This is a genomic window from Paractinoplanes pyxinae, from assembly GCF_026626335.1.
Taxonomy (GTDB): Bacteria; Actinomycetota; Actinomycetes; order Mycobacteriales; family Micromonosporaceae; genus Actinoplanes; species Actinoplanes pyxinae.
This window is the reverse complement of sequence record NZ_JAPNTZ010000011.1, coordinates 56,973-279,766: the sequence shown is the minus strand read 5'-3', so window position 1 is coordinate 279,766 and position 222,794 is coordinate 56,973. Positions and strand designations below refer to the sequence as shown.

Below are 222,794 nucleotides of genomic sequence, written 5' to 3'. Positions count from 1 at the left end.
TGAACACCGCGATCTCGTGGCGCCGCCGGCGGCGGGTCAGCGAGGTGCCGCTGCTGGCCACCGATTCGCCGCCGGGTTCGTCCGGCGCCGACGCGTACGGGTCGATAGAGCAGCGGCAGCAGGTGACCGCGGCGTTGCGCACCCTGCCGCCGCGGATGCGCGCGGTGCTCGTCCTGCGCTACTTCGCCGACCTGGGCGAGTCGGAGGTGGCCGAATTGCTGGGCTGCTCGGTCGGCACCGTCAAGAGCCAGGCCTCGCGCGGGCTCGATCGGCTGCGTGCGCATCTCAACCCCGTACCGGAAAGGACCCGGGCATGACCACCGACACCGAAGCCACGCTGAAGGGCGTGCTCGCGGCCGAGGCCGAGATGCTGGACGTGACCGACGACCCGTGGGCGGGCTTCGAACGGCGCGAGCGCAAGCACAGGAACAGGCGGCGGGCGGGCGTGGCCGGGGTGGTCGCCGTGCTGGCCGCGGCGGGCGGCGTGCAGGCGGGCGTCGTGCCGTTGCCGGGCTGGGCGCCGGCCATCCAGGTCGCCGGGTTCAACGCGGTGCTGGGCGAGGGGCCGGTCCGCGGGTCGCTCGCCGGCGACAAAGACCTGCTGGAAGGCGTGCGGCGAGAGATCAAGGACGTCGAGGACCCGGGCGAGACGTGGCGGGTGGCCGACCGCGACGCCATCAAGTTCGTGTACGCGGCCGACGTCGGCAACGAGCGGCTGGTGCTCGCCCTCGTGCCGCTGCGGTTCGGCTTCCTCGAGGACAAGGCCCTGATCTGGTACGCCGGTGACGCCGGCGACCCGGCGGAGCGGCTCACGGAAAGCGGGCGGGTCGACGGCGGCGAGACGGTCGTGACCTACAGCATGGCGTCGGACGACCGGCCCGGCCTTCTGGTGGTGGTCGGTCCGGCCGGATCGACGGTCACGGTGAGCCAGGGCTTCCGCTACACGCCCGAGGGCACCGTCGAGCACGGCCCGGCCCAGGCCCAACCGGCCGGCACCGGGCTGGCCGAGCTGACCCTGCCCCCGTCCCCGACCCCGCCCGAGGTCAAGGTCACCGTCACGTCGGGGCCGGACACCATCTACGAGGGCGGCGCCTCCGGCGGCTTCTCGGGTTCCGGCTCCGACGTGCAGGCGATCAGCGACGCGACTCTGGCCGCGGCGCTGGGCGACCGCGAGTTCGACCGGGCGATCCTGCGCAGCTGGGTGAACCAGGCGGTCGCGGACGCCCGGATCGTGGCGGCCGGCACCAAGGTGCGTGTGCGCTGGACGGGGACGGTCAACGGGCAGCCGGCGGCGCTGTTCACCCTGCAGCCGCAGGGCGGGGGTGTGCTGGCCTACGCGCTGCACGGAACCCAGAACTCGTTCCGCCAGGACCTGCGCCTGCTGCTGCCGGTGAAGGGGGCGGCCGAGCGGCCGATCGCCTGGCGGATGCGGGCCGAGGGCAAGGACGACCGCACCGACCAGGTGATCGTGACCGCCCCGGCCGGCGCCGAGCGGGTCGAGCTGCAGGTCGGCGGGGCGGCTCCCACGCCGATCACTCTCGACGGCACGGGTGCGGGCAACGCGTCGGTGCCGGGTTCCGCCGAGGCGCGGGTCATCGCGTACGGGAAAAATGGTGCTGTTCTGGGCGAGACGCCCGTGCCGCCGTTCGAAAGCGACTCGGGCGGACTGCCGGGTGACACGCCCAAGACGCGCGTCGTCGGCTGAGTGCCGCCGGGAACGGGCGGTCCTGCTTGGACCGCCCGTTTCACGTCAGCGGGGTACGACCTTTTCGACCGCCCACTGACGCCACGTGTCCAGCCGGTGCTGCACCTGGGCCAGCTGCTCGGCGACCGGGCCGGGACCGGTGGAACCGGGCGTGGTGCGCGAGGCCAGGGCCGAGTCGACCGTGAGCACCTGGCGCACCGACGGGTCGAGGTGCTCGCTGACCGTCTTCAGGTCGTCGTCGGTCAGGTCTTCCAGCTCGCACTCGCGCACCGAGCACAGCGCCACCAGCTTGCCGGTGATCTCGTGCGCCTCGCGGAACGGCACACCCTTGCGGACCAGCCAGTCGGCGACCTCGGTGGCCAGCGAGAAGCCGATCGGGGCGGACGCGGCCAGCCGGTCGACCCGCACGGTCATCGTCGAGACCATGCCGGCCAGCGCGGGCAGCAGCAACTCGAGCGTCTCGATCGCGTCGAAGACCGGCTCCTTGTCCTCCTGCATGTCGCGGTCGTAGGTCAGCGGCAGACCCTTGAGCATGGTCAGCACCGTGACCAGCCCGCCGATCAGCCGGCCGCTCTTGCCCCGGGCCAGCTCGGCGATGTCCGCGTTCTTCTTCTGCGGCATGATCGACGAGCCGGTGGCGAAGGCGTCGTCCAGCTCGACCCAGCCGAACTCGGTCGACGTCCACAGCACGACCTCTTCACCCAGGCGCGAGAGGTGCACGCCGATCAGCGACGTGATGAACAGGAACTCGGCCACGAAGTCGCGGTCGGCCACGGCGTCCATCGAGTTGGGAGCGGGTGCGGTGAAGCCCAGTTCTTTCGCGACGGCGGCCGGGTCGAGCGGCAGGGACGAGCCGGCCAGCGCACCGCTGCCGAGCGGCGACACGGCCGTGCGGACGTCCCAGTCACGCATCCGGTCGAGGTCGCGCAGCAGCGGCTGCACGTGGGCCAGCAGCCAGTGCCCGAACGTGACCGGCTGCGCGTGCTGCAGGTGGGTCATGCCGGGGGCCGGCGTGTCGACGTTGCGGGCCGCCTGCTCGGTCAGCGCGTCGGCCAGCTCGACCAGGGCCACGGCCACCCCACGGGCGTGGTCGCGCAGATAGAGGCGCAGGTCGGTGGCGACCTGGTCGTTGCGCGAGCGACCGGCGCGCAGCTTGCCGCCGAGCGCGCCCAGCCTTTCCAGCAGGCCGCGCTCGAGGGCGGTGTGCACGTCCTCGTCGTCGATGGTGGGCCGGAACTCGCCGGACGCGCAGGCCGCCTCGAGATCGTCCAGCGCGGCCAGCATCTGGCCCAGTTCGTCGGGGTCGAGCAGCCCGGCCGCGGCGAGCACGCGGGCGTGCGCCCGGGAGCCGGCGATGTCGTACGGGGCGAGGCGCCAGTCGAACTGGACGCTCACCGACAGGCGGGCCAGGGCGTCGGCCGGGCCGCCGGCGAACCGGCCACCCCACAGGGAAGTCTTCTCAGTCATCGGGGATCAGTCTGCCAGCCGTATGTCGCGGGTCGGGAAGTGCCGGTATTCGCCGGGCGAGGGCTCGGCGTGGTGGCCGGAGGTGTGGCCGGCCCAGTCGGCCAGCTTGGCCGCCAGCGCCTTGCCACCCGTGGCGTCGCGGGCCACGACCAGGATGGTGTCGTCGCCGGCGATGGTGCCCACGACGTCGGTCAGGCCGGCCCGGTCGAGCGCGCTGGCCAGGAAGTGCGCGGCGCCGGGCGGGGTGCGCAGCACGGCGATGTTGCCGCTGAAGTCGGCGCCGGTCAGCAGCTCGCGCAGCAGGCGCAGCAGCCGGGCCGGACCCTGCTCGGTGGTCTCGCGCAGGGGGCGCTTGCCGTCCTCGGGGATCAGGTAGGCCCCGCTGACCTTGACCGCGCCCAGCTCTTCCAGGTCGCGCGAGAGGGTGGCCTGGGTGACCTGCACGCCCTCGCCGGCCAGCAGGTCGGCCAGTTCGGTCTGCGAGCGGATCGCCTTGTCGCGGATCAGTTCCACTATCCGCGCGTGGCGCCCGGCCCGGGTCACCGGCCCGGTCATCGCGAATTCACCCCCAGGAGCCAGGCCAGCAGCGCCTTCTGGGCGTGCAGCCGGTTCTCGGCCTGGTCGAAGACGGCGCTGTGCGGGCCGTCCATGACGTCGTCGGTGATCTCTTCACCCCGGTGGGCGGGCAGGCAGTGCAGCACGATCGCATCATCCGAGGCGGCCGCCAGCAGCTTCTCGTTGAGCTGGTAGGGCCAGAACGGGGTGAGCCGGTCGCGCCCGTCGTCCTCCTGCCCCATCGAGGTCCACGTGTCGGTGGCCAGCACGTGGACGCCGTCGGCGGCCTCGAACGGGTCACGCAGCACCTCGACCGAGCCGCCGGTCCAGGCCGCGATCTCGGCCGCGCGCGAGACCACCTGCGGCGAGGGGTCGAACCCGGACGGGCCGGCCACCCGCACGTGCATGCCCGCGGTGACGCCGGCCAGCAGATAGGAGTGGGCCATGTTGTTGGCCGCGTCGCCCACGTACGCGAGCTTGCGCCCCCGCGCCGAGCCGAGCCGCTCGCGGATGGTGAGCAGGTCGGCCAGCAGCTGACAGGGGTGGAAGCCGTCGGTGAGCGCGTTGATCACCGGCACGTTCACGTCGGAGGCCAGCTCGGTCAGGCGCTCGTCGCCCGTCGTGCGGAAGACCATGGCCGACACGTAACGGGAGACGACCCGGCCGGCGTCGCTCAGCGTCTCGCCCCGGCCGAAGTGGGTGGCGTGCGTGTCGACGATCATCGGCTGGCCGCCCAGCTCGGCGATGCCCGCCTCGAACGAGAGCCGGGTGCGCAGGCTGACCTTGTCGAAGAAGACGGCGACCGAGCGCGGGCCCTCGAGCGGTTTGTATTTGAACCGGTCGGCCTTCATCTCGACGGCGAGGTCGATCACGGCGTTCTGCTCGTCGGGCGACAGGTCGTCGTCGCGCAGGAAGTGCCTTACTTCGCGGGACCGGGTCACAGCACACCACCCAGGGCTTCGATGAGCGCGTCGGCCTGCTCGGTGCTGATGATCAGCGGCGGGGCGAGGCGGATGACGTCGGGCTGCGGGGCGTTCACCAGGAAGCCGGCTTCTTTGAGAGCGGCGGCGACGCGGGCCGCCTCGGGCTCGTTGAGCACGATCCCGAGCAGCAGGCCGGCCCCGCGCACGTGGTTGACGAGCGGGTGATTCAGCCCCTCGATACCGCGGCGCAGCTGCTCGCCGACCCGCTTGACGTGGTCGAGCAGGCCCTCGCCGGCGATCGTGCGGATCACCGCGAGGCCGGCCGCGCACGAGACCGGGTTGCCGCCGAAGGTGGTGCCGTGCGAGCCCGGGGTCAGCAGCTCGGCCGCCGGGCCGAAGGCGATGCAGGCGCCGATCGGCAGGCCGCCGCCGAGCCCCTTGGCCAGGGTGATCAGGTCGGGCTCGACGCCCTCGCTCTGGTGGTGGAACCAGTGGCCGGTGCGGCCGATGCCGGTCTGCACCTCGTCCAGCACGAGCAGCGCGCCCTTCGCGGTGCAGACCTCGCGGGCCCCGGCCAGGTAGCCCGCGGGCGGCACGACGACGCCGTTCTCACCCTGGATCGGTTCGAGGATCACCATGGCGGTCTCGTCGGTCACGGCCGCGCGCAGGGCCTCGAGATCGCCGAACGGCACGTGGGTCACGTCGCCCGGCAGCGGGCGGAACGGGTCGGCCTTGCCGGGCTGCCCGGTCAGCGCGAGCGCGCCCATCGTGCGGCCGTGGAAGGCGCCGTCGGTGGCCACGACGTGGGTGCGGCCGGTCAGGCGGGAGATCTTGAAGGCGGCCTCGTTGGCCTCGGCGCCGGAATTGGTGAAGATCACCCGGCCCGCCCGGCCGGCCAGGGCCAGCAGCAGCTCGGCCAGGGCGACCGGGGGCTCGGCCACATAGAAGTTGGAGACGTGGCCCAGCTGCTGGATCTGCTGCGTGACGGCGGCGACCACGGCCGGATGGGCGTGGCCGAGCGCGTTCACCGCGATGCCGCCCAGGAAGTCGACGTACTGCTTGCCGTCGTCGGCGGTCAGCACCGCGCCCTCGCCGCGCACGAGGGCGGCCTGCGGGGTGCCGTAGTTGTTCATCCCTGCCTGCGACCACCGCTCGGTGAGCGAGCTCATGATGGCACCACCATTGTTCCTATTCCTTCGGGTGTGAACACTTCGAGCAGCGTCGAGTGGGCGACGCGGCCGTCGATGACGTGGGCCGCGGGCACTCCCCCGCGCACCGCGCGCAGGCAGGCCTCCATCTTGGGCGCCATGCCGCTCTCGAGCCGGGGCAGCAGCTTGGCCAGCCCGTCGGCGTCGATGGTGGTGACCAGCGACGACGTGTCGGGCCAGTCGGTGTAGAGGCCGGGCACGTCGGTCAGCACGACCAGCTTCTGCGCGCCCAGGGCCTCGGCCAGCGCGGCGGCGGCGGTGTCGGCGTTGACGTTGTGCACCACGCCGTCCGCGTCGGGCGCGACGCTCGCGATGACCGGGATGCGACCGGCCGCGATGAGGTCGTCGACGGCCGACGTGTCGACCCGGTCGACGTCACCGACCAGGCCGATGTCCACTGTCTCGCCGTCGATCACGGCCCCGCGGCGGACCGCGGTGAACAGGTGGGCGTCCTCGCCGGAGAGCCCGACGGCGAGCGGGCCGTGCCGGTTGATCAGCCCGACCAGCTCACGGCCGACCTGACCGGTGAGCACCATACGCACCACGTCCATCGCCTCGGGCGTGGTGACCCGCAGGCCGCCGCGGAACTCGCTCTCGATGCCGAAGCGGTCGAGCATGCGGCTGATCTGGGGGCCGCCGCCGTGCACGACCACGGGCCGGATGCCGGCGTAGCGCAGGAAGGCCATGTCGGCCGCGAACGCCTGCTGCAGCTCCGGCTTGATCATGGCGTTGCCGCCGTACTTGATGACGATGGTCGAGCCGTGGAAGCGCTCCAGCCAGGGCAGCGCCTCGATCAGGACCTCGGCCTTCTCGACAGGACCGGTCACGACGAGTACGCCGAGTTCTCGTGGACGTAGGCGTGCGACAGATCGGTGGTCCAGATCGTCGCCTCCATCTCGCCCTCGCGCAGGTTGACCGTGATCTTCACGTCGCGCCCGCTCAGGTCGACCTTCGACCGGTCCTCGGCCGCGGCGCCGCCCTTGCAGATCCAGATGTCGTTGATCGCGACGTCGACCCGGTCGGGCTCGAAGCGGGCCGCCGTGGTGCCGACCGCGGCCAGGATGCGGCCCCAGTTCGGGTCGTTGCCGAACAGGGCCGTCTTGACCAGGTTGTTGCGGGCCACCGTGCGGCCCACCTCGACCGCGTCGGCCTCGCTGGCGGCGCCCTTGACCTCGATGGCGACGTGCTTGGTGGCGCCCTCGGCGTCGGCGATGAGCTGCTGGGCCAGGTTGTGGCAGACCTCGGTGACGGCGGCGGTCAGCTCGGCCGGCGTGGGCTGCACGTCGGAGGCGCCGCTGGCCAGCAGCAGCACGGTGTCGTTGGTGGACATGCAGCCGTCGGCGTCGATCCGGTCGAAGGTCAGCCGGGTCGCCTCGCGCAGGGCCGCGTCCAGCACCTCGTTGTCGGCGCTGGCGTCGGTGGTGATGACGACCAGCATCGTGGCCAGGGCCGGGGCCAGCATGCCGGCGCCCTTGGCGATGCCGCCGACCGACCAGCCCTCTTTCTGCAGGACTGCGTTCTTGGCCACCGTGTCGGTCGTCATGATCGCCTCGGCCGCCCGCGGGCCGCCGTCGGCCGACAGCTCTTTCGCGGCCGCGGCCACGCCCGGCAGAAGTTTGTCCATCGGCAGCAGCTCGCCGATCAGGCCGGTGGAGCAGACGGCCACGTCGCCCGCACCGATCATCTGCGGCCGCGGCCCGCCGCGCAGCACGGCCGCGGTGTGCTCGGCGGTGGCGTGCGTGTCGCGGAAGCCCTGCGTGCCGGTGCAGGCGTTGGCGCCGCCCGAGTTGAGCACGACGGCGCGCACGATGCCGCCCTTGAGCACCTGCTGGCTCCAGAGCACGGGGGCCGCCTTGACGCGGTTGCCCGTGAAGACGCCCGCGGCGGTGAAGTCGGGGCCGTCGTTGACGACCAGGGCGACGTCGGTGAGGCCGGACGGCTTGAGGCCGGCGGCGACGCCGGAGGCCCGGAAGCCCTTGGGTTGGGTGACGGTCACGGAGCGACTCCGAACACGGACAGGCCCGTCGTCTCGGGCAGGCCGGACATGAGGTTGGCGCACTGCACCGCCTGGCCGGCGGCGCCCTTGCCGAGGTTGTCGAGCGCGCTGACCACCACGATGCGGCCGGAGTCGACGTCGACGGTGGCCTGGAGGTGGCAGGAGTTGGAGCCGGAGGTGGCGGCCGTGTGCGGCCAGGCGCCCTCGGGCAGGACGTGGACGAACGGCTCGTCGGCGTAGGCCGCGGCCAGGACGTCGCGTGGGTTGCCCTCTTTCGCGAAACGCGCTGTGACGGTGGCCAGGATTCCCCGGGGCATCGGAGCCAGGATCGGCGTCATCGACAGCGACGTCGCGCCGGTCGCCTGCTTGATCTCGGGCACGTGCTGGTGGGCGCCCACCTTGTACGGCGAGAGGTCGCCCATGATCTCGCTGGCCAGCAGGTTCACCTTGGCCGAGCGGCCGGCGCCGGACGTGCCGGAGCTGGCCACGACGACCACGTCGGCCGGGTCGGCCAGGCCGGCCGCGATGAGCGGGGCCAGCGCGAGTGTGATGGTGGCCGCATAACACCCTGTATTGGCGACCCGGTCGGAGGCGGCGATGAGCTCGCGCTGACCGGGCAACTCGGGCAGCCCGTAGGTCCACGTGCCGGCGTGGGCGCCGCCGTAGTAACGCTCCCACAGCGCGGCGTCGCGCAGCCGGAAGTCGGCCCCCAGATCGACCACCTTGACCGACTCGGGCAGCTGGGCCACGATCGCCGCCGACTGCCCGTGGGGCAGGGCGAGAAACACCAGGTCGGCCTGGCTCAGGCCGGCCGCGTCGGTCGGGCTGAGCGTGAGATCGAGACCGGCCAGTTGAGGGTGCACGGCGGTGACGTGCGAGCCCGCCTGCGAGTGGGCCGTGGCGGCCACGAGAGCGAACTCAGGGTGACCGGCGAGCAGGCGCAGCAACTCGCCCCCCGCGTAACCACTGGCGCCGGCGACGGCAACCCGGATTCCCATACCAACCTCCGCATGACTATGCAGAAGACCGTATCAAGGGGGCGTCAGCGCGGGCAACCGGGTTCACCCGCGAGTCACTGGTCACATCATGACGCTCAGCGCTGGCGCACCTACCGCTCGTGCGGTGTCCTCGGAGAATGAGCACGCTCGAGAGGTGGCCGCGCGGATCGCTGCTGGCCGGGCTCGCCGAGTCAACCGTCCAGGCTCTGCTGCGCCTGGGCCCCGAACAATCCATGCCCGCGGGCGGTGTCCTCATGCGCGAGGGCAGCGACGAGTCGCACGTGGTGGTCATCCGGCGCGGCGTGGCCAAGGTGTCGGCCGGGCGGTCGCTGATCTCGATCCGCGCCGCGGGCGACCTGGTCGGCGAGATGGCGGCGCTGGACGGGTCGCCGCGCTGCGCCACGATCACCATGGCCGTCCCGGGCAGCGTCGTGATGATCCCGGCCCGGCGGTTCACCCAGTTCCTGGGCGGGCACCCCGAGGTGGCGCTCGCCCTGGCCGGCATGGTCGCCGACCGGCTGCGGTGGTCGAACCGGCGGCAGGCCGACTACACCGTGTACCCGATCCGCGTACGGGTGGCCCGGATCTTGACCGAGCTCACCGAGCAGCACGGCCGGCCGCTCGGCCACGGCGCCCTCGAGCTGAGCGTGCGCATCACCCAGCCCGAGCTGGCGGCCCTGTGCGGCGCGGCCGAGGGGTCGGTCCACAAGGCCCTGCGCGAGCTGCGTGACGCACACCTCGTCAGCACCCGTTACGGCCGCATAACCGTGTGGGATCCGCACCGCCTGCGCGCCGCCGCGCGGACCTGACGGCGGATCGGTGGTAAGACTGGCGCATGGCTGACAAGACGATCATCGCGCTCCGCGAGGCCGCCGAGGCGTACGCCGAAGCGGTCCGCACCACCCAGCGGTTCTTCGACCGCCTCGACGACACGACCGACCCGTCCGTGCTGGTCGAGTACGCGACTCTGGTCGAGCGGGAGAAAGAGGCGGCCGAGGCCCGGCTCGACGCGCTGGAGGCGGCCGGCATCGAGGTGCCGAGCATCGACGAAAGCGATCCAGACAACTAAGTGAACAGTTCCGGAACCGGGGCGGGCTCCCGTAACCGGTTCCGTCCTGGAAGACTCCGGGTTGTTCGTGTTCGATGACCGTGCCACCGCGGTCGTGACTGCCGGAGGCGCGCGTGCCCGCAGACGTCCCTTACCGGGATGAATCCCTACCCGTCGACGAGCGTGTCGACGACCTGCTGAGCAGGATGACTCTGCCCGAAAAGGTGGGTCAGATGCTGCAGCTGGACGCCCGGGGCGACGTGAAAGAGATCGTCAGCGAGAAGCTGGCCGGCTCGATCCTGCACACCTCGCCGGCCAAGATGCTCGAGGCGATCGACCTGGTGGCCAAGACCAGGCTGCAGATCCCGCTGCTCACCGCCGAGGACTGCATCCACGGCCACTCGTTCTGGCCGGGGGCGACGATCTTCCCGACCCAGCTCGGCATGGCCGCGAGCTGGGACGCCGACCTGATCGAACGGGTCGCCCGGGTCACCGCGGTCGAGGTGGCGGCCACCGGCATCCACTGGACCTTCTCGCCCGTCCTGTGCATCACGCGCGACCTGCGCTGGGGCCGGGTCGACGAGACGTTCGGCGAGGACCCGTTCCTGATCGGCGAGCTGGGCTCGGCCATGATCCGCGGCTACCAGGGCGGCGGCCTGAGCGACCCGACCGCCATCCTGGCCACGGCCAAGCACTTCGCCGGCTACTCCGAGACGCAGGGCGGCCGCGACGCCAGCGAGGCGGACATCAGCCCGCGCAAGCTGCGCTCCTGGTTCCTGCCGCCGTTCGAGCGGGTGGCCAAGGAGGGCTGCCGCGTCTTCATGCTGGGCTACCAGTCGATGGACGGCGTGCCCATCACCGCCAACAAGTGGCTGCTCAACGACGTCCTCAAGCAGGAGTGGGGCTTCACCGGCACGCTCGTCACCGACTGGGACAACGTCGGCCGCATGGTGTGGGAACAGAAGGTCTGCGCCGACTACGCCGAGGCGGCCGCGGTCGCCGTGAAGGCCGGGAACGACCTGGTCATGGTCACGCCGGGGTTCTTCGAGGGCGCGCAAGAGGCGGTCGAGCGCGGTCTGCTGGCCGAGGAAGAGATCGACGCGGCCGTACGGCGTATTCTGCGCCTCAAGTTCGAGCTGGGGCTCTTCGAGAACCCGCGCGCGCCCGACCCCGTCCGGCAGCAGGCTGTGATCGGCGCGGCCGAGCACTCCGAACTGAACCTCGAGGTCGCCCGCCGCTCGCTGGTCCTGCTCAAGAACGACGGTGTGCTGCCGGTCGAGCCCGAGGGCAAGTTCCGCCGCATCGCGGTGATCGGCCCCAACAGCGACAACGTCTCGGCCCAGCTCGGCGACTGGGCCGGCGACTCGGGCCAGGTCGACTGGCTGCCCGACGGCCACCCGCGCGAGCTGACCGAGACGGTGCTGGACGGCTTCCGCGCGGTCGCCCCGTCCACCTGGGTGATCGAGCACGCCCGCGGGGCCGAGATCGAGCGTCTGGTGCCCGACCCCGAGGGCGCCACCTACCCCGACGGCCAGCCGCGGCCGCCGATCTCGGTCGGCGCCCCGATCGACCACCACCTGATCGACGTGGCCCGCGACAAGGCGGTCCGCGCCGACTACGCGGTGGTCGTGGTGGGCGACACGGTCAACCTGACCGGCGAGCACAAGTCGACGGCCACGCTCGAGCTGCAGGGCGGCCAGATCGCGCTGCTCGACGCGGTCGCGGCCACCAAGACGCCGATGATCGTGGTGCTGGTCAACTCGAAGCCCACGGTTCTGCCGCCGTCGGCCCTGAACGCGGCCGCGATCATCCAGGCCTTCAACCCGGGCATGCGCGGCGGCCGGGCGATCGCCGAGCTGGTGCTGGGCCACATCGAGCCGAGCGGGCGGCTGCCGCTGTCGGTGGCTCGGCACGTCGGCCAGCAGCCGGTCTACTACAACACCATCCGCGGTCAGCACGGCAGCCGCTACGCCGACCTCACCCAGGACCCGCTGTTCGCCTTCGGCGAGGGGCTGAGCTACACGACATTGACGTACGGGGATCTGACGGTCACCACGCCGTCGGTGTCGCCGGACGAGGTCGTCCGGGCGCAGGTAACCGTCACCAACAGCGGCAGCCGGCCCGCCCTCGAGACGGTGCAGGTCTACATCAGCGACCTGGTCACCTCGGTGACCTGGGCCGGGCGCGAGCTCAAGGCCTACCGCCAGGTCGAGGTGCCCGCGGGCGAGAGCGTGACCGTCGAGCTCGAGGTGCCGGCCGCCGCGTGCTCGCTGGTCACCGCGGACGGACGGCGCATCGTCGAGCCGGGCGACTTCGAGCTGCTGGCCGGTCCGAGCTCGCGCGAGCGCGACCTGCTGCGGGCGCCGTTCCGGATCGTCAGCCCGTGACCTGGTGAGCGGCCGCCAGCGGCTTCAGGTCGAAACCTAGTTTCCGGTACGTGGCCACGGCCGCGGCGTTCCAATAGTCGGCGAGCAGGGCGACCCGCTCCCGGCCGGTCAGCAGCTCGCCCACCAGGAAGGCGCACAGCGTCGCCGCCCGCCCCCGACCGCGCTGGTCGGCGCGGGTGGCGACGCCCGCCAGCAGGCCGATGCGCGGGCTCGACCAGGCGTCGGCCGCCACTGCGGCGAGGGCGCCGGCCTCGTCACGCTGGCCGGCCCACCTGGTCACGCCGGGGGCGCCGGGCCGGGCGTACGAGTCGGGAAAGTCCTTTTCCAACAGAGCCGCCACCTCCGGCAGATCGTCCTCGGCGAGCCACTCCCCCTTCCCGCCGACCGGCGCCGCACTCGTCTCCATCCACGCGAACCGTCCCGCCACCGACAATTCCGGCATCAGCTCGGCCGTGCCGATCACCGTGGCCTCGGCCCCGAACGGCCGGTAGTCCGGCCCGACCTCGGGAAGCACCCGGCTGAGCAAGGCGGCCAACGCGCGCGGTTCACCGTGAATGGCGAGCCGGTCACGGCGGGACAGACCGGGGGCGGCCACCACGACGGCCGCGCGCTCGATCCAGATCCGTACGCCCGGGCGGTCCGCCGCCCAGCGCATGAAGGGGTCGTCATCGGTGGCGGCGGCGAGATCGTCGATGCTGGGCACCGGCTCATCATGGCGTTGACACCGGCTGGCATCGTCGGTCGGGTGCCGATCATCACCCGCCGCCGCCTGCTCCGCCTCACCGCCTTCGCGGCCGTCCTCGCCGTCGGGCTGGGCGGCCTGACCTCCGCCGGCGGCGAACTGTGGACCCGGGTCGCGGCCAAGGGCCATGTCTACAGCGAGGCCGACGTGCCCGCCGCCCCGGTCGCGCTGGTGCTCGGGGCCGAGGTGTACGCCGACGGCTCCCCGTCGCCGTTCCTGGCCGCCCGCCTGGACATCGCCCGGCGCCTGCTCGAGGCGGGCAAGGTCAAGGCCATCCTGGTCTCGGGCGACCACAGCCGCTGGGAGTACGACGAGCCCGGCTCGATGGAGGTCTACCTGATCGCCCACGGCGTGCCGGCGTCCCGGATCGCCCTCGACTACGCCGGCTTCGACACCTACGACTCGTGCGTCCGGGCCGGCCGCATCTTCGGCGTCCGCCAGGCCATCGTCGTCACCCAGACCTACCACCTCGACCGGGCGGTCGCCCTCTGCCGCAGCCAGGGCATCGACGCCACCGGCGTCGGCGACGACACGGTCAAGATCTACAAAGACCCCTGGCGCAACTCGGTGATCCGCGAACGCGGCGCCGTGGTCAAGGCCGTCTCCGACGTCATCACCCACCGCGACCCGGTCTTCCTCGGCCGTCAAGAGACGACGGTTCAAGAAGCCCTGACCGCAAGCTGACCTGTTTCCGTCGTCGAGTGACGCCATAGAGTAGGCATCGGTGACGGGAGATGCCATGGACTCGGATCTGGCGAGGATCGAAGTACAACTTCTCTGGTGGGGCGACATCACCGGCCGCCTGATCCTGATCAGAACCACCAATCGCCGGGACGCCGGATTTTGCGAGATCTGGTGGTCCGGTCCGGTCAGCCGGGGTGAGGTGGCCGCGACCGAGTTCCTTCTTCATGAGGTCCAGTGGCAGCAGTTGCAGGCCGGGCTGCCGATCGAGAGCTTCGACCTGCCGATCCCGCTCTACCGGCTGTCGGACGAGGACGACGAGGACGACCGGGCCGCGATCGCCGGCGCCCTCCAGCGACCCGATTTCCACCCTCTGCTGTCGCTGCGCACCCTGACCGAGAATTCCGTGGTCCAAGCTGTCGACCAACCGCTCCTGGGCACGCACGAGCTGTCCCAGCTGTTCCGCACCACCCCGGCGTTCGCACCGGAAAGCTTCTCCACGGAGGCTCCCCCACCACGCGCCGAATACGAGGTGATCCTGAGCGACGTGCGCGGCGTGATGATCGGCGACGACAACATGCTGTCACCGACCCCGGAACGATGAAGACGGCCGGATTCGGGCGAGCTGGCCGGCAAACCTCCGGTGCCGCGCAAGCAGATCATTCGGCACGGCTACGGTGAGCGCCATGACGACGACGTTCGATCGGTTTCATCACCTCGTTCGGGTGCCGGTTCGGGTGGGTGGGGACGAGTACCGGTTTCTGATCGACACCGGGATCGGGATCACGGTGGTGTCTTCGGAGGTGGCGGGGCGGGCGGACGTGCGGGCCACCGTCGAGACGATGAGCGGGCGTCGGATGTCCGGGCAGGAAGTGCACGCGCCGCTGGTTCGGCTACCGTCGCTGAGCCTGGGTGAGCATCGGGTGGAGGGGCACCTGGCCGGGGTGGCCGACCTCGGGGACGGGTTCGCGGGGATTCTCGGGCCCGACTTCTACGCCGGGCTGGCCCTCTGTGTGGATCCGGCGGCCATGACGGTGGATTTCGTCGATCCGGGGGCGGCTCAAGGCTGGGAGGTGCCTCTGCAGGTGCGGCATGAGAACCGTACGGTGGACGCCTTTGTGACCTTGACCTTGCCGAGCGGGCGGGAAGTGAGCGTCGAGGTCGACACCGGCTCGGACAACCTCATCCTCGACACGCGGTTCGCGGGTGACTGCGGGATCGACCTCGACGGGCCGGAAGTGACCACCAAAACCGGGACGGACGAGACCGGGTACGAGTGGACGCGTCATTGGGCGACTGTTCGGGGCTCAGTGCATCTGGCGGCGGCGCCGGACACCGCGCAGGCGGGCGCCCGGGTTCACTTCCAAGAGATCATCTACGACGGGCTGATCGGCTCCGACTATCTCGACCGTTACTGCTACACGATGGACTTCGACGGCGGCCGGATGTTCCTGCGGTAGCTCGCGCCTTCCGCCGGGTGGCTGGGCACCATAGCGTGACGGCATGACGGGGGAAGGCGGGCGACGGCCCGAGCTGGACGCTATCCGGCTCACGGTCGTGCTGGGGCTGGTGTTCTTTCACAGCGCATTGGTGTTCGACGAACGCGACGATTTCTACGTCAAGAATCCGCAGACGACCGAGGCCGTGACGTGGCTGGCCGGCTTCGGCGTGGTGTGGGCGATGCCGGCGCTGTTCCTGATCGGGGGATTCGGGGCGTGGCATTCGATGCGGCGGCGCGGCAGTGGCGGCTTCGTGCGGGAAAGGCTGCTGCGGCTGGGCGTGCCGCTGGTGTTCGCGACGCTGACCATCATTCCGGTCCCGCAGTGGCTGCGGTTGAAGGCGGCCGACCCGGCGTACGACGAGTCTTATCCGCGGTTTCTGCTGAGCTTCTTCGACGTCCACCTGAGCCTGCGGGACTTTCCGTTCCTGCTGCAGGGCGACTATTTCGAGACCGGGCATCTGTGGTTCGTCGTGCTGCTGCTGACGTTCTCCTTGCTGCTGGCGCTGTTCGTCCGATGGCTTCCCGCCGACCGTCTGGGATTCGTGTCCCGGCGCGGCTGGCTGCTCGTGATTCCGGCGATTCCACTGATGGTGGTGGGCGCGCTGCTGGGAATGGAGGAGGCGTTCGCCGGCTGGAGCCGATGGGCGTACCTACTGCTTTTCCTGTACGGGTTTGTGCTCGCCGCCGACGACAGCTTCCGCATAGCGATGCGCCGAGACGCCAAGCCGGCCGCCATCATCGGATTCCTGATCTTCGGTGCGTCGGGCGCCCTGCTCGGCACGTACGACGGTGAGCCGTTCACCGACATGACGGCCCACGCGATCGCCGCCCGCATCGTCTTCGCCGCGGCCGGCTGGTGCCTGCTCGTGGGCATTCTCGGCCTGCTCGACCGCGGGGCAAGCGGTTCCCGGGAAACGTCCGGAAAGCGGCGCCCGGTGCTCGCCTACCTCGCCGAAGCCGCCCTGCCGCTCTACATCCTGCACCAGCCGATCGTCGTCGCAGTCGCCTACTTCGCCGTCCGGTGGAACACGGCGATGATCGTCAAATACCTGGCCATCGTCGCCATCTCGTTCGTCGTCATGTTCGCCGCCTACGACGTGCTCGTCCGGCGCACCGGCCCGACCCGCTTCCTCTTCGGCATGCGATGACGATGCGGAGCCGGCTGACCACGAACCGATTGTTCCTGAGCCCCTTCACCCTCGACGACGTCGACGAGCTGCATGCGATCCTCGCCGACCCGCGGACCAACACCATCGGCTCGGGCCCGTTCACGGCGATTGCGCAGACCGAGAAATGGATCCGCAATCGCATGGCGGCTGAGCGCGACCACGGGCTGCGCTGGTACGCCGTACGGCAGAAGGCTACGGACGTTCTGATCGGCAACTGCGGCCTCTTCCGGGGGCGAGCCGATGCGGAGATCGGTTACCTCATCCACCGACCTTGGCAAGGTCGAGGATTCGCGTCCGAGGCAGTCGCGGCGGTTCTCGACGAATGCCGATCGGCCGGCATCGGGCCGGTTTGGGCCATTATCCGGCCGCACAACACATTCTCGATACGCATCGCCGAGCGGGCCGGTCTGCGCCTCGCGCGAATAGAGAGCGACGAGCGTGGACCGCTGCACTACTTCGTCACCAGCCGTGCCAACACATAGATGAACGTGGACATCCGATCGCTCGAGGGCCAGAGTGGACGGCATGGCCAAGTCGACGAGGCGTGCGTTTCTGACAGTGTCGGCGGCTGCTGCGGCGGCGCCTCTGGTGGCGGGCGAGGCGGCCCGGGCAAGCGTCGTGCCCAAAGGAGAACTGAGGGCGATCCTGCGCGAGATCGACGCCCGGCGGATCGAGGCGATCGTGCGGAAGCTGGTGTCGTTCGGCACGCGGCACACGCTTTCCAGCCAGGACGATCCGGTGCGCGGGATCGGGGCGGCGCGCGACTGGATCTTTGCCGAGCTGCAGCGGTACGCGGCGCGGTCGGGCGGGCGGATGTCGGTCGAGCTGCAGTCGTTCGTGCAGCCGGTGTCGCCGCGCGTTCCGGCGCCGACCACGATCACCAACGTGATCGCCACGCTGCGCGGCAGTGTCACGCCCGAGCGGATCTATGTGGTGACCGGGCACTACGACTCGCGGGTGACCGACGTGATGGACGCGGTCAAGGACGCGCCGGGCGCCGACGACGACGCGTCCGGGGTGGCCGTGATCATGGAGCTGGCGCGGGTGCTGGCCACCCGCCGGCCCGAGGCGACCATCGTGTTCGCCGCGGTGGCCGGCGAGGAGCAGGGGCTCTACGGCTCCGACCACATGGCGCAGGTCTACAAAGACCGGGGCGCCGACATCCAGGCCATGTTCAGCAACGACATCGTCGGCACCGGTGACGCGCACGACGGCACGCCGCCGTCCCGGTCGGTGCGGCTGTTCGTCGAGGGGGTGCCCACCTCCGAGACGGCGGCCGAGGCCACCACCCGCAAGAGCGTGGGCGGCGAGAACGACGGGCCGTCGCGCCAGCTCGGGCGGTTCGTCGGCGACCTGCGGACCGACCTCGACGTCCGGCTCATCTGGCGCCGCGACCGCTACCTGCGCGGCAGCGACCACATCTCGTTCCTGCTCCGCGGCTACCCGGCGGCCCGCTTCACCGAGCCGCGCGAGAACTTCGCCCACGAGCATCAGGACGTCCGGGTCGAGAACGGCGTCCAGTACGGCGACCTGGTCGAGTTCTGCGACTTCAGGTACATCGCCGGGGTGGCCCGCACCAACGCGTCCGCGCTGTGGTCGCTGGCCCAGGCGCCGGGCACGCCGAAGGGTGTCGTCATCGACACCACGCAGCTCACCAATGCCACGACGCTGCGCTGGCAACTCGGGACCGAGCCCGACCTGGCCGGCTACGAGGTGGTCTGGCGCGAGACGACGGCCTCCGACTGGCAGCATTCACGGGCCGTCGGCAAGGTCAGCGAGGTCACCATCGACCTGTCGAAAGACAACGTCTTCTTCGGCGTACGGGCGGTGGACACCGACGGGAACCGGAGCCCCGCCGCCGCACCTAACCCGTCCAGCTAGTTTCGATATCCCGACAGCCGACACACCGGGTGGCTTCCCGGTGCCACGATGATGACCATGACCTTGGAACACACGGTCCGGCTGCGCTTCGGGGACAAGTCGCGCGCCGCGGCGACACACACCAACCTCTCGGCCGTACGCCTCGACGGGCCCGTCCTGTGGATCGCCGGCGACGAGACCGCGACCGTGGAGCGGCTGGTGGCCGACGACCCGGCCGCCCCGACCGAGTTCGGCGCCGAAACGACGTACCGGCTCGGCGATTTCATCACCCTGCCCGGCACGGACATCGAGGAGGAGGCCGACGTCGAGGGGCTGGCCCGCACGGGGCCGTTCCTGTGGGCGATCGGCTCGCACAGCTTGCGCCGCAAGCAGATCAAGGACCGGCACGAGGGGGCGAAGGCGCTCAAGCGGCTGGCGCGCATCGAGGGGCAGGAGAACCGGCAGATTCTCGTACGCCTTCCGATCGCCGACGTGGACGGGCTGCCGACGCCCGTACGGGAAATCGAACTCGACGGCGAGAAGCACTACGCGGCCGCGCTCGGCGGCAAGGACGACCTGCGGCACCTGCTGCGCAAGGACGAGCATCTGGCGCCGTTCCTGGCCATCCCGGGCAAGGACAACGGGCTCGACATCGAAGGCATCGCGGTCAGCGGCGACCGCGTCTATCTGGGCCTGCGCGGGCCGGTGCTGCGCGGCTGGGCGTTCGTGCTCGAGCTGCGGCCCTACATCGACCCGGACGAGCCCGACCGGCTGCGGCTGCACGAGTTCGCTGACGGCTTCACCTATCGCAAGCACGTGCTCAAGCTCGACGGCCTGGGCGTGCGCGACCTCTGCCCCGACGGCGACGACCTGCTCATCCTGGCCGGCCCGACGATGGACCTGGACGGCCCGGTGCGCGTCTACCGCTGGCACGACGCCAGCCGCTCCGAGCAGCCCACCATCGTGCGAGGCGACATGATCAGCCGCGAGCTGGAGTTGTCCTTCGGTGAAGGCGACGACCACGCCGAGGGCCTGAGCCGCTACGGCGACGGCCGCCTGCTGATCGTCTACGACAGCCCCGCCGCCGTCCGCCTCACCGAGGACGACGCCGTAATAGCCGACGTCGTCCGCCTGCGGTGACGACTAGACGCGACGCACGACCAGGCTCGGCTTGATGTCGGCGGCCACCGCCAGCAAGGTGATGTCCCCGGGGTCGCTGGTGAAGACGATGGCACCATGGGCCAAAGCGACGGTGACCACCGTGGCGTCGACGACGTCGCGAGTTCCCGACTTGCCACACAGCACGCCGGCTGTCTTCGCCGTCTCCAGCCCGACCGGGATGACCTCACAGCTGTGCAGAAACTTGCCCAGCTGAACCTGGCGACGGGCGTCCCGCCACGCCTGAGCGACGACGACGGCCGGAACGAGGAGGCGACGCCCCTCCTCGATGGCCAGGTGATGAATCGTCCACATCCGCCGGTCGTTGCCGTCGATCGCCAGCAGGACACCGGCGTCGTACACGTAAGGGATGCTCACGCTGCCGCCGACGGAGGAATACCGAACGCCTCAGCGTCGGCGGCAGCCATCTCGGCTCGGGCCGCCGCGAGCTCTTCGGCCGTGAAGGCGCCGTGCTCGGCCTGCCACTCGGCCACCAGACGACGCCCGAGCCGGCGCCGCAGCTCGTTCTCCGCCGCATGGGCGACGAGCCGCGACAGCGGCACACCGTCCTCGTGGGCGGCGGCGCCGAGCGCCTCGACCAGCTCCTCGGGGAGCGTCACAGTCACCTTCTTCGCAGCCATACAAGCACCATACATCGGTATGGCGCGTCCGGATCCTTCGTCGAGGCGGGTATGCCCCCACCGGAAGGTGAGGGTACACCCGACTAGTGTCACTCGACTAGGTCACTCGCGGGCGGCCAGCAGGGTCACCGGGGGGCGGCGGGTGGCTGAGAGGGACGTGATCAGGCTGGTCACGCCGGTTACGGTCAGGGCCACGGCGGCCACCGCGGCGAACAAGGGCCACGGCAGCTTCAGGGTCGCCGAGCCGGTCACGGCCGACGTCGTGGCCAGGACGGCGAAGAAGGCGGCCGACGCGGCCACGGTGCCCAGCAGCAGGGCGGCGCCCGTCACCGCGTACGCCTCGAGCAGGGCCGAGCGGACGACCTGGCCGCGGGTCAGGCCGGTCACCCGGGCCTCGGCGAATTCACGGCGGCGGGTGGCGGCGCCGATCACGATCGAGTTGATCACGCCGATCAGGGCGTACAGGCCGCCCAGGCCGAGCACGACCAGCATCACCTTGTCGTTGGTCGAGTTGCGCTGCTCGGCGTCGGCGCGCAGCCAGTCGCCGGCGGTGAACACCGGGCCGTAGCGGGCCAGGTCCGCTCGTACGGCGGAAGCGTCGGCGCCCGGGGCGAGCGCCACGAACGAGCGGGTGGGCGCCTGGGCCAGCGCCGCCGCGGGCACCAGGCCGGGCGGCAGCAGCAGGCTCGCGCCGCCGCTCATCATCTCGGGCACCGACGCCACCACGGGCAGCTCGCCCAGGTCGGCTCCGGGCAGACGCACCCGAACCGATCCGCTGGTCGAAACCTCGCCGCCCGGTCCCCGGGCCACGGCCTGACCGTGGACATCGACGGACGTGCCGTGCACCACCGCGTACGCCCGGGGATCGATCACCAGAGCGGTGACGTCCGTCGTCTCTTGGTCCTCGCCCGAACCGGTGACGACTTGGGCGTCCAGCGAGGTCTCGGCCGACACGGTGGCCACACCCGGGCGGGCCGGAACGGTCCCCTCGACCACGAAGTCGGCGTGGGTCGAGCGGGCCATCTCGTCGACGCCGCTGGCCGTGAACGACTCCCCCGCGCCCGTGTTGCCCACGACCAGCGCGATCAGCACGATCAGCGGCGCCGCGACCGAGGCCGACCGGCGCCGCGCGTCCCGGACGTTGGCCCGGGCCAGCGAGCCCAGCACCCCGCCGCCGAACGGCACCAGCCGGGCCAGCACCGGGACTAGCAGCGGCCCGAACGCCACCACGGCCACCGCGGCCGGCATGGCCACGTTCATCGCCATGGCCTGACCGCCGGCCGGTCCGCCGTGCGGGGCCACGATGACCAGGGCCAGCGCGCCGCCGAAGAAGAACAGGCCGGCCACCCAGCGCCCGGCCGTCATCACCCGCGCCGCCGGGCCGCTCTCGCGCAGCGCCTCCAACGGCCGTACCCGGGCCGCCCGCCGCGCGGCCACCAGCACCCCGGCCACCGCGAGCGCCACGCCCGTGCCGACCGAGACGCCGAGGATCCACATGCGCCACTCGCCCGTGAAGGCCGGCGGCACGAACTCGAACCGCCGCATGAGCCAGGTCTGCACCGCCATGACGCCCAGCCCGGCCGGCACGCCGATCGCGGCGCCGCCCAGCCCGAGCAGAACCGCCTCGCCCAGCAGCAGCCGGCGCACCTGACGCCGGCTGCCCCCGACCAGGCGCAGCAGGGCCAGGTCGCGGCGGCGCTGGTCGACCGTGAAGGCGAACGTCGAGCTGATCACGAATCCGGCCAGGAACACCGCCCCGCCGAGCACGATGCCCAGCATCGGCACCGCGGCGTCGTCGGAACTCTGCTGCGCCGCCGAAATGAGCAGCAACAACGAAGACTGCACCAGCGCCACCCCGAGAGCCACGGAGAGCAGCGCACCAACGAAAAGCGTCCAACGCTCGGCCAGGCCGGCCCGGCTCATCCCCAGCATGTCACCGCTCCCAAGCCGCTAGCCGGTCGGCGACCCCGCGCGCGTCGGCCCCGGCGAGCCGGTCGACCACGCGTCCGTCGCGCAGGAACACCACGGAGTCGGCGCGGGCGGCCGCACCCGGATCGTGGGTGACCATCACGATGCTCTGGCCGGCGTCGGCCATCGCGCGCAACAGGTCGAGCACCGTGCGGGCGGCGGTGGAGTCGAGCGCGCCGGTCGGCTCGTCGGCGAACAGCACCTCGGGCCGCGTCACCATGGCCCGCGCGATCGCCACCCGCTGCTGCTGCCCGCCGGAAAGCTCGCGCGGCTTGTGCCGGGCCCGGTCGGCCAGCCCCACCGCGTCGAGCGTCGCGCGCACGACCGACCGGGACGGGCGCTTACCCGCCAGCCGCAGCGGCAGCGCGACGTTCTGCTCGGCGGTGAGCGCGCCGATGAGGTTGAAGCTCTGGAAGACGAACCCGATCCGGGTGCGTCGCAGCGTGGTCAGTTCGGCGTCGCCCGCCGAGGTCAGATCGGTCGAGCCGAGCAGCACGCGCCCGGTGTCGACCCGCTCGAGCCCGGCCGCGCAGTGCAGCAGCGTGGACTTGCCCGAACCGGACGGACCCATCACGGCGGTCCAGCCGCCGCGCGGGAAGTCGAGTGTCACATCGTCGACGGCCGTGACCGCCGACGGCCCCCGACCGAAAGTGCGGCTGACCCCGTGGAGGGCCACCGCGGCCGGCGTCATCGTCATCGTCGTCATGCCTGAAACGCTATTTTCGCGGCCGTTCCGAGTCGCTGCGGCGAACCACCCAGTTCGGGGTAGTGCTAACACCCCCAGTCGCTTTGAGTGCCGCTACTCAGGCCCGGCGCCGCCGCCGATTCATAGGGTCGTGTCCATGTCGACGAGACGAAAGCTTCTGTGGGCGGGCGGCGTCGCGGTGCTTGCGCTTTTTCTGGTACGGGTCCCGTCCACCGCCCCGGCCAGTGATCAGGTCGAGGTGTACGGGATCAACGACGAGATCTCGGGCGAGGTCCAGCACCCGCCCGGCTTCCTCGGCCGCCTGCTCGGGATGTGCGACGCCGACACCTACTACGCCGAGGCGGGCGACAAGAAATACTGCCTCGTCCTCAACGGACCGTCCGGCACGGTGAAGGTTTCCCGCCGGGACGGCACCGTCACGGTCGCCGCCGACGACGTGCCCCGGCTGCGCCGGTACGGCGCCGAGGACGCCCAGTGGACCACCCTCCTGCTGATGGGCGACGATCCGGTGGCCATGATCCCGATCGCCGACCTCACCGAGGGCCGGCCGGTGACCGTGTCAGCCCTGGGCTAGAAGCGGCTTCAGGTGGGTGGCGATGTCGGTGAGGATCTGCACGTAGTCGGGGTGGTCGAAGCTGAACGGCAGCGCGAACGCCACCTCGTCAATCTGTTGGAACGCGGCGTGCGCGAGCAGTTGCTCGGCGATCTCGGCTGAGCTGCCGACGTAGTCGCGCGAGAACAGCATCCGGGCCGGGCCCTGCGGCTCCCGGGTCCGAGGTGTGCGCTTCTCGACGTACGCGGCGTATTTGGCCTTCTGCTCATCGGACGCGGAATCGGTGGGGATGACGACCAGGCCCTGGGAGATCCGGGCCTGCTCACCCAGCGGGTGCCGGTCGCGGAAGGCGCGGATGTGCGACAGCTGGATCTGCGCGAAGTCGTCGCCGTCCTCGGCCTTGACCACGCTGCTGGTCAGGAAGTTCATGCCGTGCTCGCCGGCCCACTGGGCCGAGCGCAGGCTGGCCCCGCCGTACCACATGCGGTTGATCAGGCCGGGCGAGTGCGGCTCGACCCTTTCCGAGAACTCCTCGACGACGCCCTTCTTGCCGCTGAAGTCGGTGGCCTGGTCGCCGCGGACGAAACCGAGCAGCCGCTCGACGCGGTGGTAGCTGAAGTCCTCGGCCTCGGCGGTGTCGGGGTACAGCGCCTCTTTGACGGTGTCGTAGTTCATCGGCGGCCCGACGCTGATCCCCGGGTTGAGCCGCCCGCCGGAGAGGATGTCGACGGTCGCGAGGTCTTCGGCCAGGCGGAGGGGGTTCTCCCAGCCGAGCGGGATCACCGCCGTGCCGAGCTCGATGGTCGACGTGCGCTGCGTGGCTGCGGCCAGCACGGCGACGGGCGACGAGATCCCGTACTGCAGATGGCGATGCCGCACCCAGGCGCTGTCGAATCCCAGCTGCTCGCCGAGCTGGATGATCTCGAGCGTGGACTCGTGGCCGGCCCGGGGGTCGTCCCGCTCGAAGAGCCCGATGGTCAGGAAACCGAGCTTGCGCAGTGGTCGCGACGTCACGCTGGTCAGCCTGTCACGAATGATCGCCGACGGGGGCGTGACTTTCACCGCGTACGCGCAAGCCGGCCCACAACAGCAGCAGGCAGAGCCCGATCAGCACCGGCTCGAGCGCGAAGGCCGTGGCCAGCCCGTGCCGGTCGGCCAGGGTTCCGAGCAGGTACGGCGAGACGGCCGCGACCAGGCCGAGCACCAGCTGTGACCGGGCGTTGGCCTGGTCCTCGCGCCCGTCGGCGGCGTCCAGGGTGAGCGCCAGAGCGAGCGGATACAGGTTGGCGATGCCCACCCCGCAGACGAAGAGACCAATGACGGCCAGCACGGGGTTGCCGGTGAGCCAGAACAGCAGAAAACCCACGCCGGTGACCGCCAGCGAGACGTAGAGCAGGCGCACGGTGCGCCCGGGCGACCGGGTGATGCGGGCCCCGGCCAGTCGCCCGATCAGGATGCCGAGGAAGTTGGCGCTCAGCGCGGTGCCGGCCGCGGCGGCGGACAGGCCGGTGCCCAGCAGCACCTGCGGGCCGAAGTAGACGAGGCAGAACTCGACCGCCGAGCTGACCGCGGTGAGCACGGCGAACAGCCAGCACGCCAGGGGCAGCCGACCGGTCGCCGAGGTGCGGGAATGCTGTTCGGGCACGGCCGGCAGCGGCTCGTGACGGTAGCGCAGGTACAGCCCGAGCAGCACGACGGCCGGCAGCGCGAAGGTGGCCCGCCAGCCCAGGACGCTGACCGCGAGCGCGCCCAGCACGAGCGGGGCGAACACGGCCGACGCGCCGGCGCCGATGTTGGCCTCGGTCAGGGCCCGGTCGCGCCGGCTGCCGTGCCGGTCGGACAGGATCGCCTGGATCGCCGTGAGCAGCGTCGTCCCGGCCAGCCCGAACAGCCCGGCCGCGATCAGGGTGACCGGGACGCCGCGACCGAGCGTGAACAGCGCGGCACCGACCACGCTGGCCGCGGCCGCGCCCCAGAACAGCACGCCGCGCGACACATGGCGGGCCACCCGGGCGAACAGGGCGCCGGTCAGGGCCGCGCCGAGCGCCCACACCACCGAATAGATGCCGAGCAGCGTGTACGAGAAGCCGAGCTCTTCCCGCAGCAGGGTGACCGCGGGCCCGAAGGCGTAGAGCCAGAACGTGAAGCAGCCCAGGGCGGCGTAGGACAGCCAGGTCGCGGAGTCACGCACGAAGGCGTTTGTGTATCGATACACAAGTACAGTCTGCGGCATGACCCGCGCCGGCCACAACTCGAAGCGCAGACCGACCATGGGCGACGTCGCCCGCTCGGCCGGCGTGTCCCCGATGACGGTCTCGTACGCCTACTCGCAGCCCGAGAGGGTTTCGGCCGAGACCGCGGCCAAGGTGCGGGCGGCGGCCGAGCGGCTGGGCTACCCCGGACCGCACCCGGCGGCCCGCTCGTTGCGGCGGGGGCGGGTGGGCTCGCTCGGCGTCGTGCTCGGCGAGCATTTGAGCTACGCCTTCGACGACCCGCAGGCGGCACGCTTCCTGGCCGGGGTGTCCGACGTGTGCGCCGCCGAGGGCGTCGGCCTCACCCTCGTGCCGATCACCGGCGCCGCCTCCGACGCCCAGCGCGTAGCCCAAGCGGCGGTCGACGGCTTCGTCGTATGGACCACCAGCGACGACGACCCGGTGCTGGACGCGGTGGCCGCCACCGGCCTGCCCGCGGTCATCCACGCCGGCCCGCACCGGCCCGGCATGCCGGTGATCGGCATCGACGACCACGCCGCGGCCGCCGCCATCGGCGCGGTGGCGTTCGCGAACGCCCGGCGCCCGCTCGTGCTCGGCTTCCCGCTCGACCGCGACCGGGCCCGCCTGCTGCTCACCGGCGACCGGGTGGGCGAGGTGCGCTTCCCGGTCACCCGGCACCGGTGGGCCGGCTTCCTGGAGTCCTGGACGGGCCTGGGCCACCCGGCCGAGCAGCTACGCCTGGCCGTCTGCCCGGTCAACCACATCACCGAGGCCGAGGCGTTCGCCGCCGACCTGCTGCGCGGCGAAGACCCACCGGACGCGATCGCCGCGATGGGCGACGAACTGGCCCTCGGCGCCCTGCGCGCCGCCGCCGACGCCGACCTGCGAGTCCCGGCCGACCTGGCCGTAACCGGCTGGGACGACAGCGACGCGGCCTCCCCGGCCCACCTGACCACCCTGGCCCAGTCCCTCCGCGACCAGGGCGCCCACTGCGCCCGCGCCGCCCTCGGCCTGACAACTCAGATCCCGGCCAGACACGAGTGGCAGGTCGTCCTGCGCGCAACCACCCGCGAGCCGGCCGCGCGTCAACAACCATGACTCTCAGCGCGGCCGCGACGCCGAGATGGTCGGTCCACACGTTGTCGTCGGCCGACTCCACCCAGATGGCTCTACTCACCCAGCACCGTCACCCGAACTGGCTTCTTCCGCCGAGCGCTCCGCGCTCTGGCCACACGCCATCCGCAGGTAGAGATTCACTTCGTCTATGCCACCAAAGGGCGCGCCACGGGATCGAATTCGATCAACACGAAGGTGGAGATCAAGGCACATCGCGTTTCTCACCGACGAGGACGGGCAACTGCGACGACACATCTTCGACTGGAACGTCCGCGATTACCAGGGAGAAGTCGAAGTCAATCAAGAGATCCGGGCCTCACTCGAACGGCCTGACAGCCCGGAATTCTGGTAGCTGAACAACGGCGTCACCATCGTCTGCTCCAAAGCCACGGCGGTCGGCAAGACCTATTCGCTCGACGACGTGCAGGTCGTGAACGGGCTGCAGTCCTCGCACACCATCTTCAACGTTCTTCGGAGCGCTGCAGCCGATCATCCTGCGCTGGATCGGTCGATCCTCGTGCGGATTCTTGTGACGGGCAACGACGCCGCCACACGTGACCTCGTCATTCGTGCCACAAATCGCCAGACCTCGGTGCCCGCCGCATCGTTGCGGGCGACCGACGATGTGCAGCGCGACATCGAGGCGTTCTTCCTGGGCCAGGACTGGTACTACGACCGGCGGAAGAACTTCTATCGCAACATGGGCCGCAGCGCGGAACGGATCGTCAGCATCTCTCTGCTCGCCCAGGCCGTCATGGCCATGGGGCTCAGCCGATGGTCGCTGCGGCAAAGCTCGTCGGCGCCGAGGTGCACAACCCGAAGCAGCTCAGCCGGCTGGCCCAGGCCGACGTGTCGCTGGCCGACGCGGACCTACCCGCCTGCCTGGCCCTGATCCGGGCGGAGTTCTCTGCCTACGAAGCGAGAACCGGCAGCTCCGCCGACAAGATCGCGAAGGGCCCCGACCTGGTTCGCACGCTACTGAGTCGTCTCCCCTGACAGCGGCATTCCACGCCTCGCGTACGGTCGGCGGATGACGATCATGGGGAGTGCGCTGGTCACGGGGGCTTCGCGAGGGCTGGGGGCGCACATCTGCCGGCGGCTGGCCGCCGACGGGTGGGCGGTGGCGGTCAACTACCGGTCCGATGCTGACGGGGCGGCCAAGGTGGTGGCCGACATCGAGGCGGCCGGTGGGAAGGCCGCCGCCTTCCAGGCTGACGTCACCGACGAGGGGGACGTCGCCCGGCTGGTGTCCGACGTTGAGCGGGAGCTCGGGCCCGTACAGGCTGTGGTGGCCAATGCGACCGGGCCGCAGCCGGAGGTCAAAGCCGAGGAAATCACCTGGCAGGACCACCTCGACCAGCTGACCTTCTTTGTGAAGAGCCCGACCCTGCTGCTGCAGGCCGCGCTCCCCCACATGCGGCGGCTGGGTGGCGGGCGGTTCATCCACATCGGCTCCGAGATGGTGGAGCGGGCGCTGCCCGGGTTCTCCGCCTACAACGCGGCCAAGGGCGCTCAACTGATCCTGGCTCGGACGTGGGCGCGGGAGCTGGGGCCCGACAACGTGACGGTCAATGTGGTGGCGCCGGGGTGGATTCCCGTTGAGCGGCACGGCGCGGCGGACACCGACGGTTATGTGGCTGACGTGCCGTTGGGGCGGATCGGCACTCCGCAAGACATCGCCGACGTGGTGGCCTTCGTGGCCTCGGACGCGTCCCGCTTCGTCACCGGCGAGCGCATCACGGTCAACGGCGGGTACACCACGGATTGAGCCGGTTACTCTGCGGGCATGCTGATCACAGTGGTGGCCGACTACGGGGTCGGGGATCTGGCGTTCGCCGAGGTGCGGCAGCAGTTCGCGAAGCTGATGCCGCAAGCCGACGTGACCGCGGTGCCGGTGCCCGCGTTCGACACGGTCAGCGCCGGGTTCTGCGTGGCGCAGCTGGCGCTCACCGATGGGCCGGCCGACCGGATCGTGTTCGCCAACGTGGCGCCCCGGGCCGATGAGGACGACCCCCGCCCGGACAACGCCGGTGAGCGCCTGGCCGCCGTCCGGCTCGACTCGGGCGTGCTGGTGGTCGGGGTGGCGTCCGGGGTGAGCCTGTCGTTCCTGGGCGAGCCGGTGCGGGCGGTCAAGGTGGCCGACGCGGGCTCCCAGTTCCGCTCGCGTGATGTCTTCCCGGCGGCCGTGGCGGCGCTGGCCCGCGGCGAGGATCTGCTCGGCGAAGAGCTCGCGTTGCCGGAAGCGCCGCACAACGCGGTGGTCTACACCGACGGCTACGGCAATCTCAAAACCTCCTGGCACGAGGCGCCGGCCGAACCAGGCACGACCCTTCCCGTACGCATCGGAGCCGTCACCGCCGAGGCCGTGATCAGCGACGGCGTCTTCACCGTGCCGGCCGGCGCCATGTCGTTCGCGCCGGGCAGCTCGGGCTGGGGCGAGCCGTTCTACGAACTGCTCCTCCGCGGAGGCAGCGCCGCCGACGTCTTCGGCCGCCCCGCCGCCGGCACCCCGGTCGAGATCGTCCGAGGTGCGGCTGAGCAAGATCGGCGTACTGTCGGGAAGCGTGACGATCTTGCCTGACGGCCTGCTGGAACTGCTCCGCGCGGCCAGCCCCTGCTTCATCGCGACCACCGATCCGGACGGGTCGCCCCAGCTGACCGAGACCTGGGTCGGCACCGACGGCGAGCACATCGTGATCAACACGGTCGAAGGCTTCCGCAAGGTGCGCAACATCGAGCGGGACCCGCGCGTCTCCGTGATCGTCGCGAACCCGGCCAACGTGTCCGACTACTACTCGGTCAAGGGCCGGGTCGTCGACGTGACACCCAAGGGCGGGGCCGAGCACATCGAAGAGCTCGCCCAAAAGTACCTCGGCGGGCCGTACCCGTGGTTCGGCGGCCGCGACCAGGTGCGGGTCATCCTGACCATCGCGGTCGACAAGATCATCCACGCGCCCTGGGGCTGAGGACGCGAGCGCCGGGCCTGAGTGGCCCGGCGCTCCACAGCTCTCAGGCGCCGCGAAGAGTGGCGCCGAAGCGATCCGCCGCAGCGGCCACCGCGGCGTCGCGCGCGGCCAGCGTCTCCTCGGTGGTCAGCGTGCGGTCGGGGGCGCGGAAGGTCAGCTTGTAGGCCAGCGACTTCTTGCCCTCGCCGAGCTGGTCCGACTCGTACAGGTCGAACAGCGCCACCGACTCGAGCAGCTCGCCCGCCCCGTCGGTCAGCGCGGCCTCGACCGAGGCGGCCGCGGTCGAGCTGTCGACGACCAGGGCCACGTCGATCAGCGCCGGCGGGAACGACGAGATGCGCTTGGCCTGGGTGACCGGGGGCAGCGGCAGCGCGTCCAGGTCGAGCTCCATCACGCTGGTGCGCTTGGGCAGCTCGTACGCCGAGACGACGGCCGGGTGCAGCTCACCCGCATGCCCCACGACCGTGCCGTCGACCGAGATCGCCGCGCACCGGCCCGGGTGCCACGGGGCCAGCTCGTCGGCGCCGACCGTGATCCTCTCGGCCGTGACGCCGGCCGCCGACAGCGCGATCCGGGCCGCCTCGATCGCGTCGGCCCACGACGCCGCGCGGCCCGGACCCCACCAGCCGGCCGGCTCGACGTCACCGGTGAGGGCGACGGCGAGGTGCCACGGCTGGTCGGGCACGATCGTGTTGGCCGCGGTCCACTCCTGCTCGGTCGGGCGGCGGTCGACGCCCATCACCGGCGGGGCGATCTCGGTCAGGCCGGGCAGGAACACCGTGCCCGTCTCGAACAGGGCCAGGTCGCGGTGGCCGCGGCCCAGGTTCCGCTTGAGCGTGCCGAGCAGGGTGGGCAGCAGCGACGTGCGCAGCAGCGGCTCCTGCTCGGAAAGCGGGTTGGTGAGCCGCACGGCGCTGCGCCGCGGGTCGTCGGCCGGGTAGCCGAGCTGGTCGGCCGCCGACGGCGCCACGAACGGGTACGACAGCACCTCGACGTAGCCGTTCTCGGCCAGCGCCCGGCCCACCGAGCGGCGGCGCCGTTGCTGCGGGGTGGAACCGCTGCCACCGCGGGCGGGCGGCAGCAGCGACGGGATGTCGTTGTAGCCGCCGAGGCGGGCCACCTCTTCGACCAGGTCGATCGGGGCCAGCAGGTCGGGCCGCCAGGTCGGCGGGGTGACCTCGAGCGGGGCCACGCCGGTGACCGTGCAGCCGATCTGCGACAGCAGGGCGGTCACCTGCTCGGCGTCGTAGGCCAGGCCGATCCGCTTCGCGGGCAGAGCCGGGTCGAGCTCGATCGTGGCCGGGGCGACCACGTGGTCGAGATCGAGCACGCGCTCGTCGACCGTGCCGCCGGCGTGCTCGGTCAGGATCTGCACGGCCCGTTCGAGCGCGACCAGCGTGAGCTGCGGGTCGACGCCGCGCTCCCAGCGCTTGGCGGCCTCGCTGAACAGCTTGTGCCGGCGGGCCGTGCGGCCGACCATCACCGGGTCCCAGTGGGCCGCCTCGAGCAGCACGTCGACCGTGCCGGGCTGCCACTCGCTGGTCTCGCCGCCCATCACCGCGGCCAGCGAGACCGGGCCGGTCTCGTCGCAGATGACCATGTCCTCGGCGTCGAGCACGCGGGCGACGCCGTCGAGCGTGGTCAGCTTCTCGCCCGGCTTGGCCCGGCGCACGACCAGGCCGCCGCTGAGCCGGTTGAGGTCGAAGACGTGCATCGGCTGGCCGAGCTCGAGCATCAGGTAGTTGGTGATGTCGACCGGCAGCGAGATGGCGCGGATGCCCGCGGCGATCAGGCGCTTCTGCATCCACTCCGGAGACTGCGCGTCCGGGTCGATGCCGCGCACCACCCGGGCCGAGAAACGGTCGCAGCCGACGGTGTCCTCGAGCTTCACCTCGTACGGGACCTCGGGCGTCGAGCCGGGGGCGGTGACCAGGGTCGCCGGATCGGTGTAGGCCGCCGAGAACGCGTACGACAGCTCGCGGGCCATGCCCCGCAGGGACATCTCGTAGCCGCGGTCGGGCGTGATCTCGACCTCGACCAGCACCTCGGACAGGCCCACGACCGGACGCGCGTCGGCTCCGGGCTCGGCCGCGCCCTCGGGCAGCACGATGATGCCCGAGTGGTCGCCGCTGAGCCCCAGCTCGGCGGCCGAGCAGATCATGCCGTTCGAATTGCGGCCGTACGTCTTCCGGGCCCCGATCTTGAAGCCGCCCGGCAGCTCGCCGCCCGGCAGGATCACCGCGACCAGATCACCCTCGGCGAAGTTGCGGGCGCCGCACACGATCTCTTGCGGCTCGCCCCGGCCGACATCGACGGTGGTGAATCGGATCGGCTTCTTGAACCCGGTCAGCTCCTCGATGGTGAGCACCCGGCCCACCACCAGGTCGCCCCGCACGGTGGCGGCCTGGTCGACGATCGACTCGACCTCCATGCCCGCGTTGGTCAGGGCGTCGTCCAGCTGCTCGGCGGTGAGGCCGGCGGGCAGTTCGACGAATTCCCGCAGCCACGACAAAGACGTCTTCATGAGCGTCAGACCTCCATTCCGAAGTTGGCGGTGAACCGGACGTCGCCCTCGACCATGTCGCGCATGTCGCTGACGCCGTTGCGGAACATCAGGGTGCGCTCGACGCCCATGCCGAACGCGAAGCCCGAGTAGCGCTCGGGGTCGATGCCGGCCGCGACCAGCACCTTCGGGTTGACCATGCCGCAGCCGCCCCACTCGACCCAGCGCGGGCCGTCGCGGTGCTGGGCGAACCAGACGTCGAACTCGGCCGACGGCTCGGTGAAGGGGAAGTAGTGCGGGCGCCAGCGGGTACGCGCGTCGGGCCCGAACATCGCCCGGGCGAAGTGGTCGAGCGTGCCCCGCAGGTGGGCCATCGTGATGCCCTCGTCGACGACCAGGCCCTCGATCTGGTGGAAGACCGGGCTGTGGGTGGCGTCCAGCTCGTCCGAGCGGTAGGCGCGGCCCGGGCTGACCACATAGATCGGAGGCTGCCGGGTGAGCATCGTGCGCACCTGGCCGGGTGAGGTGTGGGTGCGCATGACCAGACCGGGCAGGTCGACGTAGAAAGTGTCCATCGACCCGCGTACGGCGTTGTCGGGCCCGATGTTGAGGGCGTCGAAGTTGGCCCACTCCAGTTCGAGCTCGGGGCCCTCGACGATGTCGTAGCCCATGCCGGCGAACAGGTCGCCCATGTGCTCCATGAGCGTGGTCAGCGGGTGGCGGGCGCCGCGGGGACGCCTGTCCCACGGCAGGGTGACGTCGACCCGCTCGGTGACCAGCACCTTGGCCGCGCGCTCGATCTCGAGCTCGGCCAGGCGGGAGTCGTACGCGCCCTGCACGGACTGCCGGGCCAGGTTGACCCGCTTGCCGGCGTCGGACTTGGCGGCCGGCGGCAGCGAGCCGATCTCGCGCCGGGCCAGCGAGACGGGGGCGCGGTCGCCGAGGTGCGCGGACTTCAACGTGGCCAGCTCGTCCAGGTCGGACGCGGCGTCGAAGGCCTTGCGGGCGTCGTCGACGGCGGCCTCGAGCGCGGCCGGGTCGAGCAGGGCGGCCTGCTTCGGGTCGTACGGATCATTGCGGTAGGACATGGTCTCCCTCACCTGCTGAGCCTCTTAACTCGCAGCCAGACGGCAGTGTACGGAGGCACGGCTGAGCCGCAGCCCGCCGGTCAGGGAGTTCGGGACGTGTCAGACCCGCGGCCCGCGACCAGCGGGCCGGCTAAACAGCATCATCAGGGTCGCCACACGGTCAGCATATCGCGTCAGTCACGCACCGCCACGACCATTCCGGCGTGGCCCGGGATGGGCGAATCCATCGTGGTCAGCGCGACGCCGGCCGCCTCGAGCGGGATGGTCGAGCCGACCAGGCGGCCCGGGTCGAGCCGGCCGCGGGCGACCAGATCGACCATCGGCGGATAGTCGGCGGCGGCCATGCCGTGCGAGCCGACCACGTGCAGCTCGCGGGCGACGACCAGGTCCCAGGGCAGCGGGGCTCGTGCGTCGGCGCCGAGCATGAGCCCGACCTGCACGTGCCGGCCGCCGCGGCGCAGGGCGCGCACCGAGGCCTCGGCGGTGGCGGCCGAGCCGTAGGCGTCGATCGCGATGTGCGCCTCCTGGTCGATCTGGTGCACGATCACCGCGCCCAGCGAGGCGGCCATCGAGTTGGCCGCGGGCGACGGGTCGACGGCGAGCACCTTGAGGCCGAGCGCGGTCGCGATCATGATGGCCGACAGCCCGACCCCGCCGCAGCCGTGGACGGCCACCACGGCGTCGTCGGGCACCGGGCCGTGGCCGGTCAGCGCCCGGAACGCGGTGGCGAAGCGGCAGCCCAGCGCGGCCGCGGCCACGAAGCTCACGCTGTCGGGCAGGCGGACCAGGTTGGTGTCGGCGGCCCGCACGACCACCCGCTCGGCGAACGAGCCGGGGTGGGTGAAGCCGGGCTGCGTCTGGTCGGGGCAGATCTGGGCCTGGCCGTTGACGCAGAACTCGCAGCGGCCGCAGCCGTTGACGAAGGGCGCGGTCACCCGGTCGCCCAGCGAGAAGCCGCGGACGGACGGGCCGACGGCCACCACCTCGCCGGCGAATTCGTGGCCGGGGATGTGCGGCAGCGGCACCGGGTCGTGCCCGCGCCAGGCGTGCCAGTCGGAGCGGCACAGGCCGGTCGCCCGCACCTCGATGACGGCGCCGTCGGCCGGGCAGGCGGGCTCGGGCACCACGGCGACGCGCGGGGCGGCCCCGACGGCGTCGTAGACGATGGCCCGCATCAGCGCTGCGCCCGGGCCGACGCGTACAGGCAGACGGCGGCGGCCGCGGCCAGGTTCAGGCTTTCGGCGCCGCCGTAGATGGGCACCCGCACCTGGCGGTCGGCCGCGTCGAGCAGGGCCGGCGGCAGGCCGTGCGCCTCCGAGCCGAACAGCCACGCGGTGGGGGCGGCGAGCACGCCGTCGTCGGCCAGGGAGTCGAGGTCGTCGGCGCCGTAGCCGCTGGTGGCGAGCACCTGCAGACCGGCTTCACGCAGCGGTGTCACGACGTCGAGCGGGGAACGGACCACATCTACATGAAACAACGACCCGGCCGACGCGCGGACGCATTTCCCGTTGTACGGGTCCACAGCATCACCGGCGAACACGACCGCACCGGCCCCGGCCGCGTCCGCCGTACGCAGGATCGTCCCCGCATTCCCCGGGTCCCGAATCTCCGCCACAACAGCCACCAGCCGCGGCTTCTTGGCCAACGCATCCTGCAACGGCACGTCGACCTGCTCACAAACCGCGACCAACCCCTGCGGCTGCACAGTCTCCGCCAGCGCCGCCAGGCCATCCTCACTGACTTCGGAAGTCACCTCGGCGTGCGCTGCCAGGTCGGCATACCGCTCGATCGCCTCAGCGGTAGCGAACAACTCGACGACCACCCCGGCCGCGAGCGCTTCCCGCACCGCCTGCGGCCCCTCAGCCAAGAACCGCCCAGCCAGATCGCGATCCCTGCGCCGCTGCAACTTCCGCGCATTGGCAACCCGAGGCGTACGAGCGGTGAACGTCATCAACCGATCCAGTCTTGGCTTTGATTTGCTTCTGGCTTTTGGCTTTGGCTTTTGGGCGCAACCATTCACGCACGTCGCCGGTGCGGGTTTCGCGTTCTGGACGCGCCAGCGGCCAGCGAAATGCGCGCCGGTCCCCGCGGGAGCGACGGTCTGAACCCACCACCCAGCCGGGACATCAAGAATTTGACCTTGATACACCACAGGCGCCTCCCGGTGATCGGGAGACGCCTGCAGAGAGAACGAAAGCCTACGCAGCCTTAGCCGCGCCACCGGTGCCCTCAGCAGCCACAGCCGCCTTGGCCACCTCGACGATGGCAGCGAACGCCGCCGCGTCGTTCACCGCGAGGTCGGCCAGAATCTTGCGGTCGACCTCGATCTCGGCCAGCCGCAGCCCCTGGATCAGGCGGTTGTAGGTCAGGCCGTTCGCGCGCGCACCGGCGTTGATACGCGTGATCCACAGCTGGCGGAAGTCGCCCTTGCGGTCACGGCGGTCCCGGTACGAGTACTGCATCGAGTGCAGCACCTGCTCCTTGGCCTTGCGGTAGAGGCGGGAGCGCTGACCGCGGTATCCGCTGGCGGTCTCCAGCAACGTGCGACGCTTCTTCTGGGCGTTCACTGCCCGCTTGACGCGTGCCATTTCGGTACTCCTAACAGGGGAACGGGTGTGGCGCGCGTCAGCGGCCGAGAAGCTTCTTGACTCGCGGAAGGTCGGCCTCGGCGATGACGACGGTGCCGGTCATGCGCCGGGTGACGTGCGAGGACTTGCCCTCGAGGAGGTGGCGCTTGCCGGCCTTCTCGCGGACGATCTTGCCCTTACCGGTGACCTTCACCCGCTTGCCGGTGCCGGTGTGGGGCTTGAACTTAGGCACTTGGAGCCTCTTTCTGATCCTCCCGCACGTCAGGGGGCCCAGTGGCCCCCCGATGCGTGCGGAAAAGCTGTCTACTCTGCGGTCGTGTCGGCAGTCGCGGCGGGCGCTTCACCCTCGCGCGGCTCCCGGGCGGGCTTGCCCGCCACTGCGGCGGCCTTGGTGGCCCGGTGCGGGGCCAGCACCATGATCATGTTCCGGCCGTCCTGCTTCGGGCTGGCCTCGACAAATCCCAGCTCCGAGATCTCTTCGCTGAGCCTGCGCAGGAGCCGGAATCCCAGCTCGGGGCGGCTCTGCTCGCGACCGCGGAACATGATCGTCACCTTGACCTTGTCGCCCGCCTTGAGGAACCGAACGACGTGACCCTTTTTGGTCTCGTAGTCGTGCGGGTCGATCTTCGGACGGAGCTTCATTTCCTTGATGACGGTCTGCTGCTGGTTGCGCCGCGCTTCGCGTGCCTTCAGTGCGCTCTCGTACTTGAACTTGCCGAAGTCCATGAGCTTGCACACCGGCGGCCGCGCCATGGGAGCAACCTCGACCAGATCCAGATCGACGTCCGCGGCCAGCTGCAGGGCGCGCTCGAGCGGGACGATGCCCACCTGCTCACCCTCCGGACCGACCAACCGGACCTCACGAGCACGGATCTGTTCGTTAACGCGTGGTTCGACGCTGATGGGGCCTCCTCAGAACGGTTACCTTTGCTGCCAATGTCGGTCGGCCCCGCACCCCAGGACAACTGGGTGCCGGGAAAGCAGAAGGCCTCAGCGCATGCTGAGGCCCGCTCGACCGGTCATCGACGCCCGTGAGGACGCGCCCCGGACGCCCTTGCGGGCGTCCAGGTGACCGGACCCGGCCCTCAGTGAAAGGGCTTCGGGTGGGAACCAGCGGGCTCCTCTTTCGCGCTCTGCCGGAGGCAGGGCGTGGTCGACGGCGTCAAGTCTATCAGGTGTTTTTTTCCTATGCGGCGACGGCCGCCGCGTGCAGCTTGCGCAGGGTGCGCACGCCCTCGACCGCGTAGTCCTTGTCGGCCGCCTGCAGCGCGTGCACCGAGATCTGCTCGTCGTCCAGCAGCTCGAGCTGGGCCCACGGCGAGTTCCGGTCGAACCGCACCTTGCGCACCACCGACCAGGGCAGGTCGTAGCCGCCGACGACGTTGCGGACCTTGATGTGCTCGGCGTCGGCGATCACCCGGGGGCGCAGGAAGGCCAGCACCCCCAGCCCGATCAGGATGCCCAGCCCGATCATGGCGGCCTGGTCACCGCGCTGGAACGAGCCGGAATTGTCGAAGCCGGCCGACCCCTTGAGACCGAAGCTCAGCACGGTGAAGAGCACCGCCACGGCGACTGCGATCGGGATCGCGACCCAGCGGATCTTCTTCGGGCGATAAGTGACCATCACAACCTGCAATTCGCGATATCGGTCACGAGGATAGCGCGGGCGCCCAGCTCGTAGAGCTCGTCCATGACCCGGTGCACGTCCTTGCGCGGGACCATGGCCTGCACGGCCACCCAGCCCTCGCGGTGCAGGGGCGAGACGGTGGGCGACTCGATGCCGGGGGTCAGCCCGGTGGCCTGGTCGAGCAGGTCGGCCCGGACGTCGTAGGCCAGCATGACGTAGCTGCGGGCCACGAGCACACCCTGCAGGCGGCGGACCAGCTGGGCCGCGCCGGCGTGGTCGCTCCCGGCCCGGCCGATCAGGATGGCCGACGAGCGCAGCAGCGGCTCGCCCAGCGTGACCAGGCCGGCCTGGCGCAGCGTGGCGCCGGTCTCGACCACGTCGGCGATCAGGTCGGCCACGCCGAGCCGGACGGCGTTCTCGACGGCGCCGTCGAGCCGGACGACGTCGGCCTTGAGCTCGTGCTCGGCCAGGTAGCGCTCGACCACCCCGGGGTACGCGGTGGCGATGCGCTTGCCGCCGATCTCGTCGGCCGAGGTGATCGAGCCGGCCGGGGCGGCCCAGCGGAACGTGGCCCCGCCGAAGCTGAGGTCGAGCACCTCGGCCGCCGGGACGCCGGAGTCGACCAGCAGGTCGCGGCCGGTGATGCCGAGGTCGAGGTCGCCCGACCCCACGTACGTGGCGATGTCGCGCGGCCGCAGATAGAAGAACTCGACGTTGTTGGCCTCGTCGCGGCAGATCAGGTCTTTGAGGTCGGTGCGCTGGCGGTACCCGGCATCACGCAGCATCTGCGAGGCGGGCTGGGACAGGGTCCCCTTGTTGGGGACGGCGATGCGCAGCATTACGGACGTGCTCCTTCTCTCGGTTCCTCAGAGGCGGGGTCGCACGTCACAAATGTCGATAGACGTCCTTGAGGTCGAGGCCGGTCGCGATCATCAGGACCTGGGCCTGGTAGAGCAGCTGGGAGATCTCCTCGGCGGCCCGCTCGGGGCCCTCGTGCTCGGCGGCCATCCAGGACTCGGCCGCCTCTTCGACGACCTTCTTCCCGATGAAGTGGACTCCGCGCTCCAATGCCGCGACGGTGGACGAACCGGGGGTTCGCTCCGCCGCCTTCGCCTGGAGCTCGGCGAACAACTCTTCGAACGTCTTCACGGGGAGCATTTTGCCAACTCGTCACGGGATGGCGACGAACGGCCCCAGCAGGTGAGACGTGCCCTAGGCTCCCGAGCATGGTCAGCCGATTCACCCTTCTCACCACCGGCGGCGCCGTCCTCGCGCTCGCCGCCCTCGCGGGCTGCTCGCCCGTTGAGGAGAACGCCTCCCCCGCCGCCTCGGCGAGCGCTTCCGGGGACGTTTGCCCTGCTGGAGCCCTTGCCACCAAGACCGCCGGCAAGTTGACGATCGGCACCGACAACCCGGCCTACGAGCCGTGGTTCAGCGACAACGATCCGAAGAACGGCAAGGGCTTCGAGTCCGCCGTCGCGTACCAGGTCGCCCAGCGACTGGGCTACTCGCAGGACAACGTGATCTGGACCTCTGTGACGTTCAACAACGCCATCGCGCCTGGTCCGAAGGCCTACGACTTCGACATCAACCAGTTCTCGATCACCCCCGAGCGCAAGAACGCGGTGGACTTCTCGTCGCCCTACTACCTCGTGCGGCAGACGGTCATCACCACCAAGGGCTCGAAGATCGCCGGCGCCAAGTCGCTGGCCGACCTGCAGAGCGCCAAGCTGGGCGCCCAAGTCGGCACCACGAGCTACCAGGCGGTCACCGACCTGATCAAGCCGAGCACCAAGCCGTCGGTCTTCAACAACAACGACGACGCCAAGGCCGCGCTGGTCAACGGCACCGTCGACGGCATCGTGGTCGACCTGCCGACCGCGTTCTACATGACCGGGGCCGAGCTCGACAACGGCGTCATCGTCGGTCAGCTGCCCCAGGTGGGCGTGCCCGAGCAGTTCGGGCTGGTGCTCGACAAGGGCTCGGCGCTGACCGGGTGCGTCAGCACGGCGGTCGACCAGCTGCGGCAGGACGGCACTCTCGCCGTACTGGAAAAGACCTGGCTGGCCGGTAGCGGCGGAGCTCCAGAACTCCAATGAGCTCCGGGTTATACGAGCCCAGCGCCATCCAGCAAGACCGGATCGTCTTCCGTCGCCGGCAGGCGATCCGGTCGGTGCTGCTGGCCGCGCTCTCCACGGCGATCGTGGGCATCATCCTGGGCGTGCTGATCACCGGCGCGCCCGGCTGGGACAGAGTGCGCCAGTCGTTCTTCGACCCGAGCATCGCCGTCGACTGGCTGCCCGAGATCCTCGAAGGACTCTGGCTCAACATCCGCATGCTGGTGTTCTGCGCGATCTCGGCGCTGGCGCTGGGCCTGCTCATCGCGGTGCTGCGGACGTTGCGGGGGCCGGTGTTCTTCCCGGTGCGGGCGCTGGCGACGCTCTACACGTACTCGTTCCGCGGCCTGCCGCTGATCATCGTGATCTATCTGATGGCCTTCGGCATTCCGGGGCTGCGGCTGCAGGGCACGCCGAGCGTCACCGTGCTCGGCGGGGCCGCCATCGTCATCACGTACGGCGCCTATCTGGCCGAGGTGTTCCGGGCCGGCATCGAATCGGTGCACCCGAGCCAGATCGCCGCCGCGCGGTCGCTGGGGCTCAGCTACCGGCAGTCGATGCGGTTCGTGGTGCTGCCTCAGGCCGTCCGGCGGGTGGCGCCGCCGCTGCTCAACGACACCGTCGCCCTGCAGAAGGACGTCGGGCTGATCTCGCTGGCCGGGCCCATCGACGCGATCCGGGCGGCGCAGATCGGGGTGGCCCAGACGGCCAACTTCACCCCGTACGTGGTCGCCGGCGTGCTGTTCGTGCTGCTGGCCCTGCCGCTGATCGGCATCACCGACTGGGTGACGCTGCGCGCGGCCCGACGGCAGAACGCGGGGACCTGAGATGGTGCTTTCCTGCACTGACGTCCGCAAGACGTTCGGCTCCCACGTGGTGCTGGACGGGCTCACCCTGGACGTCGGCGAGCACGAGGTGGTGGCGCTGATCGGCGCCTCCGGTTCGGGCAAGTCGACGCTGCTGCGCTGCGTGAACCTGCTGGCCGAGATCGACGACGGGGTGATCCGGCTCGACGGCGAAGACATCACCGATCCGCGGGTGGACCCCGACGCCGTACGCCAGAAGATCGGCCTGGTCTTTCAGTCGTACAACCTGTTCCCGCACATGAGCGTGCTCGACAACATCACCCTGGCCCCGGTGCGCGTGCACAAACGCCCCGCGAACGAGGCGCGGGATCAGGCGATGGAGTGGCTGAACCGGGTCGGGCTGGCCGACAAGTCAGGCAGTTATCCGGACAAGCTCTCCGGCGGCCAGCAGCAGCGCGTGGCGATCGTGCGGGCCCTGGTCAACAGTCCCCGCTTGCTGCTGCTGGACGAGGTGACCTCGGCGCTCGACCCGGAGCTGGTGGGCGAGGTGCTGACCATGATCCGCGACCTCAAGGGCGAGGGCATGACCATGGTGCTGGCCACGCACGAGATGGGGTTCGCCCGTCAGGTGGCCGACCGGGTGGCCTTCCTCGACAAGGGCCGCGTGCTTGAACAAGGTCCACCCGAACAGGTGCTGGGCGATCCGGTGGAGGCGCGCACCCGGCAGTTCCTGGCTCGCATCATCGAGGCGGGCCGGCTGTAAGAAATTCTCATGTCACGATGAGCGGGCATCCGGACATGGGAATTCTGTGATCTCCGAGGACGAAGAGCGGTTCCGACGTACGTACGCCGGGAACTTCGAACCTCTGCTCGCGTACGCGTCGCGACGGGTCGAGCACCCGGAGGACGCGGCCGATGTGGTCGCCGAGACGTTCCTGGTGGCGTGGCGCCGAAGCGCCGAGATGCCCGAGGGCGACGAGGCTCGCCTGTGGCTGTACGGCGTGGCCCGTCGCGTGCTGGCCAATCAGCAGCGCGGCGGGCGGCGCCGGGAGCGGCTGGGCGCGCGCCTGCGGGAACGCCTGACCGGCGCCGTTGTCACCGACCCGGCCGGCGAGGTGGCGCAGCGCGTGGCGGTGCGGGCCGCGCTGGATCGGCTGGGCGAGCTCGATCGCGAGGTGCTGCGGCTGACCGCGTGGGAGGGGCTGGAACCGCGCGAGGCGGCCGAGGTGCTGGGCATCAACGCGGCCGCGGTGCGCACCCGGCTCGCCCGGGCCCGGTCGCGGCTGCGCGAACTGCTGGGTCACGACTTCGAGCGGCCCGGACATGTACTCGACGTCCTGGCCCTACCCGCCCCCGAGGAGCGCCGATGAGCGACGACAGACTCGACCGCGCGGTCCGCGACGCCGACCCCTACCGGCCGCGCGACCTCGACGGGGCGGAGCAGATCCTCCTGGAGGAGATCATGTCCGTCCCTTCCCGGCGTCCCCTCGCGCGCCGGATCGCCGTCGCGGCGGCCGCCGCCGCTGTTGTCACCGGCGGTCTCGCCGCCACCGCGCTGATCAACCACCCGGAAGAGAAGACTGCGACCTCACCGGTTCCGGTCGTGTCGGCGCCCGCGAAGTACTCCACCGTGGCCCTGCGGATGGCCGAGGAGAGCCCGCGCCTGCTGGTCGACGAGCCGGGCTGGAAGGCGACCACCGCGTACGGCTTCGCCGAACAGACCGGCACCATCGTCTACACCAAGGCCGGGCTAAGCCTGGAGATGAACTGGTATCCCGGCGACCAGTACGGCAGCTACCACGACGATCGGCGTGACGTCAGCTCGCCCGCCCCGGTCACGATCGACGGCTGGAAGGGCGACCTGTTCAAGTACAGCGACACCCGCTTCGCCGTCATGCTGCAGCCGCGCGACGGGGTCTTCGTCGAACTGGGCACGGCGAGCGACGGCTGGACCCGCTCCGAGTTCGACCGGGTCAGCGCCCTCATCCACCGCGTCGGCGTCGAGACCTGGCTCGAGGCGCTGCCGCCGGAGATCGTCACTCCGGAAAAGGCGGCGAAGGAGGCGGCCAAGGTGCTGGCCGGTGTCCCCATGCCGCCCGGCTTTGAGATCACCGCGCTGAGCGACCTCGGCACCAACGACCACTACCAGTTCGTGGCCGGGGTGACCGGCCGGGTCGGCTGCGCCTGGATCGCCGAGTGGATCCGGGCCGACAAGGCGGGCGACCAGGCCGCAAAGCAGAAGGCGGCCACCGCGCTGCGCGGCAGCAGCAATTGGAAGGCGCTCCGGCAGATCGCCGATGAGGGCGGCTGGTCGTCGGTCTTCTGGGAGGTCACCAGCCAGACCGCCGCGAGCGGGCCGCCGGCCGGCTACAAGGACGCCATCGGCTGCGCCTAGGCATCGAGATCAAAAGATGTGGCGCGGCGTTGCACAGGCATGACATTGTGCAACCGCGGGCACGGGGGTGAACCGCCGAAACGGGGAGGCGGCCCTCTTGCTCTGCTGAGAGGACCGTAATGCGCCGTTTGATCGCATTTCTCGCCGTCCTGACCGCCCTCATCACCGGTTCGGTCCTGCTCGCCGCGGGCGCGCAGGCCGACACCGGGCCGTCCACCACCCGGGTCGTCACCGCCGACCGCGCCGCCCAGGGCGAGCGGGTGGTGGTGACGCTGAGCGCCATCTGCCCGACCGGCGCCACCATCAAGGTTCTGGTCACCGTCACCGCTGCCAACGACAACCGCATCGCCCAGGGCACCCGTCAGAAGAAGGCGGACTGCACCGGCGCCGCCCAGCCGATCGAGCTGCGCGTCGAGCGCAACCCGATCGGGGCGACCTTCATCGTCGGCGAGGCCACGGCCACCACCGTTCGCACGGTGTGCGACGACGCCGGCTGCGACGTGATTTCGTTCGACGAGACGATTCGGATCAGCTGATGCGCAAAATCATGGTTACCGCCCTGTCCGCCGTCCTGCTCCTTGCGCTCGGCCCCACGGCCGCCCGCGCCGCCGCCACCACCGAGATCGAGGTGTTCTGGACGACGCTCGTGGCCCGCGGGGCCGCGGTCGACGTCAACTTCGGCATCACCTGCCCGGCCGACGTCGACGGCGCGGTTACCGTCGCGATCACCCAGACCCGCGACGACGGCCTGATCGCCAGCGGCACCACGACCGAGGACTTCTCGTGCCGCAACGGCGGCATCCTGAACATCTCGCGGGTCACCGCGAGCGTGCTCGGGGCGCCGTTCGAGCGGGGCCGGGCCCGGCTCACCATGCTGGTGACCGGGGCCGCCCCCATCAGCCAGAACGTCCGGCTGCAGAACTAGTTCTTGGCCAGCTCACGGAGGACGAGGGCGGCGTCGAGCACCGCCACCGTCGACTGCCAGCCCTTGTCCTCCACCGAGTCCTCCAGGCCGGCCCGGTCGCGGGCCTGACCCAGGCTGTGGACGGTCAGCACGCCGTGGCCGACCGGGGTCCGCTCGTCGAGCGCGACCCTGGTCAGCCCGGATGTGACCGAGTCGTTGACGTACGCGTAGTGGTCGGTCTCGCCCTTGATCACCACGCCCAGGGCGACCACGGCGTCACACGTACGGGCCAGGGCCTGCGCCACGACCGGCAGCTCGACCGAGCCCGCCACCCGGACCACCACGACGTCGGTGACGCCGCACTCCTCGGCGGCCGCCCGGGCCCGCTCGATCATGTGGTCGATCAGGTCGGCGTGCCACCGCGCGCCGACGATGCCGAGCCGCAGCCCCGCCGCGTCGACCGTCTCCATCTTGGGATCACCGAAACCGGCCATATCGCCCCCTCACAGAACTTCCATCGTCACCCGCGACAGGCGGGAACGTCAGCCCAACGCCTCGAACAGGTGGCCCATGCGGTCGCGCTTGGTCCGCAGGTAGTGCACGTTCTCGGGGTGCAGCCGCACCGGCAGCGCCTCGCGGCCGAGGACCGTCAGCCCGTAGCCCTCCAGCCCGGCCCGCTTGGCCGGGTTGTTGGTGAGCAGCCGCATCGAGCGCACGCCCAGCTCGTACAGGATCTGGGCGCCGATGCCGTAGTCGCGGGCGTCGGCCGGCAGACCCAGCTCGAGGTTCGCGTCGACCGTGTCGAAGCCCTTGTCTTGCAGCTGGTACGCCTGCAGCTTGTGCAGCAGGCCGATGCCCCGGCCCTCGTGCCCGCGCATGTAGAGCACGACGCCCCGGCCCGCCTCGGCCACCCGCTGCAGGGCGGCGTCGAGCTGGGGGCCGCAGTCGCAGCGCTGGGAGCCGAAGACGTCCCCGGTCAGGCACTCCGAGTGGACCCGGACCAGCACGTCCTCGCCGTCGCCGAGGTCGCCGTGGACCAGCGCGACGTGCTCGCCGTCGTCGGTCAGGGCCCGGTAGCCGACCGCCGTGAACACGCCATGCTCGGTCGGCAGCCGGGTCTCGACGACTCGCTCGATCTGGGTCTCGCGGTGCCGGCGGTACGCGATCAGGTCGGTGATGCTGATCAGCGCGAGGTCGTGCTCGGCGGCGAACTTCTCGAGGTCGGGGCGGCGCTGCATGGTGCCGTCGTCGTTCACCATCTCGCACAGCACGCCGGCGGGCCGCAGCCCGGCCAGCACGGACAGGTCGATGGCGGCCTCGGTGTGGCCGGGACGGCGCAGCACGCCGCCCGCCTTGGCCCGCAGCGGCACGACGTGGCCGGGACGGGAGAGGTCGGTCGGCTGCGTCTCGGGCGAGGACAGCAGGCGGATCGTCCGGGCCCGGTCGGCGGCCGAGATGCCCGTGGCCACGCCTTCGCGGGCGTCGACCGTCACCGCGTACGCCGTGCCCCGCGCGTCCTGGTTGGTGTGGAACATGGGCGGCAGGTCGAGGCGGTCGGCCTCGTCCTCGGTGATCGGCACGCAGATGTAGCCCGAGGTGTAGCGGACCATGAAGGCGACCAGCTCGGGGGTGGCCTTCTCGGCCGCGAAGATCAGGTCGCCCTCGTTCTCGCGGTCCTCGTTGTCGACCACGATCACGGCCTTGCCGGCGGCGATGTCGGCGATCGCGCGCTCGACCTCGGCGAACTCAGACATGACGGTCTCCCAGCATCTTCTCGACGTACTTGGCGATCACATCGACTTCGAGGTTCACCGGGTCGCCCACGTTCTTGGCCCCCAGCACGGTCAGCTTCGACGTCGTCGGGATCATCCCGACGCTGAACGTCTCGTCGTCGACGGCCATGACGGTCAGCGAGACCCCGTCGACGGTGATCGAGCCCTTCTCGACCACGTACTTGGCCAGCTCGGCCGGGAGCGAGAAGCGCACGACCTCCCAGTCGGCGGCGGGCTCGCGGGCGACGATCCGCGCCACGCCGTCGACGTGGCCCTGCACCAGGTGACCGCCGAGGCGGCTGCCCAGCGCGGCCGCCCGCTCCAGGTTGACCTGGCTGCCCACCTCGAGCGCGCCCAGCGAGGAGCGGCGCAGCGTCTCGCCCATCACGTCGGCCGTGAAGACGCCGTCGACGTTGTCGATCACGGTGAGACAGACGCCGTTGACCGAGATCGAGTCGCCGTGCCGCGCGTCCGACGTGACCAGGGGTCCCCTGATCTTCAGGACCGCGGAGTCGCTGCCGTCGTCGGTCAGGGCTTCCACCTGGCCGAGTTCTTCGACGATGCCGGTGAACATCAGCTCTCCTCTTTGGGGTTCTTGAGCGATGCAGTGAAGCGCAGGTCGGGTCCGATCTGCGTGATGTCCTTGAGGTCGAGTTCCAACGCGTCGGCGATCGTGCCGATTCCGGCCTCGACCAGCGCCGGCTGGCCCGCGCCGAGCAGCTTCGGCGCCACGTAGCCGATGACCTGGTCGACCAGGCCGGCCTCGAGGAACGCGCCGGCCAGGGTGGGGCCGCCCTCGAGCAGAACCGAACGGATGCCGCGCCCGAACAGGGCCGTGAGCAGCGCGTTCAGGTCGACCCGGCCGTCTGGGCCGGCGCCGATCTCGGCGCTGGTGGCGATCCAGGTAGGTGCGGCGGCGTCGCGGACGCGGGCCTTTTCCGGCGTACGCCCGTCGGAGTCCACGACGACGCGGAGCGGCTGCTTGATGGCGAGACTGCCGTCGCGCAGGTCGCGGACGGTGAGCTGGGGGTCGTCGGCGATGACGGTGCCCACGCCGGCCACGATCGCATCGACCGTGCTGCGCAGCACGTGCACGTCCGAGCGGGCGGGCGCCGAGGTGATCCACTGGCTGGTGCCGTCGGCGGCGGCCGAGCGGCCGTCCAGCGTGGCGGCGAACTTCCAGGTCACGTACGGGCGGCCGCGGCGCACGGCGGTCAGCCAGGCGACGTTGCCCTCGGCGGCCTCGAGGCGGCGCACGCCCGTCTCGACCTGCACGCCGGCCGCGCGCAGGGTGACCGAGCCGCCGGCCGCGACGGGAGTCGGGTCGTCGACCGCGATCACCACCCGCTCGACGCCCGCGTTGATCAGAGCCTGGCTGCAGGGGCCGGTGCGGCCGGTGTGGTTGCAGGGTTCCAGAGTGACCACGGCGGTGCCGCCGCGGGCGCGCTCACCGGCCTGGGCCAGTGCGACGATCTCGGCGTGCGGGCCACCGGCGTACGCGTGGAAGCCCTCACCGACGACCTCGCCGCCGGAGTCGAGCAGGATGCAGCCGACCACCGGGTTGGGGCTGGTCGTGCCGAGTCCGCGGGCGGCCAGCGCGATCGCGCGCCGCATCGCCTCGTCCTCGGTCACCATCGGTGTCTTCCTCTCGCGCGGTGCTGTCACGCGCGAGGAGGGGAAGAGTCAGAGATCGCCGAAATCGGGCACGAGGGTACGCTGCGCGCACCCCGGCCGAGGGCTGGGCAGCCCTCGTTCCGATGCCGACGCGCTGTCTCCCATCCGGACTGTCTGACCAGGCGGTGCCTGATCAACCGTCGGCCCTGGAGTCTCACCAGGTCCACCGTCCGCCGTAAGCAACGACGTCCGGGTCGCGGGCTTACCAGTCAGCAGACTGGATCACCGCCGGTTCGGAATTTCACCGAGTCCCGCCAGCGCGTGGTGGGTCACCCCCGAGTTTTGCACGCCCGGCGGATTTTGCCACCCCCGGGGCGAGTCATGTCACAACCGCTTAACTTGAACGCACAACCCGGGCGACCGGCTGACCTCAGGCTTCGGCGCCGTCGGCCCGGCGGCGGTCGATCGCCACGTACGAGCCGGGCTGGGACTTGGCGACCTTCTTCATCTCGGACGCGACGCCGATGACCACGCGAGGGTCGGTGAACCGGCGCCCCTCGACAGTGGCCTGGGCCACCCCGATCGAAAGGGTGACCAGGGCGGCGCGGTTCTTGTTGCCGCGGCGGTCGGGCACCTCGATGTAGCCCCGCTTGGCGTCGAGCTCGTCGTAGAGCTGATCGGCCGCCTGCTCGAAGTCGGTGACCGTGCGCTTGGTCAACGGGAGCACCTGGTCCGGCGTACAGATGAAAACGAAGTCGTCGCCGCCGATGTGGCCCAGGAAGATCGGGGGCCGGCCGACCGAGGCGACCGCACGGTGCAGGCTGCGAGCCAGCGCCCCGATGAACTCGTCGCCGCGGTCGAAGCCGTACACGTCGTTGACGCTCTTGAACCGGTCGATGTCGATGTAGCCCACCGAGTACTCGCCGCCCGCCTTCATGCGGTCGGCGATCTCGCGCCGCACCCGCGCGTTGCCGGGCAGGCCGGTCAGCGGCGAGGTCTCGCGGAACTCTTTGTTGCGGCGCAGGGTGGACGAGACGCGGGCGATCAGCTCGGCCGTGTCGAACGGCTTGACCAGGTAGTCGTCGACGCCGGCGGTCAGGCCCACCACCTTGTCGACGGTCATGCTCTTGGCGGTCAGCATGATCACCGGAAGGGCCGACGTGAGCGGCTCGGCGCGCAGCCGGCGGGTCAGCTCGACCCCGTCCATGCGCGGCATCATCCAGTCGACCACGGCCAGGTCGGGGCGCTGGGTCTCCATCAGCTCGAGGGCGTCCTCGCCGTCGCGGGCGCGGATCACCTCGTAGCCGTGCATCTTCAGGTTGAACTCGACGAAGCTGGCGATGTCCTGATCGTCGTCGACGACCAGGATCAGATCGGGCCGGTCCTCGGGCTCGGGACCGAGGTCATCGTGCTGGGGATCAGCGACCCCTGTGCTCATCCCGCTCCTTCCACGAGAGCCCGCAGCTCGGCGATGGCCCGGGCCGGGTCGTGCGCGCCGTAGACCGCCGTGCCCGCCACGAAAGCGTCGGCGCCGGCCTCGGACGCCTGCTCGATCGTGTCGGCCGCGATGCCGCCGTCGACCTCGAGGCGCACCTCGAGACTGTCAGCATCGATGCGGCGGCGCACCTCGCGCACCTTGTCGAGCATCTCGGGCAGGAACTTCTGCCCGCCGAAACCGGCCTTGATGGTCATGATGAGCAAAGTGTCCACATGAGGCAAGAGGTCGAGGTAGGGCTCGACGTCCGTGTCCCGGTCGATGGCCAGGCCGGCCTTGGACCCGGCGGCCCGCAGATTCTTGGCCAGCGCGACCGGGTCGGCGGTGGCTTCGGCGTGGAACGTGACGTTGTACGCGCCGGCCTCGGCGTAGCCGGGCGCCCAGCGCTCGGGGTCGGTGATCATCAGATGGACGTCGAACGGGATGCTCGTCGCCTTGCGCAGGCTCTGCACCACCGGCAGGCCGATGGTCAGATTGGGTACGAAGTGGTTGTCCATGACGTCGACGTGCACCCAGTCGGCGGCGCCCTCGATCGCGTGCACCGACTCGGCGAGGCGGGCGAAATCGGCGGCCAGGATGCTGGGGGCGATGATCGGCGAAGGTGTCACGCGCCGAGTCTATGACTTCCGCCGCCCCTGATCTTCCCGCCGGGGAACAACGGCCAGCCGATAGAGTGACGCCGCTTGATGCGACCGGGCGGGAGAACGACATGCGGCGATGGGCGGCGGCGGTGGCCGGCGTCCTCATGCTGGCCCTGACCGGCTGTTCCGACCGGCCCGGCGGCGTCGACGGCGACCTCACGAACGGCTGGGCGCCGCCGCCCGCGGCCCAGCAGTTCCGCCCGGCCGCCGCGCAGTGCCACGCCGACCTGGTCGACGAGGGCACCATCGACGACTACGCGCCGGTCGCCTGCCGCGGGCCGCACCGGGCCGAGACCGTCGCCGTGGCCGACCTGCCCGAGCTGCCGGCCGGCGAGCGCCGGGGCCGCGCCTTCCGGGAGTGCTCGAAGCGGGTCACCACGTTCCTGGGTGGCGACTGGCGTACCGGCTGGCTGGTGTTGCAACCCGTGCTGCCGAGCGCCGCGGCGTGGACCGGCGGCGCCCGCTGGTACCGCTGCGACCTGGCCCAGACCTCCCCGTCCGGCGGCGACCTGGTGCGCCGCTCGGGCAGCCTCAAGGGCGCGCTGGCCGGAGCCGGTCAGATCCGTATGACCTGCGCCGACCCGTCGGTCGTGGGCGAGCGGGTCGTCGCCATGCGCCCGGTGGCCTGCGCGGGCCGGCACACCGCCGAGTTCGCGGGCGTCTTCGAGAGCAAGCGCGCCGCGGTGGCCGCCCTGACCGCGGCCGAGATGGAGAAGGGCTGCCACAGCACGATCGCCCGGTTCACCGGCATCCCCGACAACGGGAGCGTGCGGCATCGGGTGGGCTGGCTCGGCTTCCCGCCCGACGCCGCCTCATGGAAGCTCGGCGACCGGGCGGTCCGCTGTTTCCTGTGGCTCAACGGCGAGCTGATGACCGGCACCTACAAGAACGCCGGCACCCGCAAGTTGAAGATCCACTACGTGTACCGCTGACGCCTCAGCTTGTGCGGCGCAGCACCGCCAGGAACATGGCGTCCGTGCCGTGGCGGTGCGGCCACAGCTGCACCGTCGGGCCCGAGCCGAGGCCGGGCATGCCCGGCGGCAGCAGCGGACGGGCGTCGACGAAATCGACCTCGACACCGCTGCGGCGCGAACCCTCTGTGACCGTCACCTGCGTCTCGACCATGTGCGGCGAGCACGTCACGTACGCGACCACACCGCCCGGCCGTACCGCCCGCAACGCGGCCACCAGCAGCTCACGCTGCAGCTTGGTCAGCGGGGGCAGGTCGGCCGGCTGACGGCGCCAGCGCGACTCGGGGCGGCGGCGCAGCGAGCCCAGGCCGGTGCAGGGCGCGTCGACCAGCACCCGGTCGAACCCCTCCTCGGGCAGGTCGGGGTCGCGGCCCACGGAACGGCCGTCGACCGGCAGCACGGTCACCGGCATGTTCCGGGTGGCCTGCTCGACCAGGCGGGCCCGGTGCTCGGACACCTCGACCGCGGTCACCTCGGCGCCCCGGGCGGCGGCGATCGAGCCGATCAGCCCGGTCTTGCCGCCGGGGCCGGCGCAGAGGTCGAGCCAGCGGGTGTCCCGGCCCTCCATCGGCGCGGCCAGCAGCGCGGCCGCGACCAGCTGGGAGCCTTCGTCCTGGACGTGGGCGCGACCGTCCTGGATGGCGGCCAGCTCGCGCGGCGAACCACCGTTCAGATAGACCGCGTACGGCGAGAAGGCCCCGGGCACGCCGCCGACCTCATCGGCCAGCTCCACCGCGTCGGCCCGCCCCGGCCGGGCGCACAGGTGCACCACCGGCGGCTGGTTGTCCTCGATCAGCAGGCGGGTCGTGTCGGCCAGGTCGCCGCCCAGCGACTCGGCGAACGCCCGGATCACCCACTCGGGGTGGTTGTGGTGCACCGCGAGGTTCCCGATCGGGTTCTCGTCGTAGCTGGGCGCGAGCTTTTCGAGCCACTTCTCGAGCGGGGTCTCGGCGATCGTGCGCAGCACCGCGTTAGCGAAACCGGCCGCGCCGGGGGCGACCGAGCGCACCAGGTCGACGGTCTGGCTGACGGCGGCGAAGGCGGGCACCCGGGTGTGCAGCAGCTGGTAGGCGCCCAGCCGCAGGGCGTCGCGGGCCGGCGGGTCGATGCGGGCCACGTCGCGCCCGGCGGCGTCGGCCACGATCAGGTCGAGCGTGCCGAGCGTGCGCAGCGTGCCGTAGGTGAGCTCGGTCGCGAAGGCGGCGTCGCGCCCGTCGAGCCGCATGTCCCGCAGGATCTCGGCCAGCACCAGATTGGCGTACGCGTCGTCGCGGTGCACCGCCGCGATGGCCTCGTAGGCGGCCTGGCGAGCGGGATCGGATGGAGGCCGGCCGGCGCGGGGGCCCCGGCCCGTACGGGAATCACGGTCGTAGCCCGGCCCGCCCGGCCGCCGCGGACGTCCCGAACCGTGCGGCCGATCGGCCCTGTGGTCGGTCACTGAAGCTTCTCCCCCGGCTGAATGCGCAGCCCACGAGCCCAGTCGGTGGCGGCCATGGGCTTCTTGCCCGCGGCCCGCACCTCTCCCAGCGCGACCGGCGTGGTCGCCGTGCCCACCAGCACCTGGGACTTCTCGACGAGCAGGTCGCCCGGCGCGAGGGCCGGACCGTTGGCCACCGGCCGCACCGGGCCCAGCTTGAGCCGTTCGTCACGCAGCGTCGTCCACGCGCCCGGAGCCGGGGTGCAGGCCCGGATGCGCCGGTCGACCGCGAACGCCGGGTCGGCCCAGCGGATGCGCGCGTCGTCAACGGTCAGCTTGGGCGCGAGCGAGATGCCGTCGGCGGGCTGGGTGTGGGCCCGGGCGGTGCCGGCCTCGATCGCGTCGAGCACGGCCACCAGCAGGCCGGCGCCCTCGGTGGCCAGCCGCTCGAGCAGGTCGCCCGAGGTGTCGGTGGGCCGGATGTCCTCGGTCAGGGTGCCGTAGACCGGGCCTGTGTCCAGCCCCGCCTCCAGCTCGAAGACGCTGGCCCCGGTCACCTCGTCGCCGTGCAGGACGGCGTGCTGCACGGGGGCGGCCCCGCGCCAGGCGGGCAGCAGCGAGAAGTGCAGGTTGACCCAGCCGTGCTTGGGGATCTCGAGCGCGCTCGGGGGCACCAGGGCGCCGTACGCCACCACCGGCACACAATCGGGCGCGAGCGACCGCAGCCGCTCCTGGAACTCCGGCTCACGCGGGCGGTCCGGGGTGAGCACTTCGATGCCGCGCTCGTCGGCCCAGGCCGCGGCGGGCGAACGCACCAGGCGGCGGCCCCGCCCGGCCGGGGCGTCGGGCCGGGTGACCACGGCCAGCAGCTCGTGCCCCGAGGCGGCGATCGCGTCGAGGCTGGGCACGGCGACGGCCGGCGTGCCGGCGAAGACCAGGCGCAACCCGCTCACCGCCCCAGACCGAAGAGGCCGCGGCCGTGCGGGCTCTGCTTGATCGTGGGCGGCGCGCCGGCGTCGTACCACTCGGCCGCGCGGATCTGCTTCATCGCGTCCTTACGGGCGGCGGTGTCCAGCCGGTCGAGGAAGAGCACGCCGTCGAGGTGGTCGGTCTCGTGCTGCACGCAACGCGACATGAGGCCGGTGCCGACGATCTGGATCGGGTCGCCGTGCTCGTTGAAGCCGGCCGCCACCACGTTCTGCCGGCGCTTGGTGTCGATGTAGATGCCCGGGATGGACAGGCAGCCCTCGGGACCGTCCTGCTCCTCGTCGTCGGGGAACGACAGCACCGGGTTGACGATGTGACCGACCACGTCGTCCACGTCGAACGTGAAGACCCGCAGGCCGACGCCGATCTGCGGGGCGGCCAGGCCGGCGCCGCCCTCCTCCAGCATGCTGTCGGTCAGGTCCTTGACCAGGGTGCGGAGTTCCTTGTCGAAGTCGGCGACGGGGTCGGCCGGCGTCCGGAGCACCGGATCGCCGAACAGACGGATGGACTGGACGGTCACGCGGGCAGACTCCTGACATCTCGGCTCAGCACCCGACCAGTCTACGGAGTGCTTTTTCGCAGCGTCACCGGCAGCGACGACCACCCGCGCAGGTTCATGCGGGGCCGGCGGACCGGGCGGCCGGCCAGGGCCAGATCGGGGAAGCGGCGCAGCAGGGCGGGCAACGCGATCTGGGCTTCCAGACGGGCGAGCGGGGCGCCCAGGCAGTAGTGAGCTCCGGCGCCGAAAGAGAGTGGGGCTTGATCCGTACGGAAGGGATCGAATTTGTCGGGTTCGGGGAACCGCAACGGGTCACGGTTGGCCGCGCCGAGCAGCAACACCAGCTCCGCGTCGGCGGGCAGGTCGGTACCGGCCAGTGTCGTCGGCCGAGAGGTGTAACGCTCGGTGAGCTGCACCGGCGACTCGATGCGAAGAACTTCTTCCACGTACGCCGGAGCTGTCTCGGGATCGTCGCGGAGCCGGGCCGCGTGCTCCGGATGGTCGAGCAGCAGGACGATGCCGTTGCCGAGCAGGTTGGTCGTCGTCTCGAAGCCGGCCACGAGCAGCAGGACGAGGTTGCCCATCAGCTCCTCGGCGGTGAGCTGATCACCACCCGCGTCGTGCGCGGCGGCCAGCGCGGTGACCAGGTCGTCGGCCGGCTCGGCGCGGCGCCGCCCGATCAGGTCGGTGAAGTAGTCCTCCAGCTCGAGCGCGGCCGCATGCGCCTGGCGACGGTCCTCCTCGGTCCAGCGCACCTCGAGGACGGCGGTCAGAGCCTCGGCCAGCCGGCGGAAACGCCCCCGGTCAGCGGTGGGAACACCCAGCAGAGCGGTGATCACGGCGATCGGCAGCGGATAGGTGAGATGGGTGACCAGATCGGTCCCGTACGCCGGAAGAGCATTCAGGATCTCGTCGACCTGCCCGGCGATGACCTCCCGCAGGGCGGACACCCGGCGCGCGGTGAACACGCCGGCGGCCAGGCGCCGCATGCGGGTGTGCTGAGGCGGATTCGTCCGCAACATCGAGTCGGCGAACAGGGCGACGGCCCGGTTGTCCCGCCAGTCCGACCACTGCGAGTCGAGCCGCCGGGCGTCGTAGGCCTCCATCGCCGGATCCCGCAACACCGCGTCAACCGCCGCATACCCCGAGACGAAGAAGTAGCTCTTCCCCGCCCGGACCACCGGCCCGTGCCGATGCAGAGCCGCGTACGCCGCAATCGGATCATGGTTGGCGCGGGGGTCGAGCAGCAGGGCCACGGCCTTGCCCGCGTCCAGCACACCGCCGTCAGTCATCGTCACGAATACGTTCTACCGCGCCCCGTCCACGCGGGCTCCCCGCCCGACAGCGACGCCCCGCCGGTGTTCGCCCGGTGGACGACGGGCCTGCTCGCGAACCCGCAATGCCCGCCTGTGGACAACGACCATTGCCCGCGAACCGCCGATGCCCGCCTGTGGACAACGACCATCGCCCGCGAACCGCCGATGCCCGCCTGTGGACAACCGGACCGGCCTGCCTTGACAGCGCGTACCCTCCCCTCTAACTCCCCTGGGTGGGCGGGGGAGGCGGTGGCACACCGGATGATCGGCTTCCGGCCGACAGGCGGTCGCGCGGGTGGGAGCGACGGAATTGTCGGAGGGGCCGGGCAGAATGTTCGGCGATGGCAACGAAGAGCGGACGCAGCGAGCGGGAGCCGGCCGAGCGGCTTCCCGTGGCCCGTGTCTGCGTCGACGTGCCGCTGCCGCACCTCGACCGGCCGTTCGACTATCTGGTGGCGTCGACCGACGACGAGGCGGCCCAGCCGGGCGTACGGGTGAAGGTCCGGTTCGCGGGGCAGCTCGTCAGCGGCTTCCTGCTCGAGCGGGTCGAGTCGTCGCCGCACGGCGGCAAGCTGGCCTATCTCGAAAAGATCGTCTCGCCCGAGCAGGTGCTCGACCCTGAGGTTGCCCAGCTGGCGCGGGCTGTGGCCGACCGGTACGCCGGCAACCTGAGCGATGTTCTTCGGCTGGCTGTGCCACCACGGCATGCCCGGGTCGAGGCCCAACCCCCCAAAGCCGCTCCCGTCGCCGACGCGCCCCCGTCGGACAACGCCGCTCCTGACGCCGACGCGCCCCCGTCGGACAACGCCCTAGCCGGCGTGCCCTCCTCCGACCCTCAGCATGAATCCGATGCGCCCGCCGCATCCCACGCGCTCACCCCCGCCACCTCTACCGAGCCTCAAGGCGACTCCCCGCGAGCCGACACTTCTGTACCGAGCGGGCTCGACCCCGGCGGCTGGGACAAATATGTGGCGGGGCCCGCGTTTCTCAAGGCGCTGGCCGACGGGCGTAACGCTCGGGCGGTGTGGGGTGCGTTGCCGGGTGAGGACTGGGCTCGGCGGATCGCCGAGGCTGCCGCGGCGACCGTGCTCGGCGGGCGGGGCGTGGTCATTGTGGTGGCCGACGCCCGTGACCTTGATCGCGTCGACCAGGCGCTGTCGGCGGTGCTCGGGTCGGGGCGGCACGTCGCGCTCAACGCCGCGCTGGGGCCGGCCGAGCGGTACCGGCGCTTCCTGGCCGCGAGCCGCCATCAGGTGCCGGTGGTGGTGGGAACGCGGGCCGCGATGTGGGCGCCCGTGGCCAAGGTGGGGCTGGTCGTCATCTGGGACGACGGCGACGACCTGCACGCCGAGCCGCGTTCGCCGTATCCGCACGCCCGCGAGGTGCTGCTGACCCGCGCGCAGTTGGCCGACTGCGCCGCTTTGGTGGCCGGTTTCGCCCGCACCGGCGAGGGTCAGCTGCTGCTGCAGACGGGCTGGGCCCGCGAGATCAGCGCGGCCCGGGACGTGCTGCGCGCGCACGCCCCGGCCATCGCCCCCACCGGCGACGACCCGCAGCTGGCGCGCGACCCCGGCGCCGCCACCGCCCGCCTGCCCAGCCTGGCCTGGCAGACCGCCCGCACGGCCCTCCAGTCGGGCGCGCCCGTGCTCGTCCAGGTGCCCCGGCGCGGCTATCTGCCGTCGGTCGCCTGCGCCGAGTGCCGTACGCCGGCCCGCTGCCCCCAGTGCTCCGGGCCGCTCGGCCTGCAGGGCGCACGCGACGTCCCTACCTGCCATTGGTGCGGCCGGGCGGCCGCGGCTTACACGTGTCCGGCCTGCGGGGAGCGTCGCCTGCGCGCGTCGATCACCGGCGCCCGCCGTACGGCCGAAGAGCTGGGCCGGGCCTTCCCGGGGTTCCCGGTCCGCACGTCGGGCAAAGACGAGATCCTCGACACCGTCCCGGCCGAGGCGGCCGTGGTCGTGGCCACCCCCGGCGCCGAGCCGGTGGCCGCCGACGGCTACGGCGCCGTCCTGCTCCTCGACACGTGGGCGCTGCTCACCCGCTCCGACCTGCGCGCGGCCGAAGAGACGATGCGCCGCTGGCTCAACGCCGCCGCCCTGACCCGGCCCGCCCGCACCGGCGGCAAGGTGGTCGTCGTCGCCGACGGTTCGCTGGCGCCGGTCCAGGCGTTGATCCGCTGGGATCCGGCCTGGTTCGCCCAGCGCGAGCTCACCGAACGCCGCGAGCTGTCCTTCCCGCCCGCCGCCCGCATGGCCAGCCTGACCGGCCGGGCCGAGGCGGTGTCCGAGTTCCTGAGCATCGCCCGCCTACCGGAAGACACCGAGCTGCTGGGCCCCGTCCCCGCCGACGAAGACCAGGAACGCATGCTCCTGCGAGTCCCCCGCTCCCAGGCCGCCGCCCTCGCCCACGCCTTGCACGAGGCCGCCGCCGTCCGCAGCGCCAAGAAGGCCCCCCTGACCGTCCGCATCGAGATCGACCCGGCCGCCCTCTTCTGACACTCGGAGGGCCGGGGCGCTCCCGAGGGTCAGGCTGTCCAAGTGAGGTCGAAGGTGCCGTCCTCGACCCGGGCGATGAACTCTTCGACGTTCGCGGCTTGCATCACGGCGTCGTCCCAGCTCTTGCTCGCGTTGCTGACCAGCAGCACCGGTGCTGGGTCCTGCCGCAAGTCGAGCACGAAGTTCTCCAGCCCGCCGTCGCCGCCGATGAGGGCGATGCCGGGGTGCGTGCCCTCGGTCTCCCAGATGGCCAGCAACTGCTGGGCCTCGGCCGGCGGGTACAGCCACACGTATTTGCCCGACGCCAGCCAGCCCCGCCGCAGCCACGACGACGACCGCAAGTAGGACCGCCAAGCCGCCGGCAGCTCCGGACCTTCGGCGAACTCGGCCTCCGGCACCGGCCCGCGCCAGTCGGCCTCCTCGACGATCACGCCCGTGGGTTCGCCGTCGCGGGTCCGCACTCGCAGGACGTGCCCGGCGCCTTCGGAGGGAACCAGCTTCTCCCGCGCGACGCGAACCGCATCCACTCGATCGTCGAAGAGGGACAATTCCGACGGCCACTCGCGCCAGTCGGCCGCCTCGATCCGCTCCACATCGCCCGAACCGGCCGCGCCCCACCGCGTGACCAGGCCACCTTCAAGATCATCGCCCATGCGGGCACACCCTACTGAAGGCTCCGGCCACACCGTAACCACCTGTGACCCAAAACGAGCACCGTCACGGTTCGCACAGGCCGCGCCAGTGACGCAAACCGGCACCACCCGGTCCGCGGCGCCGACCGGTGACGCAAAAGCCGCAGCCCCCGCCCGTCAGCGGAAGCGCCGGTCGGTGACGCAAAAACCGGCGCCCCCGCTGGTGAGCGGAGGCGCCGGCTGGGCGAAACGGGTCAGGCAGCGGCGTTCTTGAGGTCCTGAGCGCGCTCGGTGCTCTCCCACAGCAGCTCGGGGATCTCGCGGCCGAAGTGGCCGTACGCCGCGGTCTGCTGGTAGATCGGGCGCAGCAGGTCCAGGTCGCGGATGATCGCGGCCGGGCGGAGGTCGAACACCTCGTTGATGGCCTTCTCGATCCGCTCGACCGGGACGTTCTCGGTGCCGAACGTCTCGACGAACAGCGACACCGGGTGCGCCTTGCCGATCGCGTACGCGACCTGGGTCTCGCACCGCTCGGCCAGGCCGGCCGCCACCACGTTCTTGGCCACCCAGCGCATGGCGTAGGCCGCGGACCGGTCCACCTTGGACGGGTCCTTGCCGGAGAACGCGCCGCCGCCGTGCCGCGCGTACCCGCCGTACGTGTCAACGATGATCTTGCGACCGGTGAGGCCGGCGTCGCCCATCGGGCCGCCGATCTCGAACCGGCCGGTCGGGTTGACCAGCAGCCGGTAGTTGTCGGTGTCCAGGCCGAGGCCCTCGAGCTCGGGCGCGATCACGTGCTCGCGGATGTCGGGCGTGAGCAGCGACTCCAGCGAGATGTCGGCCGCGTGCTGCGACGAGACGACCACGGTGTCGAGGCGGACCGGGCGCAGACCGTCGTACTCGATCGTGACCTGGGTCTTGCCGTCGGGGCGCAGGTAGGGGATCGTGCCGTCCTTGCGGGCGGCCGACAGGCGACGGGCCAAGCGGTGCGCCAGCGCGATCGGCAGCGGCATCAGCTCGGGCGTCTCGGAGCAGGCGAAGCCGAACATCATGCCCTGGTCGCCGGCGCCCTGGGCGTCGAGCACGTGCTCGCTGTCACCCTCGCGCAGCTCGAGCGCGCTGTCGACACCCTGCGCGATGTCGGGCGACTGCGACCCGATCGACACGCTGACACCGCACGAGGCGCCGTCGAAGCCCTTCTTCGACGAGTCGTATCCGATCTTGAGGATCGTGTCGCGCACGATGCTCGGGATGTCGGCGTACGCCTGGGTGGTGACCTCACCCGCCACGTGCACCTGGCCGGTCGTGATGAGCGTTTCCACCGCGACACGGCTGCGGGGGTCCTGCGCCAGCAGGGCGTCGAGAATGCCGTCGCTGATCTGGTCAGCGATCTTGTCCGGGTGGCCTTCCGTGACCGACTCGGAGGTGAACAGGCGGCGTGCCACGGTGCTCCTCAGAATTGTCGAATACAACGTAACGCGGAAGTGTAGTCACCGTGCCTGGCCGGAGTCGCCTCGGTACTAGGCCTTCCCACCGTCGGCCACCTGGCTTTCGAGCAGCGTGACGACACGGTCATAAATCATATCGGCCACATCGTCTTTGGGGAGTTCGGCGTAACTGGCCGTGCTCCCGTCGGCCCCGAGCAGCGTGACCTCATTGTGGTCGGCGCCGAACACGCGGTCCACACCCACCTCGTTAACGACGATCAGGTCGGCACGTTTCTTGACCAGTTTGACCCGGGCGTGGTCGATCGCGTCATGTGTTTCGGCCGCGAAGGCCACGAGGATTTGCCCGGGCCGCTTGTTTGCGCCCAGCTCGGCGGCAATGTCCGGGTTGGTGACGAGAATGATCGGAGCCGGCGTGCCGTCGTCGGTTTTCTTGATCTTCTCGTCGGCCACGGTGGCCGGGCGGAAGTCGGCCGGTGCGGCCGACATCACGACGACGTCCGCCTCGGCGGCGGCCTTGACGGTTGCGGCCCGCAGTTCTTCAGTCGTTCCCACGCGTACGAGGTCAATGCCCGCCGGATCGGGCAGGGTGACATTCGCTGCGATCAGCGTCGTGCGTGCTCCGCGCGCGGCGGCCGCCTTGGCCAGCGCGTACCCCTGCTTGCCGGACGACCGGTTGCCGAGGAAACGCACCGGGTCGAGCGGCTCCCGTGTGCCGCCGGCCGTCACCACGACGTGCCGACCGGCCAAGTCAAGGTCAAGACCCCTTCGGTGTACGCGCAACGCCAGCTCGAAGATCTCGGCGGGGTCCGGCAGCCGCCCCTTACCCGTGTCTTTGCCGGTCAGCCGCCCGACCGCCGGCTCGATGACCACGGCCCCCCGCGCCCGCAAGGTCGCGACGTTGGCCTGAGTGGCCGCGTTCTCCCACATCTCGGTGTGCATCGCCGGCGCGAAGATCACCGGACAGGTGGCCGTCAGAAGCGTGTTGGTCAACAGGTCGTCGGCAATGCCGTGCGCAGCCTTGGCCAGCAGATCAGCCGTAGCCGGAGCCACCACCACCAACTCGGCGGCCCGCCCGATCCGAACGTGAGGCACCTCATGCGCGTCGTCCCACACTTCGGTAGCCACCGGCCGCCCCGAAAGCGCCGCCCAGGTAGGCGCCCCCACAAACTGCAACGCCGACGCAGTCGGCACAACCCGCACCTTGTGCCCCGACTCGGTGAACAACCGCAACAACTCACAGGCCTTGTAGGCCGCAATGCCCCCCGCCACCCCGAGCACAACTTCAGCCACCACAACCCCCGCCCGCGCTCCACCGCCCGCACAACGCGACGGCCCAACCCACGCCCGCCTATGCGAACGACCGCCCCCACGCTAGCCCGCCCACCACCCACCCGAGCCCCACACCCCAACCCCTGTGGACAACCCCGACCTCCGCCAACACCACCCCTCCCACCTGTGGACAACGCCGGCCTAACCCAACCAACCCGGCGTAGCCTCAGGCCCGCCCCCTAGGTCGGGCGGGGTAGGGCTGGTTGCTTTCGAAAGTCAAAGGCCACCCCTCCCGAAACCGACGCCGACCAACCTCCGGTCGGCCAGATGTCGAACCGCCCGAAGTCGGACCGACCCGGGGATAGGCCAGTCGGGACACAAGCCAGTTGAGAAGCGAGCCGGGATACAAGCCAGCCGAGAAGCGAGTCGGGACACGAGCCAGCTGCAAGCGAGCCAACCAAGAGCCAACACTGACCAAGCCCGGTCGCCGGTGTCGAGCTGACCGGAAACCGAGCAGGCCGGGAGACGGGCCCACCGGGAGAAGGTCCATCCGATTGCCGACACCGACCAAGCACGGGTCAGCCGCGCGCCGAGCCAACCGGAAGCCGAGCGAACCAAGGGCCGAGCCGGCCGGGAAATGGGCTAGCCGAGAGATGGGCATGCCCGCGCCGGGCTAGCCGAGAGAGTGGCATGCCCGCGCCGGGCTGGCCGGACGACGGACTGACCGGGATACAGACGGACTAAGAGCAGAGCCGACCGATCAACCTGGTCAGAGCTGAGCTGGCCGACGACCTCGCTGGTCAGGCGCCGAGCTTCCCGAGGATCGGCTGAGGGAGTCTGCGTGGGCAGTCAGCGAGGCTCCGACGAAGGGAACGGGCTGAGAAACCCGCACGGGGCAGCCAGCAAGGCCTGACCGAAGAGGTCGAGCTGAGGAACCCCGCCCGGACAGCCAGCGAGGCTCCGACCAAAGGAGTCGAGCCGAGAAAGCCCGCCCGGACAGCCAGCGAGGCTCCGACGAAGCGGTCGGGCTGAGGAAACCCACACAGCCAACCAGCGAGGCTCAGACCGAAGACGTCAGGCTGAAGAAACCCACACAGCCAACCAGCGACGCTCCGACCGAAGACGTCAGGCTGAAGAAACCCACACAGCCAACCAGCGAGGCTCAGACCGAAACCGAATTCAGAGCGCCCGGCGTTACGGCCGGGCGATGCCGCGTAGCGACCAGCGACGTAGCCGAAGGCGAACGCAACCGGCACGGTGCGAACGCGCAACCCACCACCCAGGTCCGCCCGGGTGACGCATCCGCCCAGCTTCGTCCACAACGCGGCAGCCAGACCACCAACCCGCACGGGTCTACGCAGCGCCACCACGCACCCAGAGAAGCGCCGACCACAGCGCGACAGCGAGGTCAAACCCCGCAAGGTCGGGCCCGAGGGCGACCACGCAGGGCGTATCGCCTTTCAGCCCAGCGTGGTCGCCCTCGGGCCCGGCCGTCCCACCGCAAGAAAGCCCAACGCGCAAAAAGCCGGAAAGACAGCAAAGATCCCGCGTCCGAACCGGAACGCGGGATCGATGTGTCAGACGACCGGTAACCCGGTCAGGCAACCCGGATCAGGGGTTGTCGGTAGCCTCGGCGGTCAGAAGGCCGGCGTTGATCTCGCGCATGGCGATCGAGAGCGGCTTCTCCTGCGGCGTGGTCTCGACCAGCGGGCCGACGTATTCCAGAAGACCCTCGCCGAGCTGGCTGTAGTACGCGTTGACCTGGCGGGCGCGCTTAGCCGCGAAGATCACCAGCGAGTACTTCGACGAGGTCTTGTCGAGCAGCTCGTCGATCGGCGGGTTGGTGATGCCTTCGGGGTTCGCGATGGTTCCCACAGTTTTAAGATCCTTAATGCTCTGGGGCTTGCGCTGGCGTCAGAAATGACGAACCGAGCAATCCTACCAGCTCATCGGCCGCCCGCTCGACGAAGTCGTTGACGACCGTGCGGTCGAATTCTTTTTCGGCCGCCAGTTCTTCGTCGGCGTGGGCCAGCCGGCGGCGGATTGTTTCCTCGTCGTCGGTGCCTCGGCCGATCAGCCGGCGGCGTAGTTCTTCGACGCTGGGCGGGGCCAGGAAGATCAGCTGCGCGTCGGGCATGGTGGCCCGCACCTGGCGGGCGCCCTGCAGGTCGATCTTGAGGAGGACCGGCCGGCCCTGGCTGATCCACCCTTCGACCTGGGCTCGGGGCGTCCCGTAGAGGTTGCCCGCGAACTCGGCCCATTCGAGCAGCTGACCGCCGTCGATCAGTCGCTGGAAGTCCGACCGGCTCACGAAGTGGTAGTGCTCGCCTTCGGTTTCGTAGTCGCGCTTCTTCCGGGTCGTCGCCGACACGGAAAGCTTGATCCAAGGCGAGCGCGCCCGGATCAGCTCGATCACGCTGTCTTTGCCGACCCCTGAGGGGCCGGAAAGAACCGTGAGGCGGGCTGCCGGGCGCGCGTCGTCATCCATGCTCACAAGGCTCATTCAACACGAGCCCATGAGTCAGTTCGCAGCGAACTCCCCCAGGAGGGCCTTGCGCTGCTGGTCGCCGAGACCGCGCAGCCGGCGGCTGTCGGCGATCTTGAGCTTCTCCATGATCTGGGTCGCACGGATCTTGCCGATGCCCGGCAGCGCCTGCAGCACGGCCGAGACCTTCAGCTTGCCGACGACCTCGTCCTCCTCCGCGCGGTCAAGCACAGCGGCGAGGGTGGTCTTGCCGGACTTGAGCTGTTCCTTCAGCTCAGCCCGAGCCTTGCGTACTTCCGCGGCCTTCTCCAGCGCTGCAGCGCGCTGCTCGGGGCTCAGTGACGGGAGCGGCACCAGTTCTCCTCAGGTCCCTATCGCGGCGGTAGTTCAATACCGGCGCTTCTGTGAAACGTGGTGTGCCAGGGAACCAAAGGGGCATGTGGTCCACCGGCGACCGGAAAACTAGCGGTCAACCGCGCTTTCGGCAACGTGGGGGTACCCCGACGACCGCTCGGTCACGCCCTGATAAGCAGGGCCGTTTCACCCGAGAGCGGCCCTGCATTCGTCCGCGACGCGGTCCGCGGCGGCTCTCAGGCCGGCCACTGATGGTCCCGCTGTGAGAACTTCGCGTGAGTACGACGGCAGTACGTTGCGCAGGCTTTCGCCGAAGACGGACCGCAGGTCGGAGGCGGTCGCACCCTGCGCTCCGAGGCCCGGAGCGAGCAGCGGACCGTTCACTCGGGACAGATCGTGCCCGGTTTCGCCGATCGTCGCTCCGATTACGAGGCCGAGGCTTCCCAGCGGCTCAAAACCTTTGTTGAGCTGGGAAATCTCGTCGATCACGGTTTGCGCCACGGTCCTTTTGTCCGATGCGACGGCATGCTGGACGGAGCGTCCCTCCGGATTGGACGTGAGGCCCAGAACGAACACGCCGCCGCCGTGACGAGCGGCGACGTCGAATGCCGGCTGCAACGAGCCCACGCCGAGGTAGGGACTCACAGTAATCGCGTCGGCACGCAGAGAACTCGCTGGATCGAGGTAGGCGTCGGCGTACGCGGCCATCGTCGAGCCGATGTCGCCGCGCTTCACATCCAGCAGGACCAGCGCGCCGGCCTCGCAGGACTGTCGGATAGTTGACTCAAGAATTCCGATGCCACGTGACCCAAATCTCTCGAAAAACGCCGACTGCGGCTTCAGTACGGCCACCCGATCGGCCAGGGCTTCGACCACCGTAAGGGCGAAACGTTCCAGGCCGGCGATGTCGTCGCTGAGCCCCCACCTGGTCAGCAGGGCGGCGTGCGGGTCGATGCCGACGCACAGCCGGCCGCGCTTTTCCGTGGCCTCCGCGAGGCGCTTGCCGAAGGTCTCCACCGGGACTCCCTCTTCCGTGTCGTCAGTCAAGTGATCAGTCAGGTCGCGACCGCCTCGGAGGCGGCCGGTCGGTCAAGTGGTCAGTCAGGTCCGCGCGGGCTGATCAAGCGGACGAAAAGACGGCCGCCGGGTGAACGGAACGGCGGTGCGGGCGCGCGGGTCGGTTGGCGGCTGAGTGGGTCAGGTCGCCGCGACCGCCGCCGCGATGCCGGCGGTGATCCGGGCGACGTCGTCGGGTTCGGTGACGTACGGCGGCATGGTGTAGATCAGGTCGCGGAACGGCCGCAGCCACACGCCCGCCCCCACGGCCGCCGCCGTCGCCGCCGCGATGTCCACGTCGCGGTCCAGCTGCACCACTCCGATCGCGCCCTTGACCCGCACGTCAGCCACTCCGGGCGCGCCCCGCAGCGGCTCCAGGCCGTCTCGTAGACCGTTTTCGATCAGTCGTACGCGGTCGGTCCACCCCCCGTCGCGCAGGAGCCCCAACGAGGCGTTGGCCACCGCGCAGGCCAGCGGGTTGCCCATGAAGGTCGGGCCGTGCGCGAGGCCGCCGCCCTCTCCCGCCGAGATCGCCGCCGCCACCTCGGTCGTGCACAGCGCCGCCGCCAGCGTGAGATAGCCGCCCGTGAGCGCCTTGCCCACGCACATGATGTCGGGGCTGACCCCGGCGTGCGTGGCCGCGAACATCTTTCCCGTACGACCGAAGCCCGTGGCGATCTCGTCGAAGATCAGGAAGATGCCGTGGGCGGCGGTGACGTCGCGCAGCACGCGCAGGTACTCCGGATGGTGGAAGCGCATGCCGCCGGCCCCCTGCACCACCGGCTCGACGATCACCGCGGCGATGTCGTCGGCGTACTTCTCCACCATGTCGACGAGCTCACCCGTGTACGCCTCGTCGTAGTCCTCGGGCGGCGGACCGGCGAAGATCTGCGCCGGCAGCACCCCGGTCCACAGCGAGTGCATGCCGCCGACCGGGTCGCACACGCTCATCGGATGGAACGTGTCGCCGTGGTACCCGCCGCGCCACGTGGCGAGCTTCCGGCGGCTGGGCCGGCCCAGCGCGAGCTGCGCTTGCAACGCCATCTTGATCGCGACCTCGACGCTGACCGAGCCCGAGTCGGCCAGAAAGACGTGTTCCAGCCCTTCCGGCGCCAGCTCGACCAGGGTGGTGGCCAGCTCGATGGCCGGCTCGTGGGTGAGCCCGCCGAACATCACATGGCTCATCCGCCCGGCCTGCTCGGCCAGCGCCGCGTCGAGCACCGGATGCCGATAGCCGTGGATGGCCGCCCACCACGACGACATCCCGTCGATCACTTCCCGCCCGTCGGCCAGCTTGAGCCGTACGCCCGAGGCGCTTTCAACCAGGTAGGGCTCACTGCGCCCGGGCATCGGCCCGTACGGATGCCACACGTGCCGCCGGTCGCGGGCGATCAGCTCTTCCGCCCGCGACCCGTTCATCGCGCGACCGCCGACGAGAAACAGGCCGCCGCAGGGGAACGGCCCGCCGACGAGAAGCGGCCCAACCGCGAAACGACCAGCCGCCCGTTCATCGTGCGACCGCCGAGGACGTCGACCGGCGGGCGGCGGCCGAGGCGCGGACCAGGGCCGGGCCCTTGTAGATGAAGCCGCTGTAGAGCTGCACCAGCGAGGCGCCCGCGTCGAACAGACGGGCCGCGTCGTCGGCGTCCATCACTCCGCCGACCCCGATGATCGGCAGCTTGCCGCCGGTCTCGGTGTGGACGAAATGGACGACCTTGCGGGCCTTCTCGGTCAGTGGCCGCCCCGACAGCCCGCCCGGCTCCCCGGCCCGGGACACGTCGGCCGCGGCCAGCCCGTCGCGGGACAGCGTCGTGTTGGTGGCGATCACCCCGGCCGCGCCGTGGCTGAGGCAGACCTCGAGCAGTTCGGCGATGGCCGGCTCGGTGAGGTCAGGGGCGATTTTGACCAGGACGGGCTTGGGACCGACCAAGGCCGTCAGCAGTTCGGCGATCGCGTTCTTGTCCTGCAGCGTGCGCAGCCCCGGCGTGTTAGGCGACGAGACGTTGACCGCGATGTAGTCCGCGTACGGATACAGCAGCTGGTGCGACGTCAGGTAGTCGTCGACCGCTCCCTCGAGCGGCGTGACCTTGGACTTGCCGAGCGAGATGCCCAGCGGCACCCCGATCGGGCCCAGTCGCCCGAGCCGGTCGGCCAGCGCCGCCGCCCCGGCGTTGTTGAAGCCCATCCGGTTGATGATCGCCTCGCTGTCGCGCAGGCGGAACAGGCGCGGCTTGTCGTTGCCGGGCTGAGCGTGCGCGGTGACCGTGCCGACCTCGACGAAGCCGAAGCCGAGGGCCGGCCACGCGGGCAGGGCCAGGCCGTTCTTGTCCATGCCGGCGGCCAGGCCGACCGCATTGGGGAAGCGCACGCCGAACGCCTCGACCGGGGCGTCGACCGCGTACCGGGCCTTCATGGCCGCCCGCACCGGGCCGGGCAGCCGGGCCAGGCGGTTCAGCGTGAACTCGTGGGCCGTCTCGGCGTCCCCGCCGCCCACCCGGAACAGCACCGGGCGGACGGCGGACTCGAACAAGGTCACTTCGTGCCTCGCAGGGCGGCGTGCAGCTCCTGCAGGGGCCGGACGCTCATGTCGCCGCGCATCAGAGCCTCGATGCCCATCACGGCGGCGGCCGCGCCGGGCACCGTGGTGATGCTCGGGATGTCGGCCGTGACGGCGGCGCTGCGGATCTCGTAGCCGTCGGAGCGGGCGCTGGCCCCCGAGCCCTGAGGCGTGTTGATGATCATCGCGATCTCGCCGGCCAGGATGAGCTCGACCGCGTTCTTGCCCGGGCTCTCGTAGTGCTTGGGGACGATCTCGCAAACGACGCCGTAGCGGCGCAGCACCTCGCCGGTGCCGGCCGTGGTGACGATCGTGAAGCCGAGGTCGGCCAGCCGCTTGATCGGGAAGACCATCGACCGCTTGTCCCGGTTGGCCACCGACACGAAGATCTTGCCGGCGGTCGGCAGCGACCCGTACGCCGCGGCCTGCGACTTCGCGAACGCCTGGCCGAAGCCGGCGTCGATGCCCATGACCTCGCCGGTCGACTTCATCTCGGGCCCGAGCAGGCTGTCGACGCCCTTGCCGGCCGGGGTGCGGAACCGCTTGAACGGCAGCACCGCCTCTTTGATGGCGATCGGCGCGCCCTCGGGAACCGTGCCGCCGTCACCCTCGGGCAGCAGCATCCCTTCGGCCCGCAGCTCGGCGATGGTGGCGCCGAGCATGATGCGGGCGGCCGCCTTGGCCAGCGGCACCGCTGTCGCCTTGCTCACGAACGGCACGGTCCGCGACGCGCGCGGGTTGGCCTCGAGCACGTAGAGCGTGTCGTCCTTGAGCGCGTACTGCACGTTGAGCAGGCCGCGCACGCCGACCCCGCGGGCGATCGCCTCGGTGTAGCGGCGCACCTCGGCCAGGTGCGAGCCGGCCAGGGTGATCGGCGGCAGCGAGCACGACGAGTCGCCGGAGTGGATGCCGGCCTCCTCGATGTGTTCCATGACGCCGCCCAGGTAGACCTGGCCGGTCTCGTCGCACAGCGCGTCGACGTCGATCTCGACCGCGTCGTCGAGGAACCGGTCGACCAGCACCGGGTGGTCGGGCGAGATCTCGGTGGCCCGCTCGATGTAGCCCTTGAGCGTCGGCTCGTCGTAGACGATCTCCATGCCGCGGCCGCCGAGCACATAGGACGGGCGGACCAGAACCGGGTACCCGATCGTGTCGGCGATCTCTTTGGCCTCGTCGAAGCTGGTCGCGGTGCCGTGCTCGGGCGAGCGCAGGCCGGCCTTGGCCAGCACCGCGCCGAACAGGCCCCGGTCCTCGGCGAGGTCGATCGACTCGGGTGAGGTGCCGACGATCGGGACGCCCGCGGCCTTGAGCCGGTTGGCCAGGCCGAGCGGGGTCTGACCGCCCAGCTGCACGATCACGCCGATGACGCCGGGACCGCCGGCCGCCTTGCCGCTGGAGTCCTCGGAGTGGAACACCTCGAGGACGTCCTCGAAGGTGAGCGGCTCGAAGTAGAGCCGGTCGGCCGTGTCGTAGTCGGTCGAGACCGTCTCGGGGTTGCAGTTGACCATCACGGTCTCGAAACCGACCCCGCGCAGAGCCATGACGGCGTGCACGCAGGAGTAGTCGAACTCGATGCCCTGGCCGATCCGGTTCGGCCCCGAGCCCAGGATCAGCACCTTGGGCCGGTCGGACGGCGCGACCTCGGTCTCTTCGTCGTACGTCGAGTAGTGGTAGGGCGTGTCCGCCTCGAACTCGGCCGCGCAGGTGTCGACGGTCTTGTAGACCGGCCGGATGCCGAGGCGGTGCCGCAGCGTACGCACGCCGTCCTCGCCCGCGAACTCGGGGCGCAGGGCCGCGAGCTGCTTGTCGGAGACGCCCGAGCGCTTGGCCCGGCGCAGCAGTCCCGCGTCGAGGACGGGAGCGTCGAGAATTTCCGTACGGAGGTCGACCAGCGCCTTGATCTCGTCGAGGAACCAGGGGTCGATCCGCCCGCTGGCCTCGTGCACCTGCTCGACGGTGGCGCCCAGCCGCAGCGCCCGCTCGACGGTGTAGAGCCGGCCGTCGTGCGGAATGCGCAACGCGGCCAGCGCGTCTTCCAGCGAGTCTGATTTATCCGAAGCGGTCCAGAAGCCCGCGGCGGAGGTCTCCAGCGACCGCATCGCCTTGTTCAGCGCCTCGGCGAAGTTGCGCCCGATGGACATCGCCTCGCCGACCGACTTCATGGTGGTGGTCAGCTCGGGGTCGGCCCCGGGGAACTTCTCGAACGCGAAGCGCGGGATCTTCACGACCACGTAGTCGAGCGCGGGCTCGAAGGCGGCCGGCGTCTTGAGAGTGATGTCGTTGGGGATCTCGTCGAGCGTGTAGCCGATGGCCAGCTTGGCCGCGATCTTGGCGATCGGGAAACCGGTGGCCTTCGACGCCAGCGCCGACGAGCGCGAGACGCGCGGGTTCATCTCGATGACGACCAGGCGGCCGTTGTCGGGGTTGATGGCGAACTGGATGTTGCAGCCGCCGGTGTCGACGCCGACCTCGCGCAGCACGGCGATGCCGAGGTCGCGCAGGTTCTGGTACTCCCGGTCGGTGAGGGTCATGGCCGGGGCCACGGTCACCGAGTCGCCGGTGTGCACGCCCATCGGGTCGACGTTCTCGATCGAACAGACGACCACGACGTTGTCGTGCTTGTCGCGCATCAGCTCGAGCTCGTACTCCTTCCAGCCGAGCACGCTCTCCTCGATCAGCACCTCGTGCACCGGGGAGGCGGCCAGGCCGGCGCCGGCGATGCGCTCGAGGTCCTCGTCGGTGTGGGCCATGCCCGAACCGAGGCCGCCCATGGTGAACGAGGGCCGGATGACCACCGGCAGGCCGAGGTCGGCCACTGTGGCCTTGACCTCGTCCATCGAGTGGCACACGCGCGAGCGCGGGGTCTCGCCGCCGGCCTTGGCCACGATCTCTTTGAACAGCTGGCGGTCCTCGCCGCGGCGGATCGCGTCGACGTCGGCGCCGATCAGCTCGACGCCGTACTTCTCGAGCACGCCGCTCTCGTGCAGCGCGATCGCGGTGTTGAGCGCGGTCTGGCCGCCCAGCGTGGGCAGGATCGCGTCGGGGCGCTCCTTGGCGATGACCAGCTCGACGAACTCCGGGGTGATCGGCTCGACATAGGTGGCGTCGGCGAACTCGGGGTCGGTCATGATCGTGGCCGGGTTGGAGTTGACCAGCGAGACCCGGATGCCCTCGGCCCGCAGGACGCGGCAGGCCTGGGTGCCGGAGTAGTCGAACTCGCAGGCCTGGCCGATGACGATCGGGCCGGAGCCGATCACCATCACATGCTTGAGATCTTCACGCTTCGGCATGATCAGGCCTTCCGTTCCACGAGCTCGACGAACCGGTCGAAGAGGTAGTCCGCGTCGTGCGGACCCGCCGCCGCCTCGGGGTGGTACTGGACGGTGAACGCGGGCACCTCGATGCCGCGCAGGCCCTCGACCACGTTGTCGTTGAGGCAGACGTGCGAGACCTCGACCCCGCCGAAGTCGGTGTCGATCACGGTGTTGAGCGGCGCGTCGACCGCGAAGCCGTGGTTGTGGCTGGTCACCTCGACCTTGCCGGTGGTTTTATCGAGCACCGGCTGGTTGATGCCGCGGTGGCCGTAGCCCAGCTTGTAGGTGCCGAAGCCGAGCGCCCGGCCCAGGATCTGGCTGCCGAAGCAGATGCCGAACAGCGGCTTCTGCCGGCGCATGACCTCTTGGGCCAGCGACACCGGGCCGTCGGCGGTGGCCGGGTCGCCGGGACCGGGCGAGAAGAACACCGCGTCGGGCGACACCGCGAGCAGATCCTCGACCGAGGACGAGGCCGGAAAGACGTGCGTGGTCACGCCGCGCGCAGCGAGCCGCCGGGTGACGTTGCGCTTGATGCCCAGGTCGAGCGCGGCGACGGTGTAGCGGTGCTCGCCGACGGCCTCGATGGTGTAGCGCGACGAGGTGCTGACCTCGGCCGACAGGTCGGCGCCGACCATCTGCGGGGCCGCCTGCACCCGGGTCAGCAGCGACTGCGGATCGAGATCCACCGACGAGATGCCGACCCGCATGGCCCCGCGCGAGCGAAGGTGCCGGGTGAGGGCCCGGGTGTCGATCCCGCTGATGCCGACGACTCCCTCGGCGGCCAGCCGCTCCCCCAGGTCGCCGGTCGAGCGCCAGTTGGAGGGGCGGCGGGCGGGGTCACGGACGACATAGCCGGCGACCCAGATCTTGGAGGACTCGTCGTCCTCCTCGTTGACGCCGGTGTTGCCGATCTGCGGCGCGGTCTGCACGACAACCTGCCGGTGGTACGACGGATCGGTCAGCGTCTCTTGATAGCCGGTCATGCCGGTGGTGAAGACGGCCTCGCCGAACGTCTCGCCCAGCGCGCCGTAGGCCTCGCCGACGAAAGTCCGGCCATCCTCCAGCACGAGGATTGCTGAGTTGCCTAAACGGCTTCGCCGTACTGCATCAGAAAAGGGGGTACTCATTTAACAGCCTTCCCATCCAGGACCGTCGGCTCTCCCCGGAGGAAGGTCGCGACGATGCGACCCGGCAGGGTGGTGCCCGCGTACGGTGTGTTGCGGCTGCGACTCGCCAGCTCGGAAGGGTCTACTACCCGCCGGGCGGACGGATCCACCAGCGTGAGGTTGGCCGGCTCGCCCACCGCGAGGTCGGTGCCGTGCCCGGTCAGGCCCGCGATACGCGCCGGAGTGCGGGACATGCGCTCGGCGATCAGATCCCACCGCTCGCCCAGCACGGAGAGCACGACCGGCAGGGCGGTCTCGAGACCCACCATGCCCGGGCGGGCGTACGCCCACTCGCACTCCTTGTCCTCGACGGCGTGCGGCGCGTGGTCGGTGGCCACGATGTCGATCACGCCCTCGACCAGTGCGGCCCGCAGCGCCTCGACGTCCGACGCCGTACGCAACGGGGGGTTGACCTTGTAAACCGGATCGTAGGAGGCGGCCAGTTCGTCGGTCAGCAGCAGGTGGTGCGGTGTGACCTCGGCCGTCACGCGGACGCCACGGGCCTTGGCCTGGCGCAGCACCTCGACCGAGCCCGCCGTCGAGACGTGGCAGACGTGCAGCCGGCTGCCGACGTGCTCGGCCAGCAGCACGTCGCGCGCGATGATCGCCTCTTCGGCCACCGCGGGCCAGCCGGTGAGGCCGAGGCGGGTGCTGACCTCGCCCTCGTGCATCTGCGCGCCCTCGGTGAGCCGGGGCTCCTCGGCGTGCTGGGCGATGATCCCGTCGAACGCCTTCACGTACTCGAGCGCGCGGCGCATCAGGCGCGGGTCGGCGACGCAGTGGCCGTCGTCCGAGAAGATCCGCACGTTGGCGGCCGAGGTCGCCATCGCACCCAGCTCGGCCAGCTGCTTGCCGGCCAGCCCGACGGTGACGGCGCCGATCGGCTGCACGTCGACCAGCCCGGCCTCGCGGCCCAGCCGCCAGACCTGCTCGACCACGCCGGCCGTGTCGGCCACCGGCGAGGTGTTGGCCATCGCGAAGACCGCGGTGTAACCGCCGAGGGCGGCCGACCGGGAGCCGGTCTCGACCGTCTCGGCGTCCTCGCGGCCGGGCTCGCGCAGGTGGGTGTGCAGGTCGACCAGGCCCGGCAGCGCGACCAGACCCGCGGCGTCGATGATTTCGGCATCGGCGGGAGCATTGTCGGAAATGCGACCGTCGACAATGGCCACGTCGCGCAGTTCGGCGCCCAGCAGAGAGACACCGCGCAGCAGATAAGAGGTCATGCCTTGCCCCCAAGAAGCAGATAGAGAACAGCCATCCGGGCGCTGACGCCGTTGGCGACCTGTTCGACGATCGTGGAGCGGGAGGAGTCGGCCACCTCAGGGGTGATCTCCATGCCGCGGTTCATCGGGCCGGGGTGCATGACGATCGCGTGCTCCGGCATCTTGCGCATGCGCGCCAGGTCGAGACCGTAGCGGCGGCTGTATTCCCGGGCCGAGGGGAAGTACGAGTCCTGCATGCGCTCGGTCTGCACTCGAAGCATCATCACGACGTCCATGTCGGGCAGGACGCTATCCAGGTCGTACGACACTTTCGTGGCCGGCGAGAGCGCGGCGGCGATGTCGACCGGGATCAGCGTCGGCGGCCCGACCAGCGTGACCTGTGCGCCCAGCGTCGTGAGCAGCAGGACGTTCGAGCGGGCGACCCGGCTGTGAAGCACATCACCCACGATCGCCACGCGAAGACCGTCGAGCCGGCCGAGCCGCGACCGCATGGTGTACGCGTCGAGCAGCGCCTGCGTCGGGTGCTCATGCGTCCCGTCGCCCGCGTTGACCACCGACCCGTCGACCCAGGCGGCCAGCCGGTGCGGCGCGCCCGAGGCGGGGTGCCGGATGACGACCGCGTCGGCCCCCATGGCCTGCAGGGTCAGCGCCGTGTCCTTCAGGCTCTCGCCCTTCGAGACGCTGGAGCCCTTGGCCGAGAAGTTGATGACGTCGGCCGAGAGGCGCTTGGCGGCCGCCTCGAACGAGATGCGGGTGCGGGTCGAGTCCTCGTAGAACAGGTTGACCACGGTGCGGCCGCGCAGCGTCGGCAGCTTCTTGACCTCGCGGCCGGCCAGCGCGGCCATCTCGCCCGCGGTGTCCAGGATCAGCGTGGCGGTGGGCGCGTCCAGATCGGCCGCCGAGCGCAGGTGCTTGATCACTGGTCCTCACCCCCGGTCAGCTTGACCTCGTCGAGGCCGTCGATCTCGGTCAGCGAGACGCGGACGCTCTCGGCCAGCGAGGTCGGGATGTTCTTGCCCACGTAGTCGGCGCGGATCGGCAGCTGGCGGTGGCCGCGGTCGACCAGCACCGCGAGCTGCACCGAACTGGGCCGGCCTTCGTCGTTGAGGGCGTCGAGTGCGGCCCGTACGGTGCGACCGCTGTACAGCACGTCGTCGACGAGCACGACCCGCCGGCCGTCGATGCCGCCGCCGGGCAGTTCGGTCTTGCCGAGCGCGCGGGTGGCGTGCAGCCGCAGGTCGTCGCGGTAGAGGGTGATGTCGAGGGAGCCGACCGGAATGTCGATGCCCTCGAAGGCGTGGATGCGGGCGGCCAGCCGCTCGGCCAGCGGAACACCGCGGGTGGGGATGCCGAGAAGAACGGTGCCGGTGGCGCCCGAGGTCTTCTCGAGAATCTGGTGGGCGATGCGGTCGACGACCCGGTGCAGGTCGGACGCACTCAAGATGATCTTGCTGGACGCGTCGGCGCGTGGCTGTGCCACGGCGGACCCCCTTCCCCGCCTCACGGGACGGGTCGTTAAAGGACGTCTGGCGGGCCTGGCCCCACGGGGAACCAGCCCGATGGCTGACGCTACGTTACCAGTGGCCGCGCCGATGACCATGGTGACGTGCCCGACGGGCGCACACGCCGGACTAATCCGACAACTCAACCCGGCACGGCGCGACTCATAGGTAACCGACACTTGACCAGGGGTCGCTCACTGCGTACCGTCACGCTGCGTAGCGATCGCGGAGGGGAACCCTCCGGGCCAGCACAGTGGGAGTGTTCTTCAATGCCGTCTGAGTATGCCAAGTCGCTGGGTGCGCGCCTGCGCTCCATCCGGCAGCAGCAGGGCCTGTCCCTGCAGGGTGTGGAAGAGAAGTCGAACGGCCGGTGGAAGGCCGTCGTGGTGGGCTCGTACGAGCGCGGCGACCGCGCCGTCACCGTCTCGCGCCTGGCCGAGCTGGCCGACTTCTACCGGGTGCCCGTCTCGGAGTTGCTGCCCGACGGCAGCGGCGTCCGGCTCGAGGCCACCAACAAGATCGTGCTGGACCTCGAGAAGCTGTACGACACCACCGGCGAGGACCTGGCCTACGTGGCGCGTTACGCCCGGGCCATCCAGCAGCAGCGCGGTGACTACAACGGCCGCGTCCTGTCCATCCGGGCCGACGACCTGCGGGCCCTGGCCATCGTGTACGACATCTCGCCGTCCGGCCTCATCGAGCGCCTGACCGAGCAGGGCGTGCTCGTGGCCGACCCCCGGGCCTTCTTCGCCAGCTGATCTTCCCCCGCCACACATCCCCCATCCCCCGACCCGCCGGCATCCACCTCCGGCGCGTCCCGAGACCGAAAAGCCCGCGGTGATCGCGGGCTTTTTCGCTTTCCCGGTACGCCGGTCGACATCACCCATCGTGTCGGCCGCATCTACGAAGATCGACTCCACTGCCGGAATTGGCGCGATCAGTGATCGGCGAGCAGCGGACGGTAAGTTTTTTGAGCAGCAGAAAGCCCCGATCACCATCAGCGACCGGGGCTCCCGCGGTGACACCTAGCGGGTGGCGAACTCCGCGATCCGCCCCAGGATCCCGTTGAGGAAGCGGGGGCTGTCGTCGGTGGACATCTGCTTGGCCAGCTCGACCGCCTCGGTGATCGCGACCGGGTCGTCGATCTCGGAGACGTAGAGCAGCTCGTACACGGCGATGCGGGCCAGGTTGCGGTCGACCACGGGCATGCGGTCGATCGTCCAGCCCTCGGCGTAGCTGGCGATCAGCTCGTCGATGCGGTCGAGGTGCTCGGCCACGCCCTCGACCAGGCTCACCGTGTAGTCGAGGTGGTCGGGGTGCGGCTTCGCGATGCGCTCGAGGTAGGTCGCCAGCACCTGCCGAGGCGGCAGGTCACGCAGGTCGGCCTCGTAGAGCACGTCGAGGGCCCGTTTGCGCGCCTTGCGGCGCGCGGGCATCTGCAGCTTGGGACCCTCGGCCATCTCAGGAACGACCGAGGTAACGGCCGTCGCGGGTGTCGACCTTGATCTTCTCACCGGTGGTGATGAACAGCGGCACGTTGACCGTGGCGCCGGTCTCGACCGTGGCCGGCTTAGTGCCGCCGGTCGAGCGGTCGCCCTGCAGGCCCGGCTCGGTGTAGGTGACCTCGAGGAAGACGCTGGTCGGCAGCTCGATGTAGAGCGGCACACCCTCGTGGGTGGCGACCGTGGCCTCGGCCTCGGGCAGCAGGTAGTTCGCGTTCTCGCCGACGGTGCCGGCGGGGACGGTGATCTGGTCGAACGTGTCCAGATCCATGAAGACGAAGTCCTCTCCGTCCTGGTAGAGGTACTGCATCGTGCGCTTGTCGACCGTGGCCGTGTCGACCTTGGTGCCGGCGTTGAAGGTCTTGTCGACGACCTTGCCGGAGAGCACGTTCTTGAGCGTGGTGCGCACGAACGCCCCACCCTTACCCGGCTTGACGTGCTGGAACTCCACGACGGACCAGAGGTCGCCGTCGAGGTTGAGCACCAGGCCGTTTTTCAGGTCGTTCGTGGAAGCCATGTTTTCTTAAGCCCTGTCTGACTGCGAAAGCTATCGGTGACCGAACGAGTTTACCGACGTCATGGCCTAAGCGGCGAATCGGGCCAGGTGCTCGAGCGCCAGACGGTAACCATCGACACCCAATCCGGCGATGACCCCGGTGGCGACGGCCGAGATGACCGAATGATGCCGGAATTCCTCGCGTGTGTGGATGTTGCTGATGTGCACCTCGACGAGCCGCCCGCGCAGCATGGCCGCCGCGTCCCGGATCGCGATGTTGTAGTGGCTCCAGGCGGCCGGGTTGAGCACCACGTCGGCGCCCTCGTCGGCCGCCGCGTGCAGCCACTTGATCATCTCGTGCTCGGCGTCGGTCTGGCGCACCTCGACCTCGAGCCCCAGCTTTTCGCCGGTCTCGAGGCACAGCCGTTCGAGGTCGGCGTGCGTGGTCGACCCGTAGACCGCGGGTTCGCGGGTGCCGAGGCGGCCCAGGTTGGGACCGTTGAGCACGTAGATCATCGCGCCACCTCCGCGTACGCGCGCTCGAGCAGCGCGTCGTCGGGCCCGGTGAGAATTTCCGGCTTGGCCAGGTCGCTCAGCACCACGAAGCGCAGCGTGGCGGCCCGCGCCTTCTTGTCGACCCGCATGGCGCTCAGCAGTTCGGGCCACGCCTCGGCCGGATACGAGGTCGGGAGCCCCATCGCCTCCAGAACCGCGCGGTGGCGCTCGGCGGTCGTACCGTCGAGCCGGCCCGACAGGTGCGACAAGGCCGCCGCGAAGATCAGGCCGACCGACACGGCGTGGCCGTGCTTCCAGGTGTACTTCTCGCGCTTCTCGATCGCGTGGCCCAGCGTGTGGCCGTAGTTCAGGATCTCGCGCAGACCCGACTCTTTCAGGTCGACGCTGACCACCTCGGCCTTGACCCGGATCGCCCGCTCGACCAGCTCGCGCAGCAGCGGACCGTCGGGGTCGACGGCGGCGGCCGGGTCGCCCTCGATCAGGTCGAGGATGACCGGGTCGGCGATGAAGCCGCACTTGATCACCTCGGCCAGGCCGGCCAGCAGGTCGTCGGCGGGCAGCGTGCGCAGCGAGTCGAGGTCGCACAGCACCCCGGCCGGCGGGTGGAACGCCCCGACCAGGTTCTTGCCGGCGTCGATGTTGACACCCGTCTTGCCGCCCACGGCCGCGTCGACCATGCCGAGCAGCGACGTCGAGCAGGGCACCCAGCGCACCCCGCGCAGCCAACTGGCGGCGACGTAGCCGGCCAGATCGGTGACCGCGCCGCCGCCGACGCCGACCACCACGTCCGTACGAGTGAAATTGTGCCGGCCCAGCTCGTCCCAGCACATGGCGGCGACTTGGACGGTCTTGCCGCGCTCGGCGTCGGGCACCTCGATCAGCACCGCGGGCACCCCGGCCGCCTCGGCCACCCGGGCCGCCTGCTCGCGCAGCGGCGCGGCGAACAGCACCGCCATCTGAGCCGCGCCCTCGATCAGCGACGGCAGCTCGCCCGCCAGGTCACGACCGACGAGCACGTCGTACGCACGGTCACCGCTCACCCGAACACGTGTCACCACGCGGAAACCTTAGCGGCCGCCGATCGTACGAAAATGGGGTTATATCTTTATGCCCCCACCGGGGTTACAACTGACGCATGCCGAAAATCAACGTTTACCTGCCCGACGACCTGGCCGAAGCCGTCCGCGAGACCGGCGTCCCGGTCAGCGCCGTCTGCCAGCGCGCGCTCGACCAGGCCGTCCGCCGGATCACCGCGATCCGCCAGGCCGTGCTCACCGACGTCGACGCGGCGGCGCTGGCCGAACAGTTCCCGAGCCTTACCGGCCGCCTGGTCACCGTGCTCACCCTGGCCGCCGAACGAGCCCAGGCAGCCGGCGCCTCCACCGTCACCACCGGCGACCTGCTGCACGGCATGCTGGCCGAGGGCAGCAACTTGGCCCTGCAACTGCTGACCGCGATGGACATCAGCCCGGCCACGCTCACCGCGCCGTCCACCCGGGAGCCGGGCGCCGATGTGGACGGCTTGCGGTTCAGTCCCAAAGCCGCGGCCGCCCTGGAGCTGGCGGCGGGCGAGGCGCTCGGGCTGGGCAACAACTATGTGGGTTGCGAGCACCTGCTGATCGCGCTGGCCGCCGAGCCCGACGGGGCGGCCGGCGAGCTGCTGCGCTCGCGCGGACTCGACCCGAAGGCCACCCGGCGCGCGGTGGCGGCCGCGCTGACCGGCTATGCACACCTGCGGGCGAACACCGGCCCAGCGCCGGACCTGCTGACCGCCGTACGACAGGAACTGGCGCCTTTGATCGAACGCATCGAGCGGCTGGAGCGTCAGGCCTGACCGTGCAGCTCGCGCAGAAAGCCGCCGAGGTCGTCGAGCGCCGCCGACAGCCGCGCGACCTCGGCGTCCTGCTCGGCGCGGGCCCGGCGCTGCGGCTCGTCCCAAGCCAGCACGATCATCAGGTGGGCCAGTTCCTCGGCGATCGTCGTCTCGCCCCGTCGGTCGGCAATCGTCCGCAGAAGCCGCAGACAGCTCGCGTCCGGGGCGGCCAGCAACGCCTCCCGAGCCTCGGTCAGCGCGCCCGTGCCGTACAACTCGGCCGCCCGGGCCTGGGCCCGAAGCGACCGGGCGGTACGCCGTTGCTCCGGCGAGCCGGCCGCGGCCAGCAACTCGTCGCTGATCCGGGCGGCTCGGGGCAGATCACCGTTCTCGGCGATCGCGACGTGGCAGGCGGCCCGGCACGCCCGCGCGTTCCAGTCGGCGCCGGCCCGGACCGCGTACGGCAGGGCCTCGGCGAACCTTCCGAGTGACTGCAACGACCGGGCCACGGCCACCAGCGCCGTCGTGATCGCCGGCGGCGATCCGGACCTTTCCGCCGTACGCAATGCGCTTTTGGTCAGTTCAAGGGCTTGCCAAGGTTCGGCGGCGGCCCGTCGCAGCAGGTGATCGGCGTGGATGAGGTGATCGAAGGGCTCGGCCGCCTCGTCCCGCAGCAGCCCGCGCAGCCGCCGCTCGGTGAGATTGCCGGCGTACCCGGCCCGCTCAGGTTCGGCCGCCAGCGTCCAGACGTCGGCCAGCACCGGCGCGATCCGGTCCGTCGCCCCCGCGTAGATCTCCTCCAGCGCGTGAACTAGAGCCGCCGCCCAGCGCCTCTGCTCGTCACCCAGTCCGAAGCGACGCAACGCCTCCGCGTGTCCTCGATGCGAGAAGCGGGCCCGGTACGCGTACCTGTCCCGCCAGCACCAGGCGATCTCGTCCATCTCGATCAGAGCCGAGTCGCCCAGCGCCTCGTCGATGAACTCGACGACCTCGTCCACGTCGTCGCAGCCGGAGAGCCCGAGCCGGTGCAGGGCGACGGCCACCGCGGCCGGGGTGAACTCGACGCCCTCGACCGCCGCCATCCGCACGACGGCCCAGGCCAGGGCGCGCTGCTCCGGCGTCGCGCAGCACTCGCGGATCCGCCGGTCGAACACCTCGCGGACGTATGCCGGGTAATCCGCGGGGTCACCCCAGCGCCAGCGCCACTCGCCCTGCTCGGACTCGATCGCGCCTTCGTCCAATAGCTCTTGCCAGAGGTCTTGTACGCGGCTCGCGCACCCACCGACCAGGTTGATCACGTCGCTGCGCAGGGGCTCCGCGATGCGTCCGGCATGCGCCTCCAGCTCGGCCGCGGGCACCGGTTCCAGCCGTACGGTCGTCGCGAACCACGAATCGAGCGGGCCGGCCAGATCCTCGTGCCGCACCAGCGATGAGCCGCCCGCGTCGAGCGTCGCCACCATGAGCAGCGGCATCCGGGCCAGTTCGGCCGCGCCGTCGCGCAGGAACAACCGCCACCAGACCAGGTCGGCCCGCGAGAAGTCGTCGAACAGGCACACCACCGGCCCGGCGCGGGTGGCTATCCGCAGCATGGCCAGCAGGTCGCCCGGCTCGTCCAGCCGCCGGCCGGCCAGCGGCCCCGCGCCCAGTTGATCGAGCAGGTCGGCGCCCATCCGCGCGGCCGGCTCGCCCGAGAACCGGTACTTCACCACCACCGGCGGGTCCTCGCGCCGGGACAGCTCGTCGGCGAACGCGGTCAAGGTCGCCGTCCGGCCGCTGCCGCGCTCGCCCACCACGAAGACCAGCCCGCGGGCGCGGCGACGGAGCTCTTTCAGCAGCTCCGGCCGCACCCGCAGATCGACGCCCATGGGCGCACAGTACTCAGGAAACGCGGCCCGCATTCGCCGCCAGCTCGGTGGACAGCACGATCTTGCCGCGGGTGTGACGGGCGGCCAGCTCGGTGTAGGCCTCGCGCACGGAGTCCAGCGGATAGATGGCGGCGATCGGCATCAGCACGCGGCCCCAGGCCACCTCGCCGGCCACGAACGCCAGGATCTCGGCGTCGCTGGCCGTGGAGCTGCCCTCGGCCTTGGCCCCGGCCTTCTGCGCGGCGGCGTAGTCGATGATCGTGTTCACCCGGGCCGGATCGACCTGGAGCTCGACGGCCAGGTCGACGTAGCCCTGGCCGTACGTGTCCATGAACGCGTCGATGCCGTCGGGGGCTGCGGCCCGCAGACGGTCGGCCAGCCCGTCGCCGTACGCCACCGGAGTGACCCCGATGCTGCGCAACCAGGCCGCGTTGGCCCCGCTCGCGACGCCGATGACGTGCGCGCCGGTGTTCCGCGCCAGCTGAGCGGTCAGCGACCCGACCCCGCCGGCCGCACCGCTCACCACGACGGTCTCGCCCTCTTTGGGCTGAACGGCGCGAACTGACGCGTACGCGGTCACGCCCGCCACGAAGAGGCCGCCGGCCCGGATCCAGTCGAGTGCGGCCGGTTTGCGGGTCAGGTGGTCGGCCGGCACCACCACGTATTCGGCCTGCGACGACCGCCAGTCCGACCAGCCCAGCACCTCGTCACCGACGGCGAACTCGCCGACCGAACCGCCCACCTCGACCACCCGGCCGGCGAAGTCGCTGCCCTGGCCGGACGGGAAGGTCGCGGGCCACATCTCGTGCAGCAAACCCGACCGGATCGAATTCTCGCCGGGATTGATGCCGGCCGCGACCACCTCGACGAGGACCTGGTCGGCGGCGGGCGAGGGCCGTTCCACATCGTCAATGCGCAGAACGTCCACGTCGCCGTACTGATCGAATCGCACCGCACGTGTCATGCGATCAGTCTTCTCCCGCCGCCGGGAATCAGCCCCGCAGCAGGGATGCGACCTCCGTCGCAATTTCGCCCGGCTCGCGGCCGTCGGTCTTCACCGTGTGGGTGGCGACCTCGGCATAGAGGGGGCGGCGCTGATCGAGCAGGTATTTGAGGGTGGCCCGGGGGTTGATGGCCAGCAGCGGGCGGCCCGCGCCCAGGCCGACCCGCTTGACAGCGTCGCTCAAGTCGACCGACAGGTAGACCACGGTGTGCTTCTTCAGCAGCTCGCGGGTGCCGTCGTGCAGGATGGCTCCGCCGCCCAGGGCCAGGATGCCGTCGAACTCCTCGAGCGCGGCGGCGATCGTCTCGCGTTCCATCGCGCGGAAGGCGTCCTCGCCGTCGTCGATGAAGATCTCGGGGATCGGCTTGCCGGCGCGCTGCTCGATGATCGTGTCGGCGTCGGCGAAAGGTGTTCCCAGCAGGTCGGCGACCGCGGCGCCGATCGTCGACTTGCCGGCGCCGGGCGCGCCGACGAAGACCGCGCGCGGGGCCATCAGCGGATGACCAGGGTGTCGAGGTAGCCGGCCAGGTTGCGCCGGATCTCGGCCACCGAGTCGCCGCCGAACTTCTCGACCGCGGCCTCGGCCAGCACCAGCGCGACCATCGCCTCGGCCACGATGGCGCCGGCCGGCACGGCTACGACGTCGGAGCGCTGGTTGATCGCGGTTGCGGGCTCGCCGGTGGTCACGTCGATCGTCTGCAGAGCGCGGTTGAGCGACGAGATCGGCTTGAGAGCGGCGCGTACGCGCAAGGGCTCGCCGTTGGTGATGCCGCCCTCGAGGCCGCCGGCCCGATCGGTCACCCGCTTCGCGCCGTCGGCCGTCGGCACGATCTCGTCGTGGGCCACCGAGCCGCGCGAACGGGCCTGGGTGAAGCCGTCGCCGATCTCGACGCCCTTCACCGACTGGATCGACATGAGGGCGGCGGCCAGACGCGAGTCCAGCTTGCGGTCCCACTGCACGTGCGAACCCAGACCCGGAGGCACGCCGTAGGCCAGCACCTCGACGATGCCGCCCAGCGTGTCGGCGTCGCTCTTGGCCGCGTCGACCTCGGCCACCATGCGGGCGCTGGCCTCGGGGTCGAGGCAGCGCAGCGGATCGGCGTCGATGCGGTCGGCGTCCTCGGGGGTGGGGATCAGGCCGCTCTTGGCCGCGACCGAGCCCAGCTCGATGACGTGCGAGACGACCTCGATGCCGAGCGCCTGCTTGATCAGGTTCTTGGCGACCACGCCGACGGCGACCCGGGCCGCCGTCTCGCGGGCGCTGGCCCGCTCGAGGATCGGGCGGGCGTCGGTGTGGCCGTACTTCTGCATGCCGGCCAGGTCGGCGTGACCGGGCCGGGGGCGGGTGAGCGGGGCGTTGCGGGCCTGCGCGTCCAGCTCGTCCTGCGGGACCGGGTCGGCCGCCATCACGGTTTCCCACTTGGGCCACTCGCTGTTGGCCACCCGGATCGCGACGGGGCTGCCCAGCGTGAGCCCGTGCCGGATGCCGCCGATGACCTCGACGACGTCCTGCTCGAACTTCATGCGGGCGCCGCGGCCATAGCCCAGCCGGCGGCGCGAGAGGTCACGCCCGATCTCGGCCGTCGTCACCTCGACCCCGGCGGGCACCCCCTCGAGCAGGGCGACAAGGGCGGGTCCGTGCGATTCACCTGCGGTAAGCCAGCGCAACACGGGTCACAGTCTGGCACGCCGCCGACACCGGCCGACGCAGGCCTGCCGCCGTCCCGCTTTCCGGAATGCCCGCCCCGAGTGGCTCGGCATCGACGGGGCTCATCCTGCGGCTCGGGCGGCGGCCGCCTCGAAGAGGGCGGCGCGCATGGCGTCTTCCGGGGCCGGGGTGACGCCGGTGAACTGCTCGAACTGGCTCAGCGCCTGGGCCAGCAGAAGATCCAGACCCGAGATCACGGGTACGGCGTGAGCCTGCGCAGCCGCGGCCAGGGGGGTCGGCCAGGGGTCGTAGATGGCGTCGAACAGCACCGTGCCGTCGCGCCACGCCACCGCATCGGCCAGGTGATCGGCCGCGCCCTTGGGCACCGTGGAGATGACCGCGTCGGCCTCGAACGCCTCGGGCGCGCGCTGCCAGGGCACGGCGATCATGGTGACCCCGAGGGCGGCGGCCGCGGGCGCCAGCTCTTCGTAGGCGGCCGTCCGGCGGGTCACCACCGACACCGCCGAGGCGCCGAACTGGGCGGCCGCCGCGAGCGCGGCCCGGGCGGTGCCGCCCCCGCCGAGCACGGCCACCGACGGGGCCGGTTTGAGCCCGGCCTCGCGAAGCACGCGCACCATGCCGGCCACGTCGGTGTTGTCGGCCTGCCAGGTGCCGTCGTCACGCCGTACGAGCGTGTTGGCCGCACCGATCGCGACCGCGACCGGAGTCGCCGCCGCGGCCAGGCGCAGAGCCTCTTCCTTGAGCGGCATGGTCAGCGACAACCCGGCCCATTCCGGCCCGAGCCCGCCCACCAGCGCCGCCAGATCGGCCGAATCGCACTCGACGGCCGAGTACGACCAGTCCGCCAATCCCGCCGCCGCGAAGCCCGCGTTGTGGATCACCGGCGACAGCGAATGGGCGATCGGCATGCCGCACACGGCGGCCCGGCGGGTCGGATTCACGCCGACCAGGTTAGTCGCACTGCAGCTTGATGCCGTTGGCGCACGCGCGGTCGATGTTGGCCTCGTGCTGGGCGTCGGTGACGGCGAAGGCCGAGTTGCCCTTCTTGTCGACGGCCACGAAGAACAGCCAGGGGCCGGTGGCGGGCTTCATCGCCGCCTCGAGCGCGGCCCGGCCCGGGTTGTCGATCGGGCCGGGGGTCAGACCGGCCTGGCTCACCGAGTTGTACGGGTTCTTCGGGTCGTTCAGCTCGGCCGCCGACAGCTGGCCGGAGTGCTTGGCCGCGCTGCCCTTGAGCTGCAGCCAGTAGTTCGCGGTGACGTCGAACTGCAGCGGCATCGGCGGCTTCTGCTTGTACGTGCGGTTGTAGGCCACCCGGGCGATCTTGGGGGTGTCCGGCGCGGCGCCCGACTCGGCCTGGGCCAGCGAGGCCACGATCAGCGCCTCGAACGGCGAGACCGACAGGTTCTTCTGCACCGTGTCGACGAAGCCGAGCTCCTCGGTCGTGGCCAGGAACTTGGCCACCATCACCTCGAGAACGCCCTTGGCGTCGAGCTTGGGGTCGAACTCGTACGTGTCCGGGAACAGGAAGCCCTCGACCGACTTCTTGGCCTGCTTGTTGTCGCGCCGGTTGAACCAGAAGTCGGGCACGCCCAGGTCTTCCGGGTCCTTGGCGGCCTGGACGAAGTCGTCGACCGGGATCTTGGTGGCCTTGGAGAGCAGGTCGAACGTCTGCATCATGGTCAGACCCTCGCGCAGCGTGACCCCGCGGGTGACGCGCGTCTTCGGGTCGAGCAGCAGCGTAACGGCGCTCTCGGCCGACATCTGCTTCTTCATGTTGTACGTGCCGGACTGGATGTTCTTGCCCTTGGGGTTCTCGTCCGCCGCGTTCACGAAGGCTTTGGTGCTCTTGACGACGTCGGACTCGACCAGCGTGTTGCCGATGTCGGTCAGTGTCGCGTTCTTCTCGATGGTGACCTGGACGGCCTCGCCGCCGGCCCCGTCGTAGTCGGCCGCGGTGAAGAAGCCCTTCACCTTGTTGTAGCCGAAGTAGACGCCACCGCCGAGCGCGGCCAGCAGGACAAAAGCCATCACAAAGGCGATGCCGGACTTACCCGAGCCCTTCTTGGCACCCCGGGCGCCCCGCCGGTGACGAGGCTTGCCCTTCTCGGCATGCTCGTCGAACGCCAGGTCCAGCTCGTCGATCATCTCTGCCTCCGCTGCGCGTCCAGCCAGCTCTGCAGGATCTCCACCGCGGCCGCCTGGTCGACGACCGCCCGTTGGCGCTTTCCCCGTACGCCACGCTCGGCCAGCCTACGGGTCGCGACCACGGTCGACATCCGTTCGTCGTTCAGCACGATCGGCACTTCGCCGACGGCCGACGCCAGTCGCCCGGCGTACGCGCGAATGTCGATGGCGGCAGGTCCCTCGGCACCGTTCAGGCGTACCGGGAGCCCCACCACGATCTGCACCACCTCGTGTTCCCCCACGAGGCGGACGAGCTCAGCTATGTCGCCGGGCACGGCATCGGCTGCCGCGCCCATGTCACGGGGCACCGTGACCAGGGGGGTGGCCAGGATCCCGTCAGGGTCACTGATCGCGACCCCGACGCGCACCTTACCGACATCGACGCCCAGTCGCCTACCCCGCGACAGTGCGCTCATCCGGCCACCCTCCGTAGTTTCCGTCAGCCGGCAGCCTCTCCGACCGCCTTCTCGACCGCCGCCAAGAGCACCGGCACCTGGTCGGCCGGCAGACCGCCGCCCTGGGCCAGGTCGGCGTTGCCGCCACCCCGGCCGGACAGCGCGCCCTTGACCAGATCGGCCGCGGACAGCCCGCGACCCTTCGCCGCCGCGTTGAGCGCCACGATCAGCGACGCCTTGCCGTTCGAGCGGGCCGCCACCGCGACCACCGCGGGCCGGGCCGCGTCGATCTTGCCGCGAATCTCCTGCGCAAGGGTACGCACGTCGTTGCCCGCAGCGCCCTCGGGAGCCTCGGTGCCGACGAACGCCACACCGCGCAGATCCTTCGCCTGACCCGCGAGCGCGCCCGCACCGCCCAGCACCATCTGGGCGCGCATCTTCTCGAGCTCTTTCTCGGCGTCGCGCAGCGCGGTGACCGTCTGCTCGACCCGGTCGGCGACCTGGTCGCCGGGCACCCGGAACAGCTCGGCCAGGCGGCTGACCAGCAGGTGTTCCTTGGCCAGGAAACCGAACGCGTCGATGCCGACGAGCGCCTCGACACGGCGTACGCCGGAACCGATCGACGACTCGTTGAGGATCTTCACCAGGCCGAGTTGGCCCGAACGGGCCACGTGCGTGCCGCCGCAGAGCTCACGCGCGTAGTCGCCGACTTCAACCACTCGGACCTCATCGCCGTACTTCTCACCGAAGAGAGCCATCGCGCCCAGCCGGCGCGCTTCCTCCTGGGAGGTGATGAACGCGTGCACCTCGAGGTCACGCAGCAGCACCTCGTTGACCTGCTGCTCGACGTCGTTCAGCACCGCGGGCGAGACGGCCCCCGGCGTGTTGAAGTCGAACCGCAGGCGGCCCGGCGCGTTCAACGAGCCGGCCTGGGTCGCCGACTCGCCCAGGAAGGCGCGCATCGTCTGGTGGATCAGGTGGGTCGCCGTGTGCGAGCGCGAGATCGCCTTGCGGCGGGTCACGTCGATCTCGGCCTCGGCCGACTCGCCCGTGCGCACCTCGCCCCGGATGACCCGCGCCTTGTGCACGATCAGGCCCGGGATGGGCTGCTGGACGTCGACGATCTCGAGCTGGCCGCCGCCGACCTTGATGACGCCGGTGTCGGCCTGCTGGCCACCGCCCTCGGCGTAGAACGGGGTGGTGTCGAGAACCAGCTCGACGAAGTCACCCTCGCCGGCCACCTCGACCGCGCCGCTGCCGCCGATCAGGGCGCGCACGCGGGACTCCCGCTGCACCTCCTGGTAGCCGGTGAACTCGACCGGACCACCAAGATCAAGAGCGTTCCGGTACGCCGAGAGGTCGGCATGGCCGGTCTTGCGCGCCGCCGCGTCGGCCTTGGCCCGCGACCGCTGATCGGCCATGAGCCGCCGGAAGCCCTCCTGGTCGACCTCCAGGCCCTGCTCCTGCGCGATCTCGAGGGTCAGGTCGATCGGGAAGCCGTACGTGTCGTGCAGCTGGAACGCCTTGTCGCCGCTGAGCGCTTTACCGCCCTTGGCTCGCGTGTCGGTAATCGCCGTGTCCAGGATCGTCGTGCCCGCGCGCAGCGTGGACAGGAACGCGTCCTCCTCGGCGTACGCGTACGTGGAGATCCGGCCGAACTCCTCGGCCAGCTCGGGGTACGAGGGCGCCATGCAGTCGCGCGCCACCGGCAGCAGCTCGGGCAGCGCCGGCGCCTGCCAGCCCAGCAGGCGGATCGCGCGGATGGCCCGGCGCATGATCCGGCGCAGCACGTAACCACGGCCCTCGTTGCTGGGCGTGACGCCGTCGCCGATCAGCATGAGCGCGGTGCGCACGTGGTCGGCGATCACCCGCAGGCGTACGTCGTCCGGGTGGGACTCGCCGGCGACGTGACCGGAGTGGGCGCCGTACTGCTTGCCGGTCATCTCGGCCGCGCGGGCCAGGATCGGGCGGACCTCGTCGATCTCGTACAGGTTGTCGACGCCCTGCAGCACCGAGGCCACCCGCTCGAGGCCCATGCCGGTGTCGATGTTCTTGTTCGGCAGCTCGCTGACCACGGTGAAGTCGGTCTTCGAGCGGACGTCGGTGATCTCGTACTGCATGAAGACCAGGTTCCAGATCTCCATGTAGCGGTCCTCGTCGACCGCCGGGCCACCCTCACGGCCGTACTCGGGGCCACGGTCGTAGAAGATCTCGGAGCACGGGCCGGCCGGGCCGGGGATGCCCATCGACCAGTAGTTGTCCTTCTTGTCGCGGCGCACGATGCGCGCCTCGGGCACGCCGATCGCCTTCCAGAACCCGTACGCCTCGTCGTCGTCGAGGTAGACGGTGGGCCAGATGCGCTCGGGGTCGAGACCGTAGCCACCCTGGGCGACCGGGTTGGTCACCAGCTCCCAGGCGAGCTTGATCGCGCCTTCCTTGAAGTAGTCGCCGAACGAGAAGTTGCCGTTCATCTGGAAGAACGTGCCGTGCCGGGACGTCTTGCCGACCTCGTCGATGTCGGGCGTGCGGATGCACTTCTGCACGCTGACCGCGCGCTTGAACGACGGGGTGCGCTGACCCAGGAAGTACGGCACGAACTGCACCATGCCGGCGTTGATGAACAGCAGGTTCGGGTCGTCGATAGCGGGCAGCGGGGCACTCGGCACGACCGTGTGCCCGTTGGCCTCGAAATGCGCCAGATAGCGCCGCTTGATCTCCGCCGTCTTCATCGGTTCCCCTCCTGGCCGTCCTGGCCGTCCTCGTCCTCGTCCACGTACAGCTCACCCTTGGCGAAAGCCTCGTTGATCTGTTCCTCGCGATCAGCCGCGAGCACGCGGACGTCATCCACGAAGCTACGCACCGACTCGACCAGGCCGCCAGCGGATTGCGAGACGGAGGTGGCGATGCCGGTGGGGGTGAACTCGTTGGCCTTCTGGGTGAGCTTGCGGACGACGATCGCGCCGACGGCCAGGCCCACGCCCAGCCAGAGGAGCCGCTTCATAGCGGGTGGTTCCCTTCGGGAAGAAAGTTAGCGGCGGGCGGCCTTGCGGCGCTGCTTGAGGGTCTCGCGCACCTCGCGCGCCTCCTCGGCGTTGCGGCGGGCGGCCACGGTCTTGCGCAGGCCGTACCCGAACGAGGCCACCTTGACCAGCGGGTTGGCGGCGGCCGCGGCCACGACCGTGGACAGGTTGGCCACGTTGGCGGTGACGTGCGCGGCGTGCTCGGTGATCGTGTCGACCTTGGCCAGCTGGACGTTCACACCGTCCAAAGAGACCTGCACCTGGCCCAGGGTGGCGTTCACGCCGCGAACGGTCTCGTTCACGTCGGTCAGCAGCGGGCCGGTGCGGTCGGTCACGTCGTTGATCGCCCGGGTGGCGGCGTCGACCGTGCGGCCGAGCTTGAGGATCGGCACGGCGAGCACGATGACGAGCATCAGAAAGGCGCCCGCCGCGATCAGGCCTGCGATTTCTCCGGCGTCCATCAGGCGCTTCTCCCTTACGAGGTCACTATTCGGCGGGGCAACGTGCAGACCCTACCGTCCGTGACCGCAGCCCGCGTCACGACGCCGACGGTGTCGGCTCCAAGAGCGGATCTTCCGTGAGTACGGTGTCCGGGGTCTCGCCGATCAGCGGGCTCTTCTGCGGGTCCGGCTTGCCACGGGTGTCGGCGATCGCGTTCTGCACCTTGATGCTCACGGCCGACCCGACACACTCGCCCTTGGCGGGCACGGGCGGCGCGGTGGCCCCGGCCACGGACGGGTCGTTCGCGGCCACCTGGTCGACCTGGCACTCGGGCTGACTGACCCGCAGGTCCAGAGTGAACTCGTCCCGCTTGAAGCAGGTGTAGGTGGTCGGGTCGTCCTTGGCGATGGGCACCTCGGGGCACTCGCCGACCGTCCAGGGCGCCCAGCCGGCGCTGGTCAGGGCCGAGGTGTACGCGGCGGTGGTGTCCTTGATGGGCTTCTGCGACTCGGCGGTGCGCTCCCGGAACGTGCAGTCGATGAAGCACCACTTGCTGCCGCTGCTCTGGTCGTCGACCTTCTGCTCGGCCCAAGCGGGCACCTCGAGCGAGTCGAGCGAGGAGAACACGGGGTCGCTGCTGGCCGCCCGCAGCCCGAAGAACGCCGGCAACACGACCAGCACGACGGCGGCGAGCGAGACAAGCGTCACGACCCGAAGCCGGCGCTGCGTGCGCAGCCGTTCCAGGAACCCGCCGGCCTGACCGGCGTCGTCGTCCGCCGCCGCGGCCCGGGCCGCAGCCGCCCTGGCCCCGACCACGGGCGCCTTGGGTTCACCCGCGGGAGGTACGTCGTCCAGGTCCGAGCCGCCCTCGACCACAGCCCGGCCCGGCGCCGCCGCTCCCACGCGGGCAGCCGCCCCTACGCGTGCCGCCGCACCTACGCGAGCCGCCGCCTTCGCCGGGCCACCGACCGAGGCTGCCCCAGCCGCGCCGCCCACCGCTGCCGCACCACGCGGCGCTGCGCCGCTCGCAGCACCCCGCTCCGAGTCGATGCCCTTGGGCGCACTAGCTGAGCCGGCGCCGCTAACAGCCGCCGAACCCGCCACACCAGCAGCGCCTGGGTCGCCCTGACGGAGGCCGGGACCGCCGACAGCCGCAGCACCGGCCACCGAAGCGGCGCCTCTGGGACCGCCGGGCGCAGCACCGCGAACGGCCGCTGAACCCGTCGCACCGCCGACAGCGGCAGCACCGGTCGCCGAAGCCGCGCCATCGCGGGCCGAGCCACCGCCGCCCGGGCCGCCGGGCGCAGCACCGCGAACGGCCGCTGACCCGGCCGGGCCACCGACCGAGGCCGCACCGCTCGCCGGGCCGCCGATTGAGGCCGCGCTGCCCGCGGGAGCACCGACGGAGGCCGCTCCACTCGCTGCGCCGCCGCCTCGACTTCCAGCTGCGCTGCCGCCTCGGCTCGTGGCCGCGGGGCCGCCTTCGCTCGCGGCCGCACGGCCGGCTGAAGCGGCACCGCTCGCTGCCGCACCGGCGATCCCGCCGACCACTGCGGCGCCGGCTGCGTGGGCTCCCGACGGACCACCGGTCGGGGACGGGGAACCGCCCGGACCGCGACCCGCCTGTGCCGGGCCGGGCGGGAGAGCTCTTCCGGCCGGAGGCTGTGCCGCGCCACGAGGCGGCTGCCCTGGAACGGCCTGGGCCCGGGAGAGCTGGCCGTACTCGCCGGGGGTCCGCTCGGGCTCGCCCGCCGGCGCCCGGCCGTGGCGCGGCCGGTCGTAGTCGTCCTGATCGGGCTCGGCCAGCGGGGAACCGGGAACGCTGCCTGCGCTCGACAGCTGGCCGTACTCGCCCGGAACGGGCGGCGGACCGTAGGCCTCTTTCGGCGCCTGGCCGTACTCGGCCGGCGGCCGGCCGTACTCACCCGATGGCTGACCCTGGCCGTACTCCGAAGGCGGCCGGCCATATTCACCCGAAGGCTGACCCTGGCCGTACTCCGAAGGCGGCCGGCCATATTCACCCGAAGGCTGACCCTGGCCGTACTCCGAAGGCGGCCGGCCGTACTCACCCGAAGGCTGGCCCTGACCGTAGAGATTCGGCGCCTGCGACGGCTGTCCCGGCGAGACCGGCCCGGCCGGAGGAGACACCGGCCGGACGGGGACTGCGCCCGTGCCCGTCCCGGGCCGTCCGCCCTGGCCGGCGCGACCGCGTCCGGGCGGCTGAGCGCCGCCCGGCTGGCCGCCGCCGGGCTGATTGCCGCGCGGGCCCACACGCCCGGAGCCCTCGCCCGGCCGCGCCACGACGCCGGACGTCTGCCCGGCCATCGCGCCCGCGCGCCCGGGAACCGCCGGCGCCCGGACGCCCTCGCGCCCCGGCACGACGGGCGGCACCACAGCGGCCGCCCGCACCGGCCCAGGGTTGGCTACCGGGAAACCGCCGGTGTGTCCGGAGACCCCGGTGCCTCCCAGACCGCGTCCGGCCGCGCCGCCTTGCACCTGTCCAGTCGACCCGCCACGCCCACCAGCGCCACCTTGCACCTGCCCGGTCGAGCCACCACGGCCACCTTGCACCTGCCCGGTCGAGCCACCACGCCCAGCGGGACCGCCCGGGCCGCCGCGTCCGCCGGCACCACCCTGACCGGGGACGCCGCGGCCGGGACCGCCGGTGCCGTCCTGACCAGGGACGCCGCGACCGGGACCGCCGGTGCCGTCCTGACCAGGGTCGCTGCTGCCACCGTGGCGTCCGGCTGCACTTTGATCGGGGTAGCCCTCACCGCCCGGACCGGGTCGGCCACGCCCCTGAGGGCCCCGGCCGGGACCGCCCTGCGCGGGCACATTGCCGCGGCCGGTGCGTCCGCCCGGGCCGTCCTGTTCCACGAAGTCTTGTGCGCCGAAGGCGCCCGGACCACCGGCTCCGCGGCCCCGCTCCCCCGCATCCGGGGTGCCGTGCCGTCCGGTCCGAGTGCCCGGGCCGTCGTCCTCGCCACGCCCGTGCCGCCCACCGACCGGCCCTGTGCCGGCGCCGGGACCGGGATAGCCAGGGCCACCGCCGGGGAAGGCCGGCCCCGGCGCACCGGAGACAGGCCGCCCCGATCCGGCCGAGCCGTAGTCACCCGACGTCGAGCCCGGCCCTCGGTAACCGCCGCCCGAAACAGGTCGACCGGCACCGCCGTACTCACCGGGCGCCGCCTCGCGCCCACCGAAACCCGCACCGCCGGGCGCACCCGACACCGAACCGGCGCCGCCGCGTTCACCACCACGGCCGCCGAACCCGGCTCCACCCGGCGCACCCGACACGGAACCAGCGCCGCCGCCGAACCCGGCACCACCCGGCGCGCCCGAGACCGAACCAGCGCCGCCGCCGAATCCGGCACCACCCGGCGCACCCGACACCGGCCGACCGGCACCGCCGTATTCGCCGGGAGCGGATCCGCGGTCGCCGAAGCCCGCACCCGAGACAGGCCTGGGCCCGCCCGAAACCGGCCGGCTGGAACCCGCGCCGGACACCGGTCGCCCGGCGCCGCCCGGCGGCGGGCCGTCGGCGCGGAAGCGTTCACGGCCGCGGGTCGGTCCGCCCGGTGAGGTGGGTCGGGAGGCAGGAGACACCGGCCGGACCGGCGGAACCGCGGGAGCGTTGCCGGAGGCGGGCACGATCGGCCCGGAAGTCATGCCGTCGAAGTTGCGCGGGTCGACGCCCGGCCGGCCCGGCGGCGTGCCGTACTGCTGCTCGGACGGACCGCGCCCCGGCGCACGCCCGCTCGGCATGCCGGGCCCCGGCGGCATCCCGGGCCCCGGTGGCGTGCCGGGCCCCGGCCCGCCCGCCGGGGCGGCGCCGTACTGGGAAGACTGGGGAGCACCCGGCTGCGGGACACCGGCGCGTCCGGGAGCGGCCTGGCCCGGAGCGGGCTGGCCCGGCGCGGGCTGGCCCGGCGAGGGCTGAGCAAAACCGCCGGAGACCTGCCCCGGCTGCCGCGCCGGAGGGGCCGGGCGGTCGGTGATGGGCTGTTCGCCGCTGCCGCCCTGCCAGGCGGGGCGGGCGCCCAGGGCGGGAAAGTCGTCGCCGGGCTGGTCGTCGGGGCCGGGGGCGGTCCGGCCGCTCTTGCTGTAGCGCGTCTCGCCGGCGAGGGTGCCCGGGCCGATCGCGCCGCGCTGTTCCTTGTGGGTGCGCAGGTCGTCGAGCCAGCCGGTTTCCTCCTGGCTGACGACCTCGGGTTCAGCCGGATCGGCCGGGCGCCCGCGGCCGAATCGGCGTCCCTTCCGACCGCCGGCCTGCTCGTTGCGCAGGTCAGCGTCGTCGTCGGGCCGATCGGCACCGCGCGGGGTCACGGCTGTTCCTCTCCGGCGGCTGAGCCGCTGTCGTCTGTGCGGTCCGTCCCTTCCGGGGCGGGCGAGCCCGGATCGGCGACGGTACCAGCCCCGGCTGTGGTCGCGCTCCCATCGGAGGCGGCCGATCCGGGATCGGCGCCGGCCGGTTCGGGCCGGTCCTGCTCCGGATCAGCCGCGATGGGGGTGGGCGGCTGATCCGGTGTGATGTTCGCGGCAAAGCGTCCCTCATCGGCGGCCGGGGCACCACCCGCCGCGCGGTCCGTCCCGGCTGCCGGAGCGTCCCCCGTACGCTGCGTGCCGGCAACGCCACGGACGATGCGCCGCAGCCGGGGCACCCGCTCCCCGATCGCCCGTTCGGCGCCGTGATCGGTCGGCTGGTAATACTCCGCGTCGGCCAGATCGTCGGGCAGATACTGCTGCTTCACCACTCCGCGGGGGTCGTCGTGCGGATAGCGATAACCTCGGCCGTGCCCTAATCCGCGCGCGCCCGGGTAGTGCGCGTCGCGCAGGGCCGACGGCACCGCCCCGCCCCGCCCGGCCCGTACGTCGGCCATGGCCGCGCCGATCGCCGTGGTGGCGCTGTTGGACTTGGGGGCGGTCGCCATGTGGATGACGGCCTGGGCCAGGTTGAGCCCGGCCTCGGGCAGCCCGATCAGCTGGACGGCCTGGGCCGCCGCCGTCGCCACCAGCAGCGCCTGCGGGTCGGCCATGCCCACGTCCTCGCTGGCGAAGATGACGATGCGCCGGGCGATGAAGCGCGGATCTTCGCCGGCCACCAGCATCCGGGCCAGCCAGTGCAGTGCCGCGTCGGGGTCGCTGCCGCGCATGCTCTTGATGAACGCGCTGGTCACGTCGTAGTGCGCGTCGCCGTCGCGGTCGTAGCGGACGGCCGCCACGTCGACCGCCTTCTCGGCCGTGGCGAGGTCGATCTCTTTCACGCCCTGGGCCACGGCCGAACCGGCCGCCGCTTCCAGGGCCGTGAGCGCCTTGCGGACATCGCCGGATGCCAGCCGTACGAGGTGCTCTTCAGCCTCTTCGGAGAGCGTGACCGCCCCGCCCAGCCCGCGTTCGTCGGTGACCGCGCGACGCAGCAGCCCGCGCACGTCGTCGTCGTCGAGCGCCTGCAGCGTCAGCAGCACACAGCGCGAGAGCAAGGGCGAGATGACCGAGAAGTACGGGTTCTCCGTGGTAGCCGCGAGCAGGGTGACCGTACGGTCTTCCACCGCGGCGAGAAGCGAGTCCTGCTGGGTCTTGCTGAACCGGTGAACCTCGTCGATGAACAGCACGGTCGGCGGCCCGCCGTAGCGGCGCTCGCGGCGAGCGGTGTCGATCACCGCGCGGACGTCCTTCACCCCGGCCGACAGCGCCGACATGGCGACGAATTTGCGGTTGGTGGCCCCCGCGACGAGGTGGGCGATCGTGGTCTTGCCCGTGCCGGGCGGTCCCCACAGGATCACCGACATGGGACTGGCCCCGGTGACCAGCTGACGCAGCGGCGCCCCGGGGGCGAGCAGGTGTTCCTGACCGACGAGCTCGTCGAGCGAGGCGGGCCGCATCCGCACCGGCAGCGGGGAGTCGGCCGCCGGAGCGCCGAAGCCGGTGGCCGGGGCCGCGGCCGCGGCCGGAGTGGCATCAGGCTGCGCCAACGAGAAGAGGCCGTCACTTTCCATCGGCAGAAACAGTACCGGCCCGCCGATACGGGATGCGAAATCCACGTAGCGGCGGGCCGGGGTGCGAGCCGTGCCAGGCGGGGCGCCGGTGGCTCGCGGGGGGTGGTTGTGCGGGGACGGGCTCAGCCTCGTCCGGGGCGGCGGCCGTAGAAGCGGCGGCCGCTGCTGTTGCCGGCCCGCGGCCCGCTGCCCACGCCCGCCAGGTAGAGGGCGAGCAGCAGCAGTCCGAGCGAGGCCATGGTCTGGAAGTTGAACAGGTCGGGGGCGCCCAGGTTGGTGTCGAGCAGGTCCAGCAGGAGCCAGACTCCGAAGACGACAGCGGCGGCGATGGCAAGCATTATGTTTCCTCCGGGGGTGAGAGCCGTGTCACGCAAATACCCCGCAGCGGCTCTTGCGCAAACTCCACCCTGGAGTGGGTGATCAAGGCAACGCATTGACCGCCTTCGCGATCAACAGGATGGCGATCAGCAACGCGATGGCCGACTCGAGGGCCATCGCCGACTTCGCCCAGCGCGACAGCGGCAACGTGTCGGTCGGGCTGAACGCGGTCGCGTTGGTGAACGCGACATAGAGATAGTCGACGAAGTACGGCTCCCAGTCCTTCGGCGCCAGCTCGGGCGAGGTCATCGGCGGGAAGAGAAAGTCCGGGTACGGGTCCTCGCCTCGCGCCCGGCGGGCCGGCCCCCCGCGGTCCAGCTCCCAGAACCACACCGCGAAAGACAGCACATTGAGCACGTAGATCGCGCCGCCCACCGCCACCAGGTGAGCCGCCGAGCCGGTGTCGTGCCCGGTCAGGATGTCCCGCACCAGCATCGCCACCGCCCACGCGTTGCCCAGGCTGGCCAGCGCGATCAGGCCGAGGGCGACCAGGCGCAGGGCCGGGGTGTCGCGCTTGATCCGCCGCGGGTCGGCCGCGACCAGCACCACCGCCATCACGACCTCGATCACCGGCAGCAGCCAGCGCGGGCCGAGGGTGAGCCGGTCGGGCAGCATGAGCTGGATCGCGACCATCGCGCCGACGGCGAGCGCGGCCGGCCACCGGGCTTCCGGGTCGGTGCGGCGGCGCCAGGCCGGCTTGTCAGTCACTCCGCGAGCTTGAAGAACAGGTCGGTGCGCCACTTGTGCATGTCGGGTTCCTCGGCCGGGTTCGACATCAGCACCTCGAGCCGGCAGCCCCACACCTCACCCGTCGGGGTGGGCTGCATGTCCCACTGCAGACCCTGGTCGCGGGCCCAGTCGAGCATGCGGCCGGTGACCGCCATCAGCTCGTCGGGGTGGCCGACGTGGCTGACCGTCACGTAGCGGCCGGCGGGCAGCGTCTCGACGAACATCGGGGCCGCGGGCTCGACCCGCTCGGCGATCGGGATGCCCGCCTCGACCACCAGGTCGGCCGACATGTCGATCACCCGGTAACGGAAGAACGGGGCGCCGGTCACCGGCACCCCGCGTTCCCCGAGCCGGGCGAACATGGCCGGCAGGTGGTCGGCCACCCGCGCGAACTGCGTCATGGTGATGCTCTCGCGGCGGCCCACGTACGGCTGCTCGCCCAGCTCGACAATCTTCGGCTCCACCGGCCCAGTCTCACACGATCACGAAGCGATGGCGGAGACCGGCCGGAGCGGCGTGCGCAGCACCGTACGGGCCAGCGACGTGTCGAGCCGCACGTCGAGCGGACGCGGTCCGAGGCCGCCCTCGGCGCTGAGTCCGACCGGCAGCGTGTCCGGGTCGAGGCCGTGCGCGCGGGCGACCAGCCGTCCGAAGTCGGCGCGGTTGATCGCCTCGGGACCGGCCACGTTGATGATGCCCGCGAACCGTGAATCGGCCAGTTCGAGCAGCGCCCCGGCCAGGTCGGCGACGTGGATCGGGCAGCGGATCTCGTCGCTGAACAGCATGCCGCGCCCGCCGTTGAGCAGGCTCAGCACGAACGACTCGTGCCCGCTGTTGTCGCCGCCCCAGATGAGTGAGGTACGCACGATGACCGCGGACGGGTCGATCGCCGCCACCGCCGTCTCGGCCGCCGCCTTGGCCGCCCCGTACAGGGAAACCGGGGTTGGCTCGTCGCTTTCGGTGTACGGCGTCGGCCGGCCCGCGTGCAGGGCGTCGGTGGAGACGTGCACCAGCCGGGCCCCGACCGCCACCGCCTCGGCGGCCACTGTGGCCGCACCGTCGGCCTCGACCCGCCAGCCACCACGTGTGCTGTTGATAACGAGCTTGGGCCGTACGGCGGAGATGAGCGCACGGACCGCCTTGCGATCAGTGATGTCGACCGGCACCCACCCACCCGCGGCGGTGGTGGCCGTTCCCACCACCGCCTGGTCGGTGGCCGTCGCCTGACGGGCCAGTTCGGAGCCGAGGAAACCGGACGCGCCGACGATAAGAGTGCTCACGCGTCGATCAAATCAGTTCGAGCGCTCCACGGGAACAGCCTGACCGTCGGTGCCGGGTGTGACGCCGGTCGGCTTGGGCTTGGCGTCAATGCCCGCCTCGAGCCGCTGCTGCGCGGTGATCGGGGTGGGCGCCGTGGTCAGCGGGTCGTAGCCGCCCCGCGTCTTGGGGAACGCGATGACCTCGCGGATCGACTCGTTGCCGCTGAGCAGCATGCAGGTGCGGTCCCAGCCGAGCGCGATGCCGGCGTGCGGCGGCGGGCCGTACTTGAACGCCTCGAGCAGGAAGCCGAACTTGTCCTGCGCCTCTTCCGGCGAGATGCCGAGCAGGTCGAAGACCCGGCTCTGCACGTCGGCCCGGTGGATACGGACGCTGCCGCCGCCGATCTCGTTGCCGTTGACGACGATGTCGTACGCGTAGGCCAGCGCCTGGTCGGGCGCCTCCTCAAAGCGGTCCAGCCACTCGGCGTTGGGCGAGGTGAAGGGGTGGTGGACCGCCGTCCAGCCGCCCTCGTCGGTCTTCTCGAACATCGGGGCGTCGACGACCCAGCAGAACGCCCAGGCCGACTCGTCGATCAGGCCGGAGCGCTTGGCGATCTCGATGCGGGCCGCGCCGAGCAGTTCCTGCGCCTCGCGGCGCTCGGTGGCGGCGGCGAAGAAGATCGCGTCGCCGGGCTTGGCGCCGACGGCGTCGGCCAGGCCGGACAGGTGCTCGGCGGACAGGTTCTTGGCCACCGGGCCACGGGGCTCGCCCGTTTCGGCGTCGAGCACGACGTACGCGAGACCACGCGCGCCGCGGGCCTTGGCCCAGTCCTGCCAGCCGTCGAGCTCCTTGCGGGTCTGCGAGGCGCCGCCCGGCATGACGACCGCGCCGACGTAGCCGCCGGCCGCGATGGCCCCGGCGAAGACGCGGAACTCCGTGCCCTTCAGGTACGAGGTCAGTTCGTTCAGCTCGACGCCGTAGCGCAGGTCGGGCTTGTCGGAGCCGTAGCGGTTCATCGCGTCGGTCCAGGTGATGCGCGGGATCGGCAGCTGCACCTGGTAACCGGCGAGCTCGCTCCACAGCCGGGAGACGATTTCTTCGCCGAGCGCGATGATGTCGTCCTGCGTCACGAACGACATCTCGATGTCGAGCTGGGTGAACTCGGGCTGCCGGTCGGCCCGGAAGTCCTCGTCGCGGTAGCAGCGGGCGATCTGGTAGTACCGCTCCATGCCGGCCACCATGAGCAGCTGCTTGAACAGCTGGGGCGACTGGGGCAGGGCGTACCAGGTGCCGGGCTGCAGCCGGACCGGGACCAGGAAGTCGCGCGCGCCCTCGGGCGTCGACCGGGTCAGGGTCGGCGTCTCGATCTCGTTGAAGTCGCGGGCGTGCAGCACCTCGCGGGCGATCTGGTTGGCCCGCGAGCGCAGCCGCAGCGCGTTGGCCGGGCCGGAGCGGCGCAGGTCGAGGTAGCGGTACTTGAGCCGCAGGTCGTCGGACGCGGTGATCGTGTCGTCGACCGGCAGCGGCAGCGGGGCCGCCTCGGAGAGGACGGTGAGCTGCGAGGCCACCACCTCGATCTCGCCGGTGGCCAGCTCGGGGTTGGCGTTGCCCTCGGGCCGGGCGTTCACCTCACCCACCACGAGCACGCAGAACTCGTTGCGCAGGGCGTGCGCGTCCTCCTCGCGGAAGACGACCTGGACCACGCCCGAGGCGTCGCGGAGGTCGACGAAGATGACACCGCCGTGGTCACGCCGGCGGGCCACCCACCCGGCGAGCGTCACCGTCGTGCCGGCGTCGCTCGCGCGCAGGGTGCCGGCGTCATGGGTACGAATCACGGGAAGCTCCTCACGGCGGTCACAGGTCCACCCCGCATTCTGTCAGGAGCGCCACCGGCAACCGTCGTCAGGCCGCCACCTTCCACGAGGTGGCCCGCATCCCGGCCGTGCCGGCCCGGCCCACATCCATGACCTCGACGAGCACCATGCGGGCCGGGGTGGCCGCGGTCAGCACGCAGAGAACCGACCCCTTGCGTACGGGGACACTCGCCCCCGGCCCGATCGGGCTGGTCCGGATGGCCCGCGCGCACCCCGCCGCGTCCAGATCCGTGCTTCTGACCTGGCTGCCGCCGGCCGCGCCGGCTCCCAGCATGAAGCTCGGCGGCGAATCCCCGCAGCGGCTGTCGTACCTCAGGTCGCCGACCTTCTCGGCGGCGTTGGAGCGCGGCTCGTCGAGGTCCAGGAACATGACCGCCGAGCACCCCACCTGCACTCGCAGGGGCTCCTGGGCGTACGAGACGTCGAAGGTCTCCGAGTGCGCCGGGCCCGCCGCCACCGGCCCCGGCCGCTCGAGGGCCACCCGGGCCAGGTTCGCCGCCCGCCACGCGACGAAGATCGCCACCCCGGCCACGTTGAGCGCGAACAGCGCCAGCAGCACGGCCAGGAAGACGGCCCGGCCCGGCCGCCCGGCCCGCCCGATCCGCTCGGTCGGCCCGTCCGGAATAGGTGGCTCCGCGTCGTCCGGCTTGGGCTTGGCCGGGTTCATCGGATAGGGGTCGCGGGCCCTGGGCGGGGTGTTGTTCGTGGCGCGAAAGGTCGACATCGGCGGCTCCGCACGCTCGGCAAACCGGATGAAGCGACCCTAAGCCGACGAAACCCCGGCCTCCCATCCCCCGGCAAGGCGACTGACCGACGCCAATACGGCCACCGCCCGGGGTATGGCGGCATCGCCGATGTTGCCGTACCCGAGCACCAGCCCCGGCGGTCCGGGCGCGGTCCGGTAGTCGGCCAGCGTCATCACGCCCACCCCGGCGTCACGAGCCGCGGCGGCCACCGCTGTTTCGTCCAGGCCGGGCCACGAGCACACCACGTGCAGCCCGGCCGAGATTCCCTGCGTCGTCGCGCCCGGCAGGTGACGCGCCAGCTCGGCGATCAGCCGGTCCCGGCGGGCGCGGTACCGCTGCCGGGTCCGGTGCAGGTGCCGGTCGTAGCGGCCGGCCGCCACGAACGACGCGAACGCTGCCTGGTCGATCACCGACGGCCCCGGGTCGGCCGCCACCGCCGTACGCCAAGCAAGCGGGACCACCGCCCAGCCGACACCGACCGCCGGGGCCAGGGTCTTGTGGGCCGAGCCGGTCAGCGCCACCCGTTCCGGGTCGAGGCCCTGCAGGCAGCCCACCGGCTTACGGTCGTAGCGGAACTCGCTGTCGTACTCGTCCTCGATGATCAGGCCGTCCACATCCCGGGCCCAGTCGATCAGCGCGGCGCGGCGGGCCGGCGACAGCACCACGCCGGTCGGGAACTGGTGGGCGGGCGACAACAACACCGCCCGTACGCGGGAAGGAAGCTCAGCCACCCGCAGGCCCTCAGCGTCCACCGGAACCGGCCGCGGCCGCAGGCCGGCCGCGGAAACGGCCGACCGCAACGCGCCCCACCCCGGGTCCTCCACCGCGATCTCGCGATGACCGCCCGCCGCCAGCCCGCGGCCCAGCCGGCCGACGGCGTCCCGGATGCCGCCGCAGATCACTACCGAAGAGGCCGAGGCGACCGCGCCTCGCGACCGCACCAGATAGTCGGCCAGCACGGCCCGCAGCCCCGGCAGGCCGCCCGGCGGCGGATACCCGAGATCGGCGTCGGCGGCCGCCCGGGCCAGCGCGTCGGCCCATTGCCGGCGCGGGAAGGCCCGCAGATCGGGCAGGCCCGGAGCCAAGTCGAACCGTGGACGGCTCGCCGGCGCGGGTGCCACCGGCGGCGACGGATCGACGCCGGCCGACCACCGAACCCGGGTGGCCGAACCGGTCCGGCCGGTCACGTACCCCTCGGTCGCCAATTGCGCGTACGCCTGCGTGACCACCCACCGCGAACAGCCCAGCACCGGCGCCAGCACCCGGCTCGGCGGCAGCGCGGCCCCGGTGGCCAACCGCCCCGATCGGATCGCCGCCCGCAGCGCGGTGGCCAGAGCGACGTGCCGCGGACCCGGGGCGGGCAGCTCGAGCAGCGTCTCCCAGGCCGAATCGGTACGGGAATCCGGCATGACATTGGATCGTAGAACCGGACCGATCCGGCCGTAGGGTCGGCCGCATGCGCTATCGATTCCTGGGACGCACGTCGCTGGCCGTCAGCGAGCTCTGCCTGGGCGCCATGACCTTCGGCCGCGAGGCGACCGAGGAGACCAGCCACCGCATGCTGGACCACTTCGCCGAGGCGGGCGGCACCTTTCTCGACACGGCCGACGCGTACGGGGGCGGCCGTTCCGAAGAGATCGTCGGCCGCTGGCTCAAGCAGCACGACCGCGACGACTGGGTGATCTCGACCAAGGTGCGCTGGGGTCCCGGCGGCAACCGCGAAGGCCTCGGCCGCAAGCACGTGCTGGCCGCCGCCGAGGGCAGCCTGCGCCGCCTGGGCACCGGCCACATCGACCTCTACCACGTGCACGGGTGGGACCCGGCGGCATCGGTGGAGGAGGTCGTGCGCACCCTCGACCTGCTGGTGACCAGCGGCAAGGTGCGCTACCTGGCCGTCAGCAACTGGGCCGCGTGGCAGATCCAGAAGGCGCTGGGCGTCGCCGACAAACGCGGATGGGAGCCGTTCGCGGCCGTCCAGCCCCGCTACAACCTGCTCGACCGCGAGTTCGAGTGGGAGCAGGGCCCGCTCGCGGCCGACGCCGGCCTGGGTGTGCTGCCGTGGAGCCCGCTACGCGGGGGCTGGCTGACCGGGCGCTACCAGCGGGGCGGGTCGGCGCCGGCGGGCAGCCGCATCGGCCTGGCCGCGAGCGAGAACTGGGGCGAGCGGTGGGCCGTCTACGACAACGACCGGACGTGGCGGGTGCTCGGCGAACTGGCCGCGGTGGCGCGAGAGGCGGGTCGTGAGCAGGCCCAGGTGGCCCTCAACTGGCTGCTGAGCCGGCCGACGGTGACCGCCCCCATCATCGGCGCGCGCGATCCGGCCCAGCTGGAGTCCAATCTGGGCGCCACCGACTGGGATCTGGACGCGGCACTGGTCGAGCGGTTGAACGCGGTCACCGCGATCGACCCACTTCCTTTCCCGTACGACACACTCGCCAACAGCGGCCACAGCCCCGCACGCGAGTAGTCGTCAGAAGGCGGGCACGAACCACCCGTCCCGCAGCACCGGCACCACCGGCCCGGCGCCCACGGCGGCGGCCACCGAGACGTCGCCCGCGAAACCGTTGACCCGCAGCTCGCGACCGCTCACCGACTCCGGCAGGGCGGTCGCGAGCTGATCGGCCACGCCCCGGTACGCGGCCATCGCCGTCAGCGCCTCGGGCGAGAACCCGTCGGCCCCGTCCACATCGGCCAGTGCCGCCAGGAACGCCCCCGCGCCCCACAGATCCTCGACCGCGGGCCGCAACGACCCGTCGGGCCACCGCTCCCCGGCCGCCACCACAGCCACCGGACGGCCGGCGGCCCGCTCGGCCACCCAGGCGGCGGCGACGGCCGCGTTGCGCAGGCACACGCCGACCACCGTGGCGCCGGCGTCGGCCAGCCGGGCCGAGATGGCCGAGCCGTTGGGTGACGGCAGCACCAGGCGATCGATCTTGGCGGCCTCCAGGTCGGTGTGCAGGATGCTCTCGGGCGACAGCGTGATCTGCCCCGGCCCGGCCTGCGACCGCAGCACGGCCAGCATCGCCCCGTGCAGCCGGGCCACGGCCACCGCCGAGTCGTCCCGCCAACGGTAGGGCAGCACGCTGATGCCCTGCTCGATCGCCACCGTCAGCGTCGTCGTGAACGACAGCACGTCGACGACGGCGACGAAGGCCGCCCCGGTCGCCACCGCGTCGGCCCCCACCGGACCCCAGTCGAAACGCACGTCGGCGACGGCCATCAGAAGTAGGTGGCCAGCACGTCGACCACGCGCCGGTCCTCGTCGACGACCGGGATGTGCCGCCATTTGTCGAAGGCCGTGCACGGATGCGAGATGCCGAACCGCACCAGGTCCCCCGGTTCGAGCCGAGCGTCGCCCGTGGACAGATAGGTGTGGTGGTCGTTGAGCTTGGTCACCTCGACGCCGGTGGCCGCCTCGGACGAGCCGTCCGCGCGCCGGATCTCCATCGGCACCGGCAGCCCCTCGTCGAACGGCGCGTCCCGCTTGCCCATCCCGGCCAGGGCCAGCCCCGGTTCGGGAGTCGAGATCACCTGCGCCCACAGGTCGAGCGCGGCCGCCAGCGGGCCCTCCTCGGGCACCCGCAGGAAGGGCGTGCGCTCGCGGTAGAAGCCGTCGTCGTGGGTCACCGAGGCGCCGCTGCGCAGCAGGAGCAGGGCGTCGGCGTCGATCCGGGCCACGACCCGGTCGAACCACGCGCTGCCGCCGGCCGACAGGATCGGGCGCCGCGGCAGCAGACCCGCCTCTTTGAGCCGGGCGAACCCGGCCACGACGTGGTCGAGGAAGTCGTCGACCTCGCGCTCGGTGCGCAATTGACCCTCGTACGCGGTGAGACCGGCCAGTTCGAGGCCGGGCGCAGCCGCGACCGCGCGCGCCACGACCTCCAGCCCTTCGAGGGTCCGGATCCCCGTGCGTCCGTGGTCGTGCCCCTGCTCGACGAGAACCCGCAGCGAGCCCGCGGCGGCGGCCTGCGCGGCCACGGTCACCCCGGCCAGCGAGTCGACCTGCAGATAGATCTCGTCCTGCTGGGCCAGCCAGCGCAGCGCCGTCGGGTCCAGCACCTCGTTGGCGATCAGCACCCGCGGCACGCCCAGCTTGCGCAGCACGAGGGCCTGGTTCGGGGTGGCCACGGTCATCCCCCACGCCCCGGCCTCCATCTGCCTGGCCAGCAGCCCGGGGGCCATGGTCGTCTTGGCGTGCGGGGCGAACTCCCAGCCGTGCCGCCGGGTGTACGCGGCCATGGTCGCGATGTTGGCCTCGGCCGCGTCCCGTCGCAGCACGAGCAGCGGCCACGTGAACAGCCCGCCGAACAGGCTCGGCTTGTCCTCGAGCGGGAACGTGCCCTCGGGCAGCCAGAACCCCTTGCTGCGCCAGTCGACGACCACCTCAGGAACGTCCATCCTCAACCTCGATTCCCAGGTCGCCGAGCGGTTCGAGCGCGTTGAGCACGCCCGTCAGCCGCTTCTCCTCACCGATGAAATGCGTCTCGAGCACAGCGCTGAGCCCGTCCAGTTCCTCGTGCGTGGTGGCCGCCTCGAGCCGCTGCAGCATCCCCGCGATGATCTCGTGGTCGCGCCGCAGGTCGCTCAGGAACTCGGCCATCTCGGGGTGCCGGTCGGTCAGCAGCGGGAACACGTTCGCGTCCTCGGCCGTGTGGTGTTTCGTCACCGCGGTGCACAGGGTGAGGCAGTGCAGCCGCAGGTCACGGCCCTCGTCGAGCGCGTCGTAGAGGTCGTCGACCATCTCGCGCAGGCGCAGGTGCGCGCCGATCAGTTGGTTGCCGTAGGCGCGGAACCGAGTCCGCTCATCGTCGTAACCCATGCTCCGCCCAGCTCATCAGGCTAGCTTCGACCGGTCAAGGCGGGCCGTCATCTCAGCCAGCTCGGCCAGGCGATCCTGCAGCTCACGGGGGTTGCCCGGGGCGTCAGGTCGGGCGTCCCACGGGCGCGGGCCGCTCACCGGGCGATAGTTGACCGCCAATGCGTCCAGCCGCTCCAGATGCCCGGGCAGCCGGGCCTCGAACGACGCGTACGACCGGCCGGGGGCGTCCCACACGGCCTCGGCGAACGCGCTGAGCCGCGGATACGTCATGTAGTCGACCTGGCGCGCCGTCTCCATGTGTTCCGTCCACACATTCGCCTGCCCACCCAGCACCAGTTCCCGCTCGGCCTCCGACAACCCTTCCGGTACGGCGGAGAACGCGTACACCTCGGCCAGGCTCAGCAACGTGCCCACCGGGGTCGGCTCGCCCGGATCATCGGACTGGCGGTAGTCCAGGTACACCGAGATGTCCGGGCACGACACGACCTGGTGCCCCGAACGGGCCGCGATCGTCGTCGGTTCCGCCCCGCGCCAGGCCGCCACCACCGCCCCGGCCGGAGCCCCGCCCTCCAGGATCTCGTCCCACCCGTAGATCCGCCGTCCCCGCGCGGCCAGGTGCTCGGCCATCAGCGCGGTGAAGGCCGGCTGCCGGTCCTCGCCGCCCCACTCGTCGCGCGGGCACTCGTCGCCGCCGATGCCGATCAGCTCCGACGGGAAGAGCTCGCACAGTTCGTCGAGCACGTCCCGGCAGAAGCGCAGCGCCTCGTCGCCCAGGTTGAGCACATGCGACGAGATGCCCCACCCCGTCCGTACGCCGCCTTCGAAACCATTTCCGAGCTTCGGGTACGCCGCCACGGCCGCCTGCATGTGGCCGGGCATATCCACCTCGGGCACCACCCGGACGTGCCGCTCCCCCGCGTAGGCGACGATCTCGCGCAGATCGCCGGCCGTGTAGAACCCGCCGTGCGGCCGGCCGTCGAACCGGGCGTGCTGCCGGGCGCCCAGCATCGACTCGGAGCGCCACGCGCCCACCTCGGTGAGCCGCGGCCACCCCGGCACCGGCAGCCGCCAGCCCTGGTCGTCGGTGAGGTGCAGGTGCAGCACGTTGAGCTTGTGGAAGGCGGCCAGGTCGACGAAGCGCAGCACGTCGGCCACGGGCATGAAGTGCCGGGCCACGTCGAGCATCACCCCTCGCCAGCCGAACCGCGGCCGGTCGCTGATCGTGACGGCCGGAACCGCCCAGCCGACCGGGCCGGCCCGGCGCAATGCCTGCGGCGGCAGCAGCTGGCGCAGGGTCTGACCGCCGTAGAAGACGCCCGCGGCCGACCCGCCAGTGATCTCCAGCCTTTCCGGGGTGCATCTGACCTCGTACGCCTCGGGACCCAGGGCCGGATCGACCCGCAAGCCGACACCGCCCCCGCCCGGCGCGAGTGGCAGGCGCAGCGTGGTGCGAAGCCACGAGGCGACACCGGCCAGTTCCGCCGGCGCGTCGAGAAGCGTGTCCGCGCCCAGGGCGAAGGCGCCTTCGGCGGCAACCATCGAGACCGGCTCAGGGATCATGATCATTACCCTAGGGCCCGTCTTGCCGATCACGTGGGAGCGAGGCGCGGCCGCAGAGCGGTCGCATACCAGGGTTGTATGTGGCCGTTCTGCGGACGCCGTCAGGCGCCGCCTGGGCCTCGCCGCAGCCCCGCGTGATCGGCAAGACGGGCCCTGCATTCGAGTAGGGTCGGGCCGGGAGGGGTGAGGTGACCTACGACCTGCTGCTGACCGGGGGCGAGCCGTTCGATGTGGCCGTCACCGACGGGGTGATCGCCGCGGTGGGCCCGTCCCTGCCGCGCGACGCCCGCATCGTGACCGACGTGACCGGCAAGCTGGTCACGCCCGGGCTGATCGACCTGCACACCCACGTCGGGCCGGGCTACTGGGGCATCGACCCCGACCCGATCGCCTGGCGCACCGGCGTCACCACCTGGGTCGACGCGGGCTCGACCGGGGCGTACACGTTCGAGGGCCTGCGGCGCGCCTTCCACGAGGTACGCGTGCCGGTGCTGCTCAACATCTCGGCCGTCGGCCTGGCCGGGCGCACCGGCGAGAGCCGCGACCTGAGCAACTGCGACGTGCCGCTGGCCATCGACACCGTGCAGCAGCACCGGTCCCGGATCCGCGGCATCAAGGTGCGCATCGACCGCGAGACGGTGGGCGACAACGGCGTCGAGCCGCTGCGCCGGGGCATCGCCGTCGGTGAGGCCTGCGGGGTGCCGGTGATGGTCCACATCGGCACCACCCCGCCCGCGCTCGACGAGGTGCTGGAGCTGCTGCGCCCGGGCGACATCATGACGCACTGCGCCAGCGGTCTGGCCTCGCCGTTAGGGCCGGCGGTGCGCGCGGCGGTCGATCGCGGGGTGCTGCTCGACCTGGGGCACGGCTCGGGTGCGTTCGCGTTCGACGTACTGGAAAGGCAGTTGGATCTGGGTCTGGCCCCGCACACCGTCTCGACCGACCTGCACTGCCGCTCGCTGACCGGCCCGGTTTTCGACCTGCCGACCACGATGGCCAAGCTGCTGGCGGTCGGCATGCCGCTGGGCACTGTGCTCGAGAAGGTGACCGCCGCGCCCGCCCGCGCGCTCGGCCTGGACGGCGGCTCGCTGACCGTGGGCGCGCCGGCCGACCTGGCGGTCTTCGACGTCCGCGAGGAAGAGCACGAGCTGGTCGACTCCCACCTGCAGGTGCGCACTTCGCCCGTACGGCTGGTGAACGTGGCCACGTACGTCGGTGGACGTTTGCTGCCACCGGCCTGGCCCCAAGACCCTCCGCCGTGGGTGCCGCTCACCGATTCTCAGCGCGACGCCCTCGCGCGACGGGCCTCGCGCCTACGCGAGCTGCTGAACGAGCCGCTCGTCGACGCCACCGGACTAGCCGAACAATTCCCACGTCACTAGGAGAAAGCATGCCCAAGCGCGCCATCAAGGCCACGAACGCGGCCCCCGCCGGCGGCCCCTACTCGCACGCCGTCGTCGCCGGCGACTTCATCTACCTGGCCGGCGCCGTGCCCGCCGAACCCGACGGCACCCGGGTCACCGGCAGCTTCGCCGACCAGGCCCACGCCGCCTTCCGCAACCTGGCCGCCGTGGCCGAGGAGGCCGGCTCGAGCCTCGACCAGGCCGTCCGGCTCGGCGTCTACCTGCGCGACTTCGACGACTTCGCCGAGATGAACGAGATCTACCCCCAGTACATCAAGGGCGACAACCTGCCCGTACGCACGACGCTGCCGGTTCCCCTGGTCGGCTTCGACATCGAGATCGACGCCGTCCTCTACACCGGACCCTGAGTTTCGCCCCCGGTGTGGCGCTCCGGCCTGCTTTGATCGACAGGGCGGGTAACACGCAGGAAATGTCGAACTGCGAGCATCGCGGGGCGCTACCCAGGGGAGGTCCGCTTGTTCCTCAGCCAGCACGAGCAGGAACGCCTGCTCATCCACGTCGCCGCCGACGTGGCCCGCCGCCGGCAGGAGCGCGGCCTCAAACTCAACCACCCCGAAGCGACCGCCATCATCGTGGCGTTCCTGCTGGAAGGTGCCCGAGACGGCCGCACAGTAGCCGACCTGATGGACGCCGGTCGTCGAGTCCTGACCCGGGACGACGTCATGCCCGGCGTCCCCGAAATGCTGCCGGAAGTGCAGGTCGAAGCCACCTTCCCGGACGGCACCAAGCTGGTCACCGTCCACGGCCCGATCTCATGACGGCCGCTCTCGATCTTGAACAGCCCGGCGTGCCATCCCTAGCCCCCTCCCGCCAAGGGGCATGGGTGGGGACGGTACGCCGCGTCAAGCGGATCGAGCCGACTTATCCACAGGGGGCGGCGTGACCATTCCGGGTGAAGTGCTGTTCGGGGACGGCGATATCGAGATCAACGCCGGGCGGCCGACCGTTTCGATGACCGTGCGGAACACCGGCGACCGGCCTGTGCAGGTGGGATCGCATTTCCACTTCGCCGAATCGAATGAGGCGCTCGAGTTCGACCGTCAAGCTGCCTGGGGATGTCGGCTGGCTGTGCCGGCGGGGACTTCCGTGCGCTTCGAGCCGGGTATCCCGCGGGACGTCACGCTTGTCGCCCTGGGCGGGGCTCGCGTCGTCCCGGGGCTGCGCGGGCTGGCCGGCGGCCCGCTCGACAACGGTGGCGGCCCACTCGACAACGGCGGCGCGGCCGACAACGGCGGCAACGGCGACAGGGGCGAGCCCGGCTCTTCCGCGCGCTCGAACGACGTACGCGAAGAAGCCGTGCCTGAGAACGGGAGCCCGCGATGACCACGCTCGACCGTGGGCGCTACGCCGCCCTCTACGGGCCGACTACCGGTGACCGCATCCGGCTGGCCGACACGAACCTGCTCATCGAGGTCGAGGAGGACCGCAGCGCCGGACCGCGGCCCGGGGATGAGGTTGTGTTCGGCGGGGGCAAGGTGATCCGGGAGTCGATGGGGCAGTCGCGGGCCACCCGCGCCGAGGGCAGCCCGGACACGGTGATCACCGGGGCCGTCGTGCTCGACCACTGGGGGATCGTCAAGGCGGACATCGGCATCCGGGACGGCCGGATCGTGGCCCTCGGCAAGGCCGGCAATCCCGACACCATGGACGGCGTACACCCTGACCTGGTCATCGGGCCCGGCACCGAGATCATCGCGGGCAACGGCAAGATCCTCACGGCGGGGGCGATCGACAGCCACGTCCACCTGATCAGCCCCACGATCCTCGACACCGCCCTGGCCACCGGCATCACGACCATCGTGGGCGGCGGCACCGGGCCGGCCGAGGGCACCAAGGCCACCACCGTCACCCCGAACGCCTGGTATCTGGCCCGCATGCTCGAGGCCATCGACCCGTACCCGGTCAATGTCCTGCTTCTCGGCAAGGGCAACACCATGTCGCAGGAGTCGATGTGGGAGCAGCTGCGCGGCGGGGCCGGCGGTTTCAAGTTGCACGAGGACTGGGGCACGACCCCAGCGGTCATCGACGCCTGCCTCCAGGTGGCCGACGCCTCCGGGGTGCAGGTGGCCATCCACACCGACACGCTGAACGAGGCCGGCTTCGTCGAGGAGACGCTGCGGGCCATCGCCGGCCGGTCGATCCACGCTTACCACACCGAGGGCGCGGGCGGCGGCCACGCGCCGGACATCATCACTGTCGCTTCGCAGGCGAACGTGCTGCCGTCGTCGACCAACCCGACGCGGCCCTACACGCGCAATACCCTCAGCGAGCACCTCGACATGCTGATGGTCTGCCACCACCTGAACTCGGCCGTGCCCGAAGACCTGGCTTTCGCCGAGAGCCGCATCCGCCCGTCCACCATGGCCGCCGAGGATCTGCTGCACGACCTGGGCGCGATCTCGATGATCGGCTCCGACTCGCAGGCGATGGGCCGGGTCGGCGAGGTGGTCCTGCGGACCTGGCAGACCGCGCACGTCATGAAGGCCCGCCGCGGCTCCCTGCCCGGCGACTCGGCCGCCGACAACAACCGGGCCAAGCGGTACGTCGCCAAGTACACGATCTGCCCAGCCGTGGCGCACGGCATGTCGTCGCAGGTCGGATCCGTCGAGCCGGGCAAGCTGGCCGATCTGGTGCTGTGGGACCCGGCGTTCTTCGGCGTGCGGCCCGCCCTGGTCGTCAAGGGCGGGATGATTGCGTACGCGCAAATGGGTGACGCCAACGCGTCGATCCCCACGCCGCAGCCCGTGCTCCCGCGCCCGATGTTCGGCGCGCACGGCGTCGTCCCGGCTCAGACGTCGCTGGCCTTCGTGGCCGAGGCCGCCATCGACGCGATGCTGACCGACCGCGTCGGCGTCAAGCGCGCGTTCACCCCGGTCGAGGACACCCGCCGGGTCACCAAGGCCGACATGCCGCTGAACGACGCGCTGCCCGAGATCCTGGTCGACGCGGACACGTTCGAGGTGCGCGTCGACGGCGAAGTGATCGAGCCGGACCCGGTCACCGAGCTGCCCATGGCCCAGCGCTACTTCCTCTTCTGACGTTCATATGGGCCTCGCGACTCTGCTGGTGCTGGCCGACGGTCGCCTGCCGTCGGGCGGGCACGCGCATTCGGGCGGGCTGGAGGCGCAGGTGTCGGCCGGGCGGGTGCGCGACCTGGACACGGTCGCCGAGTTCCTGCGCGGCAAGCTCGCCACCAGTGCGCTCGTCGCAGCGGCTTTCGCCGCCGCCGCTTGCGAACGACCGGGTCGGTCACCCGAGCTCGATGCGGGCTTCGATTGCCGTACGCCGTCACCCGCGCTCCGCAAGGCCTCGCGCGCACAAGGCCGGGCGTTACTGCGGGCCGCGCGCGCCATGTGGGCCCTGCCGCCGGTCGGCCGCGAGCCGCACCAGCCCGTGGCCCTCGGAGTGGTGGCCGCGGCGGCCGGGCTCGCCCCGGTCCAAGCGGCCGTCGCGGCGGCGCACGGCACGGTGAGCGGGGCGGCCAGCGCCGCCGTACGGCTGCTGGGCCTCGACCCGTACACGGTGCACGCCCTGCTCGCCCGCCTGGCCCCCGAATGCGACCGGATCGCTGCCACCGCCGCGGCCCGGGCCGGTGACCCGGTCGACGACCTACCCGCCGCCGGGGCTCCCCTGCTCGACGTCGGGGCCGAACTCCACGCCACCTGGGAGGTGCGTCTCTTTGCATCCTGAACACTCCGTCGCCGGTGGGGCCCTCCCCCACCCCTCGGACGGCTACGAACACGACCACGACGGCGTGCCGCACACCCACCCCGACCCGGGCGTCGACCCGCACGCGCCGCTGGCCGCCGGGCCGCGCGCGCTGCGGATCGGCATCGGCGGCCCGGTCGGCTCGGGCAAGACGGCCCTGGTGGCCGCGCTGTGCCGGGCCCTCGGCGACGAGCTGCGCCTGGCCGTGGTCACCAACGACATCTACACCACCGAGGACGCCGACTTCCTGCTGCGCAACGGCGTGCTGCCGGCCGAGCGGGTCCGCGCGGTCGAGACCGGCGCCTGCCCGCACACGGCCATCCGGGACGACATCTCGGCCAACCTGGACGCGGTGGAAGACCTGGAGGAGGCGCTCGGCCCGCTCGACCTGGTGCTGGTCGAGAGCGGCGGCGACAACCTGACCGCCACGTTCAGCAAGGGCCTGATCGACCAGCAGATCTTCGTGGTCGACGTGGCCGGCGGCGATAAGGTGCCCCGCAAGGGCGGCCCCGGCGTCACCAAGTCCGATCTGCTGGTCATCAACAAGACCGACCTGGCCCCGATGGTGGGCGCCGACCTGGCCGTCATGGACCGGGACGCCCAGGTCCGCCGGGGCGCCCTGCCGACGGTGTTCCTGTCCCTGGTCGAGGACCGCCAGGCGACCCCGGTCGCCGAATGGATCCGCGGCCTGGTCGCGGCGCGCGTGTGAGAGCTCGCTCCCGGGTGGTCGCCGAGCCGGACGGCCACGGCGGCACCCGCCTGCCCGTCCTGCACAGCGAGTCGCCGCTGCTCCTGCGCCGCACCGGCCCCACGACGGTTCATGTGGTTGGTGGAGGCGCCGGACCGCTGCGGGGCGATGATCTGCGGCTCGAGATCGAAGTCGGTTCCGGCGCGACTCTGGAGATCCGCAGCGTGGCCGCCCAGCTGGCCCTGCCCGGCCGGGCCCACCTGCCGCAGTCCCGCCTGGAGATCAACGCGACGGTCGCCGCCGGTGGCACCCTGCGCTGGCTCCCGGAACCGTTGATTGCCGCTGCCGGATGCGACCATCTCTCGGTAACCCGGGTGGATGTGGCCGACGGTGGCTCCCTGCTCTGGCGCGACGACCTGGTCTGCGGCCGCCACGGTGAGGACCCGGGCGACTTCCGAGCCGACACTACGATCCGGTACGCCGGAAGCACCGTCTACCGCCACGAGCTATCCGTGGGCTCCCGCGCCCCGGGTTGGTCAGGCGCCGCCGTGCTAAGCGGCGGCCGAGCCGTGGGCACGGTGATCGCCGTCCCGGCCACGCTGCTGCCCCCACCGACATCCGGCCCCGGCGACTTCGCCATCATGCCGCTGGCCGGCCCCGGCGCGCTGGCCACCGCCGTCGGCACCGACATCCGGCCCGTACGCGCAGCTCTGGACCCTCTGACCGAACCGGCGCTCATCCACAGCTGACGGCGTGATGGACAGCCCTGTGGACAACGAGGGCCGTCCGGCTTGCCAATCGCGTACCGTCGCCGCCATGCCCTTGGGAGGGAGGGGGAGGCGGTGGCTCACCTGGCCCAATGGAAGATCAAATACGGGCGGGAACGGCGCGAGGGCGGCCCGTGAAGGCCGCCCTCGTCCTCTATGAATCGATCAAGCCGCGACCGCGATCGGCACGCCGTGCGCGTCCGTCAGAGCCAGGCGGGTGTGCAGGTTGCCCTGTTGCGCCACCCGGGCGAAATACTCCGTGCGGCGGCGTTGCAGGCAACCCTTGCGCGTACGCGGTCCGCCCGCCGCCACCGTCAGGAGCTCAGGCGCCAGCGAGCTGTTCAGACCCTCGCGCAGCAGCTGCAACGCCTCGGTGCGCAGCTGGGAGATGCGCGACTCGGTCACGCCGAGCCGGGCCGCCACGTCGCTCAGGGGCTGCTCCTGCAGGAACGACTCGGTGACGACCAGCCGCAGCCGCTCGGGCAGGGCCTGGATCGCCTGATGCAGGTAGCCGAGGCGTTCCCGCTTGAGCAGCAGGTCCTCCGGCCCTTCGGACGTCTCCGGCACCATCTCCTCGGCCGCGCCGGTCGGGAAGCCCTGCAGGCTCAGCAGGGCCGCCTTCTGCACGTCGTCCTCGACCGTGGCCAGCTCCGCGACGCCGATGCCGAGCAGTTCGGCCACCTCGGCGTCGGTCGGCGTGCGGCCGAGCGCCGCCGTGAGCTCCTGCCGGGCGGCCGCGCTGCGGCGGGCCCGGGCCCGCACCGAACGGCTCGCCCAGTCCTGCCCGCGCAGCTCGTCGAGCAGCGCGCCGCGGATGCGGACCGCGGCGAAGCGGTGGAAGGGGATACCGCGGGTCACGTCGAAGGACCGGGCCGCGCCCAGCAGCGCGGCGAAGCCGGCTGAGGACAGGTCGTCCGCATGGACGTGGCCCGGTACCCGGTTGAGAAGTTCCCGGACCAGATGGCCAACCATCGGCATGTGTTCGCGGACCAGGTCCTCGATGTCACGCGCGGAAGGCGCGTCGTGGGTCGTGCCGATGGTGGCGGGGAGTTCGGTCGTGTCCGTCACGTAGGCCTCCTCGCTCATACGACCGGTTGGGTGAAAACCGGCTGACGAGGAAGACTTTTGCCGTCGAAAGGTGCGAAGGCGGCCGAACTCGGTTGCTTTTCAGGTGCACTTCATGAAAAGGACTCAGGTTCTCAGGCGCGTACGGCGGACGCCTTACTCAGTTGAGGACGACCGCGTGGGGCTCGAGCACCTCGGTGAGCTCCGTGTGCACCCAGTGCATGCGGGCCACCGCCGTGTCCGGGTGGTCGCCGAACTCGAGGGCCACGCCGGCCGCACAGCCGTCGCTGCCGTACTGAAGGATCATGGTGGTCACCGCCTGCTCCACCGCCTCATGGGTGGGGCACTGCGAGGGCTGCAGGTCGGAGACGAACAGAGCCTCCGCCGCCAGATCCTTGACGATGCTGATCATGTCGAACTCCCCGATGGACTACCTTCTGTTCACCGCATCCAGTGCCCCATTGGCGGCATTTCAGACCGGATGCCGGCGCTCAGTTCCGCTCTCTCATCTTGACCCAGGACCGCCTCCGCCCCGGCCGCCACGCCGGGCGAAACGGAGGAAAGTGCCTTGATCATCACACTCACCCTAACTCCGCGGCGGTCCCGGCGGCGTCCGGTTTTCTACCGCAGCTCAGTTCACCATCCGACTCGCGCCACCCAGACACAACAAAAGGGCCGGCTCAGGTGAGCCGGCCCTTCATGTCACTACTCGATCAGTTGGCGCAATCCTCGGGAACGTCCGACTCACACGGTTGCCCGACGTCGTTGCCGGGCGTACCCGGCGGGGTCTCGACGTCAGTGATGGGTCCTGTCGTCTCGACCGGCGGCGTCGTGATGTCCGGGGTCGTCGGAATGGTCGTCGTCGGCAGAACCGGCGGCGGAACACTCGTCGTCTCGACCGGCGGACTCGTCGTTATGACCGGGTCCGGACTCAACGAGACGGTGCCCGGCGGAGGAGTTCCGATGGGATCCCCGCCGCCGTCCGGCCCCTTCGTGGTCGTCGGCTTGGTGGTCGGCGTGACGGTGATGATGCCGCCAGGGCCGACGGAGATGCCCGGGATCGGCGACCCAGTCGTCGGCGCCAGCCGCGTCTGACCGTTGGCCAGGTGCTGCACGTAGCGCGACGGCTCACCCGGCTTGGCCGAAACGAACGTCTCACACGTCGAGTCGTTCAGCGAGAACGCCATCGGCGGCGTGTTGCTGTCGACGTACCGGCCGCTGATCGGCACCGAAACCGTCTTGAGCGGATCGATCGCCGCGTTGGAGGTGACAGTGATGCCGCCCCCCTTGGCCGCGGACTGAGTCAGGCTGGTGTCGCCGTCGCCGGAAAGAACCTGGTCGCCCGGCATGATGAACCAGAGCTTCCAGTCCTTGATCGGCTTCTCGTTGCGGTTGGCCACGGTGACCTGGGCCTTGAAGCGACCCTTGGTGTCGGACCAGACCGCGTAGCTCACCACGCACCGGGCAGGCGCCGGCACGGCCGCAGCTGCCGGCGTGCCACCGTTGACGTCCTTGGGACCACCGGTGAGGCTCCACCCGTACGTGCCGACGCCCAGCAGCAGCACACCGAAGGCCACCACCAAAATACGGCGGGTCTTGGTCTGCGGCCCCTTGGCCCACGACGGCGCAGCCGAGTTGGCCGCCTTGTCGGGCGGGGACGGCGGCTGGTTGCCCACCGCCGGCCGCAGCCCACCATCGGCAGCAGCCGGAGCGGCGTTGTAAACCGGCCCCGACTTCAGCTCAGCGAACCGGCTGTTGCGAGCCGGAGCCGCCTCAGCCTCAGGCGTAGCGGCCGGAGCCGCGTCAGCCGGAGCCGCCGCGGGAGAGACCGGAGCCGCGGAAGCCGGAGCCGCCGCCGGCGACACCTGGGCCGCCGCCGCCATCTTGAGGATCTCGGCGTACGACTGCGCCGACGGCAGGATCGTCGTGTCCTCGCCGGCGCCGGACCAGTCCGGCACGTAGCCGCGGGCCGTAGCCGGCGCCCCGGCCGAGATGCCGGCCAGCACGTGTGCCAGCTCGGCGCTCGACGGCCGGTCGGCCGGCCGCTTCTCGAGGCAGCGGCCCACCAGGGCGTCCACCTCGCGCGGCAGGCCGTCGACCGGCGGTAGCGGCTCGGGCTCGGTGTACTGGTGAGCCCGCAGCAGCGCCGTCGTGGTGCCGACGTCCCACGGCAGCTGACCGATCAGCGTCCGGTAGATGAGCAGGCCGACCGCGTAGACGTCGGTCGCCGGGCTGACCTGGCCGCCCTCGAGCCGTTCGGGCGCGAGGTAGGCCGGCGTGCCGAGCAGGCTGCCGTCGGGGTCGATGTCGTTCTCGCCGATCAGGGCCGAGATGCCGAAGTCGACAACCTTGGCCCCGGTGGCCGTCAGCATGACGTTGGCCGGGGTGACATCACGGTGGACGATGCCCCGCGAGTGCGCGGCGGCGAGCGCCGCGGCCACCTCGGCGGTTATCCGCACGGCGTGCTGCCAGGGCAGCTTGCGCACGCGGGCGAGCACGGCGGCGAGGGACTCGCCGTCGATCAGCTCCATGACGACGTAGGGAACCGGCTCACCGTCGACGGTGGTCGCTTCGCCGTAGTCGTAGACATTCGTAATATTTGGGTGGCTGAGCCGAGCAGCAGCCTGAGCCTCCGCGCGCAGCCGGCGCCGGAACGCCGGGTCCGCGCTTGTCGACGGTGGCAGAACTTTCACCGCGACCTGGCGCCCGAGGACTTCGTCGAACCCTCGCCACACCACTGACATCCCGCCGGCGCCGAGCCGCTCGACCAGTCGATAGCGACCGGCCAGCAGACTCGAACCCGGAAGGTCCGTCGTGCTCATGTGCCCCCACATGCGCGCTTCGAAGAAACACCGAGTTGCACCGCCATGCCCCTCGGCGTCGGGGTGCCCGGCGAGTGCCGGGTTTTCCCCATCGACGGAAGGGATGCTAGCCGATGATCGGCCCCCGAACGATCCCGCGCACACGTGGTCTTACCTGCGGCTCGTCACAGTCCGTTTCGGCCCCGATCGCACCCGCGACGGGTGTCCGTCCAGTACCCGAAAGTCGGATCCCTGACCGTTTCCTGGGAGCATCAACCCGGCTTGCCCGCATATGCCCGCTTCATCGGAAGTTTCTTCCAGAACAACTTTGCCACCCTCCAGAATGGACAGTTCTACGAACTGTCGCATCGCCGTCACGTATAGCGAGACAAAGAGAAAACCGCCAAACAATCGCCCTGGAGCAATTGTTGAAGGATCTACCTGTGCAACCCCGCCTGAACGGTCAGTCGCATCGCCTGATCAGCCCATTCGGTGTGCCAACCTGGAGGAATCACTCTCAGCTGTGATATCCGGGGACCGGAACATGACCGTTCCCCATTAGTGAACTCCGTGGTGACGCCGACGACCGGGGACCACGTCCTGGCAGGGCCGGAACCGCCTCTCCCGCGGGCACCGCGCCCAGCTCGGCCAGCAGCCCCAGCACCGGCGCGAGCTTTTCGTAGAGCACCAGAACCACCTCGCCCGGCCCGGCCAGGCGCAGCGCCTCCACCACGGCGTCGTGCCACCCGGCGGCGCGCACGGCGGTGAGTAGCGGCCGGCGCGCCCGCATCTCACGTTCGACCAACGAGGACACCTCCCCCGGCGTACGCCCGCGCAGGTCCCCGTCGTCGTAGAGCACCGCCCGGCTGACGCTGTCGGCGATCACCTGCGCGCACGCCGCGAGCAGGTCGTCGCGCCGATCGCCGGGCAGGGTCACCGCAGCCACGCACCGATCCGGCCCCCACAGCCGGTGCAGCGTCCGCAAGGTCGCCGCCAGCGCCGCCGGGTTGTGTGCATAGTCGACAAATACCGACACGTTCCCGAGGCGCAGCAGCGTGCCGCGTCCGGCGTTGTCGACGGCCGGGTCGAATTCGGCCAGCCGCCGGCACACCGCCTCCTGCCCTGCGCCCAGCGCCCGGGCCGCCGCGATCGCGGCCAGCGCGTTGGCCACCACGTGCGGCGCCGCTCCCCCGTACGCGCCGGGGATCTCGGCCGCCCGCATCAGCGGCGTCCGCCGGGCCCCGGTCTGCTGCACCACCCATCCGTCGCGCAGCAGGTAGGCTGTCGCCCCCTTGGCCAGGTGCTCGTCCAGCACGGGCGGCCCCTCGTCGAGCGAGAACCAGACGATCCGCTTGCGGTCGGCGCGCACCCGCGGCCGGTCGACCAGGCTGCGCACCCACGGGTCGTCGGCGTTGAGCACGAGCGTGCCGCCGTCGCGCACCCGCTCGGCCACCAGCGCCTTCACGTGGGCCAGGTCCTCGATCGTGGCCAGCCCGTCCTGTCCCAGGTGGTCGGCCGTGATGTTGGTCAGCACCCCCACGTCCGACCAGTCGTAGCCGAGCCCGCGCCGCAGCAGGCCCCCGCGCGCCGTTTCCAGCACTGCCGCCTGTACGCCCGGGTCGCCCAGCACCATCTGGGCCGAGAGCGGGCCGGTCGCGTCGGCCCGATAGATCACGCGCCCGTCGACCCGTACGTCGTCAGTTGTCGTCAGACCCACCCGCAGGCCGTTGTCGGCGAGCAGGTGCGCGGTCATCCGGGCGACCGTTGTCTTGCCGTTCGTGCCGGTCACCGCGACCGTCGGGATCCGCCCGTCGCTTCCGGCCGGGAACATCGCCCGCACGATCGCGTCGCCCACGTCCCGCGACCGGCCGCGCACCGGGGCCAGGTGCATGCGCAGACCGGGTACGGCGTTCACCTCGATCACCCCGGCCGTGACCTCTTCTCCCCCGTCCACCGGCGGCAGCGGCTCGTCGATGCCGGGCAGCCGCAGGTCGATGCCGGCGATGTCCAGCCCGAGCAGCGCCGTCACCCGCAGGCAGAGCCGCGCCACGTCGGGGTGCACCTGGTCGGTGACGTCGCAGCTGGTGGCGCCGGTCGACAGGTTGCCGGTGGCGGCCAGCTCGACCACGACGCCCTCGGCGGGCACGCTGTCGCCGGTGAGGCCCTGTCGTCGCAGCGTCCGGGGCTCGGCCGCGACCCGGGTCAGCACCCGCGAGTGCCCGACTCCGCGCCGGGGGTCGGCGTTGACCTTCTCGATGAGTACGTCGATCGTGCTCACACCGTCGCCGACCACGTGGGCGGTGATCCTTTCGGCGGCGGCCACGATCTCGCCCGCCACCACCAGCACGCGGTAGTCCCGGCCGCCGAGTTGCCGCTCCACGATCACGTCCCGGCCCGCCTCGGCGAAGGCCAGTTCAACTTCTTCCCGCGTACGCAGGTGGAGCGCGACATGCTCGCCCTGCCGCCCGCATCGCGGCTTGACCACCACCGGCCCGCCCAGCCGGTCGAGCCAGCCCACCGCCTCGTCCGCCGTCCGCGCCGCCCCGCCCACCGGCATGGGCACCCCGGCCTCGTCGAGCAGCCGCCGGGTCACCTGCTTGTCGCCGGCGATGTCGATGCCCACGCCGCTGGTCCGGTCGGTCATCGCCGCCCAGGCCAGCCGCCGCCGGTTGCCCCAGCCCAGCCGGAGCAGGCTCAGATCGTCGAAGCGCTCGACCGGGATGCCGCGGCGCCGGGCGGCGGCGATGATCGACCGGGTGCTGGGCCCGGCCGCCTCCCGCTCGGCCCGCGCCGCCAGTTCGCTCAGATCGGGCGCGGCCGTTCCGCCTTGCTCGACCGCCAGCACCAGCTCGACGGCGGCTTCCAGCAGCTCGCGCGGCACGTCCGAGCCGGGCGACTCGTCGACCGGGCACTCCAGGATCAGGTCGTAGCAGCCCGGCTCGCCGGCCGACACCGTGCGCCCGAAGCTGACGTCGCGGCCGATCACCTGGGAGAGCTCCAGGCTCACATGCTCGGTGACGTGCCCGAAGTACGTGCCGCCGCGCAGCCGGCTGACGAACCCACCGGGCGCGCCGGCCGCGCAGTGGTGCTCAGCCAACCCGGGCAGGGCGCGCAGCAGCCTCTCCGGAAAGCCGGTGACGTCGCAGGTCTCGACGCCGGTCAGCCGCCCGAGGCGCAGCCGCGCCACCACGGCCGGGCGGGACAGATAGACGTTGGGGCCGCGCAGCCGGCGAAGGCTCTCGATCTTCATGGGCGGGGCTCCCGGCCCGTCAGGTGGAAGGCGTGCCCGGCCGGCAACACGTGCAGGCTGCATCCGGCCAGCGTGATCGGACCGGCTTCGGGCGTACGGATGTCGGTGGCCCGCCCGGCGTCGACCACAGTGACCGCGCCGCTGCCGAGCACCTCGAAGGCGTCGCCGTCGGTGAGGATCGCGGTGTCCTCGTCGATGCCCAGGCCCAGCTCATGCGGGTACAGAGCCACCGCGCTGAGCAGCCGGTTGATCCGCCCCCGCTCGGCGAAGTGCTGATCTATCAGTACGCCGGGCAGGAACTCGAGCCCCGGCCCGGTGCGCACGCTGGCCCGGCTCACCCCCGGCCCCTCGCCTTCGACGATCATCGTGCCGGACATCATGGCCGCGCCCGCGCTCGTGCCGGCCAGCACCACCGTGCCCGCCGCGACCAGTTCCTGCAGCAGCGTGTCGGTGGCCGTCCCGCCGATGATCCGGGTGATCCGTTCCTGGTCGCCGCCGGTGAAGAAGACGCCGGTGGCCGCCCGCAGCACCGGCTCGACCCGCGGGTCGTTGGCGGCCACCCGGTCGCCCAGGCGCAGGGCCTCGACGTGGCGGGCGCCGTGCCGGTCGAAGGCGGCCAGGTGCTCGGCCTCCGCCGCGTCCGGATCGGAGCTCGCCGTCGCGATCACCACGATCCGGGCGCCGGGGCCACCGGCGAGCTCGACGAAACGGCCGAGAAGGGCCGGACCGGCTGCGCCGCCGATGATGAGCAGGCGACTCGTCACGCCCCTGAGGTTAATCGGAACAAATACGAAACATCCGGCTAATCGTCTTTGTTGGTGGGCAGCAGGTGGGTCACCTCGGCCGGGCCGTCGGCCAGCGCCACCGCGCGCTTCTCCACGTCCTCGTCGCTGCCGGTCAGCCGGCCCTCGTGCTGGCGCAGGTGGTCCTCCCAGGTCGGCACCTGATAGATCTCGACGTAGCGGATCGGGTCCTCGCCGTCGCGGAACAGACCCCAGCGTGTCGCGCCCGTGCGCAGGCGGGTCAGGCGTACGGCGTCCATCGCCTCGACGAATTCGTGCGCCTTCTCATCGCGTACGCGATAGATCGCCGTGACCAGAACGGGCCCTTCCTCCGCATCCGGGTCGAGCATGATGTGCGGCTCGGCCCAGAAGACGGCCGGGCTGCGGTCGGCGTCGTCGTGCTCATGGACCGGCAGCCAGGGCACTGTCGCGGTGCCGGCCAACATGAGCACGGCCGCGGCGATGAAGGTGGCGGGCAGCCCGGTCCACTCGGCGACCTGGCCCCACAGCAGTGCCCCGAGCGCCTGGGCGCCCGCGAACACCACCTGATAGATGCCGAAGCCGCGGGCGCGCACCCAGTTCGGCAGCAGCAGCTGCAGGGTCGCGTTCATCCGCGAGACCAGCGTCATCCAGGCCGCGCCGGCCAGCACGAGCACGGCGCCGACCGCGATTTCGTTGGGCACCAGGGCCACGACCAGCAGCGCCCCGCCATAGATGACGCCGGCCACGACGATCAGCCGGTTGGCCGTCATGAGCTTGCGGATCCGCGGCATGAGCAGCGCCCCCGCGATGGCGCCGACGCCCAGGGCGGCCAGCAGCACGCCGTACCCGCTCGCACCCAGCCGCAGTTCCTGATGCGCGACGACCGGCAGCAACCCCCAGACCACACTGCCCGGAATCACGAACAGAAGGACGCGAATCAACAGGCGCCGTACGGTCGGCGCGTACCGGACGAACCGGCCGCCCGCCCGCACGGCCGGCCCGAACCGCTCCGGGTGGCTCGGCCCCTGCTTCGGCGCGCGCCGCCAGACGATCAAGGCCAGCGCGAACACACCGTACGAAATCGCATTGAGAGCGAAGACGGCCGCCGAGCCGATGTGGGCGACGAGCAGCCCCGCGACCGCCGGACCGGCCGAGCGCGCCAGGTTCGTGTTGACGGCCCCCAGAGCCGACGCCGCGGGCAGTTGATCGCGCGGCACGACCTCGGGAATGACGGCCTGCCAGGTGGGAAGCGTGAGCGCCTGGCCGACCCCGAGCAGGAACGTGAAGAAGAGAAGCAACGGAGGCGGCATCCGATCGAGCGCCGTGAGCGCCGTCAGCACCGCCCCGACCAGGAACAACGCCGTCTGTACGCCGATCAGCAGCCGCCGCCGGTCGAGCACATCAGCGATCGCCCCGGCCGGCAACGCGAGCAACAGCACCGGCAGCATGGTCACGGTCTGCACCAGGCTGGTCCAGGTGGCCGCGTTGGGCTCCTCGACGACCAGCCACTGCGCGCCCACGGTCTGCATCCAGGTGCCGACGTTGCCGGCGAGCACCGCGATCCAGAGCATCCGGAACACGCGCCCCCGCAGCGGCGCCCACGGTGAATCCACCCGCAGAATCTATCGGCGGCGCGCGCCCGGCCCCGGCTTAGGCAACACTTGCCGGAAGTCGCCGATCTCGTGCCCGTCCTCGCAGCGGACCACGGCGTGCACGCCGGCCCCGCAGTCCCGGTGCTCGTAGACCAGCGGCGGCCCCTCCGGGTCGGCCAGGTAGCGGTCGCCCCACTCGGCCACCGCGATCAGCACCGGGTAGAGGTCGAACCCCTTCTGCGTGAGCCGGTACTCGTGCCGCACGCGCGTCCCTGGCTCTTGATAGGGCACGCGCCGCAGCACACCGCTGTCGACCAGCGTGCCCAACCGATTGGTCAGCACCTGCCGCGGAATGTTCGTGCGCACCCGCATGTCATCGAACCGCCGGATCCCCGCGAACACTTCACGCAGAACGACGATCGTCCACCTCTCCCCCAGAATCTCCATGGCCCGCCCGATAGTGCACGACTCGACCGACCACCCCAGGCTCTCCGGCGCTGTGGAACTCATGACAGAAGGCTAGGTCCACTAGACAGACCCAGCAACCCGATGCCACCCTGCATCCATGACGCAGACCCAGCGCAGCCGCACCTTCAGCTGGACCGACCCCGCGTTGCACGCAGACCTGATCGGCCGCCGAACCGGCCTGGAGCTGCTATAGGGAATGGCCGACGGCTCCCTGCCGTCCCCACCCATCATGGAACTGATAGACCTGGCAACGTTGCAGGCCGAGTTCGGCTCGGTAACGGTGCAGCTGGACCCGCAAGAGTTCCACTACAACCCCCTGGGCACCATGCACGGCGGCGTCATCTCAACCTTGCTGGACACCGCCGCCGCGTGCTCGGTTCACAGCACACTCCCCGCCGGAGTCGGGTACACAAGCCTCGACCTGAACGTGAAGTTCCTGCGCCCGATCACCCTGTCATCGGGGCGTCTGACTTGCACCGGCTCGGTGCTGCAGAGCGGCCGGCGGACTGCGCTGGCCGAGGCCCGGCTGACCGATGGAGCTGGGCGGTTGGTGGCTCAGGCCATGTCCAGCTGCATGCTGTTCCCACTGGAAGCCAACTAGCCGGCCGGCGTCGTGGCTGCGGCTTGGCGGCCACCCCAGCAGCCTCGTGGCGGAGAACGCCAACCAGCCCAACCACGACGAAGCCCAACCGGCGTCACCCGCCACAACCACGACACCCCTGGCCTGGGCAGCATCCCAGCCACAACGGACCCGGACCGGCCGCACCCACCTCAGCCACGACGCCGCTGGTCTGGCGAGCAGCCGCAGCCACCACGAGCCCGGATCGGCCGCACCCACCGCAACCACCACGCCCCCTGACCTGGCGAGCAGCCCAGCCACCACAAACCCGGACCGGCCCCACCCACCGCAACCACCACCCCCCTGGCCTGGCGAGCAGCCCCAACCACCACGAACCCGGACCGGCCGCGCCCACCGCAACCACCACCCCCCTGGCCTGGCGAGCAGCTCCCGCCACCACGAACCCGGACCGGCCGCACCCACCGCAACCACCACCCCCCTGGCCTGGCGAGCAGCCCCAGCCACCACGAACCCGGACCGGCCCCACCCACCGCAACCACCACCCCCCTGGCCTGGCGAGCAGCCCCAACCACCACGAACCCGGACCGGCCACACCTACCGCAACCACCACGACCGCTCACCTCGAAGTGATGAGCGGTTCAACCGCACCCGCCGGGAGGGCCGACCTGCTCGCCAGGCCAGCAGCGTCGTGGCCGAGGTGACTGCCGCCCCTCACCCCCGGCGATGGTCAAGCTGGGACGCCACGCCAGCACCGTCGTGGTCGCGGCGAGTGACGCCCGCTGAGGTCCGTCGTGGCCGGGCTGCTCGCCAGGCCAGCAGCGTCGTGGCCGAGGTGACTGCCGCCCCTCACCCCCGGCGATGGCCAAGCTGGGACGCCACGCCAGCACCGTCATGGTCGCGGCGAGTGACGCCCGCTGAGGTCCGTCGTGGCCGGGCTGCTCGCCAGGCCAGCAGCGTCGTGGCCGAGCTGGCTGCCGCCCCTCACCCCCGGCGATGGCCAAGCTGGGACGCCACGCCAGCACCGTCATGGTCGCGGCGAGTGACGCCCGCTGAGGTCCGTCGTGGCTGGGCTGCTCGCCAGGCCAGCAGCGTCGTGGCCGAGGTGACTGCCGCCCCTCACCCCCGGCGATGGCCAAGCTGGGACGCCACGCCAGCACCGTCATGGTCGCGGTAAGCGACGCCCGCCGAGGTCCGTCGTGGCTGGGCTTGCTCGCCAGGCCAGCGGAGTCGTGGCCGAGCTGGCTGCCGCCCCTCACCCCTAGATCGTGGCCGGGCTTGGACGCCACGCCAGCAGCGTCGTGGCCGAGGTGACTGCCGCCCCTCGCCCTAGGCGATGCGGAGTTAGAGGTTGTGGTCGCTGTATGGAACTTGGTTCCTGCTCTATGCCGACCACGACGAAGCCCAACCGGCGTCCCTCACCGCAACCACGACGCCGCTGGCCTGGGAAGCCGCCCAACCCCAACGAACCCGAATCGGCGTCCCCCACCGCAACCACGACGCTGCTGGCCTGGCGAGCAAGCCCCAACCACAACAAACCCGGACCGGCGTCACCGGCCGCAACCACCACGCCGCTGGCCTGGCAAGCAGCCCAACCCCAACAAACCCGGCCCCGGCGTCACCCACCGCAACCACCACGCCGCTGGCCTGGGAAGCAGCCCAACCACAACAAACCCGAGCCAGCGCCACCCACCCCAGAGACGACGGCGCAGCTAAGCCCCTCCGAAGCGCAAGCAAGCGGTCACCGATTCAACCGCACCCGCCGCGCCTCCCGCTTCTCCTCGAACCGGGCGGCCTGCTGCTCCAGCTCCTCCATGTGGGCAGCCAGCTCATCCCGAGCCTTCTCCCCATCCCCATCCAGATCACCGCGCCCGAACACGTTCCACTGCCTCAGGACCGGCTGCAGCACCTCGTCGCGGTGCTGGCGCAGGTCGTAGATGCCGGCCAGCGCGATCGACAAAGCCTTCCGCCCGAACCCCTCGATGTTCGCGCCGGGCATCTGGAAGGCTGCGACCACGTCCGTGACCGCGCGCATCGCGTGGTTGGGGTCCAGGTCGAAGGCTGCCGCCAGCAGGTTTCGGTAGAAGACCATGTGCAGGTTCTCGTCGGCCGCCACCCTCGCCAGCAGCTGCTCGGCGATGGGATCTCCGGTGGCTTTGCCGGTGTTGCGGTGTGAGATCCGCGTCGCCAGTTCCTGGAAGGCCACGTACGCGATGGAGTGCAGGATTTCGTCGGGGTGGCCGTTGGTGTATCCGGCCTGCATGTGGGTCATGCGGGCGCGCTCGAGCTCGACCGGGTCGACGGCCCGCGTGACCGTCAGGTAGTCGCGCAGGGCGATGCCGTGGCGACCTTCCTCGGCTGTCCAGCGGTGCACCCACGTGCCCCAGGCGCCGTCGCGGCCGAAGAGGGTGGCGATCTCGTGGTGGTACGAGGGCAGGTTGTCCTCGGTGAGCAGGTTGACGATCAGCGCCGTACGGGCGACGTCCGGCAGGGTGGAGTCGGTCGGCTGGTAGGGCTCGCCGCCCAGGAGGCCGTCGAAGGTGCGGCCCTCGCTCCACGGCACGTACTCGTGCGGGAACCACTCCTTGGCCAACGACAGGTGCCGGTCGAGGTTGGTGGCCACGACCGGCTCCAGTTCGATGAGCAGCGAAGTCTGGTCCAGCGGCATGACGATCACTCCCTACGGTGTCGTAACTTACGGTACCGTAGGGAACCGCTCAGCCGGCGATCACCGGGTGCAGGTCCTCGGCCGGGGGCTGCCACGACGCGGCGTCGGCCTCGACCTGGTCGCCGGATCGGATGTCCTTCACGGTGTCGGGCTCGCCGGGGAACCACACGTACGGAATGCCGCGGCGGTCGGCGTACTGGATCTGCTTGCCGAACTTCGCGGCCGACGGCGCCACCTCGGTCGGGATGCCCCGGCGGCGGAGTGCGGTGGCGATGCGTACGCAGGAAGGCCGTTGATCTTCGTCGGGCAGGGCGACCAGCACGCAGGTCGGCACCGAGCGGGACACGCTCAGCGCGTTCTGACCGAAGAGCACACCCAGCATGCGGGAGACGCCGATCGAGTAGCCGACGCCCGGGAAACGCTCGTTGCCGCTGGCGGCCAGGTTGTCGTAGCGGCCGCCCGAACTGATCGAGCCGAACCGCTCGTACCCCTGCAGCTGGGTCTCGTAGACGGTGCCGGTGTAGTAGTCGAGACCGCGGGCGATCTTCAGCTCGGCCACGACCAGGCCGGGCGCGTTCTCGCGGGCCACCTCGACCACCTGCAGCAGCTCGCCCAGGCCCTCGTCGAGCAGCGGGTCGTTCACGCTCAGCTTGCGGACGGCGTCCACGAAGGAGCCGTCCTCGGCCGAGATGGCGGCCAGCTCGAGGCACGCCTCGGCCTGGGCCCGGGTGGCGCCGGCGGTTTCGATCAACGCCTCGGCCACGCGCGCCGGGCCGATTTTGTCGAGCTTGTCCACTGTACGCAGAACTTGTGCGGTATCGGCCAGGCCCAAGCCTCGATAGAAGCCCTCGCACACCTTGCGGTTGTTCACCTGGATCTTGATGCGCGGGATCGGCAGGCCGCTGAGCGCGTCCCCGATGACCAGCGGCATCTCGGTGTCGTAGTGGAACGGCAGATCGCCGCGGTTGACCACGTCGATGTCGGCCTGCAGGAACTCGCGGTAGCGGCCCTCCTGCGGGCGTTCGCCGCGCCACACCTTCTGGATCTGGTAGCGCCGGAACGGGAACTGCAGCTTGCCCGCGTTCTCGACCACGAACCGGGCGAACGGCACGGTCAGGTCGAAGTGCAGGCCCAGGCTGTCGTCGTCCTTGGCGTTCTCGTCGGCCTGCAGGCGGCGCAGCAGGTAGACCTCTTTGGACGTCTCGCCCTTGCTGACAAGAGTCTCGAGCGGCTCGACCGAGCGCGTCTCGAGCGGGGAGAAGCCGTACAGCTCGAACGTCGAGCGGATGCGGTCGATGACCCGCTGCTCGATCATGCGCTGGGGCGGCATCCATTCGGGAAAGCCGGAAATGGGCATAGCTCAGAATCTCCTAGGAAAATGCTCAGAGTCCGCGGCCGGGCGCTGCGATCAGTTCCCGCAGGTACGGGTTCTGCGCGCGCTCGCGGCCGATGGTGGTGGCCGGTCCGTGGCCGGGCAGGACGACGGTGTCGTCGGCCAGCGGCAGGATCTTCTCCCGCAGGCTGGTCATCATCGTCGGCGTGCTGCCGCCCGGCAGGTCGGTGCGTCCGATCGAGCCGGCGAAGAGGACATCCCCGGAGAGGCAGACCTGGTCCGCTTCGAACGAGGAGCCCGCGCCGGGCAGCCGGAACAGCACCGACCCGCCGGTATGGCCGGGCGCATGGTCGACGGTCACCTCGAGGCCGGCCAGCACCAGCGTCTCGCCGTCGGTCAGCTCGGCGACGTCCTCGGGCTCCGAATAGGGCAGCCGGCCCCCGAAGAGCTGGGTCAGGTCCATGCTGAGGCCCTTGGCCGGGTCGGCCAGCATCTCGGTGTCGGCCGGGTGCACGTACGCCGTAATGCCTTTCGCGCCGCAGACGGGAGCGACCGAGAACGTGTGGTCGAGGTGCCCGTGCGTCAGCAGCACGGCCGCCGGGAAGAGCCGGTGCTCGGCGATCACCTCGTCGAGCTGGTCGAGCACGCCGATGCCGGGGTCGACGATCAGGCACTGCTCGCCCGGGGCGGTGGCCACCACGTAGCAGTTGGTGCCGAAGGCCTGGGCCTCGAAGCTGGTGACGAGCACGCCGGGCCCCTCCCCTGAAGACAAGGTACGAATCGTAACGATCCTAGTCGGGCGGGCGCACACCACTTTCTCAGGAGGTACCCGTACACTCTTGCGGGCGTGTGACACGGTCGTACGAGAGGACAGCGTTCGGTGGCATCCAGCAGGGACCGGCAGCGCAAGCTGGCACGGGCGAAGCTCGATCGGCAGATGGCGCGACGGGCCGTCAAAGAGAATCGCCGCCGCCGCATGCTCGCGGCCGTCGGTTCCGTCGCGGCGGTGCTCATCATCGTCGCCGGGGTGGCCTGGATCGGCGGGGCGTTCGACTCCGACGACGACCAGACCGACGCGGCCGATCAGGACATCTGCCTCTGGACTCCGCAGAACGTCTCCACGAACTCGAACCTCAAGGACGTGGGCACGCCGCCGACCAAGGACATCCCGACGCTCGGCACCCAGACGATGACGATCAGCACGAGCCAGGGTGAGCCGATCGTCGTCGGCCTCGACAGCGAGCTGTCGCCCTGCGGCACGGCCGACATCACGTACCTGGCGAGCAAGAAGTTCTACGACAACACCGACTGCCACGAAATTACGACGTACGGGGCGGTGCGCTGCGGCGACCCGTCGGGCACCGGCCTCGGCGGCCCGACCTACAGCGTCTACAACGAGAACGTGCCGACCGCGTCGGACCCGAGCGCGTCCCCTGCGCCCGGGTCGGACGCGTCAGCGCCGCTCTACCCGAAGGGCACCGTCGCCCTGATCGGCAACCCGCCGGGCACCAACGGCAGCCAGTTCCTGATCTTCACCAAGGACTACTCGCCCGCCAACCCCGAGTTCTCCATCGTGGGCAAGGTGACCGGCGGGCAGGCGACGGTGGACAAGCTCGCCAAGATCCCCACGTCGGCCAACAGCACCGGCGAGAAGGTCAAGCCCACCCAGAAGATCACCATCAAGACCCTGACCGTCGGCGGCGCCCCGGCGTCCGCAGCCCCTTCGGCCAGCACCCAGTCCTGAGCCCCAGGCCGACATATCAGCAGGAGGAACACCGTGTCGTCGATCAAGGACCGGCAGCGCGCGGCGGCGCGGGCCCGTCTCGAGAAGGAGATGGCCGAGCGCTCCGCGGCCGCCCGCAAGCGCCGGCAGCGGCAGGCCATCATCGGCTCGGCCATCGCCGTCGTGCTGATCGCCGGCGCCGCGGTGTGGATCGTGACGTCGATCGGCGGTGACGACGACAAGGCGGACGCCCCCACCGCGGCCGCCAACGTCCCGGCCGGCCAGGTCGCCTGCACCTTCACGCCGGCCCCGGCGGAGGGTGGCGGCAAGGTCAAGGATGTCGGCGTCCCGCCGGCCACCGCGCCCAACACCGGCAAAGACGTGCTGACCATGGACACCAACCTGGGCGTCATCAAGGCCACCGTCGACAAGACGAAGGTGCCGTGCACCGCGGCCAGCTTCGAGTTCCTCGCGGGCAAGAAGTTCTGGGACAACAGCAAGTGCCACCGCCTGGTCAACGAGGCGAGCTTCAAGGTGCTGCAGTGCGGCGACCCGTTCGCCACCGGCAAGGGCTGGCGCGAGACCGACGGCCAGGGCGGCCCGAGCTACACCATGGCCGAAGAGAACCTGCCGACCGACACCAAGAAGCCGTACCCGGCGGGGTCGCTCGCGATCGCCAACACCGGCCAGCCCGGCAGCTCGGGCAGCCAGTTCTTCATCGTCTCGGAAGACACCCAGCTGCCCGCGAACTACACCCTGCTCGGCTCGATCACCGAGGGCCTGAACATCGTCAAGGACGTGGTCAAGGCCGGTGACGACGGCGCGTTCGCCCAGTCGGCGGGGGGTGGCCACCCGAAGAAGGAGGTCACCATCAAGTCGCTGGCGATGGCCGCCGCCTGATCCGTTACATGAGGAAGGGCCCCCGCCTCGGCGGGGGCCCTTTCCGTATGAGCTAGGCGCCTGACGTCACGCGGTACGCGTCGAAGACGCCGTCGACCTTGCGGACGGCGGCCACCAGGTGGCCCAGGTGCTTCGGGTCGGCCATCTCGAACGTGAACCGGCTGACGGCCACGCGGTCGCGAGTCGTGGTGACCGTGGCCGAGAGGATGTTGACCCTCTCCTCGCTCAGCACCCGGGTGACGTCGGCCAGCAGCTTGTGCCGGTCGAGCGCCTCGACCTGGATGGCCACGAGGAACGTGGACGCGCTGGTCGGCTTCCACGTCACCTCGACGACGCGTTCCTCCTGGTCGCGCAGGTCTTCCGCGTTGGCACAGTCCTCGCGGTGGACGCTCACGCCGCCGGAGCGGGTGACGAAGCCGAACACCGCGTCGCCCGGCACCGGGGTGCAGCAGCGGGCCAGCTTGACCCACACGTCGCTGACGCCCTTGACCACGACACCCGGGTCCTGCGCGGTGCTGCGGTTGCGCGGCGGACGGGTCGCGACGGCGGTCTCGGCGATGTCCTCGACCGCGCCCTCCTCGCCGCCGAAGCCGGCGACCAGCTTCTGCACGACCGACTGGGCGCTGACCGTGTTCTCGCCGATGGCCGCGTAGAGCGAGGCCACGTCGGCCAGGTGCAGGTCGCGGGCGATCGTCGTGAGGTTCTCGTTCGTCAGCATGCGCTGCAGGGGCAGGCCCTGCTTGCGCATCGCCTTGACGATCGCCTCCTTGCCGATCTCGATCGCTTCCTCGCGGCGCTCCTTGTTGAAGTACTGCCGGATCTTCGTACGGGCCCGGGGGCTCTTGACGAAGCCGAGCCAGTCCTGCGTGGGGCCGGCGTTGGAGGACTTCGAGGTGAAGATCTCGATGACGTCGCCGTTGGACAGCGTCGACTCGAGCGGCACCAGCTTGCCGTTGACCCGGGCTCCGATGCACTTGTGCCCGACCTCGGTGTGCACGGCGTACGCGAAGTCGACCGGCGTCGAACCGGTCGGCAACGGGATGACGTCGCCCTTGGGCGTGAAGACGTACACCTCTTGGCTGGACAGGTCGAACCGCAACGCGTCCAGAAACTCGGACGGGTCGCTGGCCTCGCGCTGCCAGTCGAGCAGCTGCCGCAGCCAGGTCATCTCGTCGATGTGGGCCGGCGGGCCGACGATCGTCGCGCCCTTCTGCTCCTTGTACTTCCAGTGCGCGGCGATGCCGAACTCGGCTGTGCGGTGCATGGCGAAGGTGCGGATCTGCATCTCGACCGGCTTGCCGGTCGGGCCGATGACCGTCGTGTGCAACGACTGGTACATGTTGAACTTCGGCATCGCGATGTAGTCCTTGAACCGGCCCGGCACCGGCTGCCAGTTCGCGTGGATGACGCCCAGCGCCGCGTAGCAGTCGCGCACCGTGTCGACCAGGATGCGCACGCCGACCAGGTCGTAGATGTCGTTGAAGTCGCGGCCCCGGACGATCATCTTTTGATAGATCGAGTAGAGGTGCTTGGGGCGGCCGGTCGTCTCGGCCTTGATCTTGGCCGACTTGAGGTCGAGGCTGACCCGGTTCGTCACCTGGCGCAGCAGCGCCTCACGCTGCGGCTGATGCTCGCCGATGAGACGGTTGATCTCTTCGAACCGCTTCGGGAACAGGGTGCCGAACGCGAGATCCTCGAGCTCCCACTTGATCGTGTTCATGCCCAGGCGGTGGGCCAGCGGGGCCAGGATCTCCAGCGTCTCTTTGGCCTTCTGCTCCTGCTTGGGTCGCGGCAGGAAGGTCAGGGTGCGCATGTTGTGCAGCCGGTCGGCCAGCTTGATGACCAGCACGCGCGGGTCTTTCGCCATCGCGACGACCATCTTGCGGATGGTCTCGGCCTTGGCCGCGTCGCCCAGCTTGACCCGGTCGAGCTTGGTCACGCCGTCGACCAGCAGCGCGACCTCGCCGCCGAAGTCGCTGCGCATCTGCTCGAGCGAGTAGTCCGTGTCCTCGATCGTGTCGTGCAGCAGGGCGGCCACCAGGGTGGTCGTGTCCATGCCGAGGTTGGCCAGGATCGTCGCCACGGCCAGCGGGTGCGTGATGTACGGGTCGCCCGACTTACGGTACTGACCCGAGTGCCAGCGGGCGGCCACGTCGAACGCACGCTGCAGCATGCGGCCGTCGGCCTTGGGATGGCTGGCCCGGTGGGTGGCGATCAGCGGCTCGAGAACCTCGCTGACCTGGGTGCTCTGCCAGGGCGCGTTGAAGCGCGCCAGACGGGCCCGGACGCGGCGGCCCGTGGGCGCGCTGGCCAGGCCGAAACCGCTGGCCGGGGCCTCGGCCGGAGGCATGGGCTGCGTGGCTTCAGCGTCGGAAGCCTCCACCGGCTGAGCCTGCTCGGCGGCCGCCTCAGCGCCCGCGCCGGTCTGTGAGTCCTCGGTCGGCTGCACCGTGCCCTCCGCCGGAGGGACGACGTCGCTGGACACCGGCCTCCTCACACCATCACTCGGGACCACGCCGGTCGTCGCCGGCGAAGGTCCACCAATGCCAGGGTTGGTCACCTGGTTAGGAACGCCATCCTACCCGCACAGTCTTCCCCGATGGCGCGGCCGAACCTCCGAAAGAGCCTCGCGGAGACCGGCAAAGCCGCATCAAACGGTCAGCAGGGCGTGGACCGTGCGGGGCTTCAGCCTTTCCCGCCCCTTGAGGAAGGCCAGCTCCATCAGCACGGTGAAGCCGACAACCGTGCCACCCGCCCGCTCGACCAGCTCCAGCGCGGCGCCCGCCGTGCCGCCCGTGGCGAGCACGTCGTCGACCACCAGAACCCGCTGCCCGGCGATGAACGCGTCCTCGTGCACCTCGAGGGTGGCCTCGCCGTACTCGAGCTCGTACGAGGCGGCCAGGGCCTGGCGCGGCAGCTTGCCGGCCTTGCGCACCGGCACGACGCCGACCCCCGCCGCGTACGCGATGGCCGCCGCCACCACGAAGCCGCGCGCCTCCACCCCGGCCACCACGTCGAACGAGTCGGCCCCGTAGTGCCCGACGATCCCGTCGATCACCTCGTGGAACGCCCGCCCGTCGGCGAACAGCGGCATCAGGTCCTTGAAGGCGACGCCCGGCTTGGGGAAGTCGGGCACGTCGATCGTGCCGCCGGCGACCACCGCGGCCAGATCGGGCCCGCTGTCTCCGTTGGCGCGCAGCTTCTCATCGGTCACGGGCGACAGCCTAACGAACGACGAAGGGGCGGCCGGATCACCGGCCGCCCCTTGCTGTGTCGTTGCGCGTCAGCGACGCTTGTTGCCCCCGGCCGGCCGGTTGCCGGCGCCGCCGGGCCGCCCACCGCGGTTGGTGTTGCGCTTGGCCGTCGGACGGCTGCCCGGGCGGGGAGCGGCCGAGGCCAGGGCCGGGGCCGCCTCGTCCGAGTCCGCCACGTTCGCGTCGCGGCCGGTGCGCTCGCCGCGCGGGGCGACATCGCCGGAGCGGGCGCTGGCCCGCCGGGCGAGGACCCGGGCGGTGTGCGCCTTGATCTTCGGCTCACGGTCCTTGAGCACGGTCAGCACCGGGGCCGCGAACAGGATCGAGGCGATGACACCGAAGCCCATGCCGACGAACAGCACCAGGCCGAGGTCCTTCAGCGTGCCCGCGCCCAGCAGGCCGGCCCCGATGAAGAGCAGACCGCCGACCGGCAGCAGCGCCACCAGACCGGTGTTGAGCGAGCGCATCAGGGTCTGGTTGACCGCGAGGTTGGCCGCCTCGTTGTAGGTGCGCAGGCTGCTGGCCGTGATGCCGCGGGTGTTCTCCTGAATCTTGTCGAACACCACCACCACGTCATAGAGCGCATAACCCAGAATCGTCAGGAAGCCGATCACCGTCGACGGTGTGACCTCGAAGCCGACGAGCGAGTAGACGCCGGCCGTCACGATCAGGTCGAGCAGCAGCGAGCTCAAGGCCGCGACCGCCATCCGCCACTCGAACCGGACGACCAGATAGACCATCACCAGCACGAGGAAGATGACCAGACCCAGCAGAGCCTGCCGCGTCACCTGGCCACCCCAGGCGGCCGACACCTGGTCGTCGCTCACGTCCTCGGGTGCGACGCCCAGATCCTCGACCAGGGTCGCCTTGGCCTGCTCGGCCTGCTGGGCGGTCAAGGCCGAGGCGCGCACCGTGTAGGTGGGCGTGCCACCCGTCGTGCCGACCCGCTGTGCGGCGCCGACCTCGGCGCCCGGGTCGACCGCCTGGATGGCCCGCTCGACCGCGTCCGACACCTCAGCCTGGGTCAGCTCGGTGTCGCCGACCTTGGCCGGGACGCTGAACGAGGTGCCGCCGGCGAACTCGATGCCCAGGTGGAACTGCTTGATCGAGATGCTGGCGATCGAGATGGCGACCAGCACGGCGGCGATGATGAACCACAGCTTGCGCCGGCCGATGATGTTGACGTTCGCCTCACCCGCGTACAGCCGGGCGGCGAGACCTTGGCGGGCCATCTCAGGCCTCCTTGGGATCGGTCGTGGCGTTGCGCAGGACGCGGCCGAGGCCACTGACCCGCGGCGACAGGAACGCCTTGGTCCGCGCGAACATCGTCATGATCGGGTGGCGGAACAGGAACACCACGACCAGGTCGAGGACGGTCGACAGGCCGAGCGCGAACGCGAAGCCCTGAACCGCGCCGACCGAGACGATGTAGAGGACCACGGCGGCGAGGATGGTGATCGTGTTCGCCGAGATGATCGTGCGGCGAGCGCGGGCCCAGGCTCTGGGCACGGCGCTGCGCGGACTTCGGCCCTCGTGGATCTCGTCCTTCAATCGTTCGAAGTAGATGACGAACGAGTCGGCCGCGACACCTAGGGACACGATGAATCCGGCGATGCCGGCCAGGGTCAGGGTGAAGCCCACCGTACGACCCAGGAAGACCAGCGCGCCGAAGGTGAGCAGACCCGACAGGATCAGGCTCAGGAAGATCACCGAGCCGAGCAGGCGGTAGTAGAAGAACGCGTAGATCGCCACCAGGCCCATGCCGATCGCGGCGGCCAGCAGACCGGCCTTGAGCTGCTGGATGCCCAGCGTCGCGGACACGGTCTGGGCCGGGCCGGAGCTGAAGGTGACCGGCAGCGCGCCGAAGTTGAGCTGGTCGGCCAGCTGACGGGCCGAGGCCGAGGTGAACTGGCCGGTGATCTGCGAGGTGCCGGTCAGCACGCCCTGGATCTGCGGCGCCGAGATGACATTCTTGTCCAGCACGACGGCGACGGCACAGTGCTCGACCTGCCCGTACAGCGACTGCGCGGCCACGAAGCAGGGGTCGCTCGAGGTGGCCTCGAACGCCTGCCGGGTCAGCGCGGCCCACTTGGTGGAACCGGCGCTGGTGAAGTCGAGCGACACAACCCACTGGCCGGACTGCTGGTCGAGCTGCGGGCTGGCCTTCGAGATGTCCTCGCCGACGACCGGCGCCTTGTCGAGCAGCACCTTCGCGCTCTGGTAGCAGGCCACGGCCTGCGAGTTGACCGCGTCGATGGCGCCGTTCGGCCGGTCGCCGAGCTGCTGGCAGCTGATCGTCGGCACGTTGAACTGCATCTGCGGGGTCAGCGCGTTGACCTCTTCGCCGGACAGCTTCGCGAAGTTCGCGAACGGCAGGCCGGCCTTGGTGTCGGTGCTCAGGTCGACCGGGGCGGTCAGCTTCTCGGCGGCGGCCCACGCGGCGGCGCCGACCTTCTTCTGCACCGCGTCACGCTGCTGCTGCGTGTCGGCGCTGACCGGGGCGCTCGCGGACGCGCTGGGCGTCGGCGCGGGCGCGCTCGGCGTGGCGCTGGGAGCCGGCGCGCCGCCGCCCTGGCCACCGGAGGACGGGCTGTTCTGCACCGCGGGCGCGCTCGCGCCGGCGCTCGGGTTGGCGCCGGGGTTCGCGCTCGGGTTCGCACTGGGGTTGCCCGACGGCGCCGCGCTGGGCTGGGCCGACGGCGGGTTCAGGGCCACCGAGGCCACGTCACCGGTGGTGCCGACCAGCATGCGGAAACGCATCTGGGCGGCCTGCGACAGGTCCTTCAGCTGGTCGTCGGCCTTGCCGGCGAGCGAGACCACGATGTTGCGGTCACCCTGGATGACCACCTCGGCCTCGGAGACGCCGAGGGCGTTCACCCGCTCCTCGATGATGTCGCGGGCCTGCTCCATGCTGGTCTTCGACGGCACCTGGTTGCCCTCGACCGACGCGATGTACGTGGCCTGCGTGCCACCCACCAGGTCGAGGCCCAGCTTCGGGTGCAGCCGGTCGGTGAAGGAGCCGCTGGCCCCACCCGCGAAGAAGACGAGCAGGTAAAGGACGACGAAGATCGCGCCGAGCACGGCAAGCTGCCGTCCGGGATGCATCTGTCCCTGTGGTGGTCGTGCCACGGCTTTCGATCTCCCTGTGTTTACGGCGTCTTGATGTGGTTAAAGCGGTCGTGGAGTCTAACGTCCGCTTCGCGCTCTTGGCTGCGGCCTGGCGCGGGCCCGACGAACCGGCCCGGCAGCATGACGCCGCGCGGGCCGGCCCGAAGGGGTCTTACGTCTGCGTTTGTCAGTCCTTTCTACGCGTGTCGGTGACCGGGTTGACGATCGGCTCCTCGACGGCCGGCTCGACGACCTCTTCCTCGGCCACGGCCTCGGCCGGGGCGGCCGACTGGGTCACGACGCGGGCGATGGCCGGGCGCGCGAAGTCGACGTGCACGCCGTCGGCGATCTCGAGGGTGACGACGTCGTCGGCGACGGCGACGACCGTGCCGTGCAGGCCGCCGATGGTGACGATGCGGTCACCGGGGCCGAGCGCGTTCTGCATCTGCTGAGCCTCGCGGCGACGCTTCTGCTGCGGCCGGATCATGAGGAAGTACATGACGGCGAAGAGCAGAACGATGAGGAGGAGCGGGGTGAAGCTGCCGCCCCCCGATGCCTCGGCTGCCAGGTCCACGAATAAGCCTTCCGTTGGCCGCCGGTGACGCGGAACTCCACGACCGACGGCGATAAACACATCCCGGTTGAACGGCGGCGAGTCTAATCGGTCAACCTGGGAGTTCCGAATGCGGCACACATCACGTTCGCATTACGAGGGGATTTCACGCATCTCGTGCGAACAAATCCCCTTGGACCGTGCCCGAGGGCGGGATCTTTCCCAGATGCGCCCAGCCCGCCTCGGTGGCGACCCGGCCCCGCGGCGTACGCGCGAGCAGACCGGCCCGTACGAGAAAAGGTTCGCAGACCTCCTCAACGGTGTCGGACTGCTCCCCCACCGCGACCGCCAGCGTGGACAGACCGACAGGCCCGCCACGGAACGACTCGATCAGAGCCCGCAACACGGCCCGGTCGAGCCGATCGAGCCCCAGAGCGTCCACGTCGTACACCTTGAGGGCTTCGCGGGCCGTAGCCTCGGTCACCACCCCGTCGGCGCGCACCTCGGCGTAGTCCCGGACCCGCCGCAGCAGCCGGTTCGCGATACGCGGCGTCCCCCGCGACCGCCCCGCGATCTCGGCCGCGCCGTCATCGGTGATCGGCACCCCGAGAATGCGGGCCGACCGGTGCAGCAGCGCGTCCAGGTCAGCCGGCGAATAGAAGTCGAGATGAGCCACGAACCCGAACCGGTCCCGCATCGGCCCCGACAGCAGCCCGGCCCGCGTGGTCGCCCCCACCAGCGTGAACGGCTCCACATCAAGCGGAATGGCGGTGGCCCCCGGCCCCTTCCCCACCACGACGTCGACCCGGAAGTCCTCCATCGCGCTGTACAGCAACTCTTCGGCCGGCTTGGCGATCCGGTGAATCTCGTCGATGAACAGCACATCCCCCGGCGCAAGCCCGGTGAGGATCGCGGCCAGGTCTCCCGACCGCTCGATGACCGGCCCGCTCGTGGTCCGAATCCCCGTCCCCAACTCCGCCGCCACAATGTTGGCCAACGTCGTCTTACCTAAGCCGGGCGGCCCTGAGAGCAGGATGTGGTCGGGTGGGGTGCCGCGGCCCATGGCGCCCTTGAGGAGCAGGTCGAGCTGGTCGCGGACGCGGTGCTGGGCGATGAAGTCGGCCAGGCGGCGGGGGCGGACGCTGGCTTCGGCGTCCAGCTCGTCGTCGCCGGCGGTGGCGGAGACCAGGTCGTCGGTCATCGGGCCTTGCCCAGCAGGCGGATGGCCTGGCGCAGCAGCACGGGAACCGGGGGGACCTCGCCGTCGATGGACTCGGCGACCGCGGCCACCGCCTGGTCGGCCTGGGCGGCCGACCAGCCCAGCGCGAGCACACCCTGGCGTACCTGATCCTGCCAAGCGCCGTTCAGCATGCCGGCCGAGCCGCCGTCGCCCATCGGCATGGGGCCGATGCGGTCGCGCAGCTCGAGCACCAGGCGTTCGGCGCCCTTCTTGCCGATGCCGGGCACCCGGGTCAGCGTGGCCAGGTCGCCGCCGGAGATCGCGCGGCGGACCGTCTCGGGCTGGTGCACGGCCAGCACGGCCTGGGCCAGCCGGGGGCCGACGCCGCTGGCCGTCTGCAGCAGCTCGAACAGGTGCTTCTCGTCGTCGTCGGCGAAGCCGTACAGGGTCAGCGAATCCTCGCGGACGACCATGCTGGTGGCCAGCCGGGCCTCGGCGCCCGTCCGCAGTGAGGCCAGGGTGCCGGGGGCGCACTGCACCTGCAGGCCGACCCCGCCGACCTCGATGACGGCGCTGTCCGGCGCGATCGCCGCCACCACCCCGCGCACGCTGGCGATCATCGGCGGACTCTCCCTCGGTGAGCTCGTTGGGCGGCGGCGACGGCCGCGGCCTGGATGCGGGCGCGGGTGCCGCCGCGCCAGATGTGGCAGATGGCGAGGGCGAGGGCGTCGGCCGCGTCGGCCGGTTTGGGCGGCTCGTCCAGCTGCAGGAGCCGGGTGACCATCGCCGTGACCTGTGCCTTGCCGGCCGTGCCGGAGCCGGTGACGGCCGCCTTGACCTCGCTCGGCGTGTACGTCTGCACGGGCAGCCCGGCGCGCGCCCCGGCCAGGACGGCGACCGCGCTGGCCTGGGCGGTGCCCATGACCGTACGGACGTTGTGCTGGGAAAAGACCCGCTCGACGGCCACGCTTTCGGGTTTGTGCTCGGCCACCAGCGCGGCCAGCCCGCGATCGAGCAGCAGCAGGCGCTCGGCGATGTCGGCGTCGGGTTCGGTGCGGACGACGTGGTACGCGATCATCGTGCCGGGCCGCCCCGGCACACCCTCGACGACACCGACCCCGCACCGGGTGAGACCCGGGTCGATGCCGAGCACGCGCACCACGGACCTCCCCTGCCTCACGTACGTGTGTTCGACACCCTAATACGCTGCCCTCTTGCGCCCGGCAGCGACACGCCTCGACGATGGGAGGCGGGGGTGTGACCCATGTATCTCGTGCCACCCATGGCCGACGAGCCGCCACCGGCGTACGTCGCGTTCGTCTCGTGCCACCTCGATGAGCTGCGCCGCGAGACGAACCGGCTGGTCGGCGGGGACTTCGAGGCCGGCCACATCTACATGGACGTGCTGGTCGACGTCGCCTCGCACTGGCGCCGCCTGTCGTGGCAACGCCGCCTGCTGGGTCAACCCCAGGCCGCGTACGCGTATCTGCGCCACCGTTTGGAGGTGCGCACCAAGCAGTGGCGTGACGACCAGGTCTACGACGTCGACGTGCGGGTACTGCAACGACCGCAGTACGCTCCGGCCCTGTACCGCCGCGGCGGAAGCATCGCCCTGCTCAAGGCGGCCGTCCTGCCCGACACCCACCGCTCGGGAACGATGGTGCGCGCCGCCGCCGACGCCGGCATCGCGTGGTGCCAGGCCTACCGCCGTCAGCAGTGGCACGCCATCGGACGCCGCATAGCCTTCGGCATCCTCCTCATAGCCGCCATGATCCAGGCGATGTCCGCGATCTCGGTCGACTACTGAGAAACACCGTCACCCATCGACGGCCGACATTGCCTCTTGCTTCGGCGGCCCTTCACGAAGCCAGTGCTGCTTCAACTCGGGCACGAAGCGGGCAACCGTTTCGAAGTCACGATCCTCATGCAATACGGTCATTCGGAGGCGGATCACCGACGCTGCGATCACCAGGTCGACCACCGAGGGTCCACGATGTGCACTGTGACCAGCCAGCGCGCGGCGCATCTAGGCAACCTTCTCCCACAGCCCGTCCGGGCAGAAAACCGGGACGTATGTGTCACGGATCGCCCCCTCGAGTTCGGCGTAGTCCTTGCCGTCGGCGTTTTCATCGTCTCAGCCAGCGTCGGCTCCACCACCGGCAGCAAGCCGCGCTTCTCCAGGTCATGCCACGCCGGATCAGCTCTGCCTCCAAGACTAGTGGTCACACGACCAGTTGTCACGAGTTGAAATCAGGATATTCGCGTTCGAGCTCGGACAGGAGAACATTGCGTTCGCGGCCGTAGATGGGCTCGCCGCCGGCCAGCAGCAGGCGGTGCACGAAGACGAAGGCGTCCCCCTCGTCACGGTCGGGGGTCTGGTCGACGATCCAGTACTCCGGGACGCCGTGCTCGGCGTACCAGGCGGCCTTGTCGGTGTACTCGCCGTTGGCCGATTCCTCCGAGACGACCTCGACGACCAGCCCGAACGACGACGCGGGCAGATGGGAGTAGGTGGCCACCCCGGCCGGCAGGCGCGTCACCACGCCGAGGTCGGGCACCCGGCAGTCGCGGGGGCGGTCACCGCGTACGCCGGGATCCTGAAAGACATTGAGGCCCGCCTTGTGCAGCATGACCAGGACGCGGCCGGCGATGACCTTGTGCCAGAAGCTCGGGGGCGCCGCGATGACCAGGTTGCCGTCGCGCAGCTCGTACCGGTAGTGCCGCGGCAGGGTGGCCAGGTCGTCGAGTTCGAGATCTTCGATGGGCGGAAGAGAGAGGCCGGTCACGACAGGTCGCACCCCCACGCCGAAGTGGCTCGGTCCCGTCACTCTACTGGTCGCACGACCAGTCGTCAGGCCTCAGATGTCGCGTCCTCGATGCGGGGCAGCCTGAAGGAAGGCACGCCCCGCACCCTACTGATCACACGACCAGGCGTCACGCGTCAATGGCCGCCAGCACGTCGTCGCTGATGTCGGCGTTGGTGTAGACCTCTTGCACGTCGTCGCAGTCGTCCAGCGCGTCGACCAGCTTGAGCACCTTGCGCGCGGCCTCCTCGTCGACCTCGACGTTCATCGTCGGCAGCAGCGACGAGTCGGCCGAGTCGTACTCGATGTTGGCCTCTTGCAGGGCCGTGCGCACCGCGACCAGGTCGGTCGGTTCGCTGACGATCTCGAACGACTCGCCGAGGTTGTTGATCTCTTCGGCGCCGGCGTCGAGGACGGCCAGCATGAGGTCGTCCTCGCTGATGCCCTCGGCCGGGACGATGATGACGCCCTTGCGGTTGAACAGGTACGAGACCGAGCCGGCGTCGGCGAACGTGCCGCCGTTGCGGGTCAGCGCCGTGCGCACCTCGGTGGCGGCGCGGTTGCGGTTGTCGGTGAGGCACTCGATCAGGAGCGCGACGCCGTTCGGGCCGTAACCCTCGTACATGATCGTCTGCCAGTCGGCGCCGCCGGCCTCGAGCCCGGAGCCGCGCTTGACCGCGTTGTCGATGTTGTTGTTGGGAACCGAGCTCTTCTTGGCCTTCTGGATGGCGTCGTAGAGCGTGGGGTTGCCCGCCGGGTCGCCGCCGCCGGTGCGGGCCGCGACCTCGATGTTCTTGATCAGCTTGGCGAACATCTTGCCGCGCTTGGCGTCGATGACGGCCTTCTTGTGCTTGGTCGTCGCCCACTTGGAGTGGCCGGACATGCGAAAACCTCCGTTGTGTCAGGCGGCCTGGCGGACCATCTCGACGAAGTACCGGTGGACACGAAGGTCGCCGGTCAGCTCCGGGTGGAAAGCCGTGGCGAGCAGGTTCCCCTGCCGAACGGCCACAATCCTACCGGCGTCCCGCCCGCCGCTGACGCGGCCCAACACCCGCACGTCGTCGCCGACCTCTTCGACCCATGGCGCCCGGATGAAGACGGCGTGAAAATCGCCGCCGGCGATGCCGTCGATGGTCACGTCGCCCTCGAACGAGTCGACCTGCCGGCCGAACGCGTTGCGCCGCACGGTCATGTCGATGCCCTGGAACGACTCCTGATCGGGCCGCCCGTCGAGCACCTTCGCGGCCAGCATGATCATGCCCGCGCACGAGCCGTAGACCGACATGCCGTCGGCGATCCGCTTCCGGATCGGGTCGAGCAGCCCGAACGAGACGGCCAGGTTGCTGATGGCGGTCGACTCCCCGCCGGGGATGACCAGAGCCTCGACCTCGGCCAGTTCCTCGGGCCGCCGGACGGGCCGGGCCAGCACGTCGCTCTCGGCCAGCGCGGCCAGATGCTCGCGCACATCCCCCTGCAAAGCCAGCACTCCGATGTTCACCCTGCCGAGCTTAGGCTGAACCGGTGTTCGCCTTGCGCAGAGTCCGCGACCACATCGACCGCAACAGCGCGCGGGATCTCAGGCTGAGCGATCTGGCCGCGCTGGGCGGCATGTCGCGGTTCCATCTGGTACGGGCGTTTCGCGCAGCCTACGGCGAGACCCCCATGCGCTACCTCTCACGGCGGCGCATCGCCCGGGCCCAAGAGCTGCTTCGGTACGCGAACCTGACGGTCACCGAGGTCTGCATGGCAGTCGGATTCACGTCGCTCGGATCATTCTCGTCCCGGTTCACCGAGCTCGTCGGCGAGAGCCCCACGGCGTACCAGAAACGCTGGGCCACCGAAGCGCCGCACATCCCCGGCTGCTGGCTCTTCATGCACGGAGTGATCGCAATTTCGGAGAAGCCCGCCACCGGCGCCCGCCCTACGGTCGAGACATGATCCTCAACATCTCGCTGATGACCGTGTACTGCTTGGACCAGGACGCCACCCGCGACTTCTACGTCAAACACCTGGGCTTCGAGCCCCGCGTCGACGCCACCATGGGCCGGGTGCGCTGGGTGACGATCGTCCACCCCAACCAGCCCGAACTGGAAGTGACGCTGATGACGCCCGGCCCGCCGCTATCCCCCGAGTCGGCCGCCTTCATCCGCCGCCAGCTCGAATCGGGCCAGATGGGCGGCTTCGGCCTGAACGTCGACGACTGCCACCGGACATACGCCGAGCTGTCCGCCGCCGGCGTCGAGTTTCTGCAGGAACCGTCCGACCGCCCCTACGGCATCGAAGCCGTCATGCGCGACAACACCGGAAACTGGCTGGTCCTCGTCGAGAAGAAAGACTGACAATCAAGATCAAATTCTTGATGTCGTAGCGGGGTAGGGGGTTACAGACCGTCGCTCCCGCCGAGGGCCCGGGCGATTCGAGCTGGCCGCTGGCGCGTCCAGAGCGCTCGAACCACCCGGGCGACCTGCGTGAGTGGTTGCGCTCGAAACCCCAAACCCATGGACAAACTGGTGCAGGCGAAACTCGGCGGCGCCGTGCATAACGCTCGGTTGGCCGGGCGTGGTTGCGACGGCAGAGCGGGCTGTCTCAGGGTTTCGACAGGGCGGTTACGTCAGGATCTGTCTATGCGGATCGTGACGCTGGCCGTGGGTAGTCGTGGGGACGTCGTGCCGTACGTGGGGCTTGGGGTGCGGCTTCGGGAGGCGGGGCACCAGGTTGTCGTCGCTACGCATGGGCTCTTTGAAGAGCTGGTGGTGGGGCACGGGCTCGGGTACGCGGCGCTGCCGCTTGATACTCGTGAGGAGTTGCTCGACAAGGCTGGGTCGCTGGGCGGGATTCTGGCGGTCAACCAGTCGGTGGGCGCGCAGGCGTTGCCGCTGGGGCGGGCCATGGTTGCGGCCGCCCGAGGAGCCGATGTTCTGCTGCTGACGCCGGCCGGGTGGATCGGTGGGCATGTGACGGAGGGGCTTGGGCTGCCCAGCATGGGGGTCTATCTGCAGCCCATGACGCCGACCCGGTTGTTTCCGCCGGCCACTGTGACTACGCGGTCGCTGGGTGGCTGGGGTAATCGGGCGGCGGCGCGGGCTGTGCTCGAGGTGGGGCAGCTGCCTTACCGGGCCGGCGTGCGGGCGCTGCGGGCCGAGTTGGGGCTTCCGCCCATCGGGCACCGGCAATGGCTGCGAAGTCTTGACGCGTCCGGGTGGCCCATTTGTTACGGCTACAGCCCGCACGTGGTTCCGCAGCCCGAGGATTGGCCGTCGTCGTGTGCCACGGTCGGCTACTGGTGGGCCGCTCCCGAGCCGGACTTCACGCCGCCGCCGGAGCTGACCGCTTTCCTGGACGCTGGACCGCCTCCGGTCTACGTCGGCTTCGGCAGCATGCCCGCGCGGGACAGCCGGGCGGTGTCTTCGCTGGTCCGACAGGCCGCCCGGGACTCCGGCGTACGGGTCGTGCTCAGCGCCGGATGGGCACGGCTCGACGCGTCCGGCGACGACGTGCTGACGATCTCCGAGGTGCCGCACGAGTGGCTGTTCCCGCGCATGGCCGCGGTCGTGCACCACGCGGGCGCCGGCACCACCGCGGCCGGGCTGCGCGCCGGTGTGCCCGCCGTCCCCGTGCCGGTGATGGTCGACCAGCCCTTCTGGGCGCAGCGCCTCGTGCGCTTGGGCGTCGCCCCGGCCGCCGTCCCGTTCCGGCGCTTGACCGCACCCCGTCTGGCGGCGGCAATCCGCACAGCCGTCGCCGAGCCGTCATACCGCCAACGGGCGCGCGAGGTGTCCGCCATCCTCTCCGACGAGGACGGCTCCGCGGGAGTCCTGCAAGCGCTGAACAGTCTGGGCAGGAGGGCCGGGCGAACCTCCTGAAAACGCGGAACAGCCCAGTGAGCACGGCCCGGCGAACCTCCTGAAAGCACCGAACAGCCTCGCGAGCACGGCCCCGGCCAACCTCCTGAAAACGCCGAACGACCTCGCGAGCGCGACCCGGCGAACCTCCTGAAAGCGCGAACGACCTCGAAAGAACAGTCCCGCCAGCGTCCTGAAAGCGCCGAACGATCCCGCGAGTACGGCCCGGCTGGCGTCTTGGAAGGCGCGCACGATCTCGGAACCGCAGCCCGGCCAGCATCCTGACGGCGCGCACGACCTGGGAACGACAGCCCGGCCAGCCTCCTGAAGGCGCGCACGATCCGGGAGGGCGGGGCGGCGGGCGGTTTGGAAGGGTTTTTGAGCGCAACCACTCACGCAGGTCGCCCGGGTGGTTCGAGCGCTCTGGACGCGCCAGCGGCCAGCTCGAATCGCCCGGGCCCTCGGCGGGAGCGACGGTCTGTAACCCCCCACCCCGCTACGACATCAAGCAGTTGATCTTGATCTGGGATTTCCGAACGATGCCTCTGGGGCCTATGAGATCGGATCACTCACGAACCAGTCCACCTTGGGGTCGATTGGCCATCGGACGGCACCCTTGGCGTGCCTACCCTGCACGTATGTCTGAGAACAAGGGCACCGCCCGCGTCAAGCGGGGCATGGCGGAGATGCTCAAGGGCGGCGTGATCATGGACGTCGTCACGCCGGAGCAGGCGAAGATCGCTGAGGACGCGGGGGCCGTGGCGGTCATGGCGCTGGAGCGGGTGCCGGCCGACATCCGCGCCCAGGGTGGCGTGTCGCGCATGTCCGACCCCGACATGATCGACGGCATCATCAACGCCGTCTCGATCCCGGTCATGGCCAAGGCCCGCATCGGGCACTTCGTCGAGGCGCAGGTGCTGCAGTCGCTCGGGGTCGACTACATCGACGAGTCCGAGGTGCTGACGCCGGCCGACTACGCGCACCACATCGACAAGTGGAACTTCACGGTGCCGTTCGTCTGCGGCGCCACCAACCTGGGTGAGGCGCTGCGGCGGCTCACCGAGGGCGCGGCCATGATCCGGTCGAAGGGTGAGGCCGGCACGGGCGACGTCTCGAACGCGACCACGCACATGCGCAAGATCCGGGCCGAGATCCGCCGGCTGCAGACGCTGCCCGAGGACGAGCTGTTCGTCGCCGCGAAAGAGCTGCAGGCCCCGTACGAGCTGGTGAAAGAGGTGGCCGAGCTGGGCAAGCTGCCGGTCACGCTGTTCACCGCGGGCGGCATCGCCACCCCGGCCGACGCCGCGATGATGATGCAGCTGGGCGCCGAGGGCGTGTTCGTGGGTTCCGGCATCTTCAAGTCGGGCAACCCGGCTCAGCGCGCGGCCGCGATCGTCAAGGCGACCACCTTCCACGACGACCCGGACGTGATCGCCAAGGTGTCGCGCGGGCTGGGCGAGGCCATGGTCGGCATCAACGTCGAAGAGGTGCCCGAGCCGCACCGCCTGGCCGAGCGCGGCTGGTAGCGGAACTCAGACCGGTTCCAGCGGGGCCGCGGGCACCGCTGGGGCCGGGATGTGCACGGCCGCCGGCATCGGCGGCTCCTCGATGTCGAAGTACTGCGGGCGGGGATACTGCCGGGCCATGCGCAGGGCCCGCACGAGCGGCCGGCGGCGGGCGGTCAGCGCGTCACGCACCAGGTCGGTGTGCACCTGGCGGGCCAGCACGACCCGCCGGCTGGTGGCCACGAGGGTGCGGGTGGCCGCGCCGGAGCCGGTCAGGGCGATCCCCTGCAACTGGCGGGTCAGGTCGTTCTCGGCCGACTCGCGCTCGTCGGGGTCGGCGTCCAGCGCGAGCCGGGCCGCCGCGTAGAGCTCGACGTTCTCGGCCTGCTCGGCCACCACCGCGGCCGCCGCGGCCCGGCGCATCAGGTGGGCGTCGAGGGCGCGCTCGGCCGACTGGGCCCGGATGTGCACCCGCTCGACCCGGTGAGCCGTCCAGAACAGGTACGCCGCGAGCAGCACAGCCGCCGCGACGACACCCAGGACCCACCACATGGGCGGAATCGTAGTGCCCCGCCGCCCGCAGGTGTTATGACGCCGACCGTGGTTCGGACCACTCCTCGTCCATGACCCGGCCGTCGGTGGCCTCGATCGCCGTCGCGTAGACCTCGAGGACACGCTGGGCGACGCTGGGCCAGTCGAACGCCGTCACCGCCGCCGAGGCCGCAGTGGCCAGCGCCGAGCGCCGCGCGGGATCGGACAGCAGGGCATCCAGCAGCCCACACAGCGCGCGGGAGTCGCCGGTGGGGAACAGCGCGCCGGCCTGGCCGCCGTCGAGCACCCGCCGGAAGGCATCGAGGTCGCTGGCCGCGATGGCCGTCCCGGCCGCCATCGCCTCGGTGAGGATCATGCCGAAGCTCTCGCCGCCTGTGTTGGGCGCCACATAGACATCGACACTGCGCAACATGCGAGCTTTGTCCGCTTCCGACACTAAACCGAGAAATATCACGCGGTCGTGGAGATCGGGCGGAAAATCACGGTAGAGGTCGTCGGAGTCGCCTGGGCCGGCCACGAGTAACCGCAATCCCGGCCGCTGCCGAGCCAGAGGCACAAACGCCTCACGCAGAATGTCGAAGCCTTTGCGCGGCTCAGTGAAGCGTCCCAGGAACCCCAGGGCGCCCCCATCCCCGGGCCATCCGTCCAACGGAGCCGCCGAGGCGAACTTGGCGACAGCCACCCCGTTGGGGATCTCCACCGCTCCCCCGCCCAGGTGCTCGACCTGCACCTTGCGGGCCAGCTCGCTGACCGCGATGCGCGCGGTGATCTTCTCGACCACCAGCTGCAGCATCCCCTGGGCGGCCGACAGCGCCCGCGACCGGGTCATCGCCGTGTGGAAGGTCGCCACCACCGGCCCCCGCGCCGACAGCACGGCCAGCAGCGACAGCGAGAGCGTCATGGGCTCGTGCACGTGCAGCACGTCGAACTGACCGGCCTTGAGCCAGCGCCGCACCCGGGCCGTCGACACCGGTCCGAACGCGATGCGCGCCACCGACCCGTTGTAGGGCAGCGGCACGGCCCGGCCGGCCGACACGACGTACGGGGGAAGAGAGGAGTCCTCGTCGGCCGGGGCCAGCACGCTGACCTCGTGCCCCAGCCCGATCAGGGCCTCGGCCAGGTCCATGATGTGGTTCTGCACGCCACCGGGCACGTCGAACGAGTAGGGCGAGACGATCCCGATCCGCATGACACCCCCTAGAGCCACAATTTCTGCAGCATGTGCCAGTCCTGCGGATGGTCCGCGATGCCGAGCGCGTAGGCGTCGGCCAGCATCTGGGTGGTCGCCTTGACCCGTACGTCGAGGGCGCCCTCGGCCGGCGGCGTGATCCGGCGCAGCACGGCGAAGGTCTGCGTCGGCGTGAACGACAGGTCGACCGCGAACAGCGGCGCGCCGGTGCGGATGGCCAGGATCGCGGGCCCGGCCGGCATGCGGGTGCGCCCACCGAAGAACTCGACCTCGACCCCGTTGCGGGACAGGTCGCGGTCGCCGAGCAGGGCCACCGCGTACCCCTGCTGCAGCCGCTCGGCCAGCACGTCGAGCGGGGGGCGCTGGCCGCCGGTGAGCGGCACCACCTCCATGCCGAGCTTTTCGCGGTAGGCCACGAACTGCTCGAACACGCCCTCGGGCTTGAGGCGCTCGGCCACGGTGATCATGCGCCAGTCGTTGGAGACGACCCAGGCGGCGGCCGCGTCCCAGTTGCCGACGTGGGGCAGCGCGAGCACCATGCCCTTGCCGTCGGTCATGGCCGTCTTGAGCCAGTCGTAGTGCTCGGGCGAGATGCCGAACCCGTCGAGGAACTGCTGCCGGGTCTGCGAGGGCAGCCGGAACGCCTCGAGCCAGTACCGCGCGTAGGACCGCAGCCCGTCGCGCACCAACTCGTCCTGCATGTCGGGTCGCACCTGCTGCAGGTTGCGCCGCAGCCGCTGCGTTCCCGGACCGTTCTTCGCGTACGCCCGGTCGGCCGCCGCCGTGAAGAGCCGGCGCGCCACCGGGAGCGGCAGCGCCCGGGCCACCCGCCACCCGGCGGCGTAGCCGAACTCGATCAGGCGGTCCTTCACGCAGGCGTGCCCTTGGACTCGTCCGGCAGCGCGCGGGCCTCGGCCTCGGCCTCGCGCACGTCGGCCGGCCGCGGTTCGGTGCGGGCGGCGTGGATGAGCCGCTGGAAGACGGTGACCGTGGCCAGGGCGGCCAGCACCCACAGCGCGGCCGGCAGGCCCCAGTCGAGCCCGAACCCGCCGAGCAGACCGCCGACACCCACGATGAGCAGGCGTTCGAGCCGTTCGGCGATGCCCACGTCGGCGTTGAGCCCGAGGCTCTGGGCGCGCGCCTTGACGTACGAGACGACCTGACCCATGGCCAGGCTGATCAGCGCGGCGATCATGCCGCCGTAGGGGTTGCCCTCGGTGTGCATGTAGTAGACGACCGCGCCGAAGACCGCCGCGTCGGCGATGCGGTCCATGGACGAGTCGAGCAGAGCCCCGTACTTGCCGGAGCTGCCACGCATGCGGGCCATCGTGCCGTCGAGCACGTCGGTCAGCGCGCAGGCGGTGACGATGAACGTGCCCCAGATGAGGTGGCCCATCGCGCCGAAGTAGGAGCCGATCAGGACGCCGACGGTGCCGGCGATCGTGACCGCGTTGGGCGTGACCCCGATGCGCAGCAGGAAGCGGGCGGTCGGGTTGACGCCGTAGGCGACTACGGCGCGCGCGGAAACTTGGACGATCTTTGCCATGGCCGTCCCACCTTATCGGCGTCAGCCTGGTCAGCGCGCCCCGGCAAGGCCGTAACGTTGCCGACTACATAGGGTTGCGGGGTGGACGGCGACGGGTGTGGGATTTACCAACAGCGTCGTAACAGTCCGGAAATGACAGGAGCGACCGCCATGGCCCAGAAGACCTCCGAGAAGGGGCTCAACGGCGCGGCGGCGCCGGTGGTGACCGAGCCCGGCAGAGTACGCAACGTGGTGCTGGTGGGCCACTCCGGTGCGGGCAAGACCACCCTGGTCGAGGCCCTGCTGGCCGCCACCGGGACGATCTCCCGGGCCGGTTCGGTGACCGAGGGCACCACGGTGTCGGACCACGACCCGGCCGCCGTCCGCCAGCAGCGCTCGGTCGCGCTGGCTTGCGCGCCGCTCGTGCACCAGGACGTGAAGATCAACCTGCTCGACACCCCGGGCTACGCCGACTTCGTGGGGGAGCTGCGCGCCGGCCTGCGGGCCGCGGACGCCGCGCTCTTCGTCGTCTCGGCGGTCGACGGCGTGGACGACGCCACCGTCGCCCTGTGGGACGAGTGCGCCGCGGTCGGCATGCCCCGGGCCGTCGCGATCACCCGGCTCGACCACCCGCGCGCCGACTACGAAGAGACCCTGGCCACCATCCAGGAGGCCTTCGGCGAGAACGTCATGCCGATCTACCAGCCCATGCTGGGCGACGACGGCCAGTCCGTGGCCGGGCTGATCGGCCTGGTCACGCTGCGCGTGCTCGACTACTCGCAGGGCTATCCGCCGCGGGTCGGCGAGGCCGAGCCCGAGCACCTGAACCCGATCGCCGACGACCGCAACGCGCTCATCGAGGGGATCATCGCCGAGAGCGAGGACGAGTCCCTGATGGACCGCTATCTCGGCGGCGAGCTGATCAGCACCGACACCCTGCTGCCGGACCTCGAGAAGGCGGTCGCGCGGGGCAATTTCTACCCGGTCATCCCGGTCTGCTCGGGCACCGGCGTCGGCCTCGACGCGCTGCTCGACGGCCTGGTCAGCGGCGCGCCGTCCCCGCTCGAGCACGACCTGCCGGTGGTCACCGGGGTCGACGGCTCGGCCCGGCCGCCGCTGCAGTGCGACCCCGACGGCCCGCTGGTGGCCGAGGTGGTCAAGACCACGATCGACCGGCACGTGGGCCGGGTGTCGCTGGTGCGGGTGTTCTCGGGCACCCTGCGCCCCGAGCAGGTGCTGCACGTCTCGGGTCACGGCCTGTCCGAGCGCGGCCACCCCGACCACGACGCCGACGAGCGCGTCGCGCACGTCTACTCCCCGCTGGGCGCGCAGCTGCGCGAGGTGGGCTCGTGCATCGCGGGCGACATCTGCGCGATCACCAAGTCGGGCAGCGCCGAGACGGGCGACACGCTCAGCAGCAAAGACCAGCCCCTGCTGATGGAGCCGTGGTCGATGCCCGAGCCGCTGCTGCCGATCGCGGTGGTCGCCAAGTCCCGCTCGGACGAGGACGCGCTGGCCAAGAACCTGGCCCGGCTGGTGGCGGGCGACCCGACCATGCGGCTCGAGCGCAACCCCGACACCCACCAGCTGGTGCTGTGGACGATGGGCGAGTCGCACGCCGACGTGGTGCTCGACCGGCTGCGCGCGGGCGGCGTCGAGCTGGACACCGAGCCGGTCAAGGTGCCGCTGCGCGAGACGTTCGGCGCGGCCGCCAGGGGCCACGGGCGGCACGTGAAGCAGTCCGGCGGCCACGGCCAGTACGCGGTGTGTGACATCCACGTCGAGCCGCTGCCCCGCGGTTCCGGCTTCGAGTTCGTCGACAAGGTGGTCGGCGGGGCCGTGCCGCACAACTACATCCCCTCGGTCGAGAAGGGCGTGAAGGCCCAGCTCGAACGTGGTCTGGCGGCCGGCTACCCGGTGGTCGACCTGCGGGTGACGCTGTTCGACGGCAAGGCGCACAGCGTCGACTCGTCGGACGCCGCGTTCCAGACCGCCGGGGCGCTGGCGCTGCGCGAAGCGGCCGCGATCGGGCAGGTCACGCTGCTCGAGCCGATCGACGAGATCGTCGTGCGGGTGCCCGAGGCGTACGTCGGGGCGGTGATGAGCGACCTGTCGGGGCGCCGGGGCCGGCCGCTCGGCACCGAGAACGAGGCCGACGGATCACACAGCCTGGTGCGGGCCGAGGTGCCGGCGACCGAACTGATCCGGTACGCGGTGGAGCTGCGCGCGCTCTCGTCGGGCGCGGGCACCTTCACCCGCACCTACGCCCGCCACGAACCCATGCCGCCACATATGGCCGAGGGAGTGAAGAAGGATTTCGACCGTCGATGAGATGACGTGCGGTTTTTCGACGCCGCAGGGTTTGCGGCGGCGGAAAACCGTGCGGCATCTCATCGGCCTCCCGGGACGAAATCCCGGAGCCGCGGAGCGGCGACCAGAAGCTCAGTTACACGGTGATGGCGTTCGCCGCCTCGCGTAGCGGCGCCAGCACCTTCTCGATCACCTGCTCCTTACGCGGGTGGAACTTCAGCGTGCGCATGCCGTAGTTGCGGAAGGCGATGGTGAGGCGGCCGCCGGGCACCATGTCCTTGACCATCTTGCGGCCGAACTCCATGTTCTTGGCCACGTAGGGGCGCATGCGGGCCTCGTACGTCGCGAACGCCTCGGCATGCCCGGCGCGGGACAGCTCGTCGGCCAGCACCCACGCCCCGACCAGGGCGAGGCTGGTGCCCTGGCCCGAGGACGGGGCCGGGCAGTGCGCGGCGTCGCCCAGCAGCACGACCCGGCCCGACGACCAGCGCGGCGCGTCGACCTGGGTCAGCGAGTCGAAGTAGAAGTCGTCGGCGGCCCGCATCGACTCGAGGAATTCGCCCGTACGCCACCCGCCCCCCGCGAACGCCTCGGCGACCAGCCGTTTGCCGTCCCGCCGGTCGAGGCCGGGCTCGTCCGACGCGAAGATCATGCCGATCCGGGCCGGGCCGGCCGGGTCCATGGCGTACGCGAAGGTCAGCCGCCCTGGCTCGGAGTACATGACCTCTTCCCGGTCGATGCCCAGGCTGTTGGGGGCCGAGAAGATCGAGATGTAGCCGCCCAGGTGGCGCAGCGGCACGTCGCCCAGCACCTGCCGCCGGGTCGCCGAGTGCAGCCCGTCGGCCCCGACGACCAGCCCGAACCGGCCGGTGCGCCCACTGGCGAAGGTGACGTCGACCCCGTCCGGACCGTCGTGCAGCTCGGCGATCGAGTCGCCGAAGACGAACTCGGCGCCGGCCGCGTCGTGCAGGATGCGGCCCAGGTCGCCCCGCATGACCTCGAGGTCGTCGCCGCGGCGGCCCATGATCAGGTCGGCCGGGAGCTCGGCGAACGGCTTGCCCGCCTTGGTGACGTAGGTGATCTGCCGCATGCCGGTGTCGGCCGCCCGCGCCTGGTCGTAGACGCCGAGCCGGTGCAGCACGGTGGTGGCCGCGCCGCGCACGTCGACCTTGTAGCCCGCCGACCGCAGCAAGGGCGCCCGCTCGACGACGGTGACCGAGTGGCCCTGACGGGTCAGGAGCTGGGCGAGAGCGGGGCCGGCGATGCCGGCGCCGGAAACCAGGATCTCTGTCATGCCGCTACTATACAAACGTATTATACGTTTGTATAGATCGTAGGGTGAGCAACCATGGGGCATCGGGAAGACCTGCTGGCCGGAGCGAAGCGCTCCCTCTACGAGAAGGGCTACGCGCGGACGACGGCGCGCGACATCGTGGCCCTGTCCGGAACCAACCTCGGCTCGATCGGCTACCACTACGGCTCGACCGAGGCGCTGATGACCGCGGCCATGCTCGGCGCCATGGAGGACTGGGGCGACGAACTGGCCCGGGCCCTGGCGGCCGAGCCCGAGGGGGACGACGGCGACTCGGTGACCGGGTTCTGGCGCAAGGTCATCCGCTCGATCACCACGCACCGCGAGCTGTGGCTGGCCAGCGTCGAGGTGATGATCCAGAGCGAGCACAACCCGCACCTGCGGGCCCAGCTGGCGGCGGGCGTCGAGGCGGGCCGCCGGGGCATGGCCGCGCTGGCCCTCGGCCTTGAAGAGGATCAGCTGGACGAGGCCACGGTGCGCTCGGTCGGCTCGGCCCAGATGGCGCTGATGTCGGGCGTGGTGACGCAGTGGCTCACCGATCCGGCGACCGCTCCGAGCGCGGAAGAAATTGCGGCGGGCGTACGAGCCTTAGGTCGGCCAGGCCTTCAGGAGTAGCCGCTTGGTGTCGTCCAGCAGCTGAGGCAGCACCTTGGTCCGGCCGACCACCGACATGAAGTTGGCGTCGCCACCCCACCGGGGCACCACGTGCTGGTGCAGGTGGGCGGCGATGCCCGCGCCGGCCACCGCGCCCTGGTTCATGCCCAGGTTGAAGCCGTGCGGGCTGCTCACCGAGCGGATCACCCGCATCGCCGTGCGGGTGTAGGCGGCCAGCTCGACCGTCTCGTCCTCGGTGAGCTCGGTGTAGTCGGCCACGTGCCGGTACGGGCAGATCATCAGGTGGCCCGGGTTGTACGGGTAGAGGTTGAGCACGGCGAAGACCAGCTCACCCCGCGCGACCACCAGGGTGTCGGCCTCGGGAGCCAGGCAGAACGGGCACCCCGCCGGCTTGTCGGCCCCGGTCACGTAGTCGAGCCGGTGCGGCGTCCACAGCCTTTCCAGCCCGTCGGGATCCGCCTCGTCGCTCACACAGCCGAGCTTAGAGCGCCGTGCAACTGCAGGCCGCCGCCTCCGCGCCGCTTGGCCTCGTACATCGCGGTGTCGGCCATCCGCAGCAGCTCGTCCGGCCCGGTGACCTCGGCGTGCGACAGCGCGACGCCCACGCTGGCCGGCGTCCGCAGCTTGCGGGCGCCCGCCGCGATCGGCTCGTCCAGCCGCTGGACGATCCGCTCGGCCACCGCCAGCGCGTCCCGGGCCGAGGCCAGGTCCTCGGTGATCACCACGAACTCGTCGCCGCCGAGGCGCCCGACGGTGTCCTCGTCGCGGACGCACTCGTGCAGCCGCTCGGCCACCGTCTGCAGCAACTGGTCGCCCACGTTGTGCCCGTGCACGTCGTTGACCTGCTTGAAGCCGTTCAGGTCGAGCAGCAGCACGCCGACCGGCCGGCCGGTGCGCCGGGACCGGGCCAGCGCGTCGCCCAGCCGCTCGCGCAGCATGGCCCGGTTGCCGAGCCCGGTCAGCGGGTCGCGCAGGGCCCGGTCGGTCAGCTCCGCGGTCAGGGCGACGCTGGCCAGCGCGAGCGCCACCTGGGTGCGCAGCGCCTGCAGGGCCTGGAAGACCTCGGCCGGCAGCTCGTCCTCGGCACTCACCGAGAGCACGCCGAAGAACCGGTCGCCGTTGGTCAGGGGCAGCAGCGTGTACGGGCGGTCGGCGGCCGGCTCGACGTCGGTGTAGCCCAGCTCGGCCGGATTGTGAACGACCACCACCTCACCCGCGAGCAGCCGGTTGATCAGCTCCGCGGGGGCGACGGAGGCGGGCACCGCCCGGCCCCGCATGGCGTCGGCGTGGGCGCCGGCCGCCTCGGCGATCATGAACGTGTCGCCCTCGATACCGAACACGGTGGCCCGGGCGCCGGGGCACTCGGCCAGCAGCGTCCCGGCCGCCGCGACGGCCAGCCGGCGCACCTCGGCCGGGTCGGTCGTGTGGATCAGGGCCGTGCCGACCTCGCTGAGCACCTGCTCGCGAGCCATACCGCGGCGCAGCGCGCGCAGGTCGGCGTCGCGCTGGCCGAGCATGCGCACGACCATCACGAGCAGCGCGAGGATGCCCACGGCCTGAATCAGGTCGATCAGGGTGTGCTCGTACAGCGACCACGTCGCGGCCAGCACCAGACCGGCGGCGACGATGACAATCTTGGCCCGCGACATGACCGCCGATTCGGCCGGGCGCCGCCGCATCTGAGCGGGGCGCCGGTAGCGATCCGGTTGCCCGGGGGCCGGAACCGCCTACCCGCCGGCCTCGGACAGCCAGGCCGGCAACGGCTCGCGGGCCGACAACCAGGCCGGCGGGATGCCGGCGACGCCGGTGTGCGCGGCCACGATGCCGCCGGCGATGGCGCAGGTGGTGTCGACGTCGCCGCCCGCCCGCAGGCAGGCCGCGATCGCCCCCGGATAGTCGTCGAGGAACCGGTCGGCCACCCAGACGGCGAACGGCACGGTGTCACGGGCCATCGCCCGGGCGCCGTTGCCGAGCTCGTACGCCGCCTCGAGCGGATCGCTCAACCGGCCGGCCGCGAGCAGGCCGTCGCGGACGAGGCCGTCCGGGGTGTGCGCAGCCACCGCCCGCAGCAGCGCCGGACGCTGCCCGTCGAGCCGGCCGGCCGTCGCGACCGCCGCCGCCACCGCGACCGCCACTCCCCCGGCGATGCCCTCGGGGTGGGCGTGGGTGACCTCGGCCGCCCGGGCGCCCTGCGCGGCCGCGTGGGCGAGCGAGTCGGCGTGCCAGGCGCCCAGCGGGGCGGCCCGCATGGCGGCGCCGTTGCCGGCCGAGCCCTGGCCCTCGAAGGCGGCGGCCGAGGCGATCGGCCACGGCAGCCCCTCACGGATCTCCCGCAGCATCACGACCGCGCCCGGCCCGTACCCGCGATAGGGGTCGTGCCGGCGGCCGAGCAGGTCGGCGAACGCGTCCCGGTCGAAGTCACCGTCGGCGAGCACGGCGACCAGGCAGCACGCCTCTTCGGTGTCGTCGGTCCACGGCCACGGCGCGGGTGGCGGCTTATCGGGGTCGACCCGGGTCACGAAATGCTGGGCGCCCAGCGCGTCGCCCACGCTCAGGCCGGCCAGGCTTTCAAGGGCGAGCGTGAGACGCGTACCGGGAAAAAGGGTGAACGACATCGGCACAACAGACGATAAAACATCACCCTGAGTGATCGAAGGGTGTCCCTCCATCACCGGTTAGGCGCTGGTTGCCGAGGGCAGTACCTTCTTCGCATGGCCACGGTGTTGCTCGTCGAGGACGATCACGTCGTGCGCGGTGCCATGCTCCGGTCGCTCGCCGATCGAGGGCATGCCGTGCACGCCGTCGGCACGGCGCTCGACGCTCTGCGCCGGGTCGCGGCCGAGACGCCCGACCTGGTCGTGCTGGACCTCGGGCTGCCCGACCTGGACGGTTCGGACGCCCTGCGCATGCTCCGCGGCATCACCGACGTGCCGATCATCATCGCTACCGCCCGTGATGACGAGCAGACCGTCGTGCGGCTGCTGCGGGCCGGCGCCGACGACTACATGGTCAAGCCGTTCACCGGCGCCCACCTCGACGCCCGCATCGCCACCGTGCTGCGCCGCGTCGGCCGGGCCAGCCGCACCGCCCAGCCCGCCGTGCACGAGGTCGGCGAGCTGCGGGTCGACGTCGGCGAGCGCAGCGCCACCCTGGCCGAGCAGACGCTCGCGCTGACCCGCAAAGAGTTCGACCTGCTGGCGTACCTCGCCGCCCGTCCGGGCCGGGTGGTGTCGCGTCGCGAGCTGTTGGAGGAGGTATGGCGACAGCCATCGGTCGGCGAGGACCAGACGATCGACGTGCACCTGTACTGGCTACGCCGGAAACTGGGCGAGTCCGCGGCGAAACCGCGCTACCTGCGCACCGTGCGGGGGGTCGGATTCCGGTTGGTGGCGCCGGACTGAGGGCCCGCCTGGCCTACATCACCGCCGCCACCACCGCCGTCGCCGCCCTCGCCTTTCTCGTCCCGCTCGGCTTCGAGCTGCGTCACGACCACCGCGAGCAGGTGCTCGCCTCGGCCGAGCGGCAGAGTTCCCGCATCGTCGGCGCCCTGTCGGCCGGCGCCGGCCCCAAGGGCCTGACCGCCGCCCTGAACGGCGTCAGCGACCGGGTCAGGGTGTACGCGCCGGGCCAGACCGCCGGCGGCCGTGCCCCCGGCGACGAGGTTCAGCACGCGGCGACCAGCGGCTCCACGGTCACCGAGAACGTCGACGGCGGGCTAGTCCGGCTCGAGCCGATCACCGTCGCCGGCAAGACGTCGGTGGTCGAGGTCTTCGTGCCCGACAGCGACCTCGACGGCGGCGAGGGCTCGTGGTGGCTGCTCCTGGGCATCGCACTGGTGCTGGTCGCGGCGAGCGTGATCGTGGTCGACCGGCTGGCCCGGGGCGCGGTCACCTCGGCCCGCAACCTGGTGCACGCGGCGATGGCCGTGGGCGGGGGCGACCTCGGCGTCCGCATCCAGCCCTCCGGCCCGCGCGAGCTGGCCGAGGCCGGCTATGCCTTCAACCGCATGGCCGACCGTCTGGTCACCTCGCGCACCAGCGAGCGCGAGATGGTGGCCGACCTGTCGCACCGGCTGCGCACGCCGCTGACCGCGCTGCGGCTCGATGCCGAAGCCCTGGACCCGGACGACACCCAGATCATCAGCCTCAGCCCCGACGAGATCGACCGCCGCCGCGGCATCCGGCGCATCCGGCAGGCCATCGTCACGCTCGAGGGCGAGGTCAACGAGCTCATCAACACCACCCGCCAGGCCGTCGCGGCCCAGGTCGCGGCCGCGCCCGAGCCCGGCGTGTGCGACGTCAGCGAGGTCGTGCGGGAAAGGATGACCTTCTGGTCGGCCCTGGCCGGCGACCAGAACCGCAACTACCGCGTGGTCGGCGCGCAGATGCGCATCCCGGTCCCGGTCGCCCGGGCCGAACTGGCTGCCGCCCTCGACGCCATTCTGGGTAATGTGTTCCGCTACACCCCCCAGGGCACGGCGTTCGAGGTGGGCATCTCACGGCGCGACGGCTGGGTCGCCGTCCGTGTCGACGACGCCGGGCCCGGCATCCCCGATCCGGAGAAGGCAATGCAGCGTGGCCAGAGCAACCAGGGTTCGACCGGCCTCGGGCTCGACATCGCCCGCCGGGCGGCGCAGTCCGCGGGCGGCTCGGTCAGCCTCGACCGCGCGGCCATGGGCGGCGCCAGCGTCGTGATGCTGCTGGCCGACGCCGAGGCGACGCCGAAACAGGCCAGCCGTTTCGGCCTCGTGGGGCGCCTGGCCCGCGAGCGCGCGAGCCGCCCCGCCCGATCCGAGTGAAGCGGACCGAGTTCTTGCTTAGATCTGTATTAAAGGCGTTCCGCTCCCGGGGCCGGGCTGGCAGTGTTCCCTCCGATCCCATCCGGCTTCCCGGCTCCACGCCCGCACCCCGGAGCCGGCGAAGCTCCCGCGCGGTGAGGGGTGGTACCCCCGTAACCACCTCCCACCGCGCCCCCGCCAGGCAAGGAGAGGTCGTGTCCGCGCACCGCCGGCTGCTCCCGCGTGGTCACCGCCGGGCCGTCCCGCGGCAGCCCCACCGGTTGCTGCCGGTCGCCCTGGGCCTGGCCCTGCTGGGCGTGGGCGGCGTGGTGGGCCCGAGCGTGGTCGAGACGGTCACCGACGGCTCCGGCTCGCGCAACCTCTCGCTGACCTCGCTGCCGGCCGACCAACCCGCTCAGGGCCTGGTCTACGACGGGCTCAAGCCGGCCAAGGCGGGCACGCTGTGCGCCGGCTCGTACGAGCTCGACCGCGAGACCTGTACGCACGGTCCGGCCCAGCCGCCGGCCGGGCTCGAGGTGCGCCGCGACGTCGCCCCGGTGACCGCCAAGGCGCCCGAGCCCAAGCAGCCGGCCCGTGAGGCCGCCGCCGTCACCCCGTCCGACGCCGAGATCGCCCGCGACGAGGGCGGCAGCGCGCTCACCGCCGACGCCCCGGCCCTGATCCCCGACGCCGCCCCGGGCGACGCCGACTTCATCATGGGCGCGCACGACGTGGCCTGCGACGGCGACGGGCGCGGCGGCAAGCGGGTCCAGGTGCTCTACCTGCACGAGTTCGGCACCCCCAGCCGCTACGGCGACTTCCTGGGCTCGATGCGCACCTGGTCGGCCGGCGTCGACCAGATCTTCGACGCCAGCGCGGCCGAGACCGGCGGCTCGCGGCACGTGCGCTTCGTGACCACCCCGCAGTGCCGGGTCGACGTCTCCGAGGTCGAGCTGCCGGCGGGCGGGCTGACCTCGTTCACCCGCAACATCGACGAGCTGCGCAAGCTCGGCTACAACCGCACCGACCGCAAATACCTTCTCTTCGCCGACGCCAACGTCTACTGCGGCATCGCCACCTTCATCGCCGACCGCCGGGCCGGGCTGGGCAACCGCAACAACGGCGGCCCGTCGTACGGCCGGGTCGACGCCGGCTGCTGGAGCGCGGCCATGGCGGCCCGCGAACTCACGTACACGCTGGGCGCGACCCTGATCGGCTCGCCCAACTCGAGCGGGGCGGGCGGCTGCCTGGACGAGTACGACCTTCTCTGCGGCCCGGACAGGTCGGGCAGGAAGGTGCGTACGGTCTGTCCGAAGAAGAACGAGATGCGGCTCGACTGCGGCAACGACGACTACTTCAACACCAACCCGAAGCAAGGCAGCTACCTCGAGAAGAACTGGAACGTCGCGCGCAGCGAGTTCCTGCTGCGCAGCGACGGCGGCGACGACATCCCCGACGCCGAGGGCGCCCCGCCCCCGGCGGCCGCGACGACAGCGCCCACTTCCGCCCCGGCCGCGCCGGCCCCGAGCATCAGCGCGAGCCCCGAGGCCGATCCCACGCCGACCCTGACCGAGCCTGAAGCCGGCGACCTGTCGCCCTCGCCCGAGGTCACGCCGAGCGAGACGACGCCGGCCGACGAGCCGATCGAGACGCCGAGCGCCGAGGTTCCTGAGGTGCCGGTGGCGGCGACCACGACTCCCCCGACCGAGCCGGCCGCCGAACCCGTGCAGGCGGTGCTCGAGGTGCGCGAGGCCAGCAGCAGCTCGGTCCGGCTCACCTGGAGCGCGGCCTCGGCCAAGGCGAAGTACCAGGTGTCGGTGGACGGCCAGCCGGTGGCTACCACGAACGCCACCCGGGCCCGGCTCATCGGCCTCAAGCCCGACGCGAAGTACCAGGTGACCATCAAGTCCGGCCCCCGCTACACGGCGCGGGCCACGGCCGAGACGGCGCCCGCCGCCCGCCCGGCCCAGAACTCGTGGTTCACGCTGACCAACGCGCTCACCGGCGGGGCGGCCGACCTCTACGCGGCCCGCACGGCGCTGAGCACTCCGCTCACCCTGAGCGGCAACGAGGCCGACGCACAGCAGCAGTGGAAGCTGGTGCCGGCCGGCAAGAAGAGCTACACAATGGTCTCGCGGGCCACCGGCAAGTGCGTGGGCCCGCTCGGTGGCAACGCCGCCGCGGGCGTCCCGCTGGTGCAGTCGGCCTGCGACAGCTCGGCCGCGCGGTGGGTGCTGCAAGCTTCGGCGTACGGCTTCACCCTGCGCACCACCGAGGGCGACCTGGTGGCCGGCGTGGGCGACCAGCGCTTCGGCGCGCACCGGGTGCTCGTCCTGCAGACGGGCAACGGTCAGCGCTACCAGAGTTGGACAGCGGTTCCCGACTAGGCGAGAGGAAAGGCTGTGCGCGACACTCTCGATCGGCCCCTGACCGAACCCGCGGAGGGCCCGGCCAGGTTCAACAAGCGGCGGCTGGTGCGCTGGATCGCCGTGCTCACCATCGGCATCGTGGTGGTGCTGGCGATCTGGCAGGAGCCGCTCTACGCGCTCCGCACCGTGTAGGCGTCAATTTCGGCCAGCAGCCGGGCCTTGCCCGACGAGTCGAGGAAGCTCTGCGACACGGCGGCGCGGGCCAGGTCGGCCACGCCCGCGTCGTCCAGGCCGAGCAACCGCTGGGCCACGGCGTACTCCTGCTCGAGGGTCGTGCCGAACATCGGCGGGTCGTCCGAGTTGATGCTGACCGGCACGCCCGCCGCGACCAGCCGGGCCAGCGGGTGCTCGTCGAGCGAGGGCACGGCCCGGGTGCGCAGGTTCGAGGTGGGGCTGATCTCGAGCGGGATGCGGTGCTCGGCCAGATAGGCCACCAGTTCCGGGTCCTGCGCGGCCGAGATGCCGTGCCCGATGCGCTCGGCGCCCAGCTCGCGGATGGCGTCCCACACGGTCTCGGGGCCGGTCGTCTCGCCGGCGTGCGGCACGCTGTGCAGCCCGGCCGCGCGGGCCTGGTCGAAGTACGGCTTGAACTGCGGCCGCGGCACCCCCACCTCGGGCCCGCCGAGCCCGAAACTGATCAGCCCGTCGGGCCGCTCGCCGAGCGCGACGGCCAGCGTCTGCTCGGCCGCCTCGAGCCCGGCCTCGCCCGGGATGTCGAAGCACCAGCGCAGGTCGATGCCGAACTCGGTGGCGGCGCCGCGGCGGGCGTCCTCGATGGCCTCGCAGAACGCCTTGGCCGGGATGCCGCGCTTGACGCTGGAGAACGGCGTGATGGTCAGCTCGGCGTACCGGACCTGCTGGCGGGCCAGCTCGCGGGCGATCTCGAACGTCAGCATCCGCACGTCCTCGTCGTCGCGGATCAGGTCGACCACGGTGAGGTAGACGTCGATGAAGTGCGCGAAGTCGCGGAACGCGAAGTAGTCGGCCAGCGCCTCGGGATCGGCCGGCACCGGCGAGGCGCCCTCGTGCCGGGCGGCCAGCTCGGCCACGATCCGCGGTGAGGCCGAGCCGACGTGGTGCACGTGCAGCTCGGCCTTGGGCAGGCCGGCGATGAACGAAGTCACCGGTGCGTACCTCCTTCTGGGGCGGTCCGGGCCACCACGAAGACGCGGCGGAACGGGAACGCGACGTAGCGGCCGGCCGCCGGGTAGGCGCCGGCCAGCTCCCGCGCGAGGTCGGCGCGGAACGACTGCCAAGCATTGTCGTCCAGCGCGGCCTTGACGGGACGCAACGCCGTCCCTTCCATCCAGCGCAGCACCGGATGCTCGTCGCCCCCGGCCGGCAGCAGATGCAGATACGTGGTCTCCCAGGCGTCGACCTCGGCGTCGTCCAGCAGCGCCGCGTAGTCGGCCGGATCGCCCACCGGCGCCTCCCGCAGCACATGGCTGACGCCGTACCGCTTCCCGACCTCGCGCAGCAGCACGTGCGAGGGCGCGCCGAAGTTGCCGGGCACCTGCATGGCGAGCCAGGCGCCGGGCGGCAGCTCGCGGGCCCAGCGGGCCAGCAGGTCGCGGTGCTCGGGCACCCACTGCAGGGTCGCGTTCGTGACGAGCACGTCGGTGTCGGGCTCGGGCCGCCAGTCGCGGACGTCGCCCGTACGGAAGGAAGCCGGGCCGCCGTGGGCCGACGCTTTGGCGATCATCTCGGGCGAGGAGTCCACGCCGCTCAGCCGCGCCCCGGGCCAGCGTTCGGCCAGCGTCAGCGTCAGTTCGCCCGGCCCGCAGCCGAGGTCGGCCACCGCGCGTGGCTTCTCGGCGCCGACGCGGGCGACCAGGTCGAAGAACGGGCGCGAGCGCTCGGCCCCGAAGCGCCGATAGACGGCCGGATCCCACATGGTCAACCTCCCAAACCGTACGTACGTCTTGCAGGCAGGATAACCGGCAGCGAGTAGGGTCACTAGCCGTGGAGAAACGCAGTTTTGGCAGGATGAACCGGCAGGTCGGCGTGGTCGGCCTGGGTGCGTGGCAGCTCGGCGCCGACTGGGGCGACGTGAGCGAGGCCGACGCGCACCAGACGCTGCAGGCCGCGGTCGACGCGGGCGTCACGTTCATCGACACGGCCGACGTCTACGGCGACGGCCGCAGCGAGCAGATCATCGGCTCCTTCATCAAGGACAAGCCGCAGCTCACCGTGGCCACCAAGATGGGGCGCCGGGTGGCCCAGGAGTTCGCGAACTACAACCTCGACAATTTCCGCGCGTGGAACGACCGCTCGCGGGCCAACCTGGGCGTCGACACGCTCGACCTCGTGCAGCTGCACTGCCCGCCGACGGCCGTCTTCTCGTCCGACGCGGTCTACGACGCCCTCGACACCCTGGTCGAAGAGAAGCGCATCAAGGCGTACGGCGTAAGCGTCGAGAAGGTCGACGAGGCCCTGGCCGCGATCGCCCGCCCGGGCACGGCCAGCGTCCAGATCATCCTCAACGCGTTCCGGCTCAAGCCGCTCGAGCAGGTGCTGCCGGCCGCCGCCGAGGCCGGGGTCGGCATCATCGCGCGGGTGCCGCTGGCCAGCGGGCTGCTGTCCGGCCGCTACGACGAGCACACGACGTTCGCCGACGACGACCACCGCAACTTCAACCGGCACGGCGAGGCGTTCGACGTCGGCGAGACGTTCTCGGGCGTCGACTTCGCCACCGGGCTGGAGGCGGTCAAGCGGCTGCGCCCGCTGGCGCCCGAGGGCTTCACCATGGCCCAGTTCGCGCTGCGCTGGGTGCTCGACCAGGCCGGCGTCACCGTCGTCATCCCCGGCGCCCGCAATCCCGAGCAGGCCAAGGGCAACGCCGCCGTGGCCGGGCTGCCGCCGCTGAGCGACGAGGCGCAGGCCGGCGTCCGCGCGGTCTACGACGAGCTGATCCGCCCGCAGGTGCACGGCAAATGGTGACCCCGCCGGCGGCTCACCGGACGCTGCACGGGTGGCTCCCCATGGCCCTCGGGGTGCTCGCCGTGGTCGTCGGTGCTCTGTGGACACTGCAGGGTCTGGACGTGCTGACCGACAGCCGGATGAGCGGGGCCGGAATCTGGGCCGTGATCGGTCCGGTGGTCGCGGTTGCGGGACTGATTTTGATCATTCTCGGCGAGCGCACTCGGGCCCGTGCGAAACGCGCCGAGGCGCTGTCGTTGATTCGCCAGTCACCACTTCCGGGCAGTGACGATAAAAGGTAAGACAATTCCTGCGCGACAATGACAAAACCCCCGCACCCTTATCGGATGCGGGGGTTTTCGCGTCATAGCCGACCTCCGCCAGGCGATCGGCAGCCGGCCCGGAGGACCGGCGTGGTCACTCAGAGCGGACGAACCTGCTCCGCCTGCGGGCCTTTCTGGCCCTGGGCGATCTCGAACTCGACCCGCTGATTCTCCTCCAGCGTGCGGTAACCGCTCGTCTGGATGGCCGAGAAGTGGACGAACACGTCAGCACCCCCGCCGTCGACGGTGATGAAGCCGAAGCCCTTGTCTGCGTTGAACCACTTCACGGTTCCTTGCGCCATGCTGAACTCTCCTTCTGAAAATGCCGACCCCTGCTACCCCGGGCCGATGACCGTTTTCGAGCAGCGGCGCCGTGAGGCGGCCTTTCAGAGGACGTCCCATCCGCCTGATCGCCTGAGACCCGCCGGTAGGCCGGTTTCCCTTGATCGGGTGGAAGCAGCGAACCACGTACGCAAAAACTGGGCACACTGTACCTGAAAAACCGGTCGCAAAGCTGCCCCTAGGGAGAATCGAATAAAGCACGGCAGATATGGAAAAGGTCCCCCACTTCGCTCTCGCGAGGTGGGAGACCAGAGACTGTAAACCTAACTTCAGTTAGGCCATTGACCAGTCAGTTTCCGTACACCAACTGCACCACCGCGATCGACGGCCGCCTTCACGAGAGCGAAGATGGCGCCTTGCAGAGCGGCCGCCGCAAGAATCTCGCCCCAGCCCCGATCCTCGTCGGTCGCGTTGGGTGCGTCGTCGTCGTGGCCGGCCAGCTTCCAGACTTCCTTGAATACGAAGCCCGCGAGCGTGCCCGCGCCGATGCCGAGCAACAACCCGACCGGCTTGTAGGCCAGCTTCGAAACCTTGCCGCTCACCGGCGCCTCCCTCGAACGATCAGAATGATGCCGACCAGCGCCGCCACTCCGGCCACCACCAAGGGAAGCGGAACCGGGCTGTTGCGCACCGTCCGGCTGACGTCGGACTCATCGGCCCGCACAGCCACCTCGTGCGCCTTTTCCGACGTACGGTCGGCCACCTCTTGCGCCTTGCCGCTGACGGCGCCGGCGGCCGCGACCGCCGCGCCCCGCACGCGCTCGGTGGCCTCGACGGCCTGCGCCTTGACCTTCTGCTTGGTCTGCTCGACCTGCTCCTTGGCCCGGGCCTTGACGTCGGCCTTGGCCGCCAGCGCCTGGACCGTCTCACCGAGTTCGGCCCGGGTCTGCTTGATCTCGGCCCGGAGCTCCTCGATCGACGGCTTCGGCTCGGCCGACCCGTTGTTCTCGCTCATGCGCGACCTCGCTCGACCGCGTGCTTGACCTCGTCGACGTCGGCCTTGACGCTCTGAATGGCGGCCGAGGGCTCGGGGGGAACGGCCTTCGAAACCTGCTTCTTGCCGATCAGGGCGAGCACCCCGGCCAGCGCGAACAGGGCGACGGTGACGATCAGGGCGGCCAGCCAGAGATCCAGGAACAGGTCGAAGACGATGATCAGGGTCGCCACGAGGGCACCGACGCCGTACATGGCGAGAACGCCGCCGCCGCCGAACAGGCCGATGCCGATGCCGGCATGCTTGCCCTTCTCGGCCAGCTCGGCCTTGGCCAGCGCGATCTCGTCACGGACGAGACGGCTGATCTGCTCACTCGCGCGCTGCACCAACTCGGCTGTGGACTGATCGGCGCCTGTGCTGGGCTGGCGGCCGTTCAGAACATCGGCCATGGTGTCCTCCTTTCCATGACCCGGTGTATGCCCTGATCACCCGAGAGTCAATCCTGCTGCGGGAAACCCGCCAGAACATGCTCAGTGGTGGGCCGGAACGGGCACATTCTCATCCGGTCCGGCGAACGCGGCGGCGCGCTCGTCGCCGTCCTCGCCGGTGTAGAACCGGCTCTCCTCGCGGTCGGCGGGTGACACCGGCCGGGGCGTCCGCGAGTTGGCCCGGCCGCTGCTCGCGACGTCGGCCCGGTAGCGCGGCAGGGCGTCGCGCTGGTTGGCCCAGATGAAGCTCACCAGCCGCTCGCGCACCAGGCAGCGCAGGTCCCACAGCGAGGGTGCGTCGTTCGCGCTGACCAGGGCCCGCAACCGCACCATGCCGCCGGTCGCCTGGGTCACCTGCAGCACGCAGACCCGGCCGTCCCAGAGCTCGGTGCCCTCGCAGGTGGCGCGCAGCTCGGCCCGCAACGGCTCGATCTCGGTCGACCAGTCGACGTCCACCTCGGCCGTGCCCAGCACCGCCGAGGACGAACGGGTCCAGTTCTGGAACGGCTTGGTGGTGAAGTACGAGGTGGGCAGCAGCAGCCGCCGGTCGTCCCAGATCTGGATGGCGACGTAGGTGAGCGTCAGCTCCTCGATGCGGCCCCACTCCCCCTCGACGACCACCACGTCGTCGACCCGGACGGCGTCGCTGAACGCGAGCTGCAGGCCCGCGAAGACGTTGCCGAGGGTGCTCTGGGCGGCCAGCGCCGCGATGACGCTGACGATGCCGGCCGAGGCCAGCACGCTGGCGCCGAGCGCGCGGATGCCGGGGAACGTCATCAGCACCACGCCGAGGGTGAGCACCACGATCGTGGCCACCGTGATCCGGCGGATCATCACGACCTGGGTCTTGAGCCGGCGGCGCTTCAGGTTGTCCGGGACGTCGGTGCGCCAGTGCGCCAGCGCCGCGTCCTCCAGCACGAGCAGGAACGCCCCGACCAGCCAGGCGAACGCCGCTATGAAGCAGATGACCAGGCCGTGCAGCACTCCCTCACGGCCCGGGAACTCGCCCGCCATGGCCCGCAGCACCTGCTGGATCGCGAACAGGACCATGGTCGCCAGGAAGGGCTTGTGCGCGGTGCGGGCCAGATCGGCGGCCAGAAGCGATTTGCGGCCGAGGCGCTTGAGCACCCAGTGCAGAACAAAGACCAGCAGGATTGCCAGCCCGGTCGCCGCGACCACGGCGAGCAGGGCTTTCACGGTGCTGGGCACGTGTCTCTCCTTCGCAAGCAAATGCGGGTACCAGCGACCTGTCTTGCCCAGGTCACCGGCACCCGCAACTTTCCCGCACGAAGGTCAGAGGTTGCTCACACTTTCCGGTACTTGGCCTGTGCGATGCAGTAGACACCGAAGCAGGCGATGCCGAGCGCGATCAACGCGAGCACCCACACGCCCCACGAGTTGCCGGCCAGCGTCTTCAGCGCCGCGTCGAGACCGCGGGCCTTCTCGGGGTCGTAGTTCACGGCGGCCATCACGACCAGGACACCCGCGATGGCGTAGGCCGTGCCCTTGGCCATGTAGCCGGCCATGCCGAGCCGGATGATCGGCTGGCGGGTCTTCTGCGGCATCTCACCGGTGTTGAGGTGCTTGGTGAACTTCTTGGTGAAGCCGTAGATGAACATCCCGACGCCGACGCCGACCACCACGAGGCCGACCAGGCCGATCAGCCAGCGGCCGCCGGTGTTGTCCATGATGCTCGACGTCTTGCTCTGCGAGTTGTCGCCCATCGAGGCGTTCGAGCCCTGGATGACTTTGATCGCGATGTACGCCAGGTAGAGGTACAGGATGGCGCGGGCGCCCGAGAGAACCCGCTCGGCCATGGCCGTACGGTTCTGCTCGCCGCTCTCGCCGATCGCGGCCTCGAAGCCCTGCCAGATCGCCATCGCGATCATGCCGATCGCGATGATGACGAGCAGCGTCTTGCCGAGGCCGTTGCCGGCCAGGGTCTGCAGGGCGCCGGACTGGTCGCTCTCTTGCGACGAGCCCTGGAAGGCCACCTGGAAGGCGATCCAGGCGAAGATGAGGTGGATGATGCCGTATCCGATGAAGCCGCCCCGAGCAAGGTATTCGAGCGGCTTGCTGTCGGCGGCACGCGATGCGGTGCTCTTGACGTTCGAGGCGGCGGATGTCATGCCGCGGAAAATGACCCGTCCCGGATTTTTTCAAACCCGGGACGCGTCGACGGTGCACATGTTAGTTACGCGAGACCTGCAGTCCGATCTGGTCGCTGGTCACGCTGTCCAGCGAGACCTGCAGTCCGGCCACCTCGATGGCCTGCTGGCCCTTGGTCAGGCTGATCTGCTCGCCGGCCACGTCGAGGGTCACGGTGTTGGCGTCGGCGCTGATGAACTTGGCCTCCACACCCAGGAAGCTCGCGCTCGCGTTGGTCTCGCGGTCGATCGAGACGGTGCACTGGTCGAGGCCGCAGCTCACGTTGTCGCCACTGCACCCGGCGAGCAGGGCGCCGAGCAGGGTGGCCGAGCTGAGGACGACGGCTAGGCGTTGCGTGGGTTTCAACACCCTTCCAGCGTACGAGGCCCGCGCGACCCTAAGCTGGGCCGATGAGCGACGTCGATGTGCGCGACAACCCGGCCGAGAAGCGCTTCGAGATGCGGATCGGCGACGACGTCGCGGGGTTCGCCGCCTACCGCGTCCGCGACGGCGTGACCGTGGTGACGCACAGCGAGGTCAACCGCCGCTTCCGCGGCCAGGGCCTCGGCAACGTGCTGGCCGAGCGCACGCTGAGCCTGCTGCGCGAGCAGGGCGCCCGCGTCTACCCCGCGTGCCCGTTCTTCGCCAAGTACGTCTCGGAGCACCCCGAGTACGACGACATCATCGAGGAGTAGGGCCGATCGCCGGCGGATAGGGCCTGTCCTGCCGGTCACGTGGGAGCGAGGCGCGGTCCAGGTGGTGGCTGACGTCGGCCGCAGAGCGGTCGCATACCGGGGTTGTATGTGGCCGTTCTGCGGCCGACGTCAGGCGCCGCCTGGGCCTCGCCGCAGCCCCGCGTGACCGGCAGGACAGGCCCTACCCCCCCGCCCTGACCGCCGGCGACCGGGGTTCTAGGCCGCCAGTGGCTGCGGGGCCGGCGCGGGCACGCGGGTGCCCGCGATCAGCTCGGCCGCGGCCTGGCCGCAGGCGCGGGTGGCGCCGAAGGTGGCGATGTGGATCGCGCCCAGCACGGTCTCGGGCACGCCCATCTCGACCACGATGGCGTCCGGCCGCTGGGCCAGCACCCCGTTCAGCACATCGGCCAGCCACGCGTGCCGGTGAACGTCGCGCACCACCAGCACCAGCGGGCGCCCGGCCGAGCCGTCGAGCACGGTCGCCGCCGGGTCGGCTCCCAGCTCGTCCTCGGTCAGCCGCACCGAGGTGGTGCCGGGCAGCAGCTCGTCGAGCGGCGTCCCCAGCCCCCACGGGGTCTCGGCGCCGATGGCGATGTTGCGCGGCGGGGCGAACTCGACCACGTGGGCCGGGCCGTCGACCGGCAGCGGAGCGGCGCCCTCGGCCACGGTCACCCGCACCGCCCGGCGGGCCGCGTCGAAGCCGACCCCGGCGGCGTGCGGCAGCACGGCCACCTCGGGAGCGGCGTCGGCGATGGCCCGGGCGCCGGTGGCGGTCTGGGTGGCGGTGGTCCACTGCCCGAGGCGGCGCACCCGGTCGGCCGCCGACCGCAGCCTCTCCTCGGGCAGTTCGCCGGAGCGCACGGCGGCCACGATCGCGTCCCGCAGCAGCACGGCGGTCTGCTCGTCGGCGTGGTCGCCGCCCACGCAGATCGCGTCGGCCCCGGCCGCGAGCGCCTTGACGGTCGCGCCGGCCAGCCCGTAGCGGCGGCGGACGGCCTGCATCTCGATGCCGTCGGTGACGATGAGCCCGTCGAACCCGAGCTCCTCGCGCAGCAGCCCGGTGAGGATGGGGCGGCTCAGCGTGGCCGGCAGCTCTTTGTCGTACGCGGGAACGAGCAGATGCCCGGTCATGATCACCTGAACGCCGGCCGCGATGGCCGCGCGGAACGGCACCAGCTCACATTCCTCGAGCTGGGCGCGGTCGCGGTCGATGAGCGGCACGTCGTGGTGCGAGTCGACGCTGGTGTCGCCGTGACCTGGGAAGTGCTTGGCGCAGGCGGCCACGCCGGCCGCCTGCAGGCCGCGCACGAAGGCGGCCGTGTGCCGGGCCACCAGCTGGGTCTCGGCGCCGAAGGCCCGCACCCCGATGACCGGGTTGGCGGCGTTGCTGTTGACGTCGGCGTCGGGCGCGTAGTCGAGCGTGATGCCGGCGTTGGCCAGGTCGCAGCCCAGGTCGTGGGCCACCTCCTCGGTCAGCCGGATGTCGTCGATGGCCCCGAGGGCCAGGTTGCCGGGTCGGGAGCTGCCCTGCCGCGACTCGAACCGGGTGACGTCGCCGGCCTCCTCGTCGATCGCCACCAGCACGTCGGGCCGTTCGGCCCGCAGCTGTGCGGTGAGCGCCGCCACCTGAGCGGGCGATTCGACGTTGCGCGCGAACAGCGCGACGCCGCCCAGACCCTCGCCGAGCCACCGCCGGACCCAGTCGGGCGCGGTGGCGCCGGCGAATCCCGGCTGCAGCACCGCCGCGGCGAGTTCCGGCAATTCGCCATGGTTCGGCATAGGCCCCCGTACCTCCGGTGACGTCCCGGCGCGCTGGTTGGGAGCGCGCCCCCCGTGTATGCGGATCCCATGGTCACACCCCCGACCTGTTTCAGTCAACAAACCTTTCTATTAGCTCTGGGTTAAGCCCGCTCTATACGATGCGTGCGTGACCCCCACCGTGCTCGCCGCCGCCACCGTCGACTGGTCCGAGGTGCACGCCGTCCGCCTGCTCGGCGTCGCGCTGGCGTTCCTGCTGCTCATCTGGGCCATCCGCCGCATGTTCGGGGGCAAGAAATAGGGGTATGTCCGGGCCCATGCGCATCGGATACTTCCTGTCTTGCGAGGAATACACCCCCGCCGAACTTCTCGAGCAGGCCCGCGGCGCCGAGCGCGCCGGCTTCACCGGGCTGTGGATCTCGGACCACTACCACCCGTGGGTGGACGCCCAGGGCCAGAGCGCCTTCGTCTGGTCGATGATCGGCGCGCTCAGCGAGGCCACCGGCCTGCCCATCACGACCGCGGTCACCTGCCCCACGGTCCGCATCCACCCGGCGGTCATCGCCCAGGCCGCAGCCACCAGCGCGGTGCTGACCAAGGGCAAGTTCCGGCTCGGCATCGGCACCGGCGAGGCCCTCAACGAGCACATCTTCGGCGATGCGTGGCCCGAGGCCGACGTACGCCTGGAAATGCTCGAAGAGGCGGTCGAGATCATGCGGGGCTTGTGGCAGGGCGGCAACTACTCGTACCGCGGCAAGCACTACACAGTGGAGAACGCCCGCGTCTACACCCTGCCCGAGGCGCCGGTCGAAATCCTCGTCTCCGGGTTCGGCCCCAAGGCGGTCGACGTGGCCGCCCGCATCGGCGACGGCTACGTCAGCACGATGCCCGACGGCGAACTGGTGCAGCGCTTCCGCGAGAACGGCGGCGGCAAGCGGGTGGCCCAAGCCGGTTTCAAGGCGGCGTTCGCGGCCACCGAGGAGGAGGGGGCCCGGATCGCGTACGAGAAATGGCCCAACAGCGGCGTGCCCGGCGAGCTCTCCCAGGTGCTGCCCACGCCGAAGCACTTCGAGCAGGCGTCGCAGCTCGTCACGCAGGACATGGTGAAAGAGTCGTTCGTGTGCGGCAACGACCCGGCCGCCCACCTCGAGATGCTCGACAAATACCGGCAGGCCGGGTTCGACGAGGTGTACGTGGCGAACACCGGCCCCAACTACCAGGGCCTGTTCGACCTGTACCAGAACGAGATCCTTCCGAAACTCTCGTGAGCGTTTGCCCCCACCGGCGTCCGGGCACCTTGGCCGCTCGATGAAGATTCCCGTGTACGGTCCTCGACTGCGCAAGGTAGCCCGGCGCCACTTCGGGTGGCCTTCCCTGCGCCCCGGCCAGTTCAAGCCGATGCGCGCCGTGCTGCGGCGTCGTGACGCCCTGGTCGTGCTGCCCACCGGAGCCGGCAAGTCGGCGATCTACCAGATCCCGGCCGTCCTGCTGCCCGGCCCCACCGTGGTCGTCTCGCCGCTGCTGGCCCTGCAGCAGGATCAGATCGCCGCGCTCAACGAGCGTGACGACCCGAAGATCCGCGCGGTGCGGGTCAGCTCGGCCGAGACGCCGGCCCAGCAGCGCGAGGCGATCAACGAGATCCGCGAGGGCCGGGCGGAGTTCCTCTTCATCACGCCCGAACAGCTCAGCGACCCCGAACGCCTGGCCGAGGTCAAGGCGCTCAAGCCGGGCCTGGTCGCGGTGGACGAGGCGCACTGCATCTCGGCCTGGGGCCACGACTTCCGGCCCGAGTTCCTGGCCCTGGGCGACATGATCAAGGGCCTGGGCCGGCCGCCGGTGCTCGCGCTGACCGCCACCGCCTCGCCGCCGGTCCGCGACGACATCATCGAGCGGCTGCAGCTCAAGGACCCCGAGATCCACGTCTCCGGTCTCGACCGGCGCAACCTGTTCCTCGAGGTGGCGTACTGCCCCGACGAGTCGTACCGGTGGCGCCGGCTCACCGCCCTGCTCGACGAGGCGCCGCGGCCCGGCATCATCTACGTCGCGACCCGGCGCGCGGCCGAGGAGCTGGCCGAGCGCCTGACCGACTCCGGCTACCCGGCCGACTTCTACCACGGCGGCATGGCCGCGGGCGCCCGCGAGCAGAAGCACGAGGCCTTCACAGCCGACAAGATCGACATCATGGTGGCCACGTCGGCCTTCGGCATGGGCATCGACAAGCCCAACATCCGCTGGGTGGCCCACATGGCCCTGCCCGACTCCCCCGACAGCTACTTCCAGGAGATCGGCCGGGCCGGCCGCGACGACGACCCGGCCCAGGCGCTGCTGCTGTGGCGGGCCGAGGACGAAGCGATCCAGCGCTTCTTCACCGGCGGCGCCCCCGACGAGGTCGAACTGCGCGAGCTGGCCGCGGCCGTGCGCTCGGGCCCGCAGACCAAGACGGCGCTGAAAGAGAAGACCGGCCTGGGCCCGCGCAAGCTCGGCTCGTACCTGAACTTGCTGGAGCAGGTCGGAGCGGTGACCACCGGCCACGGCACCAAGGTGACCACGCCGGTCTTCGCACCCCTGCCCGCCGCCGCCGCGACCGCCGCGGTCAAGGAACACGAGCGCCAGCAGGTGGTCTCCCGTTCCCGCACCGACATGATGCGCGGCTTCGCCGAGACCCGGGCCTGCCGGACCCAGACGCTGCTGGCCTACTTCGGCGAAGACCTGCCCAAGCCGTGCGGCCACTGCGACAATTGCGCCGAAGGCACCGCCGCCGAAACAGTCGAGGCCACCACCGACGAGCCCTTCCCCATCCACGCCAAGGTCCGCCACGCCGAGTGGGGCCCGGGCACGGTGATGAGCTACGAAGAAGACCGCATGACGGTGCTGTTCGACGAGGTCGGCTACAAGACCCTCTCGGTCCCGGTCGTGAAAGAGAACGAACTGCTGACCGCCCAGTGACCGCCATGCCCCAGGTTCGTGGCTGACGCTCAGGTCAGCTGCCGGCGGACCCGGCCTCGTTGGTAGCACGGCGCCACGCCCGGCCGGAGAGCAGGCGCAAGCCGTTGAGGCCGACGATCACTGAGACGGGCACTACCCGCTCGGCGCCGTCGGCGCGACGCGGGTGGCCTGTTCCGGGGCCAGGTCGAGCAGGGCCCCGACGCTGTCGGCGGTGCGGGCGTCCGCCCTCAGGTGACATCCCGCCGCACCGTGGTCAGCGTCGCCGCCACCGCGAAGGCGGCGGCATAACCGGCCAGCACGAGACCGGCCAGCCACTGTGGAGGCCCGTCGGTGGCGGTGGGCAGGGCGTCGAGAGCCGAGCCGAGGGCGAACGGCAGCCACTTCGCGGGATCGCCCACGAGCTGCGCGACGATGCCCTCGACCACGGCGAGCCAGCCCAGGGCGGCCGCGATCGCGCCGATCAGGTTGGTGATCAGGGCGCCGACGCCGACGCCGATGGCGGCGAAAAGCGCGTTCCACACGATGCCGCCGGCGATGGTCGGCCAGAGATCGCCCGAGCCGAGGGCCGGCGACTCGTTCCGGGCCGCCAGCCACACGGCGGCGGACGCCAGGGCGACCACCGCGGCGGCGACACCGAAGACCAGGCCGGCGACGGTGGTGACGCCGAGCTTGGCCAGCACGACCCGGGCCCGGTCGGGGGTCGTGAGGTAGGTGTCGGTGATCGTGCGGTGCCGGTGTTCGCCGGCGACGGCCATGATGCCGAGGATCAGCGCGAAGATCGAGACCAGTCCGATGTGGGCGACCGCGTCCCGCTGGGTCGCCGCGTCGCCGACGTTGTCGCGGCGGGCCAGCACCCCGGAGATGCCGGCCACCACGAGCAGTTGCGCCGCGGCGAACAGGATGAGTGGCGTACGGGTGGTGAGAAGCTTGCGGATCTCGGCCCGGACCGTCATCGCTGGGCCTCCTCGGTCAGGCGCAGAAACCCGGCCTCGAGCCCGTCCTCCGACATTCCTTCGAGGGGCCCGCAGTAGCGCAGCCGGCCGCCGCTGATCACCACCGCCCGGTCGGCAGTCTGCGCGACCTCGGCCAGCACGTGGCTGGAGACGATCACCGTACGGCCCTGACCGGCGAAGCCCCGGAGCAGGCCGCGCAGCCAGGCCATGCCGGCCGGGTCGAGGCCGTTGGCCGGCTCGTCGAGAATCAGCACTCCCGGATCGCCGAGCAGGGCGCCGGCCAGCCCGAGCCGCTGCCGCATGCCGAGCGAGAAACCGCCGGCTCGCCGTCGTGCCGCGTCGGTGAGGCCGACCTGGTCCAGCACCTGATCGACGCGGGCCAACGGCAGGCCACCCGCGACGGCAAGGATCTCGAGGTGCCGGCGCGCGGTGCGGCCGGGGTGGAAGCCGGTCGCCTCGAGAACGGCCCCGACGACACGCCGGGGATGGCGCAGCTCGGCGTACCGCTTGCCGTCGATCGTCGCCGTGCCGAAGGTCGGGCGGATCAGCCCGAGCAGCATGCGCAGCGTCGTGGTCTTGCCGGCGCCGTTGGGGCCGAGAAAGGCGGTGATGCCGGGTGTCACCTTGAAATCCAATTCCCGCACGGCGTCCACGGTGCCGAATCGTTTGGTCAGGCCGGCTGCTCTCACAGTGCTCATGACCCTCGACTGTGGCCGGAGGAAAGATCCTTCTCGTCACCTCGCGGCGGCATCTTCGACGTACCGCATCGGCGGTATCGTGCCGCGGCGGACACGTCCGTACGGTGGGCTCATGGCCATCGCCGATGCCGCCGTCGCGGGCGCGGTCTTTCTCGCCACCCTGCTCGGCACGGCCGGCGGCAATCACCTGCACGACGGGCTGTCGGTGCTGCTGGCCGCCGCCGCGGCCGCGCCGCTGCTGCTGCGCCGCCGTCTGCCGTACACGGTCCTGGTCGTCTGCACCGTCGCGGCTGAGCTGTACATGTTCCGCTACCGCGGTGAGAACGGGATCCTTGCCGTGAGCGCTCCGCTGGTCGCCTTGTACACGGCGACCGAGCATTCGGACCGGCACCGCTCCCTGCTGCTCGCCGGCGTGGTCGTGCTGGCGATCGGCGCGATCCACACCCTCGCGCCGAACCGCGTGCTGGGGCCGGAGAATCTGACCCTGGTCGCGCTGGGCGCGCTCGCGGTGGCCGCCGGCACGGCCGCTCGGCACCACCGCCGCTTCCTGGCCGAGAGCGAACACGGCCGCGAACTGGACGCGCAACGACGGGTAGCCGAGGAGCGGCTGCGGATCGCCCGCGACCTGCACGACAGCGTCGGCCATCAACTGGCCCTGATCAACGTGCAGGCCGGCGTGGCCGCCCACCTGCTGAGCGACCCGCCGCCCGAGGTGCGCGAGGCCCTGCGGCACGTCCGCGACGGCAGCCGGGCGGCGCTGGAAGAGCTGCGCGACTCGGTCGGACTGCTGCGCCGGCCGGGCGAGCCGTTCGCCCCGGCCGAACCCACGGTGGGCCTGGACGGGCTGGGCGACCTGCTCGACTCGTACCGCCGAACCGGTCTTCGGATCGATCTGCGGCACGAACCCATGAGCCTGTCCCGGCCGGTCGACCTCACGGCCTACCGCGTGATCCAGGAGGCGCTGACCAACGCCTGCAAGCACGCGCCCGGCGAACCCGTCCGGATCACCGTCGGCCCACATCGGGGCGACCTGACCCTCGCCATCGAGAACGACGGCGAGCCGGTGGTGGCGGCACCGGGCCACGGAATCACCGGGATGCGCGAACGGGTGGCCGCCGTCGGCGGATCGCTGCGGGCCGAGCCCCGACCGGCGGGCGGCTTCCTGGTCACCGCGACCCTGCCAGGCGGTGCGACAGCATGATCCGCGTCGTGATCGCCGACGACCAGCCCGTCGTACGGGCCGGGTTCGCCACCCTCGTACGCTCGGCGCCCGACCTGGCGGTCGTGGGCGAGGCCCGCACCGGGGCCGAGGCGGTCGCCCTGGCCCGCAGCGAACGCGCCGACGTCGTACTCATGGACATCCGGATGCCGGAACTCGACGGGCTCGGCGCCACCCGCCTGATCACCGCCGACGACGACCTGGCCGGGGTCCACGTGCTGATCCTGACCACGTTCGAGATCGACGAGTACGTGTTCGCCGCCCTGCGTAACGGCGCCAGCGGCTTCCTCGGCAAGAGCGCCGAACCGGAGCAACTGCTCGACGCCATCCGCGTCGTGCACCGCGGCGACGCCCTGCTCACCCCGGCCGCGACGCGCAGCCTGATCAGCCGGTTCCTGTCCCGCCCGGATCCGGCGCGGCTGATCCCGCCGGCCCGGCTCGGCGCGCTCACCGAGCGCGAACGCGAGGTGCTGGCCCTGGTCGGCGCGGGCCTGTCCAACGACGACATCGCCGATCGTCTGGTGGTCAGCCCGCACACGGTCAAGACCCACGTCAACCGGACGATGGCCAAGCTCGGCGCGCACGACCGGGCCCAGCTGGTGGTGATCGCCTACGAGACCGGACTGGTCGTCCCGCCATCGGCGGACAAGGTGAGGTGAGTTCGGAGCGGCGTCACGCTCCGCACCGCTCGTCCGGCTTGGCAACTCCGGGGCGATAGAGACTCTTGCCGGTGAGGACTTCGGGCCGCCGTGTGCTGGGCATTCTGCTTTTCGGAACACTTCTTGTCGGCGGGGGCGCGGCCTGTGATCGGGGCTCGGCGGTGGAAGCTTTCGTTCGCGTCGACCAGGTGGGCTTTGCGCCGGGCGAGACGAAGATCGCGTATCTGCTGTCGCCGCGTGACGCGTCCGACGTACGCGTCACGGTGCTGGATGCGTACGGGAAACAGGTCTGGAGAACGAAGGCGGGGGCCAATCGGGGCCCGTGGAACGCGCGATTTCCGGACGTGCGGCCGATCGACCTGAGCGGACTCGAGAAGCACGGCGTTTACCGGGTCCGCGTCGAAGGCGCCGTACGGGCCGAGTCGCCGCCGTTTCGTGTCGGGCCCGCCGCCGAAGTCTTGGGGCCGCCGGCCCGCTATGCGTTGTCTTACTTCCAGAATCACCGGGACGGCGCGGACCAGGTGCCGAGCCGGTGGGGACGCCAGCCCGCTCACCTCGCCGACCGCGCGGCCACGGTGTACGAGCGTCCATCGTTCGACGAGTCGGGGCGCGCGGCCGCCGGTCTGGCGCCGGTGGGCGGACCGGTCGACGTCGAGGGTGGCTGGTACGACGCCGGTGACTTCCTCAAGTTCACCCACACGACCGCGTACGCGGTGAGCGCCATGCTGATCGCCCGGCGCGACGGCCTGGTCTCCGACGGGCTGGTTGCCGAGACCGAGCACGGCATCGCCTGGCTCGAGAAGATGTGGGACGCCGGCGCCAAGGTGCTCTACACGCAGGTCGGCATCGGCAGTGGGAGCGAGGCCGGCGGCTTCCTCGGCGACCATGACACCTGGCGGCTGCCCGAAGCCGACGACCAGCTCGACGTCCAGCCGGGCGACGAACGCTACTACCAGCGTTACCGTCCGGTGTTCCGCGCTGCTGCCCCGGGCGAGATGATCAGCCCGAACCTGGCCGGTCGGGTCGCTGCCGCCTTCGCCCTGGCCGCGCAGGTCGAAGCGGCGAAGCAGCCGGATCGGGCGCGGAAGCATCTCGACGCGGCGGCGAGCGTCTTCGAGCTGGCCCGTACGGAAGATGTCGGTGAGCTGGTCACCGCGGAACCGCACAGCTTCTATCCGGAGGACCAGTGGACCGATGATTTGGCCTTCGGCGCGGCCGAACTGGCCCTGGCCGGGCGGGTGCTCGGAGACTCCCGTACGGAGAAATGGTCCGATACCGCCTCGACGTGGGCGCGGGTGAACGCCGGCCGCGGCGGGGCCCTCAGCGTCTATGACGTCGGCGCGCTGGCCGACGCGGAGATCATCCGGCTGCTCGGCGGCGGTGACGATCTTCTTCAGGACATGCGCCGGCGCCTCGACGCCGGGGTGCGGGCCGCGGCCGGCAACCCGATGGGCGCCGCGGCCGGCACCGGCGGCTCCGACTACGCCGCCCGTCAGCTCGGCTACGCGGCCACCGCCGAACTGTACGAACACGTCTCCGGTGACAAGCGGTACGCCGCCTTCGCGACCGCCCAGCGCGGCGTCGTCCTGGGCGTCAACGGCTGGGGCACCTCGATGATGGTCGGCGTCGGCACAACCTATCCGCGCTGCCCGCACGACCAGATCGCCACGCTGACAAGAACCGAGGAGCCCGGACTGACCATGACCGGCGCCGTGGTGAACGGGCCCAACAAGGCCGACCGCGTCCACGAACTGCAAGCCACCAGCGGCCCGGCGACGTGCCGGAACGATGCGTTCGCCCCCTTCGACCGCGACGACACGCACTTCACTGACGACAGCCGAATCTCGGCCAACACCGAACCGTCGATCGACTTCAGCGCCACCGGGTTGCTGGCTTTCGCCCTCATGACCGAACAGCACTGACGAAGCCTCGCTGAAGACGGTCGTGCGAGATCATGTGGTGGTGACGGATGACGGACTCTGGTACGCCATGCCGGTCCTGGCCGGTCGGCTCATGCGCCTGGAACCGCTGACGATCGAGCACGCGCCCGGCTACCTCGCGGCCACCGGCAGCGCCGATGAGAGCGCCGCCATTTTTCGATGGCAGAGCCCGGCCGGCGGAGCGCTCACGCCACCGGTCACAGTGGACGACACGGCCGGGCACATCCGGAACGCGCTGCACGGCCGAGCCCAGGGGCGGCGGTTGCCGTACGCGCAGATCGACCTGGTCACCGGCGCGTTCGCCGGCACCACGTCGCTGGGCGACCTGGACCCGTTGCAGCGGTCGCTCACGATCGGCTACACCTGGCTCGGCCGGCGCTGGTGGGGCGCCGGCCTCAACGCCGAGGCCAAGCTGCTGCTGATGAGCTACGCCTTCGAGACGCTGGGCGCGGTCCGCGTCGCCTGGGTCACCGACATCCGCAACACCCGGGCGCAGGCGGCCATCGAAGGGCTGGGCGCCGTCCGCGAGGGCGTCCTGCGCAAGCACCGCCGCCGTGCTGACGGTTCCTGGCGGGACACGGTCGTCTACGCCATGCTCGACGACGAGTGGCCCCACGCTAAGGACGCCCTGGCCGCCCGCGTTCTCCGCTTCTGACGGGTGCGTCAGCTGCGAGGCTCGCCTCGGTAGGTGCCGAAGGACCAGAGGTTGCCTTCGGGGTCGCGGGCTCGGAAGTCGCGGGAGCCGTAGTCGGTGTCGTAGGGAGCTTCGAGGATTTCGGCGCCGGCCTTGACTGCTCGGTCGTGCAGGGCGTCGATGTCGTCGGCTACGACGTACGCGCCGAAGGTGCCTGGCTTGAGGGGCCACGCGTCGTTCGGGTCGCCGCGGTCGGAGCCGAGCATGATGCCGCCGCCGAGGGGCCAGGCCAGCTGGGCGTGTTCGACGCGGTCGCCGGCGCCGTGGACGACTACCTCTTCGAAGCCGAACGCGTCGACCAGGAAGCGGATCAGGGCGCGGGCGTCGGTGGCCCGCAGCGTGGGCCACACCTGCGGGGGTGGGGTCTTTGAGTCAGTCATGCTGCCCATCGTGCGCGGGTTCCAGCTGTACGGCTTGGATGAAATCGAACTGTTCGGAGATCCACTCGGACGGGGTGCAGCCGGCCAGCGCGCGGAATTCGCGTACGAGATGGGACTGGTCGGCGTAGCCGTGGGCGGCCGCCACGTCGCCGATGAGCGTGCCCGGATGCAGGGCGCGGCGGGCGCGGTCGAAGCGGGCCACGCGGGCCGTCTCTTTGGGGCGCAACCCGACCTCGGCCCGGAAGCGGTTGGTCAGATGGCGGTCGCTCCACCCCACCTCGGCCGCCACCGACTTGACCGACTGGCCAGAAACGATTGACCCGTACGCGTAGGCGACCTCGGGTTTGACCGATTTGTCGCCGCGCAGGTGAGCGCGCAGAACTGAGTCGACCACCGCGAACCGGCTCGGCCAGTCCGCCGCCAAACAAAGCCGCTCCCGCAGTTGCGCCACCACCGTCGAGCCGAGCAGGGCCGAAGCGTCGACGTCGAGCCCAACCAGCTCCGCGGCCGGCACACCGAGCAGAGCGCGGCACCCGAGCGGCCGCAACGCCACCTGCACCCCCGACTGCCGGCCCTCGTGCACGATCACCGCCGGCGTCAGGTGCAGGCCGCCGATCAGCGAGTCGTAGCTGCCGGGCGGCTGCCGCGGATCCGGGTGCGCGGCCATGACCAGCGGCTCGTCCATCGTCAAAATCATGGTCAGGTACGGCGAGGGCAGCCCGAGGTGACGCATCGGCGCGACCCCGCGCTGCCGGTAGCCCGAATAGCCCGCGACGAACGGCGCGAGCGCGGCCGCGGGCCGGCCGCGGACGTACTCGTCGACGACCATGCCCCGACCCTACGTCGGCTCGCCCCGATCGCGGACCAGGGCGGGCAGGATGTCGTCCCACCGTCCGAAGGCCGCCGTGCCGTGGCCCGCGCCGGGGATGGTCATCAGCACCGAGCCGGGGATCCGCTCGGCGAGCCAGCGGCCGTGCGACGGGGGCACGAGCCGGTCGTCGTCGCCGTAGTAGAGCCGCACCGGCACGGTCACGGCGGTGACGTCGATGTCCCAGTCGCAGCCCCAGGCCACGTTGTCGCGGGCGTACCCGTCCAGCCGCCGGGTGGCCTCGCGCAGGTCCCGGCCCCACCAGACCTTCTTTTCGGCGTCGAGCCAGGCGAAGTCGTTCGGCGGGGCTCCCTCGAGGTACGCCTCGATGCGGGCGGTGTCGTCCCCGATGGCCGGGATGTCGCCGAGGTCGGCCGCCAGGTCGGACCGGAACGAGGCCAGGGCGCCGTCCACGTCGCCGGCGTCGGCCCGGGCGAGGTATTCGCGCTCGGGGTCGTCCGGGTCGTGCGGCTTGATCACGCGGATCGGCCCGATGCCCGCCACGACGGCCACCGACGTCACCCGCCCGGGACCGGCCAGGGCCGTGGCCAGCGCGTACGGGCCGCCGCCGGAGACACCGGCCACGGCGAACCGGTCGATACCCAGGGCGTCGGCGACGGCGAGCGTGTCGGCCCCGACGGAGGCCAGGCTGGGCGGGGTGAGCGGGGCGTCGCCGTACCCGGGCCGATCGAAAGAAATTATCCGTACGCCGAATTTGCTCGCGGTTTCGTCGATCAAAGCGGACGCGAGCCGCGAGCCGGGCGTGCCGTGGTGCACGAAGAGCGGGAAACCGTGCGGATCACCGCACTGGTGGAGAGCGAAGCGGCGCCCGTCGATGTCCATGGCTGGAACCGTAACGGGCGCCGGCGCGCGCTGGGGGCCGTGCTCAGTCGGACAGGGCCTTGGCGAGGTCGTCGCGGAAGGCCCGCTCGGTGTCGGTGACCGTCTCGCCGCCGATGCCGAGGACGCCGCCGGTGGAGGCCGCGCCGACGACGTTCTCGGCGATCTCGACGAGCCAGTGCTTGTAGGTCTCGGCGTCGGCCCGCTCGGCCTTGGCGACCAGCAGGGCGTTGGCCTCGACGGCCCGGCCCAGCACGTCCTCGGCGTACGCGATGGGGTCGCTCGGCTCGATCACCGGGGGCTCCTCGCCCAGCTCGGGGTCGCCCGCCCGGGACATGATGGCGTTGGCCACGGCCGCCACCAGCGGGCTGGCCGACGCGCGGGCGTCGGAGATCTCGTCCAGACCGGCCGCCGTCTCGGCGCGGGTCTTGCGGGAGCTGTCGGGGGTGGCGGCGCTGGCCGCGGTGAGCACCGACTGCGGCAGGCCGACGAGCAGCCCCCACTCCGAATCGGTGAAACCCAGCATGGAGTACAGCGGTTCGTCACTCACGGTCATTCCTTATGGTCGGCTGTCGTTGCTGGCTGTTCTATACCCCACCGGCCGTCAGCTCGATCACACGGAGCAGTTCGGCCCGGTACGTGTCGAGGTGCGGCTCGGGCGTCCCGGTCCACGGCCCATCCAGGTCGGGCCGCTTGCGGGCGACATGCAGGGCGTACGCGGCGTGCTGATCCCGCGCATTCTCACCGTCGGTGACCTGCTCCCCCACGGCCGCGCGGGCGGTCCGGCACAGCTCGATCCGCTCCCGCAGCCACAGCGGCGCGCTCTCGGCCCGGCGCGCCGCCGTCGGCACGTCGGCCCCGGCCAGCACGGCGATCCGCTCGGCCAGATCGCTGCGGTCGTGCCGGGCGGCCAGGCGCTCGAACCGGGTCCATTCGCGGCCCATCGAGCCGAGGCGCTCGCCCCAGCTCTCCAGCACCTGCATGCGCAGGGCGCGGGCCGATTCCCGCAGGTGGTTGGTCGCGGCCGACGGATCGGGATCGTCCGCCAGCTCGGCGGCGGCCAGCGCCTGCCGCCGCCACTCGGCGACCCGGGCCGTCATCACGGCCGGGTGAAAGCGCACCTCGGTGATCCACTCGACGAACGCGGTAGTCAGCTCGTCATCGGGTCGGCCCGCGCGACCGCCGTACGCCTTGTCGATCCCGTGGAACCACCGCAGGTCACCGGTGATGCGCGCGGCCAGCGCCTCCGGTCCGGCCGCCATGACGTCCTGGATCTCGTTGACGGTGAAGGCAATCCAGGCCAGGTCGAGGGTCTGTGCGCGGCCCGAGCCGGCCCACCAGTCGACCATCGCGGCCTGACCCGCCGCGGTCTCGGCGGCCGCCGCCGGATCGTCGTAGACCGGCAGCAGGTCGATGTCCGACATCGGCCACGGCTCGCCCCGCCCGACGCTGCCGCCGACCACGAAGCCGTGCACGCCAGGAATCTCCCCCAGGACGGTGACCGCTTCCTGGGTCCGCTCGTCGATCAGCTGCCGCCACCGGGGACTGGGAAACACCGCCCGACCCTACCGTTCCTCATATCGAACCCGAGGCGGCCGACTGAAGGACCATGACAGTCGCGACCTCCCGTGATCACGCGTCCGGCCGGCTCGGCGCGAGTGCGCTGGACGAGATCTTGTCGCCGGCCGAGCAGCAGGGCTGGTTGGCGTCGGCGGCGTCGGATGGCTTCGGCGATGACGTACGCGAGGACAACGCCCAGGTGCGCCGGGCCAACCGGGTCCGGTTCGACCGCCTCGCCGCTGACTCCCGCCTCGCGGCGGTGCTGCCCGCCGTACGTCGTTATTTGGCCTGGACCATGCCGGCGCCCCAGCGGACCGAGTTCTCGCGCTGGTCGGTCAGCGCCGCGCCCGACACCAACAAGAACTCGTATCCGCGCATGATGACCGTGACCGTGCATTCGCTGGAGACGCTGTTCGTCCACGCGCCGGTCGACCAGCAGCACCGGACGATCTTCTCGCTCAACGTCGACCGGGCGACGATGCTGCGGCACTGGCCGAATCCGGCCGAGGCCTTCGAAGCTGCTTTTGTCGACGATCGCGGGTACGCGGTTCGGCCGGGCGTGCTGCGGCTGGAAGTCGAGGGCGCCCGGAACTTCCTGCGGCTGCTCGAGGTCGACGGCGTGGTCGAGGCGGCCCGGCGGCTCAACCTCGACATGATGCGCAAGGGCCCCTGCCTGCAGTGGAAGAGCCACTCGTTCGGCCTGGCCGACCTGCTGTTCGGGACGACCGGCGAATCGGGTACGGACGGGGACGACAACTACGGGTTGCTGCGATCCGCCGAGCGGGCGCGGGACGAAGGGGATCTCGCCGTGGCCGGCGGCCTGTATCAGCGTGCGGCCCTGCGCGGTTCCGCCGAGGCGTACGCGCAACTCGGTTTCATCCTGCACGACATGGGCGACACCGCGTACGCCGAGACGGCCTACCGTAATGCCGCCGACGCCGGCCACGGCCTGGGCTGGTACGGGCTGGCTGCCTTGCGGCTCGAGGCGGGCGACACCGAGAGAGCGGAGTCGCTGTACCGGCAGGCGGCCGACGCCGGGCACGCGGGCGCGCTGATCGACATCGGCGCCCTGCAGTGGCAACGCGGCGAGAAGGATCTGGCCGAGGCCAACTTCCGGGTCGCCGCCAAGGCTCGTTTCCCCAACGCCGAAGCCGCACTCGGCGAGGTCGCCGCCGACCGGGGCGATCGAGCCGCCGCCGTCAAGCACTTCGACCGGGCCATCAAGTGGGGAAGCACGTCTGCTCTGATCGGTCTCGGCCTGCTGCTCGAGAACGAGGGCGACCTGACCGGGGCCGAGGCCCGCTACCTCGAGGCGGCCGAGGCCGGCAACACCTACGGGTTCATCAACCTGGCGGTGCTTGCCGTCCGGCGGCAGGACGACGAGCGGGCGCAGGACTACTGCCGAGCAGCCACTGATGCAGGCCACCTCGAACCGTACGCCGAACTGGTTCGCATCCTGCACGACGAAGGCCTCTACCACCTGGCCGGGGCCGCGCTCTCATCCGAAACGGGTGAGGCGGTGTAGGACTCCGAGGGAGGATGCTCGGCTGATGACCGATCAAGCGGGCATGGTCAATTCGCTGACCGAGACGGAGCTGCTGCTCTTCCGCGAGGCCGAGCCGGCGAACCTGGCCGGCCTCGACGAGGACGGGCTGCTCGAGGTGCACAACCGCATCCGCCGGGCCCGCAACAAACATCAGAAGGTGTATCGGCGTCAGGCCGCCGCCCGCGTCGGTGAGATCGGCGCCCGCGGCCGGGCGTACCCGAAGAACACCCGCAGCCGGGCCAAGGCCGAAGTCTTCGAGGACGCGCTGGCCCGGGTCAGCGAGGCGGTGGCGGCCGCGGCCCGGGCCAGCGTCGAGGCTCTGCGGGCGGAACGCCTGGCCGAGGCCCAGCAGCCCGGCAACGTCGAGCCGCCCGGCCCGCCCCGGCCGCGCACCCAGACCCGGGCCGCCCAGCGCACCGACCGCCAGCCCGACCACGCCGGCCTGCCCAAGCAGCGCGCGTCGACCCGGGCCACCGGCGCCCGCCGCCAGGCCCGCCGCGACAGCCGCTAACGCAACGCCGGTTGGTCCCAGTCGATGCGGTAGCGCTGCACCGGCCCCAGCGTGCGCTCGGGCGACATGAAGAGCGGGATCAGCATGGGCAGCAGAGCTTTCACCACCGGGCCGGGGATCTTGGCGTGGTTGACCCGGGCCGCCTGAGCGGCGATCCGCTCCACGCGGCGCCGGCGCAGTGACTCGTACCGGAGGAAAGCCTGCTCGAAACCGGGAGCGTCACGCAGACACCGGGCCAGCTCGACGGCGCTCTCGACGGCCAGACTGGCCCCTTGACCGGAGGTGTTGGACGGGGCGTGGACCGCGTCGCCGACCAGCACCATGCGGTCGCGATGCCAGCGCGGCACCGGCGGCATGATGAAAAGCGCGCCGTTGACCTGCAGATCGCTCGTCCGGGCCAGCAGTTCGGCGCCCGGGTCGTCGTCGGCGTAGACCGTTCTCAGCGTACGCATCCAGTCCGCGTCCGGAATCGTCCGGGCCTCAACCGTCGACAGTGGCCGGTCGCGCGGCAGGTTGATGCCGAAGGTCGTGCCCCCGCCCGGCGCCGGCCAGTAGAGGTAGTACGCGCGCCGGCCGAACGCGAAGGTCATCGTGCCCGGCGCGGCGTCGACCTCGGCCGCCGACAACCCTTCGAAGGCGAGCAGGCCGGTGTAGCGCGGCGACGGCGCGTCGGGATCGATCAGCCGCCGCATGGCCGAGTGCACGCCGTCCGCTCCGATCAGCACATCGGCCGACGCCTCCGAGCCGTCCTCGAAAATCGCGGTTCTTTCCCGTACGGCGGTCAGCCGCCGCCCACCCGTGACGGGCACCCCCTCCTCGGCCAGCCGCTGGCGCAATATCCGGTAGAGATCACCCCGGCGAACCACGTGCAACGGCCCCTGATCGGCCAGCCCCGGCAGCGCGACGCGGCGCCGCCCGATGCTCATGACCTGCCGCTCACCGGGCTGCGAGCCGGCGACCACGGCCGCCGCCGCACCTACGATGCCGAGCGCGGCCAGCCCGTTCGGGGCGAGCGCGATCGTGCCGCCCAGCCCCTCGGCCGACGACTCGTACCGCTCGTGCACCGACACGTCGATGCCGGCCTTGCGCAGGGCCAGGGCCGTGACGGGCCCGGCAATGCCGCCGCCGATGACGACGGCCGTACGTACCTGGGACATGGTTCTGCCTTCCGCGGTTCGGCGAGCGACGCCCCGCGGCAGGACCCGGATATCCTGTGGTTGCCACCTTCCGGGCCGGGTCCGTTCCGCGGAACTGCTCGAGGGGGTTCCGCCCCGGTGGCCTGTTGCAGCAGGTCACCGGGGCTCTTGGGTTATCTGTGGTACTCCCGCCACTCGTCGAGCCCGGCGAACGTCCCGGCGGTGATCTCGGCGATCAGCGCCCGCGTCCACGCGGCCTCGGCCGTGAGCATGGCGAGGTCGTACTCCACCTCCACCAGGAAGAGCCGGGGCGTGGTCTCCGCTTCGAGTTGCGCCCGCAGCTCCTCGATCCGCTCCCCGATCGCGTCGGCGCGCTGTTGCAGCAGCGCGACGGCATCGTCCGGAGGCAGAGCTGAGAGCATGGACAACCCGGCCCGGAAGGGCTCGCCGGTGGACACCAGCTCGCGCGTCCAGTCGACGAGCTCGGCCCGGCCGGCGTCGGTGATGCGATAGACCGTGCGCTCGGGCCGGCGGCCGTCGCGGACGCTCCCCACCTCTTCGATCAGCCCGTGCCGGGCCAGATTGCGGACGACGGTGTAGAGCGACCCCCACTTGATGCCGAGGTCGCGGTCTTTTCCCCAGCTGCGCAGGGTGCCGGCCATCTCGTACGGATGCATGTCCCGATACGCGACGGCCGACAACACCCCCAGCGCCATGAGGTTGCCGACCTTCCGCTTCTTCATCTCACCGCCCGCCGCTTACTCGTAAGCGAGTATACGCGTACGAGTAAAGGCCGTCGCATGCCGGACATTTATCTCTATCGTTGCCTGGGGCTGGCAGACTGGCTGGCATGTTCGGGCAGCTGGTCGCGGAGCACCGGCGACGGCTGGGGCTGACCCAGGAGGAACTGGCCGCGCGCACCGGCGTCAGCGTGCGCACGATCCGCGAGATGGAGGCGGATCGGCGGCGGGCTCCCCGGGCCGCTTCCGTACGGCTGCTGGCCGACGCCTTCGCGTTGCGGGGCGCGCAGCGTGAGACGTTTCTGCTGACCGCCAGCGCCACGAGTGCCCCGGCGCCCGCCCCGGCGGCGGAGGGAAGGCCCGTTCCGGCTCAACTGCCGGCCGACGTCACCGGGTTCACCGGGAGGGCCGACGAACTGGCGCACCTGGACGACGTACTGGAAAACGGCGGAGTCACGGCGGTCATTTGCGCGGTCGCGGGCACGGCCGGCGTGGGCAAGACCGCTTTGGCCGTACGGTGGGGGCATCGCGCCCGGGAACGCTTCCCCGACGGTCAGCTCTATGTGGACCTGCGCGGTTACGACCCCGGCCGCCCGGTCGAATCCGGCGACGCCCTGGCCCGAATGCTGACCGCGCTCGGCGTGCCGCCGGCCGAGATCCCGTTCGAGCTCGACGAGCAGGCCGCCCGCTACCGCACCCACCTGGCCCGCCGCCGCATGCTGGTGGTGCTCGACAACGCCGGCTCGGCCGATCAGGTGCGTCCGCTGCTGCCCGGCGCGGGCGACTGCGTCACGCTGGTGACCAGCCGCGACAGCCTGGCCGGGCTGGTCGCGCGGGACGGCGCGCACCGCCTCGACCTCGACCTGCTGCCCGTCGCCGACGCCACCGCGCTGCTGCGCCACCTGATCGGCCCGCGGGTCGGCGAGGAACCGGAAGCCGCCGCGACGCTGATCGACCAGTGCGCCCGGCTGCCACTGGCCCTGCGCGTGGCGGCCGAGCTGGCGGCGGCCCGGCCCGGCAGCACGCTGGCCGAACTGGTCGCCGAGCTGGCCGATCAGCAGCAGCGGCTGGGTCTGCTCGACCCGGGCGGCGATCAGCGCTCGGCCGTGGCGGCGGTGTTCTCGTGGTCCCTGCGGTCGCTTCCGCCGGCCACGGCGCGCGTCTTCCGGCTGCTCGGCCTGCATCCCGGTCCCGATTTCGACGCGTACGCGGCGGCCGCACCGGCCGATCTCGATGTGGCCGCCGCCCGTCGCGCCCTGCTCGAACTCGCCCGTGCCCACCTCGTCGTCCCGGCCGGCGAGGGCCGCTTCGCCATGCACGACCTGCTTCGGGCGTACGCGGCCCGCCTGCTCGCCGAGTCCGGGGACGACCAGGACGCAGCCCAGACACGGCTGCTCGACTATTACGTGGCAAGCGCGGTGAGCGCCGCGAACGTGCTCTATCCCGAAGAGGCGGCCCGCCTTCCGCGAGTCGAGCCGCCGTCCACCCCGGCCCCGGAACTGACCGGCCGGGACGCCGCCCGCGACTGGCTCGACGGCGAGCTGGCCTGTCTGGTGGCGGTGGCCGCCCGCGGCGGGCCGCGATACTCGGTGCCGTTGGCCGCGGCATTGTTCCGCTTCCTGCTGGGCGGCCACTATCAAGAAGCGCTGGCCGTCCACGGCCACGCCCGAACCGATGCGCGAGCGGCCGGTGATCAGGCAGGCGAGGCGTTGGCGCTGCTCGGCTCGGGCACCGTGCACAGCCGGATGTCCCGGCACCGCGAGGCGACGGCCGACCTGACCGCCGCCCTCGAGCTGTACGACCGGCTCGGCGACACCGTCGGGCAGGCCCGCACGCTCGGCAACCTGGGCGCGGTGGAGCAGCGCAGCAACCGGTACGCCGAAGCCCTCGCGTATCACGAGCGGGCCCGGGCGGCGTTCCGGCGGGCGGGCGAGATGGTCGGCGAGGCGCGGGCGGTCAACAACCTGGGCGAGATCGAGTCACGGCTGGGGCACTACCCGGCCGCCGCGCGCTGGCACCGGGAGGCGCTGGCGCTGCACGAGCGCACCGGCGACCGGACCGGGCTGGCCGCCGCGCTGACCAACCTGGGCGAGATCGAGGAGAAGCTGGGCAACTTCGCCGCCGCCGCCGAGCACCAGCAGCGCGCGCTCGAGCTGTTCCGCGAGCTGGGGCACCGATCCGGTGAGGCCTGGACGAAAGATGGGCTCGGGGTCGCGTACACCGGCCTGGGCCGCCCGCACGACGCCCCCGCCTACCACGAGTCCGCATTGGACCTGTTCCGGCAGATCGGCGAACCCGACGGCGAGGCGTCCGCACTGAACGGCCTCGGCGAAGCCGCCCGCGCCGCGGGCCGTCCCGCCGAGGCCGTCGCCCAGCACAACGCCGCCCTCGCCGTAGCCACCGAGGCCGACGTGTCCGACCAGCTGGCCCGGGCCCACCTGGGTCTGGGCCGCGCGTGGCGCGACCTGGGCCGCCCCGAACCGGCCCGCTCACACCTGCGCCAGGCGCAGGACGGCTACGCCGCGCTGGGCCGGCCCGAAGCCGGCGACGCCCGCGCGGCGCTCACCGCCCTGCGCTGACCCCGATCAGGTCCAGGGGTTGAGGGTGCGGCCCGCGATGTAGCTGGGCGACCGGTAGCGCGCCGTGTCCCAGCGGAAGAAGTACTTGTCATAGACGGCGACCGAGGGGATGCCGCGGTAGCGCTCCTCGTAGCCGTCCGCGAGAGTCTCCGTCCAGTAGTACGAGCCGTTGCCGTTCTGCGAGATGAAGGTGCCCCCGTCGACCGACTTCCCGGCACTGCGCACGCAGTTGATGTCGCTGCGCGTCTTGATCCCGGCCCACGACCGGAACAGCCGCAGATACGTGTCAGCGCCGACGATCGGCCGCTTCAATCCTTCCGGGTCGACCAGATAGACGGTGTCGTTGTTCGGCCCCTTGATCCGCTCCCCCGGCGTGCTGGTGTACCCGCCGTCCGGGCAGGCCGCCGACGCCGCCCCCGCCGGCGCCGTGACCGCCCCACCCGTAGCCACGACGGCCCCCGCCAACGCGAAGGCCACCTTCGATCGAATCCTCATGTCACCCTCCCCGTGTGTCCGCCTCGCCGCGAGCACCACGCCCGCAGCCGTCGGATGCACCCATCCTCGGGGCCGGAACAACGCCCGAACAGGCCGTCGACCGGCAGCTGACCGGCAACTATTCAGGTCGCCTCGCTGCAGTCGGCCGCGTCCCGGGTGACCGCGCCCCGGCTCAGGCGGGCCGCCTCGGAGTTCATGCCGGTGCCGATCCGCGACGCGTCCAACCCGCTTGGCAGCACAGTGGACGAGCCCCGGTATGTGGGCACAACGAACTCGGTCAGCTCGCCCGTGGCGCGGCGCTGCCAGCCGCGACCGAGATCGTCGGTGAACCACATCAGGTCGACGATGCTCTCCCGCGGCACCGGCGCCGGCGCGAAGCCGCCCTTGGGCAGCCCGATGATCACACACGGCGGGATCGAGTCGAGGTAGAAGGCCTGCTTGACGCCGCGCACGGTCACCACCACCCAGACGTTGAAGATCGGCGACGGCGCCCGATTCCGGACCACCAGACCCGGGCCGCCGAGCCGGCCCTCGACCGCGGTCGGCAGCAGGCCCTCGAGAACCGAGACGCGGGCCGCCACAGCTTGGCGCAGCCGCGTCTTCTGCTGATCGTTGACCTGCGACTGGTCCGAGAAGGTCAACATCGAGATGACGATGGCCGCGACGGACAAGAACGCCGATGCAGCCGCGCTCCAAGCCTGCGCCTTCTCAACCAGCCGGGTCTTCACGCCGGCCGAGGCCGGTGCCGCGGATGGAGCCGGCGTCGCAGCCGGGGCCGGCGTCGCAGCCGGGGCCGGCGTCGCAGCCGGGGCCGGCGTCGCAGCCGGGGCCGGCGTCTTGGATGGCAGCGGGGGCGCGACCGGAACCGGCGTCGCGGCGGGAGGCGAGGGCGGCTTGGCCGGGCCGCTGTTGGACGACGGCTTCGGGCGGGGGGACCTGGTGACCATGAGGGCGCCTTTCGTGGAGGCAGCGGCGGGAGAACGGCTGTGGCCGACGATTCCTACGCTCGACGCGGGGGAAAGGAAGAAACAGACCGGGGAAAAAGGAAGCTGGTCACGGCCATTTCCCCGGCAGTGCCGGCCCAGCCGAGGGAGCCGTGATGGACAAAGAGGAAGGTTCGTCCCGCTCCGGACGGCCGCGGGTGCGGGCGGACGGAAACGCCGACGCCGGCGCCCGGTTGGAACGCCTGATGAAAGACGCCGGGCTCACCCAGGCCGCCCTGGGCCGGCAGATGAAGGACGCCGAACCCGGCCGGGCGACGGCCGACCCGGCGCGGAACCTGCGGGACATCTTCGCCGGCCGGACCGGGCCGACGCCGGCCGAAGCGGCCCGGCTGAGTGAGATCTTCCAGATCGCCGGCCTGCGCGACTGGTGGGAATGGCCGCCGCAGCGCTCGCCGATCGAACCCGTGCCGCCGCCGGTGCCGTTCTGGCGCCGGAGACACCTTCAGGTCACCGCGGGCGTGGCCTTACTGGCTCTGGGGCTGGTCCTTCTTCAAGGAAGCGGCGCGGACCAGCCCACCCCGGTCGGCCCGAGCGGGACAGGCTCGGCGGAGGCGCCGTACTCGTATTTCGGCAAGGCGACCGCCCCGAATCAGGACATCGATCTTGACGTCGACTACGGCGGCCGGGTCGGCCAGACATTCACGGCAAGGGCGAAACAGATCGCCTCCGTGGCCATCATCGTCAGCCGGGACGAAGCGGTGTCCCCCGGCTTTCAGCCCGGGGAGATCGGACATGTCCGCCTCGATCTGCGGCCGGTGTCCGGTGACGGGCAGCTGGGGAAACCGCTCGGCATCGGCCGCTTCATGGCCGGGCCTAACCACCGCGACACCGTGATGCAGTTCGATCCAGTGCCGACCACCCCGGGGCAGAGGTACGCGTTCGTGGTGACCAACGACGAGCGGGGTGTGGTGCTCGCGTTCTCGCTGCGGCCGCGGGGCGCCGGGGGCGAGGTGTCGTTCTGGGCCGGAGCCACCAAGTCCCCCGACGCCCCGATGCCACCCGGGCGGGACAACCGTGCGGTGGCTGGGTACGTCTGCACCGTGCCGGGCGGTTGCTAGCGGGATGCTCCCCTTACGATCTTCGCCGTGTATCGATCTCTATGGTGGGCGCTTCCGGCGGTTGCGCTTCTGATCTCGGCGTGTGCTGGGCCCGGTGAAGCGCCGCCAGCCGCGGCCGGGGACAGCGTCCTCAGTGGGAAGTGCCGGTATGTGACCGTCGCCGAGATGGCTGAGGCTACCGGGCTGCCGACGGTCAAGCCGGTCGAGACGCTGGAGGGGTGCGGCTACCTGTACGACCCGGTGGCCGTCATGCCGTCGTTCTTCACCGACCTCGACGCGACCGCGGACTACGAGCCCATGCCGCCCGCCGCGGTGGTCCTGTATTCGGACACGGCGTATGCGATCAAGGGCGTCGAGAGGAAGATCGCCGACCCGAAGCTGCGGAAAGTGCCGGATGTCGGCGTCGGAGCGGTCTGGACGGAGGATCCGCCGGAAGGGGTGTTCGCCCTGGATGTGCGCACCGCCGGCGGCACGGTCAGCATCCTGCTGAGCCAGGATCCGCAGCTGCGCAGCGACGACCTGGCCGAGATCGCCGTCGCCGTGTTCCGTAAGGCTGAGCCGCGGCTTCCCTAGAGCAGGCCTCGTTCGAAGGCGACGGCCACGGCGGCCGCTCGGTCGCGGACGCCCAGTTTGGCGTACGCGTGCAGCAAGTGGGTCTTGACCGTGGCCTCGCTGATGAACAGGCGGGACGCGGCCTCTTTGTTCGAGTTGCCGCGGGCGATCAGGCCCAGCACCTCGAGTTCGCGCTGGCTCAGCGGCTCTTGCGCCGGCGAGCGCAGGCTGCCCATCAGCTTCCCGGCCACCGCGGGCGAGAGCACCGACTCGCCGCGGTGGGCGGCCTCGACGGCGCGGAACAGTTCGTCGCGGGAGGCGTCCTTGAGCAGGTAGCCGGTGGCGCCGGCCTTGATCGCGGGCAGGACGTCGGCGTCGGTGTCGTACGTGGTCAGCACGAGCACGCGGGCTCGGGCGCCGCGGGCGACCAGCGCCTTGATGGCGGTCACGCCGTCCATGCCGGGCATGCGCAGGTCCATCAGCACGACGTCGGGGTCGACGGAGCCGGTCACGGCCAGCGCCTCGTGACCGTCGCCGGCCTCGCCCAGCACCTCGAAGCGGCTGTCGCCGGTGAACATGCCGCGCAGGCCGTCGCGGACCACGGGATGGTCGTCGACGATGACCAGGCCGATCATGCGGCGGCGCCGATCGCGATGGCCGGCACGCAGGCCGACAGCGCGGTGCCGGCCCCGGGCTCGGACTCGACCTCGAGGCTGCCGGCGATGCGGGCCAGCCGCTCGCGCATCGCGGCCAGCCCGTAGCCGCCCTTCTCGCTGACGGTCAGCGGCTGGGCCGGGTCGAAGCCGTCGCCGTCGTCGCGGACGTCCAGGGTCACCACATCCTCCATGTAGGACAACGTCAGGCCGACCCGGGCCGCGTCCGCGTGCCGGGCGACGTTGGCCAGGGCCTCTTGCGCCGTACGCAGCAAAGCCGCCTCTATCTCGGGCAGGAGCGCCCGGCGAGCGCCCGTGGTGATCAGCTCGGCCTTCACCTGGTGCACCCGGGTCCACTCCTTCACGACCTCGTCGATCGCCTCGGGCAGGCCGGCCTCGACCAGGGTCTGGGGGCGTAGCGCCTGCACCGACCGCCGCGCCTCGGTGAGGCTCTGCCGGGCCAGGCGCTTGGCGTTGTCCAGGTGCCGGCCCTGGTCGCCGGGGCGGGCCGTCGCCGCCTCGGCCGCCTCGAGCTGGGTGACGATGCCGGTGAGCCCCTGGGCCAGCACGTCGTGGATCTCGCCGGCCATCCGCTGCCGCTCGTCGAGCACGCCGGCCTCGCGGGCCTGAGCCAGCAGCTGGGCGTGCAGGCCGGCGTTCTCGCGAAGCGCCGCGGCCAGCTTGCTGTTGGCCTCGCCCAACTCGTCGATCATGCGGGCGCGCTTCTCACCCTGCTCGAACGTCCACATGGTTATCCAGATCATGACGTTGGCGACGCCGACGTTGATCGCCAGTACGACCAGGAACACCGGGAGGATGCCCGGCTCGGACAGGGTGGAGAAGCCGCCCATCTGGCTGATCGCACCGGCCCCGGCGACCAGCGTGCCCGCCGCCAGCCGGCGCCACTTCTTCAACCCGTACGTCGTCAGGATGTACCCGCTCCAGGCGAAGAAGCCGAACAGCGGGCTGGTCCAGACGAGCAGGTAGATCAGGCCGGCCAGGCCCAGGAAGAACACGATCATCTTGGGTTCGTCCTGCTCCCACCGGGGGTGCAGGGCGAGCCACCAGACCAGCCAGCCGAGCGTGGCGGCGGCGGAGAGGCCGACGGCCCACCAGCCCTCGTGCGGCACGCCGACCGAGGAGCCGGCCACCACCAGGATGAGCGAGGCGGCCAGGGCGATGTACGGCAACCGCCCCATGATGCGGCCGACCCGGTCGGTCGCCGACCCCTCCGTCATTTCACCCCACCCCCGTCTTACGACCAGCGGAACGAACGGACCGCGAGGAACCCGAACACGGCCACGTAGCCCACCAGAACCGTAGCCGAGAGCAGGCTGGGCCAGCTGCCCGTCATCGCCTCGTTGAGCGCTCGCTCGCCGGCCCCCAGCGGGGTGAAGTCGGCGATCTTCTGCAGGACCTCGGGCATGACCTCGCGCGGCGTCCACAGCCCGGCGAAGAACATCAGCGGGAAGAACAGGATCGTGCCGACCGAGTTGCCGGCCTTGCCGCTGGGCACCACCGCGGCCACGAAGATGCCGATGGCCAGCGTGCCCGCCGCGGTGAGCAGGAAGGCCAGCACGAAGGCGGCGAAGTTGTCGGCCAGCCGGACGTCGAAGGCCAGCCGCCCGACCGCGAGCACCAGCGCGGTCGAGACGATCGCGGCCAGCCCGAACATCGCCAGCTGGGCGCTGAGCAGCTTGAGCGGCGACACCGGGGTGGTGGCGAGCCGGCGCAGCACGCCACGCTCGCGGTAGGTGGCCAGCACGGCCGGGGTGACCTGAATGGCCACCATGGCCAGGGTCAGCGCGACGGCGATGCCGACGTAGAGGTCGATGACGCGGGCGCCGCCGAGGTCGTCCGACGGCTCGCGGAACGACGGGATGCTGCCCAGAATCACGACCAGCAGCGCCGGGAAGAGCAGGACGAAGAAGGCGGAGATCGGCTCGCGCAGGAACAGCTTGAGCTCGGTCAGGGTCAGCTTGGCGAAGACGCGCATCGGTGTCACTCCTTCGCGGACCGGCCGGTCAGCTGGACGAACGCGTCGTCCAGGCTGGCCTGCTCGATCCGCAGGTCGGCGGCGATGATCTCGTTGACGGCGAGGACCGAGGTCACGGCGTGCAGCAGGTTGCCGGTGCCGACGACCTCGATCTGGCTGCCGTGCCGGTGCACCTCGCGCACCTCGGGCCGGGCCAGCAGCAGCGCGTCGTCGACCGGGGCCGACGGGCGGAAGCGGATGCGCTGCTCGGTGTCGAGGCCGGCGATCAGCCCGGCCGGGGTGTCCAGCGCGACGACCTGACCGTGGTCGATCACGGCGAGCCGGTCGCACAGGCGCTCGGCTTCCTCCATGAAGTGGGTGACCAGCACGATCGTGACGCCACTGGCCCGTACGCCCTCGATCAGGTCCCACGTGTCGCGGCGGGCCTGCGGGTCGAGCCCGGTGGTCAGCTCGTCGAGAATCGCGATCTTGGGGCTCCCGATCAGCGCCAGCGCGATCGAGAGGCGTTGCTTCTGACCCCCCGAGAGCTTCGCGTACGGGGTCTTGAGCTTGTCGCCGAGGCCGAGCTCACGGGTCAGCGCGCGCCAGTCGGCCGGGTTCGGATAGAACGAGGCGTACAGCTCAAGCGCCTCTTGCACGGTGAGCTTGTCCGGCAGCCCGCTCTCCTGCAGCTGGACGCCCACGTCGTCGCGCAGCGTCCGGTCGCCGGGGTCGCGGCCGAGCACCCGGATCGTGCCCCCGTCGGGGTGGCGCAGACCCGAGATGCTCTCGACCGTGGTGGTCTTGCCGGCGCCGTTGGGACCGAGAATGCCGAAGATCTCGCCGGCTTCCACCGTGAACGAGACGTCCCGCACCGCAAGCGTGTCCCCGTACGCCTTGCGCAGGTTACGGACCTCGATGACTGTCATGCGTCGAGCGTCCCAAGAGGACCGGAGGTCCCGAATCGATCAGCTCGCTCGACCGCCCATCCACCAGTTGGTGGATGAGCCCCTACGCCATGGCTTCCTCGGTGTTGCTGGCCGGGTTGGCGTTGTTCGACTTGCCGAGGCCGGTGACCGCCGAGTAGACCGAGCCGACCTGGGCCGCGACGCGCTTCCAGGAGTACGCCTGCCGGGCCCGGTCGAGGGCGGCCGTCGCGTACGCGAACCGCCGCACCTTGTCGTTGACCAGCCGCCGCAGCGCGCCGCCGAGCGCGCGCGGGTCGCGAGCGGGCACGAGGTCGCCGGTCAGGCCGTCGACCACCGTCTCGGTCAGGCCCCCGACCGTGGTGCCGATCACCGGCACGCCGCAGGCCATCGCCTCGAGCGCGGACGGCTCGAACTGCTCCTCCCAGGGGGCGGCGACCAGCACGTCAGCCGAGCGGTACCAGCGCGGCATGTCGCCCGCGGGCACCCCGCCGACCAGCCGGAACCGGTCGGCCACCTGCAGCTTCTCGGCCAGCGCGCGCAGCTTGCGGGCGCCCTGGTCGGCCTGCAGCTGATCGGCCGGCGGGCCGCCGACGACGACCACCTCGGCCGTGGGCACGTAGCGCATCGCCTGCAGCACGTCGCCGAAGCCCTTGCGCTCGACGAGCCGGCCCACCGACAGGATGCGGGGGCGCTCGGGGTCGCGTTCGACGGCCGGGCCGTCGGGGGTGAACCGGACGCTGTCGACGCCGGCCGGCACGACGGTGAGCTGGGCCCGGGGCACGCCGATGCGGACCAGCCCCTGCAGCTCGTCCTGGCTCTGCGCGACGACGCGGTCGACCGCGCGGCCGAGGGCACGTTCGTAACCCGTCCGCGACGGCTGCCCGTTGCCGGCCTGGATCGCGCCGAGCTCGTGGAACGACTGCACCACGGGGATGCCGAACTGGCGGGCGGCCGTGACGGCGGCCAGGCCGCTCGTCCAGAAGTGGGCGTGGACGACCTCGGGCACCCAATGACCCGTACGCCAATTCTGCTCGAGCCACCGGGCGAACTCACCCATGTGGGGAAGAAGGAGGTCGGGCGGCAGGAAGTGGGGCGGTCCGGCGGTCACGTGGACGACGCGGATACCGCCCGGCGTGGTGACCACCTCGGCCACCGCCGGGTCGTCGCGGCGGGTGTAGACGCACACCTCGTGGCCCAGCTCGGCCAGGGCCGCCGACAGGCCGGCGACATGGGTGTGCTGCCCGCCGTCACCCAGGGGGCTGGCGTGCTCGGAAATCATGGCAATGCGCACGAGGTCCCCTCCGTAGTGCTGCGGTCGCGGGAGGCTGATGCCCGACTGCCGAATCCGTAAACCTTGACCTATCCGTTACGGCGTCTTCTCGCAGGGTATGTCGCGTCCGTGGCTACCGTGCAGCGAACTGTTCAAGCCCCGCCGGAGCGTGTCTTCGCCGTCCTCGCCGACGGCTGGACCTACAGCGACTGGGTGGTGGGCACCGTCCATATCCGTGACGTCGACGCGGCCTGGCCCGAGGTCGGCTCGCACCTGCATCACAAGGCCGGCCCGTGGCCGCTCTCCCTGCATGACAAGTCGACCGTGCTGGCCATGGAGCCGGGCCGCCGCCTGCGCCTGAACGCCGGGCTGTGGCCGCTGGGCGAGGCCGTGGTCGACATCCACCTGGAGCCGGCCGGCGTGGACGCCACCAAGGTCACCATGCACGAGGACTTCGAGAAGGGCCCGCTGCTGGCGGTGCGCAACAAGATCAACGATCTGGTGCTGCACCGCCGCAACATCGAGTCGCTGCGCCGGCTGGCCGACATCGCCGAGCGCAGCCACTCCCGCCACTTCGACCACCCGTAGGTCAGGACTTGTAGATCAACTTGTTTCCCGTGCTGATCACGCCGCGGTAGGCGTCACCCAGCAGGGCGCGGTCGCGGGCCAGGGCGGCCCGGGCCCCGTTGCTGCCGGGGGCGCCGTGCACGCCGCCGCCCGGGTGGGCCGACGAGCTGGCCATGAACAGCCGGTCGACCGGGGTGTCGGCCCGGCCCAGGCTCGGGATCGGGCGCAGGAACAGCTGCTGGAAGGCGGCCGCCGTGCCACCGCCGAGGGCGCCGCCGACCAGCGACGGGTTCTCGCTCTGCATGTCGGCCGGGGAGAAGACGTTGCGGCCGACCACCTCCTGCTTGAAGCCGGGGGCGTGCTCCTCGATCACTGACTCCATGCGCTCGACGTGGGCCGCGATCTCGTCCGGGTCCCAGTGCCCGCGGTGCGGCAGGTGGGTGTACGACCACAGCGACTCGGTGCCCTCGGGCGAGTGCCCGGGGTCGGCCGTGGTCATCTGGCCCAGCAGCAGGAACGGGTGCTGGGGCACCTCGTCGGTGGCCAGCTTGGCCGCGTACCGGGTCAGGCCGTTGAGGTCGGCTCCCAGGTGCACGGTGCCGGCGCCGGCGGCGGCCGGGTTCTTCCAGGGCATCTTCCGGCGTACGGCCCAGTCGACCTTGACCGTCGCCCCGTCCCAGCGGAAGTGGGCCAGGTCCTCGACCAGCCGCGGCGGCAGCCAGCGCTCACCCACCAGGTCGAGGTAGAGCGCGGGGGCCGGCACGTCGGCCACCACGGCCCGGTACGCGCGGTAGGGCTCGCCGGCCGACAGGACACCCATCGCCTTGCCCCGGGCGATCAGCACCCGCTCCACCGGCGCGTCGTAGACGATCCGGCCGCCGCGCTGCTCCAGCCGGGCGACCAGGGCGTCGGTGATCCGCTGGGCCCCGCCGACCGGCACCGGCCAGCCGTACTGCTGGCCCAGCATCGCCAGCAGCCAGCCGTACACCCCGCCCCCGGCCTCCTCGGGCGACAGGTCGGTGTGCAGCGCGCACCCGGCCATGAGCAGCGTCCCGCCGTCGCCGGCGAACATCTCGGAGCCCATCTCGCGCACCGAGAGCAACAGACGCCGCGCCAGCCGGAGCGAGCCGCCCGCCCCGAGCCGTCGTACGACGGAAACGCCGTGCCGCACCGGCGGGAACGGGGTCAGGATCGTGTTGAGCATGGCGTCGGAGACCGACAACCATTCGTCGTACGCGTTCTTCCACTTCTGGCCGTCGCCGGGCGCGAAGGCCTCGAGCGACTCCATCGTGCGGGCCAGATCGCGGTTGATCGTGGCCGCCCGGCCGTCCGGGAACAGGTGGGTCAGCACGTCCGGCGCGTGCGTCCAGCGCAGGCCGTGGTCGCCCAGGCCGAGGTGGTTGAGCACCGGCGAGGCGAACCCCAGCGGATAGAACGAACTGAAAAGATCACTGAGGTAGCCCGGCGCGGTCACGTAGCCCGACCGCACCGCGCCGCCCGGATGCGGCGTCGCCTCCAGCACCAGCACCGACCAGCCGGCGTCAGCCAGCAGGTTGGCGGCCACCAGGCCGTTGTGCCCGGCACCCACCACGATTGCGTCCGCGCTCTGCATGCACACACCTCCTGCGTTTGCCGCCCTCCGTGCCCGGGTAGCTGCCGTCAAAACATGTCAGGAGCCGGCATGGACACCGAGCCCACAGTCGACCGGGAGTCCGAGGCACTCGCCGACGACGTTACGCCGCGCCCGCTGCCCCTCCGGCTGCGTCAGCTGCGCTGGCGAAGCTGGCGCTCGGTGCTGTGGCGCAGCGTGGTGGGTTACATCGAGGACGACTGCTCCGACTACGCCGCGGCGATGACCTATCAGACGTTCACGGCGCTGATTCCCTCCCTGGTCGTCATCGTCGCCCTGATCAACCTGGTCACCGACGGCTCCACCGTGCTCACGACCACCGTCGGCATCCTGCACGACGTCGGCATCGGCTCGGTGGTCGACAACGAGGGTCTGATCTCGGTCATCCAGGCCCTGCTGGTGCAGCAGAGCTCGGCCAAGGTGCTGTTCGGCTTCGGTCTGCTGCTCGCGCTCTGGTCCTTCTCGGGGTACGTCTCGACGTTCTCGCGGGCGTCGAACCGCATCTACGGCGTGCAGGAGGGCCGATCCTGGTGGAAGCTGCAGCTGCTCGAGATCGCGCTGGCCGCGGTGGCCCTGGTGCTGCTGGCCGCGATCGGGGCCGGCCTGGTGATCAGCGGCCCGCTGGTCGACGCCGTGGGCAACGCGCTCGGCGCGGGCGAGACGGCCCGGCAGTTCTGGTCGGTCGGGCGGTGGCCGGTGCTGGTCGCCATCGCCACGCTGGTGCTCTCGCTGCTGTTCTGGATCGCCCCCAACGTGCGGCAGCCGCGGTTCCGCTGGCTCACCGTGGGCGGCGCGGTCTCGCTGCTCGTGTGGAGCGTGGCGTCGTTCGGCTTCGGGCTGTACGTGGCCAACTTCGGCTCCTACAACCGGACGTACGGCAGCCTCGGCGCGATCATGGCCTTCCTGGTCTGGATCTATCTGTCGAACATCGCCGTGCTGCTCGGAGTGCAGGTCAACGCCGAGGTGCAGCGGGCCCGGCTGCGGCAGGCGGGCGACGAGAATCCCAAGACTCCGCTCGCTCCCCGTTTAGCCCCGGCCGACCCGGGCACCAGTTAGTGCGTAAGGCGGGGTAACACAACCAGGAGGAGTTCACACCGTGAGCACCGTGACCGAATCCGTAGACGTCGACGTTCCGATTCGCGCCGCGTACAACCAGTGGACGCAGTTCGAGGAGTTCCCCCGGTTCATGGAGGGCGTGCAGGAGATCCGTCAGCTCGACGCGACCAACACGCACTGGAAGACCGAGATCGCCGGGGTCAAGCGCGAGTTCGACGCCGAGATCACCGAGCAGCTGCCCGACGAGCGGGTGGCCTGGAAGTCGACCGAGGGCGAGAAGCAGGCCGGCGTGGTCACCTTCCACCGCCTCGACGACACCAAGACCCGGGTGACCGTGCAGATGGACTTCGAGCCGCAGGGCGTCGTCGAGAACGTCGGCGACAAGCTGGGCATCCTCGACCGCCGGGTGAAGGGCGACCTCAAGCGGTTCAAGGAATACATCGAGAGCCGCGGCGGCGTCGAGACCGGCGCCTGGCGTGGCGAGGTGGACCGCCCCGGCCAGTGAGCAGGGGTTCCTCCCAAGGGAAAACGGCCGCCCGGGTCACCGGGCGGCCGTTCCCGTGCTCGTGCGCCGTACGGCCAACAGGCCGACCGGCAGCCGGACCCGCAGCCAGTAGCGGTCCGGGGCGGTGCTCCAGATCGCCGGGGCCAGGACGGTCGCCGGCGGCAGTTCCTCGTCGGCCGTCCATGGGGTCAGCGCCGAGCCCACTCCCCCGGCCAGCTGCAGGCGCAAGGGTGTGGCCTGCGGCGACAGGACGCTCAGGGTGCCCACGCCGCCGGTGAAGACCAGCGGGACCGTTCCCCGGGGCTCGGGCAGGCGCAGCTCGACCAGGCCGGCCGTGCCCAGCACGAGCCGGCTGATCCGGCCCCGGCTCAGGTCCAGACGCTGCTCGCCGGCCCCGGCCGGTAAGCGCAGATCCCACCGTACGTTCCGGTTGAGCACGAGCTTGACCTCGTCCGGCCCGTCCCCGCCGGTCGGCTGCAGGCCGACCCGCACCACCCCGCCGCGACGGGTCACCCGGGGCCTCAGCCCGGAGCCGATCGGCGTGGTGATGCGATAGAGCAACCCCGGGATGTTGGCGAGCACCACGTGAACGCGAGAGGCCGCGTCGGGCACGACGAGACGGGCCGCGACCGTACGGTTCCGCAGTGGCCCGGTCACGATGTGCTCTTGCGCCACTGGCGACGCAATCGTCGCTGGTTTCTCACAACCGGTGATCGCCAGCGCCGAGACCAGCAGCAATGCGATTATTGAGCGGTGGCGACGCAAGCCTGAGGGCACTATCGGACAACGCAGAATCGGCCGAACGGGTGACGGCGATCCGCCCGATGCGAGCCAGACTGTCCGAATGCGTTCTGCCGGTTTCCTCACCGATCGTCAACGTCGACTCGCCTGGGTGGGCTTTCTGCTCGCCGCTTTCCAGGCCCCGCTGGCCGCGAATCTGATCGACGACGCCTCCTGGCTCTTCGCCGTTGTCGTGGCCATGGTGGTCGCCACGATCATCCTCGCCGACGACGCCCAGCGCCGCCGTCCGGCGCAGGCCAAGGCCGAGTAGGGGCGCCTCAGCGCGCCTCGTGCCCCGGCTTGCCGTGGGTGCGCCGCTCCTCCTTGAGCCGGGCCTCGTGCAGGTGCCGGCGGCCGTCGGCCAGCTTGTCGCGAGCCTCCCGCTCGACAGTGCGGAAGAACTCCCAGTACGTGTCGTCGTACTCCTCGATGATCTGGAACGTCCAGTGCCCGGGGATGACGTTGCGGCCGATCAGGTCCTGCTGGATCCGGTCGGCCACCTCGTCGTGGCCGGCCTCGCGGAACAGCGCCACCGCCTCGTCCAGCTCGAAGTCGGCCTTGCCGGTGAGCTGATGGAACGAGAGCAGGTGGCCGCGGGCCCGGTCGGTCGTCTCCAGAGCCGAGCTGAGCTTGCCCAGCGCCTCCACGGTCGTGTCGTCCATGCCGGTGTCTTTCCCCGCCGCGGAAGCTTCAACCGAGCTGCACCCACACGAAGAACCGTTGGCTACCCGTGGCTCCTTAACGTTTCTTCTCATGAATGGCCTGTTCAGCGGCGCTGCCGCCCGTGCTGCCCACCGTTCCGCTCTCGCCAGCCTGACCGAGCTGCACGACACCGTCGGTGCCGGCCTCGTCGAGGCTGACGCCAACCCCGGCCTGATGGCCCTCGTCGACCAGCACGCCGCGGGCATCCGCGACAGCCTGTCGTCGGACGTCCGCCCGCTCACCGCGGTGCTGCTCGCCGCGTACGCGGAGGGTGTGCGCGACGCCGCCTTCACGCACGGCTGGCGCCCGCCGGTCGCCGCGATCGACTGGTCGGCCAACGACTGGGTGCTGCGCCGCCTGCTGGCCGTGTGCGCCCTCGCCCGTACGCTGCCCCAGCCCGCCTGACGCACGTCCCCCAGCTGAACGACCTTTCATTCGAAGGCCGGCGCCCCTGTGGCGCCGGCCTTCCTCATTTCTCCGCTCCTTCACCGAACCAGCGGCGCAGGGCGTGGGCCAAAGTGTCCGGGTCGCCGGCCCAGGCGATGTGGCCGTCCGGCCGGAGCAGGTAGTCCTGCTCCCCGCCGACCTGGTCGACGCGACCCTCGTACCCGGTTGTTGATCGGCGGCCCACGAGCAGGCCGCGCCCGCCGCGCAGGTGCTCATAGAGACGACCGTTTCCCAGGGGTACGTCTCTCTGCCGCCGCCCGATCCGGTCATCACCCTCGCCGAGGTCGTAGCGGATCCCGAGCCCGGTGATCTTCTCGATCAGGTGGCGGTTCACGTCCTCGAAGTCCATCAGCTCACTCAGCAGCCGCCGCACCGCCTGCGGGCCGGGCGCGGTGTTCATGAGCTCCATCTGAGCCCGGGTGTTGTTCAGGACGTCGTCGGCCACCGGGCGGCGCTCCGCCTCGTACGTGTCGAGCAGACCCAGCGGCGCCCAGCCCCCGATCTCGGCGGCGAGCTTCCACCCCAGGTTGACCGCGTCCTGAAGGCCCAGGTTGAGCCCTTGGCCGCCGGTCGGCGGGTGCACGTGCGCGGCGTCCCCGGCCAGGAAGACCCGGCCGATGCGGTAGCGCTCGGCCAGCCGGCTGGCGTCCCCGAACCGCGACAGCCAGCGCGGCGAATGCACCCCGAAGTCGGTGCCGGCCACGGCCTTGAGCTGCTGCCGGAAGTCGTCCAAGGTCGGCGGGACGGTCCTGTCCTCGGCCACGTCGGCAGCCGGCACGACCACGCGGTAGACGCCGTCGCCGATCGGACCGACACCGAACCGCTTCTCGGTTTCCCGGACCCGAGCGGTGGCGGCGACAACCTCATCGAGGGGCGCGGTCACCTCCATCTCGCCGAGCAAGGTCTCGACGCGGACCGGCTCACCCGGGAAGCCCACGCCGGCCAGCTTGCGCACGGTGCTGCGGCCCCCGTCGCAGCCGACCAGGAAGGAGGCGCGCTCCTCGCCGTGGCCGGTCTCGACGGTCACGCCGTAGTCGTCCTGGGTGAAGGCCTTCACCTCGCAACCCCGCCGGATCTCGGCGCCCACCTCGGCGGCGTGCTCGGCCAGGAGCCGGTCGGTGACCGTCTGCGGAATGCCCAGAACGTAGGCGTGAGCCGAGTCCAGCGCGGGCGCGGGCTTCTCGATGCCGGCGAAGAACCCGCCCACCGGGTGCGTGCGGCCGTTCTCGAGGAAGCGCTCCAGCAGCCCCCGCATGTCCATGATCTCGACGCTGCGCGCGTGCAGCCCGAGCGACCGCACAAACGGCGGCGGCGTCTCATCCTTCTCCAGCACCATGACGCGTACGTCGTGAAGCCGCAGCTCGGCCGCCAGCATCATGCCCGTGGGCCCACCGCCGGCAATGATCACGTCAAACATGAGTCCCCGCTCCCCCAGCCCGCCGGCGCCCAGCTCAGGGCGTCGACCGGCCCAGTCTGCGCCCCGCCGCCGCCCTTGCCGCAAGTCCTGTGTAGCGCTATAGGTTGAAGTAGGCAGGGAGCGCTTAGAGCTCCGTGCCTTTTCTTGTGTCCACACGCGGCAGCCGGCGGCCTCCCGGAGTCGAGCCGTCACTCCGGGGTGGAGCGGATCACCTGGGTGCTTTCGGCGTCGTCGGGAGTGCCGATCACCATGGTGCCGTTGGGGCCGGGGGTGGCGGTTGTCGTGCCGTCGGCTGTCGACATCACCGCGACCGTTTCGTCGGAGGTGTGGACGTGGCGGGGTGGCGGGATGACCTGGGTCTCGTCGGCGTGGGCGCGGGCGGCCACGTGTTCGCGGATGGTGGTGGACTCGGCGGCGGCGCGGGTCAGCCACGTTTCCCAGCGTGACTGCATCGGGCGGATCAGGCCGCCACCCACTCCGACGATCACCACGCCGGCCACCGCGGCCAGCACGGCGATCAGCACGGGGCGGGTGATGGCGGTGGCCACCTGCACCTGGTCGAGGGCGGCGATCACGCCCAGCGTCACGATCACGACCGACGCCGCCCGGGCCAGGAAGCGGCCGTAAGGCAGGCCGCCCAGCGCGCCTTCGATCAGGTCGGCGGCGGCCCGGGCGATGGTGGCCGCCACGACCACCAGGACTATCGCCACCAGCAGCCGCGGCAGCCAGGCGATCACGTCGGTGAGCAGAGCGCTGACCGGGTTCGGGCCCCACAGGCCGAAGGCCAGCTGGGCGGCGAACAGCAGCACGCCGTAGAAGGTGAGCTTGCCGCAGAGCTCGCTCGGTGTCGTCCGCAGGGAGGCGAACAGCGGCCGATCCACCACCCGATCGAGGCCGGCCCGGTGCAGGACGCGGGCCACGGCCACGCGTAGCAGACGCGCGACGAGCCAGCCGATCAGCAGGATGGCCACGAAGGCCAGCGCGGCCGGCACGACCAGCACCACCGACCGCCACATGTCGCTGAGGCCCCGGCTCAGCCCGTCCCCGGTCATCGTGCGCTCCCCTGCCTCGATCCAGGGCCGGCTACCTGCCGGTCCGAGAGAGGAACGACCGCTCCGGCCGATCGGTGCGGGACCGCGCCGCCCGACGTACGGCTCCGGCCAAGACCAGACAGTTCGTCTCGCGGGTCAGAGCGCCGCGCCACGCACCGGGGCGCCGTCAGAAAGAGGCAGGCTTCGTCCGTACGGGATCGGCGGCGGCCGGGGGCACGCCGGGGCGCGCGAATTCGGGCGAGGGAGTGACGTCGGCCGATGGCGGGTCGGGAACGACAGGTGCGAAAGACGGCAGAACGGGACGCAACGCGGTGTAGCCGCCGGCCCCAGCCAGGAAGACGACTACGGCGAGGGCCGCGAGGCGACCGCGGGTCACCGGTCGCCTCGGCGCCGGCGGTGGCGTGACTGAGAGGTCGATCAGCGCGCCCCGCTGCGCCGGGATACGCGGGTGTCGTACGGGGGAAAGCAGTTGATCCTCGGACACGGGCAGCACTCTAAGTGACGATGGCGGCGTCACGCCAGGTCAAACATGCCGGCGCAGGCTACTAAGAGTGATAGCTCACTGAGCACCGACGAGTGGGATCAGAGGGTCGTACCGTCAAGAATCGGACGGTCGGTCGGTGCGACATCGTCCGAATGGCCGAGTCGGGCTACTCTGAGGGCATGGCCGGGACGGGTGGGGTGAGCCCCTCAGTGATGCCCGCTTTGCCTGCGCAGGCCGCGGCCGCCCCGCAGGGCCGCCCCAGCTGTGCCGATCTCGTGCACGGCCGCGACTGGAGCGACACCGAGCTCGGCCCGCGCGACCACTGGGATCCGGCCGTCTCGGCGACGGTCGAGCTGGTGCTCTCGTCGCCCATGCCGATGGCCTACAGCCATGGTGACGGCTTCGTGCTGATCTACAACGACGCGTACGCCGATCTCATCGGCACCCTGCACCCGGCCGCCCTGGGCCAGCCCGCGGCCGAGGTGTTCGGCGACCTGTGGGAGCCGCGCGGCTTCGGCGGCGTAGTCGAAGAGGTCTACCGCAGCGGCCGGCCCGTGCTCGAGGCCGAGACCCAGCTGACCGTCGTCCGCAACTCGCACGGCCGGCCCGAGCAGGCGTTCTTCACCCGCGGCCACTCGGTGGTGCGCGACCTGCGGGGCAAGGTCACCGGCGTGCTCACCGTGGCCGCCGAGACGACTCAGGTGACCCGCCGTCTGCAGAACCTGGGCGACCTCACCTCGCGGCTGGCCGGCGCGCTCACCGTCGACGACGTGGCCCGGGTCGTGCTCGGCTACGCGATGACCTCGTTCGACGTCGACCACTGTGCCTTCGCGGTCGACGACGGGGGCGCCTACCGGGCGGTGCGCCGCATCCGGGGCGAGATGCTGGACGAGGCCGACGAGCGCCTCCCCCCGGTGTGGAAGAGGCTGCCCAACGACCCGAAGGCGCCGATCGTGGCGGCCGCCCAGTCGGGCGAGGCCATGTTCGTGTCCGACGGTGAGCCGCTGCGCCCGGTGGCCTCCGACCGGCACGAGCGCCGCATCCGGGCTCTGGCCGTGCTGCCGCTGCGCACTCCGCTGCTGACCGGGGCGCTGACGATCGGTTACCGCGAGGCGCACCGCTGGCTGCCCGCCGAGCGGGCGTTGCTCGACGCGGCCGCCCAGCTGGTCGCGCAGGCCGCCGAGCGGGCCCGCCGGTTCGAGGCGCAGCACGGCACGGCCCAGCTTCTGCAGCGCAGCATGCTGCCCGAACACCTTCCGGAGCTGGAAACGTTCCGCATCGGCGCCCGCTACGACGTGGGTGTCGACGGCAACGCCGCCGGTGGTGACTTCTACGACGCCTTCCGGCTGCTCGACGGGCGGCTGGCCATGGTGCTGGGCGACGTGGCCGGGCACGACGTGCGCGCGGCGGCGGTGATGGGCCAGGTGCGGGCGGCGCTGCGGGCGATGGCGCTGACCGATCCGGCGCCGCCGAGCGTGCTGGCCGGGCTCGACCGGCTGGTCGGCTCGCTGGGGGCCGAGTCCCGCAACGAAGAGATCTTCGTGACCGTGGTGTATGGCGTGCTCGACCCGTCGGACGGCACGATCACCATGGCCAGCGCGGGCCACCCGCCGCCGGTCCTGCGCCGGTCCGGTCAGGGCGGCGAGCCGCCGACGGCCGAGCTCATCAAGGTGCCGCCGGGCGCTCCGCTGGGGCTGGGCGGGCGCTGGCAGACCGGTCAGGTGCGGCTCGAGCCGGGCGACACGATCCTGATGTTCAGCGACGGCGTGGTCGAACGCCGCGGGCACGCGCTCACCGAGGGCCTGGACGCCCTGGTGGCGGCGGCCGCGGGGGCGGCCAGCGGCGACCCGCGCAACCTGTGCGCGCTGGCCACGTCGGCGGTGGCCGGTTCGACCGACGACGACGTGGCCGTGCTCGCGGTGGAGCACGCGGTGGCGATGAGCCGGTCGGACACGATGGTGGTGCCGGCCGAACCGACCGGGCCGAGCCGCGTACGGCAATGGATGACCACCCGCCTGCGGGAGTGGTCGGTGCCCGAGCCGGTGATCGGCGCGTCGATCCTGTGCACGAGCGAGCTGACCACCAACGCGCTGCTGCACGCGGGCACGCCGGCGCGGGTCCACATCGACCTGAACGTCGAGCGGCTGCTGGTCTCGGTGGCCGACGAGGGCACCCGGGGCACGGTGATCCGGGCCCACGCCGACACGATGAGCAGCCGCGGCCGCGGGCTCGGCCTGATCGAGGAGCTGAGCGACTCCTGGGGCACCGATCCGACGGTGCGCGGCACCACCGTGTGGTTCGAAATGCTCATCCCCCACACGACAACTGATTGACCGCAGTGAGTGGGTGCGCTCCCAGAACGCACGTGCGACAGACAAGAACTTGAACCGTTAACTCTCGCGTGACACCCAACCTACAGGCAGTCACTTTAGGTAGCGAAAAGCTCCTCCAAAGCGGACATTGAACCCCCAGGTAGTGACGGCGCGTATAGATTGCCGTAGAGTCATCGCCATTCGGGGACGTCCACGTTGGAGTGGTATATGCGGATCAGGGGCTTTGCGCCGTCGACTCCCTGCTGGGTGGAGCTGACGACTTCGGACCGGGACGACACGGCCGGTTTCTACGCCGGGCTCTTCGGCTGGCAGGTCGAGGGCGATCGATTCCTACTGAACGGGCAGGCCGTGGCCGGCATCAGCCGGACGCGGCCCGAACTCGCGCCGGGGTGGCTCACCTACCTGGCCGCGCCCGACCTCGCGATGACCGCCGAGCGGGTCACCCAGGCCGGCGGACGGCAGCTGACCTGGCCCGAGGAGAGGCACGGGGCCTGCACCGCGATCGTGTCCGACACCGCCGGCGCGGTCTTCGGCCTGTGGCAGGCGGCCGGGTTCTCCGGCGCCCAGGTGCGCGGCGAGCCGGGCACCATGGAGTGGTCCGACCTGCTCACCAACGACATCACCGCCGCCACCGGCTTCTACGGTTCGGTCTTCGGCTGGACGCTGACCGACGAGTTCGGCAGCCGCGAATGGCTGAGCGAGGCCCACGACTCGGTGGCCGGTCTGATCACCGGCCGCTACGACGTCCGCTGGCAGCCGTCGTTCCAGGTGGCCGACACGTCCGAGACGATCGACCGGTGCGCCGGGCTGGGCGGCCGGGTCGTCGCCGGGCCGGTCGAGATGGGGCTGGGCAGCTACGTCGAGATGCTTGACCCGCAGGGCGCGCCGTTCGCCGTGACCGCGCCGGTGCATCGCCCGGTCGAGTTGAGTGTGGCTTACAACGACATCATCGGCATGGAGTTGACCTACGGCGGGTAAGGGAACAGGCGTTCGAACGAGAGGATGCCGTCATGACTGACCAGTCGAACGCCGAGAAGGACCCGTCGGACTGGACCACCGGCGACGAGCCGGCCACCGGCGCCCAGGAGAGCTACCTGCACACCCTGGCCGGCGAGGCGAACGAGGAAGTGCCGGACGGCCTGACCAAGGCCGAGGCGTCACAGAAGATCGACGAACTGCAGGAAGAGACCGGCCGCGGCCGGTAAAGAAAGGCCGACCCGGTGGGTCGGCCTTCTTTATGCCCTCGGTGTCAACCGGGGTTGACGATCGGGCAGCGTCAACGTAAGTTGACAGCATGACCGAAGCAACCGATCTCGCCGCGGCGGCCGGCAGCGCCGATCCGCGGGTCGGCCTGCGCGCCGTGGTGGCGTTGCGCCGCCTGCTCGAGGGGCTGGAGCACCTGCAGGTGGCCAACGCCCGCCGCAAGGGCTGGTCCTGGCAAGAGATCGCCGACGCGCTCGAGGTGACCCGCCAGGGCGTCCACAAGAAGCACGCACGCCTCATGCCGGCGCAGGACCCACGGGAGGACTGAGAGATGTTCGAGCGATTCACCGCCGAGGCGCGCACCGTCGTCACCCGGGCCCAGCAAGAGGCCCGCCGCCTGCACCACGACCACATCGGCACCGAGCACACCCTGCTCGCGCTGCTGGCCGACCCGGCCGGGCCGGTGGCCCGGGCGACCGGGCTCGACGCGGACGCCGTACGGGCCGAGGTTCTGGAGCGCATCGGCGGCCACAACCAGGACGGCCCGGTGCTCAGCGACGCCGACGCGGAAGACGCCGCCGCGCTCAAAGCCATCGGCATCGACCTGGCCGCCGTACGTGCGGCAATTGAAGCCAATTTCGGCGAGGGCGCGCTGCAGATGCCGCGCCGGCCGGTCAAGAAGCGCGGGTTTCTCGGGCTCTTCCCGGCGACCGGCGGGCACATTCCCTTCACCAACCGCAACAAGAAGGTGCTCGAACTGTCGCTGCGCGAGGCCATCCGGCTCAAGCAGAAGTTCATCGCGCCCGAGCACATCATGCTCGGCCTGCTGCGCGAGGGAAACGGCCTGGCCATGCTGATCATGCACGAGCGGGGTGTCGACTTCGACCGTGTCCGCGACGAGATGGAACGCTCGGTGCGGGCCACCGCCGCTTAGCCGCGGTAGTAGACCCGCAGCTGGTGGCCGTCGGCGGTGTGATGCCAGCCGACGTCGCCCAGCACCGTGATGTCCGGCCGCCGTTCCAGCCAGGCGGCCGCCATCGCGAACGCCTCGGACGGGGTCTGCCCGACGAAGACGACGCGGCGCTCCCACTCCTCCCAGACGGCCGGGGACGGGCCGGTGACCACCGCGGTGGGTCCGACCCGCCGGCCGTTGCGGACACCTCGTACGTACCAGTCGTTGATCTCTTCGTCGTGCTCGACCGACCAGCCGTCGATGCGACCGAGATCGTTGACGATCGCGCTGCGCGCGCAGTCCAGCGCGGCATCCAACGTGGCGAACTCGACGATCTCGCCCTCGTACTCCACCCGGTACGCCATGCATGTGCCCCCACCGGCCGACCCAGGGGCACGATGATAGGCGATTCTCCGAGTAAGTTTCAGATCATGCCTGCTCACGTCCTCGTCACCGGGGCGGCCGGCCTCATCGGCGCCGCTGTGCTCGACCTGTTGGCCTCCGACGGCGTCACCGCCACCGCCCTCGTCCTCGAACCGCCTGGCGAACCGGCTGAGATCAATGCCGAGCGGGTGCTGGTGGGCGAGGCCCAGGACGTCGCGCTGGTCGACGACGCGCTCGACGACTGCGACGCGGTGATCCATCTGGCCGCCATCCCGCACCCCGGCCGCGACCCCGACGAGGTGGTGTTCGGCCGCAACACGCTGGCCACCTTCACCGTGCTCGACCGGGCGGCCCGGCGGGGCGTGCGCAACGCGGTGATCGCCAGCAGCTACGCGATCGGCGGGCTCCCGTTCGCCCGGCGGCCGCTGCGGATGCCGTACCTGCCGATCGACACCGGCCTGCCGTTGCAGATCACCGACCCGTACGCGCTGTCGAAGCGCACCGACGAGGCCACCGCCGACATGATCCACCGCCAGTACGGCACGACCGTGGTGGCGCTGCGCCTGCCCTTCGTGGGTGGGGCCGAGGACAGGCTGGCCCCGATGGCCGAGGTGTTCGCCCGCGATCCCGGGCGGGGCGCGGCCGACGTGTGGAGCTACCTCGACGTCCGGGACGCGGCCCGCGCCCTGGTCCTGGGCCTGCAGCCGGCGCTGACCGGCAACCATGTGCTGTACGTGGCCGCGCCCGAGACACTGGCGCCGCAGACCACCGAGTGGCTGCTCGACGAGTTCCACCCCACCGTGCCGCGTCCCGACTTCCCCGGGCGCACGGTGCCGATCGACCTGCGTCCGGCCCGCGAACTGCTGGGTTTCACCGCCGCGTACGAGTTCCCGGTCGCATGAACGCGCCGACGATCACCGGGGTGCGCGTCGTCGTGACCGCGCCCGAGGGGGTCAACCTCGTCGTCGTGCGCATCGACACGTCCGAGCCCGGCCTGTACGGGCTGGGCTGCGCCACCTTCCACCAGCGGTTCGCCGCGGTGGTGGCCGCCCTCGAGACCCACATCGCCCCGCTGCTGACCGGCCGCGACGTCTCGCAGATCTCCGACATCGGCCGGTCGCTGCACTACTCGTCGTACTGGCGGGGCGGGCCGGTGCTCAACAGCGCGCTGTCCGGGATCGACATGGCGCTGTGGGACATCGCCGGCAAGCGCGCCGGGCTGCCCGTCTACGACCTGCTCGGCGGTCGGCTGCGGGGTGCCGTGCCGGTCTATCTGCACGCCTCCGGGGCCACGATCGGCGAGACCCTGGACGAGGCGGAAGCGCTGGTCGAGGCCGGCTACCGGCACGTGCGTCTGCAGACCGGGCAACCCGGCCTGGGCACGTACGGGGCTCCGGGCGCCCCCGGCGGCTACCCCGGAACGCCGTACCCCGACGGCTGGAACGTCCACCACTACCTGGCCCAGACGCCGCGGCTGTTCGAGGCCGCCCGCGACCGCCTCGGCGACGACGTGGAACTGCTGCACGACGTGCACAGCCGGCTCACCCCGAAGCAGGCGGTCGTGCTGGCCCGCGCGCTCGAGCCGTACCGCCTGTTCTTCCTGGAAGACGTGATCGCCCCCGAGCACTACGACCGGCTGCCCGAGGTGCGCGCGGCCTCGCCGGTGCCGCTGGCCGTGGGCGAGTTGACCGCCTCGGTGACCGATGCCGCCCGCCTGGTCACCGCCGGCGGCGTCGACCTGCTGCGCTGCCACATCTCGGCGATCGGCGGCCTCACGCCCGGCCACAAACTGGCCGCGCTGTGCGAGCTGCACGGCGTCCAGACCGCCTGGCACGCTCCGGCCGACGTCTCCCCCGTCGGCGCGGCGGCGAACTTGGCGCTCGACCTGATCAGTCCGGCCTTCGGCATCCAGGAGGGCCACGTCTACCCCGACGTCGTGCACGAGGTCTTTCCCGGTACGCCGGTGATCGCGGCCGGATACGCCCGGCCCTCAACCGCGCCCGGCTGGGGCATCGACCTCGACGAGACGGCCGCGGCCAAGCACCCACCCGTGCTGGGCGCCCACGAGCGGTGGGCCGCCACGGTGCGCCGCCCGGACGGCTCGATCGAGGCCCCGTGAGCGGCGACACTTGTTGTTTCAGATTTGAAAGAAGTATTGTTTCCGTATGGCCGACCCGCTGACCGAGAGCCAACAGCTCGCCTGGCGCAGCTTCATCGAGAGCTCGTGGGCGCTGCACACCCACCTCGAGGATGAGCTGCGCGCGCAGACCGGTCTCAGCATGAACGACTACCACGTCATGGTTACCCTTTCCGAGGCGCCCGAACACCGCCTGCGCATGGGTGAACTGGCCAGCCGCCTGGTCTTCTCCCCCAGCCGCATCACGTACCAGATCAGCTCGATGGTCAAGCGCGGCCTGGTCCGCAAGCAGCCCTGTCCCGAGGACGGCCGCGGCCAGGAGGCGGTGCTCACCGACGAGGGCATGGCCGCCCTGGAGGCCGCCGCGCCGCTGCACCTGATCACCGTCCGCGACAGCTTCATCGACCGCCTCGACCCCGACGAGCTGGCCGTGATCCACCGCGTCTTCGACAAGGTGCGCCAGGCCTGACCTAGCCCTGCCGGGTGGGCCGGATGGTCAGGTCGCCGATTTCCACATCCTCGGGCTGGTCGATGGCGAAGGCGATCGCCCGGGCCACCGCCGCGGGCTCGATGCCCAGGTCGGCCATGCTTTTCTGAACTTCCTCGCGTACGGCGGGATCCTCGAACGCGTTGTCGACGAGCTCGGTGCGGACGTACCCCGGGGAGATCGACGTCGTCCGCAGCAGGCCATCGGTGCTCTCCTGCCGCAGCGCCTCCAGGAACGTGCGGACCGCATTCTTCGTGCCGGCGTAGACGGCCTGCGTGGGAACGATCTTCAGGCCCGAGGTCGACACGACGGTCACCAGGTGCCCACTGCCCTGACGGCGGAACACCGGCAGGGCCGCCGCGATGCCGTGCAGGACGCCGTTGACGTTCACGTCGATCATGGCCTGCCAGCCCGCGAGATCGAGTTCGGCCATGGGCCCGATCTTCGTGATGCCGGCGTTGCCGACCAGGACGTCCAGCCGGCCGAACCGCTCGACCGCCACGCCGACGAGCGACCGGAGGTCGGCGGGGTCGGTGACGTCGACCCGTACGGCGGTCGCGACGCCGCCGCCGGCCGTGATCTCGCCGACGATCTGATCGAGCCGGTCGGCGCGGCGGGCGCCCAGCACCACGACGGCGCCGAGCGACGCGAGATGACGTGCGGTGGCCTCGCCGATACCGCTGCTGGCGCCCGTGACGGCGACAACCTTGCCCTCAATGCTCATACAGCTCTCCCCTAGAGTGGACACATGTCCGGTTATCCCGATCAGCCTAGCGGACACGTGTCCGCTTCTGCCAGCAGCTCCGCGAGACGAGCCGACGCCCAGCTCAACCGCGAGCGGATTCTCGAGGCGGCCCGCCGGCTCGTGCGCGAGCCGGGCGAGCTGAAGCTGAACGCCGTCGCGAAGGCCTGCGGCATCGGGCAGGGCACGCTGTACCGGCACTTCCCGACCCGCGAAGCGCTGTTGGCCGAGGTCTACCGGCAGGAAGTGGACGAGCTGGTCGCCGCGGCGCCGCAGCTGCTGGAAGAACTGCCGCCCCTGGAAGCCCTCGCGGCCTGGTTCGATCGGGTCGCCGCCTACGCCCGGGTGAAGCGGGACGTGTTCGCCGCGGTCGAGGCGGCAACCTGGCAAGACTTGGCCGCCCACAGCCTCGGCCCGATCGGCGACGCGGTCGACCTGCTGCTGAGGGCGGGCCGCGCGGCCGGCACCATCCGCCCCGACGCCGAGGCGCGCGACGTCATCGTGCTGATCAGCTGGCTGTCGCGGCTGGACGACGCCGAGCTCGACGCGCGCGGGTCGCGCTTGCTGGCCATCCTGATCGACGGCCTGCGGGCGTGAGCGCGGCCATCCTGATCGACAGCCTGCGGGCGTGAGCCGGCCCACCCTGGTATTTCAGTTTTGAAAGAGTTATGGTCTATCCACGGTCGCGCTAGTCCGAGCCCTGGGAGGCACGTCATGCCCGCCATCACCGTCGACGACGTTCTGGTCCTGCCGCGGGTGCCGCAGCTCGACCCGGCCACCAGCTTCCGCCCGGTCCGCCGGCTCACCACCGCGCCCAGCGGCTACGAGGGCGAGGGTTTCCCGGTCCGCCGCGCCTTCGCCGGGGTCCCGCTGAACGAGCTCGACCCGTTCATCCACCTCGACCAGATGGGCGAGGTCGACTACGCGCCGGGAGAACCGAAGGGAACTCCGTGGCACCCGCACCGAGGATTCGAGACGGTGACGTACATGATCGACGGGATCATGGACCACCAGGACTCGCTGGGCAGCGGGGGCACGATCGCCAACGGGGACACCCAGTGGATGACGGCGGGCCAGGGCATTCTGCACATCGAGGCGCCGCCCGAGCACCTGGTCACCAGCGGCGGGCTGTTCCACGGGCTGCAGCTGTGGGTCAACCTGCCGCGCGCGGCCAAGATGATCACGCCGAAGTACCAGGACATCCGAGGGCGGGAGTCGGCCCTGCTGACCACGCCCGACGGGGGCAGCCTGATCCGGGTCATCGCCGGTGAGGTGGCGGGGCACGCCGGGCCCGGCTCGACCTTCACGCCGATCAACCTGGCCCACGTCACCCTGCAGCCGGGGGCCCAGCTCGACCTGCCCTGGCAGCCGGACTACAACGCGCTGGTCTACGTGCTGGCCGGGCGGGGCACGGTCGGGGCCGAGCGGCGCCCGATCCAGATCGGCCAGCTGGCCGCCCACGGCAAGGGCGACGCGATCCGGGTGACGGCCGACGCCACCCAGGACTCCAACATCCCGGCCATGGAGCTGTTCATCATGGGCGGGCAGCCGATCCGCGAGCCGGTGGCCCACTACGGCCCCTTCGTGATGAACACGCAGGCCGAGCTGAAGCAGGCCTTCGAGGACTTCCAGAAGGGCCGCCTCGGCGTCATCCCGGCCGAGCGCATGCCCCACACCGACTGAAAAAGAGGCCCCTTTCACAAGGGGCCTCTTTCACGTCAGCGGGAGCGGGGCAGGCAGTCCTTCTTGTACTTCAGGCCAGAGCCGCACCAGCAGGCCCCGTTGCGCTCCGGAGGCCACGGGATGTGATTCGGGGCGGCCTCCAGCTCACGCGCGTACGCCGTGCGGGTGCCTTCCTCGGCCGGGTCGCCGTGCTTGGCCAGGCCGTCGGCGGTGGCCGGGAAGACGGCCAGGCCGGTGCGGCCGGTGCCGGTGAGGCGCACGAGCTCTTTCTCGAGCCGGGCGCGGTGCTCGTCCCAGTCGGCGCCGTACTGCTCGGCCAGGGCCGGCCACTGCTTCAGGACGCTCGCGAACTCGGCCTGGGGGAAGAACACCAGATCGGCGCTGACGGCGGCGGCCGGAGCGGCGCTCGCGTTGGCCAGCCGGGTCTCGAGCCGCTCGGCCAGGTTGTCGTGGTGGTCGTGCTGCAGGCCCAGTGCGTGGCGCAGGCGGTGCCGCTGCTGCAGCAGGAAGAACAGCGTGCCGGCGTCGTCGGCGCTGGCCGGCTCGTCGGACTGCTCGGCGTTGGCGGCCCGCTCGGCCAGGGACAGCTTGACCGCCTCGGTCAGCCACTCCTCGGCCTGGCGGGAGCGCTTGCCGACGACCAGGGCGGCCGTGATGAACGCGGCCGCGTCGGGCTGGGTGGTCAGCTGCGGGCGCAGGGCCTCGAGCTCGGCCACCGCCTCGTCGTCGCGGCCGGCCCGGAACAGGATGCGGGCCCGCACGGCGCGGGTGGTGGCGACCTGGTTGTCGTCGCGGTCGCCGGGCGCCGCGAGGGCGCCGTCGGCGTAGCGCAGGGCCGCGTCGTACTTCGACCGGCTCTCGGCGATCTCGGCCGCCAGCGTCAGGGCCTGGCCGGCGTCGGCCGGATCTTCCAGGCGGCCGGCCTCGACCGCGTCGGCCACCTCGGCCGCGACGCCGAGCGGATTGGCCGCGCCCAAGGCGGACTGCCGGATCTCTTCAAGGTCTGCGCTGGTCAGCACCGTTTTAGTCGACACGCCGTCAATGTACTGCGACTTGTGCATCCGTGGCTGTTGATCTGAGTCTCACTTGGGGCGGGGCATCACGACCGGCCGAAAAGAAATAACCTGCGAGACATGGCGCTGATCGAGCGATTCGCGGATCTTGTCGTCCGGGCCGGCATCAACGTTCAGCCGGGTCAGGGCGTGGTTCTGCACACTGACACGGCCCATGTCGAGATCGCCCGGGCGGTGACCGAGGCGGCGTACGCGGCCGGTGCGGCCTGGGTCGAGCCGGTGTGGACCGACGGCCCGATGCGCCGCTCGGCGGTGTCCCACTCGAGTGTCCAACAGCTTTCCGCCGTACGCCCGTGGGCCCTCAACCGCATCCGGGAGTGGCGTGAGTCCGGGGTGGCCTGGGTCCGCCTGCTCGGTGAGGCCGATCCCCATCTGCTCGACGGCCTCGACCCGGCCAAGATCGCCGCCAGCCCGGCCGAGGAGGCGCAGGCGATGCGCCGCGCCCTCATGAGCGGCATGCGCTGGGTGGTGGTCGGCGCACCCAATCCGGGCTGGGCGCGTGAGGTGTTCGGCGAGCCCGACGTCGACCGGTTGTGGAAGGCCGTCGGCACGGCCATGCGCCTCGATCTCGACGACCCCGTGGCCGCCTGGCGGGAACGCAGCGCGACGCTGGCCGAGCGCGGCCGCCGGCTCGACGCGCTGCAGCTGACCGAGCTGACGTATTCGGGTGAGGGCACCGACCTCACCGTGGGCCTGCTGCCGGGCACCCGCTGGACGGGCGGCGGCCTGATCGACGAGGCCGGAATCCCGTACCTGCCGAACATCCCGACCGAAGAGGTCTTCACCAGCCCCGACCGCAACCGGGCGGAGGGGGTGCTGCGGGTGACCCGGCCGGTGGTGATCGCCGGTCAGGTGGTGACCGGGCTCCGCGTGACGCTGACCGGCGGCCGCATCACCGGCGTCTCGGCCGACGAGGGGGCCGACGTCGTGCGGGCGCATCTGGAGGCCGACGAGGGCGCGCGCCACCTGGGCGAGGTGGCCCTGGTCGACCGGGAGAGCCGCATTGCCCGTACGGGCGTGGTCTTTCACAACATGCTGTTCGACGAAAATGCGGGCTGCCACGTGGCGTGGGGGCAGAGTTTCCCGTTCGCCGTCGAGGGCGCCGCCGCCATGACCGAACAGCAGCGGCTCGATTTGGGCCTGAACATGTCAAGCGTGCACACCGACGTGGTGGTCGGCGGCGAGGGCATCACGGTGACCGGCCGCGGCCCGGGCGGCACGGTCACCATCATCCGCGACGACGAGTGGGTGCTGTGAGATGGCTCCGACGGCGGCGTACGACGAGATCGCGGACTGGTACGAGCACGACTTCCTGCCCACGACGGGCGAGGGCGACCCGATCGGCATCCGGCGGCAGTTGACCGAACTGCTCGGGCCCGGCCGGGGTCTCTGCCTCGAAGTGGGCTGTGGCACCGGCGTGCACGCGGCTCAGGTAGGCGGCCTGGGCTGGACGCCGGTGGGGGTCGACCTGTCGGGTGGCATGTTGGCGTACGCGAAAGAACGCCTGCCGATCGCCCGGGCCGACGCGACGCGCCTGCCCGTGCTGAGCGCGTCGGTGCCCGCCGCAGTGGCGATGATGGTGCACACCGACATGCCCGACTACCCGGCCGTGCTGCGCGAAGTCGGGCGAGTGCTCCGGCCGGGTGGCGTCTTTGTGCACGTGGGTGTGCATCCGGCCTTCTGCGGTGGTTTCGCGGACCGCAGCGATCCCGAAGCGGTGATCATCAGGCCGGGCTACCTCGACGGTCGGTGGACGAAGAACTCGTGGACGGACAAGGGCGTGCGCAACCGGGTCGGCGCGTCCCATTTCCCCCTGCCCGTGTTGCTGCGGGCCGTGCTCGACGCCGGCCTCACCCTGACGGACTTCGCCGAGGGCGGCGCGCCGTCACCGACGACCTTCTCGTTCCGAGCGGTCAAACCATGAACAGCATCGCGCCTGCGCCCATCAGGACGAGCAGCAGGACGGCGATGAGGAGGCCCTTCTCGGCGGCGAGGGCGGGGTCGGCGGCTTCGGTGATCGGCTCAGCACTCATCTGACAACTCCTTCGAGGGAAGCGCACCTCGACGTGCGCGCACCGGTTCGGCGATCTACATTCGGGGGCGTGCCTCTGCCGGACTGGTTCCTCACAACGGAGGAGCGTGGCAACCCGGAATCCTCCATACCCACGTGGTCGACCGGTAACTCCGCCCAGCCTCTTATTCACGGCAAAACATATTTTGACCGTTTGGTAACGGAGGTGGAAAGTCTTCGCGAGGGTGACCACCTCTTCTTCACCGACTGGCGCGGCGACCCCGACGAGCGCCTGCGCGACGAGGGCCCGACGATCGCCGAGCTGTTCTCGGCCGCGGCCAAGCGCGGCGTGGTCGTCAAGGGTTTGCTCTGGCGCTCCCACCTCGACAAGCTGGCGTACAGCGAGGAAGAGAACCGCAGCCTGAGCGACGACATCCGGGCGGCCGGCGGCGAGGTGCTGCTCGACCAGCGCGTACGCCGGGGCGGTTCGCACCACCAGAAGCTGGTCGTGCTGCGCCACCCGGGCCGGCCCGAGCTCGACGTCGCCTTCGCCGGCGGCATCGACCTGTGCCACAGCCGCCGCGACGACGAGCGGCACCTCGGCGACCCGCAGGCGGTGGCCATGGCCAAGGCGTACGGGCCGAACCCGCCCTGGCACGACGTGCAGCTCGAGCTGCACGGGCCGGTGGTGGGCGTGCTCGACCTGACCTTCCGCGAGCGCTGGAACGAGCCGGACGACCTCGACCAGCACGGTCCCATCTCGACGCTGACCGACAAGCTCAAGCACGCCGACATGAGCGCCGACCGGCTGCCGCCGCAGCCGCCCGACCCGCCCGAGTGCGGGCCGCTGGCCGTGCAGACACTGCGCACCTACCCGTCGATGCGCCCCAAGTACGACTTCGCGCCCAACGGCGAGCAGACCGTGGCCCGCGGCTACACCAAGGCGATCAAGCGGGCCCGGCGGCTGATCTACCTGGAGGACCAGTACCTGTGGTCGGTCGAGGTGGCCCGGCTGTTCGCCGACGCGCTGCGGGCCAACCCCGAGCTGCACCTGATCGCGGTGGTGCCCCGGCACCCCGACGTCGACGGCCGGTTCGCGCTGCCGCCCAACCAGATCGGCCGCGAGGAGGCGATCTCGCTCTGCTCGCGCGCCGCGCCCGACCGCGTGCACGTGTTCGACCTCGAGAACGAGGCCGGCACGCCGATCTACGTGCACGCCAAGGTGTGCGTGGTGGACGACGTGTGGTGCAGCGTGGGCAGCGACAACTTCAACCGTCGATCGTGGACGCACGACAGCGAGCTGTCCAACGCGGTCCTCGACGACACGCGCGACGAGCGGGAACCCCGCGACCCGGCCAGGCTGGGGGACGGCGCGCGCCACTTTCCCCGGGAGTTGCGGCTCGCGCTGACGCGGGAGCACCTGGATCGTGACGACCTGGCCGTGGTCGATCCCGCTGACGCCGTACGGGAAATGACCGCCGCCGCCGACAAGCTCAAGGCCTGGCACAAGGCCGGTCGGACGGGTCCGCGTCCGCCGGGCCGGTTGATGCCGCACGAGACCGAGAAGCTGCCCTGGTATCAGAAGTGGTGGGCGACCCCGGCCTACCGCCTGGCCTACGACCCCGACGGCCGGTCGTGGCGCGATCGGTGGGCTAACCGCTGGTGAGCTCCCAGGTGCGTGGCAAAAGAATTGGCGCGTACGGGTCACCGCCGGCCGCCAGAGTCAGACGCCACGCCTGCATCGGGGGCCGGGCCGCCTCGAGCCACCGGTCGATGATCGCGCTCGCCTCGACGGCGTAACGGCCGGCCTCGTCGCCCCCGGCCAGCACACTGCCGTCGGGCAGGACGGCCGCGCCGCCGATACGCTGCTCGTCCAGCAGCATCAGGCAGTTCTGCTCATGACCGGGCACGGCCGCGTAGGTGGCGCGCCGGTGCCACACCCCGGCCGCGTACCAGAGATCGCGATAGGCCAGGGGCTCCAGCGCGGGGTGGAAACGGCTTTCGGCGTACGGGATGAGGGGCTTGATCGTGCGAGGCGGAACGGGCGCCGGGAAAGGATGGGCCGCGGTCAACGGTCCGGCCGCGGTCATGAAGCCGGACGGGCTGATGACGCGGGCCCGCTCGTCCCGGCCGATCCGCAGCACCGGGTGCGTGCCGGCGTGCTCGACCGGCGCCACGATCACACCCTTGTCGTCCAACTGCTCCAGCCAGCGCGGCGACACACCGGCGACACCGACCGTGACGATTACTCTGTCCACTCGTACGCCGGGAAAGCCCTGATAGCCGTCGCCGAGCACGACCCGCACCCCCTCGACGCCGGCCCGGGCCAGCGCCGAACGTGCCCGCTCGGCCACGTCCTCCTGCACGTCCACGCTGATCACCGTGGCGCCGAGCCGGGTCAGCAGGGCCGCGTTGTAGCCGGTGCCCGTGCCGATCTCCAGAACGGTCTGACCGGGCCGCACGTCCAGCGCCTCGATCATCAACGCCATCAGCGACGGCTGGCTCGACGAGCTCACCGGCGTGCGGCCGTCCACCTTGGTCACCAGCACGTCGTCGTCGTACACGAGCTCGAGGAAGTCCGGGTCGGCCGGAGCGGCCCACGAGCCGTCGCGCCGCTGGAAACCCTCGGGGACGAAAACCTCGCGCGGCACCTCGGCGAAGGCGGCGGCCAGCGGCGGCGAGAGGGCCACTCCCCCACGCCGGATCCGGTCGAGAAACGCCTCCCGTGGGCCCATCTGTCTCACCATAGAGCGGGCAGCAGGGAGGTCGGGGAGATCAGGGGACGCAGACCGTCACTCTCCGGCGAGCGGCGGGCCACCCCGGCCAGCAGGTCGGCCAGCTGAACCCTTGGGTCGTCGCGGGAGTCGACCATCGTGAGGCCGGCCAACGGTGACACTCCGTCGACGGCGAGCGCGTCCCGCAGCCGGGCGAGGCGGTCGGCCGTGAGGGCGCTCTGCTCGTCGTGCGTGACCAGCACCCGCCGACGGCCGCCGTCATTCCAGAACAGGATCGTCTCAGCCAGGGCGGGCAGGAGGGGTTCAAGGGGCGGCGGAATCGAGCGGTCGTCGTCGTCAAGCCGGCTCACCAGGTCACGGACCCGCCGCGGGTCGAGGCCGTCGAGACCGGCTTCGGATCCTGCTCCTGGCCCTGCTACTGCTCTTGGCCCCGCTCCGTCGCCTGATCCGGACGCTGCTCCTGGCCCTACTCCTCGCCTTAGCCCCCCTCCGTCGCCTGATCCGGACGCTGCTCCGGCCCCTGCTCTTGGTCCTGCTCCGGCCGCTGCTCCGGCGACCGCCTCCCAGGATCGGACAAATCGGTCAACGGCTTGGCCCGCGGGCTGCCGCCGCTTGGGGCGCACCAGGTCGGCGAACGCGGCGAGCAGGGCGACCGACACGCTTCCCTTCCGCAGCAGCGCGAGCGCAGCGGGCCGCTGACCCTGGGTGAGCCGGGTGCCGGCGGCGTACGAGGGCTCGGCCAGCAACAGGTCAACGATGCGGGTGGCCAGAAAAAACTTCTTGTCGACGAGGTGAACGAGCGCCCGGCCGCAGAGTGCGGTCAGAAACAGCTGAAGCGCCTCGGCCGC

General features: G+C 71.2%; 227 protein-coding genes, 1 pseudogene and 1 riboswitch (2 of these 229 cut by a window edge). Of the genes and pseudogenes, 86 read left to right on the top strand and 142 right to left on the bottom strand.

Translation table 11 applies throughout. The features are described 5' to 3' along the window. Both OWR29_RS30620 and OWR29_RS30615 read left to right on the top strand, forming a co-directional pair. Positions 1-317, top strand: the 3' portion of a protein-coding gene (locus tag OWR29_RS30620; RefSeq protein WP_267566828.1) for a SigE family RNA polymerase sigma factor. It extends 205 nt beyond the left edge of the window; 317 of the gene's 522 nt are visible here — the last part of the coding sequence; the start codon falls outside the window, past its left edge; it ends in the stop codon at positions 315-317. Next, a complete protein-coding gene (locus tag OWR29_RS30615; RefSeq protein ID WP_267566827.1) occupies positions 314-1,705 on the top strand; it encodes a hypothetical protein in 1,392 nt (463 codons plus the stop codon). Before OWR29_RS30620 ends, OWR29_RS30615 begins: the two co-directional genes overlap by 4 nt. Before the next feature lie 45 nt (positions 1,706-1,750). On the opposite strand, the gene argH is transcribed toward OWR29_RS30615, so the two are convergent. Genes argH through argC form a run of 7 tightly spaced genes read right to left on the bottom strand, consistent with a single transcriptional unit; the run spans position 1,751 to position 8,852 of the window. Next, the gene (argH, locus tag OWR29_RS30610; protein WP_267566826.1) at positions 1,751-3,172 is read right to left on the bottom strand and encodes an argininosuccinate lyase; all 1,422 of its coding nucleotides are present in this window, start codon (positions 3,170-3,172) and stop codon (positions 1,751-1,753) included. Positions 3,173-3,178: 6 nt separating this feature from the next. Then, positions 3,179-3,727, bottom strand: a complete 549-nt coding sequence (locus OWR29_RS30605; protein ID WP_267566825.1) for an arginine repressor — start codon at positions 3,725-3,727, stop codon at positions 3,179-3,181. After that, the gene (gene argF / locus OWR29_RS30600; RefSeq protein WP_267566824.1) at positions 3,724-4,668 is read right to left on the bottom strand and encodes an ornithine carbamoyltransferase; all 945 of its coding nucleotides are present in this window, start codon (positions 4,666-4,668) and stop codon (positions 3,724-3,726) included. Before argF ends, OWR29_RS30605 begins: the two co-directional genes overlap by 4 nt. Next, positions 4,665-5,819 (bottom strand): acetylornithine transaminase, encoded by a 1,155-nt coding sequence (locus OWR29_RS30595; RefSeq protein ID WP_267566823.1) that lies wholly within the window; start codon positions 5,817-5,819, stop codon positions 4,665-4,667. The genes argF and OWR29_RS30595 overlap by 4 nt, the downstream gene beginning before the upstream one ends. Continuing rightward, a complete protein-coding gene (argB, locus tag OWR29_RS30590) occupies positions 5,816-6,685 on the bottom strand; it encodes an acetylglutamate kinase (protein WP_267566822.1) in 870 nt (289 codons plus the stop codon). Before argB ends, OWR29_RS30595 begins: the two co-directional genes overlap by 4 nt. Next, positions 6,682-7,854 (bottom strand): bifunctional glutamate N-acetyltransferase/amino-acid acetyltransferase ArgJ, encoded by a 1,173-nt coding sequence (argJ, locus tag OWR29_RS30585; protein WP_267566821.1) that lies wholly within the window; start codon positions 7,852-7,854, stop codon positions 6,682-6,684. The genes argB and argJ overlap by 4 nt, the downstream gene beginning before the upstream one ends. Further along, entirely contained in the window at positions 7,851-8,852 is a 1,002-nt protein-coding gene (gene argC, locus OWR29_RS30580) for an N-acetyl-gamma-glutamyl-phosphate reductase (protein WP_267566820.1), read from the bottom strand. Before argC ends, argJ begins: the two co-directional genes overlap by 4 nt. Positions 8,853-8,989: 137 nt before the next feature. Here argC and OWR29_RS30575 point away from each other — a divergent pair, with 137 nt between their 5' ends. The 3 genes from OWR29_RS30575 to OWR29_RS30565 all read left to right on the top strand — a co-directional run bounded on the left by OWR29_RS30575 (position 8,990) and on the right by OWR29_RS30565 (position 12,287). Then, positions 8,990-9,661, top strand: coding sequence for a Crp/Fnr family transcriptional regulator (locus OWR29_RS30575; RefSeq protein ID WP_267566819.1), 672 nt, complete (start codon positions 8,990-8,992; stop codon positions 9,659-9,661). A 26-nt stretch (positions 9,662-9,687) separates the two neighbouring features. Beyond that, complete coding sequence (locus OWR29_RS30570; RefSeq protein WP_267566818.1) at positions 9,688-9,921, top strand: hypothetical protein; 234 nt, start codon at positions 9,688-9,690, stop codon at positions 9,919-9,921. 113 nt (positions 9,922-10,034) lie between these two features. After that, on the top strand, positions 10,035-12,287 hold the full coding sequence (locus tag OWR29_RS30565) for an exo-beta-d-1,3/1,6-glucosidase (RefSeq protein ID WP_267566817.1): 2,253 nt from the start codon (positions 10,035-10,037) through the stop codon (positions 12,285-12,287). Here OWR29_RS30565 and OWR29_RS30560 read toward each other — a convergent pair. Beyond that, positions 12,277-12,990 carry a GNAT family N-acetyltransferase gene (locus OWR29_RS30560; RefSeq protein WP_267566816.1) on the bottom strand — a complete coding sequence of 238 codons (714 nt, stop codon included), beginning with the start codon at positions 12,988-12,990 and terminating at the stop codon, positions 12,277-12,279. The two genes, OWR29_RS30565 and OWR29_RS30560, sit on opposite strands and share 11 nt — an antisense overlap. A 9-nt stretch (positions 12,991-12,999) precedes the next feature. On the opposite strand from OWR29_RS30560, the gene OWR29_RS30555 reads away from it, so the two are divergent. The 7 genes from OWR29_RS30555 (at position 13,000) to OWR29_RS30525 (ending at position 19,380) form a co-directional block, all read left to right on the top strand. Beyond that, positions 13,000-13,713 carry a SanA/YdcF family protein gene (locus OWR29_RS30555; protein ID WP_438872674.1) on the top strand — a complete coding sequence of 238 codons (714 nt, stop codon included), beginning with the start codon at positions 13,000-13,002 and terminating at the stop codon, positions 13,711-13,713. A 55-nt stretch (positions 13,714-13,768) separates the two neighbouring features. Continuing rightward, the gene (locus OWR29_RS30550) at positions 13,769-14,314 is read left to right on the top strand and encodes a hypothetical protein (RefSeq protein WP_267566814.1); all 546 of its coding nucleotides are present in this window, start codon (positions 13,769-13,771) and stop codon (positions 14,312-14,314) included. An 82-nt stretch (positions 14,315-14,396) separates the two neighbouring features. Beyond that, on the top strand, positions 14,397-15,170 hold the full coding sequence (locus OWR29_RS30545; protein WP_267566813.1) for a retropepsin-like aspartic protease: 774 nt from the start codon (positions 14,397-14,399) through the stop codon (positions 15,168-15,170). Between the two features lie 43 nt (positions 15,171-15,213). Beyond that, complete coding sequence (locus OWR29_RS30540) at positions 15,214-16,359, top strand: acyltransferase family protein (protein ID WP_267566812.1); 1,146 nt, start codon at positions 15,214-15,216, stop codon at positions 16,357-16,359. Continuing rightward, positions 16,356-16,862, top strand: coding sequence for a GNAT family N-acetyltransferase (locus OWR29_RS30535; protein WP_267566811.1), 507 nt, complete (start codon positions 16,356-16,358; stop codon positions 16,860-16,862). Before OWR29_RS30540 ends, OWR29_RS30535 begins: the two co-directional genes overlap by 4 nt. Before the next feature lie 43 nt (positions 16,863-16,905). After that, positions 16,906-18,261, top strand: coding sequence for a M20/M25/M40 family metallo-hydrolase (locus OWR29_RS30530; protein ID WP_267566810.1), 1,356 nt, complete (start codon positions 16,906-16,908; stop codon positions 18,259-18,261). Between the two features lie 57 nt (positions 18,262-18,318). Then, positions 18,319-19,380, top strand: a complete 1,062-nt coding sequence (locus tag OWR29_RS30525; RefSeq protein ID WP_267566809.1) for a DUF3616 domain-containing protein — start codon at positions 18,319-18,321, stop codon at positions 19,378-19,380. A 3-nt stretch (positions 19,381-19,383) separates the two neighbouring features. On the opposite strand, the gene OWR29_RS30520 is transcribed toward OWR29_RS30525, so the two are convergent. The 4 genes from OWR29_RS30520 to OWR29_RS30505 all read right to left on the bottom strand — a co-directional run bounded on the left by OWR29_RS30520 (position 19,384) and on the right by OWR29_RS30505 (position 22,704). Next, entirely contained in the window at positions 19,384-19,776 is a 393-nt protein-coding gene (locus OWR29_RS30520; protein WP_267566808.1) for a PIN domain-containing protein, read from the bottom strand. Then, complete coding sequence (locus OWR29_RS30515) at positions 19,773-20,039, bottom strand: ribbon-helix-helix domain-containing protein (RefSeq protein WP_267566807.1); 267 nt, start codon at positions 20,037-20,039, stop codon at positions 19,773-19,775. Before OWR29_RS30515 ends, OWR29_RS30520 begins: the two co-directional genes overlap by 4 nt. A gap of 102 nt (positions 20,040-20,141) precedes the next feature. Next, the gene (locus tag OWR29_RS30510; RefSeq protein ID WP_267566805.1) at positions 20,142-21,971 is read right to left on the bottom strand and encodes an FtsX-like permease family protein; all 1,830 of its coding nucleotides are present in this window, start codon (positions 21,969-21,971) and stop codon (positions 20,142-20,144) included. A gap of 1 nt (position 21,972) precedes the next feature. Then, positions 21,973-22,704, bottom strand: a complete 732-nt coding sequence (locus OWR29_RS30505; protein ID WP_267566907.1) for an ABC transporter ATP-binding protein — start codon at positions 22,702-22,704, stop codon at positions 21,973-21,975. A 145-nt stretch (positions 22,705-22,849) separates the two neighbouring features. Here OWR29_RS30505 and OWR29_RS30500 point away from each other — a divergent pair, with 145 nt between their 5' ends. Beyond that, entirely contained in the window at positions 22,850-23,287 is a 438-nt protein-coding gene (locus OWR29_RS30500; RefSeq protein WP_267566803.1) for a hypothetical protein, read from the top strand. Here the strand turns inward: OWR29_RS30500 and OWR29_RS30495 are convergent. Beyond that, positions 23,273-24,280 carry an LLM class flavin-dependent oxidoreductase gene (locus OWR29_RS30495; RefSeq protein WP_267566801.1) on the bottom strand — a complete coding sequence of 336 codons (1,008 nt, stop codon included), beginning with the start codon at positions 24,278-24,280 and terminating at the stop codon, positions 23,273-23,275. The genes OWR29_RS30500 and OWR29_RS30495 overlap by 15 nt on opposite strands. 13 nt (positions 24,281-24,293) lie before the next feature. Continuing rightward, on the bottom strand, positions 24,294-25,481 hold the full coding sequence (locus OWR29_RS30490; protein ID WP_267566799.1) for an MFS transporter: 1,188 nt from the start codon (positions 25,479-25,481) through the stop codon (positions 24,294-24,296). Positions 25,482-25,497: 16 nt separating this feature from the next. On the opposite strand from OWR29_RS30490, the gene OWR29_RS30485 reads away from it, so the two are divergent. From OWR29_RS30485 to OWR29_RS30465, 5 genes are all read left to right on the top strand, one after another. After that, positions 25,498-26,577: a LacI family DNA-binding transcriptional regulator gene (locus OWR29_RS30485; RefSeq protein ID WP_267566797.1), complete on the top strand. Its 1,080-nt coding sequence runs from the start codon at positions 25,498-25,500 to the stop codon at positions 26,575-26,577. Positions 26,578-26,947: 370 nt separating this feature from the next. Further along, the gene (locus tag OWR29_RS30480; protein WP_267566906.1) at positions 26,948-27,487 is read left to right on the top strand and encodes an AIPR family protein; all 540 of its coding nucleotides are present in this window, start codon (positions 26,948-26,950) and stop codon (positions 27,485-27,487) included. 138 nt (positions 27,488-27,625) lie between these two features. Further along, positions 27,626-28,363 carry an SDR family oxidoreductase gene (locus OWR29_RS30475; RefSeq protein ID WP_267566796.1) on the top strand — a complete coding sequence of 246 codons (738 nt, stop codon included), beginning with the start codon at positions 27,626-27,628 and terminating at the stop codon, positions 28,361-28,363. 18 nt (positions 28,364-28,381) lie between these two features. Further along, on the top strand, positions 28,382-29,176 hold the full coding sequence (locus OWR29_RS30470) for an SAM hydrolase/SAM-dependent halogenase family protein (protein WP_267566794.1): 795 nt from the start codon (positions 28,382-28,384) through the stop codon (positions 29,174-29,176). Next, positions 29,160-29,561, top strand: a complete 402-nt coding sequence (locus OWR29_RS30465) for a PPOX class F420-dependent oxidoreductase (RefSeq protein WP_267566792.1) — start codon at positions 29,160-29,162, stop codon at positions 29,559-29,561. The genes OWR29_RS30470 and OWR29_RS30465 overlap by 17 nt, the downstream gene beginning before the upstream one ends. Positions 29,562-29,604: 43 nt before the next feature. On the opposite strand, the gene pheT is transcribed toward OWR29_RS30465, so the two are convergent. From pheT to OWR29_RS30415, 10 genes are all read right to left on the bottom strand, one after another. After that, on the bottom strand, positions 29,605-32,085 hold the full coding sequence (gene pheT / locus OWR29_RS30460) for a phenylalanine--tRNA ligase subunit beta (RefSeq protein WP_267566791.1): 2,481 nt from the start codon (positions 32,083-32,085) through the stop codon (positions 29,605-29,607). A gap of 5 nt (positions 32,086-32,090) precedes the next feature. Then, complete coding sequence (pheS, locus tag OWR29_RS30455) at positions 32,091-33,152, bottom strand: phenylalanine--tRNA ligase subunit alpha (protein ID WP_267566905.1); 1,062 nt, start codon at positions 33,150-33,152, stop codon at positions 32,091-32,093. 173 nt (positions 33,153-33,325) lie between these two features. Further along, a complete protein-coding gene (locus tag OWR29_RS30450; RefSeq protein ID WP_267566789.1) occupies positions 33,326-34,327 on the bottom strand; it encodes an alcohol dehydrogenase catalytic domain-containing protein in 1,002 nt (333 codons plus the stop codon). Beyond that, positions 34,327-35,103: a TrmH family RNA methyltransferase gene (locus tag OWR29_RS30445; protein WP_267566904.1), complete on the bottom strand. Its 777-nt coding sequence runs from the start codon at positions 35,101-35,103 to the stop codon at positions 34,327-34,329. The genes OWR29_RS30450 and OWR29_RS30445 overlap by 1 nt, the downstream gene beginning before the upstream one ends. Before the next feature lie 247 nt (positions 35,104-35,350). Further along, positions 35,351-35,740, bottom strand: a complete 390-nt coding sequence (gene rplT, locus OWR29_RS30440) for a 50S ribosomal protein L20 (RefSeq protein ID WP_267566787.1) — start codon at positions 35,738-35,740, stop codon at positions 35,351-35,353. A 37-nt stretch (positions 35,741-35,777) separates the two neighbouring features. Then, positions 35,778-35,972 carry a 50S ribosomal protein L35 gene (gene rpmI, locus OWR29_RS30435; RefSeq protein ID WP_221378067.1) on the bottom strand — a complete coding sequence of 65 codons (195 nt, stop codon included), beginning with the start codon at positions 35,970-35,972 and terminating at the stop codon, positions 35,778-35,780. A gap of 71 nt (positions 35,973-36,043) precedes the next feature. After that, a complete protein-coding gene (infC, locus tag OWR29_RS30430; RefSeq protein ID WP_267566903.1) occupies positions 36,044-36,643 on the bottom strand; it encodes a translation initiation factor IF-3 in 600 nt (199 codons plus the stop codon). A gap of 283 nt (positions 36,644-36,926) precedes the next feature. Then, on the bottom strand, positions 36,927-37,364 hold the full coding sequence (locus tag OWR29_RS30425) for a PH domain-containing protein (RefSeq protein ID WP_267566784.1): 438 nt from the start codon (positions 37,362-37,364) through the stop codon (positions 36,927-36,929). Then, on the bottom strand, positions 37,364-38,206 hold the full coding sequence (gene hisG / locus OWR29_RS30420) for an ATP phosphoribosyltransferase (RefSeq protein WP_267566783.1): 843 nt from the start codon (positions 38,204-38,206) through the stop codon (positions 37,364-37,366). The genes OWR29_RS30425 and hisG overlap by 1 nt, the downstream gene beginning before the upstream one ends. 46 nt (positions 38,207-38,252) lie before the next feature. After that, a complete protein-coding gene (locus tag OWR29_RS30415; RefSeq protein WP_127503214.1) occupies positions 38,253-38,516 on the bottom strand; it encodes a phosphoribosyl-ATP diphosphatase in 264 nt (87 codons plus the stop codon). Positions 38,517-38,593: 77 nt separating this feature from the next. On the opposite strand from OWR29_RS30415, the gene OWR29_RS30410 reads away from it, so the two are divergent. The 7 genes from OWR29_RS30410 (at position 38,594) to OWR29_RS30380 (ending at position 43,610) form a co-directional block, all read left to right on the top strand. Continuing rightward, positions 38,594-39,466: an ABC transporter substrate-binding protein gene (locus tag OWR29_RS30410; protein ID WP_267566779.1), complete on the top strand. Its 873-nt coding sequence runs from the start codon at positions 38,594-38,596 to the stop codon at positions 39,464-39,466. After that, positions 39,463-40,311: an amino acid ABC transporter permease gene (locus tag OWR29_RS30405; RefSeq protein ID WP_267566777.1), complete on the top strand. Its 849-nt coding sequence runs from the start codon at positions 39,463-39,465 to the stop codon at positions 40,309-40,311. Before OWR29_RS30410 ends, OWR29_RS30405 begins: the two co-directional genes overlap by 4 nt. 1 nt (position 40,312) lies before the next feature. Then, entirely contained in the window at positions 40,313-41,053 is a 741-nt protein-coding gene (locus tag OWR29_RS30400; protein ID WP_267566775.1) for an amino acid ABC transporter ATP-binding protein, read from the top strand. Positions 41,054-41,099: 46 nt separating this feature from the next. Next, positions 41,100-41,660, top strand: coding sequence for an RNA polymerase sigma factor (locus OWR29_RS30395; RefSeq protein WP_267566774.1), 561 nt, complete (start codon positions 41,100-41,102; stop codon positions 41,658-41,660). Then, positions 41,657-42,685: a hypothetical protein gene (locus OWR29_RS30390; RefSeq protein WP_267566773.1), complete on the top strand. Its 1,029-nt coding sequence runs from the start codon at positions 41,657-41,659 to the stop codon at positions 42,683-42,685. The genes OWR29_RS30395 and OWR29_RS30390 overlap by 4 nt, the downstream gene beginning before the upstream one ends. A gap of 119 nt (positions 42,686-42,804) precedes the next feature. Continuing rightward, positions 42,805-43,221 (top strand): hypothetical protein, encoded by a 417-nt coding sequence (locus tag OWR29_RS30385; RefSeq protein ID WP_267566771.1) that lies wholly within the window; start codon positions 42,805-42,807, stop codon positions 43,219-43,221. Continuing rightward, positions 43,221-43,610, top strand: a complete 390-nt coding sequence (locus tag OWR29_RS30380) for a hypothetical protein (RefSeq protein WP_267566769.1) — start codon at positions 43,221-43,223, stop codon at positions 43,608-43,610. The genes OWR29_RS30385 and OWR29_RS30380 overlap by 1 nt, the downstream gene beginning before the upstream one ends. Here the strand turns inward: OWR29_RS30380 and ribH are convergent. The 6 genes from ribH to rpe all read right to left on the bottom strand — a co-directional run bounded on the left by ribH (position 43,607) and on the right by rpe (position 49,078). After that, complete coding sequence (gene ribH, locus OWR29_RS30375; RefSeq protein WP_267566767.1) at positions 43,607-44,083, bottom strand: 6,7-dimethyl-8-ribityllumazine synthase; 477 nt, start codon at positions 44,081-44,083, stop codon at positions 43,607-43,609. The genes OWR29_RS30380 and ribH overlap by 4 nt on opposite strands. A gap of 48 nt (positions 44,084-44,131) precedes the next feature. Beyond that, complete coding sequence (locus OWR29_RS30370; RefSeq protein WP_267566765.1) at positions 44,132-45,343, bottom strand: bifunctional 3,4-dihydroxy-2-butanone-4-phosphate synthase/GTP cyclohydrolase II; 1,212 nt, start codon at positions 45,341-45,343, stop codon at positions 44,132-44,134. Beyond that, positions 45,336-45,935, bottom strand: coding sequence for a riboflavin synthase (locus OWR29_RS30365; protein WP_267566763.1), 600 nt, complete (start codon positions 45,933-45,935; stop codon positions 45,336-45,338). Before OWR29_RS30365 ends, OWR29_RS30370 begins: the two co-directional genes overlap by 8 nt. Next, the gene (gene ribD, locus OWR29_RS30360; protein WP_267566761.1) at positions 45,935-46,996 is read right to left on the bottom strand and encodes a bifunctional diaminohydroxyphosphoribosylaminopyrimidine deaminase/5-amino-6-(5-phosphoribosylamino)uracil reductase RibD; all 1,062 of its coding nucleotides are present in this window, start codon (positions 46,994-46,996) and stop codon (positions 45,935-45,937) included. Before ribD ends, OWR29_RS30365 begins: the two co-directional genes overlap by 1 nt. A gap of 128 nt (positions 46,997-47,124) precedes the next feature. Next, positions 47,125-47,298: riboswitch (FMN riboswitch) on the bottom strand. A 107-nt stretch (positions 47,299-47,405) separates the two neighbouring features. Next, complete coding sequence (locus OWR29_RS30355; RefSeq protein WP_267566760.1) at positions 47,406-48,413, bottom strand: GGDEF domain-containing response regulator; 1,008 nt, start codon at positions 48,411-48,413, stop codon at positions 47,406-47,408. Further along, positions 48,410-49,078: a ribulose-phosphate 3-epimerase gene (gene rpe, locus OWR29_RS30350; RefSeq protein ID WP_267566759.1), complete on the bottom strand. Its 669-nt coding sequence runs from the start codon at positions 49,076-49,078 to the stop codon at positions 48,410-48,412. The genes OWR29_RS30355 and rpe overlap by 4 nt, the downstream gene beginning before the upstream one ends. 101 nt (positions 49,079-49,179) lie before the next feature. Between rpe and OWR29_RS30345 the strand changes: the two genes are divergently transcribed. Then, complete coding sequence (locus OWR29_RS30345) at positions 49,180-50,043, top strand: septum formation family protein (protein WP_267566758.1); 864 nt, start codon at positions 49,180-49,182, stop codon at positions 50,041-50,043. A 4-nt stretch (positions 50,044-50,047) separates the two neighbouring features. On the opposite strand, the gene OWR29_RS30340 is transcribed toward OWR29_RS30345, so the two are convergent. The 4 genes from OWR29_RS30340 to OWR29_RS30325 are packed head-to-tail and all read right to left on the bottom strand — an operon-like array spanning position 50,048 to position 54,259. Beyond that, the gene (locus OWR29_RS30340; protein ID WP_438872673.1) at positions 50,048-51,520 is read right to left on the bottom strand and encodes an RsmB/NOP family class I SAM-dependent RNA methyltransferase; all 1,473 of its coding nucleotides are present in this window, start codon (positions 51,518-51,520) and stop codon (positions 50,048-50,050) included. Beyond that, a complete protein-coding gene (gene fmt, locus OWR29_RS30335; protein WP_267566901.1) occupies positions 51,517-52,443 on the bottom strand; it encodes a methionyl-tRNA formyltransferase in 927 nt (308 codons plus the stop codon). Before fmt ends, OWR29_RS30340 begins: the two co-directional genes overlap by 4 nt. Positions 52,444-52,448: 5 nt before the next feature. Next, positions 52,449-53,006 (bottom strand): peptide deformylase, encoded by a 558-nt coding sequence (gene def, locus OWR29_RS30330; protein WP_267566757.1) that lies wholly within the window; start codon positions 53,004-53,006, stop codon positions 52,449-52,451. A 41-nt stretch (positions 53,007-53,047) separates the two neighbouring features. Beyond that, on the bottom strand, positions 53,048-54,259 hold the full coding sequence (locus OWR29_RS30325) for a cytochrome P450 (RefSeq protein WP_267566900.1): 1,212 nt from the start codon (positions 54,257-54,259) through the stop codon (positions 53,048-53,050). Positions 54,260-54,642: 383 nt separating this feature from the next. On the opposite strand from OWR29_RS30325, the gene OWR29_RS30320 reads away from it, so the two are divergent. Then, entirely contained in the window at positions 54,643-56,796 is a 2,154-nt protein-coding gene (locus tag OWR29_RS30320; protein ID WP_267566756.1) for a primosomal protein N', read from the top strand. Between the two features lie 29 nt (positions 56,797-56,825). Here OWR29_RS30320 and OWR29_RS30315 read toward each other — a convergent pair whose 3' ends face one another. The 14 genes from OWR29_RS30315 to pyrR all read right to left on the bottom strand — a co-directional run bounded on the left by OWR29_RS30315 (position 56,826) and on the right by pyrR (position 73,780). Beyond that, the gene (locus tag OWR29_RS30315) at positions 56,826-57,449 is read right to left on the bottom strand and encodes a hypothetical protein (protein WP_267566755.1); all 624 of its coding nucleotides are present in this window, start codon (positions 57,447-57,449) and stop codon (positions 56,826-56,828) included. Between the two features lie 233 nt (positions 57,450-57,682). Continuing rightward, positions 57,683-58,873, bottom strand: coding sequence for a methionine adenosyltransferase (gene metK, locus OWR29_RS30310; protein WP_267566754.1), 1,191 nt, complete (start codon positions 58,871-58,873; stop codon positions 57,683-57,685). 75 nt (positions 58,874-58,948) lie between these two features. After that, positions 58,949-60,169, bottom strand: a complete 1,221-nt coding sequence (gene coaBC, locus OWR29_RS30305) for a bifunctional phosphopantothenoylcysteine decarboxylase/phosphopantothenate--cysteine ligase CoaBC (protein ID WP_267566753.1) — start codon at positions 60,167-60,169, stop codon at positions 58,949-58,951. Positions 60,170-61,756: 1,587 nt separating this feature from the next. Beyond that, positions 61,757-62,020: a DNA-directed RNA polymerase subunit omega gene (gene rpoZ, locus OWR29_RS30300; protein WP_015623990.1), complete on the bottom strand. Its 264-nt coding sequence runs from the start codon at positions 62,018-62,020 to the stop codon at positions 61,757-61,759. A gap of 13 nt (positions 62,021-62,033) precedes the next feature. After that, positions 62,034-62,633: a guanylate kinase gene (gene gmk / locus OWR29_RS30295; protein WP_267566752.1), complete on the bottom strand. Its 600-nt coding sequence runs from the start codon at positions 62,631-62,633 to the stop codon at positions 62,034-62,036. Between the two features lie 33 nt (positions 62,634-62,666). Continuing rightward, positions 62,667-62,984, bottom strand: coding sequence for an integration host factor, actinobacterial type (gene mihF, locus OWR29_RS30290; protein WP_020517554.1), 318 nt, complete (start codon positions 62,982-62,984; stop codon positions 62,667-62,669). A gap of 186 nt (positions 62,985-63,170) precedes the next feature. Continuing rightward, on the bottom strand, positions 63,171-64,001 hold the full coding sequence (gene pyrF / locus OWR29_RS30285; RefSeq protein ID WP_267566751.1) for an orotidine-5'-phosphate decarboxylase: 831 nt from the start codon (positions 63,999-64,001) through the stop codon (positions 63,171-63,173). Positions 64,002-64,181: 180 nt separating this feature from the next. After that, positions 64,182-65,459, bottom strand: a complete 1,278-nt coding sequence (locus OWR29_RS30280) for an adenosylmethionine--8-amino-7-oxononanoate transaminase (RefSeq protein WP_267566750.1) — start codon at positions 65,457-65,459, stop codon at positions 64,182-64,184. Positions 65,460-65,547: 88 nt separating this feature from the next. Continuing rightward, on the bottom strand, positions 65,548-66,576 hold the full coding sequence (locus OWR29_RS30275; RefSeq protein ID WP_267566749.1) for a quinone-dependent dihydroorotate dehydrogenase: 1,029 nt from the start codon (positions 66,574-66,576) through the stop codon (positions 65,548-65,550). Continuing rightward, positions 66,573-69,887 carry a carbamoyl-phosphate synthase large subunit gene (gene carB, locus OWR29_RS30270; protein WP_267566748.1) on the bottom strand — a complete coding sequence of 1,105 codons (3,315 nt, stop codon included), beginning with the start codon at positions 69,885-69,887 and terminating at the stop codon, positions 66,573-66,575. Before carB ends, OWR29_RS30275 begins: the two co-directional genes overlap by 4 nt. Positions 69,888-69,889: 2 nt before the next feature. Continuing rightward, positions 69,890-71,038 carry a glutamine-hydrolyzing carbamoyl-phosphate synthase small subunit gene (gene carA / locus OWR29_RS30265; protein WP_267566747.1) on the bottom strand — a complete coding sequence of 383 codons (1,149 nt, stop codon included), beginning with the start codon at positions 71,036-71,038 and terminating at the stop codon, positions 69,890-69,892. Beyond that, the gene (locus OWR29_RS30260; protein ID WP_267566746.1) at positions 71,035-72,300 is read right to left on the bottom strand and encodes a dihydroorotase; all 1,266 of its coding nucleotides are present in this window, start codon (positions 72,298-72,300) and stop codon (positions 71,035-71,037) included. The genes carA and OWR29_RS30260 overlap by 4 nt, the downstream gene beginning before the upstream one ends. Beyond that, positions 72,297-73,220, bottom strand: a complete 924-nt coding sequence (locus tag OWR29_RS30255; protein WP_267566745.1) for an aspartate carbamoyltransferase catalytic subunit — start codon at positions 73,218-73,220, stop codon at positions 72,297-72,299. The genes OWR29_RS30260 and OWR29_RS30255 overlap by 4 nt, the downstream gene beginning before the upstream one ends. After that, positions 73,217-73,780: a bifunctional pyr operon transcriptional regulator/uracil phosphoribosyltransferase PyrR gene (gene pyrR, locus OWR29_RS30250; RefSeq protein WP_267566744.1), complete on the bottom strand. Its 564-nt coding sequence runs from the start codon at positions 73,778-73,780 to the stop codon at positions 73,217-73,219. The genes OWR29_RS30255 and pyrR overlap by 4 nt, the downstream gene beginning before the upstream one ends. A gap of 291 nt (positions 73,781-74,071) precedes the next feature. On the opposite strand from pyrR, the gene bldD reads away from it, so the two are divergent. Further along, positions 74,072-74,560, top strand: coding sequence for a transcriptional regulator BldD (gene bldD, locus OWR29_RS30245; protein ID WP_020517563.1), 489 nt, complete (start codon positions 74,072-74,074; stop codon positions 74,558-74,560). A 267-nt stretch (positions 74,561-74,827) separates the two neighbouring features. Here bldD and nusB read toward each other — a convergent pair whose 3' ends face one another. The 4 genes from nusB to aroB form a co-directional block, all read right to left on the bottom strand. Next, positions 74,828-75,238: a transcription antitermination factor NusB gene (nusB, locus tag OWR29_RS30240; protein WP_267566899.1), complete on the bottom strand. Its 411-nt coding sequence runs from the start codon at positions 75,236-75,238 to the stop codon at positions 74,828-74,830. Positions 75,239-75,263: 25 nt separating this feature from the next. Beyond that, complete coding sequence (efp, locus tag OWR29_RS30235) at positions 75,264-75,821, bottom strand: elongation factor P (RefSeq protein ID WP_267566741.1); 558 nt, start codon at positions 75,819-75,821, stop codon at positions 75,264-75,266. Positions 75,822-75,887: 66 nt separating this feature from the next. Beyond that, positions 75,888-76,316: a type II 3-dehydroquinate dehydratase gene (aroQ, locus tag OWR29_RS30230; RefSeq protein ID WP_267566740.1), complete on the bottom strand. Its 429-nt coding sequence runs from the start codon at positions 76,314-76,316 to the stop codon at positions 75,888-75,890. Beyond that, positions 76,313-77,374, bottom strand: coding sequence for a 3-dehydroquinate synthase (aroB, locus tag OWR29_RS30225; protein ID WP_267566739.1), 1,062 nt, complete (start codon positions 77,372-77,374; stop codon positions 76,313-76,315). Before aroB ends, aroQ begins: the two co-directional genes overlap by 4 nt. 77 nt (positions 77,375-77,451) lie before the next feature. On the opposite strand from aroB, the gene OWR29_RS30220 reads away from it, so the two are divergent. Continuing rightward, complete coding sequence (locus tag OWR29_RS30220; RefSeq protein ID WP_267566737.1) at positions 77,452-78,150, top strand: type II toxin-antitoxin system CcdA family antitoxin; 699 nt, start codon at positions 77,452-77,454, stop codon at positions 78,148-78,150. Here OWR29_RS30220 and OWR29_RS30215 read toward each other — a convergent pair. The 11 genes from OWR29_RS30215 to OWR29_RS30165 all read right to left on the bottom strand — a co-directional run bounded on the left by OWR29_RS30215 (position 78,141) and on the right by OWR29_RS30165 (position 89,612). Next, positions 78,141-79,994 (bottom strand): ATP-binding protein, encoded by a 1,854-nt coding sequence (locus tag OWR29_RS30215; RefSeq protein ID WP_267566735.1) that lies wholly within the window; start codon positions 79,992-79,994, stop codon positions 78,141-78,143. The genes OWR29_RS30220 and OWR29_RS30215 overlap by 10 nt on opposite strands. A gap of 13 nt (positions 79,995-80,007) precedes the next feature. Next, on the bottom strand, positions 80,008-80,958 hold the full coding sequence (locus OWR29_RS30210; RefSeq protein WP_267566734.1) for an NADP-dependent oxidoreductase: 951 nt from the start codon (positions 80,956-80,958) through the stop codon (positions 80,008-80,010). 28 nt (positions 80,959-80,986) lie between these two features. Further along, positions 80,987-81,490 (bottom strand): shikimate kinase, encoded by a 504-nt coding sequence (locus OWR29_RS30205; protein WP_267566733.1) that lies wholly within the window; start codon positions 81,488-81,490, stop codon positions 80,987-80,989. Then, positions 81,490-82,668: a chorismate synthase gene (gene aroC, locus OWR29_RS30200; protein WP_267566731.1), complete on the bottom strand. Its 1,179-nt coding sequence runs from the start codon at positions 82,666-82,668 to the stop codon at positions 81,490-81,492. Before aroC ends, OWR29_RS30205 begins: the two co-directional genes overlap by 1 nt. A gap of 99 nt (positions 82,669-82,767) precedes the next feature. Then, positions 82,768-83,607, bottom strand: a complete 840-nt coding sequence (locus tag OWR29_RS30195; RefSeq protein ID WP_267566729.1) for a shikimate dehydrogenase — start codon at positions 83,605-83,607, stop codon at positions 82,768-82,770. A 10-nt stretch (positions 83,608-83,617) separates the two neighbouring features. Further along, positions 83,618-84,814: an endolytic transglycosylase MltG gene (gene mltG, locus OWR29_RS30190; protein ID WP_267566727.1), complete on the bottom strand. Its 1,197-nt coding sequence runs from the start codon at positions 84,812-84,814 to the stop codon at positions 83,618-83,620. Beyond that, complete coding sequence (ruvX, locus tag OWR29_RS30185) at positions 84,811-85,269, bottom strand: Holliday junction resolvase RuvX (RefSeq protein WP_267566725.1); 459 nt, start codon at positions 85,267-85,269, stop codon at positions 84,811-84,813. Before ruvX ends, mltG begins: the two co-directional genes overlap by 4 nt. A gap of 23 nt (positions 85,270-85,292) precedes the next feature. After that, positions 85,293-87,977, bottom strand: coding sequence for an alanine--tRNA ligase (alaS, locus tag OWR29_RS30180; RefSeq protein ID WP_267566723.1), 2,685 nt, complete (start codon positions 87,975-87,977; stop codon positions 85,293-85,295). Further along, positions 87,974-88,249, bottom strand: a complete 276-nt coding sequence (locus OWR29_RS30175; RefSeq protein ID WP_267566722.1) for a hypothetical protein — start codon at positions 88,247-88,249, stop codon at positions 87,974-87,976. Before OWR29_RS30175 ends, alaS begins: the two co-directional genes overlap by 4 nt. A 27-nt stretch (positions 88,250-88,276) precedes the next feature. Then, on the bottom strand, positions 88,277-88,729 hold the full coding sequence (locus tag OWR29_RS30170; RefSeq protein ID WP_253243913.1) for a DUF948 domain-containing protein: 453 nt from the start codon (positions 88,727-88,729) through the stop codon (positions 88,277-88,279). Positions 88,730-88,805: 76 nt separating this feature from the next. Next, positions 88,806-89,612, bottom strand: a complete 807-nt coding sequence (locus tag OWR29_RS30165) for a hypothetical protein (RefSeq protein ID WP_267566719.1) — start codon at positions 89,610-89,612, stop codon at positions 88,806-88,808. Positions 89,613-92,376: 2,764 nt separating this feature from the next. On the opposite strand from OWR29_RS30165, the gene OWR29_RS30160 reads away from it, so the two are divergent. Further along, positions 92,377-92,649, top strand: a complete 273-nt coding sequence (locus tag OWR29_RS30160) for a hypothetical protein (protein WP_267566717.1) — start codon at positions 92,377-92,379, stop codon at positions 92,647-92,649. Between the two features lie 382 nt (positions 92,650-93,031). On the opposite strand, the gene OWR29_RS30155 is transcribed toward OWR29_RS30160, so the two are convergent. The 8 genes from OWR29_RS30155 to pdxR all read right to left on the bottom strand — a co-directional run bounded on the left by OWR29_RS30155 (position 93,032) and on the right by pdxR (position 101,101). Further along, a complete protein-coding gene (locus tag OWR29_RS30155; protein WP_267566715.1) occupies positions 93,032-94,705 on the bottom strand; it encodes a replication-associated recombination protein A in 1,674 nt (557 codons plus the stop codon). 122 nt (positions 94,706-94,827) lie between these two features. Next, entirely contained in the window at positions 94,828-95,043 is a 216-nt protein-coding gene (locus OWR29_RS30150; protein ID WP_267566714.1) for a hypothetical protein, read from the bottom strand. An 82-nt stretch (positions 95,044-95,125) separates the two neighbouring features. Next, positions 95,126-95,791 carry a hypothetical protein gene (locus OWR29_RS30145; protein ID WP_267566712.1) on the bottom strand — a complete coding sequence of 222 codons (666 nt, stop codon included), beginning with the start codon at positions 95,789-95,791 and terminating at the stop codon, positions 95,126-95,128. After that, positions 95,788-96,276, bottom strand: coding sequence for a GyrI-like domain-containing protein (locus tag OWR29_RS30140; protein WP_267566710.1), 489 nt, complete (start codon positions 96,274-96,276; stop codon positions 95,788-95,790). Before OWR29_RS30140 ends, OWR29_RS30145 begins: the two co-directional genes overlap by 4 nt. Positions 96,277-96,294: 18 nt before the next feature. After that, on the bottom strand, positions 96,295-97,092 hold the full coding sequence (locus OWR29_RS30135; protein WP_267566709.1) for an SDR family oxidoreductase: 798 nt from the start codon (positions 97,090-97,092) through the stop codon (positions 96,295-96,297). A gap of 12 nt (positions 97,093-97,104) precedes the next feature. After that, complete coding sequence (gene aspS / locus OWR29_RS30130; RefSeq protein ID WP_267566707.1) at positions 97,105-98,907, bottom strand: aspartate--tRNA ligase; 1,803 nt, start codon at positions 98,905-98,907, stop codon at positions 97,105-97,107. A gap of 67 nt (positions 98,908-98,974) precedes the next feature. After that, positions 98,975-99,670, bottom strand: a complete 696-nt coding sequence (locus tag OWR29_RS30125) for a hypothetical protein (RefSeq protein ID WP_267566706.1) — start codon at positions 99,668-99,670, stop codon at positions 98,975-98,977. A gap of 39 nt (positions 99,671-99,709) precedes the next feature. After that, positions 99,710-101,101 (bottom strand): MocR-like pyridoxine biosynthesis transcription factor PdxR, encoded by a 1,392-nt coding sequence (gene pdxR / locus OWR29_RS30120; protein WP_267566705.1) that lies wholly within the window; start codon positions 101,099-101,101, stop codon positions 99,710-99,712. Positions 101,102-101,148: 47 nt separating this feature from the next. On the opposite strand from pdxR, the gene OWR29_RS30115 reads away from it, so the two are divergent. After that, entirely contained in the window at positions 101,149-102,159 is a 1,011-nt protein-coding gene (locus OWR29_RS30115) for an aldo/keto reductase (protein ID WP_267566704.1), read from the top strand. A 3-nt stretch (positions 102,160-102,162) separates the two neighbouring features. Here OWR29_RS30115 and OWR29_RS30110 read toward each other — a convergent pair whose 3' ends face one another. From OWR29_RS30110 to OWR29_RS30095, 4 genes are read right to left on the bottom strand one after another with little or no spacing between them, the layout of a single operon-like run. Then, complete coding sequence (locus OWR29_RS30110) at positions 102,163-102,912, bottom strand: 2-phosphosulfolactate phosphatase (RefSeq protein WP_267566703.1); 750 nt, start codon at positions 102,910-102,912, stop codon at positions 102,163-102,165. Next, positions 102,912-104,090, bottom strand: a complete 1,179-nt coding sequence (locus OWR29_RS30105; protein WP_267566702.1) for an alanine racemase — start codon at positions 104,088-104,090, stop codon at positions 102,912-102,914. The genes OWR29_RS30110 and OWR29_RS30105 overlap by 1 nt, the downstream gene beginning before the upstream one ends. Continuing rightward, positions 104,077-104,511 carry a hemerythrin domain-containing protein gene (locus tag OWR29_RS30100; protein ID WP_267566701.1) on the bottom strand — a complete coding sequence of 145 codons (435 nt, stop codon included), beginning with the start codon at positions 104,509-104,511 and terminating at the stop codon, positions 104,077-104,079. Before OWR29_RS30100 ends, OWR29_RS30105 begins: the two co-directional genes overlap by 14 nt. A gap of 15 nt (positions 104,512-104,526) precedes the next feature. Then, positions 104,527-106,071 carry a beta-N-acetylhexosaminidase gene (locus OWR29_RS30095; protein ID WP_267566700.1) on the bottom strand — a complete coding sequence of 515 codons (1,545 nt, stop codon included), beginning with the start codon at positions 106,069-106,071 and terminating at the stop codon, positions 104,527-104,529. Between the two features lie 188 nt (positions 106,072-106,259). Between OWR29_RS30095 and OWR29_RS30090 the strand changes: the two genes are divergently transcribed. From OWR29_RS30090 to OWR29_RS30055, 8 genes are all read left to right on the top strand, one after another. After that, positions 106,260-107,453, top strand: a complete 1,194-nt coding sequence (locus tag OWR29_RS30090; protein ID WP_267566699.1) for an amidohydrolase family protein — start codon at positions 106,260-106,262, stop codon at positions 107,451-107,453. Between the two features lie 8 nt (positions 107,454-107,461). Continuing rightward, complete coding sequence (locus OWR29_RS30085) at positions 107,462-107,842, top strand: RidA family protein (protein WP_267566698.1); 381 nt, start codon at positions 107,462-107,464, stop codon at positions 107,840-107,842. 108 nt (positions 107,843-107,950) lie between these two features. Continuing rightward, positions 107,951-108,253: an urease subunit gamma gene (locus tag OWR29_RS30080; protein ID WP_267566696.1), complete on the top strand. Its 303-nt coding sequence runs from the start codon at positions 107,951-107,953 to the stop codon at positions 108,251-108,253. A gap of 121 nt (positions 108,254-108,374) precedes the next feature. Next, positions 108,375-108,818, top strand: coding sequence for an urease subunit beta (locus OWR29_RS30075; RefSeq protein ID WP_267566694.1), 444 nt, complete (start codon positions 108,375-108,377; stop codon positions 108,816-108,818). Beyond that, on the top strand, positions 108,815-110,533 hold the full coding sequence (locus OWR29_RS30070; RefSeq protein WP_267566693.1) for an urease subunit alpha: 1,719 nt from the start codon (positions 108,815-108,817) through the stop codon (positions 110,531-110,533). Before OWR29_RS30075 ends, OWR29_RS30070 begins: the two co-directional genes overlap by 4 nt. 7 nt (positions 110,534-110,540) lie before the next feature. Beyond that, complete coding sequence (locus tag OWR29_RS30065; RefSeq protein WP_267566692.1) at positions 110,541-111,185, top strand: urease accessory protein UreF; 645 nt, start codon at positions 110,541-110,543, stop codon at positions 111,183-111,185. Then, positions 111,175-111,912 (top strand): urease accessory protein UreG, encoded by a 738-nt coding sequence (ureG, locus tag OWR29_RS30060; protein WP_324291281.1) that lies wholly within the window; start codon positions 111,175-111,177, stop codon positions 111,910-111,912. Before OWR29_RS30065 ends, ureG begins: the two co-directional genes overlap by 11 nt. Continuing rightward, positions 111,909-112,640 carry an urease accessory protein UreD gene (locus OWR29_RS30055; RefSeq protein ID WP_267566691.1) on the top strand — a complete coding sequence of 244 codons (732 nt, stop codon included), beginning with the start codon at positions 111,909-111,911 and terminating at the stop codon, positions 112,638-112,640. Before ureG ends, OWR29_RS30055 begins: the two co-directional genes overlap by 4 nt. A gap of 183 nt (positions 112,641-112,823) precedes the next feature. Here the strand turns inward: OWR29_RS30055 and OWR29_RS30050 are convergent, their stop codons facing one another. The 7 genes from OWR29_RS30050 to OWR29_RS30020 form a co-directional block, all read right to left on the bottom strand. Continuing rightward, the gene (locus OWR29_RS30050; RefSeq protein WP_267566690.1) at positions 112,824-113,726 is read right to left on the bottom strand and encodes a sigma-70 family RNA polymerase sigma factor; all 903 of its coding nucleotides are present in this window, start codon (positions 113,724-113,726) and stop codon (positions 112,824-112,826) included. A gap of 157 nt (positions 113,727-113,883) precedes the next feature. Next, complete coding sequence (locus tag OWR29_RS30045; protein WP_267566689.1) at positions 113,884-114,135, bottom strand: hypothetical protein; 252 nt, start codon at positions 114,133-114,135, stop codon at positions 113,884-113,886. A gap of 301 nt (positions 114,136-114,436) precedes the next feature. Beyond that, complete coding sequence (locus tag OWR29_RS30040) at positions 114,437-116,545, bottom strand: serine/threonine-protein kinase (RefSeq protein ID WP_267566688.1); 2,109 nt, start codon at positions 116,543-116,545, stop codon at positions 114,437-114,439. A 496-nt stretch (positions 116,546-117,041) separates the two neighbouring features. Continuing rightward, positions 117,042-119,774, bottom strand: a complete 2,733-nt coding sequence (gene cphA, locus OWR29_RS30035; RefSeq protein ID WP_267566686.1) for a cyanophycin synthetase — start codon at positions 119,772-119,774, stop codon at positions 117,042-117,044. After that, on the bottom strand, positions 119,771-120,538 hold the full coding sequence (locus OWR29_RS30030) for a cyanophycinase (RefSeq protein ID WP_267566684.1): 768 nt from the start codon (positions 120,536-120,538) through the stop codon (positions 119,771-119,773). The genes cphA and OWR29_RS30030 overlap by 4 nt, the downstream gene beginning before the upstream one ends. 38 nt (positions 120,539-120,576) lie before the next feature. Next, the gene (locus OWR29_RS30025) at positions 120,577-122,151 is read right to left on the bottom strand and encodes an MFS transporter (RefSeq protein ID WP_267566683.1); all 1,575 of its coding nucleotides are present in this window, start codon (positions 122,149-122,151) and stop codon (positions 120,577-120,579) included. A 9-nt stretch (positions 122,152-122,160) separates the two neighbouring features. Then, the gene (locus tag OWR29_RS30020) at positions 122,161-122,640 is read right to left on the bottom strand and encodes a winged helix-turn-helix transcriptional regulator (protein ID WP_267566681.1); all 480 of its coding nucleotides are present in this window, start codon (positions 122,638-122,640) and stop codon (positions 122,161-122,163) included. Between the two features lie 55 nt (positions 122,641-122,695). Between OWR29_RS30020 and OWR29_RS30015 the strand changes: the two are divergent. Then, positions 122,696-123,199: pseudogene (locus tag OWR29_RS30015) on the top strand (PaaI family thioesterase). A gap of 1,717 nt (positions 123,200-124,916) precedes the next feature. Here the strand turns inward: OWR29_RS30015 and OWR29_RS30010 are convergent. Genes OWR29_RS30010 through OWR29_RS30000 form a run of 3 tightly spaced genes read right to left on the bottom strand, consistent with a single transcriptional unit; the run spans position 124,917 to position 127,924 of the window. After that, on the bottom strand, positions 124,917-125,843 hold the full coding sequence (locus OWR29_RS30010; protein WP_267566679.1) for an acyl-ACP desaturase: 927 nt from the start codon (positions 125,841-125,843) through the stop codon (positions 124,917-124,919). 49 nt (positions 125,844-125,892) lie between these two features. Next, positions 125,893-127,200, bottom strand: a complete 1,308-nt coding sequence (gene hisS / locus OWR29_RS30005; protein WP_267566678.1) for a histidine--tRNA ligase — start codon at positions 127,198-127,200, stop codon at positions 125,893-125,895. A gap of 25 nt (positions 127,201-127,225) precedes the next feature. Continuing rightward, positions 127,226-127,924 (bottom strand): MBL fold metallo-hydrolase, encoded by a 699-nt coding sequence (locus OWR29_RS30000; RefSeq protein WP_267566897.1) that lies wholly within the window; start codon positions 127,922-127,924, stop codon positions 127,226-127,228. A 132-nt stretch (positions 127,925-128,056) separates the two neighbouring features. Between OWR29_RS30000 and OWR29_RS29995 the strand changes: the two genes are divergently transcribed. Beyond that, positions 128,057-128,920, top strand: a complete 864-nt coding sequence (locus tag OWR29_RS29995; protein ID WP_267566677.1) for a peptidylprolyl isomerase — start codon at positions 128,057-128,059, stop codon at positions 128,918-128,920. A gap of 33 nt (positions 128,921-128,953) precedes the next feature. Next, on the top strand, positions 128,954-129,799 hold the full coding sequence (locus OWR29_RS29990; protein ID WP_267566675.1) for a peptidylprolyl isomerase: 846 nt from the start codon (positions 128,954-128,956) through the stop codon (positions 129,797-129,799). A 52-nt stretch (positions 129,800-129,851) separates the two neighbouring features. On the opposite strand, the gene OWR29_RS29985 is transcribed toward OWR29_RS29990, so the two are convergent. The 8 genes from OWR29_RS29985 to ruvC form a co-directional block, all read right to left on the bottom strand. Then, positions 129,852-132,284: a RelA/SpoT family protein gene (locus OWR29_RS29985; RefSeq protein ID WP_267566674.1), complete on the bottom strand. Its 2,433-nt coding sequence runs from the start codon at positions 132,282-132,284 to the stop codon at positions 129,852-129,854. Between the two features lie 165 nt (positions 132,285-132,449). Next, positions 132,450-133,013 (bottom strand): adenine phosphoribosyltransferase, encoded by a 564-nt coding sequence (locus OWR29_RS29980; RefSeq protein WP_438872672.1) that lies wholly within the window; start codon positions 133,011-133,013, stop codon positions 132,450-132,452. Positions 133,014-133,082: 69 nt separating this feature from the next. Beyond that, positions 133,083-134,285, bottom strand: a complete 1,203-nt coding sequence (secF, locus tag OWR29_RS29975) for a protein translocase subunit SecF (protein ID WP_267566673.1) — start codon at positions 134,283-134,285, stop codon at positions 133,083-133,085. A gap of 1 nt (position 134,286) precedes the next feature. Next, positions 134,287-136,158, bottom strand: a complete 1,872-nt coding sequence (gene secD, locus OWR29_RS29970; protein ID WP_267566672.1) for a protein translocase subunit SecD — start codon at positions 136,156-136,158, stop codon at positions 134,287-134,289. A 190-nt stretch (positions 136,159-136,348) separates the two neighbouring features. Continuing rightward, complete coding sequence (gene yajC / locus OWR29_RS29965; protein WP_267566670.1) at positions 136,349-136,735, bottom strand: preprotein translocase subunit YajC; 387 nt, start codon at positions 136,733-136,735, stop codon at positions 136,349-136,351. A gap of 145 nt (positions 136,736-136,880) precedes the next feature. Further along, on the bottom strand, positions 136,881-137,915 hold the full coding sequence (ruvB, locus tag OWR29_RS29960; protein WP_267566669.1) for a Holliday junction branch migration DNA helicase RuvB: 1,035 nt from the start codon (positions 137,913-137,915) through the stop codon (positions 136,881-136,883). Next, positions 137,912-138,514, bottom strand: a complete 603-nt coding sequence (gene ruvA / locus OWR29_RS29955; RefSeq protein WP_267566668.1) for a Holliday junction branch migration protein RuvA — start codon at positions 138,512-138,514, stop codon at positions 137,912-137,914. Before ruvA ends, ruvB begins: the two co-directional genes overlap by 4 nt. Then, a complete protein-coding gene (ruvC, locus tag OWR29_RS29950) occupies positions 138,511-139,053 on the bottom strand; it encodes a crossover junction endodeoxyribonuclease RuvC (RefSeq protein WP_267566895.1) in 543 nt (180 codons plus the stop codon). The genes ruvA and ruvC overlap by 4 nt, the downstream gene beginning before the upstream one ends. A 105-nt stretch (positions 139,054-139,158) precedes the next feature. On the opposite strand from ruvC, the gene OWR29_RS29945 reads away from it, so the two are divergent. Then, a complete protein-coding gene (locus OWR29_RS29945; RefSeq protein ID WP_267566666.1) occupies positions 139,159-139,701 on the top strand; it encodes a hypothetical protein in 543 nt (180 codons plus the stop codon). 9 nt (positions 139,702-139,710) lie between these two features. On the opposite strand, the gene OWR29_RS29940 is transcribed toward OWR29_RS29945, so the two are convergent. The 4 genes from OWR29_RS29940 to pdxT all read right to left on the bottom strand — a co-directional run bounded on the left by OWR29_RS29940 (position 139,711) and on the right by pdxT (position 142,196). Next, positions 139,711-139,920, bottom strand: coding sequence for a PIN domain-containing protein (locus tag OWR29_RS29940; protein WP_267566665.1), 210 nt, complete (start codon positions 139,918-139,920; stop codon positions 139,711-139,713). Positions 139,921-140,131: 211 nt separating this feature from the next. Next, complete coding sequence (locus OWR29_RS29935; RefSeq protein ID WP_267566664.1) at positions 140,132-140,680, bottom strand: Uma2 family endonuclease; 549 nt, start codon at positions 140,678-140,680, stop codon at positions 140,132-140,134. A gap of 148 nt (positions 140,681-140,828) precedes the next feature. Next, the gene (locus tag OWR29_RS29930) at positions 140,829-141,581 is read right to left on the bottom strand and encodes a YebC/PmpR family DNA-binding transcriptional regulator (RefSeq protein ID WP_267566663.1); all 753 of its coding nucleotides are present in this window, start codon (positions 141,579-141,581) and stop codon (positions 140,829-140,831) included. 18 nt (positions 141,582-141,599) lie between these two features. Further along, a complete protein-coding gene (gene pdxT / locus OWR29_RS29925) occupies positions 141,600-142,196 on the bottom strand; it encodes a pyridoxal 5'-phosphate synthase glutaminase subunit PdxT (RefSeq protein WP_267566662.1) in 597 nt (198 codons plus the stop codon). 23 nt (positions 142,197-142,219) lie between these two features. Between pdxT and OWR29_RS29920 the strand changes: the two genes are divergently transcribed. The 4 genes from OWR29_RS29920 to pdxS all read left to right on the top strand — a co-directional run bounded on the left by OWR29_RS29920 (position 142,220) and on the right by pdxS (position 146,066). Continuing rightward, entirely contained in the window at positions 142,220-142,636 is a 417-nt protein-coding gene (locus tag OWR29_RS29920; protein ID WP_267566660.1) for a helix-turn-helix domain-containing protein, read from the top strand. Then, entirely contained in the window at positions 142,633-143,037 is a 405-nt protein-coding gene (locus OWR29_RS29915) for a VOC family protein (protein ID WP_267566659.1), read from the top strand. The genes OWR29_RS29920 and OWR29_RS29915 overlap by 4 nt, the downstream gene beginning before the upstream one ends. Positions 143,038-143,322: 285 nt before the next feature. Next, the gene (locus tag OWR29_RS29910) at positions 143,323-144,561 is read left to right on the top strand and encodes a glycosyltransferase (protein WP_267566658.1); all 1,239 of its coding nucleotides are present in this window, start codon (positions 143,323-143,325) and stop codon (positions 144,559-144,561) included. Positions 144,562-145,178: 617 nt separating this feature from the next. Next, the gene (pdxS, locus tag OWR29_RS29905) at positions 145,179-146,066 is read left to right on the top strand and encodes a pyridoxal 5'-phosphate synthase lyase subunit PdxS (RefSeq protein WP_251798936.1); all 888 of its coding nucleotides are present in this window, start codon (positions 145,179-145,181) and stop codon (positions 146,064-146,066) included. A gap of 6 nt (positions 146,067-146,072) precedes the next feature. Here the strand turns inward: pdxS and OWR29_RS29900 are convergent, their stop codons facing one another. The 4 genes from OWR29_RS29900 to pgsA are packed head-to-tail and all read right to left on the bottom strand — an operon-like array spanning position 146,073 to position 149,332. Continuing rightward, positions 146,073-146,597, bottom strand: coding sequence for a hypothetical protein (locus OWR29_RS29900; protein ID WP_267566656.1), 525 nt, complete (start codon positions 146,595-146,597; stop codon positions 146,073-146,075). Between the two features lie 34 nt (positions 146,598-146,631). Beyond that, complete coding sequence (locus OWR29_RS29895; RefSeq protein ID WP_267566655.1) at positions 146,632-147,786, bottom strand: glycosyltransferase family 4 protein; 1,155 nt, start codon at positions 147,784-147,786, stop codon at positions 146,632-146,634. Between the two features lie 8 nt (positions 147,787-147,794). Continuing rightward, positions 147,795-148,658, bottom strand: a complete 864-nt coding sequence (locus OWR29_RS29890) for a phosphatidylinositol mannoside acyltransferase (protein WP_267566653.1) — start codon at positions 148,656-148,658, stop codon at positions 147,795-147,797. Continuing rightward, positions 148,655-149,332 (bottom strand): phosphatidylinositol phosphate synthase, encoded by a 678-nt coding sequence (gene pgsA / locus OWR29_RS29885; protein ID WP_267566652.1) that lies wholly within the window; start codon positions 149,330-149,332, stop codon positions 148,655-148,657. Before pgsA ends, OWR29_RS29890 begins: the two co-directional genes overlap by 4 nt. 150 nt (positions 149,333-149,482) lie before the next feature. Here pgsA and OWR29_RS29880 point away from each other — a divergent pair, with 150 nt between their 5' ends. After that, entirely contained in the window at positions 149,483-151,642 is a 2,160-nt protein-coding gene (locus OWR29_RS29880) for an elongation factor G-like protein EF-G2 (protein ID WP_267566894.1), read from the top strand. A gap of 115 nt (positions 151,643-151,757) precedes the next feature. Here the strand turns inward: OWR29_RS29880 and OWR29_RS29875 are convergent, their stop codons facing one another. Then, positions 151,758-152,915: an FAD-dependent monooxygenase gene (locus OWR29_RS29875; protein ID WP_267566650.1), complete on the bottom strand. Its 1,158-nt coding sequence runs from the start codon at positions 152,913-152,915 to the stop codon at positions 151,758-151,760. A 54-nt stretch (positions 152,916-152,969) separates the two neighbouring features. Between OWR29_RS29875 and OWR29_RS29870 the strand changes: the two genes are divergently transcribed. Next, complete coding sequence (locus tag OWR29_RS29870; RefSeq protein ID WP_267566649.1) at positions 152,970-153,548, top strand: TetR/AcrR family transcriptional regulator; 579 nt, start codon at positions 152,970-152,972, stop codon at positions 153,546-153,548. On the opposite strand, the gene OWR29_RS29865 is transcribed toward OWR29_RS29870, so the two are convergent. The 3 genes from OWR29_RS29865 to OWR29_RS29855 all read right to left on the bottom strand — a co-directional run bounded on the left by OWR29_RS29865 (position 153,522) and on the right by OWR29_RS29855 (position 156,163). Beyond that, positions 153,522-154,019, bottom strand: coding sequence for an HIT family protein (locus OWR29_RS29865; RefSeq protein WP_267566648.1), 498 nt, complete (start codon positions 154,017-154,019; stop codon positions 153,522-153,524). The genes OWR29_RS29870 and OWR29_RS29865 overlap by 27 nt on opposite strands. Beyond that, entirely contained in the window at positions 154,016-155,197 is a 1,182-nt protein-coding gene (locus tag OWR29_RS29860) for a diguanylate cyclase domain-containing protein (RefSeq protein WP_267566647.1), read from the bottom strand. The genes OWR29_RS29865 and OWR29_RS29860 overlap by 4 nt, the downstream gene beginning before the upstream one ends. Before the next feature lie 78 nt (positions 155,198-155,275). Then, positions 155,276-156,163: an ADP-ribosylglycohydrolase family protein gene (locus OWR29_RS29855; protein WP_267566645.1), complete on the bottom strand. Its 888-nt coding sequence runs from the start codon at positions 156,161-156,163 to the stop codon at positions 155,276-155,278. A gap of 96 nt (positions 156,164-156,259) precedes the next feature. On the opposite strand from OWR29_RS29855, the gene OWR29_RS29850 reads away from it, so the two are divergent. From OWR29_RS29850 to OWR29_RS29835, 4 genes are all read left to right on the top strand, one after another. Further along, positions 156,260-156,949 carry a response regulator transcription factor gene (locus tag OWR29_RS29850; protein ID WP_221377956.1) on the top strand — a complete coding sequence of 230 codons (690 nt, stop codon included), beginning with the start codon at positions 156,260-156,262 and terminating at the stop codon, positions 156,947-156,949. Between the two features lie 17 nt (positions 156,950-156,966). Continuing rightward, positions 156,967-158,346 (top strand): HAMP domain-containing sensor histidine kinase, encoded by a 1,380-nt coding sequence (locus OWR29_RS29845; protein WP_267566893.1) that lies wholly within the window; start codon positions 156,967-156,969, stop codon positions 158,344-158,346. A gap of 194 nt (positions 158,347-158,540) precedes the next feature. Then, positions 158,541-160,712: an RICIN domain-containing protein gene (locus tag OWR29_RS29840; protein ID WP_267566644.1), complete on the top strand. Its 2,172-nt coding sequence runs from the start codon at positions 158,541-158,543 to the stop codon at positions 160,710-160,712. 15 nt (positions 160,713-160,727) lie between these two features. After that, positions 160,728-160,886, top strand: a complete 159-nt coding sequence (locus tag OWR29_RS29835) for a hypothetical protein (protein WP_267566643.1) — start codon at positions 160,728-160,730, stop codon at positions 160,884-160,886. Here the strand turns inward: OWR29_RS29835 and OWR29_RS29830 are convergent. Next, a complete protein-coding gene (locus OWR29_RS29830; protein WP_267566642.1) occupies positions 160,865-161,878 on the bottom strand; it encodes an adenosine deaminase in 1,014 nt (337 codons plus the stop codon). The genes OWR29_RS29835 and OWR29_RS29830 overlap by 22 nt on opposite strands. Then, a complete protein-coding gene (locus OWR29_RS29825) occupies positions 161,875-162,648 on the bottom strand; it encodes a trans-aconitate 2-methyltransferase (protein ID WP_267566892.1) in 774 nt (257 codons plus the stop codon). Before OWR29_RS29825 ends, OWR29_RS29830 begins: the two co-directional genes overlap by 4 nt. A 68-nt stretch (positions 162,649-162,716) precedes the next feature. On the opposite strand from OWR29_RS29825, the gene OWR29_RS29820 reads away from it, so the two are divergent. Next, positions 162,717-163,694: an aldo/keto reductase gene (locus tag OWR29_RS29820; RefSeq protein WP_267566641.1), complete on the top strand. Its 978-nt coding sequence runs from the start codon at positions 162,717-162,719 to the stop codon at positions 163,692-163,694. 41 nt (positions 163,695-163,735) lie between these two features. Then, positions 163,736-163,975, top strand: a complete 240-nt coding sequence (locus OWR29_RS29815; protein WP_438872670.1) for a hypothetical protein — start codon at positions 163,736-163,738, stop codon at positions 163,973-163,975. A gap of 119 nt (positions 163,976-164,094) precedes the next feature. On the opposite strand, the gene OWR29_RS29810 is transcribed toward OWR29_RS29815, so the two are convergent. The 7 genes from OWR29_RS29810 to OWR29_RS29780 all read right to left on the bottom strand — a co-directional run bounded on the left by OWR29_RS29810 (position 164,095) and on the right by OWR29_RS29780 (position 168,277). Next, positions 164,095-164,298: a cold-shock protein gene (locus tag OWR29_RS29810; protein ID WP_011905669.1), complete on the bottom strand. Its 204-nt coding sequence runs from the start codon at positions 164,296-164,298 to the stop codon at positions 164,095-164,097. 309 nt (positions 164,299-164,607) lie between these two features. Further along, positions 164,608-164,880, bottom strand: coding sequence for a DUF4235 domain-containing protein (locus OWR29_RS29805; RefSeq protein WP_267566639.1), 273 nt, complete (start codon positions 164,878-164,880; stop codon positions 164,608-164,610). Then, positions 164,877-165,293 carry a DUF3618 domain-containing protein gene (locus OWR29_RS29800; protein ID WP_267566638.1) on the bottom strand — a complete coding sequence of 139 codons (417 nt, stop codon included), beginning with the start codon at positions 165,291-165,293 and terminating at the stop codon, positions 164,877-164,879. Before OWR29_RS29800 ends, OWR29_RS29805 begins: the two co-directional genes overlap by 4 nt. Then, on the bottom strand, positions 165,290-165,721 hold the full coding sequence (locus OWR29_RS29795; protein WP_267566636.1) for a phage holin family protein: 432 nt from the start codon (positions 165,719-165,721) through the stop codon (positions 165,290-165,292). Before OWR29_RS29795 ends, OWR29_RS29800 begins: the two co-directional genes overlap by 4 nt. An 81-nt stretch (positions 165,722-165,802) precedes the next feature. Further along, positions 165,803-166,969 carry a mechanosensitive ion channel family protein gene (locus OWR29_RS29790; RefSeq protein WP_267566635.1) on the bottom strand — a complete coding sequence of 389 codons (1,167 nt, stop codon included), beginning with the start codon at positions 166,967-166,969 and terminating at the stop codon, positions 165,803-165,805. A gap of 95 nt (positions 166,970-167,064) precedes the next feature. Beyond that, a complete protein-coding gene (locus OWR29_RS29785; RefSeq protein WP_267566633.1) occupies positions 167,065-167,889 on the bottom strand; it encodes a DUF1206 domain-containing protein in 825 nt (274 codons plus the stop codon). 61 nt (positions 167,890-167,950) lie between these two features. Further along, positions 167,951-168,277 carry a hypothetical protein gene (locus tag OWR29_RS29780; protein ID WP_267566632.1) on the bottom strand — a complete coding sequence of 109 codons (327 nt, stop codon included), beginning with the start codon at positions 168,275-168,277 and terminating at the stop codon, positions 167,951-167,953. 41 nt (positions 168,278-168,318) lie between these two features. Between OWR29_RS29780 and OWR29_RS29775 the strand changes: the two genes are divergently transcribed. After that, the gene (locus OWR29_RS29775) at positions 168,319-168,603 is read left to right on the top strand and encodes a GNAT family N-acetyltransferase (protein WP_267566631.1); all 285 of its coding nucleotides are present in this window, start codon (positions 168,319-168,321) and stop codon (positions 168,601-168,603) included. Positions 168,604-168,819: 216 nt separating this feature from the next. On the opposite strand, the gene OWR29_RS29770 is transcribed toward OWR29_RS29775, so the two are convergent. After that, positions 168,820-170,382, bottom strand: coding sequence for a glycoside hydrolase family 3 protein (locus OWR29_RS29770; RefSeq protein WP_267566630.1), 1,563 nt, complete (start codon positions 170,380-170,382; stop codon positions 168,820-168,822). A gap of 148 nt (positions 170,383-170,530) precedes the next feature. On the opposite strand from OWR29_RS29770, the gene OWR29_RS29765 reads away from it, so the two are divergent. From OWR29_RS29765 to OWR29_RS29755, 3 genes are read left to right on the top strand one after another with little or no spacing between them, the layout of a single operon-like run. Then, complete coding sequence (locus OWR29_RS29765; RefSeq protein WP_267566629.1) at positions 170,531-170,662, top strand: hypothetical protein; 132 nt, start codon at positions 170,531-170,533, stop codon at positions 170,660-170,662. Between the two features lie 16 nt (positions 170,663-170,678). Beyond that, positions 170,679-171,629 (top strand): TIGR03557 family F420-dependent LLM class oxidoreductase, encoded by a 951-nt coding sequence (locus tag OWR29_RS29760; RefSeq protein WP_267566628.1) that lies wholly within the window; start codon positions 170,679-170,681, stop codon positions 171,627-171,629. Between the two features lie 40 nt (positions 171,630-171,669). After that, on the top strand, positions 171,670-173,307 hold the full coding sequence (locus tag OWR29_RS29755) for a RecQ family ATP-dependent DNA helicase (RefSeq protein WP_267566627.1): 1,638 nt from the start codon (positions 171,670-171,672) through the stop codon (positions 173,305-173,307). A gap of 227 nt (positions 173,308-173,534) precedes the next feature. Here the strand turns inward: OWR29_RS29755 and OWR29_RS29750 are convergent, their stop codons facing one another. Continuing rightward, positions 173,535-174,260, bottom strand: a complete 726-nt coding sequence (locus OWR29_RS29750) for an ABC transporter permease (RefSeq protein WP_267566625.1) — start codon at positions 174,258-174,260, stop codon at positions 173,535-173,537. Beyond that, positions 174,257-174,958 carry an ABC transporter ATP-binding protein gene (locus tag OWR29_RS29745; RefSeq protein ID WP_267566623.1) on the bottom strand — a complete coding sequence of 234 codons (702 nt, stop codon included), beginning with the start codon at positions 174,956-174,958 and terminating at the stop codon, positions 174,257-174,259. The genes OWR29_RS29750 and OWR29_RS29745 overlap by 4 nt, the downstream gene beginning before the upstream one ends. 112 nt (positions 174,959-175,070) lie before the next feature. On the opposite strand from OWR29_RS29745, the gene OWR29_RS29740 reads away from it, so the two are divergent. From OWR29_RS29740 to OWR29_RS29725, 4 genes are all read left to right on the top strand, one after another. Beyond that, positions 175,071-176,159, top strand: a complete 1,089-nt coding sequence (locus OWR29_RS29740) for a sensor histidine kinase (protein WP_267566622.1) — start codon at positions 175,071-175,073, stop codon at positions 176,157-176,159. Further along, positions 176,156-176,836, top strand: coding sequence for a response regulator transcription factor (locus OWR29_RS29735; protein WP_267566621.1), 681 nt, complete (start codon positions 176,156-176,158; stop codon positions 176,834-176,836). Before OWR29_RS29740 ends, OWR29_RS29735 begins: the two co-directional genes overlap by 4 nt. Positions 176,837-176,997: 161 nt before the next feature. Next, the gene (locus tag OWR29_RS29730) at positions 176,998-178,758 is read left to right on the top strand and encodes a glycoside hydrolase family 9 protein (protein WP_267566620.1); all 1,761 of its coding nucleotides are present in this window, start codon (positions 176,998-177,000) and stop codon (positions 178,756-178,758) included. A gap of 40 nt (positions 178,759-178,798) precedes the next feature. After that, complete coding sequence (locus OWR29_RS29725) at positions 178,799-179,431, top strand: GNAT family N-acetyltransferase (protein ID WP_267566619.1); 633 nt, start codon at positions 178,799-178,801, stop codon at positions 179,429-179,431. 8 nt (positions 179,432-179,439) lie between these two features. On the opposite strand, the gene OWR29_RS29720 is transcribed toward OWR29_RS29725, so the two are convergent. Genes OWR29_RS29720 through OWR29_RS29700 form a run of 5 tightly spaced genes read right to left on the bottom strand, consistent with a single transcriptional unit; the run spans position 179,440 to position 183,114 of the window. Further along, entirely contained in the window at positions 179,440-179,850 is a 411-nt protein-coding gene (locus OWR29_RS29720; RefSeq protein ID WP_267566618.1) for a VOC family protein, read from the bottom strand. Continuing rightward, entirely contained in the window at positions 179,843-180,679 is an 837-nt protein-coding gene (locus tag OWR29_RS29715) for a helix-turn-helix transcriptional regulator (RefSeq protein ID WP_267566616.1), read from the bottom strand. The genes OWR29_RS29720 and OWR29_RS29715 overlap by 8 nt, the downstream gene beginning before the upstream one ends. A gap of 9 nt (positions 180,680-180,688) precedes the next feature. Continuing rightward, complete coding sequence (locus OWR29_RS29710) at positions 180,689-181,561, bottom strand: alpha/beta fold hydrolase (RefSeq protein WP_267566615.1); 873 nt, start codon at positions 181,559-181,561, stop codon at positions 180,689-180,691. 43 nt (positions 181,562-181,604) lie between these two features. Further along, complete coding sequence (locus tag OWR29_RS29705; RefSeq protein WP_267566614.1) at positions 181,605-182,108, bottom strand: hypothetical protein; 504 nt, start codon at positions 182,106-182,108, stop codon at positions 181,605-181,607. Positions 182,109-182,145: 37 nt separating this feature from the next. Beyond that, positions 182,146-183,114 (bottom strand): nucleotidyltransferase domain-containing protein, encoded by a 969-nt coding sequence (locus tag OWR29_RS29700; protein ID WP_267566613.1) that lies wholly within the window; start codon positions 183,112-183,114, stop codon positions 182,146-182,148. 53 nt (positions 183,115-183,167) lie between these two features. Between OWR29_RS29700 and OWR29_RS29695 the strand changes: the two genes are divergently transcribed. Together OWR29_RS29695 and OWR29_RS29690 are read left to right on the top strand one after the other, a co-directional pair. Then, positions 183,168-184,643: a tetratricopeptide repeat protein gene (locus OWR29_RS29695; protein ID WP_267566612.1), complete on the top strand. Its 1,476-nt coding sequence runs from the start codon at positions 183,168-183,170 to the stop codon at positions 184,641-184,643. Positions 184,644-184,668: 25 nt separating this feature from the next. Next, positions 184,669-185,175, top strand: a complete 507-nt coding sequence (locus OWR29_RS29690) for a hypothetical protein (RefSeq protein ID WP_267566610.1) — start codon at positions 184,669-184,671, stop codon at positions 185,173-185,175. Here the strand turns inward: OWR29_RS29690 and OWR29_RS29685 are convergent. Both OWR29_RS29685 and OWR29_RS29680 read right to left on the bottom strand, forming a co-directional pair. Next, positions 185,172-186,332, bottom strand: coding sequence for an FAD-dependent oxidoreductase (locus OWR29_RS29685; RefSeq protein WP_267566609.1), 1,161 nt, complete (start codon positions 186,330-186,332; stop codon positions 185,172-185,174). The two genes, OWR29_RS29690 and OWR29_RS29685, sit on opposite strands and share 4 nt — an antisense overlap. 152 nt (positions 186,333-186,484) lie before the next feature. Beyond that, positions 186,485-187,054, bottom strand: coding sequence for a PadR family transcriptional regulator (locus OWR29_RS29680; RefSeq protein ID WP_267566607.1), 570 nt, complete (start codon positions 187,052-187,054; stop codon positions 186,485-186,487). A 107-nt stretch (positions 187,055-187,161) separates the two neighbouring features. Between OWR29_RS29680 and OWR29_RS29675 the strand changes: the two genes are divergently transcribed. Then, positions 187,162-189,630, top strand: a complete 2,469-nt coding sequence (locus OWR29_RS29675; protein WP_267566606.1) for an ATP-binding protein — start codon at positions 187,162-187,164, stop codon at positions 189,628-189,630. A gap of 6 nt (positions 189,631-189,636) precedes the next feature. Here the strand turns inward: OWR29_RS29675 and OWR29_RS29670 are convergent, their stop codons facing one another. Next, positions 189,637-190,125 carry a hypothetical protein gene (locus OWR29_RS29670; RefSeq protein WP_267566605.1) on the bottom strand — a complete coding sequence of 163 codons (489 nt, stop codon included), beginning with the start codon at positions 190,123-190,125 and terminating at the stop codon, positions 189,637-189,639. A 122-nt stretch (positions 190,126-190,247) separates the two neighbouring features. Next, entirely contained in the window at positions 190,248-190,769 is a 522-nt protein-coding gene (locus tag OWR29_RS29665) for a hypothetical protein (protein WP_267566604.1), read from the bottom strand. 455 nt (positions 190,770-191,224) lie between these two features. Here OWR29_RS29665 and OWR29_RS29660 point away from each other — a divergent pair, with 455 nt between their 5' ends. Both OWR29_RS29660 and OWR29_RS29655 read left to right on the top strand, forming a co-directional pair. Next, complete coding sequence (locus OWR29_RS29660; protein WP_267566603.1) at positions 191,225-192,187, top strand: helix-turn-helix domain-containing protein; 963 nt, start codon at positions 191,225-191,227, stop codon at positions 192,185-192,187. Between the two features lie 165 nt (positions 192,188-192,352). After that, the gene (locus tag OWR29_RS29655; protein ID WP_267566601.1) at positions 192,353-192,760 is read left to right on the top strand and encodes a hypothetical protein; all 408 of its coding nucleotides are present in this window, start codon (positions 192,353-192,355) and stop codon (positions 192,758-192,760) included. Here OWR29_RS29655 and OWR29_RS29650 read toward each other — a convergent pair. From OWR29_RS29650 to OWR29_RS29630, 5 genes are all read right to left on the bottom strand, one after another. Then, positions 192,757-193,374 (bottom strand): response regulator, encoded by a 618-nt coding sequence (locus OWR29_RS29650; protein WP_267566599.1) that lies wholly within the window; start codon positions 193,372-193,374, stop codon positions 192,757-192,759. The genes OWR29_RS29655 and OWR29_RS29650 overlap by 4 nt on opposite strands. Next, a complete protein-coding gene (locus tag OWR29_RS29645; protein ID WP_267566598.1) occupies positions 193,371-194,630 on the bottom strand; it encodes a sensor histidine kinase in 1,260 nt (419 codons plus the stop codon). The genes OWR29_RS29650 and OWR29_RS29645 overlap by 4 nt, the downstream gene beginning before the upstream one ends. Before the next feature lie 17 nt (positions 194,631-194,647). After that, positions 194,648-195,388, bottom strand: coding sequence for an ABC transporter permease (locus OWR29_RS29640; RefSeq protein ID WP_267566597.1), 741 nt, complete (start codon positions 195,386-195,388; stop codon positions 194,648-194,650). Positions 195,389-195,393: 5 nt separating this feature from the next. Beyond that, positions 195,394-196,296 carry an ABC transporter ATP-binding protein gene (locus tag OWR29_RS29635; RefSeq protein WP_267566596.1) on the bottom strand — a complete coding sequence of 301 codons (903 nt, stop codon included), beginning with the start codon at positions 196,294-196,296 and terminating at the stop codon, positions 195,394-195,396. A gap of 82 nt (positions 196,297-196,378) precedes the next feature. Then, complete coding sequence (locus OWR29_RS29630; protein WP_267566594.1) at positions 196,379-197,587, bottom strand: glycosyltransferase; 1,209 nt, start codon at positions 197,585-197,587, stop codon at positions 196,379-196,381. 108 nt (positions 197,588-197,695) lie between these two features. Between OWR29_RS29630 and OWR29_RS29625 the strand changes: the two genes are divergently transcribed. After that, the gene (locus OWR29_RS29625; protein ID WP_267566593.1) at positions 197,696-198,154 is read left to right on the top strand and encodes an SRPBCC family protein; all 459 of its coding nucleotides are present in this window, start codon (positions 197,696-197,698) and stop codon (positions 198,152-198,154) included. A gap of 1 nt (position 198,155) precedes the next feature. Here the strand turns inward: OWR29_RS29625 and OWR29_RS29620 are convergent, their stop codons facing one another. Continuing rightward, positions 198,156-199,745 carry a phytoene desaturase family protein gene (locus OWR29_RS29620; RefSeq protein ID WP_267566591.1) on the bottom strand — a complete coding sequence of 530 codons (1,590 nt, stop codon included), beginning with the start codon at positions 199,743-199,745 and terminating at the stop codon, positions 198,156-198,158. A gap of 69 nt (positions 199,746-199,814) precedes the next feature. Between OWR29_RS29620 and OWR29_RS29615 the strand changes: the two genes are divergently transcribed. Further along, positions 199,815-200,819: a YihY/virulence factor BrkB family protein gene (locus tag OWR29_RS29615; RefSeq protein ID WP_267566590.1), complete on the top strand. Its 1,005-nt coding sequence runs from the start codon at positions 199,815-199,817 to the stop codon at positions 200,817-200,819. 40 nt (positions 200,820-200,859) lie between these two features. Beyond that, complete coding sequence (locus OWR29_RS29610) at positions 200,860-201,324, top strand: SRPBCC family protein (RefSeq protein WP_267566589.1); 465 nt, start codon at positions 200,860-200,862, stop codon at positions 201,322-201,324. Positions 201,325-201,360: 36 nt separating this feature from the next. Here OWR29_RS29610 and OWR29_RS29605 read toward each other — a convergent pair whose 3' ends face one another. Continuing rightward, complete coding sequence (locus OWR29_RS29605; RefSeq protein ID WP_267566588.1) at positions 201,361-201,981, bottom strand: toast rack family protein; 621 nt, start codon at positions 201,979-201,981, stop codon at positions 201,361-201,363. A gap of 187 nt (positions 201,982-202,168) precedes the next feature. Between OWR29_RS29605 and OWR29_RS29600 the strand changes: the two genes are divergently transcribed. Next, entirely contained in the window at positions 202,169-202,375 is a 207-nt protein-coding gene (locus tag OWR29_RS29600) for a hypothetical protein (protein ID WP_267566586.1), read from the top strand. 7 nt (positions 202,376-202,382) lie between these two features. On the opposite strand, the gene OWR29_RS29595 is transcribed toward OWR29_RS29600, so the two are convergent. Then, positions 202,383-202,766 carry a hypothetical protein gene (locus OWR29_RS29595; RefSeq protein WP_267566584.1) on the bottom strand — a complete coding sequence of 128 codons (384 nt, stop codon included), beginning with the start codon at positions 202,764-202,766 and terminating at the stop codon, positions 202,383-202,385. 91 nt (positions 202,767-202,857) lie between these two features. Here OWR29_RS29595 and OWR29_RS29590 point away from each other — a divergent pair, with 91 nt between their 5' ends. Beyond that, positions 202,858-203,211, top strand: a complete 354-nt coding sequence (locus tag OWR29_RS29590) for a DUF6401 family natural product biosynthesis protein (RefSeq protein WP_267566583.1) — start codon at positions 202,858-202,860, stop codon at positions 203,209-203,211. Positions 203,212-203,275: 64 nt separating this feature from the next. Here OWR29_RS29590 and OWR29_RS29585 read toward each other — a convergent pair whose 3' ends face one another. The 3 genes from OWR29_RS29585 to OWR29_RS29575 form a co-directional block, all read right to left on the bottom strand. Beyond that, positions 203,276-204,670 (bottom strand): FAD-dependent monooxygenase, encoded by a 1,395-nt coding sequence (locus OWR29_RS29585; protein ID WP_267566581.1) that lies wholly within the window; start codon positions 204,668-204,670, stop codon positions 203,276-203,278. 188 nt (positions 204,671-204,858) lie between these two features. Next, positions 204,859-205,722 carry a mechanosensitive ion channel family protein gene (locus tag OWR29_RS29580; RefSeq protein WP_267566580.1) on the bottom strand — a complete coding sequence of 288 codons (864 nt, stop codon included), beginning with the start codon at positions 205,720-205,722 and terminating at the stop codon, positions 204,859-204,861. Positions 205,723-205,888: 166 nt separating this feature from the next. Beyond that, positions 205,889-206,206 carry a hypothetical protein gene (locus OWR29_RS29575; protein WP_267566579.1) on the bottom strand — a complete coding sequence of 106 codons (318 nt, stop codon included), beginning with the start codon at positions 206,204-206,206 and terminating at the stop codon, positions 205,889-205,891. 179 nt (positions 206,207-206,385) lie between these two features. Here OWR29_RS29575 and OWR29_RS29570 point away from each other — a divergent pair, with 179 nt between their 5' ends. The 5 genes from OWR29_RS29570 (at position 206,386) to OWR29_RS29550 (ending at position 210,676) form a co-directional block, all read left to right on the top strand. After that, positions 206,386-208,539, top strand: coding sequence for a SpoIIE family protein phosphatase (locus OWR29_RS29570; protein ID WP_267566577.1), 2,154 nt, complete (start codon positions 206,386-206,388; stop codon positions 208,537-208,539). A 246-nt stretch (positions 208,540-208,785) separates the two neighbouring features. Next, positions 208,786-209,517 (top strand): VOC family protein, encoded by a 732-nt coding sequence (locus tag OWR29_RS29565; protein ID WP_267566576.1) that lies wholly within the window; start codon positions 208,786-208,788, stop codon positions 209,515-209,517. A 32-nt stretch (positions 209,518-209,549) separates the two neighbouring features. Then, a complete protein-coding gene (locus OWR29_RS29560) occupies positions 209,550-209,744 on the top strand; it encodes a DUF3072 domain-containing protein (RefSeq protein ID WP_267566574.1) in 195 nt (64 codons plus the stop codon). Positions 209,745-209,833: 89 nt separating this feature from the next. Further along, the gene (locus OWR29_RS29555) at positions 209,834-210,070 is read left to right on the top strand and encodes a helix-turn-helix domain-containing protein (protein WP_127504400.1); all 237 of its coding nucleotides are present in this window, start codon (positions 209,834-209,836) and stop codon (positions 210,068-210,070) included. Between the two features lie 3 nt (positions 210,071-210,073). Beyond that, entirely contained in the window at positions 210,074-210,676 is a 603-nt protein-coding gene (locus tag OWR29_RS29550) for a Clp protease N-terminal domain-containing protein (protein WP_267566573.1), read from the top strand. Here the strand turns inward: OWR29_RS29550 and OWR29_RS29545 are convergent. Beyond that, on the bottom strand, positions 210,673-211,059 hold the full coding sequence (locus tag OWR29_RS29545) for a hypothetical protein (protein ID WP_267566571.1): 387 nt from the start codon (positions 211,057-211,059) through the stop codon (positions 210,673-210,675). The two genes, OWR29_RS29550 and OWR29_RS29545, sit on opposite strands and share 4 nt — an antisense overlap. A 66-nt stretch (positions 211,060-211,125) precedes the next feature. On the opposite strand from OWR29_RS29545, the gene OWR29_RS29540 reads away from it, so the two are divergent. The 3 genes from OWR29_RS29540 to OWR29_RS29530 are packed head-to-tail and all read left to right on the top strand — an operon-like array spanning position 211,126 to position 213,684. After that, positions 211,126-211,980: an NAD-dependent epimerase/dehydratase family protein gene (locus OWR29_RS29540; protein WP_267566569.1), complete on the top strand. Its 855-nt coding sequence runs from the start codon at positions 211,126-211,128 to the stop codon at positions 211,978-211,980. Then, positions 211,977-213,197, top strand: coding sequence for an enolase C-terminal domain-like protein (locus OWR29_RS29535; protein ID WP_267566568.1), 1,221 nt, complete (start codon positions 211,977-211,979; stop codon positions 213,195-213,197). The genes OWR29_RS29540 and OWR29_RS29535 overlap by 4 nt, the downstream gene beginning before the upstream one ends. A gap of 46 nt (positions 213,198-213,243) precedes the next feature. Beyond that, positions 213,244-213,684 carry a MarR family winged helix-turn-helix transcriptional regulator gene (locus OWR29_RS29530; protein ID WP_267566567.1) on the top strand — a complete coding sequence of 147 codons (441 nt, stop codon included), beginning with the start codon at positions 213,244-213,246 and terminating at the stop codon, positions 213,682-213,684. Between the two features lies 1 nt (position 213,685). On the opposite strand, the gene OWR29_RS29525 is transcribed toward OWR29_RS29530, so the two are convergent. Beyond that, on the bottom strand, positions 213,686-214,426 hold the full coding sequence (locus tag OWR29_RS29525; protein ID WP_267566566.1) for an SDR family oxidoreductase: 741 nt from the start codon (positions 214,424-214,426) through the stop codon (positions 213,686-213,688). A 57-nt stretch (positions 214,427-214,483) separates the two neighbouring features. Here OWR29_RS29525 and OWR29_RS29520 point away from each other — a divergent pair, with 57 nt between their 5' ends. Beyond that, positions 214,484-215,041, top strand: coding sequence for a TetR/AcrR family transcriptional regulator (locus tag OWR29_RS29520; RefSeq protein ID WP_267566565.1), 558 nt, complete (start codon positions 214,484-214,486; stop codon positions 215,039-215,041). A 117-nt stretch (positions 215,042-215,158) separates the two neighbouring features. Further along, positions 215,159-216,127 carry a pirin family protein gene (locus OWR29_RS29515; protein WP_267566564.1) on the top strand — a complete coding sequence of 323 codons (969 nt, stop codon included), beginning with the start codon at positions 215,159-215,161 and terminating at the stop codon, positions 216,125-216,127. 35 nt (positions 216,128-216,162) lie between these two features. Here OWR29_RS29515 and OWR29_RS29510 read toward each other — a convergent pair whose 3' ends face one another. Continuing rightward, positions 216,163-217,161 carry an SEC-C domain-containing protein gene (locus OWR29_RS29510; protein WP_267566563.1) on the bottom strand — a complete coding sequence of 333 codons (999 nt, stop codon included), beginning with the start codon at positions 217,159-217,161 and terminating at the stop codon, positions 216,163-216,165. Positions 217,162-217,260: 99 nt separating this feature from the next. Here OWR29_RS29510 and OWR29_RS29505 point away from each other — a divergent pair, with 99 nt between their 5' ends. The 3 genes from OWR29_RS29505 to OWR29_RS29495 all read left to right on the top strand — a co-directional run bounded on the left by OWR29_RS29505 (position 217,261) and on the right by OWR29_RS29495 (position 220,877). Next, positions 217,261-218,457 (top strand): aminopeptidase, encoded by a 1,197-nt coding sequence (locus OWR29_RS29505; protein WP_267566562.1) that lies wholly within the window; start codon positions 217,261-217,263, stop codon positions 218,455-218,457. A gap of 1 nt (position 218,458) precedes the next feature. Further along, positions 218,459-219,124, top strand: a complete 666-nt coding sequence (locus tag OWR29_RS29500; protein ID WP_267566560.1) for a class I SAM-dependent methyltransferase — start codon at positions 218,459-218,461, stop codon at positions 219,122-219,124. A 178-nt stretch (positions 219,125-219,302) separates the two neighbouring features. Next, positions 219,303-220,877, top strand: coding sequence for a phospholipase D family protein (locus OWR29_RS29495; RefSeq protein ID WP_267566559.1), 1,575 nt, complete (start codon positions 219,303-219,305; stop codon positions 220,875-220,877). Here the strand turns inward: OWR29_RS29495 and OWR29_RS29490 are convergent. Together OWR29_RS29490 and OWR29_RS29485 are read right to left on the bottom strand one after the other, a co-directional pair. Next, positions 220,864-221,946, bottom strand: a complete 1,083-nt coding sequence (locus OWR29_RS29490) for a protein-L-isoaspartate O-methyltransferase family protein (RefSeq protein WP_267566558.1) — start codon at positions 221,944-221,946, stop codon at positions 220,864-220,866. The two genes, OWR29_RS29495 and OWR29_RS29490, sit on opposite strands and share 14 nt — an antisense overlap. Before the next feature lie 5 nt (positions 221,947-221,951). Then, positions 221,952-222,794 carry the 3' portion of a hypothetical protein gene (locus OWR29_RS29485; RefSeq protein ID WP_267566557.1) on the bottom strand. Its footprint extends 234 nt past the window's final position, so the window shows 843 of its 1,077 coding nt (coding positions 235-1,077); the start codon falls outside the window, past its right edge; its stop codon occupies positions 221,952-221,954.

Excerpts from the sequence above, each read along its gene's own strand:
- OWR29_RS30615 (WP_267566827.1), top strand. The coding sequence starts at position 314 with ATGACCACCGACACCGAAGCCACGCTGAAGGGCGTGCTCGCGGCCGAG.
- argH (WP_267566826.1), bottom strand. The coding sequence starts at position 3,172 with ATGACTGAGAAGACTTCCCTGTGGGGTGGCCGGTTCGCCGGCGGCCCG.
- OWR29_RS30605 (WP_267566825.1), bottom strand. The coding sequence starts at position 3,727 with ATGACCGGGCCGGTGACCCGGGCCGGGCGCCACGCGCGGATAGTGGAA.
- OWR29_RS30595 (WP_267566823.1), bottom strand. The coding sequence starts at position 5,819 with ATGAGCTCGCTCACCGAGCGGTGGTCGCAGGCAGGGATGAACAACTAC.
- argC (WP_267566820.1), bottom strand. The coding sequence starts at position 8,852 with ATGGGAATCCGGGTTGCCGTCGCCGGCGCCAGTGGTTACGCGGGGGGC.
- OWR29_RS30575 (WP_267566819.1), top strand. The coding sequence starts at position 8,990 with ATGAGCACGCTCGAGAGGTGGCCGCGCGGATCGCTGCTGGCCGGGCTC.
- OWR29_RS30570 (WP_267566818.1), top strand. The coding sequence starts at position 9,688 with ATGGCTGACAAGACGATCATCGCGCTCCGCGAGGCCGCCGAGGCGTAC.
- OWR29_RS30555 (WP_438872674.1), top strand. The coding sequence starts at position 13,000 with ATGGCGTTGACACCGGCTGGCATCGTCGGTCGGGTGCCGATCATCACC.
- OWR29_RS30550 (WP_267566814.1), top strand. The coding sequence starts at position 13,769 with ATGGACTCGGATCTGGCGAGGATCGAAGTACAACTTCTCTGGTGGGGC.
- OWR29_RS30545 (WP_267566813.1), top strand. The coding sequence starts at position 14,397 with ATGACGACGACGTTCGATCGGTTTCATCACCTCGTTCGGGTGCCGGTT.
- OWR29_RS30540 (WP_267566812.1), top strand. The coding sequence starts at position 15,214 with ATGACGGGGGAAGGCGGGCGACGGCCCGAGCTGGACGCTATCCGGCTC.
- OWR29_RS30535 (WP_267566811.1), top strand. The coding sequence starts at position 16,356 with ATGACGATGCGGAGCCGGCTGACCACGAACCGATTGTTCCTGAGCCCC.
- OWR29_RS30530 (WP_267566810.1), top strand. The coding sequence starts at position 16,906 with ATGGCCAAGTCGACGAGGCGTGCGTTTCTGACAGTGTCGGCGGCTGCT.
- OWR29_RS30525 (WP_267566809.1), top strand. The coding sequence starts at position 18,319 with ATGACCTTGGAACACACGGTCCGGCTGCGCTTCGGGGACAAGTCGCGC.
- OWR29_RS30515 (WP_267566807.1), bottom strand. The coding sequence starts at position 20,039 with ATGGCTGCGAAGAAGGTGACTGTGACGCTCCCCGAGGAGCTGGTCGAG.
- OWR29_RS30510 (WP_267566805.1), bottom strand. The coding sequence starts at position 21,971 with ATGCTGGGGATGAGCCGGGCCGGCCTGGCCGAGCGTTGGACGCTTTTC.
- OWR29_RS30505 (WP_267566907.1), bottom strand. The coding sequence starts at position 22,704 with ATGACGATGACGCCGGCCGCGGTGGCCCTCCACGGGGTCAGCCGCACT.
- OWR29_RS30500 (WP_267566803.1), top strand. The coding sequence starts at position 22,850 with ATGTCGACGAGACGAAAGCTTCTGTGGGCGGGCGGCGTCGCGGTGCTT.
- OWR29_RS30485 (WP_267566797.1), top strand. The coding sequence starts at position 25,498 with ATGACCCGCGCCGGCCACAACTCGAAGCGCAGACCGACCATGGGCGAC.
- OWR29_RS30475 (WP_267566796.1), top strand. The coding sequence starts at position 27,626 with ATGACGATCATGGGGAGTGCGCTGGTCACGGGGGCTTCGCGAGGGCTG.
- OWR29_RS30470 (WP_267566794.1), top strand. The coding sequence starts at position 28,382 with ATGCTGATCACAGTGGTGGCCGACTACGGGGTCGGGGATCTGGCGTTC.
- pheT (WP_267566791.1), bottom strand. The coding sequence starts at position 32,085 with ATGAAGACGTCTTTGTCGTGGCTGCGGGAATTCGTCGAACTGCCCGCC.
- pheS (WP_267566905.1), bottom strand. The coding sequence starts at position 33,152 with ATGTCCTACCGCAATGATCCGTACGACCCGAAGCAGGCCGCCCTGCTC.
- OWR29_RS30450 (WP_267566789.1), bottom strand. The coding sequence starts at position 34,327 with ATGCGGGCCATCGTCTACGACGCCGTCGGGGCCGCCCCGCGCGTCGCC.
- OWR29_RS30445 (WP_267566904.1), bottom strand. The coding sequence starts at position 35,103 with ATGACGTTCACCGCTCGTACGCCTCGGGTTGCCAATGCGCGGAAGTTG.
- rplT (WP_267566787.1), bottom strand. The coding sequence starts at position 35,740 with ATGGCACGCGTCAAGCGGGCAGTGAACGCCCAGAAGAAGCGTCGCACG.
- OWR29_RS30425 (WP_267566784.1), bottom strand. The coding sequence starts at position 37,364 with ATGGTCACTTATCGCCCGAAGAAGATCCGCTGGGTCGCGATCCCGATC.
- hisG (WP_267566783.1), bottom strand. The coding sequence starts at position 38,206 with ATGCTGCGCATCGCCGTCCCCAACAAGGGGACCCTGTCCCAGCCCGCC.
- OWR29_RS30410 (WP_267566779.1), top strand. The coding sequence starts at position 38,594 with ATGGTCAGCCGATTCACCCTTCTCACCACCGGCGGCGCCGTCCTCGCG.
- OWR29_RS30405 (WP_267566777.1), top strand. The coding sequence starts at position 39,463 with ATGAGCTCCGGGTTATACGAGCCCAGCGCCATCCAGCAAGACCGGATC.
- OWR29_RS30400 (WP_267566775.1), top strand. The coding sequence starts at position 40,313 with ATGGTGCTTTCCTGCACTGACGTCCGCAAGACGTTCGGCTCCCACGTG.
- OWR29_RS30390 (WP_267566773.1), top strand. The coding sequence starts at position 41,657 with ATGAGCGACGACAGACTCGACCGCGCGGTCCGCGACGCCGACCCCTAC.
- OWR29_RS30385 (WP_267566771.1), top strand. The coding sequence starts at position 42,805 with ATGCGCCGTTTGATCGCATTTCTCGCCGTCCTGACCGCCCTCATCACC.
- OWR29_RS30380 (WP_267566769.1), top strand. The coding sequence starts at position 43,221 with ATGCGCAAAATCATGGTTACCGCCCTGTCCGCCGTCCTGCTCCTTGCG.
- ribH (WP_267566767.1), bottom strand. The coding sequence starts at position 44,083 with ATGGCCGGTTTCGGTGATCCCAAGATGGAGACGGTCGACGCGGCGGGG.
- OWR29_RS30370 (WP_267566765.1), bottom strand. The coding sequence starts at position 45,343 with ATGTCTGAGTTCGCCGAGGTCGAGCGCGCGATCGCCGACATCGCCGCC.
- OWR29_RS30365 (WP_267566763.1), bottom strand. The coding sequence starts at position 45,935 with ATGTTCACCGGCATCGTCGAAGAACTCGGCCAGGTGGAAGCCCTGACC.
- ribD (WP_267566761.1), bottom strand. The coding sequence starts at position 46,996 with ATGGTGACCGAGGACGAGGCGATGCGGCGCGCGATCGCGCTGGCCGCC.
- OWR29_RS30355 (WP_267566760.1), bottom strand. The coding sequence starts at position 48,413 with ATGAGCACAGGGGTCGCTGATCCCCAGCACGATGACCTCGGTCCCGAG.
- OWR29_RS30345 (WP_267566758.1), top strand. The coding sequence starts at position 49,180 with ATGCGGCGATGGGCGGCGGCGGTGGCCGGCGTCCTCATGCTGGCCCTG.
- OWR29_RS30320 (WP_267566756.1), top strand. The coding sequence starts at position 54,643 with ATGGCAACGAAGAGCGGACGCAGCGAGCGGGAGCCGGCCGAGCGGCTT.
- OWR29_RS30315 (WP_267566755.1), bottom strand. The coding sequence starts at position 57,449 with ATGGGCGATGATCTTGAAGGTGGCCTGGTCACGCGGTGGGGCGCGGCC.
- gmk (WP_267566752.1), bottom strand. The coding sequence starts at position 62,633 with ATGGATGACGACGCGCGCCCGGCAGCCCGCCTCACGGTTCTTTCCGGC.
- OWR29_RS30280 (WP_267566750.1), bottom strand. The coding sequence starts at position 65,459 with ATGAACGGGTCGCGGGCGGAAGAGCTGATCGCCCGCGACCGGCGGCAC.
- carB (WP_267566748.1), bottom strand. The coding sequence starts at position 69,887 with ATGCCGAAGCGTGAAGATCTCAAGCATGTGATGGTGATCGGCTCCGGC.
- carA (WP_267566747.1), bottom strand. The coding sequence starts at position 71,038 with ATGAGTACCCCCTTTTCTGATGCAGTACGGCGAAGCCGTTTAGGCAAC.
- OWR29_RS30260 (WP_267566746.1), bottom strand. The coding sequence starts at position 72,300 with ATGACCTCTTATCTGCTGCGCGGTGTCTCTCTGCTGGGCGCCGAACTG.
- bldD (WP_020517563.1), top strand. The coding sequence starts at position 74,072 with ATGCCGTCTGAGTATGCCAAGTCGCTGGGTGCGCGCCTGCGCTCCATC.
- nusB (WP_267566899.1), bottom strand. The coding sequence starts at position 75,238 with ATGCCCGCGCGCCGCAAGGCGCGCAAACGGGCCCTCGACGTGCTCTAC.
- efp (WP_267566741.1), bottom strand. The coding sequence starts at position 75,821 with ATGGCTTCCACGAACGACCTGAAAAACGGCCTGGTGCTCAACCTCGAC.
- aroQ (WP_267566740.1), bottom strand. The coding sequence starts at position 76,316 with ATGATCTACGTGCTCAACGGTCCCAACCTGGGCCGCCTCGGCACCCGC.
- OWR29_RS30220 (WP_267566737.1), top strand. The coding sequence starts at position 77,452 with ATGCCGAAAATCAACGTTTACCTGCCCGACGACCTGGCCGAAGCCGTC.
- OWR29_RS30215 (WP_267566735.1), bottom strand. The coding sequence starts at position 79,994 with ATGGGCGTCGATCTGCGGGTGCGGCCGGAGCTGCTGAAAGAGCTCCGT.
- OWR29_RS30210 (WP_267566734.1), bottom strand. The coding sequence starts at position 80,958 with ATGACACGTGCGGTGCGATTCGATCAGTACGGCGACGTGGACGTTCTG.
- OWR29_RS30205 (WP_267566733.1), bottom strand. The coding sequence starts at position 81,490 with ATGGCCCCGCGCGCGGTCTTCGTCGGCGCGCCCGGCGCCGGCAAGTCG.
- mltG (WP_267566727.1), bottom strand. The coding sequence starts at position 84,814 with ATGATCGACGAGCTGGACCTGGCGTTCGACGAGCATGCCGAGAAGGGC.
- ruvX (WP_267566725.1), bottom strand. The coding sequence starts at position 85,269 with ATGAGCGCACTGTCGCGGGGTAGGCGACTGGGCGTCGATGTCGGTAAG.
- alaS (WP_267566723.1), bottom strand. The coding sequence starts at position 87,977 with ATGAAGACGGCGGAGATCAAGCGGCGCTATCTGGCGCATTTCGAGGCC.
- OWR29_RS30175 (WP_267566722.1), bottom strand. The coding sequence starts at position 88,249 with ATGAAGCGGCTCCTCTGGCTGGGCGTGGGCCTGGCCGTCGGCGCGATC.
- OWR29_RS30170 (WP_253243913.1), bottom strand. The coding sequence starts at position 88,729 with ATGGACGCCGGAGAAATCGCAGGCCTGATCGCGGCGGGCGCCTTTCTG.
- OWR29_RS30160 (WP_267566717.1), top strand. The coding sequence starts at position 92,377 with ATGCCGTCGAAGTTGCGCGGGTCGACGCCCGGCCGGCCCGGCGGCGTG.
- OWR29_RS30155 (WP_267566715.1), bottom strand. The coding sequence starts at position 94,705 with ATGGAAAGTGACGGCCTCTTCTCGTTGGCGCAGCCTGATGCCACTCCG.
- OWR29_RS30150 (WP_267566714.1), bottom strand. The coding sequence starts at position 95,043 with ATGCTTGCCATCGCCGCCGCTGTCGTCTTCGGAGTCTGGCTCCTGCTG.
- OWR29_RS30125 (WP_267566706.1), bottom strand. The coding sequence starts at position 99,670 with ATGTCGACCTTTCGCGCCACGAACAACACCCCGCCCAGGGCCCGCGAC.
- pdxR (WP_267566705.1), bottom strand. The coding sequence starts at position 101,101 with ATGCCGGATTCCCGTACCGATTCGGCCTGGGAGACGCTGCTCGAGCTG.
- OWR29_RS30115 (WP_267566704.1), top strand. The coding sequence starts at position 101,149 with ATGCGCTATCGATTCCTGGGACGCACGTCGCTGGCCGTCAGCGAGCTC.
- OWR29_RS30110 (WP_267566703.1), bottom strand. The coding sequence starts at position 102,912 with ATGGCCGTCGCCGACGTGCGTTTCGACTGGGGTCCGGTGGGGGCCGAC.
- OWR29_RS30105 (WP_267566702.1), bottom strand. The coding sequence starts at position 104,090 with ATGGACGTTCCTGAGGTGGTCGTCGACTGGCGCAGCAAGGGGTTCTGG.
- OWR29_RS30100 (WP_267566701.1), bottom strand. The coding sequence starts at position 104,511 with ATGGGTTACGACGATGAGCGGACTCGGTTCCGCGCCTACGGCAACCAA.
- OWR29_RS30095 (WP_267566700.1), bottom strand. The coding sequence starts at position 106,071 with ATGATCCCTGAGCCGGTCTCGATGGTTGCCGCCGAAGGCGCCTTCGCC.
- OWR29_RS30085 (WP_267566698.1), top strand. The coding sequence starts at position 107,462 with ATGCCCAAGCGCGCCATCAAGGCCACGAACGCGGCCCCCGCCGGCGGC.
- OWR29_RS30070 (WP_267566693.1), top strand. The coding sequence starts at position 108,815 with ATGACCACGCTCGACCGTGGGCGCTACGCCGCCCTCTACGGGCCGACT.
- OWR29_RS30065 (WP_267566692.1), top strand. The coding sequence starts at position 110,541 with ATGGGCCTCGCGACTCTGCTGGTGCTGGCCGACGGTCGCCTGCCGTCG.
- OWR29_RS30045 (WP_267566689.1), bottom strand. The coding sequence starts at position 114,135 with ATGATCAGCATCGTCAAGGATCTGGCGGCGGAGGCTCTGTTCGTCTCC.
- OWR29_RS30040 (WP_267566688.1), bottom strand. The coding sequence starts at position 116,545 with ATGAGCACGACGGACCTTCCGGGTTCGAGTCTGCTGGCCGGTCGCTAT.
- cphA (WP_267566686.1), bottom strand. The coding sequence starts at position 119,774 with ATGAAGATCGAGAGCCTTCGCCGGCTGCGCGGCCCCAACGTCTATCTG.
- OWR29_RS30020 (WP_267566681.1), bottom strand. The coding sequence starts at position 122,640 with ATGAGTTCCACAGCGCCGGAGAGCCTGGGGTGGTCGGTCGAGTCGTGC.
- OWR29_RS30010 (WP_267566679.1), bottom strand. The coding sequence starts at position 125,843 with ATGCCGCTGGACCAGACTTCGCTGCTCATCGAACTGGAGCCGGTCGTG.
- hisS (WP_267566678.1), bottom strand. The coding sequence starts at position 127,200 with ATGCCCATTTCCGGCTTTCCCGAATGGATGCCGCCCCAGCGCATGATC.
- secF (WP_267566673.1), bottom strand. The coding sequence starts at position 134,285 with ATGGCCCGCCAAGGTCTCGCCGCCCGGCTGTACGCGGGTGAGGCGAAC.
- secD (WP_267566672.1), bottom strand. The coding sequence starts at position 136,158 with ATGCATCCCGGACGGCAGCTTGCCGTGCTCGGCGCGATCTTCGTCGTC.
- ruvB (WP_267566669.1), bottom strand. The coding sequence starts at position 137,915 with ATGACCGACGACCTGGTCTCCGCCACCGCCGGCGACGACGAGCTGGAC.
- ruvA (WP_267566668.1), bottom strand. The coding sequence starts at position 138,514 with ATGATCGCCAGCGTGCGCGGGGTGGTGGCGGCGATCGCGCCGGACAGC.
- OWR29_RS29945 (WP_267566666.1), top strand. The coding sequence starts at position 139,159 with ATGTATCTCGTGCCACCCATGGCCGACGAGCCGCCACCGGCGTACGTC.
- OWR29_RS29940 (WP_267566665.1), bottom strand. The coding sequence starts at position 139,920 with ATGCGCCGCGCGCTGGCTGGTCACAGTGCACATCGTGGACCCTCGGTG.
- OWR29_RS29930 (WP_267566663.1), bottom strand. The coding sequence starts at position 141,581 with ATGTCCGGCCACTCCAAGTGGGCGACGACCAAGCACAAGAAGGCCGTC.
- OWR29_RS29915 (WP_267566659.1), top strand. The coding sequence starts at position 142,633 with ATGATCCTCAACATCTCGCTGATGACCGTGTACTGCTTGGACCAGGAC.
- OWR29_RS29910 (WP_267566658.1), top strand. The coding sequence starts at position 143,323 with ATGCGGATCGTGACGCTGGCCGTGGGTAGTCGTGGGGACGTCGTGCCG.
- pdxS (WP_251798936.1), top strand. The coding sequence starts at position 145,179 with ATGTCTGAGAACAAGGGCACCGCCCGCGTCAAGCGGGGCATGGCGGAG.
- OWR29_RS29900 (WP_267566656.1), bottom strand. The coding sequence starts at position 146,597 with ATGTGGTGGGTCCTGGGTGTCGTCGCGGCGGCTGTGCTGCTCGCGGCG.
- OWR29_RS29895 (WP_267566655.1), bottom strand. The coding sequence starts at position 147,786 with ATGCGGATCGGGATCGTCTCGCCCTACTCGTTCGACGTGCCCGGTGGC.
- pgsA (WP_267566652.1), bottom strand. The coding sequence starts at position 149,332 with ATGGCAAAGATCGTCCAAGTTTCCGCGCGCGCCGTAGTCGCCTACGGC.
- OWR29_RS29880 (WP_267566894.1), top strand. The coding sequence starts at position 149,483 with ATGGCCCAGAAGACCTCCGAGAAGGGGCTCAACGGCGCGGCGGCGCCG.
- OWR29_RS29875 (WP_267566650.1), bottom strand. The coding sequence starts at position 152,915 with ATGACAGAGATCCTGGTTTCCGGCGCCGGCATCGCCGGCCCCGCTCTC.
- OWR29_RS29870 (WP_267566649.1), top strand. The coding sequence starts at position 152,970 with ATGGGGCATCGGGAAGACCTGCTGGCCGGAGCGAAGCGCTCCCTCTAC.
- OWR29_RS29860 (WP_267566647.1), bottom strand. The coding sequence starts at position 155,197 with ATGTCGCGGGCCAAGATTGTCATCGTCGCCGCCGGTCTGGTGCTGGCC.
- OWR29_RS29855 (WP_267566645.1), bottom strand. The coding sequence starts at position 156,163 with ATGTCGTTCACCCTTTTTCCCGGTACGCGTCTCACGCTCGCCCTTGAA.
- OWR29_RS29850 (WP_221377956.1), top strand. The coding sequence starts at position 156,260 with ATGGCCACGGTGTTGCTCGTCGAGGACGATCACGTCGTGCGCGGTGCC.
- OWR29_RS29825 (WP_267566892.1), bottom strand. The coding sequence starts at position 162,648 with ATGTGGGATCCGGCCGTCTATCGGCGCTTCGGGGCCGAGCGCTCGCGC.
- OWR29_RS29815 (WP_438872670.1), top strand. The coding sequence starts at position 163,736 with ATGGCCCTCGGGGTGCTCGCCGTGGTCGTCGGTGCTCTGTGGACACTG.
- OWR29_RS29810 (WP_011905669.1), bottom strand. The coding sequence starts at position 164,298 with ATGGCGCAAGGAACCGTGAAGTGGTTCAACGCAGACAAGGGCTTCGGC.
- OWR29_RS29800 (WP_267566638.1), bottom strand. The coding sequence starts at position 165,293 with ATGAGCGAGAACAACGGGTCGGCCGAGCCGAAGCCGTCGATCGAGGAG.
- OWR29_RS29795 (WP_267566636.1), bottom strand. The coding sequence starts at position 165,721 with ATGGCCGATGTTCTGAACGGCCGCCAGCCCAGCACAGGCGCCGATCAG.
- OWR29_RS29785 (WP_267566633.1), bottom strand. The coding sequence starts at position 167,889 with ATGACATCCGCCGCCTCGAACGTCAAGAGCACCGCATCGCGTGCCGCC.
- OWR29_RS29775 (WP_267566631.1), top strand. The coding sequence starts at position 168,319 with ATGAGCGACGTCGATGTGCGCGACAACCCGGCCGAGAAGCGCTTCGAG.
- OWR29_RS29770 (WP_267566630.1), bottom strand. The coding sequence starts at position 170,382 with ATGCCGAACCATGGCGAATTGCCGGAACTCGCCGCGGCGGTGCTGCAG.
- OWR29_RS29760 (WP_267566628.1), top strand. The coding sequence starts at position 170,679 with ATGCGCATCGGATACTTCCTGTCTTGCGAGGAATACACCCCCGCCGAA.
- OWR29_RS29755 (WP_267566627.1), top strand. The coding sequence starts at position 171,670 with ATGAAGATTCCCGTGTACGGTCCTCGACTGCGCAAGGTAGCCCGGCGC.
- OWR29_RS29750 (WP_267566625.1), bottom strand. The coding sequence starts at position 174,260 with ATGACGGTCCGGGCCGAGATCCGCAAGCTTCTCACCACCCGTACGCCA.
- OWR29_RS29745 (WP_267566623.1), bottom strand. The coding sequence starts at position 174,958 with ATGAGCACTGTGAGAGCAGCCGGCCTGACCAAACGATTCGGCACCGTG.
- OWR29_RS29740 (WP_267566622.1), top strand. The coding sequence starts at position 175,071 with ATGGCCATCGCCGATGCCGCCGTCGCGGGCGCGGTCTTTCTCGCCACC.
- OWR29_RS29735 (WP_267566621.1), top strand. The coding sequence starts at position 176,156 with ATGATCCGCGTCGTGATCGCCGACGACCAGCCCGTCGTACGGGCCGGG.
- OWR29_RS29720 (WP_267566618.1), bottom strand. The coding sequence starts at position 179,850 with ATGACTGACTCAAAGACCCCACCCCCGCAGGTGTGGCCCACGCTGCGG.
- OWR29_RS29715 (WP_267566616.1), bottom strand. The coding sequence starts at position 180,679 with ATGGTCGTCGACGAGTACGTCCGCGGCCGGCCCGCGGCCGCGCTCGCG.
- OWR29_RS29710 (WP_267566615.1), bottom strand. The coding sequence starts at position 181,561 with ATGGACATCGACGGGCGCCGCTTCGCTCTCCACCAGTGCGGTGATCCG.
- OWR29_RS29695 (WP_267566612.1), top strand. The coding sequence starts at position 183,168 with ATGACAGTCGCGACCTCCCGTGATCACGCGTCCGGCCGGCTCGGCGCG.
- OWR29_RS29690 (WP_267566610.1), top strand. The coding sequence starts at position 184,669 with ATGACCGATCAAGCGGGCATGGTCAATTCGCTGACCGAGACGGAGCTG.
- OWR29_RS29685 (WP_267566609.1), bottom strand. The coding sequence starts at position 186,332 with ATGTCCCAGGTACGTACGGCCGTCGTCATCGGCGGCGGCATTGCCGGG.
- OWR29_RS29680 (WP_267566607.1), bottom strand. The coding sequence starts at position 187,054 with ATGAAGAAGCGGAAGGTCGGCAACCTCATGGCGCTGGGGGTGTTGTCG.
- OWR29_RS29675 (WP_267566606.1), top strand. The coding sequence starts at position 187,162 with ATGTTCGGGCAGCTGGTCGCGGAGCACCGGCGACGGCTGGGGCTGACC.
- OWR29_RS29670 (WP_267566605.1), bottom strand. The coding sequence starts at position 190,125 with ATGAGGATTCGATCGAAGGTGGCCTTCGCGTTGGCGGGGGCCGTCGTG.
- OWR29_RS29665 (WP_267566604.1), bottom strand. The coding sequence starts at position 190,769 with ATGTTGACCTTCTCGGACCAGTCGCAGGTCAACGATCAGCAGAAGACG.
- OWR29_RS29660 (WP_267566603.1), top strand. The coding sequence starts at position 191,225 with ATGGACAAAGAGGAAGGTTCGTCCCGCTCCGGACGGCCGCGGGTGCGG.
- OWR29_RS29655 (WP_267566601.1), top strand. The coding sequence starts at position 192,353 with ATGGCTGAGGCTACCGGGCTGCCGACGGTCAAGCCGGTCGAGACGCTG.
- OWR29_RS29650 (WP_267566599.1), bottom strand. The coding sequence starts at position 193,374 with ATGATCGGCCTGGTCATCGTCGACGACCATCCCGTGGTCCGCGACGGC.
- OWR29_RS29645 (WP_267566598.1), bottom strand. The coding sequence starts at position 194,630 with ATGACGGAGGGGTCGGCGACCGACCGGGTCGGCCGCATCATGGGGCGG.
- OWR29_RS29640 (WP_267566597.1), bottom strand. The coding sequence starts at position 195,388 with ATGCGCGTCTTCGCCAAGCTGACCCTGACCGAGCTCAAGCTGTTCCTG.
- OWR29_RS29635 (WP_267566596.1), bottom strand. The coding sequence starts at position 196,296 with ATGACAGTCATCGAGGTCCGTAACCTGCGCAAGGCGTACGGGGACACG.
- OWR29_RS29620 (WP_267566591.1), bottom strand. The coding sequence starts at position 199,745 with ATGCAGAGCGCGGACGCAATCGTGGTGGGTGCCGGGCACAACGGCCTG.
- OWR29_RS29615 (WP_267566590.1), top strand. The coding sequence starts at position 199,815 with ATGGACACCGAGCCCACAGTCGACCGGGAGTCCGAGGCACTCGCCGAC.
- OWR29_RS29600 (WP_267566586.1), top strand. The coding sequence starts at position 202,169 with ATGCGTTCTGCCGGTTTCCTCACCGATCGTCAACGTCGACTCGCCTGG.
- OWR29_RS29595 (WP_267566584.1), bottom strand. The coding sequence starts at position 202,766 with ATGGACGACACGACCGTGGAGGCGCTGGGCAAGCTCAGCTCGGCTCTG.
- OWR29_RS29590 (WP_267566583.1), top strand. The coding sequence starts at position 202,858 with ATGAATGGCCTGTTCAGCGGCGCTGCCGCCCGTGCTGCCCACCGTTCC.
- OWR29_RS29585 (WP_267566581.1), bottom strand. The coding sequence starts at position 204,670 with ATGTTTGACGTGATCATTGCCGGCGGTGGGCCCACGGGCATGATGCTG.
- OWR29_RS29580 (WP_267566580.1), bottom strand. The coding sequence starts at position 205,722 with ATGACCGGGGACGGGCTGAGCCGGGGCCTCAGCGACATGTGGCGGTCG.
- OWR29_RS29570 (WP_267566577.1), top strand. The coding sequence starts at position 206,386 with ATGGCCGGGACGGGTGGGGTGAGCCCCTCAGTGATGCCCGCTTTGCCT.
- OWR29_RS29560 (WP_267566574.1), top strand. The coding sequence starts at position 209,550 with ATGACTGACCAGTCGAACGCCGAGAAGGACCCGTCGGACTGGACCACC.
- OWR29_RS29555 (WP_127504400.1), top strand. The coding sequence starts at position 209,834 with ATGACCGAAGCAACCGATCTCGCCGCGGCGGCCGGCAGCGCCGATCCG.
- OWR29_RS29550 (WP_267566573.1), top strand. The coding sequence starts at position 210,074 with ATGTTCGAGCGATTCACCGCCGAGGCGCGCACCGTCGTCACCCGGGCC.
- OWR29_RS29545 (WP_267566571.1), bottom strand. The coding sequence starts at position 211,059 with ATGGCGTACCGGGTGGAGTACGAGGGCGAGATCGTCGAGTTCGCCACG.
- OWR29_RS29540 (WP_267566569.1), top strand. The coding sequence starts at position 211,126 with ATGCCTGCTCACGTCCTCGTCACCGGGGCGGCCGGCCTCATCGGCGCC.
- OWR29_RS29535 (WP_267566568.1), top strand. The coding sequence starts at position 211,977 with ATGAACGCGCCGACGATCACCGGGGTGCGCGTCGTCGTGACCGCGCCC.
- OWR29_RS29530 (WP_267566567.1), top strand. The coding sequence starts at position 213,244 with ATGGCCGACCCGCTGACCGAGAGCCAACAGCTCGCCTGGCGCAGCTTC.
- OWR29_RS29525 (WP_267566566.1), bottom strand. The coding sequence starts at position 214,426 with ATGAGCATTGAGGGCAAGGTTGTCGCCGTCACGGGCGCCAGCAGCGGT.
- OWR29_RS29515 (WP_267566564.1), top strand. The coding sequence starts at position 215,159 with ATGCCCGCCATCACCGTCGACGACGTTCTGGTCCTGCCGCGGGTGCCG.
- OWR29_RS29505 (WP_267566562.1), top strand. The coding sequence starts at position 217,261 with ATGGCGCTGATCGAGCGATTCGCGGATCTTGTCGTCCGGGCCGGCATC.
- OWR29_RS29500 (WP_267566560.1), top strand. The coding sequence starts at position 218,459 with ATGGCTCCGACGGCGGCGTACGACGAGATCGCGGACTGGTACGAGCAC.
- OWR29_RS29490 (WP_267566558.1), bottom strand. The coding sequence starts at position 221,946 with ATGGGCCCACGGGAGGCGTTTCTCGACCGGATCCGGCGTGGGGGAGTG.